The sequence below is a fragment of the Microbacterium sp. USHLN272 genome (assembly GCF_037149655.1).
Classification (GTDB): Bacteria; Actinomycetota; Actinomycetes; order Actinomycetales; family Microbacteriaceae; genus Microbacterium; species Microbacterium galbinum.
Genome location: NZ_JBBCRA010000001.1, coordinates 1,524,573 through 1,755,258, shown reverse-complemented (window position 1 = coordinate 1,755,258; position 230,686 = coordinate 1,524,573). Strand labels below are relative to the sequence as shown.

The 230,686-nt window shown below is 69.8% G+C and carries 198 protein-coding genes and 3 tRNA genes (2 of these 201 only partly in view); 123 read left to right on the top strand and 78 right to left on the bottom strand.

What is annotated here, in order from left to right:
- Positions 1-444: the 3' portion of a MerR family transcriptional regulator gene (locus WFJ97_RS08435; protein WP_336641145.1), read on the top strand. 36 nt of this gene lie to the left of the window's left edge; 444 of the gene's 480 nt are visible here — the last part of the coding sequence; its start codon lies off the left edge, out of view; it ends in the stop codon at positions 442-444.
- A complete protein-coding gene (locus tag WFJ97_RS08430) occupies positions 441-1,259 on the top strand; it encodes an SDR family oxidoreductase (RefSeq protein ID WP_336641144.1) in 819 nt (272 codons plus the stop codon). Before WFJ97_RS08435 ends, WFJ97_RS08430 begins: the two co-directional genes overlap by 4 nt.
- Before the next feature lie 76 nt (positions 1,260-1,335).
- Here WFJ97_RS08430 and WFJ97_RS08425 read toward each other — a convergent pair whose 3' ends face one another.
- A complete protein-coding gene (locus tag WFJ97_RS08425) occupies positions 1,336-1,905 on the bottom strand; it encodes a sugar O-acetyltransferase (protein ID WP_336641143.1) in 570 nt (189 codons plus the stop codon).
- A gap of 182 nt (positions 1,906-2,087) precedes the next feature.
- Between WFJ97_RS08425 and WFJ97_RS08420 the strand changes: the two genes are divergently transcribed.
- Positions 2,088-3,038, top strand: a complete 951-nt coding sequence (locus tag WFJ97_RS08420; protein WP_336641142.1) for a manganese catalase family protein — start codon at positions 2,088-2,090, stop codon at positions 3,036-3,038.
- Between the two features lie 64 nt (positions 3,039-3,102).
- Positions 3,103-3,579, top strand: coding sequence for an SMI1/KNR4 family protein (locus tag WFJ97_RS08415; protein ID WP_336641141.1), 477 nt, complete (start codon positions 3,103-3,105; stop codon positions 3,577-3,579).
- Between the two features lie 27 nt (positions 3,580-3,606).
- On the opposite strand, the gene WFJ97_RS08410 is transcribed toward WFJ97_RS08415, so the two are convergent.
- Entirely contained in the window at positions 3,607-3,951 is a 345-nt protein-coding gene (locus WFJ97_RS08410) for a UBP-type zinc finger domain-containing protein (protein WP_336641140.1), read from the bottom strand.
- A 104-nt stretch (positions 3,952-4,055) separates the two neighbouring features.
- Between WFJ97_RS08410 and WFJ97_RS08405 the strand changes: the two genes are divergently transcribed.
- The 4 genes from WFJ97_RS08405 to WFJ97_RS08390 all read left to right on the top strand — a co-directional run bounded on the left by WFJ97_RS08405 (position 4,056) and on the right by WFJ97_RS08390 (position 7,641).
- Positions 4,056-4,454, top strand: coding sequence for a hypothetical protein (locus tag WFJ97_RS08405; protein WP_336641139.1), 399 nt, complete (start codon positions 4,056-4,058; stop codon positions 4,452-4,454).
- Between the two features lie 53 nt (positions 4,455-4,507).
- Positions 4,508-5,014 carry a hypothetical protein gene (locus tag WFJ97_RS08400; protein ID WP_336641138.1) on the top strand — a complete coding sequence of 169 codons (507 nt, stop codon included), beginning with the start codon at positions 4,508-4,510 and terminating at the stop codon, positions 5,012-5,014.
- Positions 5,015-5,121: 107 nt separating this feature from the next.
- Positions 5,122-6,624, top strand: a complete 1,503-nt coding sequence (locus tag WFJ97_RS08395; protein WP_336641137.1) for a SulP family inorganic anion transporter — start codon at positions 5,122-5,124, stop codon at positions 6,622-6,624.
- Between the two features lie 63 nt (positions 6,625-6,687).
- Positions 6,688-7,641: an ATP-grasp domain-containing protein gene (locus WFJ97_RS08390; RefSeq protein WP_336641136.1), complete on the top strand. Its 954-nt coding sequence runs from the start codon at positions 6,688-6,690 to the stop codon at positions 7,639-7,641.
- A gap of 208 nt (positions 7,642-7,849) precedes the next feature.
- Here WFJ97_RS08390 and WFJ97_RS08385 read toward each other — a convergent pair whose 3' ends face one another.
- From WFJ97_RS08385 to WFJ97_RS08355, 7 genes are all read right to left on the bottom strand, one after another.
- Complete coding sequence (locus WFJ97_RS08385; protein ID WP_336641135.1) at positions 7,850-8,677, bottom strand: carbohydrate ABC transporter permease; 828 nt, start codon at positions 8,675-8,677, stop codon at positions 7,850-7,852.
- Complete coding sequence (locus tag WFJ97_RS08380) at positions 8,674-9,621, bottom strand: carbohydrate ABC transporter permease (RefSeq protein ID WP_336641134.1); 948 nt, start codon at positions 9,619-9,621, stop codon at positions 8,674-8,676. The genes WFJ97_RS08385 and WFJ97_RS08380 overlap by 4 nt, the downstream gene beginning before the upstream one ends.
- Positions 9,621-10,868, bottom strand: coding sequence for a sugar ABC transporter substrate-binding protein (locus WFJ97_RS08375; protein WP_336641133.1), 1,248 nt, complete (start codon positions 10,866-10,868; stop codon positions 9,621-9,623). Before WFJ97_RS08375 ends, WFJ97_RS08380 begins: the two co-directional genes overlap by 1 nt.
- Before the next feature lie 393 nt (positions 10,869-11,261).
- The gene (locus WFJ97_RS08370; protein WP_336641132.1) at positions 11,262-12,629 is read right to left on the bottom strand and encodes an NtaA/DmoA family FMN-dependent monooxygenase; all 1,368 of its coding nucleotides are present in this window, start codon (positions 12,627-12,629) and stop codon (positions 11,262-11,264) included.
- Positions 12,626-13,960 (bottom strand): amidohydrolase family protein, encoded by a 1,335-nt coding sequence (locus tag WFJ97_RS08365; protein WP_336641131.1) that lies wholly within the window; start codon positions 13,958-13,960, stop codon positions 12,626-12,628. Before WFJ97_RS08365 ends, WFJ97_RS08370 begins: the two co-directional genes overlap by 4 nt.
- Positions 13,961-13,997: 37 nt before the next feature.
- A complete protein-coding gene (locus WFJ97_RS08360; RefSeq protein WP_336641130.1) occupies positions 13,998-15,257 on the bottom strand; it encodes an adenosylhomocysteinase in 1,260 nt (419 codons plus the stop codon).
- Positions 15,254-16,270: a hypothetical protein gene (locus WFJ97_RS08355; protein ID WP_336641129.1), complete on the bottom strand. Its 1,017-nt coding sequence runs from the start codon at positions 16,268-16,270 to the stop codon at positions 15,254-15,256. The genes WFJ97_RS08360 and WFJ97_RS08355 overlap by 4 nt, the downstream gene beginning before the upstream one ends.
- 100 nt (positions 16,271-16,370) lie before the next feature.
- On the opposite strand from WFJ97_RS08355, the gene WFJ97_RS08350 reads away from it, so the two are divergent.
- On the top strand, positions 16,371-17,753 hold the full coding sequence (locus tag WFJ97_RS08350) for an O-acetylhomoserine aminocarboxypropyltransferase/cysteine synthase family protein (RefSeq protein WP_336641128.1): 1,383 nt from the start codon (positions 16,371-16,373) through the stop codon (positions 17,751-17,753).
- Positions 17,750-18,958 carry an acyl-CoA dehydrogenase family protein gene (locus WFJ97_RS08345; protein WP_336641127.1) on the top strand — a complete coding sequence of 403 codons (1,209 nt, stop codon included), beginning with the start codon at positions 17,750-17,752 and terminating at the stop codon, positions 18,956-18,958. The genes WFJ97_RS08350 and WFJ97_RS08345 overlap by 4 nt, the downstream gene beginning before the upstream one ends.
- Before the next feature lie 131 nt (positions 18,959-19,089).
- Here the strand turns inward: WFJ97_RS08345 and WFJ97_RS08340 are convergent, their stop codons facing one another.
- A complete protein-coding gene (locus tag WFJ97_RS08340) occupies positions 19,090-19,497 on the bottom strand; it encodes a hypothetical protein (RefSeq protein ID WP_336641126.1) in 408 nt (135 codons plus the stop codon).
- A 119-nt stretch (positions 19,498-19,616) separates the two neighbouring features.
- On the opposite strand from WFJ97_RS08340, the gene WFJ97_RS08335 reads away from it, so the two are divergent.
- Positions 19,617-21,680 (top strand): hypothetical protein, encoded by a 2,064-nt coding sequence (locus tag WFJ97_RS08335; protein ID WP_336641125.1) that lies wholly within the window; start codon positions 19,617-19,619, stop codon positions 21,678-21,680.
- Positions 21,677-22,930: an LLM class flavin-dependent oxidoreductase gene (locus WFJ97_RS08330; protein ID WP_336641124.1), complete on the top strand. Its 1,254-nt coding sequence runs from the start codon at positions 21,677-21,679 to the stop codon at positions 22,928-22,930. The genes WFJ97_RS08335 and WFJ97_RS08330 overlap by 4 nt, the downstream gene beginning before the upstream one ends.
- A 138-nt stretch (positions 22,931-23,068) precedes the next feature.
- On the opposite strand, the gene WFJ97_RS08325 is transcribed toward WFJ97_RS08330, so the two are convergent.
- Positions 23,069-23,260, bottom strand: coding sequence for a hypothetical protein (locus WFJ97_RS08325; RefSeq protein WP_336641123.1), 192 nt, complete (start codon positions 23,258-23,260; stop codon positions 23,069-23,071).
- Positions 23,261-23,432: 172 nt separating this feature from the next.
- On the opposite strand from WFJ97_RS08325, the gene WFJ97_RS08320 reads away from it, so the two are divergent.
- The gene (locus WFJ97_RS08320; protein WP_336641122.1) at positions 23,433-23,798 is read left to right on the top strand and encodes a hypothetical protein; all 366 of its coding nucleotides are present in this window, start codon (positions 23,433-23,435) and stop codon (positions 23,796-23,798) included.
- Between the two features lie 134 nt (positions 23,799-23,932).
- Here WFJ97_RS08320 and WFJ97_RS08315 read toward each other — a convergent pair whose 3' ends face one another.
- From WFJ97_RS08315 to soxR, 6 genes are all read right to left on the bottom strand, one after another.
- The gene (locus tag WFJ97_RS08315; protein WP_336641121.1) at positions 23,933-24,634 is read right to left on the bottom strand and encodes a hypothetical protein; all 702 of its coding nucleotides are present in this window, start codon (positions 24,632-24,634) and stop codon (positions 23,933-23,935) included.
- Positions 24,634-25,899 (bottom strand): LLM class flavin-dependent oxidoreductase, encoded by a 1,266-nt coding sequence (locus WFJ97_RS08310; protein ID WP_336641120.1) that lies wholly within the window; start codon positions 25,897-25,899, stop codon positions 24,634-24,636. The genes WFJ97_RS08315 and WFJ97_RS08310 overlap by 1 nt, the downstream gene beginning before the upstream one ends.
- Positions 25,896-27,200 (bottom strand): acyl-CoA dehydrogenase family protein, encoded by a 1,305-nt coding sequence (locus WFJ97_RS08305; protein ID WP_336641119.1) that lies wholly within the window; start codon positions 27,198-27,200, stop codon positions 25,896-25,898. Before WFJ97_RS08305 ends, WFJ97_RS08310 begins: the two co-directional genes overlap by 4 nt.
- Positions 27,201-27,203: 3 nt before the next feature.
- A complete protein-coding gene (locus WFJ97_RS08300; RefSeq protein WP_336641118.1) occupies positions 27,204-28,268 on the bottom strand; it encodes a nucleoside hydrolase in 1,065 nt (354 codons plus the stop codon).
- Between the two features lie 10 nt (positions 28,269-28,278).
- Positions 28,279-28,632 carry a carboxymuconolactone decarboxylase family protein gene (locus WFJ97_RS08295; protein ID WP_247623661.1) on the bottom strand — a complete coding sequence of 118 codons (354 nt, stop codon included), beginning with the start codon at positions 28,630-28,632 and terminating at the stop codon, positions 28,279-28,281.
- 146 nt (positions 28,633-28,778) lie between these two features.
- On the bottom strand, positions 28,779-29,255 hold the full coding sequence (gene soxR, locus WFJ97_RS08290) for a redox-sensitive transcriptional activator SoxR (protein WP_247634004.1): 477 nt from the start codon (positions 29,253-29,255) through the stop codon (positions 28,779-28,781).
- A 108-nt stretch (positions 29,256-29,363) separates the two neighbouring features.
- On the opposite strand from soxR, the gene fdxA reads away from it, so the two are divergent.
- On the top strand, positions 29,364-29,690 hold the full coding sequence (fdxA, locus tag WFJ97_RS08285) for a ferredoxin (protein WP_247623660.1): 327 nt from the start codon (positions 29,364-29,366) through the stop codon (positions 29,688-29,690).
- Entirely contained in the window at positions 29,687-30,202 is a 516-nt protein-coding gene (locus WFJ97_RS08280) for a flavin reductase family protein (protein ID WP_336641117.1), read from the top strand. The genes fdxA and WFJ97_RS08280 overlap by 4 nt, the downstream gene beginning before the upstream one ends.
- Before the next feature lie 204 nt (positions 30,203-30,406).
- Here WFJ97_RS08280 and WFJ97_RS08275 read toward each other — a convergent pair whose 3' ends face one another.
- On the bottom strand, positions 30,407-31,405 hold the full coding sequence (locus WFJ97_RS08275; RefSeq protein ID WP_336641116.1) for a LacI family DNA-binding transcriptional regulator: 999 nt from the start codon (positions 31,403-31,405) through the stop codon (positions 30,407-30,409).
- 94 nt (positions 31,406-31,499) lie between these two features.
- Entirely contained in the window at positions 31,500-33,161 is a 1,662-nt protein-coding gene (locus WFJ97_RS08270) for a glycoside hydrolase family 13 protein (RefSeq protein ID WP_336641115.1), read from the bottom strand.
- 86 nt (positions 33,162-33,247) lie between these two features.
- Between WFJ97_RS08270 and WFJ97_RS08265 the strand changes: the two genes are divergently transcribed.
- The 6 genes from WFJ97_RS08265 to WFJ97_RS08240 all read left to right on the top strand — a co-directional run bounded on the left by WFJ97_RS08265 (position 33,248) and on the right by WFJ97_RS08240 (position 38,781).
- Positions 33,248-33,679 (top strand): DUF1761 domain-containing protein, encoded by a 432-nt coding sequence (locus WFJ97_RS08265; RefSeq protein ID WP_247633089.1) that lies wholly within the window; start codon positions 33,248-33,250, stop codon positions 33,677-33,679.
- A 114-nt stretch (positions 33,680-33,793) separates the two neighbouring features.
- Positions 33,794-34,147: a hypothetical protein gene (locus WFJ97_RS08260; RefSeq protein ID WP_336641114.1), complete on the top strand. Its 354-nt coding sequence runs from the start codon at positions 33,794-33,796 to the stop codon at positions 34,145-34,147.
- Positions 34,144-36,105, top strand: a complete 1,962-nt coding sequence (locus WFJ97_RS08255; RefSeq protein WP_336641113.1) for an alpha/beta hydrolase — start codon at positions 34,144-34,146, stop codon at positions 36,103-36,105. The genes WFJ97_RS08260 and WFJ97_RS08255 overlap by 4 nt, the downstream gene beginning before the upstream one ends.
- Entirely contained in the window at positions 36,102-36,731 is a 630-nt protein-coding gene (locus WFJ97_RS08250; protein ID WP_336641112.1) for a hypothetical protein, read from the top strand. Before WFJ97_RS08255 ends, WFJ97_RS08250 begins: the two co-directional genes overlap by 4 nt.
- Positions 36,732-36,823: 92 nt before the next feature.
- On the top strand, positions 36,824-37,360 hold the full coding sequence (locus WFJ97_RS08245) for a hypothetical protein (RefSeq protein WP_336641111.1): 537 nt from the start codon (positions 36,824-36,826) through the stop codon (positions 37,358-37,360).
- Between the two features lie 152 nt (positions 37,361-37,512).
- On the top strand, positions 37,513-38,781 hold the full coding sequence (locus tag WFJ97_RS08240) for a hypothetical protein (protein ID WP_336641110.1): 1,269 nt from the start codon (positions 37,513-37,515) through the stop codon (positions 38,779-38,781).
- A gap of 61 nt (positions 38,782-38,842) precedes the next feature.
- Here the strand turns inward: WFJ97_RS08240 and purQ are convergent, their stop codons facing one another.
- From purQ to WFJ97_RS08225, 3 genes are all read right to left on the bottom strand, one after another.
- Entirely contained in the window at positions 38,843-39,550 is a 708-nt protein-coding gene (purQ, locus tag WFJ97_RS08235; protein ID WP_247623654.1) for a phosphoribosylformylglycinamidine synthase subunit PurQ, read from the bottom strand.
- Positions 39,547-39,795: a phosphoribosylformylglycinamidine synthase subunit PurS gene (purS, locus tag WFJ97_RS08230; RefSeq protein ID WP_247623653.1), complete on the bottom strand. Its 249-nt coding sequence runs from the start codon at positions 39,793-39,795 to the stop codon at positions 39,547-39,549. Before purS ends, purQ begins: the two co-directional genes overlap by 4 nt.
- 95 nt (positions 39,796-39,890) lie before the next feature.
- Positions 39,891-40,421, bottom strand: coding sequence for an adenine phosphoribosyltransferase (locus WFJ97_RS08225; RefSeq protein ID WP_247623652.1), 531 nt, complete (start codon positions 40,419-40,421; stop codon positions 39,891-39,893).
- Between the two features lie 173 nt (positions 40,422-40,594).
- Between WFJ97_RS08225 and WFJ97_RS08220 the strand changes: the two genes are divergently transcribed.
- The 5 genes from WFJ97_RS08220 (at position 40,595) to WFJ97_RS08200 (ending at position 46,444) form a co-directional block, all read left to right on the top strand.
- Complete coding sequence (locus WFJ97_RS08220; RefSeq protein ID WP_336641109.1) at positions 40,595-41,905, top strand: ABC transporter substrate-binding protein; 1,311 nt, start codon at positions 40,595-40,597, stop codon at positions 41,903-41,905.
- Positions 41,906-42,017: 112 nt separating this feature from the next.
- Entirely contained in the window at positions 42,018-43,070 is a 1,053-nt protein-coding gene (locus tag WFJ97_RS08215; protein WP_247623650.1) for a carbohydrate ABC transporter permease, read from the top strand.
- Positions 43,067-43,957 (top strand): carbohydrate ABC transporter permease, encoded by an 891-nt coding sequence (locus WFJ97_RS08210; protein ID WP_372491944.1) that lies wholly within the window; start codon positions 43,067-43,069, stop codon positions 43,955-43,957. The genes WFJ97_RS08215 and WFJ97_RS08210 overlap by 4 nt, the downstream gene beginning before the upstream one ends.
- A gap of 4 nt (positions 43,958-43,961) precedes the next feature.
- Entirely contained in the window at positions 43,962-45,392 is a 1,431-nt protein-coding gene (locus WFJ97_RS08205) for a GH1 family beta-glucosidase (protein WP_336641108.1), read from the top strand.
- 59 nt (positions 45,393-45,451) lie between these two features.
- On the top strand, positions 45,452-46,444 hold the full coding sequence (locus WFJ97_RS08200) for a LacI family DNA-binding transcriptional regulator (protein ID WP_336641107.1): 993 nt from the start codon (positions 45,452-45,454) through the stop codon (positions 46,442-46,444).
- A 227-nt stretch (positions 46,445-46,671) separates the two neighbouring features.
- Here WFJ97_RS08200 and WFJ97_RS08195 read toward each other — a convergent pair whose 3' ends face one another.
- Together WFJ97_RS08195 and WFJ97_RS08190 are read right to left on the bottom strand one after the other, a co-directional pair.
- On the bottom strand, positions 46,672-47,724 hold the full coding sequence (locus WFJ97_RS08195) for a hypothetical protein (protein WP_336641106.1): 1,053 nt from the start codon (positions 47,722-47,724) through the stop codon (positions 46,672-46,674).
- Positions 47,712-48,584 (bottom strand): DUF1266 domain-containing protein, encoded by an 873-nt coding sequence (locus WFJ97_RS08190; protein WP_336641105.1) that lies wholly within the window; start codon positions 48,582-48,584, stop codon positions 47,712-47,714. The genes WFJ97_RS08195 and WFJ97_RS08190 overlap by 13 nt, the downstream gene beginning before the upstream one ends.
- A gap of 107 nt (positions 48,585-48,691) precedes the next feature.
- On the opposite strand from WFJ97_RS08190, the gene WFJ97_RS08185 reads away from it, so the two are divergent.
- Complete coding sequence (locus WFJ97_RS08185; RefSeq protein WP_336641104.1) at positions 48,692-49,369, top strand: TetR/AcrR family transcriptional regulator; 678 nt, start codon at positions 48,692-48,694, stop codon at positions 49,367-49,369.
- Between the two features lie 92 nt (positions 49,370-49,461).
- On the opposite strand, the gene WFJ97_RS08180 is transcribed toward WFJ97_RS08185, so the two are convergent.
- Positions 49,462-50,817, bottom strand: coding sequence for a uracil-xanthine permease family protein (locus tag WFJ97_RS08180; RefSeq protein WP_247955440.1), 1,356 nt, complete (start codon positions 50,815-50,817; stop codon positions 49,462-49,464).
- 177 nt (positions 50,818-50,994) lie between these two features.
- On the bottom strand, positions 50,995-51,879 hold the full coding sequence (locus tag WFJ97_RS08175; protein ID WP_247623634.1) for a phosphoribosylaminoimidazolesuccinocarboxamide synthase: 885 nt from the start codon (positions 51,877-51,879) through the stop codon (positions 50,995-50,997).
- Positions 51,880-51,965: 86 nt separating this feature from the next.
- Here WFJ97_RS08175 and WFJ97_RS08170 point away from each other — a divergent pair, with 86 nt between their 5' ends.
- The 6 genes from WFJ97_RS08170 (at position 51,966) to WFJ97_RS08145 (ending at position 57,397) form a co-directional block, all read left to right on the top strand.
- Entirely contained in the window at positions 51,966-52,181 is a 216-nt protein-coding gene (locus WFJ97_RS08170; protein ID WP_336641103.1) for a DUF2945 domain-containing protein, read from the top strand.
- An 83-nt stretch (positions 52,182-52,264) separates the two neighbouring features.
- A complete protein-coding gene (locus WFJ97_RS08165; protein WP_336641102.1) occupies positions 52,265-52,888 on the top strand; it encodes a PadR family transcriptional regulator in 624 nt (207 codons plus the stop codon).
- Entirely contained in the window at positions 52,885-54,399 is a 1,515-nt protein-coding gene (locus WFJ97_RS08160; protein ID WP_281731248.1) for a DHA2 family efflux MFS transporter permease subunit, read from the top strand. The genes WFJ97_RS08165 and WFJ97_RS08160 overlap by 4 nt, the downstream gene beginning before the upstream one ends.
- 106 nt (positions 54,400-54,505) lie before the next feature.
- A complete protein-coding gene (locus tag WFJ97_RS08155) occupies positions 54,506-55,981 on the top strand; it encodes an amino acid ABC transporter substrate-binding protein/permease (protein ID WP_247623628.1) in 1,476 nt (491 codons plus the stop codon).
- Complete coding sequence (locus WFJ97_RS08150; RefSeq protein ID WP_247623627.1) at positions 55,978-56,706, top strand: amino acid ABC transporter ATP-binding protein; 729 nt, start codon at positions 55,978-55,980, stop codon at positions 56,704-56,706. The genes WFJ97_RS08155 and WFJ97_RS08150 overlap by 4 nt, the downstream gene beginning before the upstream one ends.
- Positions 56,707-56,866: 160 nt before the next feature.
- Positions 56,867-57,397: a GNAT family N-acetyltransferase gene (locus WFJ97_RS08145; RefSeq protein WP_336641101.1), complete on the top strand. Its 531-nt coding sequence runs from the start codon at positions 56,867-56,869 to the stop codon at positions 57,395-57,397.
- 7 nt (positions 57,398-57,404) lie between these two features.
- Here WFJ97_RS08145 and purD read toward each other — a convergent pair whose 3' ends face one another.
- A complete protein-coding gene (gene purD / locus WFJ97_RS08140; protein WP_336641100.1) occupies positions 57,405-58,682 on the bottom strand; it encodes a phosphoribosylamine--glycine ligase in 1,278 nt (425 codons plus the stop codon).
- A gap of 182 nt (positions 58,683-58,864) precedes the next feature.
- Positions 58,865-59,533 (bottom strand): NUDIX hydrolase, encoded by a 669-nt coding sequence (locus WFJ97_RS08135; protein ID WP_336641099.1) that lies wholly within the window; start codon positions 59,531-59,533, stop codon positions 58,865-58,867.
- A gap of 34 nt (positions 59,534-59,567) precedes the next feature.
- On the opposite strand from WFJ97_RS08135, the gene WFJ97_RS08130 reads away from it, so the two are divergent.
- Positions 59,568-59,936: a sterol carrier family protein gene (locus tag WFJ97_RS08130; protein WP_247623623.1), complete on the top strand. Its 369-nt coding sequence runs from the start codon at positions 59,568-59,570 to the stop codon at positions 59,934-59,936.
- A gap of 11 nt (positions 59,937-59,947) precedes the next feature.
- Here the strand turns inward: WFJ97_RS08130 and WFJ97_RS08125 are convergent, their stop codons facing one another.
- The 3 genes from WFJ97_RS08125 to WFJ97_RS08115 are packed head-to-tail and all read right to left on the bottom strand — an operon-like array spanning position 59,948 to position 62,903.
- A complete protein-coding gene (locus WFJ97_RS08125; RefSeq protein ID WP_336641098.1) occupies positions 59,948-60,721 on the bottom strand; it encodes a heme ABC transporter ATP-binding protein in 774 nt (257 codons plus the stop codon).
- Positions 60,718-61,791: a FecCD family ABC transporter permease gene (locus WFJ97_RS08120; protein WP_336641097.1), complete on the bottom strand. Its 1,074-nt coding sequence runs from the start codon at positions 61,789-61,791 to the stop codon at positions 60,718-60,720. The genes WFJ97_RS08125 and WFJ97_RS08120 overlap by 4 nt, the downstream gene beginning before the upstream one ends.
- Entirely contained in the window at positions 61,788-62,903 is a 1,116-nt protein-coding gene (locus tag WFJ97_RS08115) for a heme/hemin ABC transporter substrate-binding protein (RefSeq protein WP_336641096.1), read from the bottom strand. The genes WFJ97_RS08120 and WFJ97_RS08115 overlap by 4 nt, the downstream gene beginning before the upstream one ends.
- 157 nt (positions 62,904-63,060) lie before the next feature.
- Here WFJ97_RS08115 and WFJ97_RS08110 point away from each other — a divergent pair, with 157 nt between their 5' ends.
- A complete protein-coding gene (locus tag WFJ97_RS08110; RefSeq protein WP_336641095.1) occupies positions 63,061-67,662 on the top strand; it encodes an HtaA domain-containing protein in 4,602 nt (1,533 codons plus the stop codon).
- Positions 67,663-68,040: 378 nt separating this feature from the next.
- Positions 68,041-68,448 (top strand): potassium transporter Trk, encoded by a 408-nt coding sequence (locus WFJ97_RS08105; RefSeq protein ID WP_336641094.1) that lies wholly within the window; start codon positions 68,041-68,043, stop codon positions 68,446-68,448.
- 3 nt (positions 68,449-68,451) lie between these two features.
- On the opposite strand, the gene WFJ97_RS08100 is transcribed toward WFJ97_RS08105, so the two are convergent.
- The gene (locus WFJ97_RS08100; protein WP_247623617.1) at positions 68,452-69,057 is read right to left on the bottom strand and encodes a zinc-binding alcohol dehydrogenase; all 606 of its coding nucleotides are present in this window, start codon (positions 69,055-69,057) and stop codon (positions 68,452-68,454) included.
- A 158-nt stretch (positions 69,058-69,215) separates the two neighbouring features.
- On the opposite strand from WFJ97_RS08100, the gene WFJ97_RS08095 reads away from it, so the two are divergent.
- From WFJ97_RS08095 to WFJ97_RS08080, 4 genes are all read left to right on the top strand, one after another.
- Entirely contained in the window at positions 69,216-69,425 is a 210-nt protein-coding gene (locus WFJ97_RS08095; protein WP_247623616.1) for a hypothetical protein, read from the top strand.
- A 79-nt stretch (positions 69,426-69,504) separates the two neighbouring features.
- Positions 69,505-70,620, top strand: coding sequence for a phosphoribosylformylglycinamidine cyclo-ligase (gene purM / locus WFJ97_RS08090; protein ID WP_247623615.1), 1,116 nt, complete (start codon positions 69,505-69,507; stop codon positions 70,618-70,620).
- Positions 70,621-70,626: 6 nt separating this feature from the next.
- Positions 70,627-72,099 carry an amidophosphoribosyltransferase gene (gene purF / locus WFJ97_RS08085; RefSeq protein ID WP_336641093.1) on the top strand — a complete coding sequence of 491 codons (1,473 nt, stop codon included), beginning with the start codon at positions 70,627-70,629 and terminating at the stop codon, positions 72,097-72,099.
- 55 nt (positions 72,100-72,154) lie between these two features.
- Positions 72,155-73,465: an MFS transporter gene (locus WFJ97_RS08080; protein WP_336641092.1), complete on the top strand. Its 1,311-nt coding sequence runs from the start codon at positions 72,155-72,157 to the stop codon at positions 73,463-73,465.
- Positions 73,466-73,474: 9 nt separating this feature from the next.
- On the opposite strand, the gene WFJ97_RS08075 is transcribed toward WFJ97_RS08080, so the two are convergent.
- Positions 73,475-74,326, bottom strand: coding sequence for an MOSC domain-containing protein (locus tag WFJ97_RS08075; RefSeq protein ID WP_336641091.1), 852 nt, complete (start codon positions 74,324-74,326; stop codon positions 73,475-73,477).
- 83 nt (positions 74,327-74,409) lie between these two features.
- Positions 74,410-74,595, bottom strand: coding sequence for a DUF3073 domain-containing protein (locus WFJ97_RS08070; protein ID WP_017204296.1), 186 nt, complete (start codon positions 74,593-74,595; stop codon positions 74,410-74,412).
- A gap of 147 nt (positions 74,596-74,742) precedes the next feature.
- On the opposite strand from WFJ97_RS08070, the gene WFJ97_RS08065 reads away from it, so the two are divergent.
- The gene (locus WFJ97_RS08065) at positions 74,743-75,294 is read left to right on the top strand and encodes a universal stress protein (protein WP_336641090.1); all 552 of its coding nucleotides are present in this window, start codon (positions 74,743-74,745) and stop codon (positions 75,292-75,294) included.
- Between the two features lie 83 nt (positions 75,295-75,377).
- Here the strand turns inward: WFJ97_RS08065 and WFJ97_RS08060 are convergent, their stop codons facing one another.
- From WFJ97_RS08060 to WFJ97_RS08050, 3 genes are all read right to left on the bottom strand, one after another.
- Positions 75,378-76,031, bottom strand: a complete 654-nt coding sequence (locus tag WFJ97_RS08060; protein WP_336641089.1) for a CatA-like O-acetyltransferase — start codon at positions 76,029-76,031, stop codon at positions 75,378-75,380.
- Positions 76,032-76,612: 581 nt separating this feature from the next.
- Complete coding sequence (locus tag WFJ97_RS08055; RefSeq protein WP_247623608.1) at positions 76,613-77,236, bottom strand: PadR family transcriptional regulator; 624 nt, start codon at positions 77,234-77,236, stop codon at positions 76,613-76,615.
- The gene (locus WFJ97_RS08050; RefSeq protein ID WP_247623607.1) at positions 77,233-78,078 is read right to left on the bottom strand and encodes a DUF4097 family beta strand repeat-containing protein; all 846 of its coding nucleotides are present in this window, start codon (positions 78,076-78,078) and stop codon (positions 77,233-77,235) included. The genes WFJ97_RS08055 and WFJ97_RS08050 overlap by 4 nt, the downstream gene beginning before the upstream one ends.
- Positions 78,079-78,245: 167 nt before the next feature.
- Here WFJ97_RS08050 and WFJ97_RS08045 point away from each other — a divergent pair, with 167 nt between their 5' ends.
- The 3 genes from WFJ97_RS08045 to WFJ97_RS08035 all read left to right on the top strand — a co-directional run bounded on the left by WFJ97_RS08045 (position 78,246) and on the right by WFJ97_RS08035 (position 80,538).
- On the top strand, positions 78,246-79,025 hold the full coding sequence (locus WFJ97_RS08045; protein ID WP_336641088.1) for a MerR family transcriptional regulator: 780 nt from the start codon (positions 78,246-78,248) through the stop codon (positions 79,023-79,025).
- Between the two features lie 315 nt (positions 79,026-79,340).
- Positions 79,341-79,724, top strand: a complete 384-nt coding sequence (locus WFJ97_RS08040; RefSeq protein ID WP_336641087.1) for a hypothetical protein — start codon at positions 79,341-79,343, stop codon at positions 79,722-79,724.
- A gap of 4 nt (positions 79,725-79,728) precedes the next feature.
- Positions 79,729-80,538 carry a nitroreductase family protein gene (locus tag WFJ97_RS08035; protein WP_336641086.1) on the top strand — a complete coding sequence of 270 codons (810 nt, stop codon included), beginning with the start codon at positions 79,729-79,731 and terminating at the stop codon, positions 80,536-80,538.
- An 86-nt stretch (positions 80,539-80,624) separates the two neighbouring features.
- Here WFJ97_RS08035 and WFJ97_RS08030 read toward each other — a convergent pair whose 3' ends face one another.
- On the bottom strand, positions 80,625-82,154 hold the full coding sequence (locus WFJ97_RS08030; RefSeq protein WP_336641085.1) for an FAD-dependent oxidoreductase: 1,530 nt from the start codon (positions 82,152-82,154) through the stop codon (positions 80,625-80,627).
- Positions 82,155-82,239: 85 nt separating this feature from the next.
- Between WFJ97_RS08030 and WFJ97_RS08025 the strand changes: the two genes are divergently transcribed.
- The 4 genes from WFJ97_RS08025 (at position 82,240) to WFJ97_RS08010 (ending at position 86,933) form a co-directional block, all read left to right on the top strand.
- Positions 82,240-82,635 (top strand): fluoride efflux transporter FluC, encoded by a 396-nt coding sequence (locus WFJ97_RS08025; RefSeq protein ID WP_336641084.1) that lies wholly within the window; start codon positions 82,240-82,242, stop codon positions 82,633-82,635.
- Positions 82,632-82,994 carry a fluoride efflux transporter FluC gene (locus tag WFJ97_RS08020; protein WP_336641083.1) on the top strand — a complete coding sequence of 121 codons (363 nt, stop codon included), beginning with the start codon at positions 82,632-82,634 and terminating at the stop codon, positions 82,992-82,994. Before WFJ97_RS08025 ends, WFJ97_RS08020 begins: the two co-directional genes overlap by 4 nt.
- 75 nt (positions 82,995-83,069) lie before the next feature.
- The gene (locus tag WFJ97_RS08015) at positions 83,070-83,687 is read left to right on the top strand and encodes a TetR/AcrR family transcriptional regulator (RefSeq protein WP_336641082.1); all 618 of its coding nucleotides are present in this window, start codon (positions 83,070-83,072) and stop codon (positions 83,685-83,687) included.
- Positions 83,688-83,696: 9 nt separating this feature from the next.
- Positions 83,697-86,933 (top strand): efflux RND transporter permease subunit, encoded by a 3,237-nt coding sequence (locus tag WFJ97_RS08010; RefSeq protein WP_336641081.1) that lies wholly within the window; start codon positions 83,697-83,699, stop codon positions 86,931-86,933.
- Between the two features lie 108 nt (positions 86,934-87,041).
- On the opposite strand, the gene WFJ97_RS08005 is transcribed toward WFJ97_RS08010, so the two are convergent.
- On the bottom strand, positions 87,042-87,929 hold the full coding sequence (locus tag WFJ97_RS08005) for an aldose 1-epimerase family protein (RefSeq protein WP_336641080.1): 888 nt from the start codon (positions 87,927-87,929) through the stop codon (positions 87,042-87,044).
- A 254-nt stretch (positions 87,930-88,183) separates the two neighbouring features.
- On the opposite strand from WFJ97_RS08005, the gene WFJ97_RS08000 reads away from it, so the two are divergent.
- On the top strand, positions 88,184-90,442 hold the full coding sequence (locus tag WFJ97_RS08000; RefSeq protein WP_336641079.1) for a DEAD/DEAH box helicase: 2,259 nt from the start codon (positions 88,184-88,186) through the stop codon (positions 90,440-90,442).
- A gap of 551 nt (positions 90,443-90,993) precedes the next feature.
- Here WFJ97_RS08000 and WFJ97_RS07995 read toward each other — a convergent pair.
- The 3 genes from WFJ97_RS07995 to WFJ97_RS07985 all read right to left on the bottom strand — a co-directional run bounded on the left by WFJ97_RS07995 (position 90,994) and on the right by WFJ97_RS07985 (position 92,931).
- Positions 90,994-91,533 carry a YaeQ family protein gene (locus tag WFJ97_RS07995; protein ID WP_247633042.1) on the bottom strand — a complete coding sequence of 180 codons (540 nt, stop codon included), beginning with the start codon at positions 91,531-91,533 and terminating at the stop codon, positions 90,994-90,996.
- 61 nt (positions 91,534-91,594) lie between these two features.
- Positions 91,595-92,725: an Rv2578c family radical SAM protein gene (locus WFJ97_RS07990; protein WP_336641078.1), complete on the bottom strand. Its 1,131-nt coding sequence runs from the start codon at positions 92,723-92,725 to the stop codon at positions 91,595-91,597.
- A 62-nt stretch (positions 92,726-92,787) separates the two neighbouring features.
- The gene (locus WFJ97_RS07985) at positions 92,788-92,931 is read right to left on the bottom strand and encodes a hypothetical protein (protein ID WP_336641077.1); all 144 of its coding nucleotides are present in this window, start codon (positions 92,929-92,931) and stop codon (positions 92,788-92,790) included.
- A gap of 142 nt (positions 92,932-93,073) precedes the next feature.
- Between WFJ97_RS07985 and WFJ97_RS07980 the strand changes: the two genes are divergently transcribed.
- The 4 genes from WFJ97_RS07980 (at position 93,074) to WFJ97_RS07965 (ending at position 96,071) form a co-directional block, all read left to right on the top strand.
- Positions 93,074-94,006: a M15 family metallopeptidase gene (locus WFJ97_RS07980; RefSeq protein ID WP_247633023.1), complete on the top strand. Its 933-nt coding sequence runs from the start codon at positions 93,074-93,076 to the stop codon at positions 94,004-94,006.
- A gap of 141 nt (positions 94,007-94,147) precedes the next feature.
- Positions 94,148-95,311, top strand: coding sequence for an acyl-CoA dehydrogenase family protein (locus tag WFJ97_RS07975; protein WP_247623576.1), 1,164 nt, complete (start codon positions 94,148-94,150; stop codon positions 95,309-95,311).
- Positions 95,312-95,481: 170 nt separating this feature from the next.
- Positions 95,482-95,703, top strand: a complete 222-nt coding sequence (locus WFJ97_RS07970) for an antitoxin (protein WP_336641076.1) — start codon at positions 95,482-95,484, stop codon at positions 95,701-95,703.
- Positions 95,700-96,071 carry a type II toxin-antitoxin system PemK/MazF family toxin gene (locus WFJ97_RS07965; protein WP_336641075.1) on the top strand — a complete coding sequence of 124 codons (372 nt, stop codon included), beginning with the start codon at positions 95,700-95,702 and terminating at the stop codon, positions 96,069-96,071. Before WFJ97_RS07970 ends, WFJ97_RS07965 begins: the two co-directional genes overlap by 4 nt.
- Positions 96,072-96,097: 26 nt before the next feature.
- Here the strand turns inward: WFJ97_RS07965 and WFJ97_RS07960 are convergent, their stop codons facing one another.
- From WFJ97_RS07960 to WFJ97_RS07935, 6 genes are all read right to left on the bottom strand, one after another.
- Positions 96,098-96,724 carry an ECF transporter S component gene (locus WFJ97_RS07960; protein ID WP_336641074.1) on the bottom strand — a complete coding sequence of 209 codons (627 nt, stop codon included), beginning with the start codon at positions 96,722-96,724 and terminating at the stop codon, positions 96,098-96,100.
- Positions 96,721-97,596: a siderophore-interacting protein gene (locus tag WFJ97_RS07955; RefSeq protein ID WP_336641073.1), complete on the bottom strand. Its 876-nt coding sequence runs from the start codon at positions 97,594-97,596 to the stop codon at positions 96,721-96,723. Before WFJ97_RS07955 ends, WFJ97_RS07960 begins: the two co-directional genes overlap by 4 nt.
- A 10-nt stretch (positions 97,597-97,606) precedes the next feature.
- Entirely contained in the window at positions 97,607-98,428 is an 822-nt protein-coding gene (locus WFJ97_RS07950) for an energy-coupling factor transporter transmembrane component T family protein (protein WP_336641072.1), read from the bottom strand.
- Positions 98,425-100,128, bottom strand: coding sequence for an ABC transporter ATP-binding protein (locus WFJ97_RS07945; RefSeq protein ID WP_336641071.1), 1,704 nt, complete (start codon positions 100,126-100,128; stop codon positions 98,425-98,427). The genes WFJ97_RS07950 and WFJ97_RS07945 overlap by 4 nt, the downstream gene beginning before the upstream one ends.
- Before the next feature lie 195 nt (positions 100,129-100,323).
- Positions 100,324-100,869 carry an ECF transporter S component gene (locus tag WFJ97_RS07940; RefSeq protein ID WP_247623569.1) on the bottom strand — a complete coding sequence of 182 codons (546 nt, stop codon included), beginning with the start codon at positions 100,867-100,869 and terminating at the stop codon, positions 100,324-100,326.
- Positions 100,870-100,938: 69 nt separating this feature from the next.
- A complete protein-coding gene (locus tag WFJ97_RS07935) occupies positions 100,939-103,488 on the bottom strand; it encodes an excinuclease ABC subunit UvrA (protein WP_336641070.1) in 2,550 nt (849 codons plus the stop codon).
- Between the two features lie 183 nt (positions 103,489-103,671).
- Between WFJ97_RS07935 and WFJ97_RS07930 the strand changes: the two genes are divergently transcribed.
- The 6 genes from WFJ97_RS07930 to WFJ97_RS07905 all read left to right on the top strand — a co-directional run bounded on the left by WFJ97_RS07930 (position 103,672) and on the right by WFJ97_RS07905 (position 110,077).
- The gene (locus tag WFJ97_RS07930; RefSeq protein WP_247623567.1) at positions 103,672-105,954 is read left to right on the top strand and encodes a carbon starvation CstA family protein; all 2,283 of its coding nucleotides are present in this window, start codon (positions 103,672-103,674) and stop codon (positions 105,952-105,954) included.
- 1 nt (position 105,955) lies between these two features.
- Complete coding sequence (locus tag WFJ97_RS07925) at positions 105,956-106,195, top strand: YbdD/YjiX family protein (protein WP_336641069.1); 240 nt, start codon at positions 105,956-105,958, stop codon at positions 106,193-106,195.
- 146 nt (positions 106,196-106,341) lie between these two features.
- The gene (locus WFJ97_RS07920) at positions 106,342-107,523 is read left to right on the top strand and encodes a sensor histidine kinase (RefSeq protein WP_247633012.1); all 1,182 of its coding nucleotides are present in this window, start codon (positions 106,342-106,344) and stop codon (positions 107,521-107,523) included.
- A gap of 9 nt (positions 107,524-107,532) precedes the next feature.
- Positions 107,533-108,252 (top strand): LytR/AlgR family response regulator transcription factor, encoded by a 720-nt coding sequence (locus WFJ97_RS07915; RefSeq protein ID WP_336641068.1) that lies wholly within the window; start codon positions 107,533-107,535, stop codon positions 108,250-108,252.
- Positions 108,249-108,623 carry a heavy metal transporter gene (locus WFJ97_RS07910; protein WP_336641067.1) on the top strand — a complete coding sequence of 125 codons (375 nt, stop codon included), beginning with the start codon at positions 108,249-108,251 and terminating at the stop codon, positions 108,621-108,623. The genes WFJ97_RS07915 and WFJ97_RS07910 overlap by 4 nt, the downstream gene beginning before the upstream one ends.
- A complete protein-coding gene (locus WFJ97_RS07905; protein ID WP_247623562.1) occupies positions 108,620-110,077 on the top strand; it encodes a sodium/solute symporter in 1,458 nt (485 codons plus the stop codon). The genes WFJ97_RS07910 and WFJ97_RS07905 overlap by 4 nt, the downstream gene beginning before the upstream one ends.
- Before the next feature lie 15 nt (positions 110,078-110,092).
- Here WFJ97_RS07905 and WFJ97_RS07900 read toward each other — a convergent pair whose 3' ends face one another.
- Together WFJ97_RS07900 and WFJ97_RS07895 are read right to left on the bottom strand one after the other, a co-directional pair.
- Positions 110,093-111,010 carry a pirin family protein gene (locus WFJ97_RS07900; protein ID WP_336641066.1) on the bottom strand — a complete coding sequence of 306 codons (918 nt, stop codon included), beginning with the start codon at positions 111,008-111,010 and terminating at the stop codon, positions 110,093-110,095.
- Positions 111,007-111,309, bottom strand: coding sequence for a GNAT family N-acetyltransferase (locus WFJ97_RS07895; RefSeq protein WP_336641065.1), 303 nt, complete (start codon positions 111,307-111,309; stop codon positions 111,007-111,009). The genes WFJ97_RS07900 and WFJ97_RS07895 overlap by 4 nt, the downstream gene beginning before the upstream one ends.
- Before the next feature lie 294 nt (positions 111,310-111,603).
- Between WFJ97_RS07895 and recQ the strand changes: the two genes are divergently transcribed.
- From recQ to WFJ97_RS07870, 5 genes are all read left to right on the top strand, one after another.
- Positions 111,604-113,655 carry a DNA helicase RecQ gene (gene recQ / locus WFJ97_RS07890; RefSeq protein WP_336641064.1) on the top strand — a complete coding sequence of 684 codons (2,052 nt, stop codon included), beginning with the start codon at positions 111,604-111,606 and terminating at the stop codon, positions 113,653-113,655.
- Positions 113,656-113,965: 310 nt separating this feature from the next.
- Complete coding sequence (locus tag WFJ97_RS07885; protein WP_336641063.1) at positions 113,966-118,816, top strand: choice-of-anchor G family protein; 4,851 nt, start codon at positions 113,966-113,968, stop codon at positions 118,814-118,816.
- 82 nt (positions 118,817-118,898) lie between these two features.
- Positions 118,899-119,711, top strand: a complete 813-nt coding sequence (locus WFJ97_RS07880; protein ID WP_336641062.1) for a DUF5819 family protein — start codon at positions 118,899-118,901, stop codon at positions 119,709-119,711.
- Complete coding sequence (locus tag WFJ97_RS07875; RefSeq protein ID WP_336641061.1) at positions 119,708-120,778, top strand: HTTM domain-containing protein; 1,071 nt, start codon at positions 119,708-119,710, stop codon at positions 120,776-120,778. The genes WFJ97_RS07880 and WFJ97_RS07875 overlap by 4 nt, the downstream gene beginning before the upstream one ends.
- Before the next feature lie 34 nt (positions 120,779-120,812).
- Complete coding sequence (locus tag WFJ97_RS07870) at positions 120,813-122,873, top strand: acyl-CoA dehydrogenase family protein (RefSeq protein ID WP_336641060.1); 2,061 nt, start codon at positions 120,813-120,815, stop codon at positions 122,871-122,873.
- Positions 122,874-122,955: 82 nt separating this feature from the next.
- Here the strand turns inward: WFJ97_RS07870 and WFJ97_RS07865 are convergent, their stop codons facing one another.
- Positions 122,956-123,975 (bottom strand): hypothetical protein, encoded by a 1,020-nt coding sequence (locus WFJ97_RS07865; RefSeq protein ID WP_336641059.1) that lies wholly within the window; start codon positions 123,973-123,975, stop codon positions 122,956-122,958.
- Between the two features lie 76 nt (positions 123,976-124,051).
- Between WFJ97_RS07865 and WFJ97_RS07860 the strand changes: the two genes are divergently transcribed.
- The 38 genes from WFJ97_RS07860 to WFJ97_RS07675 all read left to right on the top strand — a co-directional run bounded on the left by WFJ97_RS07860 (position 124,052) and on the right by WFJ97_RS07675 (position 176,772).
- The gene (locus WFJ97_RS07860) at positions 124,052-124,381 is read left to right on the top strand and encodes a hypothetical protein (protein WP_336641058.1); all 330 of its coding nucleotides are present in this window, start codon (positions 124,052-124,054) and stop codon (positions 124,379-124,381) included.
- A gap of 52 nt (positions 124,382-124,433) precedes the next feature.
- Positions 124,434-125,480: an NAD(P)-dependent alcohol dehydrogenase gene (locus WFJ97_RS07855; protein ID WP_247633000.1), complete on the top strand. Its 1,047-nt coding sequence runs from the start codon at positions 124,434-124,436 to the stop codon at positions 125,478-125,480.
- 115 nt (positions 125,481-125,595) lie between these two features.
- A complete protein-coding gene (locus tag WFJ97_RS07850) occupies positions 125,596-126,165 on the top strand; it encodes a DNA-3-methyladenine glycosylase I (protein WP_247623551.1) in 570 nt (189 codons plus the stop codon).
- A 109-nt stretch (positions 126,166-126,274) separates the two neighbouring features.
- Entirely contained in the window at positions 126,275-127,408 is a 1,134-nt protein-coding gene (locus WFJ97_RS07845; protein ID WP_247623550.1) for a serine/threonine-protein kinase, read from the top strand.
- The gene (locus WFJ97_RS07840; RefSeq protein ID WP_336641057.1) at positions 127,408-133,365 is read left to right on the top strand and encodes an Ig-like domain-containing protein; all 5,958 of its coding nucleotides are present in this window, start codon (positions 127,408-127,410) and stop codon (positions 133,363-133,365) included. The genes WFJ97_RS07845 and WFJ97_RS07840 overlap by 1 nt, the downstream gene beginning before the upstream one ends.
- 40 nt (positions 133,366-133,405) lie before the next feature.
- The gene (locus WFJ97_RS07835; protein ID WP_247632997.1) at positions 133,406-134,395 is read left to right on the top strand and encodes an AAA family ATPase; all 990 of its coding nucleotides are present in this window, start codon (positions 133,406-133,408) and stop codon (positions 134,393-134,395) included.
- Positions 134,392-135,762 (top strand): DUF58 domain-containing protein, encoded by a 1,371-nt coding sequence (locus tag WFJ97_RS07830; RefSeq protein ID WP_336641056.1) that lies wholly within the window; start codon positions 134,392-134,394, stop codon positions 135,760-135,762. The genes WFJ97_RS07835 and WFJ97_RS07830 overlap by 4 nt, the downstream gene beginning before the upstream one ends.
- Positions 135,759-138,308, top strand: a complete 2,550-nt coding sequence (locus WFJ97_RS07825; protein ID WP_336641055.1) for a transglutaminase domain-containing protein — start codon at positions 135,759-135,761, stop codon at positions 138,306-138,308. Before WFJ97_RS07830 ends, WFJ97_RS07825 begins: the two co-directional genes overlap by 4 nt.
- Complete coding sequence (locus WFJ97_RS07820; protein ID WP_336641054.1) at positions 138,305-139,831, top strand: DUF5684 domain-containing protein; 1,527 nt, start codon at positions 138,305-138,307, stop codon at positions 139,829-139,831. Before WFJ97_RS07825 ends, WFJ97_RS07820 begins: the two co-directional genes overlap by 4 nt.
- Positions 139,828-140,655, top strand: a complete 828-nt coding sequence (locus WFJ97_RS07815) for a PP2C family protein-serine/threonine phosphatase (RefSeq protein ID WP_247623545.1) — start codon at positions 139,828-139,830, stop codon at positions 140,653-140,655. Before WFJ97_RS07820 ends, WFJ97_RS07815 begins: the two co-directional genes overlap by 4 nt.
- On the top strand, positions 140,652-141,365 hold the full coding sequence (locus WFJ97_RS07810; protein ID WP_336641053.1) for a hypothetical protein: 714 nt from the start codon (positions 140,652-140,654) through the stop codon (positions 141,363-141,365). Before WFJ97_RS07815 ends, WFJ97_RS07810 begins: the two co-directional genes overlap by 4 nt.
- Positions 141,366-141,552: 187 nt before the next feature.
- Complete coding sequence (locus tag WFJ97_RS07805) at positions 141,553-147,642, top strand: Ig-like domain-containing protein (RefSeq protein WP_336641052.1); 6,090 nt, start codon at positions 141,553-141,555, stop codon at positions 147,640-147,642.
- Between the two features lie 58 nt (positions 147,643-147,700).
- Complete coding sequence (locus tag WFJ97_RS07800; RefSeq protein WP_336641051.1) at positions 147,701-148,672, top strand: AAA family ATPase; 972 nt, start codon at positions 147,701-147,703, stop codon at positions 148,670-148,672.
- Positions 148,672-149,934, top strand: a complete 1,263-nt coding sequence (locus WFJ97_RS07795; RefSeq protein ID WP_247632990.1) for a DUF58 domain-containing protein — start codon at positions 148,672-148,674, stop codon at positions 149,932-149,934. Before WFJ97_RS07800 ends, WFJ97_RS07795 begins: the two co-directional genes overlap by 1 nt.
- On the top strand, positions 149,931-152,357 hold the full coding sequence (locus WFJ97_RS07790) for a transglutaminase family protein (protein WP_336641050.1): 2,427 nt from the start codon (positions 149,931-149,933) through the stop codon (positions 152,355-152,357). Before WFJ97_RS07795 ends, WFJ97_RS07790 begins: the two co-directional genes overlap by 4 nt.
- A complete protein-coding gene (locus tag WFJ97_RS07785) occupies positions 152,354-153,748 on the top strand; it encodes an RDD family protein (RefSeq protein WP_336641049.1) in 1,395 nt (464 codons plus the stop codon). The genes WFJ97_RS07790 and WFJ97_RS07785 overlap by 4 nt, the downstream gene beginning before the upstream one ends.
- The gene (locus WFJ97_RS07780) at positions 153,745-154,560 is read left to right on the top strand and encodes a PP2C family protein-serine/threonine phosphatase (protein ID WP_247623538.1); all 816 of its coding nucleotides are present in this window, start codon (positions 153,745-153,747) and stop codon (positions 154,558-154,560) included. Before WFJ97_RS07785 ends, WFJ97_RS07780 begins: the two co-directional genes overlap by 4 nt.
- Positions 154,560-155,987 (top strand): FHA domain-containing protein, encoded by a 1,428-nt coding sequence (locus WFJ97_RS07775; protein WP_336641048.1) that lies wholly within the window; start codon positions 154,560-154,562, stop codon positions 155,985-155,987. Before WFJ97_RS07780 ends, WFJ97_RS07775 begins: the two co-directional genes overlap by 1 nt.
- Entirely contained in the window at positions 155,984-157,615 is a 1,632-nt protein-coding gene (locus WFJ97_RS07770; protein ID WP_336641047.1) for a serine/threonine-protein kinase, read from the top strand. Before WFJ97_RS07775 ends, WFJ97_RS07770 begins: the two co-directional genes overlap by 4 nt.
- Positions 157,612-158,337, top strand: a complete 726-nt coding sequence (locus WFJ97_RS07765) for a hypothetical protein (protein WP_372491565.1) — start codon at positions 157,612-157,614, stop codon at positions 158,335-158,337. The genes WFJ97_RS07770 and WFJ97_RS07765 overlap by 4 nt, the downstream gene beginning before the upstream one ends.
- On the top strand, positions 158,334-159,764 hold the full coding sequence (locus tag WFJ97_RS07760; protein ID WP_336641046.1) for an RDD family protein: 1,431 nt from the start codon (positions 158,334-158,336) through the stop codon (positions 159,762-159,764). Before WFJ97_RS07765 ends, WFJ97_RS07760 begins: the two co-directional genes overlap by 4 nt.
- Before the next feature lie 64 nt (positions 159,765-159,828).
- The gene (locus WFJ97_RS07755; RefSeq protein ID WP_336641045.1) at positions 159,829-164,340 is read left to right on the top strand and encodes an FtsK/SpoIIIE domain-containing protein; all 4,512 of its coding nucleotides are present in this window, start codon (positions 159,829-159,831) and stop codon (positions 164,338-164,340) included.
- 163 nt (positions 164,341-164,503) lie between these two features.
- On the top strand, positions 164,504-165,388 hold the full coding sequence (locus WFJ97_RS07750) for a hypothetical protein (protein ID WP_336641044.1): 885 nt from the start codon (positions 164,504-164,506) through the stop codon (positions 165,386-165,388).
- A 36-nt stretch (positions 165,389-165,424) separates the two neighbouring features.
- Positions 165,425-166,318, top strand: coding sequence for a hypothetical protein (locus WFJ97_RS07745; protein ID WP_336641043.1), 894 nt, complete (start codon positions 165,425-165,427; stop codon positions 166,316-166,318).
- A gap of 82 nt (positions 166,319-166,400) precedes the next feature.
- Positions 166,401-166,748, top strand: a complete 348-nt coding sequence (locus WFJ97_RS07740; protein WP_247623530.1) for a hypothetical protein — start codon at positions 166,401-166,403, stop codon at positions 166,746-166,748.
- Positions 166,749-166,765: 17 nt separating this feature from the next.
- Positions 166,766-168,067: a hypothetical protein gene (locus WFJ97_RS07735; RefSeq protein ID WP_247623529.1), complete on the top strand. Its 1,302-nt coding sequence runs from the start codon at positions 166,766-166,768 to the stop codon at positions 168,065-168,067.
- Complete coding sequence (locus WFJ97_RS07730; protein ID WP_336641042.1) at positions 168,064-168,657, top strand: hypothetical protein; 594 nt, start codon at positions 168,064-168,066, stop codon at positions 168,655-168,657. The genes WFJ97_RS07735 and WFJ97_RS07730 overlap by 4 nt, the downstream gene beginning before the upstream one ends.
- A gap of 37 nt (positions 168,658-168,694) precedes the next feature.
- Positions 168,695-169,366, top strand: a complete 672-nt coding sequence (locus tag WFJ97_RS07725; RefSeq protein WP_336641041.1) for a hypothetical protein — start codon at positions 168,695-168,697, stop codon at positions 169,364-169,366.
- 74 nt (positions 169,367-169,440) lie between these two features.
- On the top strand, positions 169,441-170,316 hold the full coding sequence (locus tag WFJ97_RS07720; RefSeq protein ID WP_336641040.1) for a hypothetical protein: 876 nt from the start codon (positions 169,441-169,443) through the stop codon (positions 170,314-170,316).
- 126 nt (positions 170,317-170,442) lie between these two features.
- On the top strand, positions 170,443-170,730 hold the full coding sequence (locus WFJ97_RS07715; RefSeq protein ID WP_247623521.1) for a WXG100 family type VII secretion target: 288 nt from the start codon (positions 170,443-170,445) through the stop codon (positions 170,728-170,730).
- Positions 170,731-170,808: 78 nt separating this feature from the next.
- Positions 170,809-171,111, top strand: coding sequence for a hypothetical protein (locus tag WFJ97_RS07710; protein ID WP_247623525.1), 303 nt, complete (start codon positions 170,809-170,811; stop codon positions 171,109-171,111).
- Positions 171,108-172,235 (top strand): hypothetical protein, encoded by a 1,128-nt coding sequence (locus tag WFJ97_RS07705; RefSeq protein ID WP_247632976.1) that lies wholly within the window; start codon positions 171,108-171,110, stop codon positions 172,233-172,235. Before WFJ97_RS07710 ends, WFJ97_RS07705 begins: the two co-directional genes overlap by 4 nt.
- Complete coding sequence (locus tag WFJ97_RS07700) at positions 172,232-172,873, top strand: hypothetical protein (RefSeq protein ID WP_336641039.1); 642 nt, start codon at positions 172,232-172,234, stop codon at positions 172,871-172,873. Before WFJ97_RS07705 ends, WFJ97_RS07700 begins: the two co-directional genes overlap by 4 nt.
- Before the next feature lie 4 nt (positions 172,874-172,877).
- Positions 172,878-173,543, top strand: coding sequence for a hypothetical protein (locus tag WFJ97_RS07695; protein ID WP_336641038.1), 666 nt, complete (start codon positions 172,878-172,880; stop codon positions 173,541-173,543).
- Between the two features lie 130 nt (positions 173,544-173,673).
- Positions 173,674-173,961 carry a WXG100 family type VII secretion target gene (locus WFJ97_RS07690; RefSeq protein WP_247623521.1) on the top strand — a complete coding sequence of 96 codons (288 nt, stop codon included), beginning with the start codon at positions 173,674-173,676 and terminating at the stop codon, positions 173,959-173,961.
- A gap of 155 nt (positions 173,962-174,116) precedes the next feature.
- Positions 174,117-174,431, top strand: a complete 315-nt coding sequence (locus WFJ97_RS07685) for a hypothetical protein (RefSeq protein ID WP_336641037.1) — start codon at positions 174,117-174,119, stop codon at positions 174,429-174,431.
- Entirely contained in the window at positions 174,412-176,100 is a 1,689-nt protein-coding gene (locus WFJ97_RS07680; RefSeq protein ID WP_336641036.1) for an alpha/beta hydrolase, read from the top strand. Before WFJ97_RS07685 ends, WFJ97_RS07680 begins: the two co-directional genes overlap by 20 nt.
- A gap of 120 nt (positions 176,101-176,220) precedes the next feature.
- Positions 176,221-176,772, top strand: a complete 552-nt coding sequence (locus tag WFJ97_RS07675) for a hypothetical protein (RefSeq protein ID WP_336641035.1) — start codon at positions 176,221-176,223, stop codon at positions 176,770-176,772.
- A gap of 18 nt (positions 176,773-176,790) precedes the next feature.
- On the opposite strand, the gene WFJ97_RS07670 is transcribed toward WFJ97_RS07675, so the two are convergent.
- The 3 genes from WFJ97_RS07670 to WFJ97_RS07660 all read right to left on the bottom strand — a co-directional run bounded on the left by WFJ97_RS07670 (position 176,791) and on the right by WFJ97_RS07660 (position 178,827).
- A complete protein-coding gene (locus WFJ97_RS07670) occupies positions 176,791-177,261 on the bottom strand; it encodes a recombinase family protein (protein ID WP_247623517.1) in 471 nt (156 codons plus the stop codon).
- A gap of 76 nt (positions 177,262-177,337) precedes the next feature.
- Entirely contained in the window at positions 177,338-177,721 is a 384-nt protein-coding gene (locus tag WFJ97_RS07665; RefSeq protein WP_336641034.1) for a response regulator, read from the bottom strand.
- 116 nt (positions 177,722-177,837) lie between these two features.
- A complete protein-coding gene (locus tag WFJ97_RS07660) occupies positions 177,838-178,827 on the bottom strand; it encodes a malate dehydrogenase (protein WP_336641033.1) in 990 nt (329 codons plus the stop codon).
- Between the two features lie 45 nt (positions 178,828-178,872).
- Here WFJ97_RS07660 and ypfJ point away from each other — a divergent pair, with 45 nt between their 5' ends.
- Complete coding sequence (ypfJ, locus tag WFJ97_RS07655; protein WP_336641032.1) at positions 178,873-179,760, top strand: KPN_02809 family neutral zinc metallopeptidase; 888 nt, start codon at positions 178,873-178,875, stop codon at positions 179,758-179,760.
- 18 nt (positions 179,761-179,778) lie between these two features.
- On the opposite strand, the gene WFJ97_RS07650 is transcribed toward ypfJ, so the two are convergent.
- The 3 genes from WFJ97_RS07650 to WFJ97_RS07640 all read right to left on the bottom strand — a co-directional run bounded on the left by WFJ97_RS07650 (position 179,779) and on the right by WFJ97_RS07640 (position 183,351).
- A complete protein-coding gene (locus tag WFJ97_RS07650; RefSeq protein ID WP_247623513.1) occupies positions 179,779-181,518 on the bottom strand; it encodes an aldehyde dehydrogenase family protein in 1,740 nt (579 codons plus the stop codon).
- 28 nt (positions 181,519-181,546) lie between these two features.
- Complete coding sequence (locus WFJ97_RS07645; RefSeq protein WP_336641031.1) at positions 181,547-182,923, bottom strand: MFS transporter; 1,377 nt, start codon at positions 182,921-182,923, stop codon at positions 181,547-181,549.
- 164 nt (positions 182,924-183,087) lie between these two features.
- Positions 183,088-183,351 (bottom strand): glutaredoxin family protein, encoded by a 264-nt coding sequence (locus tag WFJ97_RS07640; protein ID WP_247623511.1) that lies wholly within the window; start codon positions 183,349-183,351, stop codon positions 183,088-183,090.
- 81 nt (positions 183,352-183,432) lie between these two features.
- On the opposite strand from WFJ97_RS07640, the gene WFJ97_RS07635 reads away from it, so the two are divergent.
- Positions 183,433-183,825 carry an SIP domain-containing protein gene (locus WFJ97_RS07635; RefSeq protein ID WP_247623510.1) on the top strand — a complete coding sequence of 131 codons (393 nt, stop codon included), beginning with the start codon at positions 183,433-183,435 and terminating at the stop codon, positions 183,823-183,825.
- 21 nt (positions 183,826-183,846) lie between these two features.
- On the opposite strand, the gene WFJ97_RS07630 is transcribed toward WFJ97_RS07635, so the two are convergent.
- Entirely contained in the window at positions 183,847-184,296 is a 450-nt protein-coding gene (locus WFJ97_RS07630; protein WP_247623509.1) for an adenylyltransferase/cytidyltransferase family protein, read from the bottom strand.
- Positions 184,297-184,499: 203 nt separating this feature from the next.
- Here WFJ97_RS07630 and WFJ97_RS07625 point away from each other — a divergent pair, with 203 nt between their 5' ends.
- Positions 184,500-185,666, top strand: coding sequence for a glycosyltransferase (locus WFJ97_RS07625; protein WP_336641030.1), 1,167 nt, complete (start codon positions 184,500-184,502; stop codon positions 185,664-185,666).
- Here the strand turns inward: WFJ97_RS07625 and WFJ97_RS07620 are convergent.
- From WFJ97_RS07620 to WFJ97_RS07610, 3 genes are all read right to left on the bottom strand, one after another.
- A complete protein-coding gene (locus tag WFJ97_RS07620) occupies positions 185,620-186,879 on the bottom strand; it encodes a hypothetical protein (protein ID WP_336641029.1) in 1,260 nt (419 codons plus the stop codon). The genes WFJ97_RS07625 and WFJ97_RS07620 overlap by 47 nt on opposite strands.
- Before the next feature lie 14 nt (positions 186,880-186,893).
- The gene (locus WFJ97_RS07615; protein WP_247632963.1) at positions 186,894-187,541 is read right to left on the bottom strand and encodes a DUF4232 domain-containing protein; all 648 of its coding nucleotides are present in this window, start codon (positions 187,539-187,541) and stop codon (positions 186,894-186,896) included.
- A 66-nt stretch (positions 187,542-187,607) separates the two neighbouring features.
- On the bottom strand, positions 187,608-188,540 hold the full coding sequence (locus tag WFJ97_RS07610) for a glycosyltransferase family 2 protein (RefSeq protein WP_336641028.1): 933 nt from the start codon (positions 188,538-188,540) through the stop codon (positions 187,608-187,610).
- Between the two features lie 97 nt (positions 188,541-188,637).
- On the opposite strand from WFJ97_RS07610, the gene WFJ97_RS07605 reads away from it, so the two are divergent.
- The 5 genes from WFJ97_RS07605 (at position 188,638) to WFJ97_RS07585 (ending at position 195,888) form a co-directional block, all read left to right on the top strand.
- The gene (locus WFJ97_RS07605; protein WP_336641027.1) at positions 188,638-189,381 is read left to right on the top strand and encodes a CDP-alcohol phosphatidyltransferase family protein; all 744 of its coding nucleotides are present in this window, start codon (positions 188,638-188,640) and stop codon (positions 189,379-189,381) included.
- Positions 189,374-190,423, top strand: coding sequence for a glycosyl transferase (locus WFJ97_RS07600; protein WP_336641026.1), 1,050 nt, complete (start codon positions 189,374-189,376; stop codon positions 190,421-190,423). Before WFJ97_RS07605 ends, WFJ97_RS07600 begins: the two co-directional genes overlap by 8 nt.
- On the top strand, positions 190,420-191,754 hold the full coding sequence (locus WFJ97_RS07595) for a phenylacetate--CoA ligase family protein (protein WP_336641025.1): 1,335 nt from the start codon (positions 190,420-190,422) through the stop codon (positions 191,752-191,754). Before WFJ97_RS07600 ends, WFJ97_RS07595 begins: the two co-directional genes overlap by 4 nt.
- A gap of 187 nt (positions 191,755-191,941) precedes the next feature.
- The gene (locus tag WFJ97_RS07590) at positions 191,942-194,638 is read left to right on the top strand and encodes a right-handed parallel beta-helix repeat-containing protein (RefSeq protein WP_336641024.1); all 2,697 of its coding nucleotides are present in this window, start codon (positions 191,942-191,944) and stop codon (positions 194,636-194,638) included.
- A 98-nt stretch (positions 194,639-194,736) separates the two neighbouring features.
- The gene (locus WFJ97_RS07585) at positions 194,737-195,888 is read left to right on the top strand and encodes a glycosyltransferase (protein WP_336641023.1); all 1,152 of its coding nucleotides are present in this window, start codon (positions 194,737-194,739) and stop codon (positions 195,886-195,888) included.
- Between the two features lie 33 nt (positions 195,889-195,921).
- Here WFJ97_RS07585 and WFJ97_RS07580 read toward each other — a convergent pair whose 3' ends face one another.
- Entirely contained in the window at positions 195,922-196,578 is a 657-nt protein-coding gene (locus WFJ97_RS07580; protein ID WP_336641022.1) for an arsenate reductase/protein-tyrosine-phosphatase family protein, read from the bottom strand.
- A gap of 128 nt (positions 196,579-196,706) precedes the next feature.
- Between WFJ97_RS07580 and WFJ97_RS07575 the strand changes: the two genes are divergently transcribed.
- Together WFJ97_RS07575 and WFJ97_RS07570 are read left to right on the top strand one after the other, a co-directional pair.
- Complete coding sequence (locus WFJ97_RS07575; protein ID WP_336641021.1) at positions 196,707-198,089, top strand: polysaccharide biosynthesis tyrosine autokinase; 1,383 nt, start codon at positions 196,707-196,709, stop codon at positions 198,087-198,089.
- 7 nt (positions 198,090-198,096) lie between these two features.
- Positions 198,097-199,431 carry a hypothetical protein gene (locus tag WFJ97_RS07570; protein ID WP_247623497.1) on the top strand — a complete coding sequence of 445 codons (1,335 nt, stop codon included), beginning with the start codon at positions 198,097-198,099 and terminating at the stop codon, positions 199,429-199,431.
- Here WFJ97_RS07570 and WFJ97_RS07565 read toward each other — a convergent pair.
- Positions 199,428-200,615, bottom strand: a complete 1,188-nt coding sequence (locus WFJ97_RS07565; RefSeq protein WP_336641020.1) for a DUF1972 domain-containing protein — start codon at positions 200,613-200,615, stop codon at positions 199,428-199,430. The two genes, WFJ97_RS07570 and WFJ97_RS07565, sit on opposite strands and share 4 nt — an antisense overlap.
- Positions 200,616-200,674: 59 nt before the next feature.
- Between WFJ97_RS07565 and WFJ97_RS07560 the strand changes: the two genes are divergently transcribed.
- Together WFJ97_RS07560 and WFJ97_RS07555 are read left to right on the top strand one after the other, a co-directional pair.
- Positions 200,675-201,688, top strand: coding sequence for a glycosyltransferase family 4 protein (locus tag WFJ97_RS07560; RefSeq protein WP_336641019.1), 1,014 nt, complete (start codon positions 200,675-200,677; stop codon positions 201,686-201,688).
- 279 nt (positions 201,689-201,967) lie between these two features.
- Positions 201,968-207,310: a PKD domain-containing protein gene (locus WFJ97_RS07555; protein WP_336641018.1), complete on the top strand. Its 5,343-nt coding sequence runs from the start codon at positions 201,968-201,970 to the stop codon at positions 207,308-207,310.
- Positions 207,311-207,678: 368 nt separating this feature from the next.
- Here the strand turns inward: WFJ97_RS07555 and WFJ97_RS07550 are convergent, their stop codons facing one another.
- Together WFJ97_RS07550 and WFJ97_RS07545 are read right to left on the bottom strand one after the other, a co-directional pair.
- On the bottom strand, positions 207,679-208,632 hold the full coding sequence (locus WFJ97_RS07550; RefSeq protein WP_336641017.1) for a glycosyltransferase: 954 nt from the start codon (positions 208,630-208,632) through the stop codon (positions 207,679-207,681).
- 4 nt (positions 208,633-208,636) lie between these two features.
- Positions 208,637-210,169, bottom strand: a complete 1,533-nt coding sequence (locus tag WFJ97_RS07545) for a sugar transferase (RefSeq protein WP_247623493.1) — start codon at positions 210,167-210,169, stop codon at positions 208,637-208,639.
- 359 nt (positions 210,170-210,528) lie between these two features.
- Here WFJ97_RS07545 and WFJ97_RS07540 point away from each other — a divergent pair, with 359 nt between their 5' ends.
- The 4 genes from WFJ97_RS07540 to WFJ97_RS07525 all read left to right on the top strand — a co-directional run bounded on the left by WFJ97_RS07540 (position 210,529) and on the right by WFJ97_RS07525 (position 214,387).
- Positions 210,529-211,680, top strand: a complete 1,152-nt coding sequence (locus tag WFJ97_RS07540; RefSeq protein ID WP_336641016.1) for a low temperature requirement protein A — start codon at positions 210,529-210,531, stop codon at positions 211,678-211,680.
- Positions 211,681-211,752: 72 nt separating this feature from the next.
- Positions 211,753-212,667, top strand: a complete 915-nt coding sequence (locus WFJ97_RS07535) for an intradiol ring-cleavage dioxygenase (RefSeq protein ID WP_336641015.1) — start codon at positions 211,753-211,755, stop codon at positions 212,665-212,667.
- A 181-nt stretch (positions 212,668-212,848) separates the two neighbouring features.
- Positions 212,849-213,127, top strand: coding sequence for a hypothetical protein (locus WFJ97_RS07530; RefSeq protein WP_247623490.1), 279 nt, complete (start codon positions 212,849-212,851; stop codon positions 213,125-213,127).
- 228 nt (positions 213,128-213,355) lie between these two features.
- Positions 213,356-214,387 (top strand): fatty acid desaturase family protein, encoded by a 1,032-nt coding sequence (locus WFJ97_RS07525; RefSeq protein ID WP_247623489.1) that lies wholly within the window; start codon positions 213,356-213,358, stop codon positions 214,385-214,387.
- A gap of 61 nt (positions 214,388-214,448) precedes the next feature.
- Here WFJ97_RS07525 and WFJ97_RS07520 read toward each other — a convergent pair whose 3' ends face one another.
- From WFJ97_RS07520 to WFJ97_RS07510, 3 genes are all read right to left on the bottom strand, one after another.
- Complete coding sequence (locus WFJ97_RS07520; protein ID WP_336641014.1) at positions 214,449-215,843, bottom strand: cell division initiation protein; 1,395 nt, start codon at positions 215,841-215,843, stop codon at positions 214,449-214,451.
- Between the two features lie 178 nt (positions 215,844-216,021).
- Complete coding sequence (locus tag WFJ97_RS07515) at positions 216,022-216,543, bottom strand: hypothetical protein (RefSeq protein ID WP_336641013.1); 522 nt, start codon at positions 216,541-216,543, stop codon at positions 216,022-216,024.
- 52 nt (positions 216,544-216,595) lie between these two features.
- Positions 216,596-216,898, bottom strand: coding sequence for a DUF7882 family protein (locus tag WFJ97_RS07510; RefSeq protein WP_247632945.1), 303 nt, complete (start codon positions 216,896-216,898; stop codon positions 216,596-216,598).
- Between the two features lie 127 nt (positions 216,899-217,025).
- Between WFJ97_RS07510 and WFJ97_RS07505 the strand changes: the two genes are divergently transcribed.
- Positions 217,026-218,354, top strand: coding sequence for a VCBS repeat domain-containing M23 family metallopeptidase (locus WFJ97_RS07505; RefSeq protein ID WP_336641012.1), 1,329 nt, complete (start codon positions 217,026-217,028; stop codon positions 218,352-218,354).
- A gap of 12 nt (positions 218,355-218,366) precedes the next feature.
- Here the strand turns inward: WFJ97_RS07505 and WFJ97_RS07500 are convergent, their stop codons facing one another.
- From WFJ97_RS07500 to WFJ97_RS07470, 7 genes are all read right to left on the bottom strand, one after another.
- Positions 218,367-219,287 carry an AEC family transporter gene (locus tag WFJ97_RS07500; RefSeq protein ID WP_336641011.1) on the bottom strand — a complete coding sequence of 307 codons (921 nt, stop codon included), beginning with the start codon at positions 219,285-219,287 and terminating at the stop codon, positions 218,367-218,369.
- 118 nt (positions 219,288-219,405) lie between these two features.
- A complete protein-coding gene (locus tag WFJ97_RS07495) occupies positions 219,406-221,388 on the bottom strand; it encodes a S1 family peptidase (RefSeq protein ID WP_336641010.1) in 1,983 nt (660 codons plus the stop codon).
- A gap of 178 nt (positions 221,389-221,566) precedes the next feature.
- Complete coding sequence (locus WFJ97_RS07490; RefSeq protein ID WP_247623482.1) at positions 221,567-222,967, bottom strand: threonine/serine ThrE exporter family protein; 1,401 nt, start codon at positions 222,965-222,967, stop codon at positions 221,567-221,569.
- A gap of 21 nt (positions 222,968-222,988) precedes the next feature.
- Complete coding sequence (locus WFJ97_RS07485) at positions 222,989-223,621, bottom strand: hypothetical protein (protein WP_336641009.1); 633 nt, start codon at positions 223,619-223,621, stop codon at positions 222,989-222,991.
- 157 nt (positions 223,622-223,778) lie between these two features.
- A tRNA-Phe gene (locus tag WFJ97_RS07480) sits at positions 223,779-223,851 on the bottom strand.
- Between the two features lie 69 nt (positions 223,852-223,920).
- Positions 223,921-223,994: transfer RNA gene (locus WFJ97_RS07475), tRNA-Asp, on the bottom strand.
- A 26-nt stretch (positions 223,995-224,020) separates the two neighbouring features.
- Positions 224,021-224,096, bottom strand: a tRNA-Glu gene (locus WFJ97_RS07470).
- 209 nt (positions 224,097-224,305) lie between these two features.
- Between WFJ97_RS07470 and WFJ97_RS07465 the strand changes: the two genes are divergently transcribed.
- Positions 224,306-225,673, top strand: coding sequence for a M23 family metallopeptidase (locus tag WFJ97_RS07465; protein ID WP_336641008.1), 1,368 nt, complete (start codon positions 224,306-224,308; stop codon positions 225,671-225,673).
- A 107-nt stretch (positions 225,674-225,780) separates the two neighbouring features.
- On the opposite strand, the gene WFJ97_RS07460 is transcribed toward WFJ97_RS07465, so the two are convergent.
- A complete protein-coding gene (locus WFJ97_RS07460) occupies positions 225,781-226,272 on the bottom strand; it encodes an inorganic diphosphatase (protein ID WP_045254862.1) in 492 nt (163 codons plus the stop codon).
- Positions 226,273-226,318: 46 nt separating this feature from the next.
- Complete coding sequence (locus WFJ97_RS07455; protein WP_336641007.1) at positions 226,319-226,984, bottom strand: TMEM175 family protein; 666 nt, start codon at positions 226,982-226,984, stop codon at positions 226,319-226,321.
- 68 nt (positions 226,985-227,052) lie between these two features.
- Between WFJ97_RS07455 and tilS the strand changes: the two genes are divergently transcribed.
- Positions 227,053-228,048 (top strand): tRNA lysidine(34) synthetase TilS, encoded by a 996-nt coding sequence (tilS, locus tag WFJ97_RS07450; RefSeq protein ID WP_336641006.1) that lies wholly within the window; start codon positions 227,053-227,055, stop codon positions 228,046-228,048.
- Between the two features lie 20 nt (positions 228,049-228,068).
- Here tilS and WFJ97_RS07445 read toward each other — a convergent pair whose 3' ends face one another.
- Positions 228,069-228,665, bottom strand: coding sequence for a DUF937 domain-containing protein (locus tag WFJ97_RS07445; protein ID WP_336641005.1), 597 nt, complete (start codon positions 228,663-228,665; stop codon positions 228,069-228,071).
- A 103-nt stretch (positions 228,666-228,768) separates the two neighbouring features.
- Between WFJ97_RS07445 and hpt the strand changes: the two genes are divergently transcribed.
- Both hpt and ftsH read left to right on the top strand, forming a co-directional pair.
- Positions 228,769-229,320 (top strand): hypoxanthine phosphoribosyltransferase, encoded by a 552-nt coding sequence (hpt, locus tag WFJ97_RS07440; protein ID WP_247623476.1) that lies wholly within the window; start codon positions 228,769-228,771, stop codon positions 229,318-229,320.
- 64 nt (positions 229,321-229,384) lie between these two features.
- A protein-coding gene (gene ftsH / locus WFJ97_RS07435) for an ATP-dependent zinc metalloprotease FtsH (protein ID WP_247623475.1) crosses the window boundary here: on the top strand, positions 229,385-230,686 show its 5' portion. It continues 696 nt past the right edge of the window; 1,302 of the gene's 1,998 nt are visible here — the first part of the coding sequence; the start codon lies at positions 229,385-229,387; the stop codon falls past the right edge of the window.

Genomic DNA, 230,686 nt, shown 5'->3' with positions numbered 1-230,686 from the left:
ATCACGATGAAGGAGATGGTTCTGCGCTCCGGGCTGAGTGAGCACACACTGCGGTACTACGAGCGCATCGGGTTGCTCGGCCGTATCGCGCGCGATAGGTCGAGTCGGCATCGGTATTACAGCGAGAGCGACGCGGTCAAGGTCGTCACGCTGGCCTGCCTGCGCGCCACGGGGATGTCGATCGAACAGATGCGTCGATACGTGTCGCAGAACGACGCGGGCGTTTCTGCCGCAGCGGACCAGATCGCGCTCTTCGATCAGCATCGAGAGTTCTTGCAGCGTCAGATCACCCGTGCGCAGCACCAGCTGGAGTACCTCGACGGGAAGGTCGCCTACTGGAACGCGCTCTCCCGCGGCGATGGGGAATCGGCGTCGAAGATCGGCTGGAGGAACTTCGAAATGGCCCTCGAGATCAACAACGAAATGAAGGAGGAACAGGCATGAAGACCTGGTTCATCACAGGGACGTCCAAGGGCTTCGGCCGGGTGTGGGCAGAAGCGGCGTTGGAGCGGGGAGACCAGGTGGTCGCCACAGCGCGCAATCTCGACAGCATCGCTCCGCTGACCCAGGCATACCCCGACACCGCGCTCGCCCTCGCCCTCGATGTCACCGACCAGGATGCTGTTCTCGCGGCGGTGCGCCAGGCGAAGGAGCGGTTCGGGCGCATCGATGTGCTCATCAACAATGCCGGCTACGGCCTGTTCGGTGCCGTCGAGGAGATCAGCCCCGAGCAGGCTCGAGCTCAGTTCGAGACGAACGTGTTCGGTGCGTTGTGGGTCACGCAAGCCGTGCTGCCGCTGATGCGTGAACAGGGCTCGGGTCACATCATCCAGATCTCTTCCATCGGTGGGGTGAACGCGTTCCCGTACCTGGGCATCTACCACGCGAGCAAGTGGGCGCTGGAAGGGTTCAGTCAGACCCTCGCCCAGGAGGTTGCGGGCTTCGGGATCACGGTGACTCTGGTCGAGCCGGGTGGATACAGCACTGACTGGGGCACCGAGTCTGCGGACTTCGCCGAGCCGATCGACGCGTATCAGCCGCTGCGCGAGGGTCTCGCGAAGACGCGCGCCAACAGTGCCAGCGGTTCCGGCGACCCGGAGGCGACAGGCCCGGCCATGCTGGAGCTGGCGGACATGGAACAGCCGCCGTTGCGGATCTTCTTCGGAAAGGGCCTCAACGCGCTCATCCATGGCGAGTACCAGAAGCGACTCGACGAGTGGGATGCACACAACGCGCTCTCCGAACGGGCTCACGGCTGAGCTCGCGATGTCGCGTCGAGGGCCCGTCTCGTCATCGAGCGGGTCCTCGATCGCGTGGGGGGTGTGTGTCGCCGGCTCACTCGCCGATGGTGCGGACGACCCGGGCCGGGGAGCCGAGGGCGATCGTCCCGGCGGGAACGTCTTTGGTGACGATGGAGCCTGCGCCGACGACGGCATCGTCGCCGATGGTGACGCCGGGGAGCACGGTGACGTTCGCCCCCAGCCAGACGTTCCGCCCGATGGTGACAGGGGCGGGGATGAGGTCGGCACGTCGGTGGGGGTCGATGCCGTGCTGCAGCGTGGCGATCACGACGTTGTGTCCGATGAGGCTGTCGTCGCCGATCGTGATCCCGCCCTGATCCTGAAAGCGGCATCCGGAGTTGATGAAGACCCGCTTGCCGATCGAGATGTTCTTGCCGAAGTCCGCGGTGAACGGCGGGAACAGCGTGACCGTGTCATCGACGGGTGTGCCGATCAGCGCACCCAGGAGTTCTCGCACACGGTTGGGCTCGTGGTATCCGGTGTTGAGTTCGCCGGCGATGCGGAGCGCCTCCTGGCTCGTCTCGTGCATCACCGCGTGGCCGGGTGATCCGCCGGGGATGGTCTCCCCGGCGTTCAGGAGGGTGAGGAGGTCGGTGAGGTCCATGCGACCCACCGTAGGTCGGCGTGGGCGAATGAGGGATGCCCTGTCGGTACACGCTCCGGTGGGGCGACCTCGCGATGAGGGGGCATGGTACGTCGTGCCGGGGCATCCGTCGAGGGGCGCGGTGAAGTCGCCGCGGGGGCGCACGGTGAGCGCACACCCCACAGAGCCGACGGAGGCGCACCATGTATTTCCACGTGCAGGAATTCATCAACGAGATCGCCGCGGACGAGCCGGATCCCGCGGCTGCGAACGCGCTGCAGGAGGGGCTCGGCGGTCAGTTCGGCGAGATGCGCACGATGATGCAGTACCTCTTCCAGAGCATCAACTTCCGCGGTCCCGACGGCAAGCCGTACAAGGACCTCATCCAGGGGATCGGCACCGAGGAGATCAGCCACGTCGAACTGATCGGCACCACGATCTCCCGGCTCCTCGACGGTTCGCCGAAGTACCAGGGCAAGCCGACCGACCCGGTGGATCAGCCGGGTGCCGGCGGCGCGACGCCGCTGAGCATCGCCGTCGACACCGGCAACATCCACCACTACCTCGTCGGCGCGCAGGGCGCGCTGCCGGTGGATGCCGTGGGCAACCCGTGGTCGGGGAGCTACGTGTACAACTCGGGCAATCTCGTGCTCGACCTGCTCTACAACCTCATGCTCGAATCGACCGGGCGGCTGCAGAAGTGCCGGCTGTACGAGATGACCGACAACAAGACCGCGCGCACGACGATCTCGTACCTCATCGTGCGTGACCAGGCGCACGAGAACGCCTACGCGAAGGCGCTCGAGACCCTCGGTGTGAACTGGCGCACGTCGCTGCCGATCCCGAAGACGAACGCCGAGCAGTTCCCGGAGGTGAAGAAGCTCCTCGACCTCGGTCTGCAGAGCAAGAACTACTCGTTCGACCTCACGGCGCAGTCCGAGGCGGGCAAGATCTTCCAGGGCGCATCGCCGTCGAACGACGGCACCGAGCTCGACGCGAGCGAGCAGGCGCCCGAGGGCTTCCCGATGACCATCTCGCCGGAGCGCCCCGAGGAGTTCTCACCGGGCGCCGACGACGAGCTGCGCAAGCTCATCGAGGCGACCGCGGCGATGGAGATGGCCGACATCGATGCGACGTTCGGGCGGATGAAATAGGGGCCGCGAGCTGACCCTATGATCGGAGGATGAATCCGAGGGCCTGGCTACCCGTTGGTCGCGGATGATGCCCCCTTCCTCCTCGGATCCCGCAGCACGTCGGAGAAGGCGACCGAACTCGTCGGGTCTTCCGGACTGGCTCCCGTCGGCGTATCTCGACGCGCTTTCGTCGTCGGAAGGAGAGCTCGAGCCGGACTTGATCTTCTTCGGCGAGGCGAGAGCTCGGCGGGAGAACCTCGAGTTCGACGACGCCGACTACTGGCTGAGGGGCGAACGGCCCGATGCCTGGTGGATTTTCGGAGAGAGCGGCCAAGGAGACCACTGGCTGCTCCACACCGACTCTCAGGTCTACTTCTTCGATCATGACCAGGGTCAGCGGTCGGCTGCTCGCTTCGCCTTCGTCGTGGAGAGTCTGACGCAGTGGCTCGAGATCGCGAACGTTCTCGAATCGAGTGATCGCTCGTCCGATCGCATCGTTCGAGACGCCCTCGAACGAATATCCCCCGGACTCGCCGATCGCTACCCCTTCGCTCTCGCTTGACCCGACCGGCATCTCAGAGCGAGCCCCTCAGCGTCCACCGCCGTTGAGAATTTCCATCCAGTCGGCAGGAAGACGGTCGCTCGGACCGGGAACGGCCTGTGATTCGGGATGGCTCGTCGGTGCGGCGAGCGACGGGCCATCGAACGCGGCCTCGTCTCGGAAGTCCCAGAACCAGTCCTCGCCGGGTTCGAAGCTCTGCATCACGGAATGGCCGGTCTCCTTCCAATGCTTCGTCGCGTGCGTGTTGGGGGAGTCGTCGCAGCATCCGATGTGTCCGCATGCGGCGCACCGTCGCAGATGAACCCACCACGAGCCGGTCTCATCGCATTCCACGCACCCCGTACCGCTGGGAGGCACCGTCACGTCGATCATCTCGGGATCTGTCGTCATGCCGCCATCATCGCGGTTCCCTCGCCGCTTGGACAGGCCCTCCTGGGGCCACTGCTATGTTCGGACCCGCAGGGGGAGGAACGCGCATGACCGCAACCGAGGGTGACGTCTCCGCGGAAGAGCGGACGGAGGCGGCGAGGCTGGCCCTCGCGCGCGCGAAGTACGGATGGGTGTGGCCGCTCACGGGTCTCAACGTGATCGCGCTGATCTTCGCGATCATCGGAGGCGTCGGCGAGACGAACACTTTCTCGTTCCTCTTTCCCCAGATCTGGGGATTCAGGTTCCCGATCGGTGCGGGTATCGGGGTGATCTCGGCATCCGTCGTCGTGGCCGTCGCGATCACCGCATCGAGGCGAGGCGTCGATCGCGCGGATCGCAGGTATCGGTTCTCGGCGTGGTTGACTCTCGCGTCGACGGTGATGTTCGCGGTCTTCCTCGGAGCAATGGGTGCACTGTTCCTGCTGCTGTCGACCGCGGCCGATTGAGCGTTCGCAGCGAGGCACCCGCTGAGCGGCCTCCGATCGAGAAGGATAGGAGAATGGTGGATCAGGCGCGCACGGTCATGGAGCAGCTGACGGACATCACCGTCGACGAGCCGCTCTTCTTCATCGCAGCGCTCCCCTGGACGCGAGCTCGCGAGCAGGATGACTCCGCTCCTCAGCGGCAGATCTTCTTGACGCACGCGACGCAGACCCTGGCGGACTACGCGACGCTCGAGCAGCTCGACAGCCATGTGAGCCTGGGGTATAACTCGCTGTTGATCGGTCAGCGCATCGGACTCATGCAAGCGGGCGAGGTCACCGCAGCGTGGCCCGTCGACAATACGGGTTGGCCGTGGACTGGAACGCGTGGTGGCGGAGCGTGGGCTTTCCGTCGCGACCCCAGCCCCGGCTACCAGAGGACCCCCGCCTCGAGCAGAGGGTTCGTCGTCGCCCAGGGCAGTCTGACGGAGGTCATCGATGCCGCCGAATCGGCGTCGATCGCTCACCCCGACGAGGCGATCGTCGTCGCCGGTGAGTGTTTCTTCGAAGCCCACTGGCACTGACCTCGGAGATCGACCTCCCGCCGGAACGGCGACGGCAACACGCTCCTCTCCCCGCGGCATAGAGTGGATCGGCCCCATCGGGCCCATCACCCCCCTCTGGAGCATCCGTGACCTCCGTCGACGACCGCGCGCGCTATCGCGCGAATCCCTCCGTGCTCACCGCGCTGAAGAGTCCTCGTTTGCTGACGCGCGAGGTGCTCGCCGGTCTCGTCGTCGGTCTCGCACTGATCCCCGAGGCGATCTCGTTCTCGGTGATCGCCGGCGTCGACCCGGCCGTCGGCCTGTTCTCGTCGTTCATCATGGCGATCGCGATCTCGTTCCTCGGCGGACGCCCCGCCATGATCACCGCCGCGACCGGTGCCGTCGCCCTGGTGATCGCGCCCGTCGCCCCGACGTACGGCATGGACTACTTCATCGCCACCGTCATCCTCGCCGGCGTCTTCCAGGTGCTGATGGCCGTGCTCGGCGTCGCGAAGCTCATGCGCTTCATCCCCCGCAGCGTCATGACCGGATTCGTGAACGCGCTCGCGATCTTCGTTTTCAGCGCCCAGGTGCCGCAGCTCATCGGGGTGCCGTGGTTGGTGTATCCGCTCGTCGTGCTCGGCATCCTCGTCATGATCTTCATGCCCAAGATCACCAAGCTGGTGCCGGCGCCCCTCGTGTCGGTCGTCATCGTGACCGCCGTCGTGCTGGTGTTCGCGATCAACGTGCCCACCGTGGGCGACCAGGGCGCCCTGCCGCGCAGCCTGCCCGAACTCTTCATCCCGAACGTGCCGTTCACGTGGGAGACGTTCACGATCATCGCGCCGTACGCGCTCGGCGTCGCACTCGTCGGGCTCATGGAGTCGCTGATGACCGCGAAGCTCGTCGACGAGATAACCGACACCCACTCCCGCAAGACCCGCGAGGCGTGGGCGCAGGGCGCGGCGAACATGCTGTCGGGCATCTTCGGCGGCATGGGCGGCTGCGCCGTCATCGGCCAGACCATGATCAACGTGCGCTCCGGCGCCCGCACGCGCATCTCGACGTTCTTCGCCGGCGTCTTCCTCTTCCTGCTCGTGGTCGTGTTCGGCGACTTCGTCTCGACGATCCCGATGGCCGCACTCGTCGCCGTCATGATCATGATCTCGATCAGTGCGTTCGACTGGCACAGCATCCGTCCGTCGACCCTCAAGCGGATGCCGAAGAGCGAGACGTTCGTCATGATCGTCACCGTCGTCGCCGTTGTGCTCACCCACAACCTCGCGGTCGGGGTCGTGGCGGGAGTGATCACGGCATCCGTCCTCTTCGTGCGCCGGGTCGCGCACGTCGTCTCGGTCACCCGCACCGTCTCGGACGACGGCGAGGTCGCGACCTACGTGGTCGACGGGGCGCTGTTCTTCGCGTCGAGCAATGACCTCACCACGATGTTCGAGTACGCCGCCGACCCCGCACGGGTGGTCATCGACCTGTCCCGATCGCACGTATGGGATGCCTCGACCGTCGCCGCGCTCGACGCGATCGAGACGAAGTGCGCGCGGCACGGCACGTCCGTCGAGCTCGTCGGGCTGAACGAGGCGAGCGGTGCGTTCCACGGACGACTGACGGGGCAGCTCGGCGGCGAGGGGTAGCGCGCATTACGCTGCATCACGGCGACCGGCCCTCGGGGCTCCGGGGTGATTTAGCGTGAGGGTATGACTGCAGAGCCCCGCGTGTACGTGATCCACGAGAACGCCGAATGGTTCCCGCCGTTCGCCGCGGCCTTCGAGGCCGAAGGCGTGCCCGCGCAGGAATGGCTGCTCACCGACGGGTCGATCGACCTCAATGCCGAACCGCCCGCCGGCGTGTTCTGGTCGCGACTGAGCGCCTCGGCGCACACGCGCGACCACGGCGACTCGAAGGAGTTCGGCCGTGCCGTGCTGCGGTGGCTCGAAGCATCCGGTCGCACCGTCGTGAACGGCAGCCCCGTGCTCGAGCTCGAGGTCAGCAAGGCCGCCCAGCACGCCGCACTGCAACGCGCCGGCATCGAGGTGCCGCGCACCATCGCCGTCTTCGGCACCGCCGCGCTCAAGGAGCGCGCCCGCGAGTTCACCGCCCCTTTCATCAGCAAGCACAACCAGGGCGGCAAGGGTCTCGGCGTGCGCCGCCACGACAGCCACGACGAGTTCGACGCCTGGGTCGACGGCCCGGAGTTCGAGGCCTCGCCCGATGGCATCACGCTGCTGCAGGAGAACCTCTTCGCCGCCGCCCCGTTCGTCACCCGGGTCGAGTTCGCCGGTGGGGAGTTCGTCTACGCCGTGCGCGTCGACACCAGCGCGGGCAGCTTCGAGCTGTGCCCGGCCGAGGCGTGCGCGCTGCCCGGCGCCGACGGCGTCGAGCCCGAGCCGCTGTTCCGCATCCGCGAGGAGATCACGGCGCAGCATCCGCTCGTGCAGCAGTACCTCGCATTCTTGAAGGACGCCGGCATCACGGTCGCGGGCATCGAGTTCATCGAGACCGTCGACGGCCGCTTCGTCACCTACGACGTGAACACGAACACGAACTACAACCCCGACGTCGAAGCCACCGCCGCCGTCTCGGGCCCGCGCACGATCGCGAGTTTCCTCGGCGGACTGCTCGCCCGCGACGCCGCACCGGTCGGAGTCTGACGCCTCGCGCGTTCATAACTCCTGAGAATCGGGCCCTCGAGCCTGCGAAAGCCCCCGGAACCAGCGTTCCGGGGGCTTTCTTCCGGAGTTGTGCACCGGGAACTCCGTACCTAACTCAGGACAAACCGCCTCAGAGTCGCCAGAATGCCCCCGATTCCGCGGATTCGGGGGCATTCGTCCTGAGTTAGTGCCACGTGCCGCCGACGCGCTACCGCCCGCTGCCGGCGATGACGCCCTCCTTCACGTACCGCTGAGCGGCGAGAACCAGCACGAGCGCCGGGAGGCTCGCGATGAGGGATGCCCCCATCGTCGCCGCCCACGTGTTCATGTTCGAGTTCGCGAGCGCGTAGATGAACACGGTCACGGGATACATGTCGGTCTTCGTGACGAGGGTGAGGCCGAACAGCAGATCACCCCAGGCGAAGAGGAACGTGAACACCCCGGCCGTGATGATCGCGTTGCGCGACAGCGGCACGACCACACGCCACAGCGACCCGACCGGTCCGAGTCCGTCGAGGGTGGAGGCCTCGATGACCTCGGTGTCGAGGCGCAGCATGAACGAGCGCAGCAGGATGATCGCGAACGGGATGCCGGCGGTGGCGTTCGCGAGGATCAGCCCGATGTAGCTGTTCAGCGCGCCCCACGTGTTGAACATCGCGTAGAAGGAGTTCGCGAGCACGATGCTCGGGATCATCTGCGCGAGCAACAGGATCACGAGCCCGAGGCTCACCGCGCGCGACCGCAGCCGGCTGAGCGAGTAGGCGGCGGGCACCGCGACGACGAGGGTCAGCAGCACCGATCCGATCGCGGTGATCAGGCTGACGCGCAGGCCGTCGAGGCCGCCGTCCTCGAACGCCGTCACGTACCCGTCGAGGGCCGGGGCGGTCGGGAACCACGCGGTGTCGGTGGAGTTGGCATCGGGCTGGAGGGATGCCGAGATCATCCAGTAGATGGGGAACAGGTAGACGATGAGGATCGAGACCGTGAGCACGGTCCAGAACCAGCCGCGGCTGCGGCGGGGAGTGGGGGTGCTCATCGCTCGGCACGCTCCTGTCGGGCGGAGAGCCACGTGTAGACGGCGGCGAAGCCGAGGCTGATGACGAGCAGCAGCATGCCGTAGGCGCCCGCGTGCCCGAACTCGAACAGGCTGAACGCCGAGCGGTACGAGAGCACGCCGAGGGTCATGGTGCTGTTGGCGGGGCCGCCCTGCGTGAGCGCGAGCACGAGGTCGACGATCAGCAGGTTGAAGACGACGCTCATGACGACGAGCACCGAGATCACGGGCCAGATGCTGGGGATGATGATGTGCCACAGGCGCTTGAACGCCCCGGCCCCGTCGAGGGATGCCGCTTCGAGGTGCTCGACCGGCACCTGCTTGAGGGCCGCGGCGAGGATCGTCGACCAGTACGGCAGGCTCGCCCACACGGTCACGATGATCACGGCGGCGAGGGCGGTGGCGGGATCGGCGAGCCAGGCGTTGCCGGGCAGGCCGAGGAACCCGAGGATGTCGTTGATCGCCCCGTCTCCCGCGAGCAGCGACTTCCAGATCGTCGCGACGACGACGGCCGGAAGCAGCCAGGGGATGAGGATGAGGGCGGGCAACCAGCGGCTGCCCGGGAAGCGCCGCGTGAACAGCAGCGCGAGCGCGAGGCCGATCACGAGCTCGGAGATCACGGCGACGACCGTGATGGTGAGGGTGTTCACGATCGCGATACCGGTGGCATCCGCGCGGAAGATGTCGATGAAGTTCTGGAACCCGACGAACGGCGCCTCGCCGGTGATGAAGGTGCCGGTCGTGAAGTCGGTCGTGCTCATGAACACGCCGTACCCGAGCGGGAACAGGAAGAACGCGGCGAAGAACAGGATCGCGGGCACGAGGAAGGCCCACAGCTCGAGGTTCCGTCGCCGCACCAGGGTCAGGCCGAAGCGGCCGGAGGCACGAGTCCCCGGCCGCTTCGGCGCTGTGGCAGCGGCTGTCATCAACCCTGGTCGGCCTTGCTCAGCGCTTCCTCGGCGCTCACGCCGTTGACGGTCGCGTTCTGCAGCGCGTCGACGTACTTCGCCTGCAGGGCGCTCCACTCGGTTCCGAGCGTCGCCGGGTTGAAGGCGTTCGCGACGGGGGTGACGAAGGCCTCGGCGGCCGGGACCTCGGCGACGAAGGCATCCTGCGCCGACGTCAGCGCCGGGACGTACCCGCCCTGCACCGCGGTGTCGACCTGGTTCTCCTCCGAGGCGCGGCACTCGATCAGAGCGGCCGCCGCCTTCTCGCGCTTCTCGTCGCCCTGCACCGGCACGGTGTAGGCGTAGCCGAGGAGTCCGACGCTGCTCTCGTCGGCGCTGGTCGCGGCCGGCACCGAGAACGTGCCGTACTCGAAGTCGAGGCTCGTGTCGACGAGGTTCCAGGGGCCCGAGACCGTGATCGCGGCCTTGCCGGACTTCCACTGGTCGATGCCGTCCCAGCCCCAGTTCACGAACTCCTTCGAGAGGCTGCCGTCGTCGACGAGGGTCTTGTAGAGGTCGACCGCCGCGACCGCGCCGTCACTGGTGAGGTCGGCCGGGTCGCCGCCCGCGCTCAGCAGGAACGGCAGGAAGTACGACGACGTCGAGCCGTCGCCCGCGATGCCGGGCAGCGCGATGCCGTAGTGGTCGGCGGTCGTGGTGGCCTTGGCGGCGGCGATGAGCTCGTCGAAGGTGGTGGGCAGCTCGGTGATGCCCGCCTCCTCGAAGTACGCCTTGTTGTAGAACACCGAGTAGTCCTCGACCTGCGTGGGCAGACCGTAGAGGGTGTCCTCGTACTCGCCGAGGGCGGCGACCGGCTCGGCGAGACCGTCGGTCGTGAGGCCGAGGCTGTCGAGGTCGGAGAGCACTCCTTGCGCTGCGAGCGTCGGCAGCTGGGTGTCGGTGTTGACGAGGGCGATGTCGGGCAGCGACTTCGAGCTCGCCGCCTGCAACAGGCTGGTCGTGTAGTCGCCCGAGAGGGTCTGGGCGTCGATCGTGATGCCGAGGTCAGCGGCGCACTTCTCGAAGTACTCCTTCTGCAGCGTCTGGTACGGGTCGAAGTCGATGCTGCTCCACGACGTCAGCTCGACGCCCTCGAAGTCATCGGCGTCACCGGAGGAGCTCGACGGGGCGGACGAACCGGTGCAACCGGCGAGGAGGACGACGGAGGCGACTCCGGCGGCGGCCGACAGCGCGACCCGGGTGGCGCGCGTGCGAGAGGTGCTCATGAGGGTGCGGGATCCTTAGCTCGACCGGGCTGTGACCGATCGTCGGGAGAAGGTCGGGCGGATGCCCGTGGCATGAGTCTCTCGGACGTGGGGGCATGCGGTCACGGGTTCGGAAACACGGCGAAATGATGTGACGCAGATCGTCATTCCCGCGAAATCTGCGCGTTACGCAGGGGCGGTTTCGGGGCGCTTCGACAGGCTCAGCGACCCAGCGGAGGGGCTCAGCGACCCGGTTTCTGAGTCTGGGTCCCTGAGCTTGTCGAAGGGCCCCACCCAGAGGGGCCGCTCCGCAACGGAGGAGATCACGCGCTCCGCAGGATCAAAACAGTGGATGCTTCCTGCGCAAGAAGTGATCTCCTCCCGTCGCGCGTAGCCCCACCCCGCGAAACCCCCTCAGCGCCGCCGAGCCCCCGCGGGGTGGTCGGCGCCGAGCCGGTCCGCGCCGTCGGTGCGCAGGCGCGAGCGCAGCGTTCCGTCCGAGGGGCGTCCGCCGAACAGCCCCCGCTCGCGCAGCCGCGGTGCCAGCAGCGTCGAGAAGTCGTCGAGCGACCCCGGCGACAGGTACTGGTGCAGCAGGAACCCGTCGACCCCCGACTCCTCGACGAACTCCTCGATGTTCGCGGCGACCTCGTCGGGAGTGCCGATGAACCGGTCGTCGGCGAAGGCGGTCACCGAGGCGAAGCGGCGTCGCACGTCGCCCGCGGTGAGGGGCGGAGCATCCGATCGGGTCTCCTTCGTCTGCGTGTGATTCGTCGACTGCTTCACGATGGGCTCGTCGTCGGCGTAGGCGGCGAAGTCGATCCCGCTCCAGCCGGCGTACGCGGCGAGCTGGGCGTCGGCGTTGTATTGCGACTGATAGCCGTCGAGCTTCTGCTGCACCTCGATCCGCGTGGGCGCGAGTACCGGGTTCATCCCGACGACGGCGCGGATCTGTTCGGGGTCGCGGCCCAGCTCGGCGGCGCGGGCGCGGATGCCGGCGAGCCCCTCCCGAATGGCCTGCGGATCGGAGTCGCCGACGAAGATCAGCTCGGCGTGCCGGGCGGCGAACTCGCGCCCGCGCGGCGACCAGCCGGCCTGGATCAGGTAGGGCGTGCGCTGCGGCGACGGCGGGCTCACGTGCGGACCGGCGACGCGGAAGTGCGCACCCTCGTGGTCGACGCGGTGCACCTTCGACGGGTCGGCGAAGCGCCGCAGCTCGCGACTGCCGACGTAGGCGTCGTCGTCCCAGCTGCGCTCCCACAGGTCGTAGACGACCTCGAGGAACTCGTCTGCCCGGTCGTAGCGGCTGTCGTGCGCGAGCACGTCGAGGCCGAAGTTCGCGGCTGCTCCCGGCAGGTACGAGGTGACGATGTTCCAGGCGATGCGCCCGGCGGTGAGATGGTCGAGCGTGCTGAAGCGGCGGGCGTGGGCGAACGGATGCTCGTACGTCGTCGAGACCGTCGCCCCGAACGCGATGCGTTCGGTGACCGCTGCGAGAGCGGGGATGTGCAGGAGCGGGTCGTGCGCGGGAAGCTCGACGCCCCACTCGAGCGCGGTCGCGGGGCCGCCGCCGAGCGTGTCGTACATGCCCAGCACGTCACCGAAGAAGAACAGGTCGAACTCGGCCTCTTCGGCGCGACGGGCGAGATCGATCCAGTAGCGCAGGTCGAGTGCGCCGAGGCGCCGGTCATCGGGGTGGGTCCACAGGCTCACGGCCCCGGACCCGTTGCCGACGCACGCCTGCTCGTACAGGCCGAAGAAGAGGGGCTTCGTGTCGGTCATGCGCGGGCTCCCTCGAACGCGCTCCCTGAGCCCGTCGAAGGGCCCCGCCCCGCGGAACCCGCCTCCCACAGCATCCGTCCGTCGATCACCGTGCCGAGCGCCTCAGGCGCGCTCTCGACGATCTCGGCGAGCGCATCGCGCGGGTCGGCGGATGCCGTCGCGAACACCGCGAGGTCGGCCCGGGCGCCGTCGATCAGGGTGCCCGCCGGTGCGGGCCCGTCGGCGAGCCCGAGGGCGCGGGCCCCACCGGCCGTCGCCGCGTGCAGCAGCCGAGCATGCAGGTCGTCGGCCGAGTACCCCTGGGCGCGGGCGAGCCGGTGCAATTCGGCGACGTCGTCGAGCACCCGCAGCGAGGGCGCCGACGACAGCGAGTCGGTGCCCACCCCGATCGGATTGCCCTCGGTCAGGTACGCGGCGATGGGCGGGGCATCCAGTCCGATGACGGCGTTCGAGCGCGGACACAGCGCGACCGACACCCCGCGTTCGCGCAACAGGGCGCGGTCGGCGGCGTCGACGTAGATGCCGTGCGCCAGGTGCGAGTGCGGCGTGAGCACGCCGACCGTGTCGAGGTAGTGCACGACGCCGTTGCCCGATCCGTTACCCGAGAGCAGCTGCATGTCGGAGTGCCCGAGGCCGCGCCAGCGCTCGGCGAGGGGGCCGGTGCCGAACCGGGCGAACTCGTCTTCGGATGCCGACTCGGCGGCGTGGATGTGCAGACGCACGCCGTGCGCCTCGGCGAGCCGCTGCAGTTCGCGGAACACATCGGTGTCGAGCGAGTAGATCGCATGCGGCGAGAGGCCGGTCGCGGGAGGGGAGGGGAGCGCGTCGAGCTGGGCGAGCACGCGCTCGGGGCCGTCGTGCTGCCAGGCCGCGCGCTTCCAGCCGAACACCTCCCAGAACACGACGCCGTGCAGCCCGGCGTCGTGCACCGCGCGCCCCGCCTCGGGGTCGGTGACGATCTCGGCGACCGCGGTCGTGCCCGATTCGATCGACAGGCGCACGCCCTCGGCGGCCGACGCCGCCCAGTCGTGTTCGACGCGGTAGCCCTTCTCGAACGCGAGCGCCCAGGTCTCGAAGCTCGGGTACTGCCCCCGGCCCACCGCTGCCATGTCGGTGTACTGCAGGTGCGTGTGGGCGTTGACGAGTCCCGGCGTGAGGGCGCCGTCCCATTCGCGGCGCTCGCCGATCGCGTCGCCGAGCTCGGCGGTGAGGGCGTCGTGCGCGCCGACCGCGACGATGCGTCCGTCGCGCACGGCGACCGCGCCATCGGCGATCGGGGGCGCGGCGACGGGCAGCACGGTGCGCGCGCGGTGGAGGGTGATGTCGCTCATGGTCGTCTCTCGGGTGTGCGGGTCGGGTCGGTCGGGTTCAGGGGGTGACGTCTCGGGGGCGCCAGGATGTCAGGTAGTCGCTCTGTGCAGACGAGACGGCATCCAGTCCGCCGCCGAAGGCGCCGAGCGCCAGCGCGGCCACGCGGTCGTCGGCGCTGCGGGGCAGGATGTGCACCGCGGGCGTGAGGGTGCCGCGCCCGGCCAGCAGGTAGTCGACGGCCGAGAGCTGCACCCCGAACGACAGGTCCATGACCTGGATCGGATTGCCCTCGGCGGCGCTCACGTTGATGCAGTGGCCGTCGTCGAGCACGCGGATGCTGCGCCCGTTCGCGAGCCGCAGCACCGACACCGCGCCGCGCCGCGACGTCTCGACGGCGCCGGCGTCGAGGGCCGCGAGCAGCGAGATCTCCTGAAACGCCCCGCCGCCGACCGCGACGGCGGCGCCGTCGGGCAGCCGGTCGAGGTGCTCGACCGCGACGGTGTGCGCGATGCCGGTCGTCGAGATGAGCACATCGGCGTGCGCCGCGGCATCCGCCAACGGCTCGACGGCGTACCCGGCGAACGCCGCCTGCAGAGCGGCCACCGGATCGACCTCGGAGACGGTGACGCGCGCGCCGAGGGCGGCGGCGTGGCGGGCGACGCCGCTGCCGACGCGTCCGAAGCCGACGACCACCACGTCGCTGCCGGCCCACGACCGGTCGAGCAGATCGGCGACCGCCAGCACCACCGACTGGCCGGTGCCGTGCGCGTTGTCGAACAGTGACTTGGTGCGGGCGTCGTTCGCGGCGACGATCGGGATGCGCAGGGCTCCCTCGCGCTCCATCGTGCGCAGCGGGCGCACGCCGCTCGTCGTCTGCTCGGTCGCGCCGGCCATCGACCCCAGGATGCCGGGGCGCTCGGTGTGCGCGAGACGGATGGTCGCGGCACCGTCGTCGACGATCACCTCGGGGTGGTGGTCGAGCAGGGCGAGGACGTTGTCGCGATCCTCGGCCTCGGTCGCCCCGCGGTGCGCGTAGGTCGGGATGCCGGCGTGCACGAGCGCTGCGGCCACCGCGTCGTCGGTGTCGCGCCCGACGCACGAGACGGCCACGTCGGCGCCGGCCTCGGCGAGCAGCAGGGCGACGGTCGCGGTCTTCGGCTCGAGCACGTCGGAGACGGCGATGCGGATGCCGCGCACCCGCCCGCTCTCGCGCAGCTCCGCCGCGAGAGCCGTCGTCGCGGGCATGAACTGCCGTGCCCACGCGATGCGTTCGGTGCCCTCGCGCCAGAGGGTCGGGTCGGCGATGCGGCCGGTCATGCGAGCACCAGGCGGGCGAGGTGGGTGTCGGCCAGTGCTGCGGGGCGGGGCCCTTCGACAGGCTCAGGGACCCAGTCTCCAGGGGTGTCCGCCGCACCTCGGTCGCTGAGCTCCGCACCTGGGTCGCTGAGCTCCGCACCTGGGTCGCTGAGCCTGTCGAAGCGTCCCCCGCCCTCGCTCGGGAGGAGATCCACGTTCGGGAGGGCGATATCGCCGGATCGATCCTCCGTAACGTCGATCTCCTCCCGAGCGGCGGATGCCGAGGCAGTGGCGGATGCCGAGGCCCGGGCTGTGAGGATCGACAGGGCGACGAGCGCGTCGGCGAGGAGGCTCGACTGCCCGAGCGTCTCGAACACCCCCGGGGCCTCGACGACCCAGGTGCCTTCTCCGACACGGGTGACGAACGGGCGAACTGTGTCGCCTGCCGACGGCACCAGGCCGTTCGCATCCACGGACGCGTCGATCAGCACCCCGGTCACGGATGCCGGGTCGACGGCGGCATGGCCCTCACCGGTCGTCAGCACGAGGTCGGCCACGGGCCACGGCTCGTCGACCGTGCGGGAACCGGCGAGGTGCGCGCGGAGGCGCACGACCGGATCGGCGATTCCGCGGAATACCCGGGTGCCGCCGACGGTGAGCGTGGCGGCGAGACGATCGGCGAGCGGGCCGTCGCCGATCACGAGAGCGGATGCCGCGGGCAGCACGAGATTCGTGCGCCGGGCCAGCGCGCGCACGATCTGCTCGGCGCGCGCGTGCGCGAAGATCGCCGCGAAAGCGGGGAGTTCGCGCGGGTCCGGCGCCGAGTCAGCGGCGGTGATCGCCACGCCGAACGCCGCGCGCGCGGCATCCGCCACCTGCTCCGGCAACGCCGCGAACCGCCACGACACGGCGGCGGGCGCATCGCCCGGCTCAGCGAAAGGCGCCGGGAAGGCGGATGCCGCGGCCGTCGCCCACCGGAATCCCGGGGGCGTCACGGCATCCGTCGACGGGGTGCGGGAAGGGGCATCGGTCACGGTCGCGACGCTATCCGTTCGCCGTCACGCGCCGCCGGTCTGTGACCTCTCATGACGCGCGGGCGAGCGCCGCGGGCGCGCGTTGTCTAGCGTCGGGGCAATGAGCGAAGGCATCCGTCCCGAATCCGTCCCGCACGAAGTGCTCGAACCGGTGTACGACTGGACAGGCTTCGGCTTCGACACCCGCCAGATCCACGCGGGGGAGTTCGACGAACCCGCCCACGGGTCGCGCATCGCGCCGATCTACCTGAGCGCGGCGTTCCGCTTCGACTCGTTCGACGAGAGCACGCGCCGCTTCGGAGGTGAGGACGGGCAGATCTACTCGCGCAACCTCAACCCCACGAACGAGGTCGCCGAGCGCCGCATCGCCGCACTCGAGGGCGGCGTCGGCGCCATCGTGGTGTCGTCCGGGCAGGCGGCGATCAGCGCCGCGATCCTGTCGATCGTCGGCAACGGCGACCGGTTCGTCTCGACCGCGAGCATCTACAGCGGCACGCGCATCCTCTTCGGTCGCTCGTTCGCCCGATTCGGCGTCGGCGTCGACTACGTGCAGGACCCGACCGACGAGGCCGAGTGGGAAGCTGCGATTGGCCCCGACACCAAGGCGATCTTCACCGAGACGATCCCGAACCCCAAGAACGACGTGGTCGACATCGCGGCGGTCGCCCGCATCGCCGAGCGCCACGGCATCCCGCTCATCGTCGACAACACGATCGGCACGCCCTACCTCGTGCGCCCGATCGAACTGGGCGCGCACATCGTCGTGCACTCGGGCACCAAGTTCCTCACCGGCCACGGTGCCGCGATCTCGGGCATCGTCGTCGACGGCGGCACCTTCGACTGGGCCGGCAGCCCGCGCGACTACCCCGGCATCACCGACTCGCCGGCGCCCGGCGTGCCGAGCGCCCTCGAGACCTACGGCCCCCGCGCCTACGAGTACTTCGTGCGCGGCGGCATCGTGAACGACCTCGGTCCGGCGCTCTCGCCGTTCCACGCGTTCCTGCTGCAGCAGGGCATCGAGACCCTGTCGCTGCGCATGGAGCGGCACGTGTCGAACTCCCGCGCGATCGCCGAGTTCCTCGCCCAGCACCCTGCGGTCGAGTACGTCGACTACGCCGGCCTCCCGGGGCATCCGCAGCACGAGATCGCCCAGCGCACCCTCGACGGCCGCAGCGGATCGGTGTTCGCCGTCACCGTGCGCGGCGGGCGGGCAGGCGCCGAGATCTTCATCGACAGCCTGCGGGTGTTCAGCCGCATGACCAACATCGGCGACGTGCGCTCGATGGTGCTGCACCCGGCGACCACCACCCACCTCTCGTTCACGCCCGAACTGCGGGCCCAGCTCGGCATCGACGAGGGGCTCGTGCGGCTGTCGGTCGGCATCGAGACGGTCGCCGATCTGATCGCCGACCTCGATTCCGCGCTCGCCGCGGTGAGCGCGCACCTTTCCGGCGATCCGGATGCCGCAGAGGTCGCACCGTGACCGCCCGCAGCCAGTGGACCGGGGTCACGACCCGCGAGGAGAACGCGCACTGGCGCTCCGTCGCGCAGGCCGTGGCCGCGGAGCTCGCGGTCGACGTGCTCGCCCGCGAACGCGCCGGCGCCGTGCCGCGCGCCGAGTCGGCGCTGCTGCAGCGCTCGGGACTCACGACCCTGCTCGACCCGGCATCGCTGGGCGGCGGGGGAGGCCACTGGTCGTCGGCATTCCTCGCGGTGCGCGAGATCGCCCGGGTGGATGCCGGCATCGCGCAGTTGCTGGGCTACCACTACGCCAACTCGGCCACGATCGCCCTGGTCGCGAGTGCGGACGAGCGCGACGACTGGTACCGCCGGTCGATCGAGGGCACGTGGCTCTGGGGAGACTCGGTCAACCCGGTCGATCCGACGCTGTCGCTCACCCCCGACGGCGACGGGTTCCGGCTGGCGGGGGTCAAGCGCTTCTCGACGGGGTCGTCGGTGGGCGATGTGATCCTCGTCAACGCGGTGGTCGATTCGGGTCCGGATGAGGGGCGCTTCGCCTTCCTCGTGCTGCCGGCTGGGCATCCGGGTGTCGAGGTGCAGGATGACTGGGACTTCCTCGGTCAGCGCCTGTCGGCCAGCAACTCGGTGCGGTTCGCGGATGCTCCGGTCGGCCGCGAGCACCTGCTCGGCTTCGGCACCGACGAGTGGTTCCAGGCGCTGCTCACGCCCGCCGTGCAACTGCTGCTCGGCAACCTGTACCTCGGCATCGCGCAGGGCGCGCTCGACCAGGCGCGCGAACTCACCAACGCGCGGCCGAACGCGTGGTTCCTCAGCGGCGCCGAGCGGTACCGCGACGACCCCTTCGTGCAGCGCCTCTACGGCGAGCTCGTCGCGCAGGTCGCCGCGGTCGAGGCGCTCGCCGATCGCGTGAATGAGGAGTACGACGCGGTCGTCGCGCGCGGGGCCGAGGTCGACGAGCAGGCCCGCGGCGACATCGCGATCCGCGTCGCGCAGCTCAAGGTCGTCTCGAGCGAGACGGCGACCGATGTCGCCCACCGGGTGTTCGAGGCCACCGGGTCGAGCTCCACCGCCTCGAAGATCGGCCTCGATGCGCATTGGCGCAACATCCGCACGCACTCGCTGCACGATCCCATCGACTACAAGAAGCTCGAGGTCGGCGCCGACTTCCTCCTCGGCATCCGTCAGCCCCTGTCCCTCTACACCTGAGGTCGCCGAGGTTCCTCGGGGTGGGGCGCTTCGACAGGCTCAGGGACCCAGTTTCCATGACTGGGTCCCTGAGCTTGTCGAAGGGCCCCACCGCGAGATGATTCGACAGGCTCAGCGACCCCCGCCGTGACCTACCGGGCCTCAAGGTCGTGCAGGCGGGTCCAGAAGTGGTGGAGGCCGTGCTCCGACAGGGTGGCCGAGGCGCCGAGCGTCTCGAACAGCGCCCGAACGGCATCGCCGGCGAGGGGCACGAGACCCGCGGCCACGAGTTCGACATCGGCGACGGATGCCGTGCCCTCCTCGGCGCGACGCAGCACCGACTCCGCGGCGGCCGAAGCCACGGCCGAGCGGGCGGCGGAATCGGCGAGAACCCGTAGGAACTGGGGGTCGTCGGCGGCGCGCTCGGTGTTGCCGTGCTGCTGACGGCGGGTGCGCGCGGCGGTCTGCGCGGCGCCCGTCTCGGTGACCTCGGCGATCAGGTCGGCGAGGTCGCGCACCAGCCCGGTGGCGCGGTCGGACGGCAGAGCGGAGGCGGGCATGGTGCTCCTCGGAGAAGAAGGCGGCGGGATGCTCCGACTGTATCGAACGGCATCCGTCGCGAACGTCATGCGCGTTAACAGGGACGCCCCCGCTCCCCGGTGCTGGATACGCTGAAGCCATGACCTCCCGTCCGTTCGGCTCCCTGGATTGGGCGCGGAGAACCCCCGGAATCCCGGCGCTCCTCGACGAGATCCGCCAGGCGAGCATCGCCGATGCCCCCGAGCTCCCGCAGAGCTTCTTCACCCGTCTCGCCGCCGCCGGCTTCGGCCGCATCCGCGTGCCCGTGGCCGAGGGTGGTCTGGGCGGCGATGTGCTCGACCTGCTCGACGCCCTGCTCGCGATCGCGGCGGCCGATTCCAACCTCGCCCAGGCCTGGCGCACCCACGTGCTCGCGACCGAGCGTCACGTGAAGTCGCCCGCCGGCCCGCTGCGCGACCGCTGGATCTCCCGCGTCGCTGCGGGTTCGATCATCGGCGGCGGCTGGACCGAGGCCGACGGCTCCGGCCCGAGCGTCTTCACCACCCGCCTCTCGACCGAGACCGGCGTCCCGCGTCTCACCGGCCGCAAGTTCTACTCCACGGGCAGCCGTTACGCCGACTGGCTCGAGTACAGCGCGGTCGACGATGCCGGCGACCTCGTGATCGCGGCGCTGCCGGTGGATGCCGAGGGCGTCACGCTCCTCGACGACTGGACCGGCTTCGGCCAGCGCGCCACCGCCAGCGGAACGACCGTGCTCGACGGAGCTCCGGTCGATCCCGACGACGTCGCCCCGTGGCAGACGCAGCACCTCGGCACCCCGGGCTGGCAGCAGATGATCCTGCTCGCGGTGCTCGTGGGCATCGGCGAGGGTGCTCGCGCCGCGGCATCCGATCTCATCGACCAGATCGACCGCGCGCACGGCGGATCGCCGATCCTCGTGCTCGAGGGCTACGGCCGCATCAGCGCGCTCGTCGCCTCGGCCCGCGCCTCGCTCGGCGAGATCGGTCGGCTGAGCGAGATCGCGCACCGGGCGATCATCGCCGGAGATGCGGATGCCGAGACCCTCGCCGACGACGCGGTCAACGCGGTCTTCCAGGCGCAGGCCACGATCGTGCCGCAGGTCATCGAGGCCACCGACAAGCTCATGACGTTGCCCGCGCTGCTCGCCGATGGTTCAGAAGCCGTCGCCGAGGCGCAGAACCTGCGCAGCTCCCTGCGCCTCGACCGGTTCTGGCGCAACGCCCAGACCCTGTCGACGCACAACCCCGTGCTGCACCGCCTGCGTGCGATCGCCGACCGCGAGATCTACGCGATCGACCGCATCGCCGATCCCGCCGAGCGCGAGGCCGCCGTCGCGCAGTCGATCGCCGACGGCATCCGTCCTCTGACCGTCGTGCGGCTCGATGCCGCGCTCGCCGCCCGCCTCGCCGCCGACCCGCGCTCGCTCGATGCGGTGGCCGCGGCGTTCGGCGGTCGCGAGCCCGTGCTCTTCCAGTTCGACGAGCGCCCGGGCGCGCACTTCGACGCAGCCGTCGCGATCGCGACCCTGCTGCACCGCCTCCCCACGGCGTGGTTCGCCGTCGGCACCGGCGATCTGTCGCTCACCGGCCACCCGTACAACCTCGCCCGGCGCATCGCCTCGCTCGAGCAACTGTCGGGCGGACGGACCGCTTGGGTGCTCGACGACGGCGACACCGAGACCGAGGAGCAGCGCGACCGCATCCGCGTGGTGCAGCAGCTGCTGCGCACCTGGCCGCGGGAGAGCATCGCCGCGGATGCCGGTGCCCGCCACTTCGCGCAGACCGAGAGCATCCGTCGCATCAACGCCGACGGCGCCTTCCCGACGGCGGGCCCGCTCAACGTGCCGAGCAGCCCGCAGCACCTGCCGGTGTTCGTGTCGTCGCGCCGGTTCGACGACGTGCACCGCTACGTCGACCTGCTCGTGCGCGACGACGCCTGGGTGCTGCCCTACGCGGATGCCGCGGGCCACCCGCTCGCGACCGGTCATGCGGTGGATGACATCGACGGACTGCTCGCGATCGCCGGTGCGCTGCCGCAGATCGCGGATGCCGGGGCGGATGCAGCGTCGGATGCCGCTCCCCAGACCCTGCGCGCCCGGCTGAGGTTGCCCGCGCCCGCCCTGTACGAGCTCCCCGGAGCATCCGCCCGCTTCGAGCGCGGCAGCGAGACGGAGGCATCATGAGCGACGAGAACCGCCTGCTCACGGTCAACATCAACGTGCTCGGCGTCGGGCAGCGACCCGCCGCCTGGCGCGCCCCCGACATCCGACCCGACGCGATCGTCGACCTCGCGCACTGGCAGAACGTGGCCCGCATCGCCGAGCGCGGTCTCGTCGACGCGATCTTCCTCGCCGACCGCCCGGCGATCACCGACCCGCGCAGCCGTCCGGTGCAGTACCTCGATCCGGGCGTTCTCGTGCCGGCGATGGCCGCGGCCACCGAGCATCTGGGCTTCGTGGCGACGGCATCCACCACCCTCAACGAGCCGGTCGAACTCGCGCGCCGCCTGTGGGCGCTGCACACCGCGACGCAGGGCCGCTTCGCGTGGAACGCCGTCACCAGCTGGGACGTCGAGGCCGTGCGCAACTTCGGCATCACCGAGGTGCCCGAGCGCGCCGTGCGGTACGCCCGCGCCGAGGAGTTCGTGACCGTCATCAAGCGCCTGTGGGAGACCGCGGGCACGTCGGACGTGGTGGATCACGACGGCTCGTTCTCGGTGCATGCCGGGCTCGAGATGGACGCCCTCGTGCCCGAGCGGCCGGCCATCGTGCAGGCCGGCGGGTCTGAGCCGGGCTGGCGTCTTGCGGGGCTCGTCGCCGACGGGGTGTACTCGGTCGACCACGACCCGGCATCCGCGGCGGAGCACCGTCAGAAGATCCGCTCCTACGCCGTCGAGGCCGGTCGCTCGGCCGACGACGTGCGGGTCTTCCCGGGGCTCGCGGTCGTGATCGGCAGCACCGAGCAGGAGGCCTGGGACCGCTTCGACCACTGGGAGCACCTCGCCCCCGCGACCTACAGCCTCAACGAGCTGTCGAAGGCGCTCGGTGCCGATTTCTCGGGGCTCGACCTCGACGCGCAGGTGCCCGAGAAGGTGCTGGCGGATGCCGAGGCGCAGGATGCCGGATGGTCGGCGGCGTACCGCCGGGTGCTCATCGAGCGGATCCGGTCGGAGCAGCCGACGATCCGCCGCCTGCTGCGCGACTTCGGCGGGTACGGGCAGCGGTTCCTCGCGGGAACGCCCGAGCAGATCGCCGACACGATGGAGGAGTGGTTCCGGGCGGGGTCGGCCGACGGCTTCAACATCATGCTCGACCTGTTCCCGTCCGGCTTGGAGGACTTCGTCGACCAGGTCGTGCCCGAGCTGCAGCGCCGCGGGATCTTCCGCCGCGAGTACGGCCAGGGCGGGGTGCTGGAGCGCTTCCGCCGGCCCTAGGCGGGCGGTTAGTGCCGCGCGGCGGGAGGAGATCTCGTGCTGTGCAGGAGGCATCCGCTGTGCTGATCCTGCGGAAGGTGTGATCTCCTCCGGTCGGTGACGGAACGGGGCCGCTGAGCCCGTCGAAGGCTCACGCGGTCAGTCCCGCCGAAGCTCCGGATCATCGGGGGCGACGTTCTTGACCCACTGCTGGATTCCGGGTCGCTCGAACCCGTACGGCACGAATCCCTCTTCGGTGGCTCGCGGCTCGTCGGTGAAGAGCGACACGTCGCCACGCGGCGCCGGCACGATCTCCACCCGGATCCCGCGGTACCTGCCGAAACGCGTCATGCTCCGAGCGTATCGGCGAGCAGAGAGGAGTCGCACTCCGCACCCGAACGGTGCGGGCGGAGATCTCGCCGTCGGGCGGAGATCTTCCCCCGATCCCTCCGCCCATCACGGAGAACTCCGCCCCACGCGGTGCGAGAGGCGCGTCGCGCGTGGCGCGCTAGTCTCGGCGTCGATGGATACCCCGAATGGCCGCGAACTCACCACCCGCGAGCGCGAGGTGCTGGTCGCGATGATCACGCACGCGAAACCCTCCCACGGCTCTTTCGAGGCGAGCGAGCGCGCGGCGCTGCTCGAGAAGGTCGACGACCTGCGCGTGTGGGGGAGATGCGCATGCGGTCGCTGCCCCTCGATCGACCTCGGAGATGCCTCCGGCGAGTACACGAGCGAGGGCCCGCGCGTCGTCCTCGACGGGTGGCGGGTGACCGAGGGCCTCATCCTCTTCGTCGACAACGGATTGCCGACGTACCTCGAGCAGTACAGCGGGACGGACGACGTGTTCGAGGAGTTTGCCCCGGTGGGCGAGATCGAGTTCTCCTGACGGGTGCTGTGGGGTGGGGCCCTTCGACAAGCTCAGGGACCCAGCGCCCTCAGGGACCCAGGCGTGTGAAGGAACTGGTTCGCTGAGCCCACAACTGGGTCGCTGAGCCTGTCGAAGCGTCCCGCCCCGAAACCTCAGACCTGGTCGAGCCGACCCGACCCGGCGAAGGCCGGAGCGCCGACCGCGATCGCCGCAGACGCACCGAGGCCGAAGGCCGTACGTGCCCCGACGATGTCCTCATCGCCCTCGTCACCGATCACCGGCACCGTTCCCCACACCGGCAGCGCGGCCGCGTCGAGCACCACATCGACCCCCGGCCCCACCTGGGCCGACGACGACAACAGCACCGTCACGGGCTTGTCCGCGACATCCACCGGCACCGTCAGCGGCCCGCCGATCGACGGGAACGCGAGATCCGAGATCCGCACGATGCGCGAATCATCGACGTACACGCCGGCCTCGGAATCACCGACCATCGCATCGAGCGGCCACGATTCGAACAGCCGCGAGATCAGCGCCAGCACCGGTGCCGACGTCCCGGCGAGTCCGATCCTCCGCCCGTGCAGGTTCGACAGGGTCGAGATGTTCCGGCCCAGGTTGATCGGATGCTGCCGCTCACCGATGATCGGCACCACGACGACCCGCTGCGTGATCGCGAGCAGCGCCCCCGCGGCGGCGGTGCGGTCGGGCCCGGGGCCGGAGAGGTCGCCGAGCAGCAGCACGTCGGCCGCGGCATCCAGTTCGGCACCGAGCGCGGCGCGCGCCGCCCGTCCGGAGCCCGAGCGCACGGCGAAAGAGGCGAGGGTGGCGTCGTCGACGCGCAGCAGACGGGTCATCAGCGGGCCTCTCTCATCCAGCGGGTGAACGGCTGATCGCCGTGCGAGGCGAGCAGCCCGCGCGTGCGCAGCACGGGCGTCACGTGCTCGGCGAACTCGCGCAGGCCCCACGGGTTGGTGTCGAACAGCAGGTTGAAGCCGTCGGCGGCCCCGGCATCCACCCAGTCGGTCATGATGTCGACGAGCCGTTCGGGCGAGCCCACGAAGAGCTGGTGCCCGAACCCTGCGAAGTACGGCAGCAGCTCGCGCACGGTGAGGTTGCCGGCCGCGCCGTAGGCGGCGATCGCCTTGCGGAACCCGATGGGTGCGGCCGAGGGGTCGCCCGACAGGCGCTGGATCTCGCCCTCGGCCGGGGCGTCGAGGTCGAGCCGCGAGCCGTCGATGCCGAACATCGCGGTGAATCGCTTGAGCACGTAGCCGTCGGGGCTGAGCTCGTGGATCGTCTGGAAGCGGCGCTCGGCCTCCTCCTCGGTCGAACCGACGACGAGGTGGATGCCGGGCAGTACGAGCGGCGCGGGCCGCCCGAGCTCCGCCGACCGGCGGCGCAGGTCGAGGCGGTTCTCGGCCGCCGTCTCCTTCACGGTCTCGGCCGCGAACACGGCTTCAGCGCTCGCGGCGGCGAGCTGACGCCCGCGCGGCGAGCCGCCGGCCTGCACCACGAGGGGTGCGACGTCGGGCAACAGGGCCCGAATCGCGGGATCGACGCCCAGATCGGCACGACGGATGCTGTCGCCGAAGTACTCGCCCTCGTGCACGTAGTCGGTGTCGCCCTGCACGGCGGCGAGGAACGCGGTGTAGGCATCGACGAACTCCTCGGCGCGGGCGTAGCGCTCCTCGCGTCCGGGGTCGGAGGTGTAGCCGAAGTCGGTGACGGCGGGACCGGTGACCCCCGTGACGACGTTCCACCCGAACCGTGAGCCGCTGAACGCGCTGATGCTGAGCAGACGGCGGGCGAGTTCGACCGGGTCGTTCGTGCTCGACGAGACGGTCGAGATGATGCCGAGGTGCTCGGTCTCGGCGGCGACCGTGGCCAGTGCCGCGAGGGGTTCGAGGAGCCGACTCGGACGGATCGCCGGGTTCGATGCGAGTCCCGGGGTGTCGGCGAGGAAGATCGCGTGGATGCCGGCGTCCTCGGCCGTGCGGGCGGCGTCGCGCCAGAAGTCGGCGCCGAACACCCGCAACGGGTCCTCACCCGGCGCGCGCCAAGCACCGGCATCCGTGCCGTAGTCGTAGACGTTCGCGCCGATCACGAGGGGGCGGGTCATCGGGCGGGCTCCTTCTCAACGGTCGCGGGTGCTTTCGTGGATGCGGTGGGGGATGCCGGAGCGGATGCCCCGAGCCGACCCGTGCCGACGTACCAGATCTCGGGGAGGTCGCTGCCGACCAGCGCGCGTTCGCCGAGCGCCCGGGCCTTGAGGTGCACGGGGTTGTGGTTGCTGAGCGTGCGGGCGTTGCGCCAGTGCCGATCGAGGGCGAGGCGGCCGTCGACGAGCGATCCGCCGCCCAGGTCGAAGACGCTCTGCGCGGCCTGCTGCACGAGCGCCGGCACCGTGATCTGCGCGCGCGTGACGGCGAGGTGCCCGTCACCGGTCTGCTCGGCGAGGGGGCGATCCAGGTCGGCTCCGAGCAGCACGGCCGCCGTGCGCACCGACGCCACCACGGCCTGCGCGAGACCGTCGAGAGTGCCGATGCGCTCCTGGAGCTGCGGGTCGTCGGCGGGCACGGCGGTCGAGGCGTGGCTGAAGTTGCGGGTGCGCGAGCGCAGCCAGGCGATCGCGTCGTCGCGGGTGCGCAGCGCGATCCCGGCCAGCGTCGCGAGATGCGTGAGCTGCAGTACGGCGTCGAGGTTGCCGAGCCGGTCGGTGCGCGAGCCCTCGCCCACGCGCACGCGCTCCGGGTCGACGATCACGTCGGTGAACTCGACCGTGCCCGACGTGGTGAGCCGCTGGCCCACGCCGTCCCAGTCGTCGTGCAGCACGACGCCCTCGGCATCCGCAGCCACGATCGCGACCAGGTGGCGGCCGTCCTCGTCGGAAGCGAGCACCGAGATCCGGTCGGCGTAGCCCGTGCCGGTCGCATAGGCCTTGCGTCCGTTCAGACGCAGGATGCCGTCGGCATCCGTGCGCAGCGTCGTGCCCACCGTGCCGATCTCTCCGGCGCCCTCGGTGGTCGCGCCTGCGAAGAGCAGGCCGGCCGCGATCTCGGCGGTCGCGGCATCCGTCTCACCGCGCGCGATGGCGCGGGCGGCGCGGTCGCTGGTGGTGAAGTGCGTGCGCAGGCTCTGCGTGACGTTCGCGTCGGCACGGGCCAGGAGGATCTGCAGGTCGACGAGCTGCGGGTACGTGAGCCCCGCGCCCCCGGCGGCGACGGGCAGTCTCGCCGCCGTCAGGCCGAGGCGGGCGAGCTCGCGCACGTCGGCGCGGAGTCCCCGCTCGGGGTCGCGGTCGTGGTCGCGCGCCGGCGACTCGGCCGCGATGCGGCCGATGACCTCATCGATCTCGGCGACGTTCGCCAGGGCGACCCCGACGTCTGCGACCGAGGTGAACGCGAGCAGATCCTCCGGCATCCGTCAGTCCGTCCCGCCCGCGCCCGACGGGCCGGAGTTCGGCCAGCCCGCGGGTGCCGTGCGACCGGCCGGGTCGAGCGCCGGACGCGTGCGGCCGTAGGCGAGCGCGTGCACGAAGCGGCGGCGGAACTCGGTCAGATCGAACGAGGTCACCGCCCGCGTCGAGGCGCCCTCGGGCGTGCCCCACACCAGCGGCAGGCCGTCGCTCGTGAGAGCGACCCGGGTCGCGAGCGAACCCGCGGCCGGGGTGAAGTCGACCGGGCCCTCGATCCAGCCCGTCACGATCTCGGGGCGATGCAGGATCACCGACGACAGTCCGTCGTGGGCGGCCGAGATCCGGCGCCCCCACTTGTACTGGTAGAAGTCGTTGTACGCATCGAGGATCGTGCCCGCGAAGTGCGCCGCGGGCAGATCGGAGCCGAGCAGCAGCGCCGTGACGTCCTCCTCGAGCAGCGCCTGCGAGGTCACGTTGACGCCCACCATGATCACGTTGCCGCTGTTCACGGCGCCGAACACGGCCTCGGCCGCCGCGCGGTCGTTGTTCGTGTTCGCATCGGTCACGGTCGGGGTTCCGGGCGCCGGGTACGGGCCCGCGCCGCCCATGATGACGACCGAGCGGAACTTCAGGAACAGCTCCGGGTCCTTCTCGAGCGCCAGCGCGATGTTCGTGAGCGGTCCGAGCGGGTGCAGGTCGATCTGACCCGGGTGCTCGTTGGCGATGCGCACGAGGTAGTCGGCCGCGGACTCCGCCTCGAGCGTGGGCTCGGGGCGCTCGAAGCCGCGGTCGCCGAGGCCGTCGTGTCCGTGCACGAACCAGGCGATCGACGGGTCGCCGTCGAGGGGACCGCTCGCGCCCAGGTAGATCGGGATGCGCGGGGCGTCCGCCACGTCGAGCACGTACGCGACGTTGCGGGCCGAGTCCTCGACCGCGCAGTTCCCGTAGATCGTCGTGATACCGACGATCTCGACGTCGGGCTGGGCGAGCAGGTAGAGCAGGGAGTGGGCGTCGTCGATGCCGGTGTCGGTGTCGACGACGATCCACTGCTTCTCGGGGGCGAAGTCGGGCATGATCCTGCTCTCAGTGCTGGTGCTGGTGCGCGGGCTCGGCGAGCTTGAACGCCAGGCGTCCGTGCGCGAAGCCACCACCGGCGCGGATGGCGGTCGCGACCCAGGCGGCCTCGGCCAGTTCGGCCTCGTCGGCACCGGCCGCGACGGCCTTCTGCGAGTGCGCGTCGATGCAGTACACGCACTGCGTGGTGATGCCCACGGCCAGCGCGATCAGCTCGCGGTACTTCAGCGGGATCGCCCGCGACTCGTCGGGAGCGAACACGGCGCTGTCGAAGGCCGCGAACGCCGCGAGGATGTCGGGGGTGTGTTCCTTGTAGACCTTCGTGTAGGTCTTGTCGGCTTCGCTGTCGAAGTAGGCGCTCATGCTCTGCTCTCTGCTGGTGTGCGTCGGGTGCTCCCGCCGCCGGGCGCGACGGCGCCACCGAGGAAGGAGGGTCTACCGCGACGCTAAGACCTGCGGCATCCGCCCCGCACCTCGGAGTGCAACACGAGGTCATCCGGAGCGAGCGGTCAGACCTCGTCCTCGTCGCTGAGTCGGCGGGGGCCCGCCCCGAGACTGCCGAGTGCGTCGTCGGGGTTCAGTAGACCGCACGCCTTCATCGACAGGCATCCGCAGCCGATGCATCCGGTCAGTTCGCGTTCGAGGCGTTCGATGCCCTCTCGACGCTTCTCGAGCGCGCGCTTCCAGCGGCGCGAGGCGCGCTGCCAGTCGTCGTGGCTCGGGGTCTCGGTGAGCGGCACGTCGGCGAACGCCGTCTGCACGTCGGCGAGCGGGATGCCGAGGCGCTTCGCCACCGCGATGAGCGACACCCGCCGGATCATGTGCCGCGGGTACCGGCGCTGGTTGCCGGGCGTGCGGAACGAGGCGATGAGGCCGATCGACTCGTAGAAGTGCAGAGCGGATGCCGCGACCCCCGTGCGTCGCGTCATCTCGCCGATCGAGAGGGCGTCCTCGGCGGTGTGCGCGGCATCGGCGTGCGAGGTCATCCCTGCCTCCGGAATACTGTGGCTCATGCCCGCGGATCCTGGCCCGCGGATTTGACCTAAAGTGTACTTGAGGTTTTAGCGTGGAACGCTGACCCGAAGGAAGACCCGATGACCTATGTGATCGCCCTGCCGTGCGTCGATGTCAAGGACCGCGCGTGCATCGACGAGTGTCCCGTCGACTGCATCTACGAGGGTGAACGCTCGCTCTACATCCACCCCGATGAGTGCGTCGACTGCGGGGCGTGCGAGCCGGTGTGCCCCGTCGAGGCGATCTTCTACGAGGACGACCTGCCCGACGAGTGGACCGACTACTACAAGGCGAACGTCGAGTTCTTCGACGAGGTGGGCTCGCCCGGGGGTGCGGCCAAGGTCGGCATGATCGCGCACGACCACCCGCTCATCGCCGCACTTCCCCCGCAGGAGGGCGCCGAGTGAGCACCTCAGAATCCGGCATCCCCGTCCCCAGTGCCGTCGGCGAAGGGCTCAAGGCGGCGTTCCGCACCCACCCCGCCGGCGTCGCGATCATCACCGCGGCGACCCCCGAGGGGCCCGTCGGACTCACGGCGTCGAGCGTGGCATCCGTCGCCGTCGACCCGGCCGCGATCGTGTTCTCGGTCACCCGGGCGACCGGAAGCGCGGGCGGGCTCCTCTCGGCCCCGACCTTCGTCGTGCACCTGATCGATCACGATCACTCCGAATTGGCGCAGAGCTTCGCCGTGAGCGGGTCGGAGCGCTTCACGCCCGAGCAGCAGTGGAGCACCCTGCCGACGGGCGAGCCGTACCTGCCCGCAGCCCGCTTCGCCCTGCGCTGCCGCGCGCTGCAGACCGTGCCCGTCGGTACGTCGAGCGTGGTGATCGCCGAGGTGCTCGAGGTGTTCGCCGGCCCGCAGGGCCGCCCCCTCGTCTACGTCGACCGCAAGTTCCGCAGCCTCCCGCACCAGCCCTGACCGGCCCCGCGCGTACCCAACTCAGGAACATCGCCCTTCGAACGGCAGTTTCGGCCACTGAATCGGACGATCGCGCCCGTTCTTCCTGAGTGAGGTACGCCGCCGGCGGCGCATAAGTCCTCAGAACCGGCCCCCGAACCCCGGTTCTGGCCGAAAACTACGCCGGAACGCCCGTTCTCTCCGGAGTTGTGAACCCCGATCCGCTCACACCGCGGCGGTCGAACCCCGGTCCGTGAGCACGAACGGCAGATCGGCGGGCGGGACCTCGCCTTCGCCCAGCTGCGCGAGCACCGCGGCGGCCGCGCGCTCGCCCTGCTGCAGCGGGAACTGATCGACCGTGGTGAGCCCGAAGATCTCGCCGAGCTCATGCCCGTCGATGCCGATCACCGAGAGCTCCTCCGGAACGCGGATGCCGTGCTCCCGCGCCGCGAGGATCGCCCCGATCGCCATCTCATCGGATGCCGCGAACACCGCGGTCGGCCGTGGACCGCCCCCGCCGAGCAACTGATGAGCGGCGCGCAGGCCGCCCGCGATCGTGAAGTCGGCGGCCACCACGAGCGACGGGTCGACCGGGATGCCCGCGTCGGCCAGAGCCTCCTCGAACCCGCGGCGACGATTGGTCGGCACGTGGAACTCCTCGTCGAACTCGGCGGTCGCCCCGATGTACGCGATGTCTCGGTGGCCCAGCCCGATCAGGTGCTCGGTGGCGAGGCGGGCGATGCCGAGCTCGTCGACCGTGAGGGTCTCGAGGGTCGGATGCGGTCCGCCGATCGCGATGATCGGCATCCCCAGCTCGAGCAGCCGACGCGTCTCGTCGTCGTCGAGGCGGATCGACACGGCGATCACGGCATCCACGCCCTGGCGCCGCAGGAAGGTGTCGAACACGTGGCGACGCGTCTCGCGGTCGGGGGTGATGTTGTAGAGGGTGATGTCGAAGCCGGCGCGCATGAGCGCCGACGACACCCCCGACAGTACGGTGCTGAAGAACCAGCGGTCGAGGTAGGGAACGATCACGCCGACCGTGCGGGTGCGCCCGGAGGCGAGGCTCGATGCACGCGACGACACCACGTAGCCGAGGCTGTCGGCGGCACCCAGAACCCGTGCGCGCGTCTCGTCCGAGACCTTGCCGCGCCCGCTCAGGGCGCGCGAGACGGTCGCCGTCGAGACGCCGGCCAGTCGTGCCACGTCGTCGATGCTCGCCATCGCGCCGCCTTTCGAGGATCGTTCGAATCGAAGAAGAGAAGATCGGATGCCGGGGCCGCCCGCGAGCGCGACCCCGGTCCGATCGCCGAGGGCATCAGCCCCGCGTGAACCAGACGGTCGTGTCGACGGGGAGCTCCGAGCCCGCGAAGGGCTGGCTCTTCACGAGGAACGTCGCGTCGCCGGGCAACGCGATCGGTGCGGTGCCGAGGTTCGCGACCACGTGCACGTCACCGCGGCGGAAGGCGACGGCATCCGCACCGAGGTCCTCCCAGACCAGCGAGCCCGAGCCGAAGCCGTGCGCACGGCGCAGCGCCAGCAGTTCGGTGTAGAGCGAGAGGGTGGAGTTCGGGTCGGCCAGCTCGACGTCGCGCGCGTACGTCGCCCATTCGTCGGGCTGCGGCAGCCACGAGAGTCCGGTGTCGTTGAAGCCGAACGCCGGGGCATCCGCCTCCCAGGGCAGCGGCACGCGGCATCCGTCGCGTCCGTAGCGCTCGTGCTTCGTGCGGAACCAGGTCGGGTCCTGGCGGTACTCGTCGGGGATCTCCATGGCCTCCGGCAGGCCCAGTTCCTCGCCCTGGTAGAGGTACGACGATCCGGGCAGCGCGAGCATGAGGGTCGTCGCCGCGCGGGCGCGGGCGAGGCCGATCACGGCGTCGGGCTTGTTCGGGGTGTGGGGGCCGATGCCCTCGCCCTGCGGGTTGTCGACCGTGAGGGCGAGGCGGGTGGCGTGGCGCACCACGTCGTGGTTCGAGAGCACCCAGGTGCTGGGGGCGCCGACCGCTCCGAAGTCGTCGAGCGATTCGCGGATGACGTCGCCGAGTGCCTTCGCGTCCCACGCGGTCATCAGGTACGGGAAGTTGAAGGTCTGGTGCATCTCGTCGGGGCGCACCCACAGCGAGGTCTTCTTCAGCGTCGGCAGCCAGGCCTCGCCGCAGAGGGCGCGGTCACCGTCGTACTCGGCGAGCAGTTCGTGCCAGTCGCGGTAGATGTCGTGCACGCCGTCCTGACCCCAGTACGGCACGTTCGCCTCACCGCCGCCCATCGAGTCGGCATCCGACGGAGGGGTGTAGTCGGGCAGGCCGTCGGCCTTGATCATGCCGTGCGCCACGTCGACGCGGAACCCGTCGACGCCGCGGTCGAGCCAGAAGCGCAGGATCGAACGGAACTCCTCGCGCACCTCTTCGTTGGTCCAGTCGAAGTCGGGCTGGGTGGCGTCGAAGATGTGCAGGTACCACTGGCCGGGGGTACCATCGGCCTCGGTCACGCGCTGCCACATGCCGCCGCCGAACACCGACTCCCAGTTGTTCGGGGGCAGTTCGCCGTTCTCACCCTTTCCGTCGCGGAAGATGTAGCGGGCGCGCTCGCGGCTCCCGGGCGCCGCCTTCAGCGCCTCCTGGAACCACACGTGCTGGTCGGAGGAGTGGTTGGGCACGAGGTCGACGATCACGCGGATGCCGCGGGCATGGGCCGTCTCGAGCATGGTGTCGAAGTCGGCCAGGGTGCCGAAGAGCGGGTCGACGTCGCGGTAGTCGGCGACGTCGTAGCCGGCGTCGCGCTGCGGGCTGGTCATGAAGGGGCTCAGCCAGATCGCATCGACGCCGAGGTCCTTCAACGAGTCCAGGCGGCTGGTGATGCCGGGGAGGTCGCCGATGCCGTCGCCCGAGGCGTCGGCGAAGGAGCGGGGGTAGATCTGGTAGATGACGGCGCTGCGCCACCACTCGGATCCGGGCGCGGCGAACTGTTCGATTTCAGGCATCCCCCGAGCCTAATGCAAGCGCTTGCATCACTCGCGCACCGCGCACCCGGGAGTACGCTGACGGCACCATCACGAGGAGGTGTCGCATGATTCCCGAGATCAACTACTGGGCCGTTCTGCTGGCCACGCTGTCGAGCATGATCGTCGGCTCGATCTGGTACTCGCCGAAGGTGTTCGGTACGCGCTGGTCGAAGCTCGCGAACGTCGACATGGATCGTCCGGCGGCCACCGCGGTCTGGCCGATCATCACGACGGTCATCGTGAGCTTCATCACGGCCTGGGTGCTCGCCGGAGCATCCGCCATCGCCTGGCACTTCTACGGCGGATCCTGGTTCTGGGGTGCCGTCATCACCGCGGTCACCCTCTGGGCCGGCTTCACGGCGGCCCGCTTCATCACCCACGACGCCTTCGAGGGGCGCTCGACCCGGCTCACGACGCTCAACATCGCGCACGAGCTCGTGACGGTGCTCGTGATGGCGGCGATCATCGGGGTGTGGCCGCCCGCGATGACCGTGTAGGCGGCTTCGGTACCGGCCGGTTATCCACAGATTTGGGTATATCGGTTAGGAGCTTTTCCCCGTCGCTACGCTGGCCCGGCACCGTCATGTGGTGCGCGGCGACAGGGGGTCGGGGTGAGCAGGATTCAGGCGGATGCCGGAGTCGATTATCGGGTGGATCCGGACGGGGTCCTCGGGATGCTGGCGGGGCTGGACACCCTCGGCGGCGACTTCGAGTCCGCGCATCGTGAGATCGACAGCGCCGCGGCCGAGGGCCCGGCGGCGCTGACCGTCGACGGGCGAACGGCCGTCGCGAACGCGTGGCGCACCTTCATGGAGGATCGCCGCATCGTGCCCGGTGCCGTCATGTATTCGATCAGCGCGTCGGCGAAGGCGGTGGGCGACGCCACGGTGGTGATCGTCACCGGAGATGAGCAGATGGCGCAGGCCGTCGTCGATGCGAGCTTCGGTGTGGACGTGATGCTGTGAGCGCGGTGCGCGGCGAGCTGCCGTTGCTGCTCGATCCAGTGGCGCTCGAGATGCTGGGTACCCAGGTGTTCACCGCCGCGAGCACCCTCGCCGACGCGGCGAACCAGGCGAACGATCAGTGGAAACGCCTGCCCGAGGTGTTCGTCGTCGAGGATGCGGGCATCGCCGAGACGATGCTCGACGGACCCGCCGGGACCGCCGCGGACTTCGTCGAGGCGATGAAGTCGGCCCGCCGGGTGCTCGATGAGTTCACCGTGACCACGATCCCTGCGTTGCAGAAGCGACGCGACGAGCTCGAAGCCCGCATTCTCACCGTGAATCAGGAGTACGAGACGGCGCAGTCGGGGCTCGAGTCGGCGGATGCCGCGTACTGGCGGTCGTACGAGACCGATCCGGCATCCGACTCGACGCGGCGGGCGGGCGAGGCGCAGACCGATGCCACGGATGCCTGGCGCGACGCGCAGGATGCCGTCATCGCGCTCGAAGCCGACATCCGCGTCTTCCGTATCGACGTCGAAGCAGCCGAGGACTTCCTCGCCTCGGATCTGAAGGGGATCAGCGGGGGCGACGATCCGCGCGGAGCGTGGGGTGTGCCGGTCACCAGCACGCAGAGCTTGTGGGGTGACACGGCCGCCCCGTACCCGGGCGGCCCCGTGAGCGACGAGACATTGGCCGACCGGCTGCGTGGAGACATGTCGGATGCCGTGGCGGCCCGGATCACCGCGCTCGGCAACGGCGACCCCGACGATGCGAAGGAGTGGCTCGGGGCGCACCCGGACTTCGCCGGGACCGTCGGGTTCGTCGACGTCGATCGGGCGCGGGCGCTGTGGGATCAGCTCGGGCGTGCGTCCACCCGCGGCGATGACGGAGCCTGGGCGATGGGGCCTCTCGCCGTGCTGCTCGGTGGGGCACCGACCGTGATCGGGAACCTGAACGGCATCCCCGCGGCCGCGAAGGACGAGTTCAACCGGGCGGAGCTTGAGCGGTTGCTCGATGGTGAGCTGACGGATGATCAGCGGCGGAAGTTGGAGAGTGTGCAGGATTTGCTTGACGACGCGGAGGCGGATTCGGCGCCGATCATTTCGCTTCTGACTTTGTTCTGTGAGACGGATGACGGAAGCCCCCGTGTCAGCCTCGGGTTCGGTGACGTGGATAACGCTGATCAGGTCACCACGCTGACCCACGGCATCTCGACCGACGTTACTCAGATCGGGGAGTGGTCCGATTCGGCGATTGCGTTGCAAAAGGCCACATCGGCCGAGCTCTCTGAGGTCGGCTCAACGGCGACGACCGCCGTCGTGCTCTTCATGGAGTGGGACTCGGGAGGGCCGTCGAACGTGTGGGAACTCGAGAGGCCACACGCAGGTGCAGAAAGACTCGCGCAGTTGCTTCGCGGGTTCGACCGGTCGAATCCGAACGTGCAACTCGATCTCGGTCTGCATTCGCTCGGCACGACAATGGGGGCCGAGATGGTCGCGAACAATCCCGGGCTCGTGCAGAACGCGTGGCTGTACGGATCGGCGGGCATTGCCCAAGAGACGGCGGCGGACCTGGAGAACCTCATCCGGCGAAACGAGCTGAACCTCTTCGCAACCCATGCCGAAGACGACTTCATCGCTCCGATGGGCAGGTTCGACGTGTCCACTCATACGGTCGACCCGCGAAACATTGCCGGCACCGAGACGTTCGGATCCGACGGTGGGTGGGTGCTCGGCTACGGCGACGGTGACAGGGATTGGGGCGAGAAAGTCGAGGGGCACAACTCGCAGGCGAGTACGGAGTGGTTCTATCTCCTCGACGGATTCAAGACCCAGCAGACGGGAGGAATGTCACCGTCGTTCATCCCTCAGTGGGACGACGAGGCGGTCGGTTACCTCGACCCGCGTTCGCAGTCCTTCAAGCAGACGGTCGTCGATCTCGTCGATTCGATCGTCCTGTCCGAGGGAGCGCGTTCGTGAACGATGTGCGACGCGCGACGAGTGCAGCGCTGATGGCGGGGTTGCTTCTGGTGATGAGTGGATGTGGTGAACCGATGACGGATGAAGAGTTGTTTGAGCAGGCGCGTGCGGTGAACTTCGAGTACAAAGCTCAGGTCGCCGACGTGCAGATCCAGATCTTCGATGGAGAGTGGGACGTTACCGGATACGGAGACTCCCCCGAAAAATGTGGGAACGATGGATACGAGTTTGATCTGATTCGATACACCCCGGAGGGCTGGCACCTCGACGCCGCGCCGATGGCTATTGCTGAGAGCCTGGCGGAGTGGATGGGCGAGAATGGCTGGACGAACGTCAAGATCCGCGGTTATTCCGGGGAGATAGCCGACGTTGTCGTTGAGGGAGCTTTTCCTGAGGCGCACGTGAAGTTGCTGGTCGCGGACATCAGCCCTGGGGAACTATACGATCATGTTGCGCTTTACGCGACGAGCACCTGCGAGCCCGGTGACGCGCATACGATCTCGACGATGAGGCGGCCTGGTGAGGGTGAGCGCGAGAAGCTGCCGGCGTCTGAGCATCCGACCGCGCCGCCGAGTTTCGGTCACACCGAGGACGGCAAGCGCCGCTTCTGGAAAGACAGCGAGTGACGCGGCCATCGAGGATGCTCACAGCGGCGTCCTCGGCCTTCTTGCTTCTCTGCGGTCTGAGCGGATGTGGGACACCCATCTCTGACGAGGAGATGTTCGAGCAGGCGCGTGTGGTGAACTTCGCGTACAAGGAGGCGGTTGCGGGGGTGCAGCTGGAGATCTTGGATGCGGATTGGCGGATCTGGGACTACGGTGACGCTCCGAAGAAGTGCGCCGATGATGCTTTCAAGTACACGATGACTCGTACAACGCCGGAGGGGTGGCGGCTAGAGGGGATGCCGATGGAATTGGCTGGGGAAGTGGCTCAGTGGTTGGACGAGAACGGGTGGTCGGACATCAAGACGCGTGGGTATTCGGGGGAGATCGCGGATGTCGTCGTCGAGGCGAAGTATCCCGAAAAGCATGTCGACCTCCTCGTCGTGGATATCAGCCCGGGGGAGCTCTTCGACTCGGTGACCATCTCGGCGACGAGCACCTGCGAGCCGGGTGACGCGCATACGATCTCGACGATGAGGCGGCCCGGTGAGGGTGAGCGCGAGAAGTTACCGGCGTCTGAGCATCCGACCGCGCCGCCGAGTTTCGGTCACACCGAGGACGGCAAGCGCCGCTTCTGGAACGACAGCGAGTGACCGCACCGATGAAGCCTTTATTCATACACGAGCAGAAACTGTAAGAAATCCCCTTCCCTCTCGGCGACGGAACTGCGATGATCATCGCGTGACCTTCGGGTCGCCCGTGTGCGTTCCCCCACCGCGCACGGAGTTTGACGAGAGGTCCCCCAATGTCTCGTTCCCGTTCTCCCCGTCGTGCTGTCGGTTGGACGGTGGTCGTCGCGCTCGTCGCCACCGCCGTGCTCGCCGGCGCGGCATCCGCTGCCACCGGAGACCCCGTCCCCGCCGACGAGACCGCCGACCCGACCGCTCCGGAGCCCTCCGTGTCGATCGCCCTCGCCTACGAGTTCCTCGACGCGCGCACCGACCAGTTCTGCGACGGCGAGGGCATGTGCCTGCCCCGCAGCTACGAGGGCGGGTTCTTCACGACGCCGACCTGGGACTTCACGCCGTCGTTCGTCTACGACGACGCGCTGGTCATCATCGCGTACACCGCCCGCGGTCTTCCCGACGACATCCGCCGCGCAAAGAGCATCGGCGAGACGCTGCTCTTCGTGCAGGAGAACGACCCGATCGGCGACGGACGCGTGCGCACGCACTACGAGCCTCACGCCATCCGTCAGGGCCGCATGGAGATCACCGGACCCGGCACGTTCACCGGAAACCAGGCCTGGGCCGGGCTCGCCCTCGCCCGCCTCTTCCACGCCACCGGCGACCAGCGCTACCTCGACGGTGCGCTCGACATCGCGAACTGGATCCAGACGAACACGGCCGACATGGTGCGCGCGCCCTTCGGCTACACCGGTGGGCAGACGGATGCCGGTGACTCGCTCGTCTGGAAGTCCACCGAGCACAACGCCGACATCGCCGGTTTCTTCGGGCAGCTCGCCCAGCTCACCGGTGACACCGTCTGGGCCGACCGCGCCGCCGTCGCCGCCGCGTTCGTCACCGCGATGCAGAGCGCCGACGGCCACGTCGACACCGGCACGCTGCTCGACGGCAGCACGGTCAACACTCACCCCATCCCGCTCGACGCGCAGACCTGGACCTCGCTCGCGACCGGCGACCCGCGCTACGACGCGGCACTCGACTGGACGCTCGCGAACCTCATCGGCACCGACGGCCCCTACACGGGCCCAGGGATCAGCGACGTCGACACCTCGAAGGTCTGGTTCGAGGGAGCCGGGCACCTCGCGCTGGCCCTGAAGCTGCGGGATGCCGCCGGCGATGCCGCCTACGCGGACACGTTGCTCGACAGCATTCGTCTGGGTCAACGCGACGCCGCGAACGGCGACGGCAAGGGAATCGTCGCGACCTCGACCGACGGCCTCGACTCCGGCTTCGGCGACCTCTACTACGCCAGCCTGCACACCGGCGCGACCGCCTGGTACCTCCTGGCCGAGGCCGGCGACAACCCCTTCACCCTGCCGGCCGACTGACCGGCGGCAGGAATGACGGAGGGGGCGGATGCCGAAGCATCCGCCCCCTCCGTCGAAGAAGTTACGCGGCGACGCGCGCGACCGCGGCGATCGCGCTCGCGAAGAAGCCGATCCCGTCGATGCCGGAGCGCATGGCCACCGAGGTGTCGGGGCCGAAGCCGGCCTCGGTCGCGTGCTCGGGGTGTGGCATGAGCCCCACGACGTTGCCCGCCTCGTTCGTGATGCCCGCGATGTCGCGCAGCGAACCGTTGGGGTTGACGCCCGCGTAGCGGAAGGCCACGAGGCCCTCGCCCTCGATGCGGTCGAGGGTCTGCTCGTCGGCGATGTAGCCGCCGTCGGCGTTCTTGAGCGGGATGACGATCTCCTGCCCGCGGCGGAACTCGTTGGTCCACGCCGTGTCGGAGTTCTCGACCGTCAGCTTCTGGTCGCGACGGATGAAGTGCTGGTGGCTGTTGCGGATGAGTCCGCCGGGCAGCAGGTGCGACTCGACGAGCATCTGGAAGCCGTTGCAGATGCCGAGCACGGGCAGCCCCTTGGCCGCGGCATCCTTCACCTCGGCCATGATCGGCGAGAGCGCGGCGATGGAGCCGGCGCGCAGGTAATCGCCGTAGCTGAATCCGCCGGGCAGCACGAGGGCGTCGACACCCTCGAGGTCGTGCGAGCCGTGCCAGAGGGCGACGGGCTCGGCGCCGGCGATGCGCACGGCGCGCTGCGCGTCGCGGTCGTCGAGCGAGCCGGGGAAGGTGACGACCCCGATGCGTACGGTCATTCGACGACCTCGATGCCCACGACGTCTTCGATCACGGAGTTCGACAGCACCTCGTCGGCGATGCGGGTCGCCTCGGCGAGCAGCTCGTCGGTGACCTCGCCCTCGACCGTGAGCTCGAAGCGCTTGCCGATGCGGACGTCGGAGAAGCCCTCGACGCCGAGGCGTGCGAACGCTCCGGAGACGGCCTTCCCCTGCGGGTCGAGCAGTTCGGACTTGGGCATGACGTCGACGACGATGGTGGGCATGAACGGCTCCAGAAGTCGCGGGCAGGAAGGCGCGTCCAGTCTACCGCCCTGCTCCGGTCGCGATTCGCCGCCGGGCGTGGCGCGCGGGGCGTCGCTCAGGCGTGGAAGACGGTGTGCAGATCGCCGATGAGCTCGCGGCCGCCGAGGCCGTCGATCTCGAACAGCACCGAGATGCCGACCACGTGGCTGCCGAGGCGCTCGACGAGCTGGCGGCCGGCGGCGAGGGTGCCGCCTGTCGCGAGCACGTCGTCGATGAGCAGCACGCGCGATCCCGCGGGCAGGTCGTCGTGCATCTCGATGGTGGCGGTGCCGTACTCGAGGGCGTAGTCGACGGATGCCGCGGGGCGGGGCAGCTTGCCCGCCTTGCGGATCGGGATGAGTCCGGTGCCCGCGGCGATGGCGGCGGCACTCGCGAGGATGAACCCGCGGGCCTCGATCCCGGCGATCACGTCGAACTGTCCGGCGAACGGCTCGATGATGGCCTCGGTCGTGACGCGGAGGGCCTCGGCGTCGGCGAGCAGCGGCGTGATGTCGCGGAAGACGATGCCCGGCTGCGGGTAGTCCGGCACGTTGCGGATCAGCGACTGGGCGCGGACGAGGGCAGGGGAGAGTTCGGCTTCGGGCACTGAGCAAGGGTACTCCTCGTGTTCGAGGGTTTCGAAAACGGGGACCCTTGACAATCGTGGGAGCGCTCCCATATCGTGGCCGGAACGTCGTGGGAGCGCTCCCATTGCGGAGCCCACGGCTCAGCACCATCCCGACGCACCACCCACCGCACCACCTCACAAAGGAGTGAACTGTGAACGCACGCGCCCGCCACCGGGTCCTCACGACCGCAGCCGTGGCATCCGTCTCGGCCCTCGCCCTCGCCGGCTGTTCCACCGGCGGAACAGGCGAGGGCGGTTCGAACGCCGACGAAGAGATCACCCTCACCGTCACCACGTTCGGCACCTTCGGCTACGACGACCTGTACGAGGAGTACGAGGCCGCCCACCCGAACATCACCATCGAGGCCACCAACATCGACACCGGCGGCAACGCCCGCACCGACGCCTTCACCAAAATCGCGGCCGGCTCGGGTCTCAGCGACGTCGTCGCGATCGAGGAGGGCTGGCTCGGCGCCGTCATGGACGTCTCCGACACCTTCGTCGACCTGCGCGACTACGGCATCGAGGACCGTAAGGACGACTGGGTCGACTGGAAGTACGGTCAGGCCACGGATGCCGAGGGCCGCGTCATCGGCTACGGCACCGACATCGGCCCCTCGGGCATCTGCTACAACGGCGCCGCGTTCGAGGCCGCCGGGCTCCCGAGCGACCGCGAGTCGGTCGCCGAGCTGCTGAACGGCGACTGGGAGAACTACTTCCAGGTCGGCGCCGACTACACGGCCAAGACCGGGAAGGCCTGGTACGACCACTCCGGCTTCGTCTGGAACGCGATGGTCAACCAGCTCGACGAGGGGTACTACACCGCCGACGGTGAACTGAACGTCGAGGGCAACGCCGAGCTGCATGAGCGCTTCGAGCTGCTGGGAGCGGCGACCGAGGGCGGCCAGTCCGCCGCGCAGACCGCGTGGGACTGGAACGGTGGCAAGTCCTTCGTCGACGGCACCTTCGCGACGTTCGTATGCCCGGGCTGGATGCTCGGCGTCGTGCAGGGTCAGGTCGAGGCCGGCGGCGGCGACGCATCGACCGGCTGGGACTTCGCGGATGTCTTCCCCGGCGGAGCGGCGAACTGGGGCGGCGCGTTCCTGTCGATCCCCGAGTCCTCGCAGCACAAGGAGGCCGCGGCCGAGCTCGCCGACTGGCTGACGCAGCCCGAGCAGCAGGTGAAGCAGTCGGCCGCTGCCGGCAACTTCCCCTCGACGGTGAAGGCGCAGGAGACCCTCGCCGCCGACGCCACCCCGAACGCGTTCTTCAACGACGCCCCCACCGGCGCGATCCTCGCGGAGCGCGCGAAGGGCGTGGTCGCGCAGTTCAAGGGCGCCGATGACTCGGTGATCCAGGAGAACGTCTTCGGCCCGGCGCTCAGCGCGCTCGACCGCGGCGAGACCGACACGAAGGGCGCCTGGGATCAGGCGATCTCCCTCCTGAACGACCTGGTCGGCTGACCGGCCCTTCGCCCTTCGTCTCGTCGCTGACGCTCCTCGCTCAGGGACCGGTTCGTCCGGTCCCTGAGCGAGCGGAGCGAGACGAAGGGCCCCTCCGATCAAGGAAACCCTCATGACTCTCACCGCACCGCCCGCGCAGCAGCGGGTGGCGGCATCCGCCCCTGAATCGGATGCTCCGCCGAAACGCTCCTGGCGCCATCGCGTCTCCCGCTTCGACCAGAACGCCTCGCCGTACTTCTACATCTCGCCGTTCTTCCTGCTATTCGGGCTGGTGGGCCTGTTCCCGCTGCTGTACACGGTGTACGTCGCCGTGCACGAGTGGGATCTGCTCAAGGGCGAGGGCGGGTTCGTCGGCTTCGGCAACTTCGTCGAGATCCTCGGCGACGGGATGTTCTGGAACTCGATCTTCAACACCCTCAGCATCTTCCTGCTGTCTGCGATCCCGCAGCTCGCGGTCGCCCTGACGATCGCGTACCTGCTCGACCGCGGGCTGCGCGCCCCGACGTTCTGGCGCATGAGCGTGCTCATCCCGTTCGTGGTCACCCCGGTGGCGGTCGCGATCATCTTCTCGAGCATCTTCAACGAGGCCGACGGTCTCGCCAACAACCTGCTCAACCTCATCGGCATCGCCGACCAGCAGTGGAAGCACGACACCGCGCTGTCGCACATCGCGATCGCGGTGATGGTGAACTTCCGCTGGACCGGGTACAACGCGCTCATCCTGCTCGCCGCGATGCAGGCCGTTCCGCGCGACCTCTACGAGTCGGCGGCCCTCGACGGCGCCGGCGCCGCCCGCCGCTTCTTCTCGATCACGATCCCGACGATCCGTCCGACGCTGATCTTCGTCATCATCACGGCGACCATCGGCGGACTGCAGATCTTCGCCGAGCCGCGGCTGTTCGACGTCTCCACCGCCGGCGGCATCGGCGGCAGCGATCGGCAGTTCCAGACGACCGTGCTGTTCCTCTGGGAGCTCGCGTTCTTCCGGCGCGATCTGGGCGAAGCATCCGCCGTCGCCATCCTGCTGTTCCTGTTGATCGTCGGCATCGGCGTGATCAACTTCCTGATCTCGCGACGCATATCGACGGGGGATGCCGGCCGCAACCGCGCCGCGCGCCGCCGGGCCCGCGCGACCGCCGCCACCCTCGAGGAGGACGCACGATGACCGCCACGATGGCACTGAGCGTGCCCGAGAAGATCCGCCGTCGCCGGGGCAGCGCCCTCGGCAACGCGGGGATCGGCAGCCGCCCCGGCTTCCTCACCTACGGCCTGCTGGCCGCGTTCGTGATCGGCAGCGTGTATCCGCTGTGGTGGTCGGTCGTCGTCGCGAGCGGCACGAACGCCACGCGCGGCGAGACCCTGCCGCTCATCCCGGGCGGCAACTTCCTCGCGAACGCCGCCAAGGTGTTCGACGCGATCCCGTTCTGGCTGGCGCTGGGAAACTCGTTCCTCATCTCGGGCATCATCACGATCTCGGTCGTGACGTTCTCGACCCTCGCCGGCTACGCGTTCGCGAAGCTGCGCTTCAAGGGACGCGACGGCCTCATGGTGTTCGTGATCGCGACCATGGCGATCCCTACGCAGCTGGGCATCATCCCGCTGTTCATGCTCATGCGCGAGCTCGGCTGGACGGGCTCGATCGGGGCCGTGATCGTGCCGACGCTCGTCACCGCGTTCGGTGTCTTCTTCATGCGGCAGTACCTCGTCGACGTCATCCCCGACGAACTGATCGAAGCCGCCCGCGTCGACGGCGCCAACCAGTTCCGCACGTTCCTGACGGTCGGGATCCCGGCCGCCCGCCCCGCGATGGCCATCCTCGGACTCTTCACGTTCATGACCGCGTGGACCGACTACCTGTGGCCGCTCATCGTGCTCTCGCCCTCGAATCCCACCCTCCAGACCGCACTCAGCCAGCTGCAGTCCGGTTACTACATCGACTACTCGATCGTGCTCGCCGGTGCGGTGCTCGCGACCCTTCCGCTGCTCGTGCTCTTCGTGGTCGCGGGCAAGCAGCTGGTCAGTGGCATCATGGCGGGCGCGGTGAAAGGATGACTCCATGACCCGTGCGTTTCCCCAGAACTTCCTCTTCGGCGCCGCCACCGCGGCCTACCAGATCGAGGGGGCGGCTTTCGAAGACGGGCGCACCGCGTCGATCTGGGACGCGTTCTCGCGCGTACCCGGAGCGGTGATCAACGGGGACAACGGCGACGTCGCCTGCGACCACTATCACCGGTACCGCGACGACGTGGCGCTGATGAAGGACCTCGGCCTCCAGACGTACCGCTTCTCGACCTCGTGGTCTCGGGTGCGCCCCGACGGCGGTGCCGTGAACGCGCAGGGCGTCGACTTCTACGAGCGCCTGGTCGACGAGCTGCTCGCCGCCGACATCCTGCCGTGGCTGACGCTGTACCACTGGGACATGCCGCAGGCGCTGCAGGAGACCGGCGGCTGGACGAACCGCGACACGGTCGACCGCTTCCTCGAGTACGCGGGCACCATGCACGACGCGCTCGGCGACCGGGTGAACGTGTGGACCACACTGAACGAGCCGTGGTGCTCGTCGTTCCTGTCGTACACGGGCGGTGAGCACGCGCCCGGGCACACGAGCGTCGCCGAGGGTCTGCTCTCGGCCCACCACCTGCTGCTCGCCCACGGCGAGACGGTGCGCGAGCTGCGCGGGCGCGACGCCTCGCTCAACCTCGGCATCACGCTCAACCACACGGTCGCCGACCCCGCCGACCCGACCAACCCCGCCGACGTCGACGCCGCGCGTCGCATCGACGGGCAGTTCAACCGCTGGTTCCTCGACCCCATCTACCGGGGCGAGTACCCGGCCGACATCGTCGAGGACATCCGGGCGGTGGATGCCGCGGCCGTCGAGACCTTCGAGGCCGCGATCCACGACGGCGACCTCGCCACCATCGCGCAGCGCATCGACACGCAGGGCGTGAACTACTATCACGGCGACCTCGTCTCGGGCGCGGTGCCCGAGAACGCCGCCGTCGAGAGCGTGCCCGACACCGAGCGCAAGGTGCGCAGCCCCTACCCGTCGTTCGAGAACATCCACAACGTCGAGCGCGGCCTGCCCCGTACGGCGCAGAACTGGGAGGTGCAGCCCGAGGGGCTCACCCGCCTGCTGCAGCGCGTGTGGACCGAGTACGCGCAGCCCGCCGGAACCGTGCTGTACATGACCGAGAACGGCGCCGCCTACGACGACGTCGCGGTCGTCGAAGACGGCGAGACCCGCGTGCACGACGACGACCGCGCCGAGTTCCTGCGCCTGCACCTCGCCGCGGTGCTCGACGCGGCGGATGCCGGGGTCGACGTGCGCGGATACTTCTACTGGTCGCTGTTCGACAACTACGAGTGGGCGTGGGGCTACGACAAGCGCTTCGGCATCGTGCGCGTCGACTACGACACCCAGGAACGCACGCTCAAGGACTCCGCGCGGGAGTACGCTCGCATCATCGCCGCTCGCTCTCTCTGAGACCGGGCGGCGAGGGCGGTCGGAGCATCCGATCACCCGGCCGGATCGGAGGAAGAGCTGTGTCGCGAGCGACGATCGAAGAGGTGGCCGCTGCCGCCGGGGTGTCACGGTCGACGGTCTCGCGCGTCGTCAACGGTTCGACGGCGGTCAGCCCCGAGGCGCTCGCCGCGGTGCACGATGCGATCGAACGGCTGAACTACGTGCCGAACCGCGCGGCGCGATCGCTCGCGTCGCGTCAGACGCACGCGATCGCCCTGATCGTGCCCGAAGACACCACCCGGTTCTTCGGCGACCCGTTCTTCGCCGCGATCGTCGCCGGCATCACCGGCACGCTCCGCACCTCCGACTACCTGCTGAACCTGCTCATCGCGAGCGACGACCCAGGCGACAAGATGACCGGCTTCGTGCGCAACGGCGGTGTCGACGGGGCGCTGCTGGTGTCGCACCACACGAGCGACGCGTTCATCGACCGGATCGCGGATGCCGTGCCGGTCGTCTACGGCGGGCGCCCCGTGCGCACGCGCGAGACCGACTACGTGGTCGACGTCGACAACGTGGCCGGGGCGCGTGAGGCGGTGCGCCGCCTGGTCGACATCGGCCGCACCCGCATCGCCACGATCTCGGGTCCGCTCACGATGCTCTCGTCGATCGACCGCGTGCAGGGCTTCCGCGAGGCACTGGCGGATGCCGCGCTCACGCCGTTCGCCGAGGAGGAGGGCGACTACAGCGAGGCCAGCGGCGCCGACGCCGCCCGCCGCATTCTCGCGGCGGGCCGCCCCGACGCGATCTTCGTCGCGAGCGACCTGATGGCCCGCGGCGCTCTCACGGCGCTGCGCGCCTCCGGCATCCGCGTTCCCGACGACATCGCCCTCGTCGGATTCGACGACTCCTCGGTCGCGCTCAGCTGCGACCCGCAACTCACCACGGTGCGCCAGCCGATGTACGCGCAGGGCGAGGCGATGGCGCAGGTGCTGCTGTCGCGGCTCGCCGGGGGAGACCCGCCCCGCACGACCATCCTGCCGACGGAGCTCGTCGTGCGGGGTTCGGCCTGACGTCGGTCTCTCGGGGTGGGGCCCTTCGACAGGCTCAGGGACCCAGTTCTGTGGGAGTGGGCCCTTCGACAGGCTCAGGGGCCCAGTTCTGTGGGGGTGGGCCCTTCGACAGGCTCAGGGACCCAGCATCGAAACCGGGTTGCTGAGCCCGTCGAAGCACCCACCACGGGGAACTTGCACGGGTGCACCCCTGTCGCCCCCTCCGGGACAGGGGCGCACCCGCGGCTTCAGGTGCCGCCCAGGAGCGACGTGAAGAAGTCGCCGCCGAAGAGCGTCAGCGCCGTGACGCCGGCCGAGAGCAGAACCACGCCCACGGTGCCCGCCACGGCCAGCACCGAGATGCCGTGTCCGCCGAGGCGCTGTCCTCGCAGCCCCACCGAGACGCCCGCGCGGGCCGCGATCTCGCCTGCGGCGTCGTCGCGGTAGAGCTCGGTGCGTGCGGCGAATCGGCGGTGGAACTCCTCGGCGAGAACGAGCGCCGAGGCCATGGTGGCGGGGCGATCGAAGCGCGTGCTCCCCGGCAGGTACACGTACAACCGATCGGAGACGAGCTCGATCTCGGCGCCGCGTCCGAGGTCGAGCACGCGCGCCATCAGGTCGGGCGTGAAGATGTACAGAGCGTCGGTCTGGTAGCCCTCCGGCACGATCAGCCGGAACACCTTCGCGAACTCGCCCTCGAGCTCCATCCGGGCAGCGCCCCGGCCGAGGCCCAGCGTCGGGACGATGCTGCGTCGCCGGTTCGCCAGCACGATGTGCGGCACCGACGACGGCAGCGGCAGCTCGATGAACGCGAACGGTCGCTGCACGGTCGCGCCCTCCTGGCCGCGCGACAGCGAGTGATGGATGCCGAGCTCGAACGGCATCCGCGGATCGTCGCCCGCGACCACCGCGCGCTCCTGGCCGCGCAGCACGCGGGTGAAGGGAGCGCCGGGGCGGCGGATGTGCTCGAGTCGATCCGCGTAGGCCCAGCCGTTCTGCCAGGCGAACGCCGCGACCTTCACGCGGCGGCTGAGGCCCACCGCGAACCACACGAATCCGACGGCCGCGAGCAGCGTGTAGCCGATCACGAACACCGCGAGGATCGGTGCGACGGCGAGGATGTCGGTGCGCCCGAGGAACCACAGGCCCGCGAGCATCGCCCCCGCGAACAGCAGCACGACCACGAGAAGGAACACGAAGCGCCGGTGCAGCGGGGTCTTCGTGATCCGCTCGTAGGCGACGATGTCGCGGATGCCGGCGCTGCGCTGCAGCGGAGCGAGGTCGACGGCTACAGCGTCCACGGCAGGGTCGCCCACGGACCGTTGCGCGTCTCGGTCGCAGCCGCCTTGAAGTCCGCCCACCCGTCGCCGAACTTCTCGAACGACTTCTCGTCGACGCGGCCGTCGGACCAGTGCATGACCCGGCCGGCGATGTAGCTGAGGCCGAAGTCCGCCCACGAGGAGAACGCGGGCCGCGCCTCGACGTTGATCGCGTGGATGATCGAGCGGGCCTCGGGCACGTCGCCGTGTCCGAGCGCGACGCCCCAGGTCGCCATCGCGACGGCCTGGCCGATCGCATAGCCGTCGAGAGTCTGCACGAACAGGTCCGGCGTCACGATGTCCTTACCCACGCGCTTGCGCACCTCGGACTCGATGTACTCGATCGCGGTGATGAACGCCTTGGCGTCGCGCTTGTCGCCGCCCTCCTCGACGATGGCCGCCAGCCATTCCTTCGCCTTCGGGGCACGGCCGAGGCGCTCGGCGACGGCGACGCGCACGGCGAGGTACAGCACCCAGACCTCGCGGCGGCGGCGCACCGTGGTGAGGCGTTCGATGTTCGACAACCACTCCTCACGGGTGTGCACGCCCCACTGCTCGACGAGCACCGACTTCTCCGACGGGCCGAGGTCGCTCGCGGTCGGGTCGTTCCACGGGCCGGAGGGCAGGTTGCGGATCTGCAGGAAGCCCAGGGCGATCTCGTTCGCCTCGGCATCCGTCGTCGAGAACTTCTCGGAGGGCTTCACCTTGGCCGCCGGGATGATCCAGAGGATCAGGAAGAAGAGGGCCACGGCGCCGACGATCGCCCACACCCACCACTGGCCGATCAGCCAGCCGACGATGGACCCGAGGTCGTTGAAATCGACGGGCGCGAGACGGTGCATGGAGGCTCCCCAGAGATAATTAAACTGAACGTACATTCAGCGAGTAATCTATAGTACGGGGACGCACATCGGTGCACATTCGGGGGCAACGGGGAAGTGAACTTCACATGGCGCGATCGGAAGACCAGAATCGACGTGCGCGCGAACGAGCCAAGGAGGTCATCCTCCAGGCGGCGATCGAGGTGTTCGAGGAGCGGGGCGTCTCCGGCGCCAGTATCGCCGAGATCACCAAGCGCGCCGGTGTCGCCCAGGGGCTCGTCAGCTATCACTTCGGCGGCAAGGATCAGCTGATCGCCGCGGTCATCGACCGCTGGTTCATCACCCTCCTCGAGCTGCCGAGCGTCGAGGGCGGCCCCGACGAGGTGCTCGCCTCGATCATCGACAGCGTGTTCCAGGCGACGGCCTACGCCGTGCCGCTGCAGCGCGTCGTGCTCGCGATCCAGCAGCAGCCGGCCACGCACCGCCTCTTCGCCGAGTCCGAGGACCGCTTCAGCGAGCAGGTCACGATGGCCGAAGACGCGGTGCGCAACCTGTTCCGCGCGCGCGGCGCAGCCGATCCCGGGCTCGAAGAGGTCATGTTCCGCAGCGTGCTCGAGGGCGTGTTCGTGAAGTACTCGGTGTACCGCGACACGTATCCGCTCGAAGACGCCCGCCGCTGGGTGCGTCGGCTCTACGACCTGCCGGAGCCGACCGTGCCCCTGCCGCTCGCCGTCGCCCCGCGCGAGGGTGAACCGCGCCCTCGGGCCCGCGGCGGGGTGTGCGAGGGCGCCGGCTCCGACGACTGACTCGGCCCTTCGTCTCGTCGCTACGCTCCTTGCTCAGGAACCGCGCAGCGAGACGAAGGGCCGGGTCGCTGAGCCTGTCGTGCGTGCCGGGGTCAGGCCGGGTCGCCGCCCAGCGGACCGACGGGCTCGAGCGGCTTGGGGTCGTCGGCACCGGTCTTGCGCGCGCGGGCGATGAAGTTGCCCACGTGGTAGATCAGCAGCGCCGCGACGGTGCCGAGCACGATGCCGCCGAAGGCGAAGTCGCCCAGGTTCATCGAGAACCCGGCGATGCCGATCACGAGCGACACCGCGGCCGTGTACTGGTTCACCGGACGCGAGAAGTCGACGCGGCTGTCGACCCAGATCTTGATGCCGATGATGCCGATGAGGCCGTAGAGCGCGGTGGTCGCGCCGCCCAGCACACCGGCGGGGATCGAGTTGAACACCTCGCCGACCTTGGGCGAGAAGGCGAGGAGGATCGCGAACAGACCCGCGACCCAGTAGACGGCGGTCGAGTAGACGCGGGTGGCGGCCATGACGCCGATGTTCTCGCCGTACGTCGTGGTTCCCGAGCCCCCGAAACCACCGGCGATGGTCGTCGCGACACCGTCGGCGATGAGCGCGCGACCGGTCTGCTTGTTGACCGTCGGGTCCTCGGTCATGGTGGCGACACCGCGCACGTGGCCGATGTTCTCGGCGACGAGCACGAGCACGACGGGCAGGAACATCGCGATCGTCGACCAGGTGCCGGGGGCGACGAAGTCGGGGAACTGGAAGTCGGGCAGGCCGACCCAGGATGCCTCGGCGATCAGCTCGTTCGGGGTCTTGCCGCCGCGCAGCTCGTTCGGCACATCGAACGAGCCGTTGAACGCCGCCCAGATGAAGCCGACGGCGACGCCGAGGAAGATCGAGATGCGGCCGAGGAATCCGCGGAACAGCACCGCGAACACGATGATCGCGACGAGGGTGATCGTGGCGGTGACCGGGTCGAGGGTGAAGTTGTTCCACGCGGTCGGCGCGAGGTTGAAGCCGATGAGGGCCACGATCGCGCCGGCGACGACCGGGGGCATGAGCGCATCGACCCAGCGCAGGCCGGCGAACTGCACCACGAGACCGACGAGGGCGAGCAGGATGCCGACGGCCACCACACCCGCGAGCGCCGAACCCGTGCCGCCCGCGGCGACCGCCGCGGTGATCGGCGCGATGAACGCGAACGACGAGCCGAGGTAGCTGGGGAGGCGGTTCTTGGTGATCAGCAGGAAGAGCAGGGTGCCCACACCGCTGAACAGCAGCGTGGTCGAGACGGGGAAGCCCGTCAGCGTGGGCACGAGGAACGTGGCGCCGAACATCGCGACGACGTGCTGCGCACCGATCGCGATCGTGGCGGGCCAGTTCAGACGCTCTTCGGGGGCGACGACGGCGCCGGCTTCGACGGTGCGGCCGTTGCCGTGGATCTTCCACAGGGGCATGCGGGCTCCTCAGGGATTCGGGGTGGGGGAGTGCTGGAGCAACACTACCGATTCCTGAGTGTTCCCTGGGTGCCCTTCGTCTCGCGTGGGGGACGCTTCGACAGGCTCAGCGACCCAGCCACTGGGTCCCGGAGCCACTGGGTCCCTGAGCTTGTCGAAGGGTCCCGCCCTGCCTGACTACGCCCCGAGGCGGTCGATCAGTTCGCGGTAGCGGTCGGCCGTGCGCGAGACGATGTGCTCGGGCAGCGCGGGGGGCTCGCCCTGCTTGTCCCAGTGCGACGCCAGCCAGTCGCGCACGATCTGCTTGTCGAAGCTCGCCATGCGCTGGCTCGGCGTGACGCCGGTTCGCCAGGCCTCGGCATCCCAGTACCGCGACGAATCGCTCGTGAGCACCTCGTCGGCCAGGCGCAGCGTGCCGTCGGCATCCGTGCCGAACTCGAACTTGGTGTCGGCGAGGATCAGGCCCTTCTCCTCGGCGATGGCGGCCGCGCGCGTGTAGAGGTCGAGCGAGACGTCGCGCAGCTCGGAGGCGCGCGCTTCGCCCACCAGCTCGACGGTCTGCGCGAAGGTGATGTTCTCGTCGTGCTCGCCCATCGGAGCCTTGTACGCGGGGGTGAACAGCGGCTCGGGCAGGCGGTCGCCGTTCTTGAGCCCGGCGGGCAGCGGGATGCCGCAGACCGTGCCGCTCTCCTCGTATTCCGCCCAGCCGGAGCCCGTGATGTAGCCGCGCACCACGCACTCGACGGGCAGCATCTCGAGGGACTGCGCGAGCATGGCACGGTCGGCGACGGCATCCGGGATCTCGCCCTCGGCGAGGTGGTTCGGGGTGTCGAGCTGCGCGAACCACCAGCGGCTCAGCCGCGTGAGCAGGGCGCCCTTCTTCGGGATGCCGGGTGACAGCACGAAGTCGAACGCGCTGACGCGGTCGCTCGCCACGACCAGGATGCGCGTGTCGGCGGGATCCTCCGAGGCGTACAGGTCGCGGACCTTGCCCGAGTAGAGGTGACGCCAGCCGGGGATGCTCTGGGACGTGCTGTCTGCAGGAGTGCTCACCTGCCCCATTATCCCGGTCGCGCGACCGCGCCGTGTCAAGGGGAGTGGCGGATGCCGCGGCATCCGCGATGCTCTCCGCAACGAACGGAGGATGCATGTCGAAGGAACTGTCGAAGGGCGACCCGGTGAGCTGGAACACCTCGCAGGGGCGCACACGAGGGACCGTCGAGGAGAAGCGCACGAGGGACTTCGAGTTCGCGGGGCAGCATTTCACGGCGACGGCCGATGACCCGGCCTACATCGTGGAGTCGGAGAAGAGCGGCGATCGCGCCGCGCACAAGGGATCGGCTCTGCGGCGACTGAAGAGCTGACGGCGCGCCCGACAGCGTCGCGCTTGCCCACTTCCGCGGAACAGGCGTATAGTCCACGTGGACTAATCGAAGTGGAGCAGGTGATGAAGGATCCGATCGACACGCTCACGCCCATGGGTGTGATGGTGCTCGCGCTGCTGCGCGAGGGCGACATGCACCCCTATGAGATGGTCCGTCTGCTGCGCACTCGTCAGGACGACCGCCTGCTCACGATCACCAACGGCACGCTCTACCACACGGTCGCGCGCCTGCAGAAGACCGGCCTGATCGACGAGATCGGCATCGATCGCGACGGCAACCGTCCCGAGCGCACCACCTACACGCTGACCGATGCCGGTCGCGACACCGTCATCGCGTGGGTGCGCCGCGAACTGCCCCGCACCGACAGCGAGACCGACTTCCGCATCGCGCTCGCCGAAGCTCACAATCTCGAGCGCGACGACGTCACCGCGCTGTTGCGCGAGCGTCGTTCCGCTCTCGTCGACAGCCACGTGGCCCACCGCGACGGGCTCCGCGCAGCACACGAACGGGGTACACCCGCGCAGGTGCTCGTCGAGATAGAACGCCAGGAGGCACTGCTCGAGGCCGAGGTGCGCTGGCTCGACACCCTCCTCACCCGACTCGACGGCGACGGGCTCCGCTGGGGCCCGAACGACTTCGACGACACAGACCGCTACATCGCTCAGCGAAAGGCTGCACAGCAATGACCGATTCCCGACAGGCCGTCGGCCCCCAGACCGGCCCCTTCGCCGCGGGGCAGGCACCGAAGAGCCCCTGGCCCGCCCTCTGGGCGCTCGTCATCGGCTTCTTCATGATCCTCGTCGACACGACGATCGTCTCGGTCGCGAACCCCGCGATCAAGGCTGCCCTCGACCCGAACACCAACAACCTCGACAACGTCGTGTGGGTGACCAGCGCTTACCTGCTCACCTACGCCGTGCCGCTGCTGATCACCGGCCGTCTCGGCGACCGTTTCGGCCCGAAGAACATCTACCTCATCGGACTCGCGATCTTCACCGCGGCATCCCTCTGGTGCGGTCTGTCGAGCTCGCTCGAGGGCTTGATCGCGGCCCGCGCCGTGCAGGGTCTCGGCGCCGCGTTCATGACCCCGCAGACCATGGCCGTCATCACCCGCACCTTCCCGCCCGAGCGCCGCGGCGCGGCCATGGGCCTGTGGGGTGCGACCGCCGGTGTCGCGACGCTCGTCGGCCCGCTGCTCGGCGGCGTGCTCGTCGACGGCCTCGGCTGGGAGTGGATCTTCTTCGTCAACCTGCCCGTCGGCGTGATCGCCTTCGTCGCCGCGTGGATCCTCGTGCCCAAGCTCAAGACGCACCCGCACCGCTTCGACATCCTCGGCGTCGTGCTGAGCGCCGTCGCGATCTTCCTCGTGGTCTTCGGCCTGCAGGAGGGTGAGAAGTACGACTGGGGCGTCATCTGGGGCCCGATCTCGGTGTGGGGCATGATCATCGCCGGCATCGTGGTGCTCGCGATCTTCATCGTGCAGCAGTGGAAGACGAAGTCCGAGGCGCTCGTGCCGCTGGAGCTCTTCAAGGACCGCAACTTCTCGGGAGCGAACGTCGCGATCGCCGCGGTGGGCTTCACGGTGACGAGCATGTCGCTGCCGCTGATGTTCTTCCTGCAGACGGCCCGGGGGCTCACCCCGACCGAGGCCGCGCTGCTGATGATCCCGATGGCGGTGCTCTCGGGCGTGCTGGCTCCGGTCGCGGGCAAGATCCTCGACCGCACCGACCCCCGCATCATCCTGATCCCGGGTCTGCTCGCCGTCTCGGGAGCCCTGTTCTGGTACTCGTCGCTGGTGAACATGGACACCCCGATCTGGATGTTCCTGTTCCCCTCCGCCCTCATGGGCCTCGGCAACGCCGGTATGTGGGGTCCGCTCGCGACGACCGCCACCCGGATGCTCCCGATGCGCCAGGCCGGCGCGGGCGCGGGCATCTACAACACCACCCGCACGATCGGATCGGTGGTCGGATCGGCCGCGATCGCCACATTCATGCAGGCGCGCCTCGAGGCGAACCTGCCCGGCATGGACGACGCCGGCGGGTCGATCGGCTCGGGTGGAACCCTTCCGGATGTCGTCGCCGAGGGCTTCTCGACGGGCATGTCGCAGGCGATCCTGCTGCCGGCCTGCGTGATCCTCGTCGCGCTCATCGCGTCGCTGTTCCTGCGCGGTGCGCCGAAGCATCCGACCGTCTGATCCTCCGACGAACGCCCCGCCCCGAAATGGGCGGGGCGTTTCGCGTTGACTAAGGTAGACGGGCGGCGACCGGCCGGTCGCCACCCCGATCCGAGGAGCATCCGTCGTGATCCCACACCCCTCTTCCCTGCGCGCCCGGCTCCGCCGCCTCGCCCGCACGACCGGAGCCGCCGTGCTCGCGACCGCCGTCGCGGGCGCCGCGCTGCTCGGCGGAGCCGCCCCCGCCACGGCCGCCGACGGCGAGACGTACGTCATCGGCACCGACACGACCTTCGCGCCGTTCGAGTTCACGAACTCCGACGGCGAGCTCGTCGGCATCGACATGGACCTGCTCCGCGCGATCGCCGACGACCAGGGCTTCGAGGTCGAGATCCGCCAGCTCGGATTCGACGCGGCCCTGCAGGCCCTGCAGTCGAACCAGGTGGATGCCGTCATGGCCGGTATGTCGATCACCGAGGAGCGTCAGCAGACGTTCGACTTCAGCGAGCCGTACTTCACCAGCGGCATCCAGCTCGGCGTTCTCGAGTCGAGCGACATCGATTCGCTCGACGACCTCGACGGCAAGACCGTCGCGGTGAAGACCGGTACCCAGGGCCAGACCTTCGCCGAGGACAACCAGGACGAGTACGGCTTCCGCATCACGCCCTACTCCGACACGACCGACATGGTGGATGCCGTCAAGGCGAACCAGGCCGTCGGCTACTTCGAGGACTTCCCGGTGCTGGCGTACGGCATCCAGCAGGGCTCCGGTTTCCGTCTCGTGGGCGAGCCCGAGCTCGGCGGCGAGTACGGTTTCGCGGTCAACAAGGGCATGAACCCCGAGCTGATCGAGAAGTTCAACGCCGGTCTGGCGAACCTGCAGGAGAGCGGCGAGTACGACGAGATCGTCGACACCTACCTCAGCGCGGGCGAGGCATCCGCCCAGCCGACCGACATCATCTCCGTCGCCGTGAAGTACTGGCCGGCGCTGATGAGCGGCCTCTGGTTGACGATCCTCGCGACGCTCGTCGCCCTCGTCGCCGCCTTCGTGCTCGGCATCGTGTTCGGCTTCGGACGCCTCTCGAAGTTCCTGCCGTTCCGGTGGATCGCGACCGCCTACGTGTTCGTGTTCCGCGGCACCCCGATCCTGGTGCAGGCGTTCTTCGTCTTCTTCGCCATCCCGCAGCTGTTCCCGGGCCTGCAGTTCAACCCGTTCGTGGCCGGAGCGATCACGCTCTCGCTCAACACGGGTGCGTACATGACCGAGATCATCCGCGGCGGCATCCAGGCCGTCGACCCCGGTCAGAACGAGGCATCGCGTTCGCTGGGTCTCGGCCACTGGAAGACCATGCAGAAGGTCGTGCTGCCGCAGGCGTTCCGCATCATGATCCCGTCGTTCGTGAACCAGGGCATCATCACCCTCAAGGACACGTCGCTGATCAGCGTCATCGGCCTCGCCGAGCTGACGTTCCAGTCGCGTCAGATCATCGCCTCGACCTATCTGTCGGCGCAGGTGCTGACGATCGTCGCCATCATCTACTTCGTCGTGATCACGCTGCTGACGCTGCTCGCGAACCGCCTCGAGAGGAAGTTCAACGCATGAGCAAGATCGCCGTGCAGAACCTGCACAAGTCGTTCGGAAGCAACGAGGTGCTCAAGGGCATCGACCTGACGGTCGACGACGGCGAGGTCGTCGCGGTCATCGGGCCCTCGGGTTCGGGCAAATCGACGCTGCTGCGCTGCCTCAACAAGCTCGAGGAGCCCACGTCGGGCAAGGTCGTCATCGACGGCGTCGACCTCACCGACAAGAGCGTCAAGCTCGACGAGGTGCGCCAGCGCATCGGCATGGTCTTCCAGCACTTCAACCTGTTCCCGCACATGACGGTGCTCGAGAACATCACGCTCGCGCCGATCGAGCTGGGTCGCCTGTCGAAGTCGAAGGCGCGCGAGCGCGCGCTGGCCCTGCTCGAGCGGGTCGGCCTGTCGGAGAAGGCGGATGCCAAGCCCGCCTCGCTCTCGGGCGGTCAGAAGCAGCGCGTGGCGATCGCCCGTGCGCTCGCGATGGACCCCGAGATCATGCTGTTCGACGAGGCCACCAGTGCCCTCGACCCCGAGATGGTGGGGGAGGTGCTGCAGGTCATCCGCGATCTCGCCGAGGGCGGCATGACGATGGTGCTCGTGACGCACGAGATGGGCTTCGCCCGCGAGGTCTCCGACCGCACGGTCTTCATGGACGGCGGCGTCGTCGTCGAGGAGGCCGCACCGGCCGAGCTGTTCGAGGCGCCCAAGAACGAGCGCCTGAAGGAGTTCCTCTCGAAGGTGCTGTAGTTCGCGGCATCCGCTATTTTGCTTCGTCGAGCCACCCCTTTCTGCTCAAGCCACCCCATTGCGGGCGGTGCGGAAGGGGGTGGCTCGTTCGTGAAGGGGTGGCTCGGCGCTCGGCACACGGAATTTGCGACCGGACACCGCCATCTGATGGGGTGGGGCGATGACCGTGCAGCTCGTTCGACCGACCGCCGACCTCCTCGACTCGTGGGCAGCCGCCGTGGCGGAGTTCGGCGAGGGGCATGTCGACGGGTCGGGTCTGACGGCTCCCGTGACGCCCGACCGAGCGACTCTGGATGCCCTGATCGCGGATGCCGAGCGCCTCGCCGACACCGCGATCGCCCCGCCCGCCGACCGGGTGCACAACGACCTGTACTGGGTGGTCGACGGAGACGAGGTCGTGGGCTTCCTGTCGTTCCGGCACACGCTCAACGAGTGGCTCGCCGAGGCCGGCGGGCACATCGGCTACTCGGTGCGAGCCTCACGCCGCCGCGAGGGGATCGCGTCGGCCGCGCTGCGCCTCGGCCTCGAGCGAGCGCGCGAGATCGGCCTGGAGCGGGTGATGATCACCTGCGACGTCGACAACGAGGGCTCGTACCGCACGATCGAGCGTGCCGGCGGAGTGCTGCAAGACATCAGCGACCAGTCGGCGCGCGGCCAGGGGATGCTGCGACGGTACTGGGTCGCGCTCTAGAGCAGCGTTACTCGGCGACGCGGGCGGCGATGTCGCTGCGGTAGTGCGCGCCCTCCAGACGGATGCGCGCGATCGCGTCGTACGCGCGAGCGCGGGCCGTGCCGAAATCGGATGCCGTCGCCACCACGTTGAGCACGCGACCACCGGTCGCGAGCAGGTCTCCGCCCGGAGCATCCGGACCCGCCGTCGCGGCGTGCACGATGCGCACGCCCTCGACGGCCGCGGCATCCGCGAGGTTCTCGATCGGGCGACCGGTCTGCGGGGCCTCGGGGTAGCCCTCGCTCGCGAGCACCACGGTGATCGCGACGTCGTCGCTGAAGACGGGCTCGGGCTGGTCCTCGAGGGTGCCGGATGCCGCGGCGAACAGCAGCTCCGACAGCGGCGTGACCAGGCGCGGCAGCACGACCTGCGTCTCGGGGTCGCCGAAGCGGGCGTTGAACTCGATCACGCGCACACCCGCGGGGGTGAGGATGAGGCCGGCGTAGAGCAGGCCGATGAAGGGGGTGCCTTCGGCGTCGAGCTGGCGGATCACGGGCACGGCCACGTCGCGCGTGACCTCGGCGACGAACTCCTGCTCGCTTCCGAACTGCTCGGCGAGCCAGGGCAGCGGCGAGTAGGCGCCCATGCCGCCCGTGTTGGGGCCGGCGTCGCCGTCGAGCGCGCGTTTGAAGTCCTGCGCGGGGCTGAGGGCACGCACGGTGTCGCCGTCGCTGAGGAAGAAGAGCGAGACCTCAGGGCCGGAGAGGAACTCCTCGACGAGCACCGGGCCGGCGGGCAGATACTGCTCGGCGTGCGCGAGGGCCTCGGCACGGTCGGAGGTGACGATGACGCCCTTGCCGGCCGCGAGACCGTCGGCCTTCACGACGTGCGGGGCACCGAGGTCGTCGAACGCCGCCTCGACCTCGGCGGTGGTGGTCGCACGCACGGCGCGGCCCGTGGGAACACCCGCGGAGTCCATGATGCGCTTGGCGAAGGCCTTCGAACCCTCGAGCTGGGCCGCCGCCTTGCCCGGGCCGAAGACCGGGATGCCGCGCTCGCGCAGCGCATCGGCGACGCCCGCGACCAGCGGTGCCTCGGGGCCGATGACGACGAGGTCGATCGCGTGGTCGTTGGCGAACGCGGTGACCGCGCCTCCATCGAGCATGTCGACCGCGACGGGGGTCGCGTCCTGCGCGATGCCCGCGTTGCCGGGGGAGACGAAGATCTCGTGCTCCGCCTTCTCTGCTCGCAGAGCGAGGATGATCGCGTGCTCACGGGCACCGGAACCAAGGACGAGGATCTTCACCCGCCCAGCCTATCGAGCCTCGCCCGTCGGGTTTCGGCGGGTTGCGGCGGGCATAACTCCGGAGATCTGCGCCGAATTGCTCCGCATCTGCGTGATCCAGACCCAATCGCCGCGTTTCTCCGGAGTTATGAACAGGAGCCCCGGTCCGTGAACCCGTCGGAAGGCCCCGCCCCGAGGACCCCTCAGACCGGCCGCTCGTCGGCGACGTTCCACGGCACGGTCCACCCGGCCGCGTCGAAGATGCCGCTGAGCACCATGGCCGTGAAGCCCCACACGATCGTGCCGTCGACGTCGAACGCCGGAGCGCGGAACGTGCGGTCGCCGAACGTGCGCACCGAGGTGTACCGCGTCGCCGGGTCTAGCAGTTGCGCCACCGGCACCCGGAAGACCTCCACCGTCTCGGCGTGATCGATCGCCGCCACACGCGACGGTGTGCGCCACCACCCCAGCACCGGGGTCACGCGATGGTTGCTGGCCGCGAGGGGGATCTCGGGCAGCGTCGCCAGCACGTCGACGCCCGCCGGGTCGAGTCCGGTCTCCTCTTCGGCTTCGCGGAGCGCGGTGGCGGCGGCATCCGCATCTCTCGGCTCGACCCGCCCGCCCGGGAACGACACCTGCCCCGGATGCGACGAGAGCGTGGGGGCGCGGCGCTGCAGCAGCACGTCGAGGTCGCGCGCGACGGCCGCATCGGGCACCACGGCCGGTTCGCGATCGAGCACGCCGAACAGGATGAGCACCGCCGCATCGTGCGCGTTCTCGGGATCGAGGAGGGCCGGGAAGGGGCCGCTCCAGCCGTGCCCGGATGCCGCGGCGAGCAGCTCGGCGCGGGCGCTCTCGGGATGCATGCTCATGCTGCGAGCCTACGCGCGGTCATAGGGTGAGGAGATGGCCAAGAAGATCGACATCGTCGACGGACGCACGGCGCTCGACGTCGTGAAGCAGGCGGATGCCGCGGGCGAGAAGCCTCCGCGCCCCGCGCTCGCCACGGCCGTGCGGTATCTGCTGCAGCTGCTCGACGAGAAGGCGCCGGGCAACAGCGTCGAGGTGCGGGTGCCGCCGTTCGGCGCGGTGCAGGTCATCCAGGGTCCGCGGCACACGCGCGGCACACCCCCGAACGTCGTCGAGATGGACGCCGCGACGTGGCTCGCGGTCGCGCTGGGCGAGGAGCAGTGGGCGGATGCCGCGGCATCCGGTCGCATCGCCGCCTCGGGCACGCGCGCCGACCTCGTCGATGTGCTCCCGCTGCGCCCGTAGGGCCCCGGTACCTAGCGGCGCGCGACCACCAGCGGAACCCCCGTGACGGGGTGGGGGAAGACGTCGACGGGCTGACCGTAGACCTCTTCGATGCGCGGCGCCGTGAGCACCTCGGCGGGGGTGCCGGTGGCGACCACGCGCCCCTGCGACAGCAGGGTGACACGGTCGGCATGCGCCAGTGCGGCATTGAGGTCGTGCAGCACGATCGCGACGGCGACTCCCTCGGCCGCCTGCAGGCCGATGAGCCGCATGACGTCTTCGTGGTGCTTGAGGTCGAGGGCGGCGGTGGGTTCGTCGAGCAGCAGGATGCCGGTGCTCTGAGCGATCACGCGGGCCAGCGCCACGCGGGCGCGCTCACCGCCCGACAGAGACGTGACCGAGCGGGCGCTGAGCGGCAGCACCTCGGTCGATCCCATCGAGGTCGCGACGATCGCGTCGTCGTCGTCGGCCGCGGGAGTGCGCGCCCAGGGCGAGCGCCCCATGCGCACGACCTGCTCGGCCGTGAACGGGAACGTGACGGTGTTCTCCTGCAGCAGCACCGCCCGCTGCTGCGCGAGGGTGCGCGAACGGATGCCGGTGACCGGCGCCCCGTCGAGCTCGACCCGTCCGGTCTGGGCCGTCACGTCGCCGGCGAGCACGCCGAACAGGGTCGATTTGCCGGCGCCGTTGGGGCCGACGAGGGCGTGGATCTGCCCGGCGTGGATGTCGATCGAAGCGTCGTCGATGATCGCGCGACCGTCGCCGACGCGCACGGTGAGCCCGGTGCCCCGCAGGCGGACGGTCATGCCCAGCCTCCCGCCCGGCGGCGCGTGCGCACGAGCAGCCAGAGGAAGAAGGGGCCGCCGACGAGCGAGGTGATCATGCCGATCGGCAGGTCGGCGAGGGGCACGGCGGTGCGGGCGACGAGATCGGCCACGGCGATGAGCAGTGCGCCGCCGAGAGCCGAGGCGATCACGAGCGGCAGGTGCGCGGGGCCGATGGTCATGCGCATCAGGTGGGGTACGACGAGGCCCGCGAACCCGATGATCCCGGCGAACGCGACGGCCGCGCACACCAGCAGCGCCACGGTGACGATGACCGTGATGCGCAGCAGTTCGACGTTGAGCCCGAGGTGCCGTGCGGTGCGCTCGCCGAGGGCGAAGAGGTCGAGGCTCGGAGCGACGATCAACGCCACGACGATGCCGATCGCGACCAGCGGTGCGACGAGGGCGACGTTCTGCCACAGCGCGCCGTTGAGTGATCCGAGCTGCCAGAACACGATCTGCTCGCGCGTCGAGGTCGTGCCGATGAACGTGAGGAACGCCATCCCGGCGCCCGCGATCGCGTTGATCGCGACACCCGTGAGCAGGAGCGTGACGACCTCGGTGCGCCCGCCCGAACGGCTGATGAAGTAGACGGAGAGCACCGCCACGAGTCCACCGATGAAGGCGAACGCGGGGGTCGTCCACATCCCGAACGAGGCGAGTCCCAGGGTGATGCTCGCGGCCGCGCCGAGGGCGGCGCCCGACGAGACGCCGACGACACCGGCATCCGCCAGCGGGTTGCCGAAGATCGCCTGCATGAGCACGCCCGACACCGCGAGCGCGGCGCCGACGAGCAGGCCGAGCACCAGCCGTGGCATCCGGATGCTGTTGATGACGCCGTAATCGGTGGCGTTCGACGGCGCCCAGGCGGTGTCGATGCCGATGCCGTGCAGCAGCACGCCGACGAGATCGGTGGGGGAGAGGTCGTACTGGCCACTCGTGATCGATGCGATGCAGGTGATCACGAGCGCTGCGAGCAGGCCGATGACGACCAGCGCGAAGCGCAGCCCCCGGCGCGTGGTCGGCGTCGGGGTGACGACCTCCGAGGTCATTTCGCGGGCTCGGGCGCGTAGAGGGCGCGGGCGAGGGCGCTGATGATCTCGGCCGAGCGCGGCCCGAAGCTCAGGATCTCGCTGTCGGCCATGTCGATCACGCGGCGGTTGGTTCCGGCGGGCGTCTGGGCGACGGCGGGTACGCGTTCGATCAGACCGTCAATGCCCCCGACCGATTCGAGTCCGTCGGTCATCATCACGAGCACGTCGGGCTTCGCGGCGACGAGGGCTTCGGCGGTCATGGGCTTCATGCCCTCCCAGCCGATCTCCTCGGCGACGTCGACGCCGCCGACCGCGTCGATGAGGGAATCGGCGCCGGAGTCCTCGCCGAAGATGTAATAGACGTTCGCGCTGCCGCGCACGTAGAGGAAGAGCATGCGGGCGCGATCGGCCTCGTCGGCGGGCACTATCTCGGCGATCTCGGCCTCGGCGTCGTCGAGCTCGCCCGCGAGGCGTTCGATGAGGGCCGCTCCGCGGGTGGGCACGCCCAGGGCGCCGGCGATCTCGGTGACGAGCTCGTCGGTGGTGTCGATGCGGCGGTCGCTCGAGATGACGACGACCGCGATGCCCGCGTCGCGCAACTGCTGGCGCACCTCCTTGGGCCCGATGGTCGTGTCGGTGAGCACGACGGTGGGGGCGAGCTCGAGGATCGCCTCGGCGTTCAGGCTATGCCCGCTCTGCGTGACGACGGGGAGGTCTTCCGTGCCGGCGAACTGGGTCGAGGCATCCCGCCCGACGACCTGGTCGCCGAGGCCCAGGGCGAAGACGGTCGAGGCGATGGTGCCCGAGATGTCGATCGGCAGGATGCGGTCGGCCGAGGTGATCGTGACCTCACGGTCTTCGCTGTCGGTCACCGTGACCGGCAGCTCGGGCGCGGTGTCGTCGTCGATGGGGGTGATGGCATGGCTCGACAGGCAGGCGGTCGATCCGCCCTTGACGGCGCGGACGTCATCGACGAGGTCGAGATCGGCGAGAGCGACGGATGCCTGGGGGCAATCGTCCGCGGGCGTTGCCGAGGCGTCGGGGGTTGCGGCATCCGCGCCGGGCTGTGCGCAACCGGCGAGTCCGATCGCGAGCGAGGCAGCGAGGAAGACGGCAAAGACGCGGCGCATAAGGCAAGGCTATCCTAAAACTTGACGCGAGCCTCGCGCACAGCCTACGCTCAGAAACGGAAGCTGCTTAGTGCAGCCTAACCTAATCCCTTCGCCCGACTGCATAGCGGCACCGCCGGCGTGCGTGCCCGCGCACCCCGGGGCCCGGAGAGAAACCGTGAACTCCACAGCACCCAGCACCACAGCGACAGGCCGCGTCCGCGCGGCGATAGCTGCCCTGATATCGCTCTTCCTCGTCGTGACCGGCCTCACGGTCGCTCAGCCCGCGCTCGCGGCCGATACCGTCGTCACCACCAGCGTCACCGTGGCCGATACGTCCGGTGTAACGGTGCGGGCCACGGCATCCGCTCTTCCCGAGGGAACGGCCGGCGCCTATGCCGCCGTCATCGAGAAGGGCAGCGAGAGCGGCGTGACCGCGGGTGGCGGATTCGCGGCCATGCAGTTCGTGCGCACCGTCACCGACGGCGGCTTCACGGTCGACCTCGCGGGGGCGGCATCCGCCTTCGACCGCACCAAGGTGTACGAGGTCATCGTCTGGCAGCAGCACACGATCCCGGACGCCACCAACATCTACGCCCGCGCCGATGTCGCCATCAGCGCGGAGCAGTGGGATGCCGTCTTCCCGCCCGCGACCGAGCCGGAGACCCCCGCTGAGCCGGAGACTCCCGCTGAGCCGGAGACTCCCGCTGAGCCGGAGACGCCCGCCGAGCCGGAGACCCCCGCCGAGCCGGAGACGCCCGCTGAGCCGGAGACCCCCGCTGAGCCCGAGACGCCGACCGAGCCCGAGGTTCCGGCTTCCGCCGCGATCTCCGTCTTCCTCGCCGACGGCACCACGCCCGCGGCCGGCACCGCGCTCAAGGCCGGCGACAAGGTCGTCGTGAAGGGTACGGGCTACGACCCGACCGCCAACGTCGGCGGCCGTGGCGCTCCGATCCCCGCGAACCTGCCCCAGGGCACGTACGTCGTGTTCGGCAACTTCGCCGAGAACTGGAAGCCGTCCGCCGGTGCCGCAGCCGCGACCCGCTCGGGTTCGGTGCAGGCGTGGGCGCTCGCCGAGAGCGTGCTCGACCAGGTCCCCTCTCAGTACCAGGCCGCCGTGCGCGGCCAGTGGGTGCCCCTCGCGGCCGACGGTTCGTTCACGGCGACCCTGACGCTCAAGGACACCACGGCGACCCCCGGCTCGTACGGCGTCTACACATACGGTGCCGGTGGCGTGAGCAACGCCGACCAGGAACGCAGCGTCGCCCTCAACTACGCGCCGGCCCCGAAGGTCGCCATCTCCGACCTCGCCGTCAGCGATGCGGGCATCACGGCGAATGTCACCGGCACGCTGTTCGGCGCCGCGACCGGCGTCTACGCCGCGATCATCGAGACCGGCACCGAGGCGAACGTCACCGCCGGCGGCGGATTCGCGGCGATGCAGTTCGTGCGCAACGTCTCGGGCGGAGCCTTCTCGGTCGCGCTCGCGGCTCCGGCCTCCGCTCTCGACCGCACGAAGACCTACGAGGTCATCGTCTGGACGCAGCACACGTTGCCGAACGCGCAGACCATGCTCGCGCGCACGCCCGTCACGATCTCGACGGCGCAGTGGGACATCGTCAAGCCGGTTCCGGCTGCCCCGTCGATCTCGGTCTTCCTGGCCGACGGCGTGACCCCGGCCGAGGGCACCGCTCTCAAGACCGGGGACAAGGTCGTCGTGAAGGGCTCGGGATACAGCCCGACCGCGAACGTCGGCGGCCGAGGCGTGCCGATCCCCGCGAATCTGCCGCAGGGCACGTACGTCGTGTTCGGCAACTTCGCCGAGAACTGGAAGCCGTCGGCATCCGCTCCTTCTGCGAACCGCTCGATCGGCTCTCAGCTCTGGGCGCTCTCCGAGACCGTGCTGAACCAGGTTCCGGAGGCATTCCAGCCGACCATCCGCAGCCAGTGGGTCGACATCGCGGCGGACGGCACGTTCACCGCGACGCTCACGCTGAAGGACTCCGCGGCCAAGCCCGGTGCGTACGGTGTCTACACCTACGCCGCCGGCGGCGTCGTGAACGCCGAGCAGGAGCGCAGCGTCGCCCTGAACTACGCCGAGGCACCCGTCGCGACCGCGACGGTGAAGGCGGCGACCGAGGACGGTCTGACCGTCACGGCCGGAGGCTCCCAGCTGGGGTCGATCACGGGTGCGTATGTGGCGCTGATCGAAGCGGGCACCGAGGCGGATGTGACCGCCGGTGGTGGGTTCGCGGCGATGCAGTTCGTGCGCAACGTGTCCGGTGGTGCGTTCAGCGTTGATCTGGTGGCGGCGAAGGCGGGTCTTGACCGGTCGAAGTCGTATGAGGTGATCGTCTGGCAGCAGCACACGCTTCCGACGGCATCCACGATCTATGCCCGTCAGGCCGTGACGGTGTCGGATGCGCAGTGGAACACGGTGTTCCCGCCGAGCAGCCCGACGGTGTCGGGTTCGGTGTCGGTGGCGTCGACCGAGGGTCTGACGGTCGCTGCGTCTGGGTCGAACCTGGGGTCGATCACGGGTGCGTATGTGGCGCTGATCGAGGCGGGCACCGAGGCGGATGTGACCGCCGGTGGTGGGTTCGCGGCGATGCAGTTCGTGCGCAACGTGTCCGGTGGTGCGTTCAGTGTCGATCTGGTGGCGGCGAAGGCGGGTCTTGACCGGTCGAAGTCGTACGAGGTCATCGTCTGGCAGCAGCACACCCTCCCGACCGCATCGACGATCTACGCGCGTCAGGCCGTGAACGTGACGTCTGCGCAGTGGGATGCGGTGTTCGGTCCCCTGGACGGCCCGAAGGTGACGACCGCGGTGACGTCCGCGACCGCCCAGAACGGCCTGACCGTCACGGCGACCGGTTCGAAGCACGGCTCGATCACGGGTGCGTACGTCGCGCTCATCGAGAAGGGCACCGAGGCGGACGTCACCGCCGAGGGCGGCTTCATCGCGATGCAGTTCGTGCGCAGCGTCTCGGGCGGCGGCTACTCGGTCGACCTCACGGCGGCGGCGAGCGCGCTCGACCGCACCAAGACGTACGAGGTCATCAGCTGGCAGCAGCACACGATGCCGACCGCATCGACGATCTACGCCCGCAGCACGGTGACGGTCACCGAGGCGCAGTGGGACAAGATCTTCGGCCCGAAGCCGCCGCAGCCCCCGAAGCCCCCGAAGCCCCCGGTCACCCCGACCGCTCCGGTCGCGACCGTCCCCGGTGGATCGCTGCGCTGGGACGTGTCGAGCTCGTTCCTGAGCTACATCACGGGCAACATCGCCAAGGGCGCGATCGAGGTCACCGGTGGTGCCACGCGCGCCGACGGATTGTTCCAGTTCGGACAGGCGACCGGCAGCACCTACGACCCCGCGACCGGCCTCGGCGCGGTCTCCTACGTGGGCGCGGTCCGGTTCACCGGTCACGGCGGCATCCTCGATGTCACGGTCGCCAACCCGCAGATCCGCTTCACCTCGGCGAATGCGGCGACGCTCTACGTGACCAACGGCGGAAGCCAGGTGCCGTTCGCGACGCTCGACCTGTCGCGTGCGGGCAAGACCACGGCGAACGGCGCGGTCACCTACACCTCGGCCCCGGCATCCATCACCTCCGCCGGCGTCAACCAGGTGTTCCAGGGGTACTCGACGACTCTGAGCCCGGTCACGTTCACGATCGGTTCCGCAGCCGCGGCTCCGAGCGGATCGACCGGCACCGTCGCGGCGGCCGCGGCGGTCGTCAAGAAGGCGGCCCTCCCGGCCACGCCTCCGGCGACCACCGGTATCGAGATCGACGACGAGAACCTCACCGCCCTGCAGTCGGGCAAGACGGCGACGATCACGGCATCCGGTTTCGAGCCGAACGAGAAGGACATCCAGGTCGTCGTGTACTCGACGCCCGTCCCGCTCGGCACGGTGGATGCCGACGCCAACGGTGTCGCCACGTGGACCGGCACGCTGCCCGCCACGCTCGAGAACGGTGAGCACACGCTCACCCTCCAGGGCTCGGTGACCCGCGGACTCGTCTTCACGCTGGCTCGTGAGACCGTCGTGATCGGCGCCTGCACCGTCGAGGGCGCGAGCCTGAACTGGGGATACAAGGAGTCGTTCCGCACCTACATCGAGGGCATCGCGAAGGGCGGCTGGACGCTCACCGACGTGGTCTACCAGTACCCCGACTTCGTGTGGTCGAACGGCTCCGGCTCGTACGACGACGAGGGCGGCGCGGGCCTCGTGACCTACGGCGGCAGCATCAACTTCACGGGCCACGACGGCGCGCTGAACACGACGCTGGCGAACTTCCGCCTCGAGCTCGCGGGCGACACCGGCTACATCGTGGTCGACGTCACCGGCACCACGCAGTCCGGCGAGGCCATCGACCTGAAGGACGTGCGGTTCGCGGATTTCTCGCTGGCCGACGTCACCGCGGTCGACGGAGTGATCACGCTCGACGGCATCCCGTCGACGCTCACCGAGGCCGGTGCCGCCGCCTTCGGCACCTACGCCGCGAGCGAGGCGCTCGACCCGGTCAGCGCCGTCATCCCCGTCGGTGCGGACTGCGGAGTCGCGGCCCCGGCCGACGACGAGGAGACCGAGTCGGAGGCGACCACCGCGGTCACCGCCGTCACCGAGGTCGCGGATGAGCAGGGCGGCGTGCCGGTCTGGGTCTGGATCGTCGGCGGGCTCGTCGTCGTTGCCCTCGTCGGCACGGGCGGTGTGCTCATCGGACGCCGCAGCCGCTCGACGGCCGAGTCGTCCGTCACGACCACCGAGGTCTGACACCCGATCGAACCGCCCTTCCGCATCGCGGGAGGGCGGTTCGTCGTGGGGGCGTCGGGCTGAGGGCTCCGTGTTGGGCGGAGCGACGCGGTGATGGGCGGAGTTCTCGGTGATGGGCGGAGGTTTCTGGGCGAAGCATCCGCCCGACGTGGAGTTCTCCTCCCGTGACGGAGGAGATCTCGTCTTCCGCAGGGTCAGAACGGCGGATGCTTCCTGCGGAGCGCGAGTTCTCCTCCGCTGCGTGTGGCCGTTCGTCTCGCTCCGCTCGCTCAGGAGCCGGGTCTCAGGGGCCGCAGACACCCGGCTCCTGAGCGAGGAGCGGAGCGACGAGACGAAGGACGTGCCGCGGCCCGCAGGGAACGGTGGGAGAATGGGGGCATGTCCTCCTCCGAGACTCCGCAGACCGTCGAAGCGACCGTGCGCCACGTGCCGCGGTACGGCGTGTTCATGGGTATCGGTGTCGTGCTGGGTGTGATCGCCGCCGGCATCCTCACCTTCACCGGCAGCTTCGAGGAGTCGCAGGCCCTCGACGTCGTCTACCCGCCCGGCCAGGTCTTCGGATTCCTGCTGCTGTGGACGGTGCCGATCGGGATCGCCCTCGGCGGTGTCGTCGCGCTGATCCTGGAGCGCACCGGCCGCCGGCACGACCGGGTCGTGCGCGTCGACCGCGAGACGATCATCGAGATCCACGACGAGGCACCCGGAGCGCAGACGGCACCCGAGGCGCAGGTGGCACCCGAAGCCGCGGCATCCGACGCCGACGCACCCGCCCCCGAGCGCGACTGACCCTCAGGCCAGTTCGGCGATGACCGGCCGGATGGCCGAGTCGAACGCCACGATGTCTCGGCGCAGACCGTCGGTCACCGCGACGGTCAGATCACCAATCCACCAGATCCCGCGCTGCGAGAACGGCAGCACCTGCACGTTCAGCTCGAACGAATGGGCCCGCCGGCCGATGTCGCGCTCGAACTCGGCGATCGCGCTGGCGTACGCCCGGTAGGCGTCACCGCCGGTGTGGCTCTTCATCGACTTCACATAGCGGTCGTGCGCGGCGCGCGCGTAACGCAGAGCGGATGCCGCGTGCGCGGCGATCCCCGCCCCGAGTTCTTCCGCGCCGGATGCGGGCAGCGCCACGAGCGTGTCGAAACCGTCGATCAGTTCGAGGGGCACACCGGAGGGGTGTGCGCGCGGCTCGACCGTCATGTCCCAGTAGTCGCGCCACTGCTTCTCGATGGCCGACGTGGCGTCGGCGGCATCCGGCGCGCGCACCGGCAGGTCGCGCAGAGTCGGCAGATCGTCGGGAACGCGGATGCCGAGGGCCTGGCGCAGCGCGAGCGCGACGAGCACCGGAACGCTCGCGTCTTCGCGGATGAGCCACTGCGGCTTGTCGGCCATGGCCCCATCGTAGGGCTGTGGCCGCGCTCGGGGTGAGAATCCGGGAAGCAGTGCTAACCGCTGCCGCGCGCCGCGTCAACCCGCGCGCCCTTTCGACCGTCGAGGCGTAGACCGGGGGAAGTGGGCCATCCGCTGCCCGCGGACGAGAGGAAGAGATGATGCGCAATCAGGAGAACGAACGCACGGGCGAGGGCCCGGCAGCCGACGGCGCCGACGGAGAGTCCGGAGCGATGAGCGGGATGGAGACGGGGACCGCGCCCTGGGGCGTGACCGGCGAAGGCGACGCGCGGCACGGTGACGCCGCGGATGCCGGAGGAGAACGCGACACGGCCGACGATGTCGACGGGGCTGACGACGCTCAGCGCTGACGGTGACGCCGATGCGATCGCCTCCCTCCGCAGGAGCCGATCGCATCTCGGCACGCCCGGCGGGCGGTAGGCTGGACGCGTGGCTGCCTCCCCCACCAATCCCTATTCCGAAGCCGGCGTCGATACCGCTGCCGGCGACCTCGCCGTCGAGCTGATGAAGTCGTCCGTGCGGGCGACGCACGGCCCCGAAGTGCTCGGAGGCGTCGGCGGATTCGCCGGTCTCTTCGACGCGAGCGCGCTGCGCGACTTCCGCCGCCCGCTGCTCGCGACCAGCACCGACGGCGTCGGCACGAAGGTCGCGATCGCCCAGGCGATCGACAAGCACGACACGATCGGCCAGGACCTGGTCGGCATGGTCGTCGACGACATCGTCGTGGTGGGAGCGAAGCCGCTCTTCATGACCGACTACATCGCCTGCGGCAAGGTCTTCCCCCAGCGCATCGCCGACATCGTGCGCGGCATCGCCGAGGCGTGCGCCGCGACGGGCACCGCGCTGGTGGGTGGCGAGACGGCCGAGCACCCGGGTCTGCTGGGTCCGCGCGACTACGACGTCGCGGGTGCCGCGACCGGAGTCGTCGAGGCCGATGCGATCCTCGGCGCCGACCGCGTGACCGACGGCGACGCGGTGCTCGCGATCGCCTCGAGCGGTCTGCACTCCAACGGCTACTCGCTCGTGCGTCACATCATCACGGGCGCCGGCATCTCGTACGGCGACAACTCGGCCGACCTCGGCGGCACGTGGGGCGAGGCCCTGCTCGAGCCGACCCGCCTCTACACGCTTCCCCTGCTGCGTCTCATCGACGCCATCCCGGGCGCGGTGCACGCGCTCAGCCACGTCACCGGCGGCGGCATCGCGGCGAACCTCGCCCGCGTGCTCCCGCAGGGGAGCTGGGCCGAGGTCGACCGCAGCACGTGGTCGCCGAGCCCGGTCTTCCGCGTGCTCAGCGACATCGCCGGTTCGTCGCTCGAGTCGGCGGAGGGCACCTGGAACCTGGGTATCGGGTTCCTCGCGGTGGTCTCCGACAGCGCGAAGGATGCCGCGATCGCGGCGCTCCAGGCCGAGGGCATGCCCGCGTGGCAGGTCGGCACGGTGCGTTTCGACGGGCGTCCGGCAGGAGAGTTCGAACAGGGCGCCAAGGGCGTCGACGGTGGAGCGGTGCGCCTCGTGGGCGCCTACGCGGACGGAGCGAAGTAAAACCCCATGTGCGGCATCGTCGGAATGGTGGGGACGGCCCCGGTCAACCAGGACATCTACGACGCTCTCCTCCTGCTGCAGCATCGCGGCCAGGATGCGACGGGCATCGCCACGGCAGAGGCGAACGGCGTCATGCACAACGCCAAGGCGCAGGGGATGGTGCGCGAGGCGTTCCGCACCCGCGACATGCGTGCGCTGCTCGGCAACGTCGGTCTCGGTCACGTGCGCTACGCGACCAAGGGCACGGCATCGAACGAAGAGGAGATGCAGCCGTTCTACGTGAACGCGCCGTATGGCATCATCCTCATCCACAACGGCAACCTCACCAACACGCGTGAGCTCACCGCCGAGATGGCGAAGCGCGATCGCCGCCACCTCAACTCGTCGAGCGACACCGAGCTGCTGCTCAACGTGCTCGCAGGCGAGCTGCAGAACACCACCTCGACGGTCGACCTCGACCCCGAGCGGGTCTTCGAGGCCGTCGAGCGCACGCACGAGCGCATCGAGGGCGCGTACGCCGTCATCGCCGTGATCGCCGGCTACGGTCTGCTCGCCTTCCGCGACCCCTTCGGCATCCGCCCGCTGATCCTGGGGCGTCGCCCGTCGACCGTGCCCGGCAACGAGGGCAAGGACGAGTGGGTCGTCGCGAGCGAGTCGCTGGTGCTCGAGAACGGCGACTACGAGGTCGTGCGCGAGGTCGAGCCCGGTGAGGCCGTCTTCATCACGACCGAGGGTGAGCTGCACACCAAGCAGTGCGCCGCCGAGACGCAGCTCTCGCCGTGCGCGTTCGAGTACGTCTACCTCGCGCGTCCCGACTCGGTCATGAACGGCATCTCGGTCTACGAGTCGCGTCTGCGCATGGGTGACCGTCTCGCCGACACCATCGCGAAGCACGTGCCGATGAACAAGATCGACGTCGTCATGCCCATCCCCGACTCGTCGCGCCCCGCCGCGATGGAGGTCGCCCGCAAGCTCGGCATCGAGTACCGCGAGGGCTTCTACAAGAACCGCTACGTCGGCCGCACCTTCATCATGCCGGGGCAGGCGGTGCGCAAGAAGAGCGTGCGCCAGAAGCTCAACGCGATGTCGACCGAGTTCCAGGGCAAGAACGTGCTGCTCATCGACGACTCGATCGTGCGCGGCACGACGTCGAAAGAGATCATCCAGATGGCGCGGGATGCCGGCGCGGTCTCGGTGACCTTCGCCTCGGCGGCGCCGCCCGTACGGCACCCGCACGTCTACGGCATCAACATGCCGTCGCGTCACGAGCTCATCGCGCACGGTCGCACGATCCCCGAGATCGCCGAGGTACTGGGCTGCGACCACCTCGTCTACCAGGAGGTCGACGACCTGAAGGCCGCGATCACCGAGGGCTCGGTCGTCGACGACCTCGACATGAGCTGCTTCGACGGCCGGTACGTCACCGGAACCGTGAGCGACGAGTACCTGGCCTGGGTGGAGAGCTCGCAGACCTCCTGATGAGCGGGTCGCGGCCCTTCGTCTCGCTCCGCTCGCTCAGGAACCGGGTGGGGCCGTGACCGTGCCACGCCCGCTCTGGCAGGGGCGGGCTCTCGCGCTGATCGGGATCGTGCTCGTGGCGTTCTCGCTGCGTTCGGCGGTCGCCTCGCTGTCACCGGTGATCGACCACATCTCCCGCGACTTCCCGGTGTCGCCCGTGATCGTCGGCCTCATCGGCGCCGCGCCGCCGGTGTGCTTCGCCGTGTTCGGGCTGGTCACCCCGCTCGTCGAACGGCGCTTCGGGCTCGAGCGCGTCGCGGTCGGCGCCCTCGCCCTGATGTCGCTCGGACTCCTGCTGCGCGGCTTCGCGGGCGATTCGACGAGCCTGCTCGCCGCGACCGTGGTCGTGTTCGCCGGTGTCGGCGCGGGCAACGTGCTGCTGCCGCCGCTGGTGAAGAAGTACTTCCCCGACCGTCTCGGCGTCATGATGACGCTGTACTCGACCATGATGGCGGTCTCGACCTTCGTGCCGCCGCTCGTCGCCGTGCCGGTCGCCGACTCGCTCGGCTGGCGGGTGTCGCTCGGGCTCTGGGGCGGGTTCGCGGTGCTCGCGCTGCTGCCGTGGATCGCGCTGCTGATCGGTGAACGCGGGCGCGCGTCGACGGCATCCGCTCGTGCCGCCGACGTCGTGCTCGACCCGACCGACGGGGTCGACGACCTGACGGATGCCGCGGCCGTCGCCACCGGACCCATCGCCACCGTGCCGGCCAGCCCGCGCGTGTTCGGCCGGCTGTGGCGGATGCCGTTGCCGTGGGCGCTCGCGCTGGTGTTCGGCACGTCGTCGACCATGGCCTACGTCGCCTTCGCCTGGCTGCCGACCATGCTCGTCGACATCGCCGGCGTCACCCCCGCGACGGCCGGATTCCTGCTCTCGCTCTTCGCCCTCGCCGGTCTCCCGTGCGGGCTGCTGGTGCCGATCCTCATCGTGCGTTTCCAGGCGACGCGGCCGCTGTTCTTGTTCGCGGTCGCCTGCGGTGTCGTGGGTCTCGGCGGTCTGCTGCTCGTGCCGACGGTCGCCCCGGCGCTGTGGGCGATCATTTACGGGCTCACGGCGATCCTGTTCCCGTTGAGCCTCGTGCTGCTGAGCATCCGTGCGCGCACGCCCGAGAGCGCCGTCGCGCTGAGCGGATTCGTGCAGAGCATCGGCTACGGCATCGCCGCGGTCTTCCCGCTGCTGATCGGTCTGCTGCACGAGACCACCGGAAGCTGGCAGGTGCCGTTGATGGTCGTCATCGGCGTGCTCGTCGTGTCGATCCCCGCGGGTCTCGTCGCCGGGCGCCGCCGCACGATCGAAGACGAGTGGGAGGCGCGGCACGGCCGCTGGTGAGCTCGACGCTCAGGGCACGTGCACCTCGTCGCCCACGCGGATGACTCCCGCCGGCGCGTTCTCGTCGCCCACGCGGATGACTCCCGCCGGCGCGTTCTCGTCGCTCGGCGGGGTGACCGGCAGGAACAGGCGTCCGAGCGTCGGCTCGTCCTGTCCGAGCGCACCGGTGAGGGTCGTGAGCACCTTGACGTCGCGTTCGCCGGTGTCGGGGTTCGCGTGGGTCGCGAGGCAGCGCACGATCGGTCCCTCCGTGGTCAGCGTGACGTCGCCGATCCGCACCTCGCCGTCCCAGTCCAGCTCGGCCCACGCATCGACCCCGTCGATGACGATGTTCGAGCGGAAGCGTCGATCGTCGATCCCCGTTCCCACCGCCTCGCCCAATGCCTCCGCGCTGCCGCGGCTGTGCAGAGAAACGTAGCCTCGGGCTCGGTCCTGGAAGCGCGAGGTCTCGCCGTCACCGACCAGCACGAGGGGGAGTCGCCCGGGACGCTCGAGGCGTCGACCCTCCCGCGTCGCGCGCACGAACGCGGTGACGGCATCCGTCAGCTCTGCGCGTCCGTCGCCGTCGAGACCCGCCTCCGCGAGCACCGCGCCGTCGTGCTCGATCCGCACTCGTGCACGGGCGTCGTCGTAGTGCGTGCGCAGGGCGGCCAGCGCCGGGAAATCCTGCAGGGCGAGACCCTTCGCCTTCGGCCAGTGCTCGAGGCCGTCGCGCTCTTCCGGTGTCGCGGCATCCGCGAAACGGAACGCGAGCACGCGATCTCCCGCGACCCGTCCGTCGGCCTGAACGGTCAGGGACCCGACCGACTCCGGAGTGAAGCCCTTGATCGGGTGACGGTAGAGAGCGACGACATGGGGCATGCGTCGATCCTCGCAGATCGTGTCACCCGGGTACGACGAAACCCCCGTAGGTCATACGGGGGAGAAGTCGAACAGAGGGGCGGTCAGGCCTTCTCTAGTTCGTCCTCGTCTTCGTCGGCGTAGTCATCTGCCCACTTGTCGACGTAGGCATCTTCGTCGGTCGGGTGAGCCAGCTCGCGCTCGAGCGCGGAGTAGTTCACCGACGGACTGTACGCCTTGAGTTCGCGGGCGATCTTTGTGTGTTTCGCCTTCTGACGGCCACGGCCCATGCGCGAGACCCCCTCACGAGTTAAGCGGCGGGTGGTCAGGTCCCGCGGCATTCACGACACCGGTTCGAAGCCGGTAAGAGTAGCATTCAGAATAGCACGCGGGTCAGACCCCCTGGCCTCAGCCGGGCTGGTGAACGGAGCGATCTCATGGCCGACCACACCTCGACGCCTTCCGACGAAGCGGCGCAGAACCAGGCTCTGCAGAAGGCCGTGATCGTCGGAGTGCAGCCGCACCAGGACGGCCGCGTGGTCGACGAAGCCGTGCGCTACGCCCGACTGCTCGGCGTGCCCCTCGTGGTCGCCCACGTCGACGTGACGCGTTTCGTCACCTATGAGGACCCCGACGGCTACGTGCACTCGGCCCCCATCGACATCAACTTCGACGCCGGTGCGGCCGAATTCGAAGCCGTGCAGGCGGCGGTCGCCCCGGCCCTCGACGCCTCGGGCATCACCTGGACCGCCCGTCAGCTCGTCGGCGACCCGGCGCTCGCGATCAAGCAGCTGGCGCACAAGCTCGACGCGCAGCTGATCGTGATCGGCACCCGCAAGCGGGGCATCGGCGAGAGCATCCGAGAATTCTTCACCGGATCGGTCGCCGCTCGCCTGGCGCACCGTCAGCACCGGTCGATCCTCGTCGTGCCGCTCGGCGACCTCGTGCCCGACTCCCAGAAGGAGATCTGGCCGGAGGCGGCGGAGTAGGTCTCCGGCACTGGATCGGCGTTCCGGTCGCACGAGCGGTCGTTATGAGCGCTTATGCCGACCGTTCGCGCGACCGGAGCGTCTCAGCCGACCCAGCTCGGGTCGTCGAACAGCCGCTGGAGGTCATCGACGAGGCGGCCGGTGTGGAAGCCGTCCGCTGCCGCGTGGTGGATCTGGATCGCGAGGGGCTGGATCACTTGGCCCGCGCGCTCGACGTAGCGGCCGAGGGTGAAGATCGGCGGGAGATGCGTCCCGGCATCCTTGATCTGCAGTGAGAACGCGGTGAACGTCGTCCACGGCAGGCTCGAGACGTCGAAGGTGTTGGGCGGCGTATCGGACTGCGGGAACATCTCCGTCGCCGAGCGGTGCGTGCTCAGGAGGTCGACGGCGTGCTCGTGGAAGGTCGCGAAGTCGGGATCGTACGGCGTCCACACGCTCGCGAACGTCTCGCGTTCGGGGTTGAACACGGTGAACGCAGGGTGCACGACGTCCCAGATGCCGGGTGCGCCGTCGGCGGTCAGGCCCATCCGGAACTGCTCGTGGCGGTTGACCGCATCAGCAAGGGCCCAGATCTGTGTCGGATATGTCTTGCGCGCGGCGTTGCGGATCGCCGCCGTGAGCCGCGTCGCATCGAGCTCGACCGTGACGGCATACGTGCACGGGACGTCGGTCGAGTAGTGCCGGAAGTGCTCGGCGCGCGGCCACGAATCGACATCGATCGGACGGAGAGTGCTCATGCCGTCATCCTCTCATCGGCGCGTTGTGCCTGGAGTGATCGGGAGTGAGCCGTGGCGCCGCCTACGTGTGAACCACAGTCCTGGGTGATGTCTCTCCGACTCGGAACGTCGGGTTTCTACGCCGGCGAGGTACTCGTTCGTGGGTTCGGCTTCCGGTGGGTCATCGCGGACCCCCCGAGTTCGAACTGCCGGAGGTGATGCAGTACGCCATCGTGGCGCCGCACCGCGACGGGGCCACGAGCTTCATCATTACCAAGGCGTTCAAGCGCGTCGAGAACGGCGACGAGGACAGCCTCGCGTTCTTCGGGGAAGCGCTGCTGGCAGGCGGCTGGAGGCGCTGCGCGAAGCCATCGCCAGTTCGGGATCCGCGGAGCTCTCTTCCGTCACGCCACTGCCTCGCCGCCCAAGGTCAGTGGGGCAGCGGCGTGCATAACTCCTCAGAACCGAGGTCGAATCCGGCCGATTCCGACCGTTCGAGGAGGGAACGGCGAGTTTCTCCGGAGTTATGAACGGGGAGACGGGGCGGGGCGCTTCGACAGGCTCAGCGACCCAGCGCTGAGCCTGTCGACCTGGTAGGCGGCCTAGCGGGTCGTCGAGATGCCGACCGTGACCGCGCGGGCGGCGGCGTCGAGGGCGTTCTCGAGATCGGTCACCACGTTCGCGGGGAGCGCGCCGCCCTGCGCCACGTGCGTGCGCAGATCGGTGCGGATGCGTGCACGGAACGCGTTGATCACGGCATCCGCCCGGTGCATCTCCTCGCGGCTCGTCACCCGGGTGTCATCGGATGCCGAGCGCGGGCGGCTCTTCGCCGACTGGCGTTCGTCGTGCGCAGCGGAGGCGAGGTCGGCCCGGAGGGTCTTCATCGCGTCCTGCACGCTCTGACGCACCTCGTTCGCGATGAGGCGCACCGAGTCGGCGAGCCCGGACTCGATCCCGGCCAGGTCGTTCTCTCGGGAGGCGAGTTCGGCGCGTCCCTCGTCGGTGATCGCGTAGATCGTGGTGCGCCCGTCGACCGTCTTCGTGACGAGCCCCTCTTCCTCGAGCTTCGCGAGGCGCGGGTAGATGGTGCCGGCGCTCGGGGTGTAGGTGCCGCCGGTGCGATCGGTGAGCGCCTGGATGATGCCGTAGCCGTGCTGCGGTGACTCGGCGAGCAGCGACAGCAGGTACAGGCGCAGGTCGCCGTGCGAGAAGACGGCGGGGGTCATGCCTCTTCCTCCCATTCCGCGTCGTTCGTGATCGACTCGGGGGTGCGGCGCAGAACCGTGACGCCGCCCGAGACGGAGTTCACCCGCAGGTCGACGAAGCGCCCGGCGAGTTCGCCCTTGGTGCCGGTGTAGTTGCTCGGCCCCGAGGAGCTGCGCTCGATGCCGTCGATGAGCAGGCGTCCGCTGAGCGAACGGATGACGTAGTTCGCGGCGAGCGACTCGTCGAGGCGCACCGTGGTGCCTCCCGAGACCGAGTTCACCGAGATGGTGTTCACATCACCGGCGGCGTCGACGGTCGTCGAGCCCGAGACGATGTCGACGGTCGCCTTGCGCACGACACCGGTGACGGCCACGTCGCCCGACACGCTGTTCGCGTTGATCGAGCCGGTGAGACCGCGCACCTGCACGTCGCCCGAGACGGTGTTGACGGTGAGGTCGCCGATCAGGGTGTCGACGATGAGGTCGCCCGAGACGGTGCTGAGGCGAGCATCGTTGCGGATGCCGGAGACGAGGGCGCCGGCGCTGACGACGCCGAGGTTCAGCGCGATCGAGCGGGGCACGGCCACGCTCACCTCGGCGCGAGGCCCCCCGCTGCCGAAGTTGCGGAACACCTCGAGGAAGTTGTCCCAGCCGAGCTGCGGGTGGTCGATCTCGACCTCGCCGTCGTGGGATTCGATGCGGAGGTCCTTGGTGGTGACGCCGTGGACCTCGATGCGGATGCCGGGTTCGTCGTGTGCGATCACGTCGACCTGTCCGCCGACGAGGCCGACCTTGAGGCGCGTCACGGATTCGATGTCGATGACGCGTTCTTCGCCGGGGGCGATGAGCCACTTCTCGGTCATGTCTGCTTCTCCTGGTTCGAGGATCGAGATATATCGTGTTCGAGAAACATAACACGATATATCTCGACATTGTCAAGAGGTTGGGAAACTCTCGGGTTAGCGGGCCGCTTGACATTGACGCGACGTCAACTTCTACGGTGGAGACATCCACACGGAAGGAGAAGCGCATGAGCAGTCGGGACTGGTCGATCCAGGAGATCGCCCGCCTCGCCGGCACGACCAGCAGAGCCCTGCGTCACTACGACGACATCGGACTGCTGGCGCCGACGCGCATCGCGGCGAACGGCTACCGCCACTACGACGAGACCGCCCTCGTGCGCCTCCAGCGCATCCTGCTGCTGCGCGAGCTCGGACTCGGGCTGCCGCAGATCGCGGAGGTGCTGGCTCGCCAGCGCGCCGAGGCATCCGCTCTCGAAACTCACCTCGCGCTGCTGCGCGAGGAGCAGACCCGACTGGCGCGACAGATCGCGTCGGTCGAATCCACCATCGACGCTCTGAGAGGAGGTGAAGAACTCATGGCAGAGAACATGTTCGACGGCTTCGACCACACGCAGTACAAGGACGAGGTCGAGCAGCGCTGGGGCGCGAAGGCCTACGGCGACGGCGACCGCTGGTGGCGGAGCATGACGGATGCCGAGCGCACCGACTGGAAGCAGAGGGTCGCCGACCTCGGTCGAGACTGGATCGCCGCCGCCGAGAGCGGCATCGACCCGGCATCCGATGAGGCGCAGGCTCTCGCCCGCCGCCACGTCGAGTGGCTGATGCAAGTGCCTGGGACGCCGGCATCCGCCCCCGACGGTGACGTCCGCGCATACGTGCTCGGACTCGGCGAGATGTACGTCGCCGACCCGCGCTTCGGCGCGAACTACGCCACCTCGTCGGGTGGCACCCACGGCGCGGAGTTCGTCCGCGACGCGCTCCGCGTGCACGCGGAGGCGAATCTGTAGGCCGCCCTCGGTCTCGCTCCGCTCGCTCAGGGACCGGTTTCACCAGCCGGTCCCTGACCGAGGAGCGAAGCGACGAGATGAGATGAGATCAGTCAAAGGGCCGCCCCACGGCATCCGTTCGGGAGGATTTCTCGCGTTCGGCAGGATCGAAACGGCGGATGCCTCCTGCGGAGGGTGAGTTCTCCTCCGCTGCTGCGCGCGGGGGCCCTTCGTCTCGCTGCGCTCGCTCAGAAACCGGGAGGGTGCCGTACCCACAGGGGTGTTTCGCGCGCAAGGGGTGGCTCGGCGGAGGGGGCGCGGGCGTAAGGTCGGGGCATGACGTGGAGGCGAAGGCGGCGGCGGAGCACGGCCGCACCGCTGTTCGTCGTCGCGGCATCCGCTTACGGGGCCAATGCCGCGCTCGGCACCGCCGTGGCCGCGAAGGTCATCGACACGCGGAACTTCCGGTGGGTGCACCACGCCCTCTACATCGCGACGTGCGTCACCACCGGCGGAGCCATCGCCGCCGGTCTGTGGGCGCGCCCGCGCCGCGCGAGCCGTCGCGCCGCCCTCGCCCTGCTCCCCGCTGCCGCGCCGCTCGCGGCGATCCCCTACCTCGGCACGCACAGCGCACGGCATCCGCTCGTCGCGCTGGCCGCCGCCCCCTTCATCGTCGCGGGCGTCGTGTGCTCGCGCGTGCCGTCCGCCGACCGGAAGTGACCCCATGGAACTGCTCGACGCCATCCGCCGCCGCAAGACCACCAACGGCGGATTCCTGCCCGATCCGGTGAGCGAGGAGCACCAGCGCATCCTGCTCGAGGCCGCCGGGCGTGCGCCCTCGCAGCTGAACAGCCAGCCGTGGCGGTTCGTCGTGATCGAGAACCCCGACACGATCGCGCAGATCTCGCGCATCTCGGGCGAGAGCATGACCGAGGCGATGTCGAACGGCACGTTCTTCGAGCGCTACAAGCCGTACTTCCGTTTCAGCCAGGCCGAGATGGACGAGAAGCGCAGCGGGATGCTGTTCGACAAGCTGCCCGCGGCGCTGCGCCCCTTCACGAGCCAGGTGTTCACCAAGCGCGGGCAGAAACTCATGAACACGTTCGGCGTTCCGAAGACGCTGGGCGAGGAGAACCGCAAGCTCGTCGCCGGGTCGCCGCTGCTGCTGGGCGTGATGCTCGACCGCAGCGAGTACCGACCCGGGCAGCTCTCGTCGTTCTACTCGGTGTTCAGCATGGGCGCCGCGATGGAGAACATCTGGCTCACGACGGTCGAGCTGGGGATGGGTATCCAGTTCATCTCGTTCCCGATGGAGGTTCCGGGGCGGTGGGACGAGATCGTGCGGCTGCTGCGCGTGCCCGACGAGCTCGAGCTCATGGCCGTGTACCGGCTCGGCTACCTGCCGCCTGAGCAGCGCCGCCCGGCGATCGACTGGTCGAGCAGTCAGCGAAAGCTCGCCTCGCAGTACGTCTTCCGCGAGGACTGCGAGACGCCGCAACAGGGGTGGGATGCCGCGCCCCCGCACGCGGACTGATTCCACCCGCTGAGGGGTCAAGACACGCCGCTCCCGCGGCATCCGATGCGGCGTGTCTTGACCCCTCAGCGGATGCAGGGGGCGCGTCAGCGCCGGCCGGTGCGGGGGAGCTCGCGGAGGTCCTTCAGCGCCGGGCCCTCGATGCGCGTGCCGTCGGCGGCGAAGCGCGAGGCGTGCAGCGGGCAGTCCCACGTGCACTCGGCGTCGTTCCAGGCGAGCACTCCGCCCAGATGCGTGCAGACGGCGTCGACCGCGCGCGTGACGCCGTCGACGGTCGAGACGCCGACTGGGAGACCGGCGCGGTTCGCGATGACGCCCTCGCCCTCGGCGGGGCGCGGTACCGGCACGGGATGGGTCTCGGCATCCGTCCATCCCTTCACCGCCTCCTTGCCGACCTCGAGGCCCTCCTGCGCGCCCTGGGCGAGATCGGCGGGAACCGTCATACGCGTGGCGATCGTCGTCATCCAGTGCGGTCGCTCGCGCCACGGCGTGCCGAGGATCTCGGACGACAGGCGGATCGCCGCTGCCGGGCCGTTCGACAGCCCCCACTTCGCGTAGCCGGTCGCGAAGCGGATGCGGCCGAGGCCACGCGGCATCGCGCCGACGAAGGGGATCTGGTTGTGCGATTGGTAGTCCTGCGCCGACCAGCGGTGCGTCTCTTCGGCGCCGGGGAAGTGCTCCTGCGTCCACCGCACGAGGTCTTCGACCGCCGCCTCTTCGCTGTCGGATCGTCCGACCGGATGCCCGTTCCCGCCCACCACGAGCTGGGCGATCCCGCCCGGGCCGTCGGCATCCGCCACCGGACGGATCGATCGGCTGGGCGAGTCCACCGAGAGGAACGTCTCGGCGGGCACCTCGCCCGGCACGCGGAACGAGACGCAGTACGACCGCATGCCGTTCGTCTTCGTGAAATACAGCCCGCGGTCGAGGATGGCGCTGCCGGTCGCCAGCACGACGTCCTTGGCGAAGATGGGTCCGGCGGCGGTCTTCACGTGCGTCTCGGGGATCACCCGCACCCCGGTGGCGCGGATGCCGGTGTGCAGCGTGCCGCCCGCGGCGAGGAAGACGCGGGCCAGAGCATCCGCGACCTCGACGGGATCGATCGTCACCTGATCGTCGAGAGCCACCGCCCCGGCGATGGCGAACGGAAGCGCGCCGAGGTCGCCGGCCGCGAGCATCCGCGTCGGCAGGCCTGCTTCCTGCGCGGCGGCGTGCTGCGCCTCGAGGGTCTCGAGTCCGCTGCGGCCCTGGGCGTACGAGTGGTCGGTGCGACGGAGGTACGAGACGTCGGCGCCGTCGGCGAAGGCGGTGAGCCAGTCCATCCCCGCGCGGTTCGACTCGACGTACGCGCGCACGAGCGCGGCCGGATGGTGCTCGCGGATCTCGGCCAGGCGCTTCCCCTGCAGGAGGGAGAGCTTGCCGGTGTTGCCGCCGGTCGCGAGCTCGGCGACATCGCCCGATTCGATGACGGCGACGTCGAGCCCGGCGCGGCTGAGCATCACGGCGGTCGAGAGACCCGTGATCCCGGCGCCGACGATCACCACGTCGTGACGCGCGCCCGGCTCGAAGGGAGTGCCGAGGGGAGCGGGGGCGTCGGACTTCCACAGGGGCTTCATGCGGGCCAGTCAACGCGGCCCGCACCGCACCGCCCACGCCCTTGACAAGTGCTCGGCGCGCCCTCGCGAGGAGTAGCGTGATGCCGTGACCCTCCGCCGCCTGCTCCTCGTGCTGGCCGGCGGCACGATCGGTACGGCGGCACGGTTGGCCCTGATGCTGCTGATCCCCGATCACGGCGGATTCCCCTTCGCGATCCTCATCGCGAACATCGTCGGGGCGTTCCTCATCGGCGTCGTCGCGGCGCGGTTGCCCGCGTCGAGGGATCTGCGCGTGTTCCTCGCCACCGGCATCCTGGGTGGTTTCACGACGTACAGCACCTTGATGACGGGCACGCTGGCACTCTGGGCGGATGCTTCGCTCGTGGGTGCCGCGTACGCCGTGGGGTCGCTCGTGTTCGGCCTCGTCGCCGCGGCGGCCGGGCTGCGCATCGGCCGTCCCCGACGTGATGCGGGAGTGCGTGATGCGGGAGCCCCGTCGTGAGCCCGCTGCTGTTCGTCGCGGCTGCGCTCGCGGGAGGTGTGGGCAGCGTGCTGCGGTACGTCGTCGATCAGGGCGTCGCCCGCTTCGCGGGCCGTCGGTACCCGTGGGGCATCCTGCTCATCAACCTCACCGGCTCGTTCGCGCTCGGGCTCGTGACGACGGCGCTTCCGGAGCAGCTCTTCCTCATCGGGGCCGGGTTGATCGGCGGCTACACGACCTTCAGTACGGCGATGCTCGACACCGTCGCACTGCAGCGGGGCGGCGCACGTCGGGCGGCGGCCTTCAACGCGGTCGGGATGCTCGTGCTGGGGCTCCTCGCCGCCGGCGCGGGGCTCGCGCTGGGCGCGGCGCTGCGGTAGACGGCATCCGCTCCCAGGTTCCTCCCACCCCAAAAATGTACAAATGTACATGTACGGACGTACGGGAGGACTCCGATGGTGACGAAAGCGCGGCGCAGACGCGACCCTGAAGCGCGCCGCCGCGAGATCGTCGAAGCGGCCGCCGAGCTGATCGTCGAGATCGGCGTCGACGCCCTCACCCACCGCAAGGTCGCCGCCCGGGCGTGCGTTCCGCTCGGAGCGACGACCCAGTACTTCGACACCCTCGACGACCTGCGCGATGCCGCGCTCGGCTTCCTCGTGCGCGAGATCGAATTGCGCATCGAGGCCACCCGTCAGGCCGTCGAATCGGTCGGTGTGACGCCCGAGGCGCTGGCCAGACTCATCACCGAGAGCCTCGCCGACGCCCGCGCCCTCGAGACCGATCGGGCCGTCGTGACCGCCGCCGTGCACGATCCGCGCGTGCGCGAACTGGCTCGGCGCTGGTCCGACCAGGTCGTCGAATTCATCGCCCCCGTTCACGGACTGGACAGGGCCAAGGCCGCAGCCGTCTTCATCGACGGCGTACTCTGGCACGCCCAGATCAGCGACGACCCCCTCGAGGAGCGCCTCATCCGAGACGGCCTCGCCGGGATACTCACCCCGGGCAGCACCGCACCCGCAGCATCCGCACCCGCAGCACCTTCCCTCGCACCCGCACAGACAGCACCCTGAGGAACAACCTTGTCGAAACTCGCCGTCCTGAGCCTCAAGAACCGCGCGCTCATCGCACTGATCACGATCGTCGCCGCGGTCTTCGGTGGGCTCGCGCTCACGAACCTCAAGCAGGAACTCATCCCCTCGCTCGAGCTGCCCGCGCTCGTCGTGATGACCACCTACCCCGGCGCCTCGCCGGAGGTCGTCGAGAACGACGTCTCGACGCCGATCGAGGCGGCGATCCAGGGCGTGCCCGACCTCGAGTCGACCACCGCCACGAGCACCACCAACGCCTCGATCATCCAGGCGAGCTTCACGTACGGCACGAACCTCGCGACCGCCGAGCAGAAGATGCAGCAGGCGATCAACCGCATCTCGTCGACGCTGCCCGAAGACATCGACCCGCAGGTGCTCGCGATCTCGATCAACGACCTCCCGGTGATCCAGGTCGCCGTGTCGGGCTTCGACGACGCCGACAACGCGCAAGCCGAGCTCGAGACCGTCGCGATCCCCGAGCTCGAAGACGTCGATGGCGTGAACGCCGCCGAGATCGTCGGCGGGGTCGGCCAGCGCATCACCATCACCCCGGACGTCGCGGCGCTCGCCGCCGCAGGTCAGAGCACCCAGGCGATCAGCGACGCGCTCGAACAGAACGGCACGCTGTTCCCCGGCGGTGACATCACCGAGAACGGCGAGACGCTCACCGTGCAGACCGGCGCGAAGATCGCCTCGGTCGACGAGATCGCCGCTCTGCCGCTCGTCGGCACCGACCTCACCGTCGGCGACGTCGCGACCGTCGTCCAGGAGTCCGACCCGGTCAGCTCGATCTCGCGCGTCGACGGCCAGGATGCGCTGTCGATCTCGATCACGAAGCTCCCCGCCGCGAACACCGTCGAGGTGTCGGCCGGGGTCATCGCCGCGCTCGACGAGATCGGCGAGGCGTTCCCCGACGCCACGTTCACCGTGATCTTCGACCAGGCGCCGTTCATCGAGCAGTCCATCGAGACGCTCGCGGTCGAGGGCCTGCTCGGACTCGTGATGGCCGTGCTCGTCATCCTGCTGTTCCTGATGTCGGTGCGCTCGACGCTCGTCACCGCGATCTCGATCCCGACCTCGGTGCTCGTCACCTTCATCGGTCTGCAGGCCTTCGGGTACTCGCTGAACATCCTCACCCTGGGCGCGCTCACGATCGCGATCGGCCGCGTGGTCGACGACTCCATCGTGGTGATCGAGAACATCAAGAGGCACTACGTCGGCGACGCCGACAAGGGCGATGCGATTCGGCTCGCGGTGCGCGAGGTCGCGATGGCGATCACGGCATCCACCATCACCACGGTCGCCGTCTTCCTGCCGATCGTGTTCGTCGGCGACATGGTCGGCGAGCTCTTCCGGCCGTTCGCGATGACCGTGTCGATCGCGATGATCGCGTCGCTCCTCGTCTCGCTGACGATCGTGCCGGTGCTCGCGTACTGGTTCCTCAAGCCCGGCAAGCCGCTGCTCGACGAGAACGGCGCAGCCATCGACCCCGAGCACCAGGATGCTCCGCCCACCCGCCTGCAGAAGGCGTACCGCCCGATCCTCGGCTGGACGCTCAAGCACTCGGGCGTCACCGTCGTGCTGGCCGTCGTCGTGCTCGGTGCGACCCTCGCCGCGGCCCCCTTCATGAAGCAGAACTTCCTCGGCGACTCCGGTCAGAACACCATGACGATCACGCAGGACCTCGGCCCGACGGCCAGCCTCGAGACCAAGTCCGATGCCGCGATCAAGGTCGAGGACGCACTCAGCGGCATCGACGGGATCGAGCACGTGCAGGCCTCGATCGGGTCGAGCGGCTCCTCGGTGCGCGACGCGTTCTCGGGCGGATCCTCGGGCGTGACCTACTCGGTGCTCACCGATGAGAGCGCCGACCAGGAGAAGCTGCGCGCCGATGTGCAGGACGCGATCGACGGTCTCTCCGACGTGGGCGACGTGTCGGTGGCCTCGTCGGCCGGGTTCGGCTCGAGCGACATCGAGATCACGGTCTCGGCCTCGAACGGCGACGACCTCTCCACGGCGACCACCGCCGTGATGGACGAGCTCGACGGGCGTGACGGCATCGATCAGGTGAGCGACAACCTCGCCGCCGCCCTGCCCTACATCGCCGTGGTCGTCGACCGTGAGGGCGCCGCCCAGCGCGGGCTCTCGGAGGTCGCCGTCGGAGCGATCGTGTCGAACACGATGCGCCCGCAGCAGCTCGGCTCGGTCGAGATCGACGACACCGCACTCACCGTGTACCTCGTCACCTCCGAGCCGCCGGCCACGGTCGAGGCGCTGCGCGAACTGACGATCCCGACGCCGCTCGGCCCGGTCGCGCTCAGCGACATCGCCACGGTCGAGCAGCGCAACGGCCCCACCTCGATCACCACCGAGCAGGGGCAGCGCACCGCCACGATCACCGTGCCCCCGGCATCCGACGATCTCGCGGTGGCGACGGCATCCGTCTCCGCTGCGCTCGCCGCGGTCGACCTGCCCGCGGGCGCGTCCGCCGAGATCGGTGGCGTCGCCTCGCAGCAGGCCGACTCGTTCTCGCAGCTGGGTCTGGCGATGCTCGCCGCGATCCTCATCGTCTACGTGGTGATGGTCGCGACCTTCAAGTCGCTGCGCCAGCCGCTGCTGCTGCTCGTGTCGGTGCCGTTCGCGGCCACCGGCGCGATCCTGCTGCAGATCGTCACGGGCGTGCCGCTCGGTGTCGCCTCGCTGATCGGTGTGCTGATGCTCATCGGCATCGTGGTGACGAATGCGATCGTGCTCGTCGACCTCGTCAACCAGTATCGGGAGAAGGGTCTGTCGACGGTCGCCGCCGTGCAGGCCGGATCGGAGAAGCGTCTGCGGCCGATCCTCATGACGGCGCTCGCGACGATCCTCGCCCTCACCCCGATGGCGCTCGGCATCACCGGGCACGGAGGGTTCATCTCGCAGCCGCTGGCGATCGTCGTGATCGGTGGACTCATCTCGTCGACCGTGCTCACGCTGATCGTGCTGCCGACGCTCTACAACCTCGTCGAGGGTGCGAAGGAGCGGCGCCAGGCCCGCAAGGGCGGGGGAGCGGATGCCGCGCCGACGGACTCCGCCCCGGATGCGCCGGAGGGTCCGGATGCGGGTTCGGCGGGGTCCGCGGTGGCGGTGGACGAGCTGGAGCTCACCGAGGCCGAGGTGTCGGTCGTTGCGCACGGAGCGACGCTCAGCCGCCGGGAACTGCGCGAGCGCCCCTGGCTGTCGCAGTGATGCGCTGTCCCTAACTCAGGACGAAAGGCCCCGAATCCACGCGAAAGCGTCGGATCCGGGGCCTTTCTGGTTGATCGTCCTGAGTTATTGCACGCGTCTGCCGGAGAGTCAGCCCAGCGAGATGCCCCAGTCGAGGGTCCAGGTCTCGCCCGGAGCGAGGCGACGGACGCCGAGGCCGCTGTTGAACGCGTCGGCGGGTGCGGTCATCGGTTCGATCGCGACGGCCAGATCGTGGCCGGGGTAGTTCGTCGCCGTGTAGACCTGCACGAAATCGAAACCCTCACCCTGCCAGAGCGTGAGGCGGCGGCCATCGGGCGCGGTCAGCGAGTGCCGCACGCGTCCGTCGGGGTCGCGCGCGAGATCGGTGAAACCGGTGTCGAGCTTCGCATCGCCCAGGCGGATGCCGTCGCGCAGGGCCGCCTCGACCGGACGGGTGCCGGTGGGCAGCATCCGCTCGTCGGTCTCGAAAGCGGTCGACGCCGGCACGCGCAGCACGAGGTCGTGCGCGTCGACATCGCCGATGGTCACGTACGGGTGGGTTCCGAGGGCGACGGGGGCCGCGGTTTCCGATCGGTTCGTGAGGGTGTGCGTCACCGCGACGCCGTCGTCGGTGAGGGCGTAGGTGACCGAGGTCTCGATGAGGTACGGGTAGCCGGTCTGCGGCACGATCGTCGCGCGCAGGGTCGCCGAGGCATCCGTCTGCTCGATCTCATAGGCGGTGAACCGCAGGTGTCCGTGGCTGGCGTTGCCGAACTTCGGCTCGGTGATCGCGAGCTGACGGTCGGTGCCGTCGTCGTTCCATCGGCCGTCGCGGATGCGGTTGGGCCAGGGTGCGAGAACGACGCCCGAGCACCCCGGAGTCGGCTGATCGAGCGGATACGGGGAGATCAGGTCGACGTCGCCGATGCGCAGCGCGCGCAGCGAGGCGCCGACCTGGGCGATCTGCGCGGTGACGTCGCCGCGACGGAGGGAGACCTGGATGCCGGTGGGATTCACCTCGCCATCGTATGGCCGCGGGGGAGTCTTTCAGGTGCGGCGGGTACACTGGGGAAGTCGGCTTCGGACACCCGCGCAGCGCGCGGACGTTTTACCTGTTTGAAGTGTGAGTCCAGGGGCCGATGGTGAGCGTCCATCGACGCGCATTCAACCATCACATGAATGGCCCCGGCCCTTGAGCGTCCGGCACCCCTGATCCACGGGTGCTTCTCCGCGTGCGCCGTGCTGTTCTCGTGCGAGAACGAAAGACACACATGCCGAAGAACAAGAAGCCCCAGGGCGGCCGAGCCGCTCGCAACTTCGAGCCGCGCTACGGCGCGAACAAGACCTCCTTCCACGACCGTCACCACGGCGCATCGTCGCGTGACGGCGGCCGCGACGAGCGCGGCGGACGATCGGATGCCGGCGACCGCCGCTCCGCTCCCGCCGCCGGTGGGTACGACCGTCGTCCCGGAAGCCGTAGCGCCGGCCACCGCGGATACCGTCCTGCCGAGGCCGAGTCGGGCGCCCCGAAGCAGCGCTGGGGTGCGCAGGAGCGCGCCGGTCGCGACGAGGCCCGCAGCATCCGCAACCGCGCCGAGTCGGGCCGCCGTGAGGCGCCGCACCGTCGCGACGAGCGTCCCCGTTTCGAGGGCGGCTCCGAGCGTCCCCGCTACAACGACCGCCCCTCGGCCGGCCGCCGCTTCGACGACCGTCCGCGTCGCGACGACCGTGGTGGCGCCGAGCGTCCGCGGTTCAACGATCGTGGTGCTGACCGTCCTCGTTTCGACCGTGACGAGCGTCCGCGTCGTGACGACCGTGGGGGTGCTGAGCGTCCCCGGTTCAACGACCGCGGTGCCGACCGCCCCCGGTTCGACCGTGACGAGCGTCCGCGTCGTGACGACCGTGGCGGTGCCGAGCGTCCCCGGTTCAACGACCGCGGTGCTGACCGTCCCCGGTTCAACGACCGCGGCAACGACCGTCCCCGGTTCGACCGTGACGAGCGTCCGCGTCGTGACGACCGTGGCGACGCAGAGCGCCCCCGGTACAACGACCGTGCGGCATCCGATCGCCCCGAGCGTTCGTACGATGCCGACCGTGCCCGCCGCGCCTTCGACCGCGACCGCACGCAGCGCTCCTACGACGCGCCGGGCGAGCGCAGCCGTCCCTCGACCGGTGGCGCGTACCGCACCGACCGCCCGCGCCGCGACGAGCGTCCGAGCCGTGACGCGCGCCCCGGCCGCAACGACTGGAACGCCAAGCCGAAGGCCGCCTTCGAGCCGACCGACGACGTCGTGCACGAGCGCCTCGAGGCGAAGTCCGTCGCGGCCGTCGAGGTCGACGGTGTGAGCTTCGGCGACCTGGGCCTCGGCTCGAACATCGTCGAGACCCTCGCGAACATGGGAGCGGCGACGCCGTTCCCGATCCAGGCGGCCAGCATCCCGGCCGTGCTCGGCGGGCGCGACGTGCTCGCCCGTGGACGCACCGGCTCCGGCAAGACCATCGCCTTCGGCGCCCCGCTCGTCGAGCGCGTGCTGCAGTCGCAGGCCGGCAAGCGTCGTGAGTTCGGTCGTTCGCCGCGCGCGATCATCCTCGCTCCGACCCGCGAGCTCGCCCTGCAGATCGACCGCACGATCCAGCCGATCGCCCGCAGCGTGGGTCTCTTCACCACCCAGATCTACGGCGGCGTGCCGCAGGGTCGCCAGGTGGGCGCGCTCAAGAAGGGCGTCGACATCGTGATCGGCACCCCCGGTCGCGTCGAGGACCTCATCAACCAGGGCAAGCTCGACCTCTCGGACTGCCGCATCGCGGTGCTCGACGAGGCCGACCACATGTGCGAGCTCGGATTCGTCGAGCCCGTGCAGCGCATCCTGCGTCACACCGCCGACGGCAGCCAGAAGCTGCTGTTCTCGGCGACGCTCGACCGCGAGGTCGCCGCTCTCGTCGACGAGTTCCTCGTCGACCCGGCCGTCTACGAGGTCGCGGGTGAAGACCAGGAGTCCAGCACGATCGAGCACCGCGTGCTCGTGATCGAGCACCGCGACAAGGCCGAGATCCTCACCTCGCTCGTCGACCGCGAGGGCAAGACGCTGGTCTTCGCCCGCACCCGCGCTTACGCCGACATGCTCGCGGAGCAGTTCGACGACGCCGGCATCCCTGCGGTCTCGCTGCACGGAGACCTGAACCAGGCCAAGCGCACGCGCAACCTCGAGCGTCTGACCTCGGGCCGGGTGAACGTGCTCGTCGCCACCGATGTCGCCGCCCGCGGCATCCACGTCGACGACATCGATCTCGTCGTGCAGGCCGACGCTCCCGACGAGTACAAGACGTACCTGCACCGTTCGGGCCGTACCGGCCGCGCCGGTCGTTCGGGCCGCGTCGTCACGCTCATCACGCGTCAGCGTCAGCGTCGTATGACCGAGCTGCTCGACCGGGCCGAGATCGACGCGCCGTTCGAGAACGCGCGCATCGACGACGACATCATCGACGAGATCACCGGTCGCACCCCCACGGCGGAGGCGCTCACCCGCTGAGCCGCGGGCGTGCGCCGCTGAGGTTCGCGCGGGGCCAAGTCTTGGCCGTGCGCGGCTGAGGTTCGTGCGCGGCTGAGGTTCGTGCGGGGTGAGGGTCGCGCGGGCTGAGGCGCGCGCGGGGTGAGGCGCGCGCGGGCTGAGGCGCACGTGGGCTGAGGTTCGCGAGGCCTGAGGGGTCACGAAAGGCCGGGTCGGAAGCATCCGACCCGGCCTTTTTCGACCCCTCGCGCGTGAGCCGCGGCACAACTTCGGAGTTCTGAGGCGACACGCCGGAGTGCAGGGCGGTCGGCGCGGCGTGTCTCGCCCGATCTCCGAAGTTGTGCGGGCGGGCCGGGCGGACGGGGCCGGGCCGTCGGGCGGGGCGGGCCGGTGCGCGGCGGGTGCACGCACGTGACGGAGGAGATCGCACGATGCGCAGGAGCGGATCCGCGAGAGGCTCCTGCGGAACGAGCGATCTCCTCCCCAGGGCGCGGACGGTGCGGCCCCCTGAGGGGTCAAGACACGCCGTATCGGATGCCGGGGGCGCGGCGTGTCTTGACCCCTCAGTGGGGCTACCCGAGCTCGTGCTCGTGGATCGCGGTGGTGAGGTTGGCGCCGTTGAGGTCGAGGTAGAGCACCTGTTCGGTGACCGTGAGGGTGAGCGTGTTGCGGCGCTCGATGTGCGGCGTGACCTGGTCGATGAACCCAGGGTCGAAGCTGAACACGCGCAGGTCCTCGGAGCGATGGATGCGCTTGCCGGCCCAGGGGAGCATGACCTTCTCGGGGTCGCGGTGCGTGTAGACCACGGTGCGCTCGGCGAGGCGGCTGCCGTAGTGCAGGCGTTCGGCGTCGGGAGCGCCGACTTCGATCCAGGCGGTGATCGCGCCGGTGAGGTCGCGGACGAGAACGGCCGGCTCATCGGTCTTCGAGATGCCCTCGCTGAATCCGATGCCCTCGGCGAACTCGAGGCCGTAGGCGAGGATGCGGGTGATCATGTAGGCGTCGGTCTCGGACGGATGCCTCGCCACGCGCAGCGAATAGTCCTCGTAGACCCCGCGGTCGGTGTCTGCGAGTTGCACGTCGAACGTGTGGATGGTGGAGCCGGTAGCCATAGTCACCGAGCCTACGGGCCTGCGGCCCTCCGCCCTGACCAGCGGATGCCGCAGCCCACGCTCAGAACAGCATGGGCTGCGCGGGGGTCGAGGTCGCCGAACCGGTGGTCCGGAACGTGACGGCCGGGCTCGGGCTGCCCGGTGCCCGCCCCGTCGTCGGCGCTCCGTCCTGGCGCCAGATCGAGTCGACATGCCCCTGTCCCGGACGGAATCCGCGCCGGGGGTAGTCGTCTTCGTGGCGCGCGTCGAGGCCGTGCAGCCGGATCAGCGGTTTGACCCGCTTCGCGAGCCACTGCCGATAGGGCTTCGGCGCCTCGGCGGACGCTCCCGGGTAGAGGCCGCGGTACGACGAGACGAGGTCGGGCCGGTGCTCTCCGAGCCACTGGAAGAACCACGGCTTCACACCCGGCCGCAGGTGCAGCGCTCCGTAGATCACCGTGCGCGCGCCCGCCATCTTGATGCGCTCGAGCGCATGCGCGATCGCGTCGACCGAGTCGGTCATGTGCGGCAGGATCGGCATCAGGAAGACGGTGACGGGGAAACCGGCATCCGACAGGGCTTTCACCGTGTCGAGCCTCGCCTGCGTGCTCGGGGTTCCCGGTTCGATCGCCTTCTGCAGCTCGTCGTGGTACATCGCGATCGACATCTGCACGTCGATCGGCACGCGCTGCGCGGCTTTCACGAGCAGCGGGATGTCGCGCCGGATCAGCGTGCCCTTCGTGAGGATCGAGATCGGGGTGCCGGATGCCGCGAGCGTCTCGATGATCCCGGGCATGAGCTTGTAGCGCCCCTCGGCCCGCTGGTAGGGATCGGTGTTCGTGCCCAGCGCCACGGTCTCGTGCTGCCAGCTGCCCTTGCGCAGCTCGCGCTCGAGCACCTCGACGACGTTCACCTTGACCACGATCTGAGAGTCGAAGTCCGACCCGCCGTCGAGGTCGAGGTACTCGTGCGTCCCGCGGGCGAAGCAGTAGACGCACGCATGACTGCATCCCCGATAGGGGTTGATCGTCCAGGCGAACGGCATGCGCGATGCGCCGGGAACGTGGTTGAGCGCCGACTTCGAGAGCACCTCGTGGAAGGTCACCCCGGCGAACTCGGGGGTCGTCACCGACCGCAGCACGCTCGACCGGTCTTCGAGACCGGGGAGTGCCGCGGCATCCGTCTCTCCGAGCTTCTGTCCCTGCCAACGCATGCTTCATTCGAACATGTATCCGAAGTTAACGCAAGTGAGATTCGAAGAAAAAGACGAAGAAGCTATCCCGTCGGTTCGGCCGCCCGGATCAACCCGCACTCCACGCACGACCACACGACGAGGAAGCGCTCGTCGTCGAGGATCTCGAATTTCAACGCCCCGCCGCAGGTCGGACACACCCGGGGATCCCGCACGTGAGCGTTCATCCCCTCAGCCTATGTCCGGCTGCCCCTGGGTCGGCAGGTACTGGTCGACCCCGGTCGGCGCACCCCGCGGATGCCGTCGCTCCGGTACCTGCCTGTGAATGCATATCGGTCACCGCGCGGTGATCGGGGCAGAATGGAGATCATGCCCGAATCGCCGCACGCTCAGCATGCGGCTCCGCGCTCCCCGATCCGTGGTCCCGCCCTGCCGATCGGCGTCGCGGTGACCGCCATCGGCATCCTCCTCTCCCTCGCCTCGGCGCCGGCATCCTCGACGCCCGAAGCCTCGCGGATGCCTGAGCCGGTCGCGGTCGTGCAGGTGCCCTCGGTCGACGTCGGCTCCACCCCGGCCGCCGACCCGTGCGCCGAAGCATCCGTGCAGGAATCGCTCGCCGCCGGAGACGACGCGGCCACCATCGCCGGCTTCGGCGGGGGCGAGGCGTTCCGCGCCGCCGTCGTGGCGGGCAACGCGCCGTGCATCTCGCTCTCCGACCCCGCGCGGGTGTGGGTCGTCGTCAACAAGGCGCGACCGCTCGACCCCGCCGACTACGCGCCCGGCGCCCTCGCCGACGTGCCGCTGCAGATGACCACGGCATCCGGGCAGGTGCGCACCGACGTCGCGACCGCGGTCGGCGACATGGCGAACGCGGCCATCGAGGCCGGGGTCGGGCGCCTCGGTGCGAACAACGGCTACCGCTCGTACGGCCTGCAGGTCACGACCTACGAGTCGCACGTGCGCGACCAGGGGCAGGCCGGGGCGGATGCCGGATCCGCGCGCCCCGGGCACTCGGAGCACCAGACCGGCCTCGCGGTCGACGTCGTCGCGTGCGGCCTGGGCTGCGGCGGGCTCGACGGGTTCGGCGGCACCACGCAGAGCGACTGGGTCGCCGCCCACGCGTGGGAGTACGGGTTCATCGTGCGCTACGAGGACGGGGGCTCCGGCGTCACCGGGTACGCGCCCGAGCCGTGGCATCTGCGCTACGTGGGGCGCGACCTCGCCGCGGCCTACCAGGCGGGCGGGTTCCACACGCTCGAGGAGTTCTTCGGCCTTCCTGCCGCGCCCGACTACCTGCCCTGAGCGACGCTCGGAGGCATCCCACAATCGCGGTACCCAGTACCACGAAACGCGGGATGCATTCCCACAACGTCCTGTCGCGGCATCCGTCATCGCCCTAGAATCGCGGGAGCAAAGACGCCGACACGTTCAGGAGGACGCGCAATGGAACGCGACATCTATGAAGAGGATCACGAGGCCTTCCGCGACCTCGTCAAGGACTTCGTCAAGCGCCACGTGACGGGTGCGGACATCGAGCGGTGGGATGCCGCGGGCGAGGTCGACCGCGACACCATGCGCGCGGCCGGCGAGGCCGGGATCATCGGCCTGTCGGTTCCCGAGGAGTTCGGCGGGGCCGGGATGCTGCAGGACTACCGCTTCCGCGCGGTCGTGAACGAAGAGGTCATCGCCGCCGGCGCGGGCTCGCTCGCCGGGGCCTTCGGCATCCAGGACGACCTGGCGGTTCCGTACCTCGTGCACATGGGCACCCAGGAGCAGAAGTCGAAATGGCTGCCGCGGATGGCGACGGGCGAGGTCGTCGGCGCGCTCGCGATGACCGAGCCCGGCGCGGGCAGCGACCTGCGCGGCATCAAGACCACTGCCAAGAAGGTCGACGGCGGGTACATCGTCAACGGTGCCAAGACGTTCATCTCGTCGGGCGCGACCGCCGACCTGGTCGTCACCTTCGTGAAGACCGGTGAGGGCAACCGACCGGATGCCTTCAGCCTCGTGCTCATCGAGAACGGCATGGAGGGCTTCGACCACGGCAAGAAGCTGCACAAGATGGGCTTCCAGGGCCACGACACGGCAGAGCTGTCGTTCAGCGACGTGTTCGTTCCCGACGAGAACCTCATCGGCGGAGTCGAGGGCAAGGGCTTCGTGCAGCTCATGATGAACCTGCCGCTCGAGCGCCTGTCGATCGGCGTCGCGGGTGCCGCGGCGGCGCAGGCCGCCCTCGACTGGACCGTCGCCTACACGAAGGACCGCGAGGCGTTCGGCGAACGGATCATCGACTTCCAGAACAGCCGCTTCGCGATCGCCGACATGGCCACGACCGTCGACGCGCTGTGGGCGTACATCGACCGCGCGCTGCTCGCGTACTCGCAGGGCAAGCTGTCGGCCGAGGAGGCCGCGAAGGTGAAGTTCTGGGCCACCGAGCGCGAGTGGGAGGTGCTCGATCAGGGCGTGCAGTTGCACGGCGGCTACGGCTACATCACCGAATACCCGATCGCCCGCGCGTTCCTCGACGCCCGCGTGCACCGCATCTACGGCGGCACGAACGAGATCATGCGCGAGATCGTCGGCCGCCAGATCGCCGGCAAGCGCTGACTCCCGCCCGGTTCCTGAGCGAGGAGCGCAGCGACGAGACGAAGGGCCCCGCCCGCGCACTCGAACGGGGTCCCTGAGCCTGTCGAAGGGCCCCGCTGGGGCTTGCGCGACGTCCCAAGCGCGAATGCTAGGAGGTGGCAATATCCTTGCTACCCGAGTAGCATTGAGGCATGACGAACAGCAAGGTCAGCCTCAGCCTCAGTGCGAGTGACGTAGCGTTCCTCGACGCGGAGGTCTTGATGGGAAAATACGCCACCCGGTCGGCGGCGGTTCAGGATGCTGTGGCGCTCTTGCGCGAGAGCCGCCTGGCAGATGCCTACGCCGAAGCATTCGCTGAAGGCTACGACGACGAATGGGACACGGCTGCCAGCGACGGACTCGCCTCAGCGTGAGTGCGCCGTCGACCACGCTGCTGCGGCGCGGCCAGATCGTGCTGGTCGCCTTCGACCCGGTTGTCGGGGCCGAGGCCGCGAAGACCCGTCCTGCCGTTGTCATCAGCAACAACACGGCCAACACCGCGGCTGTACGCAGCACGCGTGCGACGGTAACGGTCGCGCCGGTCACGTCCAATGTCGCGCGAGTCCTCCCTTTTCAGGTTCTGTTGCCTGCGGTGGGCACCGGGCTCAGCGTCGATTCGAAGGTTCAGATCGAACAAGTCCGCACGATCGCGACCTCGCGCATTGTTCGGCCGGTGGGATGGGTGCCTGCTGAACTGATGGGAGAGGTCGACGAGTGCCTTCGCATGCACCTCGCACTGTGATCGTCGTCCGGCATTAACGCCGCGCGTCAGCGGCGTCCGCCGACGCCGGCACGGCGTAGGCGATCCGCGATCAGGATGCCGAGGGCCGTCGCCGCGACGCAGCTGGCCATCGTGACGGCGAAGAACGCCGCCTGGTACCAGAGGCCGAAGCTGCCCAGGTCGAACCAGGCCCATGCCGAGATCGGGTAGACGATCGCGACGGCGACCGCTCCGACGTAGTGCATCCAGGTGCCCCAGTAGCGCCACAGCACGAACAGGAACGGCAGCTCGGTGAACGCCGCCCACCAGAGGTTCGTGGCGACGCTGCCGAAGCCGTACCCCGAGAACGGCACCATGACGAGCCCCGCGATCAGCGCGACGAGCAAGCCCACGAGCGGACGCTTGAGCAAACGCAGCGCGATCACCGAGGGCAGCAGCCACAGCCCGGCGAGGCCCATCCCGAGGAAGGGCAGTGGTCCGGTGAGCAGGGTCGAGAGCCAGTTCATCGGCGCGAGCAGAACCGCCCCGGCGACGCCGAGCGCCGCGCAGGTCAGCAGCAGGGCAGTCGGGAAGCGCACCCGTCCGCGCGCGGGCCGCGTCGCCACGGCATCCGCTTCCGTCGCCGCATCCGCCCCCGAACCGGCAGCCGACGAAGCGGCATCCGCCCCGTTCATCCGAGCGGCTCCGCGGCGGCTTCGCGAGCGGCCTTCGACGTCGGGGAGGCGGCACCGATCTTCCAGTAGCCGCAGAAGCTGACGGTGTTCTTGTCGACGCCGCGCTCGCCGACGAGCAGCTTGCGTACACCCGAAGCGAGCGACTGCTCGCCGGCCGCGTAGGTGTGGAACGTCTCGGCCGGCAGGTCGAGTTCGGCCACCCGCTGCAGCGCGAGGGCTCCGGGCTGCTCGTCGTGCGGGCGCAGCACCCACTCGACCGACAGTCCCTCGGGGTGAGGGAAATCGAGGGCGTCGTCGAGCGACGGCACCTCGATGATCGCGGTGCCGGTCGCGCCCACGGGAACGGATGCCGCGATCGAGGCGATCGCCGGCAGGGCCGTCTCGTCGCCCACGAGCAGCACCCGGTCGACACCGCGCTCGGGGTTAAAGGTGAGGCCCTCGTCGATGATGAGCACGTGCTCGCCCGGGGTGCAGGTCTCGGCCCACCGCGATGCGGGTCCGGCGGTGCCCTCGGCGGCCGATCCGTGCAGCACGAAGTCGACGTCGATCTCGGCGCCGCGCTCGCCCTCGGCCGGTCGGTACGCGCGCACGCTGTAGTTGCGCATCACGGGGCGCTCGCCGTCGGGGATGCGCAGGAACTTCAGGTACCCGAACATCCTGTTGGCCTTGGCGGGCACGCGGTCGAGTCCGGCGTCACCGCCGATCGGCAGGAACAGGCGGAACCACTGATCGAAGCCCATCGGCCGGAACTTCTCGATCTCACCGCCGCCGAGGGTCACGCGCATCCAGTGCGGGGAGAGGCGCTCGGAGCGCAGCACGGTGAGGTGCACGAGTTCCTGCGTCTCGGGCTTGACGAGCTTGCTGAACGCCATCGGGTGCCTTTCAGAGGGAGGGCGGTTGCCAGGGGGAGAACACGAGGAGGATCACCGCGGATGCCGCGAGGCTCAGCGCGACGAAGATCGTGTCGCGCGCGCGGAACGGCACCAGGTGCCGCTCGGTGCGGGTGGGGTGTGCGCCGAAGGCCCGGGAGTCCATCGCGAGGGCGACACGCTCGGCGTGCCGGATGGCTCCGGCGAGCAGCGGCACGATGTAGCCCCAGCCGCGTGCGATGCGCGAGAAAGGGCCGCCTCCTCCGTGGTGTCCGCGCACGCGATGGGCTGCGCGGATGACCGAGAGCTCGTAGCCGAAGCGCGGCACGAAGCGGAACGCGGCCAACGCCGTGTAGCCGATGCGGTACGGAACCCGCAGCTGCTGCACGCTCGCCCGCACGAGGTCGGGTCCGCTGGTGGTGAGCCCGCCGATGAGGGCGAGCGAGATGATCGCGCCGAGGCGCAGCGCCGTGGCGAAACCGATCATCAGTGCTCCGCTGTAGAGCGTCCAGTCGCCGATCCGCAGCACCGGGGTCGTGTCGCCGACGAGCGCGGTGTCTACCCAGAGCGAGAAGCTCACGCCGATCACGGCCATGCCGACGGGCAGCACCGCGAGCAGCAGGAGCAGACGCCAGGTGAGGCGGGCGCCGACGAGCAGCAGCACGTAGGCGAACAGCAGGAACGCGGCCGGAGTGGCGAGGTCGCGCACGAACACCAGGAAGATCATCGCCGGGGCGAATCCCGCCACCTTCGCGAGCGGGTTGAGAGCATAGAGGAACTGATGCCGCGAGGTGACGGTCATCGTCGCGTACGGGTCGAACGCGGTGGCGGTCATGCCTCGGCCCCCCGTGCGTGCGCCGCGAGCACCCGCTGCAGGGCGGGCAGGCGGAGCCCCGCCGAGGTGAACGTCTGCTCGTCGCGGAAGAGATCGGCCGTGCGTCCGCTCGCGTGCACGCGCCCGTCGGCGAGGATCACGGTGTGCGTCGTGTGCTCGGCGACGAGCTGCAGGTCGTGGGTGACGATCACGATCGTCGTGCCCTCGGCGCGCAGACTCTGCAGCAGCGCGAGCAGCTCGGTCGCCCGCGCGCGATCCTGGCCGAATGTCGGCTCGTCGAGCGCGAGAACGCGGGGGCGGGTGATCAGCGCGGTGCCCACCGACAGGCGGCGCTTCTCGCCGCCCGACAGCAGGAACGGATGCACGTCGGCCTTGTGCGCGAGGCCGAAGCGCTCGAGCATCTCGGTCACGCGCTCGGTGATCTCGGCATCCGTGATCTGCTCGCCCTGGGGTCCCTGAGCCTGTCGAAGGGTCAGCCCGTGCGCGAGCTCGTCGAACACCGTGTGCGCGATGAACTGGTGCTCGGGGTTCTGGAACACGAAGCCGATGCGGGCGGCGAGGTCGCGGGGAGCGGCCCGCCCGGGATCGATACCGTCGACGTCGACCTGCCGCTTCGGCGGGGGCACGACCCCGGCGAGCGCTTGGATGAGCGTGGTCTTGCCGGCCCCGTTGGCGCCGACTATGGCGGTGAGGCTGCCGGGCGTGAGATCGAGGTCGATGCCGTGCAGGATCTCGGTGCGGCCCCGGCGCACGGTGAGCCCCCGCGCCCGGATGATCGCCTCGCCCGAGGGTGCGGCATCCGTCGTCGGGTCGGTCGCGGTCGCGGCCGCGCTCGGGCGATCGGATGCCGGGGGTAGCTGTGCCGCCAGCTCCTCGGGTGTCAGCGGCAGGGGGTCGAGACGGATGCCGTCGTCGCGCAGTCGCAGCGCCGCCAGCGTCGCCGCGGGCAGCCACACCCCCATCGCGACGAGCTCGTCGGTGTGCGCGCGGAGGATCTCGGCGACCGGGCCGTCGTACGCGACGCGCCCCTCGCGGTCGAGCACGATCGTGCGGGTGACGAATCCCATCGCGGCGTCGAGGTTGTGTTCGACGAGGAGGATCGCCCGGTCGCCCGCGGCGATCACGTCGGCGAGGGCGGCGTAGACGTCATCGATGCCCTGCGGGTCGAGGTTCGCGGTCGGCTCGTCGAGCACGATCAACGGCGACCCCATGGCGAGGGCGCAGGCGATCGCGAGGCGCTGGCGGCCGCCGCCCGAGAGCCGGTCGGGGTTGTCGTCGCGGCGCTCCCATAGCCCGACGCGGCGCAGGGCGTCTTCGGTGCGGGCGGTGACTTCGGCGACGGGCAGGCGCAGGTTCTCGGGGCCGAAGGCGACCTCATCATAGAGGGTTCCGGTGACGATCTGGGCATCCGGGTCCTGGAAGACCATCGCGACCCGCGTGCTCAGCTCGGAGGTCTGCGCGTCGGCGGTGCCGACCCCGCCCGCCTCGACCGTGCCGGTCATGGTGGCGGGAAGCGCGTGCGGGATGAGCCCGTTCAGCGCGAGCGTGAGCGTCGACTTGCCCGAGCCCGAGGGGCCGAGCAGCAGCACGACCTCGCCCGGGTCGATGTCGAAGGTCACGTCGCGCGGGGAGGGGTGCGCGGCATCCGCGTGGGTGAGAGAGACATCACGCACGCGGAGAAGAGGCGCGGATGGGCGCACGGCGAGACCCCGGGTCGGTGGACGTACGTCTTCGGTGGAACGTACGTCTCTAACTTAGCCGAGCCTTACCTGACCTCGCGACGTGCATTCGTGAGTCCGTGAGGGGTCAAGACACGCCTCACGCCCGGCATCCACTGAGGCGTGTCTTGACCCCTCACGGAGAGTCGAGCGAGACGGATGCCGGGAACGACGCGCTCAGCGACGGGCGACGCCGGCGCGGCTGAGCGCCGTGCCGACCGCGAGGCCGATCGCGGTCCACGCGATGGGGCCGAGCACCGAGATCGCGAGGTATGTGATCTGCGCCCACAGCGGCATCGTGCCGAGATGTGCGGCGAAGAACACGGCGACCGCCACGACGACGCCGATCAGCGCCGCCGAGATGAAGAAGCGCCAGGCGCCCCAGGCGCGGTAGCGGGTGAGAGCCGCGACGCCCTCCTGGATCGCGCCGAACAGCAGCGCCGTGCCGATGAAGCGCAGCGCCCAGGCCGGGTTGAACGCGCTCGAGACGAGCGCGGCGATCAGGTGCGTGATGAGCGCCACGAACGGACGCCGCAGCACCTCCTGCGCGATGATCCCCGGCAGCACGTGCGAGCCGAGCACGAGCCCGTAGAGGAAGAGCAGGGGGCTCGCGAGCAGGATCGGCGTGACCCATCCGGCGATGCCTCCGATGAGGCCGGTCGCGACGCCGATCGCGGCGCAGATCAGCAGCACGCGGGTCGGCAGGACAGAGGTTCGGGCCACGGTTCCAGCCTACTTGCGCGCTCGATGCGCGGATGCCGAGGGGGCCGTGCAAAAGCACGGCGTCGGTGGTCAGCGCAGGCGTTCGGCCAGGTAGGGCGCCGTGCGGCTCGCGGGATTCTGCGCGACGTGCTCCGGGGTTCCGGCCGCGATGACGCGGCCCCCCGCGTCGCCACCGGCGGGCCCGAGGTCGATGATCCAGTCCGCCGCAGCGACGACGTCCATCTCGTGCTCGACGACCACCACGGTGTCGCCGGAGTCGACCAGCGCATGCAGCTGCGCGAGCAGCCGTTGCACGTCGGCGGGGTGCAACCCGGTGGTCGGCTCGTCGAGCAGATACAGAGTGTGGCCACGGCGCACGCGCTGCAGCTCGGTCGCCAGTTTGATGCGCTGCGCCTCGCCGCCGGAGAGCTCGGTGGCGGGCTGACCGAGGCGGAGGTATCCGAGCCCGACGTCGAGGAGAGCACGCAGGCTGCGTGCCGCCGCCGGAATCGAGGCCAGCGCCTCGGATGCCTGCTCGACGGTGAGGGCGAGCACGTCGGCGATGGTCCGGCCGTCGTAGGTGACCTCGAGCGTTTCGGCGTTGTACCGCGCGCCGTCGCACGTCGGGCAGCGCCCGTAGCTGCCGGGGAGGAACAGCAGCTCGACCGAGACGAATCCCTCGCCGAGGCAGGTCTCGCAGCGCCCGCCGGCGACGTTGAACGAGAAGCGTCCGGCGCCGTACCCGCGCTCGCGAGCGAGGTCGGTGCGGGCGAAGACCGCACGCACGGCATCGAACAGACCCGTGTAGGTCGCAAGGTTCGAGCGCGGTGTGCGGCCGATCGGCTTCTGGTCGACCCGTACGAGACGATCGATGTGCTCGAGGCCGCGCACGTCGCGCACCGTCAGGGAGTCGGCGCCCGCATCCGGCACCGTCGCCTCGGCCGGTCGGGAGTCGTCGCCTCCGGCGTCGATCGGGGCGTCGTCGATCTCGTCGGGGGCGTCGTCCGCGCGCAGGTGCGTGCGCACGACATCGGGGAGCACCCGACTGACGAGTGTCGACTTGCCCGACCCCGAGACACCCGTCACGGCGACGAGGGTGCCGAGCGGGACGGATGCATCGATGTCGGCGAGGTTGTGCAGGCTCACGCCCTCGACCGTGAGCCACGCCGATGCCTCGCGGCGGTCGCGGCGCGTCACGGATGCCGCCTGCGCCTCGGGGAACAGGAACGGGCGGGTGACGGATGCCTCGACAGCGGCGAGCCCCGGCACCGCACCGCTGTAGAGGACGTGCCCACCGCCTTCGCCGGCACCGGGGCCGACGTCGACGATCCAATCGGCGTGCCGGACGATGTCCATGTTGTGCTCGACCACGAAGACCGAGTTCCCGGAGCGCTTGAGCTGTGCGAGCACGTCGAGCAGCTGCTCGGCGTCGGCGGGATGCAGGCCGGCCGAGGGCTCGTCGAGCACGTAGACCACCCCGAAGAGTCCCGACCGCAGCTGCGTCGCGAGCCGGAGCCGCTGCATCTCACCGGGGGACAGGGTGGTCGTCGCTCGGCCCAGCCCCAGGTAGCCGAGCCCCAGGTCGGTGAGCACCTCGATGCGCGCGAGGAGATCGGTCGTGAGGGCGACGGCGACGTCGGTGCGCTCGCCCGAAAGAGTGGTGGGGAGCGCAGGCGTGACCTCGGTGAGCTGCGTCGTCGGGCGGATGACGTCGGCGAGGTCGGTCAGCGGGAGAGCGTTGAGCTCGGCGATCGATCGGCCGGCGAACGTGACGGCCAGGGCCTCGCGCCGCAGCCCCGTCCCCCCGCACAGCGGGCACGGCCCGGATCGCACGAACTGGAGCACCTTGGTGCGCATCATCTGGCTCTTCGAGTCGGAGAGCGTATGGAAGACGTACTTCTTGGCGCTCCAGAACATGCCGTTGTAGGGCTTGGCCACGCGGTCGCGCTGCGGGGTGATCTGCACGACCGGCTGCTCGTCGGTGAAGAGCAGCCACTCGCGATCGGCACGGGGAAGATCCCGCCAGGGGACGTCGACGTCGTAGCCGAGCGCGATCGTGATGTCGCGCAGGTTCTTCGCCTGCCACGCGCCCGGCCAGGCGGCGATCGCACCTTCGCGGATGCTCAGCGAAGGGTCGGGCACGAGCGAGTCCTCGGTGACGGTGTGCGCGACGCCGATGCCGTGACACTCCGGGCAGGCTCCGGCGACGGTGTTGGGAGAGAACGCATCGGAGTCGAGGCGGGTCGTGAAGCCCTCCGGGAAGGTGCCCGCCCGGGAGAAGAGCATGCGCAACGAGTTCGACAGCGTCGTCACGGTGCCGACGCTCGATCGCGAGCTGGGCGCGCCGCGCCGCTGCTGCAGGGCGACCGCCGGGGGCAGGCCCGAGATCGATTCGACGTGCGGATCGTGGCCCTGCTGGATGAGCCGCCTCGCGTACGGCGCCACCGACTCGAGATATCGGCGCTGGGCTTCCGTGAAGATGGTGCCGAACGCGAGCGACGACTTGCCCGATCCCGAGACTCCGGTGAACGCGACGATCCGATCGCGTGGCATGTCGACATCGACGGAGCGGAGGTTGTTCTCGTTCGCCCCGCGGACGCGGACGAACGAGTCGGGTGCGTTCTCAGAGGGGGAGGGCATTGTCGCGAGTGTATCCGCGACGTCGGACATCGCCCTGGGTGCCGTTCAGGAACGGATGCCGCGGCATCCGTTCGTCGCATCGTCGATGCCGCTCGTCGCACGGCATCCGCTCCCGCTCCTCGACCCCCGCGCCCGTTTCCTAGCGTGGGGGAACGCAATGACGCGCACCCCGAGGAGAACCCCATGACCGCACCTTCGTCGCGCCGACGCGGCGCCGGAACCGTCGACGACGAGCCCATCATCGTCACCGACCCGAAACTCCCACCCGTCGCCCTCTCTCCCGAGCACGAGGAGAAGAGCCGGCGCTGGACCCTCCCGAAGATCCTGATCTGGACGGCGATCGCGCTGCTCGGCGGTGTCGCCTGGGTGATGCTCGCGATCGTGCGCGGCGAGACCGTGAACGCGATCTGGTTCGTCTTCGCGGCGGTCTGCACCTATCTGATCGGCTACCGCTTCTACTCGAAGGTGATCGAGAAGTACATCACCCGCCCCGACGACCGCCGCGCGACACCGGCCGAGGTCAAGCAGGACGGCAAGGACTACGTCCCCACCGACCGCCGCGTGCTCTACGGGCACCACTTCGCCGCGATCGCCGGCGCCGGCCCGCTCGTCGGTCCCGTGCTCGCCGCGCAGATGGGCTACCTGCCCGGCACGATCTGGATCATCGTGGGTGTCGTGCTCGCGGGCGCCGTGCAGGACTACACCGTGCTGTTCTTCTCGATGCGCCGCGGAGGCCGCACCATCGGCCAGATGGCCCGCCAGGAACTCGGGCGGATCGGCGGCACCGCCGCGATCATCGCCTCGCTGCTGATCATGCTGATCATCGTCGCGATCCTCGCGCTCGTCGTCGTCAACGCTCTCGGTGAGAGCCCGTGGGGCGTCTTCTCGGTGGCGATGACCATCCCGATCGCGATCTTCATGGGCATCTACCTGCGCTTCCTGCGCCCGGGCAAGGTCACCGAGGTCTCGATCATCGGGTTCGTGCTGCTCATGGCCGCGATCATCGGCGGCGGCTGGGTCGCCGGCACCGAGTGGGGCCAGGCGATCTTCCACCTCGACCGCACCACGATCGCGTGGGGCATCATCATCTACGGCTTCATCGCCGCGGTGCTCCCGGTGTGGCTGCTGCTCGCTCCCCGCGACTACCTCTCGACGTTCATGAAGATCGGTGTGATCGTGATGCTCGCCGGAGCGATCATCCTGGTGCGTCCCGAGATCACGGTGCCCGCGGTCAGCATCTTCGGCGAGAACGGCATGGGGCCGGTGTTCGCCGGTCCTCTCTTCCCCTTCCTGTTCGTGACCATCGCCTGCGGAGCGTTGTCGGGCTTCCACGCCCTGATCGCCTCCGGCACGACGCCCAAGCTCGTCGAGAAGGAGCGTCAGACTCGCTTCATCGGCTACGGCGGCATGCTCATGGAGTCGTTCGTCGCGATCATGGCGCTCGTCGCCGCGATCTCGATCGACCAGGGCATCTACTTCGCGATGAACGCGCCATCGGCGGTGACGGGCGGCACGGTCGAAGGCGCGGTCGCCTTCGTGAACTCGCTGGGTCTGACGGGGGTGAACCTCACCCCCGAGATGCTCACCGGAACAGCCCAGGCGGTCGGCGAGGAGTCGATCGTCTCGCGCACCGGCGGCGCCCCGACCCTCGCGCTCGGCCTCGCGCACATCATGCAGCAGGCGCTCGGCGGGCAGGCGCTCATGGCGTTCTGGTACCACTTCGCGATCATGTTCGAGGCGCTGTTCATCCTCACGGCGGTGGATGCCGGCACCCGCGTCGCCCGCTTCATGCTGCAGGACTCGATCGGCGCCTGGTTCCCGAAGTTCCGCGACGTCTCGTGGCGGCCCGGCGTATGGATCTGCACCGCGATCATGGTGGCCGGCTGGGGAGCGATCCTCATCCTCGGCGTCACCGACCCGCTCGGCGGCATCAACACGTTCTTCCCGCTGTTCGGCATCGCGAACCAGCTGCTCGCCGCGATCGCGCTCGCCGTGGTGATGGCGATCGTCGCCAAGCGCGGCCGCAGCTACGTCAAGTGGTTGTGGATCATCGGCCTGCCGCTCGCCTTCACCGCGGTCGTCACGGTCACGGCCTCGCTCTACAAGATCTTCTCGCCGGTCCCGGCGATCGGATACTGGGCGAACCACTTCCGCTACCTCGAGGCGCTGAACACCGGTGACACGTCGCTCGGCGAACGCGAGGTGCTCGAGGCGGTCATCCGCAACACGGCCGTGCAGGGGACGCTCTCGATCATCTTCGTGACGCTCGCGCTGATCGTCATGATCGCGGCGATCGTCGTCACCATCAAGGCGATCCGCAACGGCGGCGGCGAGAACACCGAAGACGAACCGGTCGCCTCGCGCCGGTTCGCCCCGGCGGGATTCCTGCCCAACGCCGACGAGCGCGAGCTCGAGAAGCAGTGGGAGCCGATCCTCGCCGATGAGCGCAAGGTCTCGAGCCACTGACATGGTGATCCATCACGCGGATGCCGTGCCCACCCCGTTGCGTGCACTGATCGGTGCCGCGGCGCGGGTCGGGCGCGGCATCCGCTGGTACATGACGACGCTGATGGGCGACACGGCCTACGCGACCTACGTCGCCCATCACCGTCGTCATCATCCGGACGAGGACCCGATGACCGAGCGCCAGTTCTGGCGTCAGCGCATGGACGACCAGGACCGCAACCCCGGCGCCCGGTGCTGCTGACCGGTGCGCCCGGCGGCGCCCTTCGACAAGCTCAGGCACCCAGTTGTGCGTGGTGGGGCCCTTCGACAGGCTCAGGGACCCGCAAGGGCTGGGTCGCTGAGCCTGTCGAAGCGTCCCCCACGAGGCGCCCTGCCTAGGCTGATCACATGACCGACGTCGTTCTCGCCGCCGTGCTGGGCGTGCTCGGCGGCATCGCGCTGACGGTGCTGCTGCTGCTCGCCCGCCGTCTTGCGCGCGGCGCGGCCGATCTCGGCAGCGAGGGTGAGCAGGCGGCTCTGCGGGCGCTGCATCACGCGAGTCTCGCCGCTCCGCACCTGCGCGCGGGCCTCTCGGCTCCGGAGGTCGTGAAGGCCGCCCGGCACCTGCGCGTGCTGCTCGGCAGTGCCGCGGTCGCGATCGTCGCCGCCGACGACACCGTCTCGTTCGACGGCGCGCCCGATGGGCTGGAAGCCGCGGCCGTGCGGATCGCGAGCCGCGTGCGCGAGTCGGGTCGCCGACAGGTCTTCCCCTCGCAGGCCGCCGACGACCATCTCGAGGGAGTCGGTGCGCCGATCGTCGTCGACGGCCACGTGATCGGCGTGGTCGTCGCGTTCGCCGCCCCGGTGCGGGCGGCGCTGGTGCGGGCGGCCGAAGAGGTCGCCGACTGGTGCGCGGCACAGGTCGAGCTGGGCGGACTCGACGCCTCGCGCACCCAGCTCGCCGAGGCCGAACTGCGCTCGCTGCGCGCGCAGATCTCGCCGCACTTCATCTACAACGCCCTCACGGCGATCGCCTCCTTCATCACGACCGATCCCGCCCGCGCCCGCGATCTCGTGCTCGAGTTCGCCGACTTCACCCGTTACTCGTTCCGGCGACAGGGTGAGTTCACGACCGTGGCCGATGAGCTCGAGAGCATCCGTTCCTATCTCGAGCTCGAGCGCGCCCGCTTCGGTGAGCGTCTGCGCGTGACGCTGCAGATCGCGCCCGAGACTCTCGCGACGGTGATCCCGTTCCTCTCCGTGCAGCCGCTCGTCGAGAACGCGGTGCGCCATGGGCTCGAGCCGGGCGAGGGCGGGGGCGAGATCCGGATCGCGTCGCGCGACGAGGGCACGCACACCGAGATCACGGTGGAGGACGACGGCATCGGCATGGATCCGGATGCTCTGCGCTCCACGCTCACAGCGGCCGACGACGGCCTGCACGTGGGGCTGCGCAACGTCGATACGCGCCTGCGCCAGCTCTACGGGGCGGACGGCGGCCTGGTCGTCGAGACGAACACCGGCGCCGGTACCCTGGTGCGCATGCGGGTGCCCAAGTCGCAACCGCTGAACGACCCGGACAACGACTGAGGTGCGGCCATGATCGACGTGCTCGTCGCCGACGACGAGAGACCGGCGCTCGACGAACTCGTGCACCTGCTGCGCACCGATGAGCGCATCGGCGACATCCTCACGGCCACGACGGGTGCCGACGCCCTGCGGCAGCTGTCCCAGCGCGCCGTGCGCATCGCCTTCCTCGACATCCACATGCCCGGTCTGCTCGGCACCGAACTCGCGCGCGGGCTGCTCTCGCTCGCCGAGCCGCCCGCCGTCGTCTTCGTCACCGCCGACGACGCCCGCGCCGTCGAGGCCTTCGAACTGCGCGCGGCCGACTATCTGCTCAAGCCCGTGCGCGCCGCGCGCCTGCGGCAGGCCGTCGACCGGGTGATCGAGCGCGGCGACGCACCCTCGGCGGGTGACGACGAGGTGCTGCCCGTCTCGATCGGCTCGGCGGTGCGCTTCGTGCGCCGCAGCGACATCCGCTGGGTGCGGGCGCAGGGCGACTACTCGCGGCTCCACGCCGACGGCGATGCCGGGCATCTCGTGCGCATCCCGATCTCCGAACTCGAGGCGCGATGGGCGGATGCCGGATTCCTGCGCATCCATCGCTCGACACTGGTGCGGGCGTCCGCCGTCACCGAGGCCCGGCTCTCGGGCACCGATCCGTCGGTGTCGGTGGGCGAGATCGTGCTGCCGGTGAGCAGGCGTCTGGTGCCGACCGTGCGCGAGGCGCTGGTGCGCAGCGAGGGGATGCCGTGACCGAGGCGCCGAAGCGGGTGCGGGTGACGGCGGATGCCGCGCCGCGCCGCCCCACGACGGCGACGCGCGGGATCGCCCTGCCGGGCTCCCCGGTCGACGAAGCGGATGCCGTGTACGCGCGCGCCCTGATGCGCAGCCAGTTCCGGCTCGCCCTCGGCACGATCGCCGGGTTCGTGCTGGTGGTGCTGGCGATGGCGTTGACGATCGCGCTGATCCCCGCGATCGATCGGATCGTGCTGTGGGGGCTGCCGTTGTCGTGGCTGCTGCAGGCGTTCGCGTTCTATCCGGTGATCCTCGTGTTCGCGCTGCTTTACGTGCGCACCGCCGCGCGCAACGAGCGCCGGTACCGTGCCCTGCGGGACCGCGAGTGAACGCGGTCCTCGATCTCGTCGGCGTCGCGCTCGTGGTCGTCGCGACGCTGCTGATCGGCGTCTACGGTCTGCGGATCTCGCGCACGACGAGCGACTTCTTCGTCGCCTCCCGTACCGTGCGCCCAGTGTGGAACGCCTCGGCGATCAGCGGGGAGTACCTCTCGGCGGGCACCTTCCTGGGGCTCTCGGGGCTGGTGCTGCTCGACGGGGCGCGCGGGTTCTGGTTCCCGATCGGCTACGCGGCGGGGTATCTGCTGGTGCTCGCGTTCGTCGCCGCACCCCTGCGCCGCAGCGGGGCGTACACGATCCCCGATTTCGTCGAGGCCCGATTGGAGTCGACCTCGGCGCGACGGGTGACGAGCGCGGCGGTCCTCATCATCGGTTGGTTGTACATCGTGCCGCAGCTGCACGGTGCGGGCATCACCCTCGTCGTCGTCGCGGGGCTGCCCGAGTGGGTGGGCGCGGTGACCGTGGCGGTGCTCGTGGCCGCCGCCGTCGCCGCGGGCGGCATGCGCGCGATCACCTACGTGCAGGCGTTCCAGTACTGGCTCAAACTCACCGCACTCCTCGTGCCGGTCATCCTCATCGCCTTCGCGCTGAGCGGCGGTCCGCACGACTTCGACCCCGCGCTCGTGTTCCCCGCCGAGGCCGGCCCGTCGGGGTTCGACGCCTATGAGACGGCATCCCTCCTGCTCGCCCTGCTGCTGGGCACGATGGGGCTGCCGCACGTGCTCGTGCGCTTCTACACGAGTCCGACCGGCGTCTCGGCGCGCCGCACCACCGTGATCGTGATCGCGATGGTGAGCGCGTTCTACGCGGTGTCGAGCGGCATGGGACTGCTGGCGCGCATCGCCGCCCCCGACCTCGCGGTGCCGGGTCTCGCCGACACCGTCGTGCTGCAGCTGCCGTCGCGGGTGTTCCCCGGCATCATCGGCGAGCTGCTGACGGCCCTCATCGTCGCCGGGGCCTTCGCGGCATTCCTCGCGACGTCGGCGGGACTCGTCGTGTCGCTCGCCGGGGTGATCAGCCAGGACGTCTTCTCGGGCTCGGTGCGCTCGTTCCGCGTCTCGGCGCTGCTGTGCGCGCTGGTGCCCCTCGCGATCGCGCTGCTCACGGTGCCGGCGGGGCTGGTGGCGAGCGTCGGCGTGGTGTTCGTCGTCGCGGCATCCACGCTGTCGCCGGTCGTGCTGCTGGGGGTCTGGTGGCGCGGGCTCACCGCGCGCGGGGCCGTGGCCGGCATGGTGAGCGGCGGGGTCGCGTGCGGGCTCGCGTTGCTCGTGCACGCGGCGATCGACGGGGTCGGAATCGCCGCACCGTATCTCGCGCAGCCGGCCGCGTGGACGATCCCGCTCGCCGTCGTCGTCACGGTCGTCGTGTCGGTGCTCGATCCGCGCGGGCCCTCGCCCCGCACCGACCGATTCCTCGCCCGCGTGCACACCCCCGAGCGCGGGTGACGGATGCCGCGGGCGTCAGAGCTTGCGGCTGCGAGGCATCAGGCGCACGGGTGGCAGCGGAGGAGCCGGGATGCGCACGTCGTGCCCCTCGACCTCTCCGAAGCGGGCGGATGCCGCCTCCCACTCCTCGCGCGCCTCGGCGATCTCGTCGTGCGAGCGGCCCGCGAAGTTCCACCACATGACGATCTCGTCTTCGAAGGGCTCGCCGCCGAGCACGAACAGCAGGGCGCCCTCGGCGCTCTCGATCGTGACCGTGTCGCGGGAGTCGCCCAGATAGAGGGTGTCGTTGAGAGAGAGCGGATGCTCAGCCACCTGCGCATCGCCCCCGACGAGCATCACGGCGTGCTCCCACTCGGGGCGCAGCGGCAGCCGCACGCGGGTTCCCGCGGGCACGACGATCTCGGCGCCGACGATCGGGGTGTGCACGGTCGCCGGTGAACGGACGCCGGCGAACTCGCCGAGAACGACGGTGGCGGAGGCATCCGCTCCCTGTTCGGCGGGAAGAGACAGGCCGGGCAGTTCGGTGTGGCGTTCGAAGCCGGCGGCCCCGTGCCGCGCGGACTCCGGCAGCACCACCCAGAACTGCAGGGCGTCGAGGGGGATCGGGTCGTCGCCGATCGAGTACTCGGAGTGCGAGATGCCGTTGCCCGCCGTCATGAGGTTGAGCTGCCCGCGGCGCAGATCGGCATCGCTGCCGAGCGAGTCGCGGTGGCGGATCTCGCCGACGAGCGGCCAGGTCACGGTCTGCAGGCCGATGTGCGGGTGGGGCTCGACGCGCATGCGGGTGTCGGCGGGGCCGAAGCGGTCGAGGAAGCACCACGCGCCGATGGTCGGCAGGTTGCGGTGGGGCAGCGCACGCAGCACGTTCATGCCCCGGACTCCGCCGAGGGGAACCTCGCGGGGTTCGAGGACGATGCGCCGCTCGCCGATCATGCGCCGGGTCGCTTCGGCCAGCGGATCTCGGCGCCCGGGATCTCGTGCGTCTCGAGGTAGGAGGCGATGTAGGGGCACAGCGGCACGATCGCGTCGCCGCTCGCCGCGGCATCCGTCAGCGCGGCCTTCGCGAGCTTGCCTGCCAGCCCCTGGCCCTGGAACGCGGGGTCGATCTCGGTGTGCGTGAACCGGATCTGACCGTGCTTCGTCTCGAACGCGGCGAAGCCGGCGAGCAGGTCTCCGCTGCGGATCTCGTAGCGGGAGGCGTCGTCGTTGCGGGTGACGGTGATGTCGGTCATCGGATGCTCCTTCGGGCGTCTGGTTCAAACCTACGCCCGCGCGGGGGAGCGCGGCTCACCCGGTGAGGGGTCAGAACACGCCGCGCGCCCCGGGGCCGTGGCGGCGTGTTCTGACCCCTCAGGGTGTGGGGTTACGGCGCATGCTCCGGAGGAGATCGCACGTTCTGCAGGACGAAGACGGGGAAACGCTCCTGCGTTGCGTGAGATCTCCTCCGATACGGAGACGCGCGCGCCCGGCGACGGACCTGTGGAGAGGGGCGGGCCGGCGTCGGCGGGGGTCGTTACGCTGGAGGGATGCCGCAGACTCCCCGTGACCCGTACGCGGACCTGCCGTACGCCGACGAGCCTTACGACGACGGGTGGGAGCCCAGCGCCCCGCCCGAGCCGATGGACTGGGAGCCGCAGGGCGCCGGTTTCGAGCCGCCCCTCGACTGGGGCCCCGGCCCCACGACCCCGGTGTCGACGGCATCCGCACCGCGGCCGAGCAGCGCACCCGTCACCCGCCGCGCCACGCCGAGCCGATACGCGACCGCGCGCGAGGCCTTGCACACGGTCTTCGGCTACGACGATTTCCGCGGCGACCAGGCCGCGATCGTCGATCAGGTGATCGCCGGCGGCGACGCGGTGGTGCTGATGCCCACCGGTGGCGGCAAGAGCATCACGTATCAAGTTCCCGCGCTCGTGCGCGAGGGCACCGGACTCGTCGTGAGTCCGCTCATCGCTCTCATGCACGACCAGGTCGACGCGCTGCGCGCCAACGGCGTCAACGCCGCCTACCTCAACTCCACGCAGTCGCCGCAGGAGCGTGCAGAGGTCGAGCGCTCCTACATCGCGGGTGAGCTCGACGTCATCTACGTCGCCCCCGAGCGTCTGTCGAACGCGCAGACCACGGCGCTCCTCCAGCGCGGCACCCTCAGCGTGATCGCGATCGACGAGGCGCACTGCGTGTCGCAGTGGGGGCACGATTTCCGCCCCGACTACCTCGCGCTGGGCGACCTGGGCGAGCGGTTCCCTGGGGTTCCGCGCATGGCGCTCACGGCCACCGCCACCCGCGCCACACACCAGGAGATCACGGAGCGTCTTCAGCTCGGTACCGCGCAGCACTTCGTCGCCAGTTTCGATCGCCCGAACATCCAGTACCGGATCGTGCCGAAGGTCGACCCGCGCAAGCAGCTCGTCACCTTCATCAAGTCGCAGGAGTCCGCCGAAGGCGCGGCCACCGGTCCCGCGGGAATCGTCTACGCGCTCAGCCGCAAATCGGTCGAGCAGACCGCCACGTATCTCGCCGCGCAGGGCCTCGACGCCCTGCCGTACCACGCAGGGCTCCCCGCCGAGGTGCGGGCCGCCAACCAGTCGCGGTTCCTGCGCGAGGACGGCGTCGTCATGGTGGCGACGATCGCTTTCGGCATGGGCATCGACAAGCCCGATGTGCGTTTCGTCGCTCATATCGACCTGCCCAAGTCGGTCGAGGGCTACTACCAGGAGACGGGCCGGGCGGGGCGCGACGGCGAGCCGTCCGTCGCCTGGATGGCCTACGGCCTGGGCGATGTCGTGCAGCAGCGGCGCCTGATCGACCAGAGCCCCGGCGACCGCACCTTCAAGATGCGCATGGGACAGCACCTCGACGCGATGCTCGCCCTGTGCGAAACGGTCGAGTGCCGCCGGCAGAACCTGCTCGGCTACTTCGGCCAGGAGTCGCAGCCCTGCGGCAACTGCGACACCTGCCTCGAAGACACCGAGACCTTCGACGGACTCGTCCCCGCCCAGAAGCTGCTCTCGACGATCGTGCGCCTCAAGCGCGAGCGCAACCAGGCCTTCGGCGCGGGGCACCTGATCGACATCCTCCGCGGCGCGTCGACCGAACGAATCCGCCAACAGGGCCACGACAAGCTCGCCACCTACGGCATCGGGTCCGATCTCTCGGATCAGGATTGGCGCAGTGTGGTTCGCCAACTTCTCGCCCGGAGCATTCTCATGGCGCAAGGGGAATATGGCACCCTCGCGCCCGGCGAACAGGCCGCCGGAGTGCTGCGCGGAGATACCGCCGTGCCCCTGCGCAAAGACACGATCGGGCGTGCGACGGCCACGCGCGCACGCAAGGCGACCGCCGCGGATTCGGTGGATGCCGACGACCGGCCACTCTTCGAAGCCCTCCGGATCTGGCGTGCGGAAACCGCTCGTGAACTGGGCAGACCCGCGTACATGGTGTTCAGTGACGCCACGCTTCGAGCCCTCACGGAGAACCGCCCGGCGAGCCTCGCCGACCTCGATGGCATCAGCGGTATCGGAGCGAAGAAGCGCGATGACTACGGCGACGCCGTGCTCTCGGTGATCGCCGCCAACTGATCCTCTCCCCCAGCGTCTCCATCGATGACACGGGGCGAACAATGACGTTTCGCGACCCCGAATATTCTCGAAATGGAATTCGCTGAACGCCTAGACAACCATCGAAATCTCCCGTAGAAACACTCTTACTTGCGCCTGACCGGTAAAGAAGCCGGTTCCTGGGGGGGCCTAGTGACGACGAACTGAGTTCGACATCACGGGAGGGCAAATGAGCGGTACACGAAGGAGGACTCTGCCCAAAAGCAGGATCCTCGCAGTAGCAGCAATCAGTGCAGTGGTGGTCGGGAGCGTCATCGCCCCGACAGCGGCTGTGGCAGCTCCAGGGGACGAGTCTGCCTCCAGTTCGCGATTCCTCACGGGCAGTCTTCTGCTCGGCGGGCTACCGCTCGACGACGTCGTGGCGCTGCAAGGGGTGCAGACGACCAACGACGGCTCGACCGGGCAACCGAACGTCTCCACCGGGGCGCTGAACCTCACCGCGTTGAACGCGCTGAGCATCGGCATCCCGAGCGGACTCAGCGTTCCCGCGCTCTCGAACTTCCTGTCTCTCGGGGCGGTGAATCAGTACTCCGTATCGAATCCCGACGGTTCGAGCCGTGCCGTAACGGGCGCGGTCGCCGACAACGGCGTGGTCGATACGACCGGCACCGGGGCCTACCCGGCGAATGCTTCGCTCAACCTCCAGGGTTTGCTCGGCTCGACGGTGACCAGCGTCGTCGGCGATCTCGACGTGTCGCTCGGAGCGATCAGCGCCGAGGTGGCCCTCGCGGCCGACGGAACCGTCACTCGGGACTACAACGTCGCCGGCGGAAACCTCACGCTGCAACTGCCTGCTGTGACAGGTCTGACGACCACCCTGACGGGACCCGGAGGTGTGGTCTCGACCGTCGATGCGGCGGTGAACACCCTCACCGGACCCAACGGTCTTCTGGCCGGAGCCCTCGCCGGGGTGAACGGGGCGCTCGGGCCGCTGCTCGGCAACCCGGGGCTCAACATCACGATCACCACCCAGGTGAACACGGCGATCAACACCATCCTCGACACACCGCTCACCGACGGTGTCGTGAGCGTGAACCTGCGCACGGGCGTGGTCAGCGCCAACCTCGATGCGCTGCTCACGAGCGCCACGGGCCACGGTCTGAACAACCTCGGAGTCAACGAGGAGGTGCTCTCCGCACCCGTGCTCAACGCGTTGATCACGCGCGTCGGCACCCTGCTCAACACGGTTCCCGGCCTCGTGCAGACCACGCTCACGAGCACCCTCAACGCGGCGACCCTCACCATCACCGCGGCGATCTGCCTCGCCGGTACGGGGCCGACCTGCTCCACCGGCTTCCCCGACCTGGGCACCGGCATCACCATCAACATGACGAACCAGACGCTAGCGAGCGTCGTGGCCGGCACGGCGGTCGCTCCCCTCACAGTGAAGGCGCTGGGCGCCCCGGTGGATATTCCGCTGACCACGCTCCTCGGAGCGCTGGCGACGCCGATCAACACCGTGCTGCTCGGACCGGGTGGTGTCGTCAACACCGTCGTGCCCACCGTGACAACGGCGGTCACGGGGATCGTCACCGCGATCGGCCCGGCGGTCAGCCTGCTCAACGGCGTCGTCTCGCTCCGCGGTAACGTGCAGCCCGACAACGGCCCGATCTACAGCCAGGAGGCGTTCGTCCTCACGGTCGGCGCGATCGCCGGCGGAGGCGGGGTGGGCACGCTCGTGCTCGCTCGAGCCGAAGCGGGGCCGAACGCGCTCGCTCCTCTGCTCGAGGCGACGAGTCCGGTGAAACCGGGACAGCCCACCACGCTGACCTCCAGCGGTTGGCCGGCGAACACCGCCGTGAGCGTCCAGCTCGCCGATGCGGAGGGAACGGCGGTCGGTGATCCGATCAGTGTGACGACGAACGGCGACGGAGACTTCCCCGCCGGAACGACGCTGACGGTTCCGCCCACGGCGGCAGCCGGCGACTACACGATCACGGCCTCCGCCGGTGATCAGACGGTCGAAGCGCCGCTGGTGGTCGAGGCCTACACGCCGACGGTCTCGGCGACCGGTCCGATCACGGTCGGAGAGTCCACGACGCTCACCTCGGGCGGCTGGCCCGCCGAGGCCGAGGTCACTTTCGAACTCGAAGACCCCACCGGCGCCGCTGTCGGCACCCCGGTGACGGTGACGACCGACGAGGACGGCAACATCCCCGCGGGCACGACGCTGACGGTTCCGGCCGGGTCCGCGATCGGCGACTACACGGTCGCCGGTGAGGACGAGTTCGGAAACACGGCCGAGGGCACCGTCACGGTGCTCGCCGTTCCGGGCACGCCGCAGCTGACGGCATCCGGTCCGGTGAAGCCGGGCCAGACGACCACGATCGCGTCGGGCGGGTGGCCCGCCGCGGTCGACGTCACGTTCCAGATCGAGACCGAGGCCGGCGATCCCGTCGGCGACCCGGTCACGGTGACGACCGACATCGACGGCAACATCCCGGCCGGCACGACCCTCACGGTCCCGATCTCGACCGACCCGGGCGACTACGTCGTCGTCGGTGAGGGCGAGGGCGATACGGCCGAGGGGCCGCTCGTGGTGGCTCCGTGGACCCCGTCCGTCGAGGCGTCGGGTCCGGTGAAGCCGGGTCAGGCGACGACGATCGCGTCGGTCGGATGGCCGCCGGCGACGTCGGTGACGTTCCAGTTGGAAGACGCCGAGGGTGAGCCCGTCGGTGCTCCGGTGACGGTCACGACGGATGCCGAGGGCAACGTGCCCGCAGGGACCGTACTCACGGTTCCCGGCGGCACGGAGCCGGGCGACTACACGGTCGTCGGTACCGGCGTCGAAGGGATCACCGCGGAAGCGACGGTCACGGTGGAGCCGTGGACGCCGACCGTCGAGCTCTCGGGTCCGGTGAAGCCGGGCCAGCCCACGACGATCACGTCGGGTGGGTGGCCGCCGCTGGCGAGCATCACGTTCCAGCTAGAGGATGCCGACGGCAACCCGGTCGGTGACCCGATCACGGTCGAGGCGGATGCCGATGGCAACATCCCCGCGGGGACGACGCTGACGGTTCCGGCCGACGCGGATCCGGGCACTTTCACGGTGGTCGGCACGGATGCGGATGGCAACACGGGTGAGGGTGATGTGACGGTGGAGGCCTGGGCCCCGACCGTCGAGCTCTCGGGTCCGGTGAAGCCGGGGCAGCCCACGACGATCACGTCGGGTGGGTGGCCGCCGCTGGCGAGCATCACGTTCCAGCTGGAGGATGCCGACGGCAACCCGGTCGGTGACCCGATCACGGTCGAGGCGGATGCCGATGGCAACATCCCCGCGGGGACGACGCTGACGGTTCCGGCCGACGCGGATCCGGGCACTTTCACGGTGGTCGGCACGGATGCGGATGGCAACACGGGTGAGGGTGATGTGACGGTGGAGGCCTGGACCCCGTCCGTCGAGCTCTCGGGGCCGGTGAAGCCGGGGCAGCCCACGACGATCACGTCGGGTGGGTGGCCGCCGTTGACGGAGGTCACGTTCCAGCTGGAAGACGAGAACGGCGACCCCGTGGGCGAGCCCGTCATCGTCACGACCGACGAGAACGGCGACGTTCCGCCCGGAACGACGATCACGGTTCCGGCCGATGCCGACCCCGGCACCTTCACGGTCGTCGGGACCGACGAGAACGGCAACACCGGTGAGGGAGACGTGACGGTGGAGGCGTTCGCGCCGACGCTCGACGTGACCAGCCCGGTCGCGCCGGGAGCTGCGACCACGGTCACCTCTGACGGCTGGCCGCCGCTGACCGACGTCACGTTCCAGATCGAGGACGCTGCGGGCGACCCGGTGGGTGCTCCCGTCACCGTCGAGACCGACGAGAACGGCGTGGTGCCCGCGGGGACGCAGCTCACGGTTCCGGGAACGGCCGAGCCGGGTGACTACACGGTGGTCGGCGAGGACGTGAACGGCAACACCGTGGAGGCCGACCTCGTGGTCGAGGCCACCGGAACCGACACCGATCCGGTGACGGACCCGGGCACCGACACGGACACCGATCCGGGTACGGACACGGATACGGGTACCGATACCGATACGGGTACGGACACGGATACGGGTACCGACACGGACACGGGTACGGACACGGATACGGGTACCGACACGGACACGGGTACGGACACCGATCCGGGTACCGACACGGATACCGATCCGGGTACGGATACGGACACTGATCCGGGTACGGATACGGACACGGGTACGGACACCGATCCGGGTACGGACACGGACACGGGTACGGATACCGACACGGGTACGGACACGGACACGGGTACGGATACCGACCCGGGTACGGACACGGACACGGGTACGGACACCGACACGGACACGGACACGGGTACGGACACCGACACGGACCCGGGTACGGACACGGACACGGGTACGGACACCGACACGGGTACGGACACGGACACGGGTACGGACACGGACACCGGTACGGACACGGGTACGGATACCGACACCGGTACGGACACGGACACGGGTACGGACACCGACAGCGGTACGGACACGGACACCGGTACGGACACGGACACGGCTACGGATACCGACACGGGTACGGATACCGACACGGGTACGGACACGGGTACGGACACGGACACCGCTACGGACACGGATCCGGGAACCGACACCGACACGGATCCGGGTGCTGACCCCGGCACCGACACGGACACGGGTACGGACACCGGGACCGACACGGGAACCGACACGGGCACGGACACCGGAACCGATCCGGGTTCCGAGCTCGGGATCACGATCCTCTACCCGCAGCGCGCACAGGGCGAGTCCCAGTCCGCGACGGGAACCGGGTTCCGGCCGGGTGAGGTGGTGACGGGCGTCATGCAGTCCGCGCCGCTCAACCTCGGCACGCAGGTCGCGAACGCGGCCGGCCAGGTGACGTTCACCTGGACGATCCCGGCAACGCAGGATCTCGGCATCCACACCGTGACGCTCACCGGAGCGGAGTCCGGATCGGTCTCCATCCAGTTCCGAGTGACCCCGTCGGGTCTGGCGACCACGGGTGCGGAATCCGGACCGTCGCTGGTCTGGGGCCTGGCGTTCCTGTTGGCCGGTGCGGCCCTCGCGGCCGGCGCGCGGAGGAGGCGGATGTCGGTGACGTCGAAGACGTGACCGATCACGATCGGCGGCACCCGGGATCCCCCGGCTCGGGTGCCGCCGTACGTCTCCGCAGCAGGCCGAGCAGAGGACGCAGATGACCCACACGTCGACGAGAGCGCAGCCGATTCCGAAGGCGGCGAAAGTCGCCAGCGCGGCAGCGCTCCTCCTGGCGGCGGTCCACATCGCTCTCACCGCCGTGTTCAACGTCCCGTCGACGGAGGTCAAATACGAGGCGCTGCCCGGTCGGGCGGCGGATGCCTGGATCCGGCCCTACTTCGTGCAGGACTACCGGATCTTCGCCCCCGACCCGGCCAGCGCCGACCGCAACCTCTGGGTGCGGGCGTGGGTCGAGACGCCGGACGGCGAGCGGGTCGAGACGAAGTGGGTCGACGTCACGGCCATCGAACTCGCCGAACCGTACCGCCGCGTGCTGCGCAAGCAGCTCACGGTGATCGGTGCGGAGCAGCTCATGACCTCGTTCGGCAAGCTCACCGAGGCGCAGAAGGCGGTCGTCGAGGAGAACTTCCACACGAGCCCTGACCTGGCCGAACTGAACGAGGCTCTGCTCGCGGCCGACGATGCGAACACGGGCGATGTGCGTTCCTTCATCCGCGCCACGAACTACACGACGTCGTACGCGACGCAGGCGGCGCGCGCACTCTGGGGCGACGACGGCGAGATCCTCGCCGTGCAGACCCGGTCGGTCTACAGTCCGGTGATCCGGTGGGACGACCGCAACGACCCGGATGCCGTCCGCCCCGACTCCTCTTACACGCAGCTGGGCTGGCGCCCCGTGCTCGATTGGTCGCAGCAGAGCGAAGACGCGTTCGCCCGCACATTCCTCCACTGGGCCGAAGCGGCCGGCGTGACCGGCTCGCTGACCGGCGACGAGGAGGATGCCGAATGAACACGGTCACCCGACTCTGGGACTCGTTGCTCCACTGGCTGCTCGATCGCCGGCACGCGACCTACGGCCTCGCCGTGATGCGCATCGGTTTCGCGGGACTCACGATCGTCAGCATCCTGCTCTATCTGCCGGACTACTCCTATACCTTCGGTGAAGGATCGCGCTGGGGAGAGTCGCTGTATCGACCGAGCGGGGTGAACACCTACATCTGGCCGATCTCGATCCTGTTCTCGCGCAGCGATCCGGACTGGTTCACCTACCTCAAGCTCGCCCTGCTGCTCGCGGTCGCGGTCGCCTACCTGCTGGGCTGGCGGATGCGCATCATCGCGCCGCTCTTCGTCGTGCTGTGGCTCGGCTACGCGTCGACGAACCCGCTCGTGCTCAACACCGGGCACTACCAGACGTTCCGGGTGATGCTCCTCTTCCTCCTGCTCGCCGACACGTCGCGGCGCTGGTCGCTCGATGCGCGCCGTCGACGGATCACCCGTGACGAGCATCCGCTCTCGTTCCGCGGCCACATGCTGCCGCGCTGGGTGCCGGTGCTGTCGAACAACATCGCCGTCATCCTCATCGGCGCGCAGCTGTGCATCGTCTACATCACCAGCGCACTGTGGAAGCTGCAGGGGTCGATGTGGACCGAGGGCATCGCCGCCTACTACCCGTTGCGTCTCGAGCAGTTCATCCTGTTCCCCTGGCTCAACGAGATCGCCTGGCACGTGACCCCGGCGATCTTCATCGCCTCCTGGCTGAGCGTCTACATGCAACTGCTCTTCCCGCTGACGCTCCTCAACCGGTGGACGCGCATCTTCGGACTGATCGCGATCACGGGCATGCACGCGGGCATCGGCATCCTGATGTCGCTGCCGTTCTTCTCGCTCGTGATGATCTTCAGCGACATGATCTTCGTGCGCGACGTGACCTGGCGCAAGGTGCAGCTCTGGGTCGTGCGGAGGTGGAAGCGACGCCGGACTGTGAGCAACCGACAACCCGACGCGGGCACATCCCGACAGGTCGTTGGAGAGGATGCACAGGTGACTTCGCCCGAAGTTGTCGGAGTTCTACGATAAGAGCACTCCACCTTCTTCTCCGAGAGGAATGCTCATGGTCGACGCCGCCGTCCGCACCACGAAGACCCCGATCGTCGAGGCCACCAGCCCCGCCATCGATGTCGCCCGCGTCAACGATCTCCTGCTGGGGACCTGGGGCGACACCCGCCGCGAGGCCCGCGAGATGATCAAGGACTCCGCCTTCTGGCGGCAGGACGACCTCGGCAAGGACGAGCACCGCGAGCGCGTGCTCAGCCAGCTGCACCTGCTCGTCGAGAAGAAGGCCGTGCACCGGGCGTTCCCGAAGTCGCTCGGCGGCGAGGAGAACAACGGCGCCAACATCGCGGGCTTCGAAGAGCTCGTCGTCGCCGATCCCAGCCTGCAGATCAAGTCGGGTGTGCAGTGGGGCCTCTTCGGATCGGCCGTGCTGCAGCTCGGCACGAAGGAACACCACGAGAAGTGGCTGCCCGGCATCATGGACCTCTCGATTCCCGGAGCGTTCGCGATGACCGAGATCGGCCACGGATCGGACGTCGCCGCGGTCGGCACCACCGCGACCTACGACCCCGAAACCTGCGAGTTCGTCATCCACACCCCGTTCCGCGGGGCGACCAAGGAGTACCTCGGCAACGCAGGTCTGCACGGCATCGCCGCGACCGTGTTCGCGCAGCTCATCACGAACGGTGTGAACCACGGCGTGCACTGCTTCTACGTGCCGCTCCGCGGAGACGATGGCGTCGATCTCCCCGGCATCGGCCGTGAGGACGACGGACTCAAAGGCGGACTCAACGGCATCGACAACGGGCGCCTGAGCTTCGATCAGGTGCGCATCCCGCGCACCAACCTGCTCAACAAGTACGGCGACGTCGCCGTTGACGGCACCTACACCAGCGGCATCGACAGCCCCGGTCGCCGCTTCTTCACGATGCTCGGCACCCTCGTGCAGGGGCGCGTCTCGCTCGACGGTGCGGCATCCTGGGCATCCGCCCTCGGCCTGCACATCGCGATCACGTATGCGACCCAGCGCCGCCAGTTCGACGGCGTCGACGGGCAGGAGGTCGTGCTGCTCGACTACGGCAAGCACCAGCGCCGCCTGCTCCCGCGCCTGGCCACGACCTACGCGCAGATCTTCGCGCACGACGAGTTCCTGCGGAAGTTCGACGGCGTCTTCTCGGGGCGCACCGACACCCCCGACGACCGCGAAGACCTCGAGACCCTCGCCGCGGCGCTCAAGCCGCTGTCGACCTGGCATGCGCTCGACACGCTGCAGGAGGCGCGCGAGGCGTGCGGCGGTGCGGGCTTCATGTTCGAGAACCGTCTCGTCGGACTGCGCGCCGACCTCGACATCTACGTCACCTTCGAGGGCGACAACAACGTGCTGCTGCAGCTCGTCGGCAAGCGCCTGCTCACCGACTACGCGCGCCAGTTCAAGGGCAAGGATGCCGCTGCCCTCGCCAAGTACGCGGTGGGGATGACCGCCGGCAAGCTCTTCCACGGTGCGGGACTGCGCCAGTTCGGTCAGTCGGTCGCCGACCTCGGACAGGTCTCGCGGTCGGTCGAGAACGGACTGCGCGAGGAGCAGCAGCACCAGTTGCTCACCGAGCGCGTGCAGCAGATGGTGGCCGACATCGCGAACCGACTGCGTCCCGGTGCGAAGGACAAGGCGCTCGGCGCCCGCCTGTTCAACGAGAACCAGGCCGAGCTCATCGAAGCGGCCCGCGCTCACGGTGAGCTGCTGCAGTGGGAGGCGTTCACGGATGCCGTGCACACCGTCGAGGACGAGCAGACGAAGGCCGTGCTCACGTGGCTGCGCGACCTCTTCGGCCTGCAGCTCATCGAGAAGCACCTCGCCTGGCACCTGATCAACGGGCGTCTGTCGACGCAGCGCGCCGCGGCGGTGTCGAGCTACATCGACCGGCTCTGCGCCCGCCTGCGGCCGCACGCGCTCGACCTCGTGAACGCGTTCGGCTACGAGCCCGAGCACGTGCGCGCACCGATCGCTTCGGGTGCGGAGAAGGCCCGGCAGGACGAGGCGCGCGCGTACTACGCCGACCTCGCAGCCTCCGGCGAGGCTCCGATCCAGGAGAAGGCGCTGCGCGCCGCGAAGAAGCACTGAGCCGGGGTTCACAACTCCGGAGGAACTGCATGGAAAAGGGCCCGATCGGCGTGATCGGGCCCTTTTCGTTGATTTTCCGGAGTTATGAACGGGTCGGCCCGGTGCCCGGGGCGGGCGGGTAGGTCGGAATCGCCGGGGAGTGCGCCGCGGGACCCATCCCCGTGCCCGGGAAGTACTGCGCGGGCGACGGCGGATAGATCGGATGCTGGCCCGGGAGCTGCCCGGACGACGAAGCCGCGACCGGGGCTGCCGGGGTCTGCTGCGCCCGCGAGCGCACCCGTTGCAGCACGAACGTATAAGAGAGGTACAAGAAAGCCGCTGCCGTGCCGGTGCCGAAGAGCAGAAGGGCCGGGAGCGTGCTGCTGATCTCCCGTGGCAACTGGAAGAGCGCAGGGAAGAACACGTCGGGGAGAAGCACGAGCGCATTGACCACGAGAAGCGCGAGCGCGGGCAGCAGGAGCGCGAACGGCGACCAGCGCGTCACCGCGATCCCGATCACCACGAGGATCACCCCACCGAGCACCGAGGCCACGGCGACGGGTTGCACGGCCATCTCGAAGCGCTGGTAGGCGTACAGCATCCCGGTTCCGATCCCCCAGGCGAGGAGTCCCGCGCCGAAAGCGAGCAGGACAGGGGCGAGGATGCCGCCGACGATGCCGAGGCTCGCACCCTTGGTCTCGGGGCGTCGACGCGCGAGGGCCAGGACCACCCCCATCGTTCCGAGGGCGGGGAAGAGCACGAGCGGCACGCCGTAGATGATGCCGTCGGTCCACTCGAGGGGGAGGCGGACCGCGCGCTGCGAGGTGATCAGCGCGGCCGGGAACATCGCGAAGACGATCGGTGCGAGGGAGAGCACGCCGACCGCGATGAGCCCCGCCGAGCTCCAGATCCCCGTGACCACCACGGCGACGAGCAGCAGGATGCCGAGGACCTGCAGTGCGGTCGGTCCGGCCAGCTCCGCGAGGTCGAGCTCACGGGCGTATTGGAAGACCGAGGACATCCAGACCCGGCCCCCGCCGGCGAGGAGTCCGGCGCCGACGGGCGCGAGAACCACGGCGACGATGACGGTCAGGACACGCGCGAGCGCGGACGATCGGTACATGGGACTTCCCCTCCAGAGTCTCGTGCTCACCGTATCGACTCGGGGGCGTTGCGCGGAAGACGGGATAATCGTCGGCATGAGCTTTCTCTGGCGGTACTTCCGTCGCGAGGTCGACTATTCGTCACTCGATGACGGCGCGCCCGACGACGACGCTCCGCTCCCGGCGCCGTCCCGGGCCGGGCGAGTGCTCGCCTGCACCGTGGTGATCCTGTTCGGCGCGGTCTTCCTCGTCGCCGTGGTGGCCGTCGGCATCCGGGTCGAGTGGGTGCTGACCGACACGATCCCCTGGCGCAACACCGAGATCTGGGCCTGGCCGCCCATGGTCTTCTGCGCGATCGTCGGCGTGGCCGTGACCGGCTTCGGCGTGCGTCTGCTGATGACGGCGATCCGCGGTCCGCGACTCTGAGAAGACGCGACTCTGAGAAGAGTGGACAGACGGCGCGGGTAACGTCGTGTGCATGACCCGCGTGAACGCCTATGCCGCCCCCTCCGAAGCCGCGCCCCTCGAGAAGACGACGATCGAGCGGCGAGAACTCGGCCCCCACGATGTTCTGATCGATGTCGCCTTCGCCGGCATCTGCCATTCCGACATCCACACGGTGCGGGGCGACTGGGGTGCCCGCGAGTACCCTCTCGCGCCGGGACACGAGATCACCGGCACGGTCGCGGCCATCGGTGCCGAGGTCACGAAGCACGCGGTCGGCGACCGCGTCGGTGTCGGCTGCATGGTCAACTCCTGTGGGGAGTGCGACCAGTGCCGGCGCGGCGAGGAGCAGTTCTGCCGCAACGGCGCCGTCTTCACCTACGGCAGCGTCGACCGCGACGGCACGATCACGCAGGGCGGCTACTCCGAGAAGGTCGTCGTGACGGAGGGCTTCGTCGTGAGGATCCCGGATGCGCTCGCGCTCGATGTCGCCGCGCCCCTGCTGTGCGCGGGCATCACGACCTACTCGCCCCTGCGGCACGCGGAGGTCGGGCCGGATTCGCGGGTGGCGGTCGTGGGTCTCGGCGGGCTCGGCCACATGGGTGTGCAGATCGCTCACGCGCTCGGAGCGGAGGTCACCGTTCTCTCCCAGACGCTGAGCAAGAAGGACGACGGTCTGCGCCTGGGCGCCGACCACTACTACGCGACGAGCGACGACGACACGTTCCGTTCGCTGCGCGGCTCGTTCGACATGATCCTCAATACGGTCAGCGCGCCGATCGATCTGCGGTCGTACCTGGGAATGCTCGACGTCGACGGGGCGATGGTGTGCGTGGGGATGCCGTCCGATGCGCTTCCCCTGTTCGTCGGATCGCTCATCGGCGGACGCAAGTCGATCTCCGGCTCCAACATCGGCGGCATCCGCGAGACGCAGGAGATGCTCGACTTCTGCGCCGAGAAGGGCATCGCCGCCGAGATCGAGGTGATCCCGGCATCCGACATCAACGCCGCCTACGAGCGCGTGCTCGCGTCGGACGTGCGCTACCGCTTCGTGATCGACGCCTCCACCTTCGCCGACTGAGGTCCGCGGGGTGGGCCCTTCGACACGCTCAGGGACCCAGTGCTTTGGGTCGCTGAGCCTGTCGAAGCGCCCCACCGCGAGGGGCCGTGTCGGTGGCCGCCGCTAGCGTGGGGGCATGAGCTCGTTGATCACCGGTCCCGACGAACGCGCGCGCTGCGGCTGGGTGGGTGACGACGCCGAGTACCGCCGCTATCACGACGAGGAGTGGGGCACCCCGTTGCACGGCAATCGGGCCCTCTTCGAGAAGATGGCGCTCGAGGGCTTCCAGGCCGGTCTGTCGTGGATCACGATCCTGCGCAAGCGCCCGCGATTCCGCGAGGTGTTCGCGGGGTTCGACCCGGCGGTCGTCGCGGAGTTCGGCGACGACGACGTCGAGCGCCTGATGGGCGATGCCGGCATCATCCGTAACCGGGCGAAGATCCTGGCGACGATCGGCAATGCGCAGCTCGTGCGCGACATGGCCGAGGGCGAGCTCGACGAGCTGATGTGGTCGTTCGCGCCGCCGGCATCCGACACGCGCCCGGCGTCGTTCGCCGATGTGCCGGCGGTGACCGCGGAGTCGACCGCGATGAGCAAGGAACTGCGCAAGCGGGGGTTCCGCTTCGTCGGTGCGACGACCATGTACGCGCTGATGCAGTCGGCGGGAATGGTCGACGATCACATCGAGGGATGCTGGCGCGCCTGAGCGCGTCGCCGGTCGCGGTTATACTCGTGCGCGGGGGAACCCGCGGTGCGCTCGTGCCGCGGCGCTTTCGATGTGACCCCCGTCGATGACAATTCCCGGGGGAGGGCGAGTGGCGAAGCGGATTGCCTCCACGCCTCCGGTGCTGTCGGGCTACAGCTACGTGCGCCCGCTGGGCTCCGGTGGATTCGCCGACGTCTTCCTCTACGAGCAGGACATGCCCCGCCGCGTCGCCGCGGTGAAGGTGCTGTTGGCGGATGCCGTGAACTCCGACGTGCTGCGCGCGTTCAACGTCGAGGCCGACATCTCCGCCCGCCTCAGCGCGCATCCGTCGATCGTCACGATCTATCAGGCGTCGATCTCGTCGGACGGGCGCCCGTACTTCGCGATGGAGTACTGCCCCGACACGATGAGCGCCCGATACAAGAAGGCACCGCTGCCGCTCGCCGAGGTGCTCGACATCGGCGTGCGCATCGCCGGCGCGCTCGAGACCGTGCACCGGGCGGGGCTGCTGCATCGCGACATCAAGCCCTCGAACGTGCTCATCAACTCGCTCGGTGCCCCGGTGCTCGCCGACTTCGGCATCGCGGCCGCGGTGCTCGACGAGGGCGACTCCGAGACCATCGCGATGTCGATCCCGTGGAGCGCCCCCGAGGTGCTGCAGGAGAAGGTGTCGGGCTCGGTGCCCAGCGAGGTCTGGAGCCTCGGGGCGACGCTGTACACGCTGCTTTCCAGCCGCAGCCCCTTCGAGCGCGACGACCGTGCGTCGAACACGCGTGAGCTGCTCACGCAGCGCATCGTGAAGGCCAAGTACACACCGCTGCCGATCGCGGGCATGCCGAAGGTCATCGACGAGATCCTCGCCACGGCGATGGAGAAGGATCCGGCGCGCCGGTTCCCGAGCATGGCCGCGTTCGCCGACCGTCTGCGTCATGCGCAGTACGAGCTCGGCATCGCGCCCACCGCCTTCGAGGCGGCATCCGCCGAGTGGGCCGCGGCCTCGCCGGTCAGTTTCTCGGATGCCGCGCCCCGTGGCCCCGTCGTCACCACCGTCGCTCCCGACTCCCGTCGCGCCGCACGCGCCGCGAAGCAGCAGGGCGCTGCCCGTGACCGCGACGACCTGCCGGTCGCGACCCGGGCCCCGTCGCGTTCTCCGCTCGTCGCCGGAGTGATCGGCGCGCTCGTGGGCGCTGTCGTGATCGCGGGCGTCGGCGTCGGCATCCTCTTCCTCACCGGGGTCCTGTGATGGCGATCGGCGACCGCGACCGCACCGCGACGAAGCCCCGCTCCCGCGGGCGCGTCATCGCCGCGATCTCGGGCGTCGCGGCTCTCGCCGTGGTCGTCACCCTCGCCGTCACGGCGCAGGGCTACCAGTCGCAGGAGGTGCCCCGTCTGGAATCGGCCGTCTGGGTCATGCGCGACAGCGGCCAGTACGCACGGGTCAACACCGACCTCGCCGAGATCGACACGGTGCGCAACGTCGACGATCCCGAAGCCGTGTGGCAGAGCGGTTCCTCGGCCGTGCTCTACGCACAGGGCAACCGCCAGCGCTGGGACCTCGATCCCGCGAGCCCCGGAGACCTGATCGCGGATGCCGGCGAGGAGGGCACTCCTCTCGCCTCCGAGCCGACCCCGGCCGGAACCCGCGAGATCGTGTCGGCCGGGCCGTACGTGGCCTATCGCACCGACACCGGACAGGTCTCGGTCACCACCCTCGACGCGGGGGCGGGCACGGCTCTGGTCGACCCCTTCGCCGCGGTCGAGGTCGAGGAGGGCGAGGACCCGCCGTCGTACACGGCCGATGCGATCGGCCTCTCGCCCGAGGGCGTGCTCGCGCTCTACTCGGCCGAAGAGGGCGCGGTGCGCCGGTTCGACATCGATGAGCACCGCTTCCTCGGAGACGGTGCCGAGGTGTCCGACGCCCCCGAGGCCGGTGACGGTCTCGAGCTCACCGTGGTCGGCGATCGCTGGGCGATGCTCCAGTCCGCGGAAGGGCGACTCTGGACGTCGGGCGCCGACGCCCCGATCACGATCGACGTCGCCGAGGGCGCACGACTGCAGGCGGGCGCGGCATCCGGTGACGACGTCGTCGTCGCGGACTCCGACGGTCTCGTCTCGGTGGCGCTCGCCTCGGGCGACTCGGAGCGTATCGCCGAAGCATCCGGCGTCCCCGCGCGCCCTGTCGTGGTCGGCACGACGACCTACGCCGCCTGGCTCGACACCGGGTCCGGCACCCTGTGGGCCGGCGGCGAGACCACCTCGCTGTCCGTCCCCGACGACGCGCTCGAGTCCGCGACCATCGAACCCGTCTTCCAGGGCAACGGCGACCGCGTGGTGCTCAGCGAGATCGGCACCGGTCTGCTCTGGACGGCACCGGACGGCGTGCTCATCCCGCTCGAGCAGTGGGCGATCGACGACGACACCGAGCAGCAGGAGGGCACGATCATCGTCGAGGACGTGGCGGAGCAGATGCCGCCCGTCGCCGTCGACGACTCGTTCGGCGTGCGGGCCGGCGAGCAGGTCATCCTGCCCGTGCTTCTCAACGACCACGATCCGAACAAGAAGGACGTCCTGACGATCGACCCCGAGTCGGTGTCGGCGGGGCTCGGCGACGACGGCTTCGGTCGGCTGTCGCTCGTGTCCGACGGACAGTCGCTCGTCGTCGACGTGACCGCGACGAGCGGACAGACCTCCTTCACGTACGCCGTGACCGACGGGGCCGCGGTGTCGCCGCCCGCCACCGTCACGCTCACCGTCGTCGATCCCGGGGTGAACTCCGCCCCGGTCTGGTGCGGTGTCGACGCGTGCCAGCAGGAGTGGCCGACACCGCAGCTGCTTCCGGGCGGCAGCACGGTCGTCTCGGCGCTGTCGGGATGGGTCGACCCCGAGGGTGATCCCTTCGTGCTCGTCGACGCCTACGAGACCGACTCCGCCGCCCCCGTGATGGTCGTTCCCATGGCCGACGGTCGGGTCGCGATCCGTCACACCGACCCGAACGCCTCGGATGCCGTCATCCCCGTGACCGTCGTGGTCGAAGACGTGCACGGTGCGCGCGCCGAGAAGACCCTCGACGTGCAGGTCACCGGCAGCCCCGCGCTCCTCGCCTCCCCGGTCGCGCTGACCGCGCGGGTGGGGGAGCCCCAGTCGATCCGCATCTCCGATCACCTCTCCGGGGGCTCCGGGTCGTACCGCCTGGTCGACGCCGTGCAGACGGCGGCGACGGCGGCGGGCCTTGAGGTCGCGCCGAACCTCGCCTCCGGCGACGTCGAGCTCACGGTCGCCGAGCCCGGTCAGTACGTCGTGACGTACACCGCGCAGGATGCCACGACGCAGGCCGAGCAGTCGGCCGTGATCCGCATCACGGCGGTCGACGGGGCGGCTCCCCTCGCGATGGCTCCGCTCACCGCTTTCGTGCGCGAGGGCGAGGACACCACGGTCGACGTGCTCAGCGCCGTGCAGAACACGACGGGCCGCGTGCTCATGCTCTCGGGAGCCGTGAGCTCGTCGCCGCAGTTGAGCGTGCGCGTCGTCAACAACGAGAGCATCCGCGTCAACGGCACGACCGACGACGGCGAGCCGGGGGTGATCGGCCGCGCACGCGTCACCGTCGCCGACGGCTCGGGTGCGGCCGTCGAGGGAACGGTCACCGTCTTCCTCACGCCGCCGTCGACCGTCACCCGCCCGATCGTCTTCCCCGACGCGATCACCGTGCGCGCGGGGTCGCTCACCCGCATCAACGTGACCGCCAACGACGTCGCACCGCGGGGCGAACCCCTCGTCGTGCAGCCCGAGGTGACCGGTTCGGGTGAGGCGGGAGAGCTCGTGTTCGCCGACGGCAACGCGCTCCGCTATCTCGCCCCGTCGACGCCCGGCACGTACCGGCTCACGTACTCGGTGTCGCTCGAGCGCAACCCCTCCCTCTCCGACGACGGCGCCGTGACGGTGACCGTCGTGCCGCCGGGCACCAACCGTGCTCCCACGCCCACCACGCTCACCGGTCGGGTGCTGAGCGGGCAGACCGTCTCGCTGTCGGTGCCCGCCACCGGGATGGACAGCGACGGCGACCGCGTCGTGCTCGCCGGCATCGATCAGCCCGGCAAGGGCGCAGGCACCGCCACGATCTCGGCGCGCGGCGACGCGATCGTCTACCGCGCTCCGGCCGGTGGCGTCGACGGCGGCCAGGCGACCTTCCGCTACACCGTGCGCGATCCGCAGGGCGAGACCGGCACCGGACTCGTGCGCATCGGCGTGCTCGACGCCGACATCGACGATGCGGCCCCGGTGACCTTCAGCGACTACGTGCGCGTCGAGGCCGGGTCGTCGACGCCGATCGTGCTCGACCCCCGGGCGAACGATCTCGACCCGGCGCAGGGCGACCTCGAGATCACCGAACTGGTGCCCAACGCTCCGCCGGTCGCCGGCAACCCGCTCTACGAGCGGCTGAAGTCGCTGATCGACCCCGACACGTCGCTCGAAGACGGACGCGTCGTGCTGCGCGCGGGCGACGTGGCGGGCACGAACTCCTACTTCTACACGGTGACGTCGAGCCGCACGCAGAGCACCGCGCAGGGCCTCATCGTCGTCTCGGTGACCGATGGCGCCGTGACCGACCAGCCCACCGTCGCCGACACGGTGCTCACCGCGCGCGACCGCGACGATCTCGCCGACCGCGGCATCGACGTCGTCACCGACCGGGTCAGCTGGCCGTCGGGCGACGCGAGCTCGCTGAAGCTCAGCCTCTGGGGTGACCAGCCCGGCTTCTCGGTGCAGGGCGACCGCATCGTCGGCGCGGCCCCGGCCGAGGGCACCCTCGTGCCGTTCCAGCTCACGGGCACCGCCGCGGGCGGACGCGACGTCGTCGCCTACGGGTTCCTGCACATCCCCGCGTTCGACGACATGCAGGTGCAGATCACGCCGGGCGCGACCCCGGTCGTGGTCGACGAAGACGCCGAGGCGACGTTCACCGTTGCCGACTACCTCGACCTCGCGGCGAACGACGCGGTCGAGATCGGAACGGGCGAGTTCACCACGCAGCGCGCCGCCGCGGTCTGCCTCCCCGCAGGCGGGGGAGAGGCGACCTATCGCGCAGGGCGCGAATCGCCGTGGTCCGACACGTGCCTCGTGCCGGTGCGGCTCCAGGGCCAGGAGCGCTGGTCGTACATCGACGTGCCCATCAGCATCCGTCCCGCCGAACCGCAGCTGCTGCTCTCGTCGATCGCCCACACCGTCGCGCCGGGCGCGAGCGCGGACTTCGACCTCTACGCGAACATGGCGAGCTGGGAGGGCGGCCGCGAGGGCGACGCCCGTTCGCTCGACTTCCGCACCGTCTACAGCGGCGCCTCGTTCACGGTCACGCAGAACGGCCCGACGCTCACCGTCGAGGCGCACGCAGACGCGCGGCCCGGCAGCGCCGAAACTGTCGAGGTGACCGTCTCGCAGTACGGCGAGGCCGCGGCATCCGTGCGCCTGGTCGTCGGTGCGGCGCCGCCGGATGCTCCGCGCGGGGCTACCTTCACGAAGCAGTGCGTCGTGACCAGCCCCAGTTGCTCGATCGACGTCGTCGACATCACCGGCGAGTACGACCCGTTCGCGGGCAAGCAGGGCTCCGGCTTGAAGCTGGTGTCGCTCGGCTCCGGCGCCCGGTGCGACGTCGCGACGCTCGCCGCATCCGGAGAGCGCGCGATCACCGCGAGCTGGCCCGGCGGCGGGCAGGCTCCCGGCGGGCAGTGCGTGGTGCCGTTCGTGGTGGCGGATGCTCAGGGCCGCACCGGCACGGGCACCCTCACCCTCGATCTGCAGGGCTACCCGCAGGCGCCGGCGAGTGTCACGACCGTCGGGTACACGCGCTCGACCGTCGTGCTCGAGGTGCCGCTCGGTGAGGCCGGACGCGCGCACCCCTCGGTGACCGGCGTGACGATCCAGCAGGACGGCGCGGCCGCGAACGCCTCGTGCGGGCCGGCCGGTGGCGGCCTGTACCGCTGCACGGTGAACGGCCTGGTCAACGGCGAACCGCATGCGTTCACGGCATCCGCGGTCAACTCCGTCGGCGCATCCGCTCCTACCTCGGCGCACACCAGCTGGGCGTACGCGGCGCCGACGGTGTCGAACGCGACGGCGGCGCCGGTGTATGTCGCCGGGACCACAGATCGCAACCGCGCCGCCGTGAGACTGTCGATCGATGCGCCCGACGATGCGCGCTCCTTCCGCGTCGAGGAGACGGGGCAGGTCATCGACCGGACCGGCGGCACGACGACGGCGCAGCTCACTCTCGCGCCAGGTCCGCAGACCCTCACGATCGTGCCGATCAGTCAGTTCCAGCCGCCCACGGGCGACGGGGGCAACGAGGGTGGGGCGTTCCGCACCCAGGTGACCGCGGCGGGCACGGTGTACTTCGAGCCGTCGAACACGAGCGCGGGCGCATCGTCGAACACGTCGATCAGCATCTCCTCGCCCGGCGCCGGGGCTGCGCAGGCGAACGGCAGCGACCGCGGCGTGGACATCAGGTACGTCGCCTGGCGCTCGGGCAGCGTGTCGTGCACGGCCGGGCCGAACGGCGAACTCCAGGTATCCGGAGGCGAGAAGCAGTCCTCCTCGCCGACGATCGACGGCCTGATCGAGTATCAGATGTACAACGTCAAGGCGTGCGCCTCGAACGGCTACGGCGTCAGCGAGAGCTCGACCACCCAGGTCTTCACGTTCACCTCGGTCGAGGGGCCGGGCGGTGACACGAGCTACAAGGTGGCGACGGCTCCGAACGTCAGCGGAACCACCTACTCCTACCCGCTCGAGCGCGGACCCTCGATTTCGGTGCGCAACGGATTCGTGGTCTGGTACGACATGTACGGCACCAGGCGGCAGGACTTCACCCTCAGCCGCGACGCCGCGCCGGGTCAGATCACCGCCCAGGGGTGCCACTCTGTGGTCACCGTCCACTGCTCGGCTGCCGTGCAGGTCAGCGCGGAGACGGCCCCCACGATCGTCGACGTGCGGTTCGGCGAGTGCCTTCCCGAGAACGCCGGTGACGTCGTCAGCGTCTCGGGTGCGGCTCGCGGCTCCTATGTTCTCGGCACACCGGTGGAGATCCCGGGCCCGACCGCTGCGGACCCGCCCTCCTACGACGTCACGCTCACGTGGACAGGGGCGTACTCCTCTCTCGCCCCGATCACACATCGCGTCCCCGCCGCCTGCACCCCGACCCCCTGACCCACCGTCCGAGACCATCGAGAAGAATACTGTTGCTCCTATGCCTGCTTCCTCCGCTGCACCCGTGACCATCGCCCCCGAACAGGCCGCCTGGTTCGCCGAGACGTTCTCGATCCTCACCGGCAACGTCGAGCAGGTCGTGCTCGGCAAGCGCCACATCGTCGAGCTGGTGCTCGCGGCGGGCATCAGCGGGGGGCACGTGCTGCTCGAGGACTACCCGGGCACCGGCAAGACGGCTCTCGCCCGTGCCATCGGCCAGACCATCTCGGGCACGAGCACGCGCATCCAGTTCACCCCCGACCTGCTCCCCGGGGACGTCACGGGCATCACCGTGTACGACCAGAAGGAGGGCACGTTCGAGTTCCACGCGGGTCCGGTGTTCGCGAACATCGTGCTCGCCGACGAGATCAACCGGGCGAGCCCGAAGACGCAGTCCGCACTGCTTGAGGTCATGGAGGAGGGCACGGTCACGGTCGACGGCGTCACCCGCCCGGTCGGCTCGCCGTTCCTCGTGATGGCGACGCAGAACCCCATCGAGCAGGGCGGCACGTACCGTCTGCCCGAGGCGCAGCTCGACCGCTTCATGATCAAGACCTCGATCGGCTACCCCGACGACGCGGCGACCATGCGCATCCTGCAGGGTGCGGCGCAGCCGACCCGCGTGCTCGACGGCATCGTCGGCACCGACACCATCCTGACGATGACCGAGATGGCGCGCGGCGTGTACGTGAACCCGCTCGTCTCGGACTACATCATGCGCATCGTCGACGCCACGCGCCGGGCATCCGAGGTGCGTCTGGGGGCCAGCGTGCGCGGCGCGATCGCGCTCTCGCGGCTCGTGATGACCTGGGCCGCGAAGAACGGTCGCACCTACGCCACCCCTGACGACGTGCGCGAGCTCGCCGTCGTCGCTCTGGCGCACCGACTCGTGCTCGAGCCCGAGGCCGAGTTCGACGGCGTGACCGCGGTGGCCGTGGTCGGCCAGATCCTGCTCGACGTCGAACCCCCGCGCGAGAACGGCACTGCGTGAGCTTCAACACCGAATCGCGCCTGACCCGCACCACCGCCGGCACGTCGACCTCGACGCGCACGGCGACGGTGACGCGGTACTCGCGTACGCGCCGCGGCCCCGTGCGGGGAGCGGTGTTCGGCATGCGCCGAGCGGCTCGCACCGTGACGCGCGCCGGTCGCCGCGCGGCCCGCTGGGTGCGCGAGACGGTGACGGCTGCGGGGCTGCTCGTGGCCGCGGCCCTGGTGCTCGGCGTCGTCGCGGGACTGCTCTTCGGCTGGGTCGAGGCGTGGGCCGTGGCCGCGATCGCACTGGTGCTCCTGATCGTGTGCGTGCCCTTCGTGCTGGGCGCGCACGACTACCGCATCCACCTCGCTCTCGACCGTGATCGTGTGGTCGCGGGGGCTGAGATCGGCGCGGTGCTCGACGTGCGCAACAACGGCACCCGCCTGTCGCTGCCCGGCGTGGTCGACGTTCCGGTCGGCGAGGGCCTGGTCGAGGCGCACGTGCCGCTGCTGCGCCCCGACGGACACCACCGCGAAGAGCTCACGATCGCGGCGCACCGTCGCGGCGTGATCGACGTCGGGCCGATGACGATCACGCGTGGCGACCCGATCGGCATCCTCCGCCGTGAGATGCGGTGGCCCGAGGTGCAACGCATCCACGTGCATCCGGTCACCGTGCGCATCCCGAGCACCAGTGCGGGGCTCATCCGCGACCTCGACGGCACTCCCAGCACGACGCTCGTCGACGCCGACCTGTCGTTCCACGCCGTGCGCGAATACGTCGTGGGCGACTCGCAGCGCCACGTGCACTGGAAGTCGACCGCCAAGACCGGCACGCTCATGGTGCGGCAGTACGAGGAGTCCCGGCACGCCCGCATCGCGATCATCCTCGACCTCGACGCCGAGTCGTACGACAGCGACGACGAGTTCGAGAACACGGTGAGCGCCGCGGCATCCCTCGCCCTGCAGGGCGTGCGCGACGGCCGCGACGTGCTGTTCTCGGTGAGCAACGAGATCCCTGAGCACAGTCGCACCGAGGTGCTGTCGATCCGCACCCTTCCGACCGTCACCCCGAAGGCGATGCTCGACGCGACCTCGACCCTCGACGCGTCCGACCGGGTCATGCGCCTCGAGGCCGTGGCGGCGCTGACGGTGCAGTCGTACCCCGACCTCTCGATCGGCTTCCTGCTCACCGGATCGCGCACACCGCTCGAGCGACTGCGGCACGCCGCGGTGAAGCTGCCCGCCCAGGTCGACGCCGTCGCCGTGCGCAGCGAGCTCGGCGAGCAGCCCACGATGCGCACGGCCCGCGAGCTGTCGGTGATGACCCTCGGAGCGCTCGGCGATCTGCCGCAGATGCTGGCCCGAGGAGCGCTCCGATGAGCGGCACGCGCACGCCTCTCCGGGGTGCGAACGGCCCCGCACTCCGGTTCTCGGCCCTCACGTTCTGGGCGCTCGGTTTCGTGGCGGTCGGCATCGCGCTCGCGACGGCCGCCGCCTGGCCGGTGTACGAGTCGCCGCGCGCACTCGTCGTCGGTGTCGCCGGCGGCCTGCTCGGGATGGGGGTGGCGGTCCTCGCGCGGATGCTGCGCTGGGGCGCTCTGCTCGCCGCGCTCGCGGCCGTGGCGATGTACCTGATCGTCGCGGTCCCCCTGGCGATCCCCTCGGCGCTGTCGTCGGTGCCCGCGTTCCTCGGCGGCCTGCGCGACGCCGTGTTCGGCGTCGTGCTCGGCTGGAAGCAGATGCTGACCCTGGCCCCGCCGCTCGGCGAGTACCAGGCGGTGCTCATTCCGTTCCTCGTCGTGATGCTGTTCGGCGGATTCCTCGCGACCTTCCTCGCCCTCCATCCCGGGCGTCGTGCCCTGGCGGCGGTCCCGGTCGTCGCCGCGATGAGCGTCTTCGGAGTGGCCTTCGGGTTGAGCGCGACGAGTTCGCCGGTCGTCGTCTTCGGCATCGAGGTGCCCGCTCCGCGCGAGTGGCTCATCGGGGTGGGGGTGTTCGCCGCCGCCCTGGTCTGGGTGATCGGCCGGGCGCGCATCGAGCGGGCGCAGGCGCTGCGCATCGTCGCGGCGACCGGCGTCTCGCGCCGGGCGGCGCCGGTGTGGCTCAGCGTCCGCCGGCACCTGCTCGCGGGCGCGCTCGTGGTCGTCGCGCTCGTCGCCGGCGTCGCGGCGGCCCCCGTCGCCGCCGGCTGGACCGACCGATCGGTGCTGCGCGACGAGGTCGAGCCGATGATCGTCGTGCAGCAGCAGACCAGCCCGCTCGGCTCCTACCGCGCGTGGTTCGCGGGGGATCGCCTCGACGAGACCGTTTTCGGCGTGCAGGGCGACCCCGGAGCCGTCGATCGCGTCCGTCTCGTCACGCTCGACGCTTACGACGGCAACGACTTCCACATCGCCGAGGATGACCGCTTCAGCCGGCTCCCGCGCACGGCCGGCCCGGGCGAGGGTCGTATCGCGCTCGACATCACGGTGGGCGATGCCTACCGCGGCATCTGGGTTCCGACCCCCGCCGGACTCGCCGAGGCGCCGGCGTTCGCCGGATCACGGGCGGATGCTCTCGCCGACGGGTTCCACATCGACGCCGACGGCGACACGGCCATCACCATCGCGGATGCTCCGGGCGGGGGGAGCGGACTGGTTCCGGGCGACCGGTACTCGGTGCTCGTCAACGCTCCGGCCACCGGCGACGGGATCGCGTCGCTGCAGGGCGGCGACTCGACGCTCGACGCCGACGCGTTCCCCGCGCTGGTCGAGTGGGCCGAGATGCAGGAGCAGCCGCGCACCGGCGCCGGCTACGTCGAACTGATCGACCGACTGCGCTCGCGCGGCTACCTCAGCCACGCGGTGCTCGACGACGCGGCGTCGGCCGGGTGGATCGCCGCGCTCGACGGGGCGGAGGGCTACGGCTTCGCCTCGAGCTACGCCGGCCACTCGGCGGCGCGCATCGAAGAGGTCTTCACCGCGATGGTCGAGCAGGAGCGGCGGGCCGGGTCGGACGCCGCACCCGAGCTGCTCGTATCGGCGATCGGAGACGACGAGCAGTTCTCGACGGCCGCCGCTCTGCTCGCCGAGCACTGGGGCCTCGAGTCGCGCGTGGTCATCGGTGCGCGTCTCGCGGGCGCCGAGGAGGTGCCCGGCATCCCGGCCTGCACCGAGGTCTGCACGGGCGAGAGCATGAGCGCCTGGGTCGAGGTGCGGTCCACCGGCGGCGAATGGATGCCGATCGACGTCACGCCGCAGTATGCGATGCTGCCGAGTGCGATCACCGAGGGCGAGCAGCTGCCCGAGCATCCGACCGTTCCGGAGCAGCCGCGCTCGGAGGCGCTCGATCCGCCGCAGGCGCAGAGCGACTCGAACGACGACGCTCCGCCGCTGGAGGCCCCCGAATCGGAGTTCCTGGCCGTTCTGCTGCCGATCCTGCGCGCCGTCGGTCTCGGCGTCCTCGCGCTCGTGCTCCTGACGCTTCCCCTGCTGGTGCTGTTGATCGCGAAGGGCCGCCGGGCACGCGCACGGCGAGACGCCGGTGATCCCGAGGTGCGGCTCGCGGGCGCCTGGGAAGAGCTCGTCGACCTGTACACCGATCACGACGTCGCCCTGCAGACCCAGGGCACGCGCGTGCAGCGCGCCCGATCGACGGATCGCTCGGCCGCCGTGCGACTCGCGGTGCTCGTCGACCGCGGCATCTTCGCGGGGCATCCGCCCACCGATGCGGATGCCGCCGCCGCCTGGCAGATCGTCGACGACGAACGAGCCGCGCTGTCGACGGCCGACAGCCGATGGCGGCGGCTGGTCGCGCGGGTGCGCCTCACCTCGTTGCTGAGCCGGGCGAGGCCGACGAGCGGTCCTCGTTTCGCGGGTCGCCGTCCGGTGATCGGTACGCTCGCAGTAGCCGGTTCGCCCCACGACCGGCAGAAGGAGACCCCATGACACCGTCAGCAGAGTCCGGACTGCTCTCGATGCTCCTCATCGGATGGGGTGTCGGCCTGCTCCTCGGCCTCGGCATCTACGTCTGGTACGCGGTGGCGCTGTCGCGCCTGTTCCCGCGGCTCGGGGGAGAGGCGTGGAAAGGCTGGGTGCCCATCCTCAACGAGGCTGAGATCCTCGCGCGCGGAGGCGTCGCCGCCTGGAAGGTCGTGTTCTACCTGATCCCGATCGTGCAGATCTACGGCATCTATCTCAAGGTGATCGCGACGCATCGGATCAACCAGCAGTTCGGTCGCGGCGCCGGGTCGACGGTGCTCGCGATCCTGCTGCCGCCCGTGTGGGCGACGATCCTCGCCGCCGGGGCGCCGCCGTACCCGGAGGGCGACCGCCTCGCGGCTCTGCAGCCGGGGCCGCGCCGCACGCCCCAGCCGCTGCTCGAACCGACCACCGGAGACACCCGCGACTATGCGCTCCCGGCCTTCGCGCCGCAGCGCCCCGCTTCGGCACACGCCGGAGCGGCTCCGACGGGGGGATTCATCCCGGCCCCGCGCTCGACGAACGCCGGGTCGGAGGCATCCGCCCCGCCCGCCGGGAACGCCGGGATCCCGGCCGAGTGGCAGGCGTTCGCCCCTGCTCCGCAGGCTCCCGCGTCTGCGCCGCAGGCTCCGGTTCCGCAGTCTTCCGCGCCCGAGCCTTCCGTGGCCGCCCCTTCCGTGACCGCGCCGCAGCCGCCTGCCCCCGCCCCGCAGCCGCCGGCTCCGTCGTTCGCTCCGCCCACGGCCCCCGCGCCGCAGCCGCCGGTCGTCTCCGCTCCGGCCGCGCCGCCGGCCGCCGCCCCGGTGCCTCCCGCCGCTCCGGCCGCACCCGCGGCTCCCGCGGAGGAGTTCCCGCTGCCGCCCGCCTTCGCCCCGACCCCGCCCGTCTTCACGCCCCCGGCACCCCCGGCCGCTCCGGCCGCGACGGTGCCGCCCGTGACGGAGGCCCCGGCACCCGGCATCCGTCCCGTCCCCCTGATCGCCACGCCTCCGGTCGCTCCCGCCGCGCCGACCGAGACGTCGGCGGCGGAGGCTCCGCTCGCGCACGACGCCGAGTCCGACGACCTGCTCGCCGACGACCTCGCGCAGACGATCATCAAGCCCCGCCAGGTCGCCGTCGACGACGACCTCGAGGCGACCGTCGTCGTGGCACGCAAGCGCGGAGTGCGTCGCTCACTCGTGCTCGACGACGGCCGCAGCTTCGCGCTCTCGGGCGCGAGCGTCGTGATCGGACGCAACCCGGTGGGCGATCCGGGCGAGCAGCGTCTGTCGATCACCGATGCGACCCGTACCCTCTCGAAGACCCACGCGCGTCTCGTCGTCACCGATGACGAGTGGCGGCTGACCGACCTGCACGCGACCAACGGAGTCGTCGTGGTGGCCGAGGACGGCACCGAGGTGCTGCTCGACCCGGGCGAGAGCGTGGTCGGAACCGGACGCTTCATCCTCGGCGAGGTCGGGATGCACGTGATCGCGGAGCGCGATTCGTGACCGTCGAACAGGTCGTCCTCAATGTCGCGTCACTGACCGACACCGGTCTCAAGCGCGCCGCGAACGAGGACTCCCTGCTCACCGCGGCCCCCGTGTTCCTCGTGGCCGACGGCATGGGCGGGCACGAGGCCGGCGACCGGGCGAGCGCCGCGGTGGTCGCCGCCTTCGAGCCACTCCGAGGCACCGCCGTCACGATCGATGACGTGCGTCTGGCGCTGGGACGCGCGACCGCCGTGGTCGAGTCGATCGCCGCCGCGCACAAGCAGGGAGCCGGCAGCACGGTCTCGGGCGTGGCCCTGGTCGAGCACGAAGGACTGCCGCACTGGCTCGTCTTCAACGTCGGCGACTCGCGGGTCTACCGTCATCACGCCAACGATCTCGTGCAGCTGACGATCGATCACTCGCTCGGCCAGGAGATGGTCGACGCGGGCGAGATGCGTCCCGAAGACCTCGCGACCTTCGCGCAGCGCAACATCATCACCCGCGCGATCGGCGCGGCCGACAGCGAGGCCGACAGCTGGCTCCTCCCGGTGATCGACGGCGAGCGCCTGCTGCTCTGCTCCGACGGTCTCAGCGGCGAGGTGAGCGACGAGGCGATCCGCGCCACCCTCACGATGTGCGGACGCCCGGAGACCGCGGCATCCGCTCTGGTGCGCCGGGCGCTGCAGGCGGGCGGACGCGACAACGTCTCGGTCGTCGTGATCGACGTCGTCGCCGGCGGCCTGCGCGCCGGCCGTGACGACGACACGGCCGGCCGGTTGGCGGTGTCGGTCGGCACCGATTCGATGCTCGAGGGCACGACGATCCCGGTGCGCGCGCGATGACCGACGAGAGCATCGACGAGGAGACCGTCATCGTCACGCGACGCGACCGTCGTCGCGCGGTCGAGCAGGCGGAGTCGGTGCAGGCGGATGGCGCGTCGCAGCCGGCGTCGTCGCAGACGGATGCCGGGGCGCACGTCGAGGAAGACAACGAGGCGACGGTGCTCGTCGGGCGCTCCCGCCCCGCGGCATCCGACATCGACGAGGCGACCATCGTCGTCGACCGTACCCGCGACACATCGTCGGACGATGACCACGAGGCGACCGTCGTGGTCGACCGCGCCCGCCCGGCATCGTTCGAGCCGGACGAGTCGACGGTCGTCGTCGATCGCTCGGGCGGCGCTGCCGTCGCGCCGTCGGGTCTGGAGGAGACGATCGTGCGTCCCCGGCGCGGCCTGCGTCGCCGGCGGACCACGGTGTTCGATGATCCGTCCGACCTCGATGCGACGATCCCTCGGGGACCGGTCTCGTTCGAGCGCCCCACCGAGCCCGAGCCGCCGGCGATCTACAAGCCCCGCCCGGCTCCCCTCGTGCCGAAGGCCCCGCCCGCGGTCGGCGGCGGTCCGGCACCGACCCGCATCGAGGACCCGGGGCTCCCATCCGTGGCGCGGCAGGGAGTGCGCCGCAGTCGCACGGCGCTCCTCGCCTTCGTCGGTGCGTGCGCGGTGTCGGTCGCGGGGCTCGTGACGCTCGGTTTCGTCGTCTTCGCCTGACGCTGCGACTCTTCGCCTGACGCCGCGACTCTTCGCCCGGCACCGGGTCGCCTGACACCCACCGGACTGCATGGGGAACTCTCCCCATGCGGTGGTATTCCGGTACGCGGTTAGGATGATCAGGTGCGCCGAGCGGCCCGAGGCCGTTCGGCCCCAGTCGAGCACGGACCTGTGGGGGGAACACGGAATGAAGGCGCTGTCCTGGATGCGCGCGCGACCGAAGACGCTGGCGTCCGCCGCCGGCGTCACCGTCGGTGTGATCGCGATCACCACCATGGCCTTCACCTACGAGGGCTTCCCGACCACCAAGGTCGACCTGAACGACGGCGGCGTCTGGATCACCAAGACGTCGAGCCTGCTGGTCGGCCACTTCAACCACGAGTCCACGGTGCTCGACGGCGGCCTGCGCACCACGGGTGAGAACTACGACATCCTGCAGGATGCCACCAACATCCTCGTCGTCGACGAGAGCGCCTCGACGATGACCGCGGTCGATCCCGCCCGCGTCGCCCTCGGCGATTCGGCCGCGATCCCCACCGCCTCCAAGGTCGCTCTCGGCAACCGCACCACCGCGATCCTCGATCAGAAGACGGGCGAGCTCTGGGTCGTCCCTGTGCAGGGCGTGCCCGGGTTCGAACCCGAGGTGCAGGACCCGGTCGCCGAGCTCGGCGCCGACGCCGACGTCGTGGTCGGTACCGACGGCACCGTCTACGGTCTCTCGGCCGAGCGGGGCGAGGTCGTCACGGTCCCCGTCGACGCCGAGGGTGAGGCGGGCGACCCCTCGGCCGCCAGCGTCGGCGAGATCGACACCTCCGCACGGCCCACCATCACCGTGGTCGGCACGACCCCGGTCGTGCTCGACGCCGCGGCCGGCATCGTGACCTCGCCCGGCGGCTTCCGCGCCGAACTGCCCGGTGCGAACGAGGCGGTGCTGCAGCAGGCATCCGCAGAGACGGATGCCGTCGCCATCGCCACCCCGGACGCCCTGGTGCGCCTGCCCTTCGACGGCAGCGAGCCGAGCACGACCCAGGCCGGGGGCACCGGAACTCCCACCGCGCCGGTCTGGCTGCGCGGCTGCACGTACGGCGCCTGGGCGGGGACGGCGACGTTCATCCGCGAATGCCCCGGTAGCACCAACGACGTCAACGCGACGGTCGAGGGCGCCGAGGAGTCGCAGAGCCTGGTGTTCCGCGTGAACCGCGACGTCATCATCCTCAACGACGCCGTCGGCGGTGCGGCCTGGCTGGCCGACGAGAGCCTGCAGCGCGTCGATAACTGGAACGACCTCACCCCGCCCGAGGGCGAGACCGAGAACGAGGACGACTCCACCGAGGAGACCGTCGAGACGACTCTGCCCGAGCGCAAGGAGGAGAACACCCCTCCGATCGCCGAGGACGACTCGTTCGGCGTGCGCCCCGGTGTCACGACCATGCTCCCGGTGCTCGACAACGACAACGACCCCGACGGCGACGTGCTGGTCGCCACGCTGGTCGAGGCGCAGCCGTCGATCGGAGAGATCCAGCAGGTGCAGAACGGGGGTTCGCTGCAGATCGCCGTCGCAGAGGATGCGAAGGGCTCGGCGACCTTCACCTACGAGGCCGACGACGGTCGGGACGGCAAGGACACGGCGACCGTCACCCTCACGGTGTACGACGAGAGCATCAACACCGCTCCGGTGCCCAAGCGCAAGACGAGCCTCACGATCGAGACCGGCGGCACGGTCTCGTACAACATCCTCCCGGACTGGATCGATCCCGAAGGCGACGACGTCTATCTGAAGGACGTCGTCCCCGCTCCCGGTGACGAGGTCGACTTCAGCACCGACGGCCAGATCACCTACAAGGCCACCGCGAGCCTGCAGGGCCGCAAGGAGGTGCAGGTCACGGTCGCCGACGGCTACGGCGAGAGCGCGACGGCATCCCTCACCCTCGACGTGCGCCCCGAGGGATCGACGAAACCCAAGACCAACGCCGATCACGTGGTGACCCGCGTCGGCGAGCAGGTCACGATCGCCCCGCTCGCGAACGACACCAGTTCGGGCCGCGAGCCACTGCGCCTCGGCCGCGTGAGCGAGGTGCCCGGCGCCACCGTGCTGCCCGACGCCCCGAACAAGACGTTCACCTTCAGCGCCGACAAGGCCGACACCTACTACGTGCTGTACCTCGCGACCGCCGGTCCCGAGAACGGCGAGGGCATCGTGCGCGTCGACGTGCTCGAGGCGACCGAGACCGATCTGCCCCCGGTCGCCGTGCGCGACGTCGCACTTCTGCCCACCGGTGGCGACGTGCTCGTGGGTGTGCTCGCGAACGACGTCGACCCCGCGGGCGGCATCCTCGTCGTGCAGTCGGTGTCGATCGAGGAGGACTCCGGCATCTCGGTGTCGGTCATCAACCACGAGACGCTGCGCATCACCGACCAGGGTGCGCTGACCGATCAGGCGCGCATCACGTACCGCATCTCGAACGGCTCGAAGTCGGCCGAGGGCGAGGTCGTGGTCATCCCGATCCCGGCGCCCGACAAGTTGCTCCAACCCGTCGTGAACGACGACACCGCGACCGTGCGCGCGGGTGACGTCGTCACGATCCCGGTGCTCGACAACGACACCCACCCGAACGACGACGTGCTGCACGTCGTGCCCGAGCTCGTCGAGCCGCTCGTCGATCCCGAGGACGGCGAGGCCTTCGTGTCGCAGGACACGGTGCGCTTCAAGGCCGGCCCGGTCGCGAAGACGGTCTACCTGACCTACGAAGCCGTCGATTCACGTCAACAGAAGGACGCCGGCTACGTCACCATCCAGATCCTGCCGGTCGACGAGGAGACGAACGCCGCTCCGCGCCCGCAGGACCTCGTGGCGCGGGTGCTCGCCGGGTCGACCGCCAACATCGCGGTGCCGCTCGACGGCATCGACGCCGACGGCGACTCGGTCGAGCTGATCGACATCGCCTCCAACCCGACCAAGGGCCGCATCACCGAGACCGCGCAGAACTACTTCACCTACGAGGCCTTCGACGGCTCGGCCGGTGTCGACGTGTTCAAGTACCGGGTGCGCGATCGCCTCGGCAAGGAGGGTATCGCGACGATCCGCGTCGGCATCGCCCCCGCCGAGAAGGTCAACCAGGCACCGTATGCGGTGAAGGATGCCGTCGTCGTGCGACCCGGTCGTGAGATCGCCGTGCCCGTGATGGAGAACGACTCCGACCCCGAGGGCGACAAGATCGTGCTGGTCGAAGACGGCCTCGAGGTGCCCACCGAGACGGGCATCGAAGCGCGCGTCTCGGGCGACCGCGTGCTCGTGCAGGCGCCGGATCGTCCGCTCGAGACCTCGCTGCAGTACACGATCCGCGACACCCGCGGCGCGACCGCGACCGCCGCGCTGCAGATCACGGTCGACGACGACGTGCCGCTGCAGGCGCCGATCGCCCGCGACGACCGCGTGCGGCCCACCGACCTCACCGAGGGGACGATGGATGCCGACATCGACATCCTCGCGAACGACGAAGACCCCGACGGCACCACCGACCGGCTCGAGGTGACCCTCGGCGAGGGCGCGACGCAGCTGGAGAACGGGATGGTGCGGGTCACCGTCACCGAAGAGCTCCAGCTCATCCGCTACACCCTCACCGACCAGGACGGCCTCGAGGCATCCGCGTTCATCTTCGTGCCGGCCGAGTCCGACCTGCGCCCGATCCTCGACTCCACCGAGCCGCTCGAGGTCATGAGCGGCGAGACCAAGGAAGTGCCGCTCGCCGACTACGTCACGGTCGCCGGCGGCGGGACGGCCCGCATCACCGAGCACGCCCGCGTGAGCGCCGTGCACGCGAACGGCGCCGACCTCGTGCAGGACGAGACCACGCTGGTCTACACCTCGGCCGACGGCTACTTCGGGCAGGACGCGCTCACCTTCGAGGTCACCGACGGCACCGGGCCCGACGACCCCGAGGGGCGCAAGGCCACGTTGAGCATCCCGATCAACGTGCTGCCGCCCGACAACCAGCAGCCCGAGTTCATCGGCACCGAGATGGTCGTCGCCGCGGGCGAGGACCCCGTGAGCCTCGATCTCGTGCCGCTGACGACCGACCCCGATCCCGAAGACGCCGGCGTGCACACGTACAAGTACGTCAGCGGCGCGGGCGACGGCATCAGCGCGCGCATCGATGGACAGGAGCTGCTCGTCGAGGCGGGCTCGGATGTCGCGAAGGGCACGGTCGCCTCGCTCAAGCTCGAGATCTCCGACGGCACGACCGACCCCGTCGAGGGCACGGTGACGGTGCGCGTCGGGGCATCGACGCGTCCGCTCCCGGCCGCCAACACCGACACGATCTCGGAGGCCGACCAGGGCAAGAGCATCACGGTGCCCGTGCTCGCGAACGACTTCAACCCGTTCCCCGAGACGCCGCTCAAGCTCATGAACGCGTCGACAGAGTCGGGGTCGGGCGGTGCCGAGGTGCAGGGCGACGAGGTCGTGGTGACTCCCGCCGCGGACTTCGTCGGCACCATGGTCGTGCGCTACCGCATCCAGGACGCCACGAAGGATCCCGACCGCGAGGCCAACGGCCAGATCATCGTGACCGTGCAGGGTGTGCCGGATGCCCCGGGCACCCCCACGGTGTCGAGCGTGCAGGATCGCACGGTCGTCGTCTCGTACGGCGCACCGTCGAACAACGGCGCCGAGATCACGAAGTACACGGTGCGCTCGGTGACCGGAAATCCGTACTCGAAGGAGTGCGGCTCGACGACCTGCACCCTCGACGGCCTCACCAACAACGTCGAGTACTCGTTCCAGGTCACGGCCACCAACCGTGTCGGCGAGTCCGAGCCCTCGGGCGGTTCGGCGATCGCGCGTCCGGACGCGCGCCCCGACACCCCGAACCCGCCGACCCTGAAGTTCGGCGACAAGTCGCTCGACGTGAGCTGGCAGACGCCCACCACCCCGGGGTCGCCGGTCGAGAGCTACACCCTCGAGATCTCGCCCGCCCCGCCGTCCGGCGTGACGCAGAAGCAGGTCACGGGCAACTCCATGACCTGGGAGGGCCTCGAGAACGGCGGTAACTACCAGGTGCGCGTTCAGGCCCACAACCGCGCGCCCGAGCCGTCGAGCTGGAGCGGATGGTCGGCATCCGAGATCCCGGCAGGACCCCCGATGCCCGCCGCCGCGCCCACGACCGCCGAGATCCAGGGCGTCGGCAATCAGGCGCAGATGCAGGTCTCGTGGGAGCCCGGCAGCGCCAACGGCGACGCGATCGACTCCTTCCAGCTCGAGGTGTGGGAGGGCAACACCCTCCGCAACACCCTCACTCCGAATGCCGGAGCGCGCACGCAGGCGGTCACGGTCTCGACCTCCGAGACGCCGTACACCTACCGCATCCGCGCGATCAACAAGGCGGGCTGGGGTGAGTGGAGCCCGATGTCGGCGCCGCGCCGTGGCGTCAACAAGCCCAGTGCGCCGTCGTTCTCGTCGGTCACCGACGGCGACCGGGCACTCACGCTCGCGTGGACGCAGGGTGCGCGCAACGGCGCCCGTGAGAACGAGGTGCAGTACCAGTACTCGCTCAACGGCGGGGGGAGCTGGGCAGGCATCCCGGGCAACAACGTGATCTCGGGCCTCACCAACGGCACGACCTACAACGTGGTGCTGCGCGCGGTCGCCACCGTCGACGGCACGACTTACGCCAGCGATGGCTCTGCCACGCGGTCGGGCCGTCCCTACGGGCCGCTCAGTCAGCCGGGGCTCTCGACCCGCCAGAACGCGACGAGCGTCACGTTCGAGTGGAACGGCAACCAGTCGATGAACGGCCGCGAGCTGAGCTCGGTGCAGATCCGGATCGACGGCGGCGGATGGGAGGGCGTCGGCGCGACCGGCTCGCGCACGGTCGGCAACGGCTACAGTCAGCAGCACTCCATCACGGTGCGCGTGACGGACTCCGCCGGTCAGACGATCGAACGATCCGCCAGCGAGACCTCCGGCTCGAAGCCGCCGCCCAAGGCCTGGGTGACCTCGAGCGGCAACGCGAACGGCCAGCCCAACTGCAACGACGGCACCTGCTCGTACTTCTACGTCACGATGCGCGACTTCCCGCCCAACAAGACGATGTACCTGCAGTGCGCGAGCAACGCTCCCGCACCGTACGGCGGCACGTTCGGCGGCCGCAACGTCACGACCGACGGCAACGGCAACTACGAGGAGCGGATCGGCTGCTACCTCGGCATGCGCCGCGGAACGATCGAGGCCTGGGTCGTCATCGACGGCACGGCCTACGAGCACAGGGTCTGGCAGTGATGCCGCACCACGCCCCCGCACACGAAGACACCCCACGAGAACAGGGAACGACACACTCATGACCATGACTCCCGAGCAGGCCACCTGGTTCCAGGGCACCTTCCACCGTCTCGTCGAGAACGTCGACAAGGCGGTGCAGGGCAAGCAGGAGATCGTCGGCCTGGTGATCTCCGCGATGCTCGCCGAGGGGCACGTGCTGCTCGAGGATGCGCCGGGGACGGGCAAGACGAGCCTCGCGAAGGCTCTCGCCGCCACCGTGCAGGGCACCAGCGCGCGCATCCAGTTCACCCCCGACCTGCTGCCGTCCGACGTGACCGGCGTGACGATCTACGACCAGCAGCAGCACCGGTTCGAGTTCCACAAGGGGCCGATCTTCGCGTCGATCGTGCTCGCCGACGAGATCAACCGCGCCTCGCCGAAGACGCAGTCCGCACTCCTCGAGGTCATGGAGGAGTCGCGCGTCACCGTCGACGGCGTCACGCACGAGACCGGGCGCCCGTTCCTCGTCATCGCGACGCAGAACCCCATCGAGCAGGCCGGAACCTACAAGCTCCCCGAGGCCCAGCTCGACCGCTTCCTCATCAAGACGTCGATCGGCTACCCCGACCTCGCCGTCACCGAGAGCATCCTGGCCGGGGCATCCGACCGCAACCCCTCCGCCGGCCTCGGCGCGGTCATCACCACCAGCGCGGTCGCCGATATGGCCGACCTCGCCGCCACCGTGCACGTCGAGCCCGCCGTGCTGCGGTACACCGCCGAGCTCGCCGAGGCGACCCGCACCGACTCGGCGACCCGCCTCGGAGTCTCGGTGCGCGGGGCGATCGCGATGATCCGCATCGCGAAGGTCTGGGCCGCCGCCCACGGCCGCCACTTCGTGCTGCCCGACGACATCAAGGTCCTCGCCCGCCCCGTCTGGCAGCACCGCATGCTGCTCGACGCCGAGGCCGAATTCGCCGGAACGTCGAGCGAGACCGTGATCGCGCGGGTTCTCGACTCCGTGGCGGCCCCGCAGGCGCGAACGGCGGCCTGATGACCACGGAGGCCCTGCAGAGCACGCACCCCACGATCGACCGCGACGCCGGCTGGCGCGACATCGCGGCGGTCTTGGCTGTGCGGATGCTCGCGCGCCTCCGTCTCATCGCGCAGGCGGTGCGCCCGCTCGCGTGGGTGCTCATGGGCCTGGCGGTCGGATTCTGGATCCTCGGGCAGGTCGCCGGGTGGGCGGAGTTCACGATCACCGCCCTCGTCATCGCGATCGTCGTCGCGCTGTGCGCTCTGTTCCTCATCGGCCGCACGGCCTACGACGTCTCGCTCGACCTCGCCCGCACCCGGGTCGTGGTGGGAGAGCGGGCGATCGGCGCCCTGAAGCTCGCCAACCTCGGAACGCGCGCCATCCTGCCCTCGCGCGTGGTGCTGCCGGTGGGGTCGGGACGAGGAGAGTTCGGCATCCAGCGCCTCGCCCCGGGAGCCGAGGCCGAGGAGCTCTTCGCGATCCCGACGCAGAAGCGCGGCGTCGTGAAGGTCGGTCCGGTGAGCGTCGTGCGCGGCGATCCGCTCGGCCTCTTCGAGCGCGCCCGCCGCAGTGACGACCCGGTCGACCTGTTCGTGCACCCGCGCACGATCCTCTTCGACGGTCAGTCGCTCGGCTTCCTGCGCGACCTCGAGGGGATGCCGGCGGCCGACCTGTCGCGCGACGACGTCTCGTTCCACGCCCTCCTCGAGTACCAGCCCGGCGACGACCTGCGTCACGTGCACTGGAAGTCGACCGCCCGCACCGGCACCATGATGGTGCGGCAGTACGAGGAGACCCGTCGTTCGCACTTCGTGATCGGCCTCTCGCGCTCGACCGGCGACTACGCCCGTGACGAGGACTTCGAGCTCGCGATCTCGGCCGCCGGATCGATCGGCCTGCGCGCGCTGCGGGATTCGCAGCGCGTCGACATGCGGGTGCAGGGCAGGGAGCTGCCCTCGAGCACCGGCAAGCAGCTGCTCGACTCGCTCTCGGCCGTCGAGAACTCCAAACCCCGCGAAGGCGGCATCGCCGAACTCGCCGGCGTGCTCGCCGCGAGCATGCCGCTCGCCAGCATCGTCGTGCTGGTGTGCGGATCGAAGGTGCGCACCGAAGATCTCCGGCTCGCGTGCGCGCGCCTGCCCTTCGGCGCGCGGGTGCTCGCGATCGTCACCGACTCCACGCTCTCCTCGCCCGAGCTGCGGCGCATCGGCGACGCCGACGTCGTCACGATCGGCGCGCTCGAGCAGATCCCCCTCGCCCTGCAGAAGGTGCTCGCATGACCGCGCCCGCGATCCCGGCTGCGCCGACCGCCCTTCCGCTGCGCCGCTGGATCCTCGATCTCCTCGCCACCGCCCTGCTCGTCGGCGCGATACTCCTCGGCTTCTGGCCGACCTTCGCCGGCGGGTCGTTCCTGCCCGCGGCGATCGGCGGACTCCTCCTCGGCCTGGCGGTCGCCGGCGTCTCGGCCTGGCGTCGCTGGGGCATCCTGATCATCACCGGTCTCACGATCGCGGTGTATTTCGTCTTCGGTGGGGCGCTCGCGTTGCCCGGCACGACCATCGCCGGTTTCGTGCCCACGCTCGAGACGCTCCAGAAGCTCGCGCTGGGCGTGGTGACGTCGTGGAAGCAGATGCTCACGACCGTCGCCCCGGTCTCGGCCGCCGACGGCCACCTGCTCGTACCGTTCCTGCTGGCCCTCGTGGCGTCGACCGTCACGGCCTCGCTCGCTCTTCGGCTGTCGAACGTGGCCTGGGCGCTGATCCCCGCGGGCACGCTGCTCGTGCTGGTGATCGCGCTCGGCACTCCCGAGGCGGCGTTCCCGCTCGTGCAGGGACTCGTGTTCGCGGTCGTGGCCATCGCCTGGATGGCACTGCGTCAGCTGTGGGCCCCGCAGAACTCGGCCGTCTCGGTGAGCGAGGTCGACCCTTCGCGTGCCGCCCACATGCGCCTGCGCCGTTTGCTGGCCGGAGCGGCCGTGCTCGCGATCGCCGCGGGAGCGGGCATCGCCTCGTCGGCCATCGCCGCTCCCGCCGAGACCCGCCACGTGTTCCGCGACGTGATCATCCCGCCGTTCGACATCCGCGACTACCCGAGCCCGCTGCAGGCGTTCCGCAAGAACGTGCGCGACGAGAAGGTCAAGACGCTCTTCACCGTGCGGGGCCTGCCCGAGAAGGCACGCATCCGCATCGCGGTCATGGACCAGTTCGACGGCATGGTCTACAACGTCACCGATGGGGGACCGGGGTCGTCGAGCGCGTTCACTCCGCTGCGCTCCGACATGTCGCCCGAGGCCGAGGGGATCCCGGTCACGCTGCAGGTCGAGATCGCCGAGTACGGCGGTGTGTGGGTTCCGGATGCCGGTGCGGTCTCCGAGATCGAGTACACGGGCGACCGCGCCGAAGAGCTGCGCCGCGGCACGTTCTACAACACCGAGACCGGCACCGCAGTGGCGACGCCTCGGCTCACGGCCGGCGACACCTACACGGTCGACACCGTCATCCCGAACGAGATCGACGACGACCGGCTCGCCGAGGTCGAGTTCGGCAACGTCACCCAGCCCAAGCAGAGCAACGTGCCCGAGGAGCTCACCTCGCTCGCGGCCGAGACGGTCGCGGATGCCGAGTCACCGATCGAGCAGGTGCGGGCGCTCGAGACGATGCTGGCCGACGGCGGGTTCTTCAGCCACGGCCTGGAGGGCGAGGTCATCTCGCGCGCCGGCCACACGGCCGAGCGCATCTCGACCCTCGTGGGCGGCGACCAGATGATCGGCGACGACGAGCAGTACGCCGTCGCGATGGCTCTGCTCGCCCGCGAGGTCGGCATCCCCGCACGCGTCGTGATGGGGTACTACCCCGACGAGGAAGACGCGAAAGCCGCCGAGTTCGCCGCCACCGGCGACGACGTCCACGCCTGGGTCGAGGTGAACTTCGAGGGCGTGGGCTGGCTGCCGTTCAACCCGACTCCTCCCGAGGACCAGGTGCCGAACGACCAGAACACCAAGCCGCGCGTCGATCCGAAGCCGCAGGTGCTGCAGCCGCCGCCCCCGCCGCAGGAGCCGGTCGATCTGCCCCCGACGCTGCCCGATGACCGCAAGTCCGAGGACGAGACGCTCAACATCCTCGGCATCCTGGGCACGATCCTCGCGATCGGCGGCATCACGCTCGCGATCCTCGCCATCCTCGCCTCGCCCTTCATCGTGATCGGCGCGTGGAAGGCGGCCAAGCGCCGTGCGCGTCGCAGCGCCGCGCGCACCTCCGACCGCATCAGCGGCGGCTGGGACGAGCTCACCGATCGCGCGACCGACTACGGCGCGCGGATCGCTCCGGGAGGCACGCGCGTCGAGGACGCCGCGACCGTCGTCGCCACGCTCGATGTGCCGAAGGCGGCCGCGCTGGCGCAGCGGGCGGATGCCGAGATCTTCGGCCCGACCGATCCGACGCCCGCCGATGTCGAGGCGTTCTGGAGCGAGGTCGACGACATCGTCGGAGGCCTGGGCAAGGAGGCCGGCTTCTGGCGGCGCTGGAAGGCGCGGGCGAATCTGCGCTCGCTCCTCGGCGGAACGGCTCTCTCGCACGGCTTCCAGAACCTGAAGGATGCCGCTGCCGCCCGCGTCGCCGATTCCTCGGACGCGCGCGCACGCCGCGAACCTGGCACCATCGAGAACAACGACCGCACCACCGCCCCCGAGAGCGAGAACCCATGACCCAGCTCCCCTTCGGTCAGATCGCCCCGATCTCCCGACGCGCGGTCGCGTACCTCATCGATGCGCTGATCGCCGGCGGTCTGGCGATCGTGCTCAGCGTGGTGCTCGGCATCGCCACGGCGCTCTCGGGTGGACTCGAGGCGTCGTTGCTCACCGTGACCATCGGCGGGCCGCTCGTCGGCCTCGTGCTGCTGGGCTGGTTCGTGGTCTACACGAACATGCAGGCCGGTGCGGGCTCCATCGGTATGCGCGCACAGGGCCTGCGCCTCGTGTCGGAGACCGACGGGTCGTCGATCGGCTTCGGCCGCGCTCTGCTGCGCAACATCATCTTCGGTCTCGCCGCCGGCATCGTCGTGGGATATTTCACGCCGCTGTTCGACGGATCGGGTCGCTTCCAGGGATGGCATGACAAGGTCGGCCGTTCGCTCGTGCTCGACGCCCGCGCCGAGGGCGGGATCGTGCCGATCGCGGCACCGGCGACCACGGCGATGCCGATCGTCGACGGTGCGTCGCCGACGTCCCCCGCGCCGACCGCTCCGTCGCAGCCGCCCGCGATCCCGGGTCTGCCCCACCCCGGATCGTACGGGGCGCCGCATGCCCCGGCCCCGCACGCGTCGGCCCCGCACGCGGGGGTCTCGCCCTACGCACCGCCGGCCGCTCCCGGTCAGTCGCCCGCTGCTCCTCCCGCCGCCGCGGGGGTTCCGCAGAGCCCGCCCGCTCCCGCCGAGGCCTACGCGCCGTCGGCGCCCGTGTTCCCCGCCCCGGCGACGCCGGTGGCACCGGCCGCGCCGATCGGCGAGGGCGGCGACCTGATCGCCTTCGTCCCCGGCGTGACGCAGGATGCTCCGCCCCGCCCGCCGCAGCCCCAGGCCTCGGCCCCCGCCGAGCCCGAGCCCGTCGCCCCGGCATCCGCGCCGACGCCGCCCGCGCCCCCGGCACCGGTCGCCGCACCGGCGCCTGCCGCGCCCGCCCCGGCCGCGCCGGCGGCGCCAGCCGCACCGGCGGCGCCCGCCCCGGCACCGCTCATCGACGACCCCGACGTCGAGTCGACCCGCATCAGCATCCCCGGGCACCGTCTCGTCTTCACGTGGGACGACGGCACCCGCGTGTCGGTCTCGCGGCGCACGGTCTTCGGCCGCAACCCCTCCCCGGAGGAGGGGGCGGCGACGGTCGCGGTGCGCGACGAGACGCTCTCGCTGTCGAAGACGCACTTCGAGGCCGCCGCCGAGACCTCGGGCGGATGGGTGCTCGATCGCCACTCGACCAACGGCACCACGATCGTGCGCGAGGGCCAGCGCATCGCCTGCCCGCCCGGTCAGCGCGTGCCGATCCGGCTCGGTGACGCGATCGAGATCGGCGACCGCATCGTCACGGTCGGGGGCTACGCATGAGGCCCGGACTGGTCGTCTCGTCGGGCGCGGCGACGCACGCGGGTCTGCGCCGACCGCTCAACGAGGACGCCTACCTCGCCACCTCGCCCGTGTTCGTCGTCGCCGATGGCATGGGCGGGCATGAGGCGGGGGAGCGCGCGAGCGCGGCCGTCATCGCCGAGTTCGCCTTCTCGATCGGGCGCGCGGCGCTCGAACTCGACGACGTGCGCCGGGCGCTGGCCACTGCCCGCGAGCGTGTCGAGGAGCTGTCGACCTCGGGCAACGGCCGTGCGGGCACGACGCTCAGCGGTGTCGTGATCGCCGATGTCGACGGCATGGGCTACTGGCTCGCGGTGAACATCGGAGACTCGCGCACCTACCGCTTCGCCGACCGCGAGCTCGAGCAGATCACCGTCGACCACTCGGTCGTGCAGGAACTCATCGAGGCGGGCGAGCTCACGCCGCTCGACGCACTCACCGATCGTCGGCGCAACATCATCACCCGGGCGATCGGCGCCTCCAGCACCGGCGACGCGGACTACTGGATGTTCCCGGCCGAGCTGGGCGATCGGATGCTGGTGTGCTCCGACGGCCTCACCTCGGAGGTGTCGGACGAGCGCATCCGCGACATCCTCGGCACGACGCCCGACCCGCAGCGGGCTGCCGACGCGCTCATCGAGGCGGCCGTGGCCGCCGGCGGGCGCGACAACATCACCGTCGTCATCGCCGATGCCGTCTCGGTCGCCTCGCGCCCGGGCACACTGCTCGCCACCGACGACGACATCGACATGAACACGCGTCCGCGTGAAGCCGCAGCAGGAGGGGGTCGCTGATGCAGACCATCTATCGCCCGGGCCAGTGGAATCTCATCGTGATCCCCGGCGCGCTCGTCGCGCTGCCGCCGGATGCCCCGACCGAGGTCGTGTCGACCCTCTGGGAGCGGCTCCCCGCGCACAAGACGCTGGCGACGGTGGTCGACGTGCTCACGACGCAGGCGGGCGGGTCGTTCACCGCGCTGCCGCCGTTCGTCGCGGCGGTCGCCGAGGGCGCCGATGTGCGCATCGCGCTGCGCGGCGGGGTCGCCGCCCGCGTGACCGCGGTCGACGGCGCGCACGAACTCTCCGGGGCCGAGGTGACGACGTGGAGCGAGCGCTTCATCGGCGGGGCCACGCGCATCGAGATCACCGTCGAAACCGTGGAGGGCGACGCGGGGCTGCCGGTGCATACCGGCATCGTGCGCGCGGCCGCGGTGAGCGCCGATCTCGAATCCGACGACGCCGCTCCGCTGACGGGTGCGCTCGGGCCGGCGCCGGTCGTCGTCGCCACGCACGACGGTGCCTCGGCCACGGCACTCGCCGCCGCCCCGGTGCCGCTCGCCCTGTTCGGAGGCGCAGCGCTCGGCGGTGCAGCGCTCGGCGGTGCAGCGCTCGGAGCGGATGCCGCCGTCAGCGCCCCGCTCGTCGGTGACGTCCCGGTGCCCCCGGTCGTGACGCCCCCGGTCGTGACGCCACCGCCCGTGCCCTCGGCCGTGACGCCTCCGGCCGCGCCTCCCGTGGCTGATGCCCCCGTGCCTGATGCTCCCGTGGCTGAGCCGCCGGTCGCGCCGGTGACCGAGGAGATCCCCGAGCAGTCCTCCGACTCGGCTCCTCTGCCCGTCATCGAGGATGCCACCCTGGTGCCCACCGAAGACACGATCACCCCCGACGACGACGACATCTTCGACCAGCTCTTCGGGGCGACGGTGCACACCGCACCGGCGCCGGCCGATGCCCCGCCGGTGCCGCCGCTCCCCGCCCAGGGCGACCACGACGGTGCGACGATCTCGGCCGCCGAACTGCGCGCCCTGCGGCAGCAGCCCGCCTCGGCCGACGAGACGCCGACGGCCGTGCTGCCCGTCGCGGGAGCATCCGACGGCCCGACCATCGGTCGCCTGCGGGTGTCGAGCGGACAGGTCGTCGAACTCGATCGCACCGTGATCATCGGGCGTCGTCCGCGCTCCACACGGGCCAGCGGGGCGAGCCTCCCGCACCTGATCGCGGTCGAGAGCCCGCAGCAGGACATCTCCCGCAGCCACCTCGAGGTGCGTCCCGAGGGCGACACCGTGGTCGTGATCGACCTGCACACCACGAACGGGTCGACGCTGCTGCGTCCGGGCGCCGACCCCGTGCGCCTGCACCCGGGGGAGCAGACGCTCGTGCTCACCGGCGATGTGGTGGACCTCGGCGACGGGATCACCGTCGCCTTCGAGGACCTGCCGTGAATCGTCGCCCGTCACCGCCGCCCGTCCTTCCCGGCTTCACCTACGTGGAGCCGCTGGGCACGGGCGGCTTCGCCGACGTCTTCCTCTACGAGCAGGAGATGCCGCGCCGCCGGGTCGCAGTGAAGGTGCTGCTCGCCGACCGCATCTCGAGCGGGTCCGCCCAGGAGTTCGCCGACGAGGCCAACGTCATGGCGATGCTCTCGACGCACCCCGCGATCGTCACGATCTACCAGGCCGGTGTCGCGGGCGACGGCCGCCCGTACCTCGTCATGGAGTACTGCCCGCGCCCGAACCTGCAGCTGCGCGCCCGCAAGGAGCCGTTCTCGGTCGCCGAGGCGCTGCGCGTCGGCGTGCAGGTCGCCGGCGCCGTCGAGACGGCGCATCGCGCCGGGGTGCTGCACCGCGACATCAAGCCCGCGAACATCCTCGTCACCGAGTACAATCGCCCGGCCCTCACCGACTTCGGCATCGCGTCGACCACCGGTGCGACGACCGAGGCATCCGGCATGTCGATCCCGTGGTCGCCGCCCGAGTCGTTCGCCGAGCCGCCCACGAGCGGCCCGCGCACCGACGTCTGGGCACTCGGAGCGACGCTGTTCACGCTGCTCGCCGGGCGCTCGCCGTTCGAGCGACCGGGTGAGCGCAACTCCAGCGCCGACCTCATCGAGCGCATCGAGCGCGCGGCCCTGCCGCACCTCGGCCGACCCGACTCCCCGGAGAGCCTCCAGCGGCTGCTCGAGCGGGCCATGGCGAAGAACCCCGACGACCGGTTCCCGAGCGCGGTCGCGTTCGCGCGGGCATTGCAGAAGGTCCAGATCGAGCTGTCGCACTCGGTCACCCCGATCGACATCGTCGACGAGCATCCCTCCGCCGAAGAGCTCGAAGACGACGACGACGGTCTGACCCGGGTGCGCGAGGTCGTCAGCATCGACCCCGACATGGCCACGTCGACGCGGCCCTCGGCCACGACGCAGCGCCACATGCCGCCGCGCACGCCGGAGGTGCCCCGCTTCGACGCGCCGGTCGTGCCCTCGGCGTTCGAGCAGACCCAGCTGCGTCCCTCGGCCGTGCCGGTGCCCCCGCCCGTCCCCGACGACGAGCACACGCTGCTCCGCGCGCCGCAGGTGGTCGCGCCCGAGACCCCGGCGTTCGTCCCGGCTCCGCCGACACCCGGTTCCCCGGCGGCTCCCGCACCCGCGGCGACGAGTGCACGGCGCTCGCGCACGGGTCTCTGGATCGGTCTCGCCGCCGCAGCGGTGGTGCTCGTGATCGGCGGAATCGTCGGACTCAACCTGCTCGTCGCGGGTCTCGAGCCCGAACCCGCCCCTCAGGCATCCGAAGACGCGCAGCCGCAGGACGTCGTGCCGGACGTGGTGCCCACGCTCGCCGCGCCGACCGGCACGCGGGAGGGCTCGACCGTCACGTTCACCTGGACGAACCCCTCTCCGCAGGAGGGCGACAGCTACCTCTGGCACCAGGTGCGCCTCGACGATGTCGGCGAGCAGAAGCAGACTGCGGAGACGACGGTGCAGGTCGAGAGCCCGGCGGGCGATATCGTGTGCATCGAAGTGATGCTTCGGCGCGAGGACGGAAGAGCCTCGGAGCCGGTACGGGGGTGCGTGGAGTGAGCGGTACGACCGGAGTGACCGTCGAGTTCGCCGGGGAGTACTTCCCCATCGAGCGCGGGGGACGATTCATCGTGGGGAGGGAGGGGGATCTCGAGCTCGACGACAACCTCTTCCTGCACCGGCATTTCCTCGAGATCACGGATGCCGACGGGCTGTGGTGGCTGTCGAACGTCGGCACACGGCTGACGGCGACCGTGACCGATTCGGCCGGCGGGGTGCAGGCCTGGCTCGCGCCCGGGGCGCGGTTGCCCCTGGTGTTCGAGAAGACCACGGTGGTCTTCAGCGCGGGGCCGACGACCTACGAGCTCACCCTGCACGCCGCCGAGCCCGCGTTCCGCGCGACCCGGCGCGACCATGACGACGGCGGTGCGTCGACCATCGGGGACGTGCCCCTGACCCTCAGCCAGAAGCTGCTGATCCTCGCGCTCGCCGAGCCGCAGCTGCGCCGCGACGGCACGGGTATGAGCGACATCCCCACGTCGGTGAAGGCCGCCGAGCGCCTGGGCTGGACCGTCACCCGCTTCAACCGCAAGCTCGACAACGTGTGCGACAAGTTCGACCGTGTGGGCGTGCCCGGTATGCGCGGAGGGCAGCGCAGCTTCGCCACCAACCGCCGTGCCCGCCTCGTCGAGCACGTGATCGCCTCGCGCCTCGTCAGTCGCGAGGACCTCCCGTTGCTCGACATCTCGCACGCCGACGAGGTCGAAGGGGAGCAGGAGTGATCTGGGAGATCGACGACGGCGCGTCCGTCGTCGAGGGTCTCGACGCGCACGGACGCCCGGATCCCGCCTACGCCGCCTCGCTCGGGCTGCTGCCCGCGCGCAAGGGATCGCGCGTGCTCGCCTCGCTCCTCGAGGCGGCCGTCGCCGTGCTCCTCGCCCTGCCCGCCCTCATCGTGCTGCCTCCGATCCTCGCCGACATCGCCTCCGGCGGGTTCGACGTCGATGCGTTCTTCGCCCGGGGCGACCTGGTCTGGGTGATCGTCGCGCTGGCCGTCTCGCAGGTGCTGACCCTGGCCTACGTGATCGTGCAACTGGTGATGCACGGGCGAAAGGGTGTGACGCTGGGCAAGGCGGTGTGCGGCATCCGCTCGGTGAACGTGCGCACCCTCGAACGCCCGAAGTTCTGGCGCGGAGCGGTCGTGCGCTACCTCGTCGCCTCCGCCTCGCTCATCGTGCCCGTGATCGGCCCGGTGCTCGTGATCGCCCTGTCGCCGCTCTTCGACATCGAACGTCGCGGGCGCGGGTGGCTCGACCTCGCCGCCGGCACCTGGTTCGTCGACGTGCGCCGGGGCCTCAACCCCTACGACCAGAAGCGCATGCGCATCGCCCGCAAGAGCGTCAAGATCTCGGAGCACGAGGAGAAGGCGCCGCTGCCCTCGCTCGCCACCCCGGTCGACCGTGACGCCCCCGCCGAGTACGTGCCGAGCGCGCGTCTCTCCGGCGGGGTCATCGGCGCGCATCGGTCGCAGACGCCGCAGCCGGAGAAGACGGATGCCGCCGCTCCGGGCTCGATGGTCGCGGCGGTGCCGCCGTCGCTCGCGACCGGCGCCCCTCCCGCGTTCCCGGTCGCCCCGGCCGCAGCTCCCGCTCCGGCCGTGCCCTCGCCCGCACCGCCGGCCTCGGTGCCGGCCGGGCCCGTCGTGGCACCGCCCCAGGCGCCGGCGGCCCCCGCTCCGGGACCCGCCGTCGCGCAGCCCGCACCCCCGGCGCAGGTCGAACCCGGCCCCGCGGTCGCGGCCCCGGCGGCGCCCGCTCCGGCATCGCCTTCTCCGGCAGTGCCCGCTCCGGCATCCGTTCCCCGGGCCGACGCCGGCGACGGCATCCGCGCCGTGCTCGTGCTCGACTCGGGCGCGCGCGTCGAAGTGCGCGGAACCACGCTGTTCGGCCGCGCGCCTGCCGCTGCGGCGGGCGAGGGGGAGGCGCAGCTGATCCCCGTTCCCGATGAGACCCGGTCGGTCTCGAAGACCCATGTGGCCGTGATGCCCGCGCGCCGCGGTGTGTTCGTGGTCGACCGTGCGTCGACCAACGGGAGCGCGATCATCCGCGACGGGGCCGAGACGCCGCTCGTCGCCGGGCACCCCGCCGAGCTGCGCACGGGCGACACCGTGCGCTTCGGCGACCGCACGATGCGGGTGGAACACGCATGACCGGGGCCGAGTGCCCCACCGCCGGAAGACGTGAGACGCGCCCCGGGCGCGGTGAGGATCGACGATGAGAGTCAAGCTGACCCTGCGCCGCCCGGCGGCGCCCCTGACCGACATCGTCGTGATGGCCGACTCGACCGCGACCGTGGCCGACGTCGCGCGCCAGATCGCGTCGACCGATCCGACCCGCAGCATCCCGGCCTCGCCGGCCGACGTGCTCACCCTCTCCGTCGCCCCGCCGACCAGCGAGCAGCTCACCATGCTCACCCCCGACCTCCTCGTCGGTGATGCCCCGATCGGTTCCGGCTTCCTCGCCGAGGTCGTCAACCTCGGCCCGAACCGGGCGTCGGTCGGCACCGCCGGCGCGCGCCCCGCCGCCGTGCTCACGGTGGTCGCCGGCCCCGCGCAGGGCCAGGAGTTCGCCCTGCCCCTCGGGCATTTCCTCATCGGTCGCGACGCCGCGAACGACGTGACGATCGCTGATCCGCTGGTCTCGAAGCGCCACGCGCGCATCGAGGTCGCGACGACCTTCGTCGAGATCGTCGACCTGAACTCCGCCAACGGCATCCTCGTCGACGGCGGCCTCGTGCAGCGCCTGCGCGTGATCCCCGGCCAGCGCTTCACCCTCGGCGACTGCGAGTTCGTCGTGCACCTCGTGAGCGACTTCGACGGCTCGGCCGCCGGCGACCCCGTGCTCGAGCGCGGGGGCGCGCTGCTGTTCAACCGCAGCCCGCGGGTCGAGGCGCGATTCACCGGCGAGGAGCTCGACGAGCCCCGCTACCCCCGCGACCAGGTGCAGCGGCTTTTCCCGTGGCCCATGCTGGTCGCGCCGATCCTGCTGGGCGCGGCGATCTTCGCGATCAGCGGCAACCCGCGCTCCCTGCTCATCGTGTTCATGTCGCCGTTGATGATGTTCGGAAACTTCATCTCGCAGAAGACGAACCTCGGGCAGCGCCTGCGCAAGGAGGTCGAGAAGTTCGAGGAGAACTTCGAACGCCTCGAGGAGAAGCTCTACCTCGCCCAGCCGCGAGAGCGCGAGGTGCGCCAGAACGAAGTGCCCGCCGTCGCGGTCGTGTTCGACGAGGCGATGCGACTCGGCCCGCTGCTGTGGACCCGTCGACCCGAGCACTGGAACTTCCTGGCCGTGCGGTTGGGGAGCTGTACCGACGAATCGCGTACGCGCATCAAGCGCTCCGACATTCCCGAAGCGCTGCCCGAGTACATCGAGCGCGTGGACCGCCTCGAGGAGCGGTACAAGATGATCGACGACGTGCCGATCCTCGAGTCGCTGCAGAGCTCGGGATCGATCGGCGTCGCCGGCCCCACCTCGCTCGCCAGCGATGCGCTGCGGGGACTCGCGGTGCAGCTGTTCGGGATGCACTCGCCCAACGAGCTCGTCGCGGTCGCCCTCACCGAGCCCGGGTGGGCGAACGAACTCGACTGGCTCAAGTGGCTCCCGCACACCTCCAGCGAGCGCAACCCGTTCAAGGACGTCGCGCTGGCCGACTCGGCCTCGACGGGCACGGCCCTGCTCAACGGCCTCGAGGAGATCGTGCTCCGCCGCTCGCGCGAGGCGAAGTCGCAGCGCCCGCCCTACGGTGACGACTGGGACCCGATGTACTACGGCACCGACGTGAAGCGCGCCGCCGAGGAGGCGACGTTCCCCGGTCAGACCGCGATCCTGGTGATCGTCACCAACGACGCCCCGGTCGACCGCGCGCGCCTCACGCAGATCCTCGAGCGGGGAGCGGATGTCGGCGTCTACGGGCTCTTCGTCGCCCCGGTGGTCGAGTCGCTGCCGGCGGCGTGCCGCTCGTTCGTCGACGTCAGCGCCGGCCTCGAGCACGCGCGGGTCGGCACGGTGCGCAACGGTGTCGCCTACGAGGACGTGCGCGTCGAGGGCGTCTCGCACGCGTACATGACGATGTTCGCCAAGCGTCTCGCTCCGGTCGTCGACTCGAGCACCGTGATCGAGGACTCCTCCGACATCCCGAACTCGGTGATGTTCCTGTCGCTCGTCGGCAGCGAGCTGGCCTCCGACCCGAACGCCGTGATCGACCGCTGGCGTCAGAACAACACCATCCTCGACCGTTCGGGTGCTCCGCAGTCGCGCCTGAAGAAGGCGGGCAACCTGCGCGCCATCATCGGGCAGTCGCAGACGGATGCCATGACCCTCGACCTGCGCACGCAGGGGCCGCACGCCCTCGTCGGTGGAACCACCGGCGCCGGTAAGAGCGAGTTCCTGCAGGCCTGGGTGCTCGGCATGGCGGCGGCGCACAGCCCCGACCGGGTGACGTTCCTCTTCGTCGACTACAAGGGCGGTTCGGCGTTCGCGGACTGCGTCGATCTGCCGCATTGCGTGGGCCTGGTCACCGACCTGAGCCCGCACCTCGTGCGCCGTGCACTCACCAGCCTGCGTGCCGAGCTGCACCACCGCGAGCATCTCTTCAACCGTAAGAAGGCGAAAGACCTCCTCGAACTCGAGAAGCGCCGCGACCCCGAGACCCCGCCCGCCCTCGTGCTCGTGATCGACGAGTTCGCGGCGCTCGCCGGAGAGGTGCCCGAGTTCGTCGACGGCGTCGTCGACATCGCGCAGCGCGGTCGCTCCCTCGGCATCCATCTGATCATGGCGACCCAGCGGCCCGCGGGTGTCATCAAGGACAACCTGCGTGCCAACACCAACCTGCGCGTGGCCCTGCGCATGGCCGACGAGTCGGATTCGAAGGACGTCGTCGACGACCCGGTGGCGGCGTCGTTCCCGCCCTCGCTCCCCGGTCGCGGCATCGCGAAGACCGGCCCCGGTCGTCTCGTACCGTTCCAGTCGGCGTACGCCGGCGGCTGGACGACCGACGAGGTGCAGCAGGCCGAGGTCAAGGTGGCCGAGCTGCGGTTCGGATCCATCCAGACGTGGGAGGCCGACCAGGCGCCCGAATCCGACTCGCACGACGAGGACCTCGGCCCGAACGACCAGAAGCGCATCGTCTCGTCACTCGTCGCGGCATCCTCGATCGCCGGCATCCCGGCCCCGCGCCGCCCCTGGCTCGACGACCTGGAGCGCGCGGTCGACATCCGCGACCTGCCGGTGCTCGGTGACGGGCAGATCCTGCTCGGCAAGATGGACGTGCCCTCCCGGCAGATGCAGGAGCCCGCGTACTTCGTGCCCGACAAGGACGGCTCGCTCCTCGTCTACGGCACGAGCGGCTCGGGCAAGTCGACCGTGCTGCGCACCGTCGCGATCGCGGCCGGGTTCCACGCCGGGCACTCCGACGTCGAGGTCTACGGCCTCGACTTCGGGTCGGGTGCGTTGAAGAGCCTCGAGATCCTCCCGCACGTCGGATCGATCATCGGCGGCGACGATGCCGAGCGCGTGCAGCGCATCCTGCGCTCGCTCGCGCGGGTGCTCGACGATCGCGGCAAGCGCTTCAGCGCCGCGAACGCCTCGAGCCTCACCGAGTACCGCGAGATCACCGGGTCGCGCGAGCCGCGCATCCTGCTGCTCATCGACGGCTTCCCGCAGTTCCGCAGCGAGTGGGAATCGACCACCGCGCGGATGCCGTTCTACCAGACCTTCATGCGCATCCTCGGCGAGGGGCGCCCGCTCGGCGTGCACGTGATCGCGAGCGCCGACCGCTCGGGTTCCGTGCCGACGGCGGTCAGCGCGAACGTGTCGCGCCGCGTGGTGCTGCGTCTCTCCGACGACTCCGGCTACGCGATGCTCAACGCCCCGAAGGACGTGCTCGACGAGACGTCCGCCCCGGGCCGTGCCATCGTCGACGGCCTCGAGACGCAGATCGCGACGCTCGGCGGCACCCCCAACGTGGCCGAGCAGACCAAGCTGCTCGAGCAGCTCGCGGCCCAGCTGCGCGGAGCGGGGGTGCGCGAGGTCGAGGAGATCGGCGCGCTGCCCACCCGCCTCTCGGTGCGCGATCTGCCCGATCGCCTGGGCGAGTTCCCGGTGCTGGGTGTGGCGGAGGACACGCTCGCCGCACGCGACTTCGATCCTGTCGGCACGTTCGTCGTGGCCGGTCCGCCGCAGTCGGGCAAGACCACGGCGCTCAAGGGGCTCATCACGTCGATGCGGCGGCTCGACCCGACGGTCAAGCTGTTCCACTTCGGCGGACGTCGGGCGCAGCTCAAGGGGTACGCCGACTGGACGCGCAGCGCCACCACACCCGAGGAGGCGAAGGAGCTCGCGAAGGAGCTCGTCGAGCTCGTCGCCGACGAGTCACTGGGCATCCGCATCCTCATCGTCGTGGAGGACGTGCCGCAGTTCGCCGACTCGCCCGCCGAGCGCGACATGAAGGCGCTGTTCCAGGCGATCAACCGCAGCGACCACCTCATGATCGGCGACGCCGACGTGACGCAGGTCACCAGCGGCTTCGGGTTCATCGGCGACTTCAAGGCCGGCCGCAAGGGCATCATCCTCAAGCCCGACTCGTTCGACGGCGACGCGGTGTTCAAGGTGCCGTTCCCGAAGGTCAAGCGCACCGACTTCCCCGAGGGTCGTGGCATCTTCGTGCAGGCCGGTCGCCAGGTCACGGTGCAGATGCCGCTCGTCGAGGGCGACCGCGTCGGCTGAGCTCCCGTCTGCGGCGGCATCCGGTCGGGAGAAAACCCGGGGCGGATGCCGCCGCTTCGGCGTGCCGGACGGTGGGAGGCCGTGACGCGCCGCCCGCGCAGCATCCGGTCTCCGTTTTCTCGCGTGGCCGGGCGCGGAGGCGCGTGCGTCCTACGCTGGTCGCGTGAGTGTGTTCGGTGCGGTGGTGGAGTTCGAGCGGGGCGTGCTCGAGCGTGACGAGGCGCTGAAGTCAGTCTGGGAGCGTTTCGCGGTGTCGGGTGAGGCGCGGTTGGGGGTGTTGCGGGAGCGTGTGGGGTTTCCGTCGTGGCCGGGGGTGACGTCGGCGTCGGCGTTGAAGGCGGCGTCGGTGGAGGCGGAGGTGTTCGCGGTGCTGGCGGAGTATGCGCGGGAGGCTCGTGGGTTGGTGCGTGCGGGTGATGCGCAGCGGTGGGCCGGGCTGGTGGGCGAGGCGCAGCGTCGGAGCGGTGAGGGTTTTCTGGGTGAGTTGCAGGAGAGCACGGTGGGTGCTGCTCTGTTGCGGGAGCGGTGGGGGTGGGTTCCGCGGTCGAGGTCGCAGCGGGGTGGGATTCCGTGTCAGTGCGGGTTTGCGACCGAGGGTGTTCTGCCGCGGGCGTTGTGCGATGACTGTCAGGAGACGTTGTTGCGACGCTGGGTCGCGGAGGAGCGGCGGATACTGCGCGGGATGCCCGAGTACGCGGAAGAGGTCACTGCGGTCATCGACCGCACCGCTCGCAAGCAGGAGCGGGTGTACGTGACCGGCGGGGAGTACACCGCGTCCGAGGCGACTGGGGTTCGTCGAGCGGGAGGACGCGCGGTCGCCCGCTTGCATCGGCGGCACCGGGAGGAACTGCCCGGCGTAGAGATGTCTCGATGGGAGAAGCTGGGAGCACCTCTCGCCGCCGCGTCGATGCTCGCGTATCGCGAGACGGCGAGCAAGGTCTTGAGACGCGGACTCGGCGGCGCTGCCCTGACTGAGCTCGTCGGACTGTCGCTGCAGGTGAGAGCGCAGCATTCTCGACCGGCGACGGGACGCAAGAGTCGACGGTGAGCGCGTGCGGAGGCGGGCACGGCTTACGCTTTTCGCATGGGTGTGTTCGATGCGGTGGTGGAGTTCGAGCGGGGCGTGCTTGAGCGTGACGAGGCGCTGAAGTCAGTCTGGGAGCGTTTCGCGGTGTTGGGTGAGGCGCGGTTGGGGGTGTTGCGGGAGCGTGTGGGGTTTCCGTCGTGGCCGGGGGTGACGTCGGCGTCGGCGTTGAAGGCGGCGTCGGTGGAGGCGGAGGTGTTCGCGGTGCTGGCGGAGTATGCGCGGGAGGCGGGGCCGTTGGTGCGTGCGGGCGATGCGGAGCGGTGGGAGGCGCTGGTGCGCGAGGCGCAGCGCCGGAGCGGTGAGGGGTATCTGGGGGAGTTGCACGAGAGCGTCGTGGGTGCCGCGTCGTTACGGGAGCGGTTCGGATGGGCGCCCGCACGGCGCACACAGCGCGGGGGGATCCCGTGCGACTGCGGGTACGCGACGGACGGGACACGTCCATCGCGTCTCTGCGACGAGTGCGAGGATGCACTGCTGCGGCGATGGGTCGCGGAGGAGCGGCGGATCCTCCGGGGGATGCCCGGTTACGCCCAGGAGATCGCGGCGGTGATCGCCGACACGGAGGCGAAGCAGCGCAGGATCCTGGAGAAAGGGAGCGACGAATACAGCGAGACGTTCGGTCAGCGGAAGGCCGGGGGAAGGCGTCTCGGCCGACTGCGCCGGGCGCATCGGAAGGAACTCGACGCTCAGGACCTCCGCCGATGGACGCGGCTCGGCGAGATGGTGGAGCATTCCTCCACCACCAGCATCCGCACCACCGCGGCGAAGACGCGCGGTCGGGGCCTCGGCGCCGCCGGCATCACGGAGCTGGGGATTCTGGCCGATCGCGAGAGCATCCGGGCGCTGACGAAGAAGGCCGAGAACGGCACCGCGCGCCGTGCCGCGCGGTGATCCGCAACATGGGGAGTGCTCCCCATCGTGTGAGACATCGCCGCCCACTAATGTCGTATCGTCCAGGAACTGAGGAGGGGCGATGAGCGGCCAGAGCATGATCGTGCCGATCGAGTATCTGCAGACCACGAGCGAGCAACTCACGGCGATCGTCAGCGAGTTCGAGTCGGCGTCGGGGCGCCAGGACGACGTCGAGGCCGCCGTCGCACGGCCCTACGGCGACGGTCGGCTCCAGGACCGCTGCCACGACTTCGAGGGCAGCTGGAACGACAGCCGCGACAAGCTGCTGACGAAGCTCAAAGAAGTCGCCCAGCGAGTGCAGGGGACGGTCGACGAGGTCACCAGTCTCGACTCCGAGATGGCGACGTCGATGGAGCAGTCGGGCAGCAGCGCGGGCGGATCCGGCGGTCACGCGCCGGTGGCGTACTGACACGGAGGGGCGGGAAGATGCAGACGCACAGCGGACGCGATGTCGAGGTGGTCGCGGGGGATGCTGCGGCGATCTCCACGCGAGGGTCGCAGATCACCGAGCTCGGCGAGAGCATGGTCGAGGCGGCGAGCACGCTCGAAGGCATCAAGGACGGCACGATCGTCGGGCGCGGATATGCGATGGACAAGATCAAGGAGGTCATCGACGACGTCCACAAAGACCTCGACGAGGCCGGTCGGCGCTACACGCCGGCGGGGTCGACCCTCTCCGCCTACGCGACGGCGCTCGCTCAGGTGCAGTCGCGCATGCAGACGGTGGTCGCGGATTGCGAGTCCAGCCTCACGGCCCTGCAGACGGCGCAGTCGAACGCGGCGGATGCATCGGCCGCGCTGAGCACCCACAACACGAACACGCGTCTGAACCCGCCGGAGGAGGATGCCGCGGCGGCCAACACCGCTGCGGGGCAGGAGCTCGCTTCTGCGGCATCCGGAGCCCAAAGCGCTCTGAGCACGGCATCGAGCGATCACGATGACAACCTCGCCGCTTTCGACGCCGAGTACGACACCTGGCACGAGGCGTACGAGACGGCCGTGTCGGGCCTCACGGATGCCAACGACATCGGCAAGGACTCCACCTGGGAGGACATCGCGGGAGTCCTCGCGGTCGTCGCCGAATGGGTCAGCTGGGTCGGTCTCGCGATTGCGGTGCTCGGCCTCATCATCGGCGGCCCCTTCTTCGCGATCGCCGCCCTGGTCGTCGGCGTCATCGCGCTCGCCCTCACCGTCGCGCTCATGTTCGACGGCCGCAAGGGGTGGGGGGATCTCGCGTGGGCCATCGTCGGAGTTCTCCCGATCGGCAAACTCGGTCAGGGATTGGGCAAGTTCTTCAAGGCGATCCCGAAGCAGCTCACCGGGCCGCTCGGGCAGATTCGCAATATCCACAACATCTCCGCACTGCCGAAGAACGGCTGGCGCGCGGCGAGCAAGCTCAACTTCGCAAACTTCGTCGAGAACGTCTCGCGCACCCGGCTGACGGGGCCGTTTACGCTCGCAGGACTCGGACAGCGATTCCTCGGCGGAGCGAATCGGTCTTTCACCGTCGCGTTCCAGGAGGCCGCTGCGGTCGGTACCGGTTATGGGAACAGGCTCTACACGCAGCTGCCGCAGGCGCTGCAGCAGCTGGCCAAGTCCGATGCTCCCACGCTGTTCGAGCAGGCATGGAACGTCTACAAGTGGGCGGACAAGGGCGTAGCCATGACCAACGGTCGACCGTCCGGTGGCCTCTCGCCCGCTGGCCTGCTGAACGGGATCACCCGATGACGCCGCTTCCCGTCGAGACGGCGACCGATGCGCGATGGGACTTCGCCTACGACGACGAGTGGTTCCTCCCGCTGCCGACCGCCCGCGATCTCGCGGGCGACGGCGGAGTGGAGGCGTGGGTCGACGCGGCGGTCGAGCGCTACGCGTCGCGATCGACGCTCACCGATGGCGATCTCGACGCGATTCGCCTCACCGCGCAGGGTCTCGCAGGGCTCGCGGGCAACGCCGCGACGCAACTCTGGTTCATCCCCCGAGGGGTGTACAGCGACGTCCTCGTCGAGATCACGGTGGCGGATGCCGAGGCGCTCGACGAGCGCGCTGTGCTGGAAGAGATCGCGACGCTGCCCGACTCCGCGGCATCCGAACTGATCCAACTCGAGACCGACACGCACGGCAACGGATTCCTGCTGCGCCGCACCTCCGCCGTCGTCGTCGACGGCGCCGCGCGCCCGATCGCCAACTGGACGGTCATGCTCCGTGCGGGAGAATGGGTCATCATGATCGAGGCGATGGGCTCGACCCTCGAGTCCTTCGCCCTCATGGAGGAGCACATCCTCCGCGTGATCGACGGCATCACCCTGCCGGCGTGACCGCCGCCCCGAACAGACCAGCGCGAGGAGCCCTTCGGTGAACGAGATCAACGACCTCGGCGTCGAGATGCAGTTCGGCGTTCCCCCGTTCCGCCTCGTGCTTCCTCCGGGCTGGGTGCGGCACGTGCCCACCAATGCGGCGCAGCAGGAGGACGTGCGCAAGGCGAGTGCGATCTTCATGCAGGCCGGGCGTCCCGACCTCGATGCCGAGTTCCGCACCATGATGGCGCAGGTCAACCAAGTCATGCGCAACACCAAGGTGTTCGCCGTCTACCGGCAGCAGGACGTGCCGATGGAGGAACTGCTCCCCCTGTCGATCACGGCCTCGCTGCTCACGGCCGCCCACGGCGAGAACCTCGACGGCTGGGTGACCGAGGCCTTCCGCCTGCGGGGCGCCGTCTTCCTCGACGACCACGTCAAGCACATCGTGCGGTGGGTGACCGAGGCGAAGCGCCCATCCGGGGCGTCGTCGATCGACGGCGTCGGCGGACACACGATCACCTACGTCGTTCCGGTTCCCGGCACGCAGCGCCGGAAGGCGCTCGTGTTCACGTCGACGATCGTCATCCCGGACGGCGACGTGCTGCCCGCCGAGGTGCTCGATGAGCTGGCGCTGCTGAGCGATTCGATCGTCTCGACCTTCGCCTGGGAGAGGGTCGCGGAGGAGGACGCCGTACCCTCGGTCTCGCCCGCTGAAGCCGCCGGTTGAGGGCGTGGCGGACCACCGATGCGTCGCCCGAGCGAACCGATGCTCTGGATCGCCCACGATGCCGAGGGCGAGGCATGAAGCCGGTCGTGCACCTCTCCGGTGACGATGAGACGGTCACCGCGGTTGCGAACGAAGCGGTGGAAGTGCTTCGCGCACAGCCGCAGGCGGCATCGGCGCTGTTCTCCCGCCTGTGGAACCTGCATCAGCGTCGGCGGCGCTTCGTCTCGGCGTCCGCGGCGACGGCGATCGCCACCGCGAGCGCGCCGCCACGGGCGCAGTCGAGCGCGGGATATCTCGCCGTGTGGGGAACGCTGCTCGGCATCGGATTGACGGCGGCGCTGACGTCGGCGGTGATGCTCGGTCCGTCCGACCGCAAGAACGCCTTCACCGACCCCGAGCTGGCCGTGTCGACGGCATTCGTCGCGGGAGTGATCGCCATACCCGTTCTGCTCGTCGTGCTCTTGCTTCGGGTGCCGGACGTTCGGAGCGCCCGCATCGGTGAGGCGTCGTCGGCGCTGGTCGGCTTGCTGTGCGTCGCGATGCTCGCTATACGCCTCGTCCTCGGTACCGGCGACGACCGGGGGTTCACGCCGGACGACCTCGCGATCTGGCTGCCGATGACGGCGGTGATCGCCCTCCTCATCGCGGGAGTCGCGATCCGTAGCGACCTCGTGCGGCGACAGGATGCTGCGCCGTCGACCGGCGCGCGAACATCCGTCGATCCGGGCGATCTGCGCCAGATGCGGCGTGATGCGGAATGGGCGGCGTCGTCGTCCTCTCCGACGCCCTCCGACAAGGCCGAGTGGTCCCGTCGACTCGACACCCTGGCGAGCGCGGGAATCGACGCCACGACCATCGCCCAGGCGCGCACGCTCGCGCCGGCCGCCTGGGTCGCGTGGCTCGCCTACGACGGCGAAATCGACATCGCCGGCGTCATCCCCCGGCCCTGATTCCGGTTCTTCGCCCGGTTCGGCTCGATGGGGAGGTCTCCCCATCGACGGGGGTGGGGCTTTTTCGTATGGTTGGTATATCGGGCCGGAGGGGTCCGGTTCATTCGATTTCCGGAGGTGTGGACGATGGCCGATTTCGGTGCGTCTTATGCAGAGATGGAGCAGGTGGCGTCGTCGCTGTCGCAGGCTCGTGATGACATTCAGGGTCAGTTGGACACGCTGAAGGGTCAGGTGGACACCCTTCTGGGTGAGGACTTCAAGACGCAGCATGCGTCGGGCAAGTTCGGTGAGGGGTACACGGAGCTGACGACGGGTCTGAAGACCGCGGTCGATGGCATCAATGACATGTCGGAGTCGCTGCTGGGCATGATGCGTGCGATTCAGGACCTCGACACGCAGCTCGCCGGCAGCTGACCGAGCGTTCTTCGTGTGGGGCGTCGACCGACCGGGTCGGCGCCCCCTTTCGACCGGTGACCAGGGGAGGGGACACGTATGCCTGATGTGAGTATCGACTACTCGGCCATGGAGGCCAGCAAGACCGCGTACGCGAACATGCGCACGTCGTTGGATGCCGCGACCAGCGCTCTCGGCAGCGTCTCCGGCTCGGCCGTTCCGCAACAGGAGCTGCGACGCCGTCTCGAAGACCTCCACGATTCGTGGGGCGGAGGCATCGACAAGCTCGGTCGCTACGCCGAAGATGCGAGCACCGGCCTGCAGGGCATCCTTGAGGCGTTCCGCGGGCTCGACTCCGAGCTCGCCGCCAGCATGGAGCCCGAGGAAGGGGCATCCGCATGACCGCGTTCCCCGCCCTGGGATTCGATCCCGCTCCCGGCAATCTCGGCGAGCTCGAGGGCTTCGTGCTCGGGCTCTCGACCGGCTGCGACAGCGTCGACGACGCGCTCGCCATGCTCAACGGCGACGATGACGCCGCCTGGACGGGCGAAGCCGCCGTGGCGTTCCGCGCCGCGATGAGCGAGGACTTCCGTCCGCACCTGGTCGACACGGGTTCGGCCCTGCGCACCTCCCGCGATGCGCTCAGCACCTGGGTGACGCAGCTGACCGGCTACCAGCAGCGCGCTCGCGAGCTCGAGGATCGAGCGGCCACCGCCGCCGCGTCGGTGAGCAGCAAGGCGACCGCGAAGGACAAGGCCGTCGACGGCGCCGACGCCGAGGACGCCGATCCCGATGCTGTGTCGAATGCGACCACCGCGCTCGCGACGGCGCAGGGCGCGCTCGACGACGTGATCGCCGAGGCGCAGCGTCTCAAGATCGAGGTCGACGACGACGCGGCGATCGCCGCACAGCACCTCGTGAGCGCGAGCGACACCCTCAACTCCTATGCGGGGAACGCGTTCTCGAACTTCCTCGAGGGGGCGGGCGACTGGCTGGCGGATGCCGGTGAGTGGCTCATGGACAACGTGGTGCCGATCCTGGAGGACATCCTCCGCGCGGCGCTGCCGATCATCGCCATCCTCTCGCTCTTCATCCCGGTGCTCGGCACCGTCGCGCTCGTCATGGCGATCGCGCTGGTCGCGATCGACGGGCTGCAGGCGCTCACCGGCCGCGGGTCGTGGACGGACTTCGCGATCGGCGCGGTCGGGCTTCTCGCCGGTGGTCTGCTGGGTGTCGCGGCGAAGACGCTCATCGGCCCCGGTGGTGCGGTGCTCATCCCCTCGATCCAGCGCATGACTCCGGCGCTCGCCGGTGGCGGCACGGCGGCGGGAACCCTCGCCGTCACCCTGAACATCAACATGAGCAACATGGTCGCCAACACCTACTGGATGACCAACACCGCGATGGACGCGCACAGCAAGGGGCAGGACTTCGTCGACAGCCTGTTCGGTCCGTGGCAGAACCTCGCCGAACGTGTCGACAACACCGTCCACGGCAACGGCCCGAAGACGGACGACGAGCTGTGAGCGTCGAACAGGCAACCGGCCACCGGGTCTGGCAGCGGATGCCGCAGGGCTGGATCGAGTTCCGTGCCCTGGGCGATCGCTCGCCCGACGAATGGCTGGAGCGTTACCTCGAGGGCGGCAAGGGCTGGCTCCCGGAAGAGGCGCGTGAAGCGATCGTCGCCGGCTTCCACGAGGGTGTGCGCACCTTCGCCGACACCGGATTCGACTTCGCCGGGGTGTCGATCGTGCTCGGTGAGCGGCCGGCCGTGTCATTCCTGTGTACGAACGTGGTCGTGACAGGTCCGGAAGACACTGCGGATGCCGTCTCGCTGCACCGTCTTCTGCCGCTCGGTCGCTTCGGCGACGACGCGACCGCCGAGACCTTCGCGTCGCCCGACGGGCGGGTCGGCACCGTGACGAGCGGACTGGTGTCGCGCGGGGGTATGGACGCGGTCATGACGGTGGGCGAGATCCGTCTCCCCGAAGAAGCGGGAACCGTGGTCGTCATGGGCATGTGCTCCGACCCGGCGCAGCGGCAGGAGCTGGCCGTGATGACGGCGTTCGCGCTGTCGATGACGCAGTACCTTCCCGAGGGGGTCGAGCCGCAGCTGCCGGAGGGCGCGCGATTCGAGACGCCGCTCGACGACGGCCTAACCTGAACTCATGCCCTTCGCCCTGATCCTCCCGGCCTCGCGTCCTCTCATCGCCGAGGCGGGATCCGACGATGCTCGCCCCGTCGAGGCCGACCGTGCCGGCGCGGCGCTGCGGGCGGACTTCGAGCGATGGTCGCGGTGGGGTCTCGGCATCCTGGGCTTCGCCCTCGCCGCCGGCGGTGCGTTCGTGGCGGTCGGTCTCATCGAGACGGTGCGGATGCTGGGCGGCACGCCCGCCGGCATCGACCTGGTGGCGATCGTGGTCGCCCTCGTCGTCGCTCTCGCGGGCGTCGTCCTGCTGGTGCTGCTGTGGTGGTCGGGGCGGCGGCTCCTCTCGGCCGCGACGTGGTGGATGCGTCTGCCGTACACGCGCGGAGGGCGCCAGCGCCGCGCCGGCGGTTGGCTGCAGGCCCGCACTGTGAACTTCGAGCCGCGGGTGTTCGTGCGGATCGTCACGGCGACCCTGGCGCTGCTGATCGCGGTGGGCGGGATCTCGCTGTTCGTGCGCGATCTCATCGAGGGGACGACATCGATGACAGCGGCCGCGGCGACGGTCGGCATCGTCGGTGCCGTCTCCGGGATCGGCCAGATCGGCGGGGTGATGCGGATCGTGTCCGGTCTCTCGGAGCGTGACCCGCTCTGGGTGCGGATCCGCTCGGGCTTCGTCCGTCGCTGAACGATCGGTCCTGACGCACGGCCACGGTGGGATGGGGAGGTCTCCCCATCGACGGGGGTGGGGCTTTTTCGTATGGTTGGTATATCGGGCCGGAGGGGTCCGGTTCATTCGATTTCCGGAGGTGTGGACGATGGCCGATTTCGGTGCGTCTTATGCAGAGATGGAGCAGGTGGCGTCGTCGCTGTCGCAGGCTCGTGATGACATTCAGGGTCAGTTGGACACGCTGAAGGGTCAGGTGGACACCCTTCTGGGTGAGGACTTCAAGACGCAGCATGCGTCGGGCAAGTTCGGTGAGGGGTACACGGAGCTGACGACGGGTCTGAAGACCGCGGTCGATGGCATCAATGACATGTCGGAGTCGCTGCTGGGCATGATGCGTGCGATTCAGGACCTCGACACGCAGCTCGCCGGCAGCTGACCGAGCGCAGTTTTCGAGGGGTCGACGGTTGGCCGTCGGCCCCTTCGTCGTGTCCCCGACCCCGTCACCGGCACAGGGCGGATGGGGAGTCCTGCCCATCGTGGCTTCCCGATATGCCCCGCTAGGGTGAAACCACAGAGCACCGGGGGGTGAAAATGTCGGACGTCGAGATCGACAAGGCCGCGCTCGAAGGGGCGATCCTGCAGATCGACCTTTCGATCGGCAATTACGTGATGTATGCGAACGACATCTGGGCCCGCGACACCGGCGTCGGCAACCCAGTGGGGCGCACGAGCCTCCGGGTCATGCTCGAGAACGCACTCGGTCAGGCGTCGATGGAGGCGAAGGCGCAGCACCTCGACGGCATCGCGATCAGCGACCGCCTCAAGAGCATCAACGATTCGTTCGACGACCTCGACGTCTCGCTCGGCGCCGGATGGGATTCCGACTATGTCGCTGACTTCTCCTAATCGCGGCTGGACGCTCGAAGAGATCGAGTACGACAGCGGCTCCCTCGAAGGCATCCATCGTGACCTCGAGACGTTGATCGACGAGGGTGGCAACGCCCGGATCGTGCTGCGCAACATCGACGGCGGACTCGAAGGGCGCGGCGAGAGCATCGATCGCGTGCAGACCGAATCGGGCGCGCTCGCGAGCCGGATGAACCCGACGATCCTCACCCTCGGGCGCATCGCCGATGTCGTCCGCGCCTACGGCGAGGCCGTGGCGCAGCACGCGAAGGCGGCGAACGACCTCATCGACGACATCGAGACGGCCCACGCCGCGAAGGAGGCCGCGGCGGCCGATCTCGATGCGGCCGAGCTCGCGCAGCGCCAGTGCACGCCCGACGACACCGCGCAGACCCGCAACACGGCGGAGCAGGACGTCACGGATGCCGAGAGCGGTCTCGCCTCGGCCGCCAGCACCCTCGACGACCTGTGGGAGCAGTGGGAATCGGCGTACTCCCTGTGGGATGAGGCCTACGGCGCCGCGATCTCGGGCCTGGTCCGCGCCGATGGCACGACCCTCAGTGACTCGACGCTCTCGGCGATCGATGCGCTCGCGAACGCCGACAGCGCGGCCGAGGTCGCGGAGATCTGGGACAGCCTCACCGATGCGCAGCGCGCGGCGTTGGCCCGCACCTACCCGGAGTTCATCGGCAACCTCGAAGGCGTTCCCTACCTCGACCGGTTCCTCGCCAATCGCGAAGCCTACGACCGTGCGATCGAGGGCGGGCCGTACGGCGAACCGCTCGACTCGCAGCTCGAGAGCCTCGGACTCGAACTCACCGACTTCGACGGTCAACTGCTGATGTTCCACCCCTTCGAGCATCCGCAGGCGACCGCCGCTGTGATGTACGGCGTGCGGATCGTCGACGATGAGGGCAACCCGGTCGATCCGATGGATGGCATCACCAACGTCAACGTCCTCGTCGGCGGCATGTTCTCGAGCCTCGAGGACCTCGAGGCGTGGGGGCAGAGCGCACGTGATCTCAACACCTTCGCCGATGCGTACGGAGGGGGAGTGCGGTCGGCGACGATCGCCTGGTACGGCTACGACTCCCCGAACATGCTCAGCGAGCACACGATGGGCAGCGCGACCGAGGGGGCGGCGACGCTGAGCTCGACCCTGCGCGGACTCGACACTGAGGTATCGTCGCAGGTCACCACGTCGGTGATCGGACACTCCTACGGCAGCACGACCGCGTTCCTCGCGGTCGGTGGGTCTTCCGACAACCTCGGCGTCGACAACCTCATCGCGGTCGGCTCGGCCGGCGTCCCCGACGGGTATCACCAGAGCTGGACCGGCGATGCGCCGATGGACTACTCCGGAACGCACATCTACGCCTCGCGCGCCCCGGGTGATTGGATCGCGCGATACGGCGAGCACAGCTCGTTCGGCCACGGCACCAACCCCGAGGAGCTGCCGGGGGCGGTCAGCTTCGAGAGCGACGGTGGGCAGGTGCCGAGCCTGAACGGCGGCTCCGAGGCGGGTCTCGGAACCCCCGGCCACGCGGCGCACGACGGAGGCAACTCGGTGTGGGGGTGGTGGGAGGAGGACAATGGATACCTCGCCCGCGACTCGGAGTCGTTCCGTAACATTGCCAACATCGTCGCCAATGGCGAGCCGCTCGGTTGACCGGCTCGCGGCGACGATGCACGAGGGCAGAGGATGCAGATGAGGAAGCGCTGGCGGATGTCCGCTGTGGTGGCGGTGGTGGCGGTCGCCCTCACCGGGTGCGTGAACGGAGGAGACGGAATGACCCCTACAGGTGACGAGCTCGTCGCGCAGGCGAAGCAGCACTACCTCGACTACCGGTCCATCACCAACGATGTCCAGGCGCTCATCTACGACGGGCCCTGGGAAGCGGAGATCGGCTCCTTCGGGATGCAGCCCTCGGCCGCAGGGTGCGGCGACAACGGTTACAAGTTCGATCTCACACGCACGACGCAGGTCGATCCGGACGCGCAGGGAGCGCTGCGCGATGAGGTGCGTCGCCATCTCACCGACGCCGGGTTCGAGGTCGAGGGCCAGGATCTCGGTTCCGGAGATGCGCAGTCCTCCGACGTGATCGTGCGCGAGCAGGGCGACTTCTCGCAGCTCATGGTGACCTTCATCGCCAACGGGTCGGTACTCGTCACGGCGACCACGAAGTGCTGGCCCGGAGACCGCGCCGAATTGAGCAAGCTGATCTTCGGGGGCGTGACGCTCTCCGAGGGCTATCTTCCGCGCGAGGAGTCGCCCAGCGATCCGCTCTTCTTCGGCGTCACGCCGGGTGAGCCGGCGTTCGGTCCGACGCCCTCACCGTAGGCTGCGCGGGATCCGGACTCAGCGCGCGAGATCGGCCAGGTGGCGCGCGTCGTGGTTGAGCACCTTGACGATGATGCCGCGGCGACGGAGGTCGGCGACCGTGCGCGACTCCTCTTCGCCGTCGCGCCCGAGCGCGTGCGTGTTCGCGACGACGAGCACGTCGCCCTTGTGCAGGGTGTCGATGAGGCGGGCGAGACGATCGCCCCAGCTCTCGAGGATGTCGGGTGCGGGGTGACGGAACCCCTCGATCGGAACGCCGAAGCGCGTGAGATCATCGCGCTGCTGCACGACCGGAGGCATGCCCTCGCGGGAGACCACGAGTCCGACGAGGCGTGAACCGTCGGGGCGAGCGAGCCAGAAGTCGCGGTTCTGCTGCAGTTCGGTGAAGCACTTGGGACACTCCGCCGCGGCGTGCGGCAGGTGCAGCGGGCTCGTCAGCGCGTCGTCGACCGATGCCGTGCCGGTGGTCCGGTCTGTCGTCTCGCTCATGGGCGCACCTCCGGACTCCATTCTGCCCTGTCGGCGCCGAATCCGTATCGACTCCGCCGACGGGATCGGATGCCGCTCAGAGCTGTTGCAGGCGACGGGGAGGTCCCTCGAGCCGGGCGATCGTGATCTTCACGTCGACCAGCTCGTGCTCGACGCCGAGGAGGCGTTCCTCCACCCGGTCGATACGGGCGTCGACGCGATCGAGTCGGGCGTCCACCTGGTCGAATCGGCGATAGACCTGCTCGAACCGGGCGTCGACCTGCTCGAAACGGGCGTCGACCTGCTCGAACCGGGCGTCGACCTGCTCGAACCGGGCGTCGATCCGCGCATCCATCTGCACGAATCGCGCGTCCAGACCGCGCGTCTGGTGGGCGAGCATCGCGCCCACGCCGCTGAGCACCGTCGCCGTGACGGCGAAGAGCGCGATGATCATTCCGATCGTGTCAGGAGACAAGGTCACTGGTCCATTCTGCTCCGCGGAGCGTCGTCAGTCCAGTAACCATATGGTGGCGAATCGCGTACGTGTGGGGACAGTGGATAAGTCGGTTATCCACACGTTCGCGCCGGAAGAGTGGATCAGATCAGACCGAGCGACCGCACCGCATCGCGCTCCTCGACGAGTTCGGCGACCGAGGCGTCGATGCGCCGCCGGGCGTCCTCGCCGATCTCCAGACCCTCGACGACCCGCCACTCGCCGTCGACCGCACGCACGGGGAACGACGAGATCAGGCCCGCGGGCACCCCGTACTCACCGTGCGAGACGACGCCGGCCGAGGTCCAGTCCTCGGTGCCGCGCACCCAGTCGCGCACGTGGTCGATCGTGGCGCTCGCCGCCGAGGCGACCGACGACGACCCGCGCACCCGGATGATCTCGGCACCCCGCTTGGCGACCCGCGGGATGAAAGTCTCGTCCAACCACGCCGGCACGTCGCCGACGATCGCGGCGAGAGCGTCCGCCGCAGGCTCGCCCGCCACGGTCGCGTGCGACACGTCGGGGAACTGCGTCGCGGAGTGGTTGCCCCAGATCGGCAGGCGCCCCACCGTCGCGACAGGCACGCCCAGCGTCTGTGCGAACTGCGCCCTGGCGCGGTTCTCATCGAGGCGAGTCAGCGCCGTGAATCGTTCGGCCGGCACGCCGTCGGCGGATGCCGCGGCGATGAGCGCGTTCGTGTTCGCGGGGTTCCCGACGACCGTGACCCGCACGCCGGGTGCCGCGTTCGCGGCGATCGCCGCCCCCTGAGGGCCGAAGATGCCACCGTTCGCGGCGAGCAGGTCGCCCCGCTCCATGCCGGGTCCGCGCGGGCGCGCGCCCACGAGCAGCGCGAGGTCGGCACCGTCGAAGCCGATCGCCGCGTCATCCGTCACCTCGACGTGCTCGAGCAGCCCGAAAGCGCCGTCCTGCAGCTCGAGCGCCGCGCCCTCCGCCGCTCCGATCCCCTGCGGGATCTCGAGCAGCCGCAGCCGCACCTTCTCGTCCGGTCCGAGCAGGTCTCCCGCCGCGATGCGGAACAGCAGCGCGTAGCCGATCTGTCCGCCCGCGCCCGTGATGGTGATCGTCGTGGTCATATCCCGAGCCTACGACCGTCCGAGGGGCGGAGTACCCTCGGAGCCATGACCTTCAACCCCGACGCCGACCTGTCGACCAACACCACGCGCCGCCGCGGTCGCAACGCGGCGATCGCGGGAGGCACAGGAGTCGGGGTGCTCGGCCTCATCGCCCTGATCGCGGGGCCGCTGCTCGGGATCGACCTGACGGGGCTTCTCGGCGGCGGTACGTCGACGGGTGGTTCGGGCTCCGACTCCGGGAGCTCGGTCATCGAGAACTGCGACACGGGGCAGGACGCGAACGAGAACGTCGACTGCCGCATGGCCGGCGCACAGGTCGCACTCGACGCGTTCTGGGAAGACAATGTCGAGGGGTACGTGCCGCCGACCCTGACGGTGGTCGACGGTGCGACCTCGACGCAGTGCGGCACCGCCTCCAACGCCGTCGGGCCGTTCTACTGCCCGCCCGAGCAGGGCGTCTACCTCGACCCCACGTTCTTCTCGCTCATGCAGCAGCAGTTCGGGGCATCCGCCGGCAACCTCGCCCAGCTCTACATCGTGGGTCACGAGTGGGGCCACCACATCCAGAACATCGTCGGCACGATGGATCAGTACCCGAACAACGGCACCGGAGAGGGCAGCAACGGCGTGCGCATGGAGTTGCAGGCGGACTGCTACGCCGGTGCCTGGATCGGGCGGATCTCCGAGCAGACGGACGCCGACGGCACGCCGTACCTGCAACCGACCACCGAGGAGCAGCGGCGGGATGCATTGGATGCCGCTGCCGCGGTGGGAGATGACCACATCCAGGAGATGTCGGGCGTTTCGAACCCCGACAGCTGGACGCACGGGTCGAGCGAGCAGCGGCAGTATTGGTTCGCGCAGGGTTTCACCGAAGGTCTCGGCGTCTGCGCCGAGACGTTCACCCGCTCGGTCGACGATCTCGACCCCTGAGACTGACCCAGGGGTGCGTCAGGCGCGCAGCGCCGCGAGCAGGGTCTTCACGAGGCCTCCCACGCCCCCGCTCGCCCGGAAGCGCGTGAGCCCCTCGCTCACCTCGGCGCCGGTGCGAGAAGTGACGAACCACGGCGGCGTCGGCAGGATCGTGACCCGACCGCCGCCGTTGAGGCCCGGCGCGGAGCGCGGGAACGGCCGGAACGGGCCACGCAGCACCGATCGCTCGACCCGATCGAGCAGCAGGGCGTTGTGCACGACGCCGATGCCGCTGCCGACGTCGTCGATCGTGCTACCGGGGAAAGCGCCCCAGGTCAGTGTCGGAGTGATGAACGCGAAGCCGGTCCAGCCGTTGATCGCGATCGATCCGTAACGGAGGTCGGCGATCGCTCTCTCGAATCCGGTGCCGAGCGACTTCTCGGTCGCCGGGTCGATGAGCACGTTCGCCCCGAGTGTGCCCTGCAGCTCGTCGTTCGCGTAGGCGACGGCGGCATCGAGGAACTCCTGGCCCGTCCCGGCGACGCTCACGACGCCGAGGACCGGTGCGAAGTACTCGGTGCTCTGCAGGGCCGAGGCGTCGTCGTCGCCGTCGATCTCCACGAGCAACCGGTCGCCGAGCACGAGGGCATCGGGGTAGGCATCGGATGCCTCGTGCATGCGGTTCGTCGACCCCGGGTACCATGTGGGTCGCTCGGGCGCGCTCGCATAGGCCCGACGGAGCGCGGCGCGGAAGGCATCCGCCTGGTCCCAGTCCTCCGACAGGATCACGACCTGCCCGGCGATGCAGTTGTGGCCGCTGTTCTGCAGCCGCATGGTCGCGACGTGCTCGGCCTGGTACCGCAGGTCGGCCTCGGACCAGTCGCCGGGCACGACGATGATCGGCGAGACCCCGCCGAGCTCGGCCGTGATCGGCTTCGACATCGACGGCTTCTTGCGGCGGGCGCCGCGCGCGGTCTTCGGGCCCCAGACGATCGCGTCGAACGTCGCCGCGGACCCGGTGATGTGCACGTGCGAGAGGTCGGGATGCGCCGTGAGGTAGGCGCCGACCGCCGGGCCGCCGCGCACGATGCGCAGGAACCCCGGCTCGATGAGTGGGGCGAGCGCGCGCTTGTAGATCGGCACGAGGGGATCCTGCGTCGGGTTCACCTTGAGCAGCGCGGTGCGGTTCGAGGCGAGCAGTTCGTAGAGCACGTCGAGCACGGGGATCGAGGTGACGTTGCCGGCGCCGAGCACGAGCCCCACTCCGCCGGAGACGGTCGGGGTGCGCTGGCCGAGCCCGGCGGCGGCTCGGGCCGCGCGCGGTGTCGTGCCCGGTTCGAGCCAGACCTCGCCGGTGAATCCCGACAGCAGGAAGCGATCGATGCCGGTGAGGGGGAACGCGTGCACGCGCGTGCGGCCGCCGGGGGCGCGGTCGATGGTGATTCCGTCGAGCGGGTTGGCGCCGCGGGCGAGCCGCGAGAGCGTCTCGATGTAGGCGTCGAGCGCGCCGAGCACACCGTAGGGCCCGCTCAGCCATTCCTCGCCACGGAGCGGATGCCGCGCATCGAGCCCCTTCGTCGCCGCGGCGGTCGTCGCCCAGTCCTCGGCGGTCGCGGCCACGCTCGTGCGCACCTGACGCAGCAGCGTCACGCGCTGCGCGACCGTGAGCGCCGACCACACTCGGGCGCCCGTGTGCAGGTCGTCGATCGCCGTGTCGAGCCGCGCGTGCTCGCTCTCGCCGATCTCGGGCGTGGTCGTGGCGACGGGCGTGGAGGTCACGGGCGGCTCCTTCGAACGGGATCCCAGCTTATGCGTCGATGTCGTGGCGGCGCAGGCGGTAACGGTGAAGAGGCAGGAGGCTCGCGAGCATGATCAGTGCGGGAAGGATGCTGAAACTGAGCACGATGCCGGTGATGGCGGCATCCGGCTGCTCGACCGTCGTGCCCGCGACCGTCGAGACGTACCCGGTCAGGGCGAGGGTGAGCGAGACCGTCGTCGCACCGAGAGCGAAGCCGACGGTCTCCCCGGCGGTCCAGATGCCGGTGAAGGTGCCCGCGCGCCCGCTGCCGTGGGTGCGCTCGTCGTGCGAGATGACGTCGGGCAGCATCGCCATCGGCAGCGACTGCAGCCCGGCGTAGGCGATTCCGGCCACCGCGACGGAGGCGTAGATCCAGGCGCCGGGCGTCCAGACTGCGATCGTGAGGGATGCCGCGGCGAGAGTGAACAGCACGCTCGCGATGCCGAACGCGCGCTCCTTGCCGACCCGCCGGGCGATGACCGTCCACACGGGCGTCGCCACGAGCGCAGGGCCGACGAGCGCGACGAACACGAACGTCACGGCGTCCTCCGACCGCAGTACCCAGGTCGCCACGTACTGCGCCCCGGCGAGCATGGTGCCGGTCGCGAGCGCCTGCAGCAGGAACGCGCCCAGCAGCGCACGGAACGGCTGGCTGCGCCGCAGCGCCCGGAACCCCGAGGCGTACTGCTCTCGGATGCCGGCGGCCGGGGCCACCGCGCTCTCGTCGCCGACGCGGCGTGCGGCTGCGGCATCCGCCGTGCGCGTCGCCACGAACATGCCGATGCCGATCGCGAGACCCGCGACGATCCCCATCAGCAGGTATCCGAGAACGGGGTCGTCGCCCGCCTTGCGCAGTGCGGGGCCACCCGCGCCGAACAGGAGGATGGATGCCGTCAGCACGACGACCCGCCAACCGAGCAGGCGCGTGCGCTCGTCGTAGCCGTCGGTGAGCTCGGCGGGCAGCGCCACGTACGGCACCTGGAACAGGCTGAACGACGTCGCCGTGGCGAGGAAGGCGAGCAGCACGCACACCGCACCGGCCATCGGACCCCACGATGGAGGCACCGCGAACGTCAGCGCGAAGAACACGGGCAGCGTGACGGCGCCCAGCACCATGAACCCGCGACGCGAGCCGGTGCGCGCGAGCTGACGGTCGGAGGCCGCGCCGATCAGCGGGTCGATCACGACGTCCCAGATCTTGGCGGCGGTGACGATGACTCCGGCGGCCAGGGCGGCGACCCCGAGGTTGTCGGTGAGGAAGTACGTCAGCACCAGCCCGGGCAGCGTGGCGTATCCGCCGGTGCCGACGGAGCCGATCGCGTACAGCACGATCGTGCGCGCGGACAGGCGGACGGATGCTCGTTCGGGCCGAGCCTCTGTGCTCATCGCGCCAGTGTAGCGGTGGGCCTTCGTCTCGTCGCCCCGGCACAACTTCGGAGATTGCACACGGCACGCCGCTGAATCGGATGCCGTCGCGGCGCGGCGCTCCGGAACTCCGAAGTCGTGCGGGCGCGGCGCTCCGGAACTCCGAAGTTGTGCCGACGCGGCGCTCAGATCAGGGAGAGCTCGCGCAGCTTCGCCTCGACGTCGGCGTTCGACGGCTCGACCTGGTGGGAGGAGTCGGGGTACAGGACGACGGGGATGTTCGTGCGGCCGGAGATGTCCTTCGCGACGTCGGCACCGGAGGGGTCGGCAACGAGATCGACGTACGTGTACTCGACGCCGAGGTCGTCGAGCTGCTTCTTGGTGCGGATGCAGTCGCGGCACCAGTCGGCGCCGAACATCGTGATGGTGGATTCAGCAGGAGAAGTCATGACACAAGCGTAGAACGCCCTGGCGGGGAGAGGGCCGAGAGGGGCTTGTCGGTAAGGGTAGCCTTACCTATAATCGAAGCCATGAACCACGCGAGCGAGCACCTGGACGACCCCGACTGGGAGAACATCGAGGGCGCTGTGCTCGTCGCCGGAGACGCGGCGGACGCCGGGGTGATCGCGGGGATCGCCGCCCGACTGCCGTGGGACGCGACCGGCGTGATCCTGCTCGAAGCGGCCGCGCGCATCCAGATGCGTCACATCGACGTGCCCGACGGGGTGTCGGTGCGCTGGCTCGTGCGCGGCGACGGCATCCGCGCGCACACCAAGGGCGAGCGCCTCGCCAATGCCGTGCACTCGTGGTGCGTCGAGTGGGCGTGCAGCGAGCCGCCGGCGCAGTGGACCGTCTGGCTGGGGCCGCACACGCCACCCCACGTGGCGCGCATGGCCCGCAGTCTGCTCGGCGTCGCGAACTGACTCCGTCGGCGAACTGGCCCGTCAGCGCGCGAGCGCCGGAGCCCCCGCACCCGCGGTGATCGCGTCGAGCGCTCGCCGCAGGGATGAGCTCGAGGTGTGCGCCGTGTACGGGAAGTACACGACCTCGACGCCGACGCGCGCGAACTCGCGCTCGAGCCGCAGCCCCTTCTCGGTGCCGCGCCAGTCGTCGCCCTTGAAGAAGTGCGTGAAGCGCACGTCTTCCCAGGCGTCCAGCTTCGACGGCGTCGTCTCGACGTGCACGTCGTCGACGAACGAGATGTGGCGCACGATCTCCGCGCGCTCCGCCGTCGGGATGACGGGCTCGATGCCCTTCACCTCGCGCAGCATCTCGTCGCTCACGACGCCGGCGATCAGAATGTCGCACTGCTGCTTGGCGTGGCGCAGAAGGTTCAGATGCCCCACGTGGAACAGGTCGAAAGCTCCCGCGGCATAGCCGATACGCGTCCCCATGATCTCCCCAGATCAGTGATTCCCCAGTAGGCGGATCCCCATCCGCCTGCGACTCCCACAGCCGCACGGGTCAGTCTAGACCTCCCACGCACGAAAGCGCACCCCCGGATCCGGGGGTGCGGCAGTGAGAGGTCAGGTTTCGAGCGCATAGGAACCCGTGGCACGATGAGATGCCGCACAGCGGCGCGCGCAGAGGGGGCGACATGGACACGAAGGTCACGGTCATCGTGCCCACCTTCAACGAACGCGAGAACGTCGCCGAGCTCGTCGCCCGCACCGCCGCCGCGCTGACGGGGTATGACGCCGAGATCCTCTTCGTCGACGACAGCAGCGACGACACCGCCGACGAGGTCGCGCGGGTCGCCGCGGATGCTCCGTTGCCCGTGCGCGTGATCCATCGGGTCGAGAACACGGGTGGGCTCGGCGGTGCCGTCGTGGTCGGCCTGGAGGCCGCGGCATCCGATCTCTGCATCGTCATGGACGGCGACCTGCAGCATCCTCCCGAACTCGTGCCCGTCCTGCTCGCCCGGCAGGCCGAGGGCGATGCCGACGTCGTCGCCGCCTCGCGCTACGTCGGTGGCGGCGACACGAGTGGGCTCGGCACCGCGGTGCGCTTCGGCGTCTCGCGCGCGGCCACCTGGCTGACGCGGGCCATGTTCCCGATCCGCCTCGCCCGCAGCACCGACCCGATGACCGGGTTCTTCCTCGTCGACCGGAGTCGCCTCGACCTTTCGACGCTCCAGCCGCAGGGCTTCAAGATCCTGCTCGAGATCCTCGCGCGCACCGATCTGCGCATCGCCGAGGTGCCGATGGAATTCGCGGAGCGGCGCCGCGGCACCTCCAAGGCGAGCCTGCGCCAGGGCGGCACGTTCATCGCGCATCTCGCTCGACTGCGCTTCGGCAAGATGTCGCTGTTCGCCCTGATCGGCGCGGTGGGCGCCGTCGCGAACCTCGCCATCATGTGGCTGCTGACGGCGGCCGGCGTGCCGTACATCTGGGCGGCGATCATCGGGGCGGTCGTCACGATCGTCGGCAACTTCCTGCTGCAGGAGCGGTTCGTCTTCGCCGACATGCGCACGAATGCCCGCGGCGTGTGGCAGCGCTTCGCGGCATCGTTCGCGTTCAACAGCATCGAGGCGGCGCTGCGCATCCCGGTGATGGCGCTGATGGTCGAGACCTGGCACATCTCGAGCGTCCTCGCGACGGGGCTCTCGCTGATCGTCGCGTTCTTCGCGCGGTTCCTGTTCCACTCGCTGGTGGTCTACGCGCCCCGACGCCGAGGGCAGAGCGGCGAGCCGAAACCCGACACCGCCACGCTGCGCATCATCCGCGCGATCGACGAAGAGGCGATGCGTCCGGGCGAGCTCTGACCCCGCTCGCCTCGCGACGGGATGCCAGCCGCGCCACCGGGATCGCCGTGAGCGCGAAGAGCAGTGCCAGGGTGCGCGACGACGTCAGCAGCGGGCTGAAGAACGTGTCCCAGGCGCCGAGCAGCACGAGCCACACCGCGATCCCGGCGGCGGCCTTGACCGAGACGCTGCGCGCGACGGCGTAGATCGCGCACCCGATCAGCGCGACGGCGAAGATCGCCCCGACCGGGCCGAAGCGCAGCCACAGGTCGCCGACCACCGAGTGCACCTCGTACTGGCCGCCGAACATGTATCCCTCGACGTAGCCGTTGTCGGGGTCGTAGTTCAGCTCGCTCATGCCGGTCTTCGCGATCCACACGTCGTGCGAGACGGGGAGCACTCCGCTGCCGAACCCCTGCGGCCGCTCGGCGACGAGCGCGGTCGCCGCTCCGAGTTCGGGGCGTCCGCCGGCGATGAGCGACCCGGAGGTGTCGATCTGCGCCTGGGTGCGCTGCTGGGCGGCGTCGCCGAGCGCCCCCTCCAGGATCAGCGCCTGCAACAGGCTGAAGGCTGCGAGGCTCAGCACGCCGAGCAGCACGAGAGTCTGCAACGGGCGAGGCCGCCGGGTCCCCGGCGGCATGAACATCTGCCACAGCACGATGACGGCGGCCAGCAGCAGGAACGAGGTCATCGATCGCGAGTCCGACGCCAGGCACACCACGGCGAGCGCCCCGAGCGCGAGCAGGTCGAGCCACCGCCGTCCGCTCATCGCGGTGAGACCGAGCACGATGATGATCACGGGCACCGCGAGCGAGTACTTCCAGAGGTTCGCCGAGTTGCCGCCCGTCAGAACCACGTTCGCCAACGCCCCGACGCCGAACGCCACGGCGGTGCCACCGAGACCGATCTGCGTGCGCGCCCACAGCAGCACTCCGATACCGCCGGCGAGCGAGAGCAACGTGAAGGTCTGCTCGAGCAGCAGGCTCGTCGACACCGGGCGCATGGTCTCGAACAGCGTGAGCACCCCGCCCCACACGGCGGCGATCGCGGCGAGGGCGAGCAGCAGGCGTGCGAAGCGGAACCTCGCCAGCACGTGCCACCACACCGGCAGCAGCACGACGGCGGCGATCAGCGAGAGGCTCACGCCCGGCCCGAACTGGTACCGGACCGCGGTCGCTGCCGCAGCGGCCGCCGCGACGATCGAGGTGGTGGTGTACTGCTCGGCGCGCCCCATGCCGGGTGCGCCGATCAGCGCAGGTCTCCGCGGAACACGGCGACCTTGGCGCCGAAGAGGTAGTCCACGGTCAGGGTGACGTCGTCGCGGTCGGCCTCGGGCACCGAGAACAGGTAAGTGCCCTCGGCGGAGTCGCCGGGTTCCACGGTGCCCTCGAACGGTGCGCCGCCAGGCTGCGTCAGCGTGCCGGCCGGTGCACGATCCTCGCCGATGTAGGCGTTGACCGCCACGTACTCGAGGTCGAGCGGCTCGTCGCCGGTGTTCGTGATGCGCACGGTCGCGCGGATCGCGGGACCGGAGGTCTCGCCCGCGAGAGTGGCCTGACCGTCGACGGCCTGCAGCGACGACAGCGAGATCTCGATGCCCTCCTCGGTGACGATGGTCTGGTCGGGGGCGACCGGGCTCAGTTCGGCGAAGGGCTCGTCGGTCGCGCCGGCCGCGGGCGTCGGCGTCTGCGTCGGTCGCGGGGCATCGGGATCGACGATGTCGCGCGGAGGAGTGGTGGGAGTGGCGGATGCCGAAGGCTCGGTGCTCGGCGTTCCGGCGAGTAGCGGCGGCACGAAGATCGCGCCCAGGACCGCGAGAGCGATCACCACGACCAGTGCCGACAGTGTGATCCACACGCGCCGACGATTCGGCTGCGTCTCTTCGGTTGCGTCCATCGCAGACCCCCTGCTCCCCGTGTCTCCCCATCCGGCGCCGCAGTGGCGGCGGCCGGTGATGAGAGTTTAGACCGCGGGCCCCCGCTGCGAACCAGCCTGTGCAAGAAGTCGTCGTCCGTCGCGCACTCCGCGCCAGGCCGCGCGCAGCGGAGCGATCGGGCGGAGGAACTGCCGGCGTCCCCCGCGCAGCAGAACCTGGCGCGCATTGCTCCAGGCGGTGCGCGACCAGGCCTCGGCATCCGCTGCGTCGAGCAGCAGACCCGCGAAGAGCAGCCGGTTGCGGATGTTGTAGTAGTAGTACAGCTCGGACTTCGCCTCCGGTCGCTGGGCGCTCGCGCGATGCGTACCGCCCTCGTCGTGCACCGCCAGAGCGTCGTCGACGACGAGCAGGCGCGCCCCCGCGCGGGCGGCGCGCACCGAGATGTCGACGTCCTCCCAGTACAGGAAGTACGCGTCGTCGAAGCCGCCCGTGAGGTCCCACGCCTCGCGGGTGAACCACAGGCAGGCTCCGCTGAGCCAGGGCAGGCGTCGGGCGCCCGGGTGCTCGCGGCGGCGACGCGGCCCGCCCATCGATCCGTCGCCGAGGTACACGTCCATGCCGGCGAACCACACCCGGCCCGCGGCGTCCTCGACGCGCGGCGAGGCGACGCTGGGCCCCTCCGTGGTCGCCGCGGCCAGGGCGGTGACGGAGCGACCGTCGATCCGGGCATCCGGATTCAGGAGCAGGATGTCGGTGACCCCGAGCTCGTCGAACGCCACGGCGGCACCGGCGTTCACTCCGCCGCCGAACCCCGCGTTGTCGTCCATCGGCACGAGCCGCCACCCGTTCGCGACGCTCAGGGCCTCGACGCGTGCGCGCTCCTCCGGGGTCGAGCGGTTGTCGACGACGACGATCCGCGCGTCCGGCACCGCCGCGGCCGTCGCGGTCAGGTTCTCCGCGAGAAGGCCCGCCGAGGCGTAGTTGACGACGATGATCCCCAGCATCCGTCGTTCGTCCATTCGTGCATCCTCCCCATCGTCACGAAACCCACGGACCCGTGCGAGGGCACCTGTGGCTATAGTGAAGGCTACATTTGACGCCACCTGGGGAGATGTCGTGTCAGAGATTCGTGGGGCGATGCTGCGTCTGAAACAGGCGCAGAAATCATCGAAGGGCGCGGCGGCATACTCGCGCTACGTGAACCGGCCTTTGGGGCGCCCGCTCGCGGCGACGGCCTACGCGTGGGGGATGATCCCGTCGCAGGTCACCATCGTGAGCGCGCTGTGCACCCTGAGCGGGGTGGCGCTGATCGCGCTGCTCGCGCCGACCGTCTGGTCGTCGGTGCTGGTGGCGGCGCTGCTCGTGCTCGGCTACGCGCTCGACTCGGCCGACGGGCAGCTCGCGCGGCTCACCGGAACGGGCTCGCTCGCGGGGGAGTGGCTCGACCACTTCTTCGATTCGCTCAAGCTCGCGACGATCCATCTCGCCGTGCTCGTGTGCTGGTTCCGGTTCTACGACCTCGACGACCTGTGGCTGCTCGTACCGCTGGCGTTCGCCGCGATCGCGAACACGTTCTTCTTCGGCATCATCGCCGCCGACTTCCTGCGGCGCATCCACCGGCTCCAGTCCCCGGCCGAGACCGAGGAGGCGCCGCGCGAAGCCTGGCGCTCCGGCTCGCTGTACTCGCTCGCGGTGATCCCCAGCGACTACGGATTCCTCTGCCTCGCCTTCGCGCTGCTGTGGTGGCAGCAGGGCTTCGTGGTGATCTACACGGCGCTCGCCGCGATCAATGCGCTGCTCCTGCTGCTCGCCGCACTGCGCTGGTACCGCTCGATCAAGGGCCTGCAGGCCGATGGCTGAGCGCCCGGGGCCCGTGCGCGTCATGCAGTCCTTCGGGGCGCCGCGAGTGACGACCAACCCCTACATCACGATGCTCGATCGGGCACTCGCCGACTCCGACGAGGTCGATCACCTCCGCTTCTCCTGGCGCGGCGCGATCCTCGGCCGCTACGACGTCTTCCACTGGCACTGGCCCGAGGTGAAGCTGCACGGCGGGAGTGCCGTGTCGTCGGTGGGCAAGTACGTGCTGACCGCGCTGCTGTCGCTCCGGCATTCGCTCTCCCGGCGGATCGCCGTCGTGCGCACCGTGCACAACCTCGAGCTTCCCGACGACAACGCCGCCCGGCTGTGGCTGCTGCGACGCATCGAGCACCAGGCCGATCACCGGATCGTCCTGAACGAGACCACGCTGCTGCCGGAGGGCACCGCGCGCTCGGTCATCCTGCACGGGCACTATCGCGACTGGTACGCGCCGCAGCCCCGCGCCGACCGGGTGCGCGGGCGCCTCGGAACCTTCGGCGGCGTGCGTCGGTACAAGGGCGTCTCGGGATTCGTGGATGCCTACGCCGAGGCCCGCGGAGATGATCGCGAGCTCAGCATGACGATCGGCGGGAAGGCCTCGACGCAGGAGTTGGCCGATGATCTGCGCGCGCAGGTCGAGGGGCTGCCCGGGGTGACGCTGCAGCTCGCGTTCCTCAGTGATGCCGAGCTGGTCGAGCTGGTCACGGCATCCGAGCTGGTCGTGCTCGCCTATCGCTTCATGCACAACTCCGGCAGCGTGCTCGCGGCCCTGTCGCTCGACCGGCCGGTGCTCGTGCCGCGCAACGAGCCGAACGAGGCGCTCGCCGCCGAGGTGGGCGCGGAGTGGGTGCAGATGTACGAGGGCGAGGTCGACGGCCGCGCGCTGCTCGAGGCGCTGCGCGCGGTGCGGCGGATCGAGGCCGAGCGGCCGGATCTCTCGCGCCGGGAATGGGCGGATGCCGGGGCCTCGCACGCGGCCGCCTACCGGGCGGCGCTGCGCAGCCGCTGGCTCGGCACGAAGCCCCGGGGGGTGGACGCGTGATCCGCGAGGCGGCGTTCCGCCTGAAGACCGCGATCGGCGGACGGTCGAGCATGGAGGCCTACCGGGCGTTCCTGCAGATGGACGCGCTCGCACCCGAGGAGATCGCCGACATCAGTGCGCGTCGGTCGGCGGAGCACGCGCGGTTCGCCTTCGCGCACAGCCCCTTCTATCGCGACCTGTACTCGTCGCATGGGTTCTCCGACGACGACCTGCGCGACCCCGCATCGTTCTCGTCGCTGCCGATCGTCGACAAGGCCATGCTGCGCGAGAACTTCGACGGCATCCGTACCGATGAGGCCGACCAGCGCACCAGTGTGGTGTCGAAGACGGGCGGCAGCACGGGGCTGCCCCTGCACCTTCTGCGCGATCTGCGCTTCCCGGCGCGGGCGCTCGAGTGGCGGCTGTTCGAGTGGTGGGGCGTGACGCCCTGGGACGACCGCGGCATCGTCACCCGGCACGTGCTCACGGGAGCGGCGCGGCTGCGGCACGATCTCGGGTGGTTGCCCTCGCGGCGCGTGCAGCTCGACGCCTTCCAGATCACGGATGCGGCGGTGACGCAGTTCGCCCGCGAATGGAACCGCGTGAAGCCGCGGTTCCTCATCGGCTACGGCGGCGGGGTGCTCGACACCGTGCGCCGCCTGCGGCGTCTGGGGCTGGAGGTGCATCCGCCCCGTGCGATCGCGGTGACCGCGGCTCCGCTCACCCCCGGCACGCGCGCCGAGATCGAGACGGCCTTCGGCGCCCCCTGCTACGACCACTACCGCTCGGCCGAGATCCCCTGGATGGCGGGGGAGTGCAGTCACCAGAGCGGCTTGCACGTGTTCGCGGACGTACGGCGGATAGAGATCGTGGACGCCGCGGATGCTCCCGTGCCCGACGGCGTCGAGGGCGAGGTCGTCGTCACCGACCTGAGCAACCGGGTGTTCCCGGTGGTGCGCTACCGCCTCGGCGACATCAGCAGCTACCTGCCCGGCACCTGCGCCTGCGGGCGCGGCCTGCCGAGACTGGGCGCGATCTCCGGTCGGTCGTCGGATGCCGTGCGCCTGCCCGACGGCACGACGATCGCGGGTGCGCTCGGCCACATCTTCGACGATGCGCCGCTGTCGATCCGGCAGTTCGAGATCGTGCAGGAGGCCGATTACGCCGTCACGCTCCGCTGCATCCCGAGCGATGCGCCGGATGCGCAGGCCGGGATCGACGCGGCCGCCGCGAAGCTGCGCTTCGCCACCAAGGGCCTGGTTCCGGTGACGGTGGAGCGGGTCGAGAGCATCCCGCAGGTGGGTGGCAAGATGCGCTTCATCCGCAGCGCGGCGCCGGTTCCTCCGGCCTGATTCCGGCCCGCCGGGCTTCCGATATATTTCAGTTTCGCAACGATCTTCCAGTAGGCGTGTGTACACTGACCCCTGGCCGCCGCCCTCCGGGTAGGCGGTGCGTACCGATACTGCACACCATCTCGCCCGGAGGGGGCAAGTTGGAGGGGCGCGGTGTACGCGGGCTGAAACCCCTAGGAGAACCCTGTTGCGTCTTCGACGTCACCATCACCGTCCCGATCCCTCCCCTCGTCTGGCGACCACCGGTGCCACCGCTGCGGTCGCAGCCGTGACGCTGCTGCTCGGCCTGGTCGGCGCTCCCGCCTCGGCGGCTGAGACCCCGGCACCCGAGCCGACGACGACCGAGACCCCGGCCCCGTCCCCGGAGCCGCAGCCGAGCGTGAGCGAGGTGCCGGCCCCCGATCCGGCGTCACCCGATCCCGCCCCCGGCGATTCCCCGGCCACGGATGCTCCCGCGCCCGAAACCCGCAGCGCGGCGGCAGCGGCACCGACCGTGCTGCTCGCCGACGACTTCGAGCGCACCTCGCCCGCGGGGTGGGGCAGCTCCGACAACGGGCTGGCCTACACCTCGTGGTCGTCGCGTGCGGGTGTCGCGAGCGTCGCCGACGGCGCGGCGACCATCGCGCTGAAGCCCGGCGAATCCGCCTACCTCACCCCTCGCGCCGTCCAGGCGAAGGACGTGCGGCTCTCCGCCGACGTGCGCCTGTCGTCGACGGGCGGGCGGGGCTACTACGCCTACACGACCCGCGTGCAGAGCGACGGCGCCTCGTACCGTGTGCGCCTGCTCACCGACGCGAAGGGGCAGGTGCAGCTCTCGGTGCTGCGCACCCAGGACGGCAAGGACACCGAGCTGAAGTCGGCGTCGGTGCCGTTGAGCATCCTCGGTGATTCCTGGTACACGTTCGACGCGACCGTCACCGGAACGGATGCCGTCAGCTTCGAGGCCCGCCTCACGCCGAAGGGCACCACTCCCGGTGCACCGCAGCTGACCGTCACCGATGCCTCGTCGAGCAAGATCGGTGGCGCCGGTGGATTCGCGCTGTGGGGCTATGCCTCCAGCAGCGGCGCCTCGGCATCGGCGCTCCAGATCGATGCCCTCGAGGCCACGGTCGCCACGGGACCGTTGAGCAGCGAGGTCGTGACCGACCCGGAGCCCGAGCTCCAGCCGGAACCGCAGCCGGAACCGGAACCTCAGCCCGAACCGGAACCGCAGCCCGAGCCGGAGCCTCAGCCGGAGCCGCAGCCCCAGCCGGGCACCGGTCTCGAGGCCCGCGGTTCAGCCCCGGTCGGCACCGCGTCGTACGCCGTGCCGCAGGGGGCCGTGTTCGTCAACGGTTCGTCGACGTCGCAGACCCAGAACGGCAGCGCGGCGGCGCCGTACCGCAGCGTGCAGAAGGCGGTCGACTCCTCTCCCGCCGGCTCGACGATCGTCGTGCGCGCCGGGGAGTACCACGAGTCCGTCGAGGTGCCCTTCAACAAGACCATGACCATCCAGGCCTACCCGGGCGAGGCGGTCTGGTTCGACGGATCGACCCGGGTGACGTCCTGGACGAAGTCCGGATCGTCGTGGGTGAGCGGCGGATGGACCGCGGAGTTCGACGACGACATGCTCAACGGCAACGCGAGCTGGTTCGTCGACCCGAACTACCCGATGGCCAACCACCCCGACATGCTGTTCATCGACGGGGTGGCGCAGAAGCAGGTGGCCTCGGCATCCCAGGTCACAGCCGGCACCTTCGCGGTCGATTACGCAGCCGACCGACTGATCCTCGGTACCGACCCGAGCGGTAAGCAGGTGCGGGCCAGCGATCTCGGGCAGGCGTTCAACGTGCGCTCCGCGAACTCGCAGCTCAAGGGCCTCGGCGTCCGCCGCTACGCGACCTCGTACGACGTGCTCGGCACCATCCGCATGCACAACGTCGGGGTCACGCTTCGCGATCTGGTCATCGAGGACAACGCCACGATCGGACTCTTCGTGGGCAACGACCGCGCCACGGTCGACAACCTCACGATCCGCCGCAACGGTCTGCTCGGCATGTCGTTGACCACGGCGTACGACTCGACCGTGTCGGACTCGCTCATCACCGACAACAACAACGAGCGCTTCAACGGCTCGCCCGTCGCCGGTGGTATCAAGGTCACGCGCTCCCGCGGGGTCGACATGACCAACGTCGACACGAGCCGCAACGTCGGCAGCGGAACCTGGTTCGACGAGTCCTGCTACGACGTGAACATCGTCGACGTCACGTCGAACGACAACACCGAGATCGGCATCCACGCCGAGCTCTCGTCGAAGGTCACGATCGCCCGCAGCCAGACGTTCGACAACAAGGAAGGCATCCGGATCTTCGATTCGGAGGGCGTGCTCATCACGAACAACGACCTCGGCAACAACTCCCGGCACGACATCAACCTCATGCAGGACGAGCGACGTCAGGCCACCCACAAGGTCGGACGCGACCCGCGCGTGACCGGTACCGACCCGACGGTGACGTGGATCACCCGCAACATCACGATCCGCAACAACGTGTTCGGCGCGGGCGGTCCGCGGGCGATCTTCGCTCACGACACCCAGACCGGGCGGGCCGTCGACACGTGGAACCTCACGATCGATGGGAACCTCTTCAGCAGTTCGAAGGGCGGACCGTCGATGGTCACCTGGGGTGGCTCGGGCAACGTCTACGAGACGTTCTCGACGCCGCTCGCGCTCGCCTCGGCGAAGAACACCGGCTGGCGCAATGCGATGACCACCACCGCCGAGCCCTTCTCGGGCATGGCCGACGAGATCGCCGCCAACAGCGGCATCGCGCGTCCGCTCACCGGCGCGGCTGCGACCCTTCTCGGGGTCGGCAGCGGCACCGTGCTGCTGGGCAGCGGCCGCTGACACCCACCCCCCACCGAATCCGCCCGCCGCGTCCGTGATGCGGCGGGCGGATGGGTGGTGGGGGCGCGCCGAGCGGCCGTGCCGTGCAGAATGGTCGGGTGACAGCCGACACCCGCCGCCCGCATCTGCTCGTGCACGCCGGGTGGGAACTGTTCGGTTCCGACCGGATGCTCCTCGAGAGCGCACGGGGTCTGCGCGACGCGGGCGAGCGCGTCGTCGTCGCGCTTCCCGCGGCGGGGCCGCTGGTCGGCGAGCTCCAGGCCGCCGGCGTCGAGGTCCTGATCCCGCCGACCTTCGCGTTGCGCAAGTCGGCTCTCCGCCCGCGCAACTGGCTGCGCTCCCTGCGCGATGCCATCCGCGGGTTCGTCGCCGCCGTCGTGATCACCCGTCGCCTGCGACCTCGGACGCTGTACGTGAGCACGATCGTGCTGCCGCTCTGGCCCCTCGTCGGCCGCCTGCTGCGCGTGCCGACCGTGACCCACGTGCACGAGGCCGAGGCATCCGCCGCCCGCATCGTCAACACGGTGCTCTATGCGCCGCACCTCGCCGCGCACCGCATCATCGTGAACAGCGAGTTCACGATGCGCACGGTGGGCTCGGTGATCCCGGCGCTCGGTCGTCGCGCAACGCTCATCCCCAACGGGGTCGACTCCCCGGACTCGGTGCCCGAGCCGCGCGCGGTGATCGATCGCCTGCGCATCGCCTACGTCGGTCGCATCTCCCACCGCAAAGGCCCCGACGTGGCCGTCGAAGCGGTCGCTCTCCTCGGCGACGCCGGAATCGAGGCGGAGCTCGACCTCATCGGGGCCGTCTTCGAGGGCAACGAGGCGTACGACGAGACCCTGCGGCGTCGCACCGACGAGCTGGGCGTCGCGCATCTCGTGCAGCACCACGGCTTCCGGTCCGACGTGTGGCCGGCGCTCGGAGCGGCCGACGTGCTGGTGGTGCCGTCCCGCCAGGACGAGTCCTTCGGCAACACGGCCGTGGAGGGTGTCCTCGCCGGGCGCCCCGTCGTGGCGAGCGAGATCCCCGGACTGCGCGAGGCGGTCGGGGCGTACGGCTCGGCCGCGTTCGTCGCGCCGGGCGATGCCTCGGCGCTGGCGGATGCTCTCGCCCGCGTCGTCGCGGACTGGTCGGCGCTCCGCGTGACGGCGCTCGCCGATCGTGACCGGGCGAAGGAGCGCTTCGCCCCGGAGGTGTACCGGGCGACGATCGCGGCCTTCCTCAGCGACCTCGCACGGGGTCGCTGAGATCGAGGGCGCAGGGGTCCGAGACCGCTGACGTCAGCGCGAACCCGCCGCGGAGTCGAGGAAGGCCGCAGCCTGACGCAGGAACTGCCCGACCTCGGCCGACGTCGAGGTCAGCATCGTGCGGTGCTCGCGCGCCGAGTCGTGGTGCGCGTCGGCGATGTCGAACGGGTTCCGGCGGCGGCGACCGAACAGCGTGCGGTTCGTCTTCGGCGGTGCGGTGAAGCCGCGACGGGCGTGGAGCGCCTCGGCGTATCGGGCCAGGCCCGTGGTGCTCGCGGCATCCGCATCGATTTCGGCGATGATCTCGAACTCACGGGCATCGACGGGCTCGGCCCCGAGGTGGATCGCCTCGCGCAGGGTGAATGCGCGGGAACGGGCCTCGGGTGCGGCGGCGGCGACCGCCGAGCGCTCGGCGCGACTGGCGGTGAGGATCAGATCGGCGGTCCGCAGCGCCTCGGCGTCGATCGCCTCCGAGCGGTGGCCGGCGGCGAGGATCGGCGTCTCGGCATCGCCGGAGGCCTCGGCGATCTCGGCCGAGGTCACGCACATGCGATTGCCCGCAGTCCCCACGCGGGTACCCGCGCTCGAGATCTGCCACCCGGCCGCATCGCCCTGCGCGCGGAGCACCAGCTCCATCAGCGGCGACCGGCAGATGTTCGCCTCGCAGACGAAGATCAGTCTGTGCGTCACGTGTTCCCCCGTCGTGCCCCGCAGAGATCTCTGCGGTCCGATCCTCCAACATAGGTGATAATGGTCGCGGGGAAGGCACCGTGCGAGACACTGAGGCACGTCGAGGTGCCGAGGGGATACGGGGACACATGACACTGCAGGACTATTTCCAGTCGCTCAGGAGCCACTGGATCGTGATCGTCGTGCTGATGGTGCTCGGCGCGGGCTCCGCATACGGGTACTCGCAGTTCATCGACCCCGAGTACCGGGCCGAGTCGCAGGTGATCGTGATCCCGACCCGGGGCGAGAACACCAGCGAGCTGGTGCAGGGGTCGAACTACGTGCAGAGCCTGGTGCAGACCTACACGCTCCTCGTGAAGTCGCCGACCGTGCTCGACCCGGTGATCGACGACCTCGGACTCGACGAGACCGCCAACCGTCTGGCGCGACGGGTCGACGTCAACGTTCCCCTGAACACCGTCGTCATCGAGATCGGGGTGACGGACGCCAGTGGCGAGAGCGCGGCCGAGACCGCGAACGCGATCGCCCAGGAGCTCGCGACCGCCGTCGCGGGCGTCTCTCCGGTCAGCGCCGACGGCGAGCCCGCCGTGCGCGTCGACACGATCTCCGCCGCACGCACTCCGACGGTTCCGATCTCCCCGAACACCCGCCTGAACGTGATGGTGGGTGCCGTCGCCGGAATCGCGCTCGGTGTCGTCTTCGCGCTGCTCCGACGGCTTCTCGCCACCCGCATCACGACCGCGCGCACGCTGAGCGACGCCACCGAGGTCGCCCTCCTCGGCGAGATCCCCGAAGCATCCGACACCCACACGATCGCCCGCATCATCCGCTCGCAGCCCGACGGCCGCGTCGCCGAGGCGATGCGGCAGGTCGCCGCGAGCCTCAAGTTCGTCGACGTCGACAAGAACCGTCGCGTCATCCTCGTCACCTCGTGCTCGGCGCAGGAGGGCAAGTCGTCGGTGAGCCTCGGACTCGCCCTGACCCTCGCCGAGGGAGGGCGCTCGGTGCTGTTCATCGAGGCCGACCTGCGCCGCCCGAGCACCGCCCGCTACACCCAGCTCGAGGGCTCGATCGGCCTGACCACCGTGCTGATCGGCGACGTGGAGCTCGCCGACGCCGTGCAGCAGTGGGGTCGACCCGGACTCGACATCCTCACCGCCGGAGCGCAGCCCCCGAACCCGGGCCAGCTGCTGTCGAGCGGCGGACTGCATCGCATCGTCGACGAGGCGCGCGATTCCTACGACTACGTCATCATCGACACCGCGCCCGTGCTGTCGGTCAGCGACGCGCTGTGGCTGTCGACGATGGCCGACGGCACCCTGTTCGTCGTGCGCTCGAACCGCACCAAGGCCGCCGATCTCACGCGCGCCCTGGGTTCGCTCGAGTCGACCAGGACCCCGGTGCTCGGAATCGTGCTGAACGGTGTGCGCGGCGCGGCGAAGAGCCCGTACTACACCGACGAGCCGAGACGCGGCGCCCGCCCGCGCCTCGCCGCCCGCGCCCCGCGCTGACACCGCCATGAACTCGCTCCTGGCCCTCGGCGCTCGCGCGCTGACGATGGTCGTCTCGCTGGTCTGCGGGGTCATCACGACCCGCATGATCCTCGGCGAGACCGACATCCAGCACTACGCCCTGTACTCGCTGCTCATCACGATCCCGTCGCTGCTGACGTTCACCGACCTCGGCAGCGGCGCGGTTCTCGTGAACGCCGTCGCGACCAGTGACGACATCCGCACCGATCGCCGGCTCCGACTGCAGGTCACCTCGGTCGGCCGCATCCTGCTGATGTTCGCGACCGGACTCATGCTCATCAACACCGTGCTGCTCGTCACGGGCGGATGGCGCGCCCTGTTCGGTGACGCCGGTGCGATCCCGGGGGCGGCGCTCGCCGCCTTCCTGTGCATCACCTTGTTCAGCCTGTCGATCACCCTGGGCGTGTGGTTCCGCATCCTGCTCGGGCAGCGGCGCAACCACCTGGTGATCCTGGTGCAGGGCCTCATCTCGCCGGTCACCCTCGGTGGTGTCTGGCTGATGCTCCACCTCGGCGGGCGCGAGTTCGATTCGTATCTCGCGATCGCCTCGTACGGCGCCTCGCTGCTGTCGGCGATCATCGGCTTCCTGCTGGTGACGCGGTCGACGCGGCCGCTGATCCCGGATGCTCTGCGGATGCTGTTCCGCTGGCGCAGCATCCCCGGGGTGAGGGTCATGGACGTCGGCTGGCCGATGCTCGCGCAGATGATCACCTACCCGATCGCCGTCGGGTCGCAGCGTTACGTGCTCGCCCAGTTCGGCACGCCGACCGACGTGGCCGAGTACGGCGTCACGGGTCAGGTGTTCTTCGCCCTCAACGGCCTGGTGATGGCCGCGGGCGTCGCGCTGTGGCCGCAGTTCGCCCGTCTGCGGCACAGGGGTGAGCTGAAGCGTGGACCGTATCTGCTCTCGCTGCTCTTCGCCGGAGCGGTCGCTGCCGCCACCGCGTTCGTCTGGCTGATCGCACCGTGGCTGTTCGAGTTCATCACCCAGGGCGAACTCGACGTGCGCACCTCGACGATCCTCGCCTTCGGCGCGATGATCATGCTCACCGCGGCCGTGTATCCGCTCGGGATGTTCATCATGGACAAACCCGGCATCCGCTTCCAGGTCATCCCGACCCTGGCGATGGCCGCGGTCAGCATCGTGCTCTCGCTCGTGCTGACGCCGGTGCTCGGCATCGTCGGACCGCTGCTCGGCGTGAGCTTCGCGCTGATCGTCTGCCAGGTGATCCCGTACGCGATCTACATCCACCGCCACCGGGATCGACTCCTGAAGAGCGAACCCGATGCCGCGGCCGAGACCGCGGTCGACGCGGTCTAGCCGGGCCACTCCGTCTCCGCGCGGTGCGCGCGGCGCGCGAGGGGATGGATGCTGTCGCCGGCCGCCAGACGCCGGGCGAGGTCTTCATAGGTCGCGGCGACGTCGTCCCACGAGAACGCATCGGCCGCGCGGCGGCGGACGGCAGCGGATGCCGCGGCGACGGCTCCGGCATCCGATTCCGCCGCGTCGACCGCAGCCGCGACGTTCGCCGGCGTGCGGAAGTACCAGCCCTGCTCGTCGAGCACCTCGCGGTTGAAGACCACGTCGAACGCGATCACGGCCGTGCCGGCGCCCATCGCGCGCAGCAGGGAGGGGTTCGTGCCGCCGACCGAATGGCCGTGCAGGTACGTCGAGGCGTGGTGGTAGAGCGCGTCGAGGAGGTCTTGGTCGTAGACGGCGCCGAGCAGTCGGATGCGTGGATCGGCGGCGGCGATCCGGTCGATCGCGGCCGTGTACTCCGCGGCGTAGGGCGCGGAGCCGACCACGACGAGCGGTTTCGTGGCCTGCGACATCGCATAGCCCTCGACGATCTCGCGGACGTGGTTCTCGGGTTCGAAGCGGGCGACGACCAGGTGGTAGCCCCCGGGCGCGAGACCGAGTTCGCGGATGCCGTCGGACGGAGCGTCGTCGAGCAGGGGGGCGCCGTAGCGGATCAGCTCGCTCGCGACACCGAACTGGTGGTCGTAGTAGTCGGCGATGCCGGGGGCGTCGGCGATGATCGCGTCGGCCTGACGCACCCCGAACGACTCGGCGGCGCGGTAGTACGCCTTGCCGCGCGGGCCCCACTTCGAGCGTCGCCACTCCAGCCCGTCCATGTGGAGGGCGACCGGGATGCGACGGGCGCGCAGCAGCGGGAGGAAGGGCGAGTTCGCGGCGTTGAACACGAACGCGGCATCCGGTCGGGCCTTGGTGACGGCGTGCACCGTCGACAGCGCGGTGTGGCTGAGGGTCTCCAGCGCCTTCTGACGCACCGCAGGAAGGGTCACGCGGCGCATGCCGAGGTGCACGTCGCCCGCTGTGCCGGCATCGCGCCCGTAGACCAGCACCCGATGCCCGCGTTCGACGAGGCGCCGTCCGACCTCTTCGACGGCGGTCTCGAATCCGCCGTAGGCGGCGGGGATGCCGCGCGTGCCGATGAGGGCGATGCGCAGGGACGTCGACGACGGAGCGGAGGCGGTCTGCATCGCATCAGTATGCCCGAGGCGGCCGACAACGCCGGAAGACCGCGGGCTATCCTGGGGCGGTGTCCACGCCGCCGCACGAACGCCGCCCACTGATCTGGGGATTCCCTGCCGAGCAGTCGGTGACGCGCTGGGAGCGTCGGCACTCCGCCGGCGAGGTGCCGAGCGTATGGCCCTACGGGCTCGACGGTCTGTGCGAGTACGCGCCGGTCGCGGTGCTCGACCTCCCGGCCCCCGGACGCCTCTCGCGCCTGCGGTCGCGCGTGGGGATCGGACCCCGACCACGCGCCCAGACGGCGTTCACGTGGGACGAGAACGCGGCGTTCCGCATGCAGGTCGCGAGCCCCTACGAGCGGTTCGCCTCCGGAGTGATCTGGCTGACCGACATGATCGAGCGCGGAGCCGACACCGGTCGTCTCGTCGAGGTGCTCCGTGGCGCCGAGACGCTGTGGGTGCTCAGCGAGGCGCAGGTCGAGCCCCTGCGCGCCCTCTTCGGAAGCGCGGGGCCACGGATCGTCGCGGTGCCGTTCGGCGTCGACGCCGAGTTCTTCTCGCCCCGCCCGTACCCCGATCGCCCGCGCATCGTCAGCGTCGGCAACGACCGCGACCGGGATCCGCAGACGCTGTTCCGCGCGCTGGCGCGCGTGCACGAGCAGCGCCCGGACGTCGAGCTCATCGTCCAGTCGTCGGCGTCGACGGATGCTCCGGCCGGTGTCGAGGTCGTGCAGCGGATGAGTCATGGCGAGCTGCACGAGCTCTATGCGACGGCATCCGTCATCGCCACCGCGACCCGGCCCAATCTGCACGTCTCGGGCATGACGGTGACGCTCGAGGCCTTCGCGACCGGTCGGCCGGTCGTGAACACCGCCACCCCCGGAATGTCGCAGTACGTCACGGAGGAGCGCACCGGCCATCTCGTGCCGCTCGGCGACGACGAGGCCCTCGCGCAGCGGTTGATCGGCCTGATCGACGATCCGCAGCGCGCGGCGGAGATGGGGCTGGCAGGGCGTCGGGACGTCGAGGAGCGCTTCACGACGCACGAGATGTGCGCTCACCTCGCGCAGATCCTGGTCTGACGCCGGGGTGAACTTTCCGACCCGAGACGCCTGATCCGGGGTGTCGCGGAACCGTCGCGAAACTTCTTCTGGTATCCGAGGCGGTTGTGCGCTATCGTTACCGCGGATGCGTCTATGGGGGACGCGGGGGAATCCACTTCTTTTGCCGATCACTCGGCAGCCGCCTGGGGAGGCGCTATGCGAGTCCGTCGACTCGACGCGATCGAAAACGATCACGATTCGAATTCACGTCCATTCCGTCGTATCGCACTGGGGATCGTCACCGTTATGGTGACGGCGATGCTCGGTGCCACACTGACGGCTCCTGCCGCGCAGGCCGATACGGTTCCGACCGATCCGGCGCTGCCGACGACCATGAGCGCCGATCCGCTGCCGACCGTGCAGATCAACGGCATCGTGTGGGCTCAGGCCGTCGCGGGCAACAAGGTCTTCGCCGGTGGCCAGTTCACCAGTGCGCGCCCGGCCGGCGCCGCCGCCGGCACGAACGAGACGGCGCGGTCGAACCTGCTGGCGTACAACCTCGCCACGGGTGTGCTCGACACGTCGTTCAACCCGAACGTGAACGGTCGCATCCTCGCGGCCGCCGTCTCGCCCGACGGCTCCCGCCTCTACATCGGCGGCGGTTTCACGGCAGTCGACGGGCAGAACCGCTACCGTCTCGCGGCCTTCAACACCGCGACCGGGCAGCTCATCTCGACCTGGACCCCCGGGACGAACACGATCGTGCAGGGCATCGTCGCCACCGACACGACCGTCTACGTCACGGGTGAGTTCACCAACATCAACAACGTCGCCCGCACCGGTGTCGCCGCGCTGAGCGCATCGACCGGTGCCGTGCTCGACTTCAACCCGCAACTCGCGGGCGGCTACGGCGTGCGCGCCGTGGTGGTGTCGCCCGACAGGTCGAAGGTCGTCATCGGTGGTTCCTTCACCTCGACCAACGGCTCGACCAACCCCGGGCGCGGCATGGCCGCCCTCGACGCGGTCACCGGCCAGAGCCTGCCGTGGGCGATCAACAGCGTGATCCGCAACGCCGGCACCGGCGCATCGATCTACGCGCTCGCCTCCGACGGCGACAGCGTGTACGGCAGCGGCTACGACTTCGGCGGCTCCAAGACCGAGGACGACTTCGAGGGCGCATTCCGTGCGAACTGGAGCGACGGATCGATGGCGTGGATGGAGGACTGCCACGGCGACACGTACTCGATCTTCCCGACCGGGGGCGTGCTCTACACGGCGTCCCACACCCACTACTGCGGCAACATCGGTGAGTTCCCGCAGCTCGACCCGTGGAACTTCAACCACTCGCTGGCGTTCGACAAGAACCCGTCGAACCGCACCATCACGCCCGACCCCTACGGTTACCGCAGCTTCACCGGCAACCCTGCCGCGAAGCTGCTGCACTGGTACCCGAAGTGGCAGCCGGGTTCGGTCTCGGGCATGGACCAGGCCGGATGGTCGGTCACGGGTGCCGGCGAGTACCTGATCTACGGCGGTGAGTTCACGGCCGTCGGCGGCGTCGCCCAGCAGGGCCTCGTGCGTTTCGCGAAGCCGTCGACCGCGCCGAACAAGGTCGGCCCGACCATCCAGGGCGGGGCCTACCAGATCAGCACGCAGTCCTTCCGTGCCGGTCAGGTGCGCATCGCCTGGTCGGCCAACCACGATGCCGACAACGCGAAGCTGACCTACGAGGTCTTCCGCCGCGACATCGCGCAGCCGATCTACACGACCACGGCCGAGTCGACGTACTGGGTGCGTCCGCGCCTGACGTACTCCGACAACGCGGTCACCGCGGGTCAGACGTACCAGTACCGCGTGAAGGTCACCGATCCGAACGGCAACTCGACGACGTCCGACTGGACCTCGGCGACCGTGGCCGCGACCGGCACCGAGAACGCCTACAACATCGCCGTGCTCGACTCGCAGCCGAAGTACTACTGGCCGCTGAACGAGGCGTCCGGAACCTCGGGCATCGACTGGATGGCGGGCAACGACGTCACCCTCGCCGGCGGGACCACCCGCGGGCAGGCCGGCCAGGTCGTCGGAGCGGCGTCCTCGTCGACGGCGTTCAACGGCTCGAACGGCACGGGTGCATCCTCGGTGTCGGAGGTCGGACCCAACACCTTCTCGGTGGAGGCCTGGTTCCAGACCACCAGCACGAGTGGCGGCAAGATCGTCGGCTTCGGTAACAACGCCACCGGCAACTCCGGCAGCTACGACCGGCACATCTACCTCAACAACACCGGCCAGGTGTCGTTCGGTGTCTACCCGGGCACCACCCGGGCGGTCACGAGCAGCGCCGGTTTCAACGACGGGCAGTGGCACCACGTGGTCGGCACGATGAGCTCGTCCGGCATGGTGCTGTACCTCGACGGCAAGCGCGTCGGTTCGCGTTCCGACACCACGACCGGTCAGAGCTACTCCGGCTACTGGCGGATCGGCGGCGACTCGCTGGGCAGCTGGCCCTCGGCCGGCAGCTCGGGGTACCTGAACGGTCGGATCGCCGACGTGGCGGTCTACAACACCGCGATCACCCGCGACGTCGTCGACGCCCACTGGGTGGCCTCCGGTCGCACGTCGGCTCTGCCGGCAGCGCCGGCGGATGCCTACGGCAAGGCGGTCTACGACCTCGACCCGACCCTCTACTGGCGTCTGGGCGAGACCACGGGAACCGTGGCAGCCGACTCCGGCCGCGACGGCAGCACCGGCAGCTACAAGACGAGCGGCAACGCCTCCATCCAGCGCGGTGAGACGGGAGCCCTCGCGGGAGTGACCAACAAGTCGATCCGGTTCACGTCCTCGAGCTTCGGCAGCACCTGGAACAACCGTCAGAACGTGATCAGCGATCGTCAGTACGCGGCATCCGACATCTACTCCATCGAGACCTGGTTCAAGACGACCACGACCGGCGGCGGCAAGATCGTCGGCTTCGGCAACAGCAACTCGAACAACGCCAACGCCAGCTCGAACTACGACCGCCACATCTACATGGACACGGTGGGCCGCTTGAAGTTCGGCACCTACAACGGCGGGACGAACATCCTCACCGCGCCGAGCACCTACCGCGACAACCAGTGGCACTATGTCGTGGCGCAGCAGTCCCCGAGCGGCATGCAGTTGTACGTCGACGGTGAACTGGTCGCATCGAACTCGGTGTCCAACGCCGAGGACTACGCCGGATACTGGCGGGTCGGCGGAGACTCGACCTGGGAGGGCAACCCGTTCTGGGTGGGCTCGGTCGACGAAGTGGCGATCTACTCCGCGCCGTTGTCCGCGAGCCAGATCCTCCAGCACTACCAGCTGGGTAAGACCGGACAGGGCAACGAACTCCCGGTCGCGCAGTTCACGACCACGCCGACCGACCTGTCGGTGGCCTTCGACGCCTCGAGCTCGAGCGATGTCGAAGGGCCGATCGCCGACTACAGCTGGAACTTCGGTGACGGCGAGACCGGCAGCGGAGTCGCGCCGACCCACGCCTACGCGACGGCCGGCACGTACACCGTCACGCTGACGGTGCGCGACAGCGGGTCGTTGACCTCCTCGGTCAGCCACGACGTGGTCGTGCGCAACCCGAACGTGCTGCCGACATCGGCGTTCACCGCGAGTGCCGAGTTCCTGGCGCTGTCGGTCGACGGCTCGGCCAGCGCCGACCCGGACGGCACCATCGCGAGCTACTCGTGGAACTTCGGAGACGGAGCATCCGCGACGGGCGCGACCGCGGCGCACACCTTCGGCGCGAGCGGCACCTACGCGGTCTCGCTCACGGTCACGGACGATCGCGGCGGCTCGGCGACGAGCACGCAGCAGATCGTGGTCGAGGCGGCGAACGTGCCGCCCAAGGCCGTGGCCAATGTGGTGCGCGGTGCGGACGGCATGACCGTCTCGGCCGACGGCAGCGGGTCGACGGACACCGACGGCACGATCACGGCCTACGCGTGGAACTTCGGTGACAACGCGACCGCGACCGGAGCGACGGCCAGCCACACCTACACGACCGCCGGCACGTACACCGTGACCCTGACGGTCACCGACAACCGCGGTGCGACGCACCAGGCGACGTCGTCGGTCGTCGTGGCTCCGGCCTCGACCGAAGACGTGATCGCCCGCGACGCCTTCGCACGGTCGGCGAGCGCCTCGTGGGGCAGCGCCGACGTCGGAGGCGCCTGGACGACCACCGGTGGGGCCGCGGCCTTCTCGGTCGCGGACGGCGTGGGCAAGATGGCACTGGCGGCCGGGCAGACCCGCGAGGCGCGCCTCGCCGGGGTCAGCTCGACGAACACCATCACCTCGTTGACGATCTCGTCGAGCAACGCGACCTCGGGCGGCGCCTTCAACCTCACGGTCAACGGCCGTCAGGTCGGGAGCGACGTCTACTCGGGCCGCATCAAGGTCGAGTCGACCGGAGTGATCCGCCTCTACCTGCTGCGCAACGAGACGGCGATCGGCAACAGCGTGGTGCTGCCCGGCAACTACGTCGCGGGTGAGAGCCTGTCGGCCGTGCTGTCGGTGCGGGGAACCTCTCCGACCAACCTGTCGCTCAAGGTGTGGCGCACGGGAACGACCGAGCCGACCGCGCCGCAGCTCCAGGCGACCGATACCACGGCCGCGCTGCAGCAGGCGGGATCCGTGGGGCTGAAGATGGCCGTCAGTTCGGTCTCGACCGTGTCGACCGTGATCAGCATCGACGACTACAAGGTGGTCACCGGTGCGGTCGTCGCGCCGCCGAACCAGGCGCCGGTCGCCGCGTTCGTGTCTTCGACGACGGGCCTCACGGCCAACGTCAACGCGAACGGTTCGAGCGACTCCGACGGCACGATCGCGTCGTACGCCTGGAACTTCGGAGACGGAGCGACGGGTACCGGCGTCACGGCGTCGCACCCTTACGCCGCGGCCGGCACCTACACGGTGACGCTCACGGTGACCGACGACGACGGAGCGACGCACACCGTCACGGCCCCCGTGACCGTGACCGCGCCGCCCGTCGACCCGCCGGCGGGACCGACGCCGCTCGCGACCGACGAGTTCAACCGCACTCTCACCGGAGGGTGGGGGACGTCGGATCTCGGCGGAGCCTGGGCCACGTCGGGCGGTAACGCCGCCTTCGCCGTCGCCGCCGGTCAGGGAACGGTGACTCTGGCACCCTCGCAGACCCGTGAGGCCCGTCTGGGCGTCTCGGCGACGAACATCGTGCTCGACACGCTGTTCTCGTCCGACGTCGCCTCGACCGGCGGCACGGCGAGCGTGACGGTGCTCGGACGCACGGTCGGAACCTCGAACTACTCGGCCCGCGTGCGGTTCGAGCCGGCCGGGGTCATCCGCCTCTACATCCTGCGCGACGAGACCGCGATCGGGAACAGCTACGTGCTGCCGACCGCGTACACGCCCGGGCAGGTACTGCACACCAAGCTGTCGGTCACGGGCACGAACCCGACCACGATCGCCGCGAAGATCTGGGTCGAGGGGCAGCCCGAGCCCACCGCGTGGCAGCTGCAGGGCACCGACACGACGGCAGCTCTGCAGGCGGCCGGCGGCGTCGGGATCAAGACGTCGATCAGCTCGGCGTCGACCAACCCGGCGACCAAGCTGTCGTTCGATCGCATCGCCGTGGTGGTTCCGCAGTAGGCACGATGCGGGGAGGGCCAGGCCAGGCGCTCGCCCTCCCCGCATCTGGGCGATCCGGGAGTGCCCGATACGCTCCCGTCGCTGGAAGGCTCGGCATCCTCACGGATGCCGGGCCCTTTCCGTGCGCACGGACCTCCGTGAGGGGTCACAACACGCCGCACGCGGGCCGTCCCGCAGGGCGTGTCTTGACCCCTCGCCAGGAGGTGGGGGGCGAGGACCCCTGCGAGGGGTCACGACACGCCGCCCCGAGGTGCTCGGCAGGGTGTGTCTTGACCCCTCGCGACTGCCCGCGCCTGCACGGGTGACCAGAGACGGCCACCGACGACCAACGACGGCCGCACGGGCAGTGCTGCGCGCCGCGCGGGCGGCTACGCCGGAGCGGTGTTCGGCTTCGAGGGCCGCGCGTACTCGGGCGTCACGTGCCCGATGGCGCCGAGGATGCGACCCTGCGCGAACCAGGTGCGTCGTGTCAGCACGGCATGGGCCGCGACGTCTCCCCGTAGACGCGCGAGCGCGCCGCGAGCCGAGAACACGATCAGGCGGGCGACGCCGCCGAGCAGATGCACACCGCGCAGGAGAATCCGCCGCGGCGTCGACGACGTGCGCGTGAGCAGGCGCGTGCGCATCTGCCCCTGCGAGATGGTCCGGCGTCGCACGAACTCTCGCGTCGTCCGGGCTGCGGGAACCTCGTCGCGCACGACGGAGTCGGCGGAGGCGATGATCGACCCGCCCGCCGCGAGGATCGCTCGCCCGAACAGCATGTCCTCGCCGCCGGCCAAGCCGAGGTTCGTGTCGAAGGAGACACCGAGGTGCCGCACCTGGGCGGCATCGACCAGCACGTTGCCGGTGGCGAGAGCATCGAGGTGCTGCCCGGTGACGCGTCGTCGGCGTCGCATGAAGCCGCCGGCGACGATCCACGGGTCCGTGCCCTCGGGCCACACGTACTCGACGTAGCCCATCACCACCGCGGGATGCTCCGCCGCCCAGACCCGCAGGAGGGCATCGAGCCAGCCCGGTTGCGGGACGACATCGTCGTCGACCATCGCGACGAGTTCACCGGCGCGGGCGGCGTCGAGCGCAGCCTGACGAGCCGCCGCGATCCCGGGAGTGGGCTCCGAGACGTAGTCGACGCCGAGGCCGGCGGCGACCGCGGATGCCGATCGCTCCGGGTCGTTGTCGACGAGCGCGATCCGCATCCGGCTGCCCGCGGCTCCCGTGGCGTCTTGGATCGCGGCGACCAGCGGTGGCAGCAGCTCGGTGCGTCGGAAGGTCGTCACGGCGACAAGGACGGCAGGGCCCTCGTCGGGCGTGGCGGCGCTCATGCGTTCAGTATGCCCCGCTGGGCTGCACCATGACCTTCGCCGTACGCCACATGATCTGCAGGTCGTTCATGACCGACCAGTTCTCGACGTAGCGCAGGTCGAGACGCACGCTCTCGTCCCACGACAGGTCGCTGCGACCCGAGACCTGCCACAGACCCGTGATGCCGGGTTTGATGTAGAGGCGGCGGAACACCGTGCCGTCGTAGGCGGTGACCTCGGTCGGCAGCGGCGGGCGAGGCCCGACCACGCTCATGTCGCCGACGAGCACGTTCCAGAACTGCGGCAGTTCATCGAGCGACAGCTTGCGCAGCACGCGACCGACGCGCGTGACACGGGGGTCGTCCTTCATCTTGAACAGGAGCCCCGAGCCCTCGTTCTGCAGCTTGAGCGCCGCGAGCTTCTGCTCGGCATCCGTCGCCATCGAGCGGAGCTTGACCATCCTGAAGCGCCGGCCGTCGCGCCCCACCCGTTCCTGGTGGAAGAACACGGGGCCGGGGGAGTCGAGCTTGATGAGAAGGGCGAGCGCCGGAAGGATCAGGCCGATCGGGATGAGGGCGAGGGTCGCGACGACCACGTCGAGCGCCCGCTTGAGCACGTGCTTGCCGCCCTCGTAGGTCGGGATCTGCACCTGGATCAGGGGGAGTCCCTCGACCGAGGCGAACGAGATGCGGGGGCCGGCGACGTCGGTGAGTCGGCTCGACAGCACCAGTTCGGCGGCCGTGCCCTCGAGCTGCCAGCTCAGGTGCTTGACGAAGTCGGGGTCGCGCTCCGGACGACTGGCGACGATGATCGTGTCGGCGCCGAGCTCGGTGGCCACCGTTGCCACGGAGTTGGAGTTGCCGAGCACCGGGAAGCGGATGTCGTCGATCTCGACGTCGCGGGCGTTGCCGTCGAGCAGCGTCGCCCCGACCACCTGGTAGCCGGAGGCGCCGATCGGGTGCAGCGTACGGATGACGTACTCGACGTCGTCCCGGTTGCCGACGACGAGCGTGCGGGAGGCGAAGCGCCCGTGACGCCGCTCGCCTTGCAACCAGTGCCGCCATCCCCAGCGCGTGACGAGCAGTGCGAGCAGTCCGACCGGCAGCCCGACGACGAGCATCAGCTGCATCGACTCCCACGCCAGCAGCACGTCGATGATCGCGACCAGACCGAACGCGAGTCCGCTCGCGTTCGCGACGCCGCGGTACTCGGTCGCGCTCGCCTGGAACAGCGCGGCGTCACGGGTGTGGAGCGCGCCGAGCATCAGGAACCACAGCACGGCCAGCGGCGCGCTGGCGCGCAGCACTTCGAGCACCGTGAGGCCGATGGACAGCTGGATCGCCGCCGTCAGTGCGACGGCGAGCAGGATGACAGCCGCATCCGTCGTCCGCAGTCGCATCCGATATCGCCGCTCCCACTGACGGCGGCGTTCCAGCGTTGCGGAGACGCGCGGTGAGACCACCGAGCGCGGCACCGACTTGACGGCTCGCGGAGCGGCAACCGGCACGAATGCCGTTCCTGCGCGAGTGATGCTCACGGCATCCTCTACGGAGGTCATGCCGAGGCTCCTCGAGCCGGTGATGTACGCAAAAATCCCCAGTGCGCCATTGTTTCCCCAGATATTCCCCAGACCGCCAGCCCCACGCTCGCGGTTTCGTCTGCATTCCCGACCCCTCGGGTCCCTCTGACGTTCCGTGATCCCACATCACGGGCGAGCAGACACCGTCCCACACGGTGAATGCATACAGAGAGCACTGCAGACTCCCGTCAGCATAGCCCACGGCGGTCGCGTTCGGTAGGTTCTCCGCGCAACGATCCGAAACGATATTCCGGCGGCCCGGCACGCCGCCGCGACAGCGGGTCTATCCTGGCGCGGTGACACCCAACGCCACTTCGCCGAGACTGCGTCTCACCCGCATGATTCCGCGTGACGCCGCCCAGCCGCACCGGGTCGCCAGCTCGCTCGAGCTGTTCTTCGACCTCGTGTTCGTCGTCGCCGTGAGTATCGCCTCGGCGCAGCTCCACCACGCCCTCAGCGAGGGGCATCTGCAGCACGGGATCATCTCGTACGCCATGCTCTTCTTCGCGATCTGGTGGGCGTGGATGAACTTCACGTGGTTCGCGACCGCGTTCGACACCGACGACTGGCTGTACCGCGTCACCACGATCGTGCAGATGAGCGGAGTGCTCGTGCTCGCCGCCGGCATCCCCAGCGCGTTCGAACACGGCCACTTCGCGCTCGTGGTCGTCGGATACGTGGTGATGCGCATCGCCATGGTCGCCCAGTGGTTGCGGGCGTCGCGCGCCGCGGGTCCGCTGCGCCAGGCGACCCGGCGGTACGCCTTCGGCATCGCCGCGGTGCAGGTGCTCTGGATCCTCTTCCTGCTGGTGCCGGACGGGCCCTTCCAGCTCGTCGCCTTCGCCGCGTTCGCGCTGCTGGAGATGTCGATCCCGGTCTTCGCCGAGCACGAGCGGCAGACCCCCTGGCATCCGCACCACATCACCGAGCGCTACGGACTGTTCACCCTGATCGTTCTCGGCGAGAGCCTGCTGGCGTCGGCGAACGCGATCATCGAGGCGCTGCACGAGGCCGAGTCCTTCGTGCCCTTCATCTCCATCTCCGTGCTCACCCTGGTGGTGACGGCATCGCTGTGGTGGATCTACTTCTGGCCGGAGCACCATCGTGCGGTCGGATCGTTCGGCAGCTCGTTGCGCTACGGCTACACGCACTACCTGATCTTCGCGGCGGCGGCCGCCTTCTCGGCCGGCATCGAGGTCGAGCTCGACGTGCTCACGGGCAAGAGCGAGCTGTCGAGTACGGCCGCGTCCTTCACGGTGACGGTGCCGATCGCCGTCTTCCTGCTCGGCGTCTGGTGGGTCGCCATCCGCAGGAGCGCCGACCGCGTCGTGAACACGGTCGTGCCGATCGGTGCGGTGCTCGTGCTGCTCGACCCGATCCTTCCGGTCCCCGTAGCGCTCACCGCGGTGATCATGGTGATCATCGTCGTGTTCCTGGTGCTCCACCCGCCGGTGCCGGAGAAGAAGGCCGCCGTCATCGAGAACGCATAGCCCGCGCAGGGGCGACGCATCGCTCGCCGCGCGACCATGGATGCTCCCGACCCGCACACGAGGAGCGCGACCATGACCCGGATCCCCGAGCCCGACCGTACGCCCGAGGGCCCCGCCTACGAAGGTCGCCTTCTCGATCGTCCCCATGAGGAGGTGGTCGATCAGGGCGCGGCCTTCGACCTGCGCACCCTGCTGACGCGTCGCGGAGTGCTGAGCCTGGCGGGGATCGGCGTGGGCGCGGTGGTGCTCGCCGCCTGCGCTCCGTCGGTCACGGCATCCGGTTCTCCCTCGCCGACCGCGACGCCGACGCCCAGCCCGACTCCCACCCCCACGCCGACAGCGGATGCCGTGGCCGCCGACATCTCGGAGATTCCCGAGGAGACCGTGGGGCCTTACCCGGGCGACGGCTCGAACGGTCCGCACATCCTCGAGGACTCGGGCATCGTCCGCCAGGACATCCGCTCCTCCATCGACGGCGGCGCGACCGCCGAGGGAGTGCCGCTCGTGTTCGAGCTGCAGATCGTCGATGTCGCCAGCGGGGCGCCTGCCGAGGGCGTCGCCGTGTACACCTGGCACTGCACGGCACAGGGCGAGTACTCGATGTATTCGTCGGGCCTGGAGGACATCACCTACCTGCGGGGCGTGCAGGTGGCGGATGCCGCGGGCGCGGTGTCGTTCACCTCGATCTTCCCCGGCTGCTACGCCGGGCGCTGGCCGCACATCCACTTCGAGGTGTATCCGGACGTCGCGTCGATCACCGACGCAAGCAATGCGATCGCGACGTCTCAACTGGCGCTGCCCGAGGCCGAGTGCGCGGCGGTCTACGCGACCTCGGGCTACGACGGCTCGGCTCGGAATCTCTCTGGGATCACGCTCGCCAGCGACAACGTGTTCGGGGAGGATTCGGCCGTGTCGCAGCTCGCGACGATGTCAGGGGATGCGTCCGCGGGGTACCGTGCGGTGCTGGCCGTGGGAGTGACGGTCTGACACGGCCCGCGCAAATCTGCTAGTCTGTCTACGCAACGTGTGTGCGCGCCCCTCTCGGCGCCCACGTCGCCACTGATCAGGGCCATTCCGGACCACGCACATCGACGCGCGCGGCATCCGCCCACGATCTTCCATCGCGGAGCGCCGATGCGCCCGCCACACAGCAATGATGAGCATGACCATGAGTACGACAACTTTCCATCCGACCGATCCGTTGACCTGGAAGCAGGCCGACCTCGACGTGCACGTCGCGACCCGCGACGGCGAGTTCGCCGGTTTCGTCGAGTTCGACGGCACCGCCCACGTCGTGCGTGACGCGCGCGGTGCCGATCTCGGCACATTCGCCGATCTCGACGACGCTCAGCGGGCTCTGGAGTTCTCACACGAACCCCACAGCAAGCGCCGGAACCTCGGTTTTCCCGCGGTTTTCCGCCGCCGCCCGCGCCGCGCCCGCGCCTGAACGACCCCGCCCCTCCGGAATCACATGCCGGAGGGGCTTTCGTATGCCCTCCCGCGTATGCGGGCAGGGTTAGCCTGAGGTCAGCGATCGGCATCTGCCCTTGGCTTCTGAAGCTCAAGGGCTCCCGATCGGAAGGAGAGCATCATCTCCACTTCACAGCTCGAATCCACCGCTTCCACGCTCGGCCCCATCCGGCAGACCTATTCGGGAAACGCCGACTTCCCGCCGATGGCGAAGGCGTATCGCGATGTGCAGCAGGTGGTCAAGGAGACCGGCCTGATGCAGCGCACCCCGGTCTTCTACTCTCTCGTCGCGGGGGCGCTCGCCCTCGGCTTCGGCGGTGCGATCACCGGGTTCATCCTGCTCGGCGACAGCTGGTTCCAGCTCCTCATCGCCGGAGCCCTCGGCATCCTCTTCACGCAGGTGGCGTTCCTCGCTCATGAGGCCGCCCACCGCCAGATCCTCGCGTCCGGTCCGTCGAACTTCCGCCTGGCGCGCATCCTCGCGGCCGGCGCCGTCGGCATGAGCTACCACTGGTGGGACTCCAAGCACACCCGCCACCACGGCAACCCGAACCAGGTCGGCAAGGACCCCGACATCCAGGTCGACACGATCTCGTTCCTCGAGACGGATGCCGCGCAGTCGCGCGGTCTCGTGCGCCTGATCACCCGCAAGCAGGGCTGGCTGTTCTTCCCGCTGCTCACGCTCGAGGGGATCAACCTCCACTACATCAGCCTCAAGCACCTCACCACGCAGAAGAACGTGAAGGGCCGCTGGACCGAGCTGAGCCTCATCGCGCTCCGCCTCGCGCTGGTCATCGTGCCGGTCTTCCTCTTCCTCCCCCTGGGCATGGCCTTCGCGTTCATGGGCGTGCAGCTCGCCGTCTTCGGCGTCTACATGGGCGCGTCCTTCGCTCCCAACCACAAGGGCATGCCGGTCATCGCGCCCGATGCCAAGCTCGACTTCTTCTCGAAGCAGGTGCGCACCTCGCGCAACGTCAACGGCGGCTGGTGGGCCACCTGGTTCATGGGCGGACTCAACCACCAGGTCGAGCATCACCTGTTCCCGAACATGTCGCGCCTGCACCTCTCGAAGGCACGCGGAATCGTGCGCGACTACTGCGCGGCCAACAGCATCCCCTACACCGAGACGAGCCTGTGGCGGTCGTACGCGATCGTCATCGCTTACCTCAACCGTGTGGGGCTCGCCGCGAGCGATCCTTTCGACTGCCCGGCCGCATCGCAGATGCGTCGCGCATAGACGACGACCATGACGAAGGCCCGAGTGGAATCCGCTCGGGCCTTCGTCATGCAGGGGTGTGTCAGCGTGACGAGTCGTCGTCGCTCTCGACGACCTCGATCGTGATCCTCTCGAGCGGACGATCGTCGTCGATCGCCTCGTCATCGAGCACCTCGTCGCCCAGGAACTCCTCAGCGGGCTCGTCGTCGACCGTCGCGACCTCGCCGAGCGACGCGGTTGCGCCGCCCTCGTCGGAGAAGACGCCGTCGGGGCGGATGAGCTCGCGCACCTCGGCCATGAAGCTCGTGAGCTGCTGCTGCTGCCAGCGCAGCTGACGCGTGCGGTCCTCGGCATCCCGCAGCACCGTGTTGGTGTGCGTCGTGACGGCGTCGACGATCTTCTGCGACTTCACCCGCGCGCGGTCGAGCGTCTCGCGGGCGCGCACCTGGGCGTCTGCCTCGATGGACTGCGCCTGCGAACGCATGAGGCGCTCGTAGTCGTCGGCCTTCGCCGAGATGCGCTGGGCGTGGTCGAGAGAGGCCGAGACCTGCTCGTTCGCATCGCTCGTAATGCGCTCGGCGTGGGCGACGGCCTGGTTGTGCAGCACGAGGAACTCCTGCTGGGCGTCGTCCTGGCGGCGGGTCAGCGTCTCCTCGAACTCGAGCACGCGGGCGTTCATCTCGCGCACGTCGCGCTCGGCGTCGGCACGCAGCTGCGTGGTCTCGCGGGTCACGAGCGAGCGCAGTGCGGCCGCTCCCTTCTCCGCCTCGGTGCGGATGGCCGTGGCCTCCTGCGAAGCCTGGTTGACCTTCTCGGTGGCGTGGGCGCCCTCGCGCTCGATGCGCGCCTCGTGCGCCGTGTACTCGGTGTCGATCTTGAGGCGCACCTGGTCGGCATCCCGCTCGGCCTGGGAGATGATGCGGGCGACGTCGGCCTCGGCCTCGGCGCGCTGGGCGGCGACCTCTTCGCGGGCGGCAGCCATGAGGCGGTCGGCCTGCACCGCGGCGTTCTGGATCAGGACGTTCGCCTGCTCCTCTGCCACGCGCAGGATCGCCTCGAACTGCTGGCGCGACGGCGCCTCCTCACCGTCCGGGGCGGGGGCGTCGACGAGCTCGGAGGTCAGCGTCGCGACCTGCTGCTCGGTCTCGGCGACCTTCGCCTTCAGAGCGGTCAGCTCGCTCTCGAGCTCTTCGCGGGCGGAGCCTTCCTCCGACTTCAGCGCGTCGATCGCGTCGGCGTGACGCACCTCGGCGTCGGCCAGGTCGGCGTTCGCCTGCTGCAGCTGGTTGCGCAGCGTCGACAGTGCGGAGTCGACCTCCGCCTTGTCGTAACCGCGGAAACCGATCGTGAACGCCGCCGGAGACGACGAGGAGCCCTGCGGAGAAGAGGCTGCGGGCGGCGTGGTCTCGATCAGCTGGTCGAAGAAGTCGGGGGAGCGGTCGCCGCTGCGGTCTTCGGACTCGGAGGATTCGCTCATGGTTCGTGCCTTTCTGGGGCAGGTCCGTGAGGACCGGGGAGGGATCGTGAAGGGCCGATGCCGTGACAGCCGCTGCGAGCCGCTGTCGCCGTCGCAGTCCAGCCTAGTTGCGTCGGGCGGGAGTTGCGTGCCGGTTTCACCCGGCGCGAAGGGCGAATTCACCCCGCGCGAGGGGCGATCAGGCGTCGAGTGCCCAGCGGGCGTTTTTGGGGTCGAGCAGGTGACCGCGAAGGTATTCGAGATGCTGGCCCTCCGACACCGTGACCCCGCGCGCTGCGGCGGCGGTCGAGATGCGCGTGCGCAGGTCCTGCCAGAACGAGACGGTCTGGGGGAAGCCCATGTACTCGCGGAAGGTCTCGACCTGCACGCGCGTGCCGGCGGGATCGGGCACCAGGCGCACGATCGTGTCATCGGGCTCGACGAAGCGGATGCCGAAGCCGCCGTCCGCGCGCCCCGGGAAGTCCTTGGGCTTCTTACCCGCGGCCTCGGCGACGATCTCGCGCGCCGCGTCTTCGGGGGCGTGGATGACGACGGTGGTTCCAAATTCGACGAGCACGTTCACCAGCTGCTTCGCGGCGAACTTGCGTCCGGCGTTCTCGCCGGCGGCTGCGGCCTTGCGGTTCGCCCACCTCTTGATGAAGGGTCCGCCGATGATGAGTACGAGGACGAGAATGCCGAGAAGGATGATTGTCGGGTCCACGGCCACAGCGTAGCGGGTGCGTGCGGTCGGGTGGCGCCCACCGATATTTCGGTTAGCTCGACAGCACGTGATCGAGCACCAGCTCGCCGCTGGCGTTGAGGTGCTGCATCAGTTCGGCGATGCGTTGCGGGTCGACGGCGGGCGGCTGCTCCTCGTCGAAGCCGAACTGCAGGGGGATCGCCGGATGGATCCAGACCGTCGCCCGCTTGTTGGGGCCGCTGTCACGCGGCGCCCACGTCATCATGAAGCTCTCCTGTCGGCGCAGCTTCGTCGCGATGATGATCTTGAGATGCGCGAGGGTCACGTCCTCGATGATGATCGGGTCGGAAGTGCCGTCGTACCTGAGCCTGCCCATAGAAGAACCGTACTTGTTATTCGGGGAATATCACGCCGATGTCCGCGCCGAATTCCTGTCTCGCTGGTACCGTGACGGCGGGGGACATCATGTCCGCTGGGGCCGAACGACCACGGGAGAGCGCGACATGAAGCGACAGTCACGCTTGCGGCGCGCCCGAGTCGGTGTTCTGGCACTCCTGGCGGTGGTCCTCGCCTCCTTCTTCCCGTCGCTCACGTCGTCGGCACCGGCATCCGCTGCCACCGACGGGCAGATGGTCGTCCCCTCGTCCGGGAACATCCAGTCGAAGGTCGGCGACGGATGCCGCAACAACTACCGCAAGCACGACGGCATCGATATCGGCGGAGGCGGCGGAACGCCGATCCTGGCGGCCTATGACGGCGTAATCAAGGCGCGAACCGCGAACAGCGGGTACGGCAACTACGTCGACATCGAGCATCCCGGCGGCTACGTCACCCGCTACGGGCACATGGCCGCGCCCGGCATGCAGGCGGCGGGCACGCGCGTCAGCCGTGGCCAGCAGATCGGCGTCGTCGGCAAGACCGGCGCCACCGACGCGTACCACCTGCACTTCGAGGTGTGGCGCAACGGCAGCGTCTACAGTGCGATCAACAACGGCTTCACGTGCCTGACGAACGTCACGCGCGGCGGTTTCATCCCGATGAACTTCCCCGGTCTCGGAACCCCGGTCAACCCCAAGGTGCTGACGGCCGACTACAACCGCGACGGCAAGGGCGATCTCGTCGGTGTGGCCGCCGATGGCGATCTCCACTTCCTCGGGGGGAACGGCACCGCGGCGCTCAAGCCGCGCGTCGTCATCACCTCCGGATGGGCGGGCCGCGGTCAGATCGCGCACGGCGACCTCAACAACGACGGCCACTCCGACCTGATCGTGGTCCGCAACGACGGAACGCTGGAGTTCTACGGGGGCAGCCCCGCGGCCGGGGGAGGGTTCGCCTCCCAGCGCGACATCGCGACCGGATGGGGCGGACTGCTGCATCTCATCTCCGGGGCCGACTACACCGGAGACGGCCTCCACGACGTCATCTCCGTCCGTCCGGACGGCAACATGACGATCCATCTCGGTGACGGCAAGGGCGGATTGTCAGGGCAGACGCGTCCCGGCGGACCGGAGTGGAATTCGATGGTCTACCTCGTGGGCGGCGACTTCGATCGCGACGGGCGCGGAGATCTCATCGCGATCGATGCCGCCGGCACCCAGTACTTCTACCCGGGCATCCCCAACGGCTTCGCCGCGCGGCAGATCGTCGGGCGCGGATGGACCGGGTTCACGGCCATGACGGGCGGCGTCGACTACAACGGCGACGGGCGCCCCGACCTCGTCGCGCGGATGGCGAACGGCGACCTGCGGGTCTACCCGGGCGGCGGGAACGGCGGGTTCGGCGCCTCGTACGTCATCGGAACCGGGTTCGGCTCCTACCTGCAGATCGAGTGATCGCGACCGGCGTCAGCCGAGAAGCAGCATGATCAGGAGCAGCACGGGAAGGCATCCGATCGTCGTCAGGAAGACGGTGTCACGGGAGATCGCCTCGCCGACGCCGTAGCGCTGCGAGTAGTTGAACACGTTCTGCGCGGTCGGCAGAGCCGCGAGCACCGTCACGATCAGCACCTCGTGCGCGGTGAGCCCGAACACGAACTGGGCGAAGACCCACGCGACCAGTGGCATGACCGCCAGCTTCAGGACGCTCGCCACGACGACCTCGCGTCGGTGACCCCGCGTGCCGAGCACGCGCTGGCCGTGCAACGACATGCCGTAGCTGATGAGGAGCACCGGCACCGCGGCATCCGCGATCAACTGCGCGGGTGCCAGGACGATCTCCGGGAGTTGCAGGCCTGTGACCGACACCAGGGTTCCGAGCAGGGCGCCGATGATGATCGGATTCGTCGCGGTGCGCAGCAGCTTGCGGCGCAGAGACGTTCGCTCGGCCGTGGCGGCGTCGAGGATCGTGAGCGAGACCGGCGTGAACACCAGGAGCTGCAGAAGGATCACCGGCGCGGGGAATGCCGCACTCCCCAGCAGATAGAGGGAGAGGGGCAGGCCGATGTTGTTCGAGTTGACTTGACCGGCCGAGAGAGCGCCGATCGTCGTCTCGGCCACCGACCGACGCCAGGCGAAGCGCGCGACGAGGGTGTGGATCAGGATCACGACGACCGCGGCGATGGCCGACACGGGCAGCAACGACGAGAACAGCATCGTCGCGTCGGCGTGCGCGAGAACGGTGAAGAGCAGGAACGGCGAGAGCACGAAGAAGACCAGGCGGCTCAACACCGGACGCGCGTGCTCGCCGAGCAGATCGATCCGTGCCAGCACGTAGCCGACGATGATCGCGACGCCCACCACGACAAATCCGGTGAGCGTCTCGAGCATTCTTCGAGCGTATCGAGGTGCCGCGAGCCGGACGAATCCGGGGGCGCGGGGGAAACACGTCGGGGGGGGGGGGGCCGGGCCCCCCCCCCCCCCCGACGGCGATCAGATCAGGATCGGATCAGAGGGTGTTGCGCGTCCGCATCCGTCGGACGGTGAGCAGTGCGGCGCCGAGGAGCAGCAGGGCCGCCGCCGTCACCACGTACGGCGTCGCATCGGTCATACCGGTGTTGGCGAGCGAACCCGGGGCGCTGCCCGAGCCCTCGCCCGCGCCGCCGCCCGTGGTGGGAGCCGCCGCGACCTCGTACGAGACGGTCGTGCTGTTGCTCTGACCGTTGACGGTCTGCGTCACGACGAGCGAGAACTCGCCCGCCTGGGCGGTGAGCGGAACGCTCCATGCGCCGTCGGCGACGGTGGTCGATCCGGCATCCGCACCGTTCAGGGTGACGCTGATCGCGGCCTCCTCGATGCCCGTTCCGGTCGCGGCCGTCGGGGCGCTGGCGAAGGCGTAGGCGCCTCCGGCCAGCGGTGCGTCGACGATCGGGGCCGTCGGGATCACAGCGAAGGCCGAGGTCGCAGATGCCGAGGTGATGCCCTCGAGCTCCTGCGTGGCGCTGACCGAGTAGGCGTCGATGCCGAGGTCGACCTCGACGCTCCAGGTGCCGTCCTCGCCGACCGTGGCCTCATCGGTGACGTCGCCGGTCAGGGTGACCGTCGCGCCGATCTCGCCGGTTCCGGAGATCTCGGTGACCTCCGACACGATGCGGTCACCGTTCGCCGGCGACGTGAAGACCGGGGCTGCCGGGAGCACAGCGACCGCGAACGGCGTCGCCGCCGACTCGTTGAAGCCGTTGCGCACGATCGCGCTGAACTCGTACTCGCCGACCTCGGGCGGCGCGGGGAACGACCAGTTGCCGTTGCCGTCGATCGGCACCTCGAAGGGTGCGCCCTCGGCCTGGGTGACGACGAGCGTCTGACCTGCGGCACCGGTGCCGGTGATCGCACCGCCGATACCGATCTGAGCGGGAGAAGTGACGGTCGGGGCGTCGATGTAGAGCGCGACGGAGTATCCGCCGGTGTAGGAGAGGGCGTTCTGCAGGTCGGCCGCGAACATGATCGGCTGACCGTTCTGCGTCGTGCCCCCTGAGAGGATGCCGACGGCGGTGTTGCCCTGGAAGACCGCGCCGCCCGAGTCGCCCTCGGACGAAGCCACGTTCGTCACGAAGCCGTAGACCTGACGTCCGCTCACGTTCGCCCAGCCGCCGACTTCGAGCACCTGGCCGGAGGTGAAGCCGGTCGTGCGCCCCGACTTCGTCACCGCGCCGTCGACCACGGCCGTGCCCACAGCGCGAACCGGGATGGTCGCGGCCGAGAGATCCTCGGTTGCGGAGGTTGTCCAGTTCGTGACCTCGGGGAGCGTCTCCAGGCTAGGGTTCACGACGTCCCACGCGGAGACATCGGTCGAGCTCAGGTCGTTCGGGTTGCCTGACGTGCCGGGAGTATTGCCAGGCCCGCCGTACTGCGAGAACGCGAGCTCGGCGAGACCGTAGGTGAGTTCGACGTCGGAGTTGCCGGGGTTGCCGCCGCCGGCCTGGTCACCGCTCGGCAGGGTGAGAGCGCTCACCGAGTAGAGGCCGTCGCCGGTGCAGTGACCCGCCGACACGACCGCGGGATCGCCGGCGGGTGACCAAGCGGAGAAGCCCACCGAGCACAGGCCGCCAGGTCCGTTGGGGTTGGTCGGGTCGAAGGCGAAGTAGCCTGCGCCGCCGACGACGTCGGTATCGGCCTGCGAATCGAACGGAGCATCGATCACCTTGACGACGACGTTCGAGTGGCCGTCGACGAAGGCATCCGCCTCGCCCGCCAGCGCGTCCTCGGGTGCCGTCGTGTAGACGACGACCTGCCCTGCGGCGTTCGTGGCGACGGCTTCGACGCCGTCGGTCGTGAGCAGCTGCTTGGCGTTCGCGTCGAACGACGCTCCGCTCGTCGGCGCCGTGGCGTCTTCATCGGCCGTGGCGGCCGTGGGGATCAACGCGCCGGACAGCGCGAGGATGATGGCCGCGGTGGTACCGCCGGCCAGCACTCTTCTCTTGTTGGGGGTCATCTTCTCGTCTCGATATTTCGCAGTGCAGGTGATCGACGGCGCGCGCGAAAGCGCTTGCGCGTGCCCGGGGACACGCCCAACCTAGCCAACCTGTGAGCACGCTGTATGCGATCGGAGCAAGGTCTTGCGCGAATTGTCATTGGGGAGATGTCCCCATGACACACGGCGAAACGGCCGGTCAGCGCCGGGTACGCGCTCGCGTCTTCGTGACGCTGCCGAGGGTCGCGCGCACCGGGGTGCCGAGGTACAGGCCGAGCGACGCCCCCGAGGCGAGACCGATCCCGATGACGGCGGCGTCGATCAGCGAGCCGCCCGCGCCGACGACGCCCATGCTGGTGCCGCCGTTGTGCACCATCTCGAGCAGCCCCTGGAATACCGCCACTCCGGGCACGAGCGGCACGATGGCCGCGGTCGTCACCGCGACCGACGGAACGTGCAGGTTGTGGGCGATCAGCACCCCGACGAAGCTCGCGAGCAGAGCGCCGATCGCGCTCGCCGCGGCCGGGTGCAGATTGAGGGCGACGGATGCCGTGTACCCGGCGATCGTGATCGCGCTGAGCAGAGCGCTGACGAGGATGATGCGGATGCCGGCGCCGTTGAACACGGCGACGGCGACGGCGATGATGATCGCCCCGGCGAAGACCCCGAGCAGGGGACCGAACGGGGCGGGGTCGTCGGGCAGGTCCATCGTGAACCCGAGCACGCTACCGAGCTCGAGTCCGACCAGGATGCCGATCACCACACCGAGGGTCTGCATCGTGAGGTCGAGGATGCGTCCGCCGGCGGTGAGCGCGAACCCGTCGATCGCATCCTGCGCGGCGCCGACGACCGTGAGCCCGGCGAGCATGAGCACGATGCCCGATGCGACGATGATCGAGGGGCGGATGCCGACGAACGGCTCGATCCCGGCGGACCCGAGCGCCGATACGGCGACCGCGACCACAGTGGTGACGAATCCTCCGGCGATCTGGCTGAAGAAGAGGGGAACCCGCACGCGTGCGAGGCCGGCCTGCGTGAGGGCGGCGGCGAGCGCGGCGATGAAGGTGAGTCCCACGATGATCGGCGAGGCGCCGAGCAGGATGCTGACGCCGACGGCGAGCATCGCCCGGGCGACGACGACCACGGACTGCTGGTAGCGGAACGGCACGCGCCGGATCACGCGGAACGCGGTGCGGGCGGACTCCAGGTCGAGCCCCGCTTCGACGTCGGCGACGAGCGCCTGCACGCGTTGCAGTTTGGCGTGGTCGGGGGCGGCGACGCGCACGACGCGCAGCAGAGTCTCGGGCCACACCTCGCCGCTCAGGTGGAACGAGACGGTCACCGAGTTGTAGGTGACGTCGACCTGCACCCCCTTGAGGGCATAGGCCTCGCACACCCGGGTGATCGCGAGCGTCACCTCGTGAGCGGAGGCGCCGACCGCGAACATCGATTCGCCGATGCGCGTGGCGAGGTCGAGCACGCGGGGCACCGTGCGTTCGTCGATGATCGGCATGGCCTCGGTGTGCGCGACGTTCGAGGGATCGTTGTGCAGGATCCGCTGCATCGAGGCGAGCAGTCGCCGGCGCGAGTTCGAGGGCATACCTCCATCCTCTCGCCCGGGTCAGGGGAACGATGAGAGAGCACGCCGATATGCCACGCTGTCGGCTCGCGTGCCGGCCGTGACGAGGAGGGCGTTGTCACCGACACGGCGGGTGTGTTCGCCCTGGCAGGGGATCGTGATGATCGTTGTGAGTCCCGCCCGCCACGCGGGGATGAGGGCCTCGAGGTCGCGATGCTCGGGGTTGTCGGCGAGGGTGTGCGGGCGCGCGGCGGCGCGCTCCTCGGGGGTAGAGCGCTCGCGGTCGGTGTAGGAGGGGTCGTCGAAGGCGGCGTCGCCGAACTCGTCGCGCCAGGTCGGGCCCATCATGTCGCGGAGGAGGTGCTCGCGATCGGGATCGCCCGGTTCCATCGCGAGCAGTCGCGGGAACTGGTCGTGATCCTGCTCGCGGCCGGCATGGGCGGAGGCCGCCCGCCAGAGTCGCGTCCACGCGCTCTCCCAGTGAGCCCGGGTGTCCGCGTCGAGCACGGCTGCGGCCGGCGCGGGAGTCCGGACGAGGAGCGGCGGAAGGTCGTCGCCGGTGGGCTGCAGCCCGTACGCCTCGCGCAACCAGAGGAGTTCGAAGAGCGCATGCGGTGCGTCTTCGATGCGGATGACCATGTCGTGCGGCCAGGGGTTGCCGGGGATCGGATTCACGGATCGCATCGGAGAAGTACACCCGGGATGCGCGCCGGGCGAAAGACCTCCCGGGGCTATTGCGCTCCAGGCCAGCGGATGCCCGCGGGCAAAGCAAAACCCCCGCCATGTAGAAGCTAGGCGAGGGTTTCTGGGCTGATTGTAATGATCAGCCTTGTGGCTCCGACCGGCATCGATCCGGTGACCTTTCGATTTTCAGTCGAACGCTCTACCAACTGAGCTACAGAGCCGCGCGACCGGCGAACCTGTCGCGTCCTAGACGAAGAGCCCTCTCCGAAGAAAGAGCTCATCGCACGGAGCGACCCTGACGGGACTTGAACCCGCGACCTCCGCCGTGACAGGGCGGCACGCTAACCAACTGCGCTACAGGGCCATACTTGTTTTCAATTATATCGGACGTGGTGACCCCAACGGGATTCGAACCCGTGCTACCGCCGTGAAAGGGCGGCGTCCTAGGCCGCTAAACGATGGGGCCGAGTCAGTCCCGGGGGACTTCCTTGCCGACGCTCAAGCATAAACGATAGTCGGGGCAAATCGCGAATCGAGGGCGAGTCAGCGCGCTCCCGGGCGTGTTCCGGGAGACGATGTACCCGTCAGCATGCCCTTCGACCGACCCGCGCGCCCTGGTGCGCATGTGAAAGTTGTTGTTACTGTGACATGTGTGAAACCGGCGGAAGGGGCCGTGTGAACGACCAGATCACGAAGGATGCCGCAGCAGCTGCAGCATCCGAGGAATGCGGTTGCGCGCCCACGCCCGCCGAGCGCGACGCTCTCTGGAAGCAGAGCGTCAGCCGTCGCAGCGCGCTCGGGCTCGGCGCGCTCAGCGTCGTCGCCCTCAGCGCCTTCGGGGTCGCCTCCGGCGTCTCCGCCGCCTACGCCGCGTCGTACCCGAGCTGGGACGACGTGCAGAAGGCCAAGAACAACGAGGCAGCCAAGGGCGCTGAAATCCAGCGCATCGAGGGCCTGATCCAGTCCCTCACGCAGAAGGTCGCGCAGACCCAGGCCGCTGCCAAGACCGCCTCCGACGAGTACTTCACGGCCCAGCAGGAGTTCTTCGCCGCGATCGCCGAGGCCGACACGCTCCAGGCGAAGGCCGACGAGCAGGCCGGTGTCGCCGACGAGTCGGCCCGCAAGGCCGGCCAGGTCGCCGCGCAGATCTACCGCAACGGTGGCGACGACACCTCGCTCGAGCTGTTCTTCGCCGGCTCCGCCGCGAACGCCGATGAGCTGCTCTCGCGCCTCGGCACGATGGACAAGCTCCTCGAGTACAACCAGTCGGTCTACGACGATGCCGTCGCCGCCCGCAACTCCGCTCAGTCGCTCAGCGACCAGGCCAAGGTCGCCCGCGACGAGCGCGACCGCCTGCAGAAGATCGCCGAGCAGAAGATGGTCGCGGCCCAGCAGGCGGCGGATGCCGCGCAGGCCGCCCTCGACGAGCAGTCGGCGAACCTCAACACCATGCAGGCGCAGCTCGCCGCCCTCAAGGACACGACGACGAAGACGGTCGCCGGCTACCAGGCCGGTGTCGCGGCTCGCGAGGCCGAGGAGAAGAAGCGCCGTGAGCGCGAGGCCGCCGAGGCCGCGGCGAACGCCGGCGGCAACAGCGGCGGCGGAGGCGCCCCCGCCGGCAGCGGCAGCGGTTGGGTGCGCCCGCACGGCGGTTACCGCAGCTCGGGCTACGGTCCCCGTTCGCAGCAGTGCAACGCGAACGGATGCTCGTCGAGCTGGCACTACGGCATCGACCTCGCCAACGGCTGCGGGGCGGCGATCTACGCCGCGTACGCCGGTGTCGTCGACGCCGCGTTCTACAACGGCGGGTACGGCAACTACGTCCGCATCCAGCACGGCACCGGCGTCGCGACCGGCTACGCGCACATCCGCGACGGCGGCTTCGCGGTCAGGGCCGGCCAGCAGGTGCAGGCCGGTCAGATTATCGCCTACGCGGGCAACACCGGCGGATCCTTCGGCTGCCACCTGCACTTCGAGGTCTACATCAACGGGTACTACACGAACCCGGCCGACTTCATGGCCGCGCGCGGCATCTCGATCTGAGCATCCGCCCCTCCGGCATGCAGAAGACCCCCGGCCGCTGAGCGGAACCGGGGGTCTTTCGCTTCGACAGGCTCAGCGACCCAGGGGCGGGTCAGTGGCCCAGGGGGTCAGTGGCCCTGCTCGCCGAAACGGACGATCGCCTCGTCGAGGATGCGCTCGGCCTCGGCCTTGTCGCCCCACGCGTCGACCTTGACCCACTTGTTGGGCTCGAGGTCCTTGTAGTGCTCGAAGAAGTGCGCGATCTCCTTCTTCGTGTACTCGGCGATGTCGTCGATGTCCTGGATGTGCGCCCAGCGCGGGTCCTTCGACAGCACGGCGACCAGCTTGTCGTCGCCGCCGGCCTCGTCGCTCATCTTGAGCACGGCCACGGGACGCACCTCGACGACGACGCCCGGGTAGATGGCGTGGTCGAGCAGCACGAGCACGTCGAGCGGGTCGCCGTCCTCGCCGAGCGTGTTGTCGAAGTAGCCGTAGTCGGCCGGGTAGCCGAAGGTCGTGTAGAGCACGCGGTCGAGGTGCACTCGCCCGGTCTCGTGGTCGACCTCGTACTTCACGCGGCTGCCGCGCGGGATCTCGATGACGGCGTCGTGTGCGCCCATGCGTGTGCTCCTCAGGAGAAAAATCGGTTGGATGCCGCGGACAAGCCTACTCGGCAGGTCCGGGCGTCTGAACGTCGGAGTCGCGCGAACGCCCGCGAGACAGTCGATCGACCAGCCGGGAGACGGGGGCGTTCAGCAGCAGGAGGAAGAGGGCGGCGTACCCGATCTCGGGAACGAGCACGGCGACGAGCAGTGCCGCGGCGAACAGGATGATCGCGGCCAGGTCGCCGAGCACCCCCTCGCGGTAGGTCGAGGGCGGCGCGGTCGAGAGCTCCGGGCGCCGTCCGAGATAGATGCCGCCGGCCAGCGTTGCGAGCTGCGTGGCGATCAAGGTGCCGATGTACACGACCTTCTGCAGGGGGTCGGTGTCGATCTGCCCCAGCATGGCCGTCGGCACGGGCAGCCACACGATCGTGGCCATCCAGGCCACGTTGATCCAGATGAGCGGTGTGGTGATCCGCTCCACATCGCGGTACTGACTGTGGTGCCCCATCCAGAACGTCGCGATGAGCAGGAAGCTCAGCGCGAAGCTCAGCAACTGCCCCGAGTGCTCGTGGAAGAACTCCGCGGTCGTGAGCTTGCCGGACGCGGCATCCGACACCGCCTCCATGAGCGGCAGGATGAGCAGCGTCATCGCGATCGCGACGACGGCGTCGACGAAGGCCTTGAACCGCTCGGTGCGGAACGGCGCGGTGCGGTGCGGTGCGGTCACGGCGTCAGGATAGCCCCGCCGCCGGGGCGGGCGCACGCCCCGCGGATGCCGTGCCCTAGCGTGGAGGGATGCCGTCACTCGACCCCGCCATCGCCGAGATCCGCCGCGCCGTGCGCACAGCACTGGCCGATCTGCCCGAGGGTGCCGCCGTCGTGGTCGCACTGTCCGGGGGAGCGGACTCCCTGGCGTTGGCCGCCGCCGTCGCCTTCGAGGCGCCGAAGCTCGGCATCCGAGCGACCGCCGTCACGATCGATCACGCCCTGCAGGCGGGATCGGATGCCGTCGCCGCGCGGGCCGCCGAGCAGGCGACGGCCCTCGGTCTCGAAGCCCGCGTCGTGCGGGTCGAGGTCGACGACGCGACCGACGACGGCCCCGAGTCGGCGGCGCGGGACGCGCGCTATCGGGCGCTGCGGGATGTCGCCGACGAGGTCGGCGCGCGAGCGGTGCTGCTCGGCCACACGCTCGACGACCAGGCGGAGACAGTTCTGCTCGGGCTGGCCCGCGGCGCCGGAGCCGCGAGCCTGCAGGGCATGGCGCCCGTCCGGGAGGACGACGACCGCGTGCGCTGGATGCGCCCGTTGCTGGCGGTGCGTCGCACGACGACGCGCGCCTTCTGCGCGGCATCCGCTCTCGATGTCTGGGACGACCCCCACAACCTCGACGATCGTTTCTCCCGGGTGCGGGTGCGGGAGCACGTGCTGCCCGTGCTCGAGGCCGAGATCGGGCCGGGGATCGCCGAGGCCCTCGCGCGCACCGCCGAACAGCTGCGCGAAGACGCCGAGGCGTTCGACGAGATGATCCACGAGACCATCGAGGACATCGTCGAGCACGCCGAAGCCGGCATCTCGGTGAGCGTCGCGGCGCTCGCCGCGAACCCCGCGGCCCTGCGCAATCGCGTGATCCGCCTCGTGGTCGACAGCGAGTTCGGGGTGAGCCTCACCCGGCTGCAGACGCTGGAGGTCGCGCGCCTGGTGACCGACTGGTCGGGTCAGGGCCCGATCGACCTGCCCGGGTGCGCCGCCGCCCGCCACGGTGGGCGCATCGTCTTCACGGCGCGCACCTGACCTGCGGCGGGCGGCGCCCGTTACTTCTTGCCGCCGAAGAGGCCGCCGACGATGCTGCCCAGGTCGATGCCGCCGTCGCCCGACTTGTTGCCGCCGCCCAACAGACCGCCGATGATGTCGCCGACGCCACCGCCGCCGGAGTTGCCGTTGCCGCCGCCGAGCAGACCGCCGATGATGTCGCCGATTCCGCCGCCGCCCTGCGACTCGGTCGAGGCGGAGCCGCTCTTGCCCTTGCCTGCGTTCGCGATCAGACCCATCACGATCGGCGCGAGGATCGGCAGGAGCTTGCCGAAGTCGATGCCCGCCGTCTTGTCGGACTGCGTGAGCTTCTCGGTGACCTTCTTCTTCTCCTCGGCTCCGAGGATGTGCGTGACGATCTTGTCGCCGTCGGCCTGATCGATATCCTTGATCGAGGCGGCGCCGCCCGTGCCCTCGTGCTTCTTCAGCGCCTTCTGGATCGCCGCCGAGCCCTCGTCGGTCGAGGCGTTCTTCGCGAGCCCTCCGAGAAGCACCGCACCGCCCTGCTCGACCGCGGTCTTCGCTACGTCGGGTGAGACGCCGAGCTGCTTCGCGATGTCGTCGATCGGGACCTGCTTCAGGATGTCGTCGAGAGCCATGGGAATCCTTCCGTCGGTGGGCTTCCGCCCGTCTCACGGCTCAGAGTAGTGCGGATGCCGGGGCAGGGGGAGAGCGGCGTCATCGATCGCCTAAAATCGATCCATGCGCGCCACGGAAATCCAGGCTGACCTGTCCGAGATCCTCGTCACCGAGGAGCAGATCCTCGCCAAGCTCGACGAGCTGGCCCTGCGGGTCGCCGACGATTACGCGGGCAAGGACCTCATCCTGGTCGGCGTGCTCAAGGGCGCGGTCATGGTGATGGCCGACTTCGCGCGGGCGCTGCCCTTCCACGCGCCGATGGACTGGATGGCCGTGTCGAGCTACGGTGCGAGCACGAAGTCCAGCGGTGTCGTGCAGATCCGCAAGGACCTCGACACCGACCTGAACGGCAAGCACGTGCTCATCGTCGAGGACATCATCGACTCGGGGCTCACGCTGAGCTGGCTGCTCGAGAACTTCGAGTCGCGCGGCGCCGAGTCGATCGAGGTGCTCGCCCTGCTGCGCAAGCCGGAGGCCGCGAAGGTGGTCATCGACTGCAAGTACGTGGGCTTCGACATCCCCACCGATTTCGTCGTCGGCTACGGCCTCGATTTCGACGAGCGGTACCGCAACCTGCGCGATGTCGCCGTGCTCGCCCCGCACGTCTACTCCTGACGCGCTACGCCGTGGGTGAACGCACAGCAGGCGCCTAGTACGCGCGCGATACGCTGATCCGATCATGGATGTGAAGAAGCTCGGCAAGAATCCGCTGATCTACGTACTGGTGATCGGCCTGCTGCTGATCCTCGGGTTCGTGCTGGTCTCGAACATCGCGGCACCCAAGCAGATCACCACGCAGGAGGGTCTGAAGCTGCTCGGCGGCTCGACCGTCACCGAGGTGGTCAACACCGACGGCGACCAGCGCGTCGACCTCACGCTCTCGAAGCCGTTCGAGGGCGCCGACAAGGTGCAGTTCTACTACGTCGACGCCCGCGCCGACGAGGTGGTCACGGCGATCAACGACGCCGACCCCAAGGAGGGCTTCAACGATGCCGTGCCGCGCGCGACGTGGTTCGACGGCTTCCTCTCTCTCCTCCTGCCGCTCGTGCTCCTGGGCCTGCTGTTCTGGTGGCTCCTGTCGTCGATGCAGGGCGGCGGCGGCAAGGTCATGCAGTTCGGCAAGTCGAAGGCGAAGCTCGTCAACAAGGAGACCCCGACGGTCACCTTCGCCGACGTCGCCGGCGCCGACGAGGCGATCGAAGAGCTCCATGAGATCAAGGAGTTCCTGCAGGACCCCGCGAAATTCCAGGCGATCGGCGCCCGCATCCCGAAGGGTGTGCTGCTGTACGGCCCTCCCGGAACCGGTAAGACCCTTCTCGCCCGCGCCGTCGCCGGTGAGGCCGGAGCCCCCTTCTACTCGATCTCGGGTTCGGACTTCGTCGAGATGTTCGTCGGCGTCGGAGCCTCGCGTGTGCGCGACCTGTTCAACCAGGCCAAGGAGAACTCGCCGGCGATCATCTTCATCGACGAGATCGACGCCGTCGGTCGTCACCGCGGCGCCGGCATGGGCGGCGGCAACGACGAGCGCGAGCAGACGCTCAACCAGATGCTCGTCGAGATGGACGGCTTCGACCCGAACGCGAACGTCATCGTGATCGCGGCGACGAACCGCCCCGACATCCTCGACCCCGCGCTGCTGCGTCCCGGCCGTTTCGACCGCCAGATCGGTGTCGACGCTCCCGACCTCAAGGGCCGTCAGAAGATCCTCGAGGTGCACAGCAAGGGCAAGCCGCTCTCGCAGAGCGTCGACCTCGAGGTCGTCGCCCGCAAGACGCCGGGCTTCACCGGTGCCGACCTCGCGAACGTGCTGAACGAGGCGGCGCTCCTCACCGCCCGCTCGAACGCGCAGCTCATCGACAACCGCGCGCTCGACGAGGCGATCGACCGCGTCATCGCCGGTCCGCAGCGTCGCACCCGCGTGATGAAGGACCGCGAGAAGCTCATCACCGCGTACCACGAGGGCGGGCACGCGCTCGCCGCC

Coding starts and splice junctions, on each gene's coding strand:
- WFJ97_RS07785 (WP_336641049.1), top strand. CDS start 152,354: ATGACCCAGCTCCCCTTCGGTCAGATCGCCCCGATCTCCCGACGCGCG.
- WFJ97_RS07510 (WP_247632945.1), bottom strand. CDS start 216,898: ATGGGCAGGCTCAGGTACGACGGCACTTCCGACCCGATCATCATCGAG.
- WFJ97_RS08120 (WP_336641097.1), bottom strand. CDS start 61,791: ATGACCTCGGAGGTCGTCACCCCGACGCCGACCACGCGCCGGGGGCTG.
- WFJ97_RS08425 (WP_336641143.1), bottom strand. CDS start 1,905: ATGGACCTCACCGACCTCCTCACCCTCCTGAACGCCGGGGAGACCATC.
- WFJ97_RS07825 (WP_336641055.1), top strand. CDS start 135,759: ATGAGCGGCACGCGCACGCCTCTCCGGGGTGCGAACGGCCCCGCACTC.
- WFJ97_RS08330 (WP_336641124.1), top strand. CDS start 21,677: ATGAGCGACGAGAACCGCCTGCTCACGGTCAACATCAACGTGCTCGGC.
- WFJ97_RS07895 (WP_336641065.1), bottom strand. CDS start 111,309: ATGACCGACATCACCGTCACCCGCAACGACGACGCCTCCCGCTACGAG.
- WFJ97_RS07950 (WP_336641072.1), bottom strand. CDS start 98,428: ATGACCGCCACCGCGTTCGACCCGTACGCGACGATGACCGTCACCTCG.
- WFJ97_RS07600 (WP_336641026.1), top strand. CDS start 189,374: ATGGCTGAGCGCCCGGGGCCCGTGCGCGTCATGCAGTCCTTCGGGGCG.
- WFJ97_RS08310 (WP_336641120.1), bottom strand. CDS start 25,899: ATGACCCGCCCCCTCGTGATCGGCGCGAACGTCTACGACTACGGCACG.
- WFJ97_RS08175 (WP_247623634.1), bottom strand. CDS start 51,879: ATGGGGCAGGTGAGCACTCCTGCAGACAGCACGTCCCAGAGCATCCCC.
- WFJ97_RS08045 (WP_336641088.1), top strand. CDS start 78,246: ATGAGCAGTCGGGACTGGTCGATCCAGGAGATCGCCCGCCTCGCCGGC.
- WFJ97_RS08050 (WP_247623607.1), bottom strand. CDS start 78,078: ATGACCGAGAAGTGGCTCATCGCCCCCGGCGAAGAACGCGTCATCGAC.
- WFJ97_RS08215 (WP_247623650.1), top strand. CDS start 42,018: ATGACTCTCACCGCACCGCCCGCGCAGCAGCGGGTGGCGGCATCCGCC.
- WFJ97_RS08390 (WP_336641136.1), top strand. CDS start 6,688: ATGACTGCAGAGCCCCGCGTGTACGTGATCCACGAGAACGCCGAATGG.
- WFJ97_RS08170 (WP_336641103.1), top strand. CDS start 51,966: ATGTCGAAGGAACTGTCGAAGGGCGACCCGGTGAGCTGGAACACCTCG.
- WFJ97_RS08135 (WP_336641099.1), bottom strand. CDS start 59,533: ATGAGCATGCATCCCGAGAGCGCCCGCGCCGAGCTGCTCGCCGCGGCA.
- WFJ97_RS07640 (WP_247623511.1), bottom strand. CDS start 183,351: ATGACTTCTCCTGCTGAATCCACCATCACGATGTTCGGCGCCGACTGG.
- WFJ97_RS07490 (WP_247623482.1), bottom strand. CDS start 222,967: ATGCCCTCGAACTCGCGCCGGCGACTGCTCGCCTCGATGCAGCGGATC.
- WFJ97_RS08040 (WP_336641087.1), top strand. CDS start 79,341: ATGACGTGGAGGCGAAGGCGGCGGCGGAGCACGGCCGCACCGCTGTTC.
- WFJ97_RS08270 (WP_336641115.1), bottom strand. CDS start 33,161: ATGCCTGAAATCGAACAGTTCGCCGCGCCCGGATCCGAGTGGTGGCGC.
- WFJ97_RS07930 (WP_247623567.1), top strand. CDS start 103,672: ATGACCGCACCTTCGTCGCGCCGACGCGGCGCCGGAACCGTCGACGAC.
- WFJ97_RS07800 (WP_336641051.1), top strand. CDS start 147,701: ATGACCATGACTCCCGAGCAGGCCACCTGGTTCCAGGGCACCTTCCAC.
- WFJ97_RS07705 (WP_247632976.1), top strand. CDS start 171,108: ATGACCGCGTTCCCCGCCCTGGGATTCGATCCCGCTCCCGGCAATCTC.
- WFJ97_RS07865 (WP_336641059.1), bottom strand. CDS start 123,975: ATGTACCGATCGTCCGCGCTCGCGCGTGTCCTGACCGTCATCGTCGCC.
- WFJ97_RS08055 (WP_247623608.1), bottom strand. CDS start 77,236: ATGACCCCCGCCGTCTTCTCGCACGGCGACCTGCGCCTGTACCTGCTG.
- WFJ97_RS08340 (WP_336641126.1), bottom strand. CDS start 19,497: ATGCCCGCCTCCGCTCTGCCGTCCGACCGCGCCACCGGGCTGGTGCGC.
- WFJ97_RS07565 (WP_336641020.1), bottom strand. CDS start 200,615: ATGCAGACCGCCTCCGCTCCGTCGTCGACGTCCCTGCGCATCGCCCTC.
- WFJ97_RS07985 (WP_336641077.1), bottom strand. CDS start 92,931: ATGAACGCTCACGTGCGGGATCCCCGGGTGTGTCCGACCTGCGGCGGG.
- WFJ97_RS08265 (WP_247633089.1), top strand. CDS start 33,248: ATGATTCCCGAGATCAACTACTGGGCCGTTCTGCTGGCCACGCTGTCG.
- WFJ97_RS08320 (WP_336641122.1), top strand. CDS start 23,433: ATGGATACCCCGAATGGCCGCGAACTCACCACCCGCGAGCGCGAGGTG.
- WFJ97_RS07610 (WP_336641028.1), bottom strand. CDS start 188,540: ATGGACGAACGACGGATGCTGGGGATCATCGTCGTCAACTACGCCTCG.
- WFJ97_RS07980 (WP_247633023.1), top strand. CDS start 93,074: ATGCCCGAATCGCCGCACGCTCAGCATGCGGCTCCGCGCTCCCCGATC.
- WFJ97_RS08405 (WP_336641139.1), top strand. CDS start 4,056: ATGACCGCAACCGAGGGTGACGTCTCCGCGGAAGAGCGGACGGAGGCG.
- WFJ97_RS07745 (WP_336641043.1), top strand. CDS start 165,425: ATGGGTGTGTTCGATGCGGTGGTGGAGTTCGAGCGGGGCGTGCTTGAG.
- WFJ97_RS08370 (WP_336641132.1), bottom strand. CDS start 12,629: ATGACCGACACGAAGCCCCTCTTCTTCGGCCTGTACGAGCAGGCGTGC.
- WFJ97_RS07685 (WP_336641037.1), top strand. CDS start 174,117: ATGTCGGACGTCGAGATCGACAAGGCCGCGCTCGAAGGGGCGATCCTG.
- WFJ97_RS08145 (WP_336641101.1), top strand. CDS start 56,867: ATGACCGTGCAGCTCGTTCGACCGACCGCCGACCTCCTCGACTCGTGG.
- WFJ97_RS07690 (WP_247623521.1), top strand. CDS start 173,674: ATGGCCGATTTCGGTGCGTCTTATGCAGAGATGGAGCAGGTGGCGTCG.
- WFJ97_RS08030 (WP_336641085.1), bottom strand. CDS start 82,154: ATGAAGCCCCTGTGGAAGTCCGACGCCCCCGCTCCCCTCGGCACTCCC.
- WFJ97_RS07645 (WP_336641031.1), bottom strand. CDS start 182,923: ATGAGCACAGAGGCTCGGCCCGAACGAGCATCCGTCCGCCTGTCCGCG.
- WFJ97_RS07850 (WP_247623551.1), top strand. CDS start 125,596: ATGAGCTCGTTGATCACCGGTCCCGACGAACGCGCGCGCTGCGGCTGG.
- ypfJ (WP_336641032.1), top strand. CDS start 178,873: ATGACCTTCAACCCCGACGCCGACCTGTCGACCAACACCACGCGCCGC.
- WFJ97_RS08015 (WP_336641082.1), top strand. CDS start 83,070: ATGGTGACGAAAGCGCGGCGCAGACGCGACCCTGAAGCGCGCCGCCGC.
- WFJ97_RS08275 (WP_336641116.1), bottom strand. CDS start 31,405: ATGGCGAGCATCGACGACGTGGCACGACTGGCCGGCGTCTCGACGGCG.
- WFJ97_RS07500 (WP_336641011.1), bottom strand. CDS start 219,287: ATGCTCGAGACGCTCACCGGATTTGTCGTGGTGGGCGTCGCGATCATC.
- WFJ97_RS08000 (WP_336641079.1), top strand. CDS start 88,184: ATGCCGAAGAACAAGAAGCCCCAGGGCGGCCGAGCCGCTCGCAACTTC.
- WFJ97_RS07990 (WP_336641078.1), bottom strand. CDS start 92,725: ATGCGTTGGCAGGGACAGAAGCTCGGAGAGACGGATGCCGCGGCACTC.
- WFJ97_RS07900 (WP_336641066.1), bottom strand. CDS start 111,010: ATGATCGGCGAGCGGCGCATCGTCCTCGAACCCCGCGAGGTTCCCCTC.
- WFJ97_RS08365 (WP_336641131.1), bottom strand. CDS start 13,960: ATGAGCGACATCACCCTCCACCGCGCGCGCACCGTGCTGCCCGTCGCC.
- WFJ97_RS08420 (WP_336641142.1), top strand. CDS start 2,088: ATGTATTTCCACGTGCAGGAATTCATCAACGAGATCGCCGCGGACGAG.
- WFJ97_RS07630 (WP_247623509.1), bottom strand. CDS start 184,296: ATGGGGACGCGTATCGGCTATGCCGCGGGAGCTTTCGACCTGTTCCAC.
- WFJ97_RS07755 (WP_336641045.1), top strand. CDS start 159,829: ATGAGAGTCAAGCTGACCCTGCGCCGCCCGGCGGCGCCCCTGACCGAC.
- WFJ97_RS08105 (WP_336641094.1), top strand. CDS start 68,041: ATGTCCTCCTCCGAGACTCCGCAGACCGTCGAAGCGACCGTGCGCCAC.
- WFJ97_RS07840 (WP_336641057.1), top strand. CDS start 127,408: ATGGCGATCGGCGACCGCGACCGCACCGCGACGAAGCCCCGCTCCCGC.
- WFJ97_RS07550 (WP_336641017.1), bottom strand. CDS start 208,632: ATGAGCGCCGCCACGCCCGACGAGGGCCCTGCCGTCCTTGTCGCCGTG.
- WFJ97_RS07545 (WP_247623493.1), bottom strand. CDS start 210,169: ATGACCTCCGTAGAGGATGCCGTGAGCATCACTCGCGCAGGAACGGCA.
- WFJ97_RS07790 (WP_336641050.1), top strand. CDS start 149,931: ATGACCGCGCCCGCGATCCCGGCTGCGCCGACCGCCCTTCCGCTGCGC.
- WFJ97_RS07505 (WP_336641012.1), top strand. CDS start 217,026: ATGAAGCGACAGTCACGCTTGCGGCGCGCCCGAGTCGGTGTTCTGGCA.
- WFJ97_RS07715 (WP_247623521.1), top strand. CDS start 170,443: ATGGCCGATTTCGGTGCGTCTTATGCAGAGATGGAGCAGGTGGCGTCG.
- WFJ97_RS08410 (WP_336641140.1), bottom strand. CDS start 3,951: ATGATCGACGTGACGGTGCCTCCCAGCGGTACGGGGTGCGTGGAATGC.
- WFJ97_RS08210 (WP_372491944.1), top strand. CDS start 43,067: ATGACCGCCACGATGGCACTGAGCGTGCCCGAGAAGATCCGCCGTCGC.
- WFJ97_RS07520 (WP_336641014.1), bottom strand. CDS start 215,843: ATGAGCGAATCCTCCGAGTCCGAAGACCGCAGCGGCGACCGCTCCCCC.
- WFJ97_RS07780 (WP_247623538.1), top strand. CDS start 153,745: ATGAGGCCCGGACTGGTCGTCTCGTCGGGCGCGGCGACGCACGCGGGT.
- WFJ97_RS07730 (WP_336641042.1), top strand. CDS start 168,064: ATGACGCCGCTTCCCGTCGAGACGGCGACCGATGCGCGATGGGACTTC.
- WFJ97_RS08160 (WP_281731248.1), top strand. CDS start 52,885: ATGACCGATTCCCGACAGGCCGTCGGCCCCCAGACCGGCCCCTTCGCC.
- WFJ97_RS07810 (WP_336641053.1), top strand. CDS start 140,652: ATGACCGACGAGAGCATCGACGAGGAGACCGTCATCGTCACGCGACGC.
- hpt (WP_247623476.1), top strand. CDS start 228,769: ATGCGCGCCACGGAAATCCAGGCTGACCTGTCCGAGATCCTCGTCACC.
- WFJ97_RS08295 (WP_247623661.1), bottom strand. CDS start 28,632: ATGAGCGCCTACTTCGACAGCGAAGCCGACAAGACCTACACGAAGGTC.
- WFJ97_RS07875 (WP_336641061.1), top strand. CDS start 119,708: ATGAACACGGTCACCCGACTCTGGGACTCGTTGCTCCACTGGCTGCTC.
- WFJ97_RS07855 (WP_247633000.1), top strand. CDS start 124,434: ATGACCCGCGTGAACGCCTATGCCGCCCCCTCCGAAGCCGCGCCCCTC.
- WFJ97_RS08060 (WP_336641089.1), bottom strand. CDS start 76,031: ATGAGCACTCTCCGTCCGATCGATGTCGATTCGTGGCCGCGCGCCGAG.
- WFJ97_RS07820 (WP_336641054.1), top strand. CDS start 138,305: ATGACACCGTCAGCAGAGTCCGGACTGCTCTCGATGCTCCTCATCGGA.
- WFJ97_RS07955 (WP_336641073.1), bottom strand. CDS start 97,596: ATGGCGTTCAGCAAGCTCGTCAAGCCCGAGACGCAGGAACTCGTGCAC.
- WFJ97_RS07495 (WP_336641010.1), bottom strand. CDS start 221,388: ATGACCCCCAACAAGAGAAGAGTGCTGGCCGGCGGTACCACCGCGGCC.
- WFJ97_RS08360 (WP_336641130.1), bottom strand. CDS start 15,257: ATGACCGGCCGCATCGCCGACCCGACCCTCTGGCGCGAGGGCACCGAA.
- WFJ97_RS08385 (WP_336641135.1), bottom strand. CDS start 8,677: ATGAGCACCCCCACTCCCCGCCGCAGCCGCGGCTGGTTCTGGACCGTG.
- WFJ97_RS08300 (WP_336641118.1), bottom strand. CDS start 28,268: ATGCCCGACTTCGCCCCCGAGAAGCAGTGGATCGTCGTCGACACCGAC.
- WFJ97_RS08240 (WP_336641110.1), top strand. CDS start 37,513: ATGTCTCGTTCCCGTTCTCCCCGTCGTGCTGTCGGTTGGACGGTGGTC.
- WFJ97_RS07805 (WP_336641052.1), top strand. CDS start 141,553: ATGAAGGCGCTGTCCTGGATGCGCGCGCGACCGAAGACGCTGGCGTCC.
- WFJ97_RS08095 (WP_247623616.1), top strand. CDS start 69,216: ATGCGCAATCAGGAGAACGAACGCACGGGCGAGGGCCCGGCAGCCGAC.
- fdxA (WP_247623660.1), top strand. CDS start 29,364: ATGACCTATGTGATCGCCCTGCCGTGCGTCGATGTCAAGGACCGCGCG.
- purQ (WP_247623654.1), bottom strand. CDS start 39,550: ATGACCGTACGCATCGGGGTCGTCACCTTCCCCGGCTCGCTCGACGAC.
- WFJ97_RS07870 (WP_336641060.1), top strand. CDS start 120,813: ATGGTCGACGCCGCCGTCCGCACCACGAAGACCCCGATCGTCGAGGCC.
- WFJ97_RS07935 (WP_336641070.1), bottom strand. CDS start 103,488: ATGCCCTCCCCCTCTGAGAACGCACCCGACTCGTTCGTCCGCGTCCGC.
- WFJ97_RS07975 (WP_247623576.1), top strand. CDS start 94,148: ATGGAACGCGACATCTATGAAGAGGATCACGAGGCCTTCCGCGACCTC.
- WFJ97_RS07540 (WP_336641016.1), top strand. CDS start 210,529: ATGATTCCGCGTGACGCCGCCCAGCCGCACCGGGTCGCCAGCTCGCTC.
- WFJ97_RS07915 (WP_336641068.1), top strand. CDS start 107,533: ATGATCGACGTGCTCGTCGCCGACGACGAGAGACCGGCGCTCGACGAA.
- WFJ97_RS07995 (WP_247633042.1), bottom strand. CDS start 91,533: ATGGCTACCGGCTCCACCATCCACACGTTCGACGTGCAACTCGCAGAC.
- WFJ97_RS08115 (WP_336641096.1), bottom strand. CDS start 62,903: ATGCGCCGCGTCTTTGCCGTCTTCCTCGCTGCCTCGCTCGCGATCGGA.
- WFJ97_RS07860 (WP_336641058.1), top strand. CDS start 124,052: ATGAGCTTTCTCTGGCGGTACTTCCGTCGCGAGGTCGACTATTCGTCA.
- WFJ97_RS08350 (WP_336641128.1), top strand. CDS start 16,371: ATGAGCGAAGGCATCCGTCCCGAATCCGTCCCGCACGAAGTGCTCGAA.
- WFJ97_RS08125 (WP_336641098.1), bottom strand. CDS start 60,721: ATGACCGTCCGCCTGCGGGGCACCGGGCTCACCGTGCGCGTCGGCGAC.
- WFJ97_RS08415 (WP_336641141.1), top strand. CDS start 3,103: ATGATGCCCCCTTCCTCCTCGGATCCCGCAGCACGTCGGAGAAGGCGA.
- WFJ97_RS08315 (WP_336641121.1), bottom strand. CDS start 24,634: ATGACCCGTCTGCTGCGCGTCGACGACGCCACCCTCGCCTCTTTCGCC.
- WFJ97_RS07620 (WP_336641029.1), bottom strand. CDS start 186,879: ATGGGGCGCGCCGAGCAGTACACCACCACCTCGATCGTCGCGGCGGCC.
- WFJ97_RS08065 (WP_336641090.1), top strand. CDS start 74,743: ATGGCCGACCACACCTCGACGCCTTCCGACGAAGCGGCGCAGAACCAG.
- WFJ97_RS08075 (WP_336641091.1), bottom strand. CDS start 74,326: ATGCCCCATGTCGTCGCTCTCTACCGTCACCCGATCAAGGGCTTCACT.
- WFJ97_RS07615 (WP_247632963.1), bottom strand. CDS start 187,541: ATGGACGCAACCGAAGAGACGCAGCCGAATCGTCGGCGCGTGTGGATC.
- WFJ97_RS07445 (WP_336641005.1), bottom strand. CDS start 228,665: ATGGCTCTCGACGACATCCTGAAGCAGGTCCCGATCGACGACATCGCG.
- WFJ97_RS07795 (WP_247632990.1), top strand. CDS start 148,672: ATGACCACGGAGGCCCTGCAGAGCACGCACCCCACGATCGACCGCGAC.
- WFJ97_RS08180 (WP_247955440.1), bottom strand. CDS start 50,817: ATGCCCCTGTGGAAGATCCACGGCAACGGCCGCACCGTCGAAGCCGGC.
- WFJ97_RS08375 (WP_336641133.1), bottom strand. CDS start 10,868: ATGAGCACCTCTCGCACGCGCGCCACCCGGGTCGCGCTGTCGGCCGCC.
- WFJ97_RS07695 (WP_336641038.1), top strand. CDS start 172,878: ATGCCCTTCGCCCTGATCCTCCCGGCCTCGCGTCCTCTCATCGCCGAG.
- WFJ97_RS07925 (WP_336641069.1), top strand. CDS start 105,956: ATGGTGATCCATCACGCGGATGCCGTGCCCACCCCGTTGCGTGCACTG.
- WFJ97_RS08070 (WP_017204296.1), bottom strand. CDS start 74,595: ATGGGCCGTGGCCGTCAGAAGGCGAAACACACAAAGATCGCCCGCGAA.
- WFJ97_RS07460 (WP_045254862.1), bottom strand. CDS start 226,272: ATGGGCGCACACGACGCCGTCATCGAGATCCCGCGCGGCAGCCGCGTG.
- WFJ97_RS08100 (WP_247623617.1), bottom strand. CDS start 69,057: ATGGCCGACAAGCCGCAGTGGCTCATCCGCGAAGACGCGAGCGTTCCG.
- WFJ97_RS07960 (WP_336641074.1), bottom strand. CDS start 96,724: ATGAACGGGGCGGATGCCGCTTCGTCGGCTGCCGGTTCGGGGGCGGAT.
- WFJ97_RS07835 (WP_247632997.1), top strand. CDS start 133,406: ATGCCTGCTTCCTCCGCTGCACCCGTGACCATCGCCCCCGAACAGGCC.
- WFJ97_RS07710 (WP_247623525.1), top strand. CDS start 170,809: ATGCCTGATGTGAGTATCGACTACTCGGCCATGGAGGCCAGCAAGACC.
- WFJ97_RS07920 (WP_247633012.1), top strand. CDS start 106,342: ATGACCGACGTCGTTCTCGCCGCCGTGCTGGGCGTGCTCGGCGGCATC.
- WFJ97_RS08035 (WP_336641086.1), top strand. CDS start 79,729: ATGGAACTGCTCGACGCCATCCGCCGCCGCAAGACCACCAACGGCGGA.
- WFJ97_RS08325 (WP_336641123.1), bottom strand. CDS start 23,260: ATGACGCGTTTCGGCAGGTACCGCGGGATCCGGGTGGAGATCGTGCCG.
- WFJ97_RS08400 (WP_336641138.1), top strand. CDS start 4,508: ATGGTGGATCAGGCGCGCACGGTCATGGAGCAGCTGACGGACATCACC.
- WFJ97_RS07680 (WP_336641036.1), top strand. CDS start 174,412: ATGTCGCTGACTTCTCCTAATCGCGGCTGGACGCTCGAAGAGATCGAG.
- WFJ97_RS07635 (WP_247623510.1), top strand. CDS start 183,433: ATGAACCACGCGAGCGAGCACCTGGACGACCCCGACTGGGAGAACATC.
- WFJ97_RS08430 (WP_336641144.1), top strand. CDS start 441: ATGAAGACCTGGTTCATCACAGGGACGTCCAAGGGCTTCGGCCGGGTG.
- WFJ97_RS07880 (WP_336641062.1), top strand. CDS start 118,899: ATGACCCACACGTCGACGAGAGCGCAGCCGATTCCGAAGGCGGCGAAA.
- WFJ97_RS07740 (WP_247623530.1), top strand. CDS start 166,401: ATGAGCGGCCAGAGCATGATCGTGCCGATCGAGTATCTGCAGACCACG.
- WFJ97_RS07735 (WP_247623529.1), top strand. CDS start 166,766: ATGCAGACGCACAGCGGACGCGATGTCGAGGTGGTCGCGGGGGATGCT.
- WFJ97_RS07570 (WP_247623497.1), top strand. CDS start 198,097: ATGAACTCGCTCCTGGCCCTCGGCGCTCGCGCGCTGACGATGGTCGTC.
- WFJ97_RS08130 (WP_247623623.1), top strand. CDS start 59,568: ATGGCCAAGAAGATCGACATCGTCGACGGACGCACGGCGCTCGACGTC.
- WFJ97_RS07670 (WP_247623517.1), bottom strand. CDS start 177,261: ATGAGCGAGACGACAGACCGGACCACCGGCACGGCATCGGTCGACGAC.
- tilS (WP_336641006.1), top strand. CDS start 227,053: ATGCCGTCACTCGACCCCGCCATCGCCGAGATCCGCCGCGCCGTGCGC.
- WFJ97_RS08380 (WP_336641134.1), bottom strand. CDS start 9,621: ATGACAGCCGCTGCCACAGCGCCGAAGCGGCCGGGGACTCGTGCCTCC.
- WFJ97_RS08305 (WP_336641119.1), bottom strand. CDS start 27,200: ATGCCGGAGGATCTGCTCGCGTTCACCTCGGTCGCAGACGTCGGGGTC.
- WFJ97_RS07555 (WP_336641018.1), top strand. CDS start 201,968: ATGCTCGGTGCCACACTGACGGCTCCTGCCGCGCAGGCCGATACGGTT.
- WFJ97_RS07775 (WP_336641048.1), top strand. CDS start 154,560: ATGCAGACCATCTATCGCCCGGGCCAGTGGAATCTCATCGTGATCCCC.
- purS (WP_247623653.1), bottom strand. CDS start 39,795: ATGCCCACCATCGTCGTCGACGTCATGCCCAAGTCCGAACTGCTCGAC.
- WFJ97_RS08190 (WP_336641105.1), bottom strand. CDS start 48,584: ATGCACCGTCTCGCGCCCGTCGATTTCAACGACCTCGGGTCCATCGTC.
- WFJ97_RS07720 (WP_336641040.1), top strand. CDS start 169,441: ATGAAGCCGGTCGTGCACCTCTCCGGTGACGATGAGACGGTCACCGCG.
- WFJ97_RS08150 (WP_247623627.1), top strand. CDS start 55,978: ATGAGCAAGATCGCCGTGCAGAACCTGCACAAGTCGTTCGGAAGCAAC.
- WFJ97_RS08245 (WP_336641111.1), top strand. CDS start 36,824: ATGTTCGAGCAGGCGCGTGTGGTGAACTTCGCGTACAAGGAGGCGGTT.
- purF (WP_336641093.1), top strand. CDS start 70,627: ATGTGCGGCATCGTCGGAATGGTGGGGACGGCCCCGGTCAACCAGGAC.
- WFJ97_RS07530 (WP_247623490.1), top strand. CDS start 212,849: ATGAGTACGACAACTTTCCATCCGACCGATCCGTTGACCTGGAAGCAG.
- recQ (WP_336641064.1), top strand. CDS start 111,604: ATGCCGCAGACTCCCCGTGACCCGTACGCGGACCTGCCGTACGCCGAC.
- WFJ97_RS08335 (WP_336641125.1), top strand. CDS start 19,617: ATGACCTCCCGTCCGTTCGGCTCCCTGGATTGGGCGCGGAGAACCCCC.
- WFJ97_RS07970 (WP_336641076.1), top strand. CDS start 95,482: ATGACGAACAGCAAGGTCAGCCTCAGCCTCAGTGCGAGTGACGTAGCG.
- WFJ97_RS08185 (WP_336641104.1), top strand. CDS start 48,692: ATGGCGCGATCGGAAGACCAGAATCGACGTGCGCGCGAACGAGCCAAG.
- WFJ97_RS07675 (WP_336641035.1), top strand. CDS start 176,221: ATGACCCCTACAGGTGACGAGCTCGTCGCGCAGGCGAAGCAGCACTAC.
- soxR (WP_247634004.1), bottom strand. CDS start 29,255: ATGACCTCGCACGCCGATGCCGCGCACACCGCCGAGGACGCCCTCTCG.
- WFJ97_RS07660 (WP_336641033.1), bottom strand. CDS start 178,827: ATGACCACGACGATCACCATCACGGGCGCGGGCGGACAGATCGGCTAC.
- WFJ97_RS08205 (WP_336641108.1), top strand. CDS start 43,962: ATGACCCGTGCGTTTCCCCAGAACTTCCTCTTCGGCGCCGCCACCGCG.
- WFJ97_RS07625 (WP_336641030.1), top strand. CDS start 184,500: ATGGACACGAAGGTCACGGTCATCGTGCCCACCTTCAACGAACGCGAG.
- WFJ97_RS07575 (WP_336641021.1), top strand. CDS start 196,707: ATGACACTGCAGGACTATTTCCAGTCGCTCAGGAGCCACTGGATCGTG.
- WFJ97_RS07525 (WP_247623489.1), top strand. CDS start 213,356: ATGGCGAAGGCGTATCGCGATGTGCAGCAGGTGGTCAAGGAGACCGGC.
- WFJ97_RS07535 (WP_336641015.1), top strand. CDS start 211,753: ATGACCCGGATCCCCGAGCCCGACCGTACGCCCGAGGGCCCCGCCTAC.
- WFJ97_RS08165 (WP_336641102.1), top strand. CDS start 52,265: ATGAAGGATCCGATCGACACGCTCACGCCCATGGGTGTGATGGTGCTC.